We start from the raw sequence: 230,686 nt of genomic DNA, 5'->3' as shown, positions 1-230,686 counted from the left end.
GTGGAGATGGCAATCGTCACCGCAAACTGCTTGTAGAACTGACCGGTCACACCGGACAGGAACGCCATCGGCACGAATACCGCACACAGCACTAACGCAATCGCGATAATGGGTCCCGACACTTCGCGCATCGCCTGATGCGCAGCCGCCGTCGGTGAGAGTCCCATCGCGATATTACGTTCGACGTTCTCTACCACCACAATGGCGTCATCCACCACGATACCTATCGCCAACACCAGCCCGAACAAACTGAGGGTGTTGAGCGAGAAGCCCAGTAGGTAAAGCACGCTGAACGTTCCCACCACCGAAACCGGCACGGCCAGCAACGGAATGATCGATGCACGCCAGGTTTGCAGGAACAGGATCACCACCAGTACCACCAGCACAATCGCTTCAAACAGCGTTTGCACCACGGCACGGATCGAATCACGCACGAACACGGTTGGATCGTACGGTGCCGCCCACTGCACATCGTCCGGGAAGCGAGTGGCCAGTTCGGCCATCTTGTCACGCACGGCGTTAGACAGGTCGATGGCGTTGGCGCCCGGAGCCTGGAAGATACCGATGCCGACCGCGTCCTTGTTATTTAACTGCGAGCGCAGGGCGTAACTACCGGAACCCATCTCAATGTGCGCCACGTCACGCAGGCGCACCAGCGAGCCGTCATCGGCGGTTTTCAGGATGATATTGCCGAACTGCTCTTCGCTCTCCAGACGGCCCTGGGTGTTGATCGACAGCAGGAAGTCACTGGCCTTTTTGGTCGGCTCTGCGCCCAACTGACCGGCAGACACCTGCACGTTCTGCTCCTGCATAGCGCTGACCACATCAGAAGCGGTCATGCCACGTGCGGCCACCTTATTCGGATCGAGCCAGACGCGCATCGCATACTCGCCCGCCCCGAAGATCTGAATCTGACCAACGCCTGGCAGGCGCGCCAGCTCATCTTTCACCTTCAGGGTGGCGTAGTTACGCAGATAGAGTGAGTCATACTTGCCCTTCGGCGAGAACATGTGCACCACCAACGTTAGCGTCGGTGACATCTTCTGCGTGGTCAAACCGAGTTGACGCACCTCTTCCGGCAGGCGAGCTTCTGCCTGCGCCACACGGTTTTGCACCTGAACCTGTGCCTGGTCTGGATCGGTACCTGGACGGAAGGTCACGGTGGTGACCAGCACGCCATCCGAACCGGCCACTGACTTCATGTACATCATGTTTTCGACCCCGTTGATCGCTTCTTCCAGCGGTGTCGCCACCGAATCAGCAATCACTTTGGGGTTGGCGCCAGGATATTCTGCGCGCACCTGCACACTGGGTGGCACCACGTTGGGGTATTCACTGATCGGCAGCAGTGGTATGGCGATCAGTCCGGTGGTAAATATCAAAATCGACAGTACCGCCGCAAAGATCGGTCGGTCGATAAAAAAGCGGGAGAAATCCATAACAGGCAGTCTCGATTATTATTGAGCGGAGCGCATTGCCACCGGCTGAGCTTTCACCGGCATGCCAGGCATGAAGACTTTCTGCAGGCCATTGACGATCACTTTGTCACCCGGCTTCAAACCGGATTGCACAATGCGCAGGCCATCAGCCAGCTCGCCAGCCTGAATATCGCGACGCTCGGCTTTACCCTGCGCATCGACCACATAAACGTATTTACGATCCTGATCGGTCAGCACCGCTTTATCGTCGATCAACAGCGCGTTAAACGCGGCGCTGCCGGGTAAACGCACGCGGGCAAACAGACCTGGGGTGAACTGACGTTCATGATTATCCAGCGTGGCACGCATGCGAATGGTGCCAGTGCTGGCGGTGAGTTGGTTGTCGAGGAAGTCAACGGTGCCACGATGCGGATAACCTTGCTCGCCGGTCAGCGCGATTTCCACCGGCAGCGAACCGCGATTTTGTCCCTGACGTGCCATCGCCTGATACTGCAGATAGGTGGCTTCATCGACGTCGAAATAGACGTAAATACGATCCTGCGACACCAGCGTGGTCAGCACGCTGGCACTGTCACCGGCGGTCACCAGGTTACCGGTGGTGATCATCGCGCGGCTGGCACGGCCATCAATCGGGGCAGTGACGCGGGTAAAATCGAGATTCAGCTGCGCCATATCAACGGCGGCCTGCGCGGAGAGCACATTGGCCTGCGCCTGACTCGCTGCAGAACGACGCTGTTCCCACTCTTCACGGGATACCACATTGGTGCCAATCAGTTTATCGGTGCGTGCCGACTCACTGCGCGCCAGCGATGCCTGACTGCGCGCGGTCGCGAGTTCAGCTTGTGCCTGCTCTAACGTCGCGCGATAGGTGCGGTCATCAATGGTAAATAGCACCTGACCCTTTTTCACGTCATCGCCTTCGCGATAGTTAACCTGATCGATATAGCCGGAAACGCGAGGGCGCAGTTGCACACTTTGCACCGCTTCAAAGCGACCATTGAAGCTATCCCATTGGCTGACTTTTTGTTCGACCACCTGCGCGACACTCACTTCGGGCGGCGGTGGCGGGGCGTTTTGCGCCACACCCCGATCGCAAGCGGCCAGCAGGCTTCCCAGCAACATCACTCCTGACAGGCTTACTGCCCGACGAACCCCATATGTTTGCAGATGCATTGTTGTTATTCCGCGTTGGTGTGAAAAAAGAAAGGACATGTACGAAAAATCTGCAACTTTTAAGATTGCATTAAAACGCGATGAGTGTAGGCTGCTGCAAACTGCATCTGCAAGAATATCTGATACACTTTATGTGCTGTTTTGATCAATTCGTTTCAGCGGGGGAAAGCCCCTACGGCGAGTGCGGCATTTAATGCAATAATAAAACTTGCATTAAATGTCATAGTCAGTCACCCTTAAAGTGTAATTGCAACTGATACTGATACTGTTCGTTAAGGCGACGGGAGAAAATGGGATGATGAGCGACGCATTTATTCACGATCTGATCGACTGGATTGATAACAACATTGAAGCACGTCTGGATCTGGACACCGTAGCAGGGCGCGCCGGTTATTCGAAATGGCACCTGCAGCGTATGTTCAAAGAGCACACCGGCTACCCGCTGGGCGAGTACATTCGTAATAAGAAACTGAAAAAATCGGCGGACCGTTTAACGACCACCAACGAACCGATCCTTAATGTGGCGATTTCACTGGGGTTTGATTCGCAGCAGTCGTTTAATCGCAGCTTCAAACGTCAGTATGGCGTGGCGCCAGGCGCATGGCGTCGACATGCCGTGCCAGCCGCGAGTGCGATGCAGTAACACCTCCGCCAGGGCCAGCCATGCTGGCCCGCGTTCTTCTTCACGATAATCCTGCTATTATCGGCGTCCTGCACTTCGGGATGTCACTATGTCAAAGAAACTCTGGATTGGATTACTCCTCGCGCTGGCCGCCACATGGGCCGGACTGAAACCGCATTTAGGCGGTAAAACCGCTGCGCACAGCGCTGACATTGCGCAACTCACCGATGCCAATACCGTCGCTCGCTGGTTACAGCAGCACCATAAACTGCCCGATTTATACCTCACCAAAAACGAAGCCCGCCGTCAGGGCTGGAACCCGAGCAAAGGCGACTTGTGCAACGTATTGCCTGGCCGCGCGATTGGTGGCGATCGTTTTAGCAATCGTGAGCAGCGCCTGCCAATGCAACAAGGAAGGCAGTGGTATGAAGCCGATGTGAATTACGATTGCGGTCACCGCGATGCCGATCGTCTGCTTTACTCTTCAGATGGGCTGATCTTTCTGACCACCGATCACTATCGCAGCTTCAAACAGGTGAACTAACCATGTTGATGCTCTCTTTTGATTTCCAACAGTTGGCCGATCGCCAGGCGTTTTACCGTGAGTTTGTGGCGCAAAGCGGCTGCAGCGGGGAGTTTGGCTGCAATCTGGATGCACTGTGGGATTGGCTGACAGGCGGGATTGCGTTGCCGGCTGAACTGCATTTACGTCATGTTGCACTGGCCAGTGAGGCGGAATTTGCACCGGTGCTGGCGCTGATGGAAGAAGCGGCGCAGCAGCTGCGAGGCGAGCTGCGCCTGATTCAGGACTGATTACGCGTGCAGTGGCAGCAGCAAAATAGCCAGCATCTGACGGGCATTGGCGGGCAGGTCGCTGCCGCCGGTATAGCCGTTGTTTTCCACGATGACCGAATTTAATCCCACCAGCCAGTCATAGATATAATACGCGGTATGATTGGCGGGTGCGGCTGACAAACGTGTTAAACGTTGACCTGGCGAGAAGCTCACGCTCGGCGCAGGTGGTCGGGCGAAGATGGTTTGTCCGCGATTAACACGACTCTCAGGCCGCTCGCTCTCCGGACGCTGCAGGAAGCCGAGCCAGGCGACAAAATCACCCAACACCGTCATCGCGCGCGAGACCTGACGATCGGTACGCGCTTCATGCGCGCTGGCCTGCGCATCCGGTTCGTTAAGCGCGCTTTGCAGCTTACTTAATACCTTCAGGCGGAAGCTGGCGGTAATCAGCTCTTCTACCAGCAATTCCATGGTCGGCTTATCCACGTTCAGCAGCGTCAGCAAACTCCGGCTTTCCGGCAACTGTCGCAGATGTTCAAGCCACAGCGCAAACACCTGCTGCGGGAATTGCTGATCGCGCTGGCCGCTGCTGTTACGCGGTTCCGCAGGGGCCACCGGTTCATCTTTAAACAGGTCAAACTCAAAGCCAATACCAAAATAGCTCTGCTCAGCCGCAGCGGTTTTCGCGCTGTGCTGCACGACAGTGCCGCTGCTCTGGCTCAGCCACAGCTGACGCACCGCTTCGCGCGAAGGCTGCAAGCGCTCCAGCAGTTCGCCGTGCAGGCCAGTGCGATGTTGCAAGCATTTCAGCAAGTTATCGGAAATCGCCTGCTTGCGTGCCGCCTGTTCTGGCGTGGCAGTGGATTCGGTCCACGGTTGCAAACGCTCTACCAGCTTTTGCTGCAAAGTGCTTAATTGCTGGGCCAGACGATCACGACGTGCTTCTGGCTGCATTTCATCCTGCAACCAGCTGCCCATGCGATCGACACCGGCACGATCGAGTGCCAGCATGGAACCCCAGCTCTGTCCTGGTTGCCCGATCTGACGTTGTACGGCTTCATCAACATTAATCTGCTGCTGCTGATAGCGCGCATCGTGCGGGGTAATCGCCCAAATCAGGCGTGGCTTCTCGCCGCTGGCCGCTACGGTTTGATGGATATGCCATTCACGCAGTGCGTTAACCGCAATGTCGGTATCCTGACGCTGGCTGGCGGCGGTACAGATCAGCATAAGGTCGATGCCCTGACGCGCGGCATACAGTCCCGGCAGCAGTGCGCGTTTCTGCTCCAGCAGTGCCGCGCGCAGAGGATCGCGTTTGCGCAGCTGGGCTAAATCTTCTTGCTGACCCACGTCGGCAGGCTGGCCGGGCGCTGGCAGCTCCAGCATATCGGCTTCGTCATACAGTGCCTGACGCGGCGTTGAATTCAGCGGAACGGTGATTTCAAGCGTCAGCAACGCCAGCAGGCCCAACGGCACCTGCTGTGGTTTAGCGACACGATTGGCGACAATCGGGCAGACTTCAATCATTTCCTGCCAGTCGGCATCGTTGCTGATCAGTTTTTCCGCAGGCAGCGAGGCGTCATCGGTTAACAGGCTCAGAGGTGCCAGCAGGCGCGGTGCCTGGCGCAGCTGATGACGCAGGTGCATCAGATTACGCAGCTGTTCGTTGAGTGCCACCTGATTAGGCCACAGCAACGCAAACAGCTGAATGCGGTCATCGACGTTTAACCACGGAGCAAGTTCCACCGCCTGTGGCCAGAAGTGACGATCGAGTACCTCGGCGTGACGATGCTGGCGGCGGCTCCACGCCCACAATGTAATCAAAGCATCGCTGTCGAGGCCCGGCTGCGGCTCGTCCTGACGATGGCGCTGTAAACGCTGCAGCGCGGCATCGATCACCGCACTGTCTGGCTGTGCTTCAGTTTTGGCACAGGCCAGCACCAGACGAATCAGCTCCACGTCATTGAGCAGCGTCATCTCCAGTGGCCAGGCGCTGGACTGGGTTTCACGCTGGTGGCTGAAGCGGGTGGCAATGGCAAAATCGAGATTGCCGGGATTGATGTTCTGGAAATGGTTCACAATTCTATCGCCCAGACGCGCCATCAGTTGGCCCTGCGCATCGCCCACCATTTCACTCAACAGCCAGGCTTTGCCCGCCTGTGACTGGCCAAACATCGCCAGCGTCACCGGACGTGCCAGTTGACGCGCCAGCGCATGACTTTCCACGCGCGCGCGGCGCAGTTGCAGCCGCAGCGTATCCGCTTCCAGTGCCAGACGCGGTGCCTGCGCCTGATGGGTTTCAATCCAGTTCAGTGCGCCGTCCAGCGTCTCCTGCATCAGGCTCAGACGTTTGGCGGGCGTAACAGAGGTGGCTCTCTTGGCAGTTCTCATCGTTTGCAGACGCTCCCGCTGTCAATCCAATACTGCGCGTTGGCATTGCCGGTCGCAGACAGCGTATTCAGTTTCAGACTCAGTTGTTCAAGCGGCACGCGAGTGCCGTCATCCATGCGGGCATCGCTCAGCACCAGACGCTCCGGACCAAAGTTGTCCGGCCCCGGCTGTACCGCCAGCTTGATACGCAGGATGCTTTCGCCGGCGACTTTACGTGCCAGATGCGGATCGGTGATGCTCAGACTGTACAGCGGTGAAGCTGGCCAGCGGTCATTATCCAGCTGACGGAAACCGAGGCAGACATTGCCGCGAATGCGGAAGCTGCTTTTACGATCCAGTGCGAAATCCCCTTTGTCGAGGTCGATCTCGCTGTAACACAGGTTGTCATCGCTCAGCGTGGCCGTTTCATCCAGCACGCCGAGATAGCGAATGGTGGAGTAAGGCTCGAAATCACCCGCACGGAACCAGAAGCTGCTGAGACGCAGATCGAGCGCCAGCAGGCACAGCATCGCGCCGACGGCAGCAGTGGATTTCGGGTTATCAATGCGGCCTTGTTTGTTGAACGGATACCAGTCGCTGGTGTGATAGCCTTCCAGCGACAAAATACGGCTGCCCGGCAGCGGCTGCAGATGGCGTACCAGTGCCTGAATGCCGGGGAAGCGCGAAGGACGGCCGGTTAACAGCAGTACATCGCACTGATACAGCGACACCACTTCGCACATGGCACGCAGGGCCGGGATTATCGCCATACGATGCTGCAGGAACTCACCGTGCAGCTGCGCCATGCTGACCACCAAAGGCACATCCAGCAGATCGAAGCGGTTGTCGCCGCCCAGCGTGCGCTGAATCTCACCGTTAACAAACGCCAGCACGCTGCTGGCCGGTTTTTGTGGCACCAGCTCACCGAACAGCGCATTGATTTCGCTGTGGCTGTCGAGCGGATCCCAATTTTCGTAGCGTTCCAGCACGGCCTGCGCCAGCGGGATGAACAGCTGCAGGGTGACTTGCTGACGCAGCGTGGCTTGCCCATCCATGCGGCTGTCGTGACCAAACAGCTTGTTCATCAGCGGTTCAGCCAGCGTCAGCCCAGCCTTCTGCAGACTTTGTTGCAGTGCAGGCAGAATCCACAGCTGAATCACATCCAGCAGAATATCGTCGCCAGCGACTTTAAAGCCTTCACGGAACAGCAGGCGCGGGGTGATTTTAACGTTGTTACCCTGGCCGTCATCGAGACGATATTGGGTGATGGCCAGATCGGTGGTGCCGCCGCCAATATCGATAGAAGCGATGCGCAGGCTTTTGCCCGGTACTTCGTCGACTTCACGTGGACGATCCGGACGCGCCATGCTGCTGAAGAAATCTTCCGCACGCCCGGCAAAGTTCACCTGGGTTTCATTGAACAGCCACACCATTTGTCCGCAGGTGGCTTCATCCCATTCCATCTGCACATCCGGCACCGGGCGCAGGCTTTTCGCCTGACTCTGCACGCTGAAATCTTCCTCAGCCGGATGCCAGCCTTCGGCTTTCCACACCAGCGCGATGGCTTCCTGCATGCGACGACGGAAAATCTCGCGTTCCGGTTTCGGCATCGCGGAAGGCAGCGTGAGGATCACATGACGCAGCTGGCGCGGAGCCTGGCTCTGCGGCATGCGCTGACGCTGTGCCACGCTGTTCATCTGCATCATCGCCTGAGCCAGCAGCTCACACAGCATAAAGGTCATCAGCGAACTGCGGCTGTAGCTGGCAGAGAACACCGGCAGGCGATCGTCTTCCGCCAGCGCGTGCAGCGGCTGGCCTTCGTCATTCAGCAACAGGGTGAAAGGCAGCGCAGTTGCCTGTGGCTCATCACTGCTGCCATGGGCGTTAAAGCGCCAGCCTGGCTGATAACGTGCTTCATCCCACAGATAACGGCGCGGGCTGGAGAGACCGGTGCTGCCTTCTGTGCCCGCGCGCAGCAGTGCAAGACGGCTGGCTTCACGGCCAACGCGCGTCAGCGATGGCCACATAAAGGCGTTTTCGCGGCCGCTTTCCAGCGAGAAGTTTGCTTTACCAAAGCGGGTTTCTGCGAATTCGAGACGGCTGTCAAACAGCTCGTTGTAGACCTGATGTGGCTCAGAAAGGTCGCGCAGTTGCAGTTCGTAAGTCTGGCGCAGTCCGTTGCTCTCTTCAGCGTGGTCTTCCACCAGAATGCCGCAGGTGTGCGAGTTACCGACGTCGAGGATGATATCGACATTCACCGCCGGGGTTTGCAGCGAGGTGGCCTGAATGTAGATCTCGGCCAGATCCAACTGCTCACCCAGCAGCTCCAGCAGGTTGAGATAGTGTGCCTGATACTCAAACTCACGCAGCGCCTGATTCAGCTCCTGCTCGCGGCGAGATTCCAGCGCGTTGACCTGCTGAGTAAAGGTTTCACGCAGCCAGCCATCCACCCAGGTGTGGTCCAGAAACTCACCCAGTTCATAGTTGTGCCAGGCAAGGGCGAAACTCACGCCGTTTTGCGCATCGGCTTTGCTCAGACCGTGCTGTTCGCCGCCGTCCTGTTCCGGCACGATACGGGTATCAAACGCCAGCGTAATGCGATGGGTGTTACCTGCGGCATCGGGCTGTGCCAGCGGTGCCAGGTGCAGGCGTGCCCAGTTATCCGGGCCGCCAATAAAACGGCGACCGCTGGTGCAGCGCAGCACCGGCAGCGGCAGCCACTGGTGTGCCAGCAGCGTTAACGAATCTGCCAGTGCAATGTCCGACTCGGGACGTACCACCTCTGCTGCACCGCCATCTTCGGGATAGAGCAAAAATTTGCCGCTGTTACCGTCCACGTTCAGACGCAGCAGCGGACCGTTAGCGGTTTGACGAACGAACTGGCGGCGCGACTGCAGGGCAGGCAGACGTAAGCCAAAATCGAGAAACTGCACACCGCTATCTTCAATCAGCGTGATTTTTTGTTTGTCATCGATGAGGGGAGCCAACATGTTTACTTACTCTCACGCTTAATCGTCAACGGGAAGACCTGATCTGCGCCGTACTGCGCAGTACAACTGGCAATGCCATCACCGGCTTTACACACCAGTTCCGGCATGCGGTAGCGCGATTTGTCGCTGCAGGTCGCAGTATAGCGGCTGCGAACCACCATGGTGCCGTCCACCGTCATTGCGGCAGTCACATCGGCTTTACAGCGGATATTGTCGCCCTGTGTAATGGTAGCGATGCCTTTACCGTTACGCAGCTGGTAACGCAGGCTCGGTGGCTTACCGGTTGGCAGGTTAGTTTGTCGTAATATGACGCGCCAGGTGCCGTTGATAAACTTCACGGAGCCAATACGCGCATCTTCGGTAGTCATCACCAGGTCATCAGCCTTAGCCGGTTCCGTATGTTCAGCAATCACCTCAGGCGGCGCAGGTGGCGCGGCAGGCACAGGCGCAGCGGTGACGGTGGCGGTTTTTTGTGGCAGCGTGGCGGCCAGTTTCTCAGCTTTCGCGACCACTGGCGGTGGCGTGAAAACGGGAGCCGGTGCATCGGCAACCTGGGCAGGCGGTGTGGCTTCAGGCGCTGGGCTGTGCAGCCAGAACGCTACGCCAGCCGCAACCACGGCGGCAACCGGCAGCAGCAATGCCAATGGACGCAATGCGGAAGGGCGGCGAACAGGCGGCTGTTCAACTTTAGGCTCAGGCTCAGGTGCGGGTTGTGGCGCTTCGGGTTCAGGCTGGGCGATCTCAACGGGCTCTTCCACCACGGGTGCAGCCACAACGGCAGGCACTTCAATCAAAGGCGCAATAACCGGTGCCACGATAACCGCAGCCGGTGGTTCTGGCAGCAACGGCGGTAAATCCTCCTCCAGACTGTCGCGCAGGCAGGCCAGTGCGTCATCGCGTGAGCGCGCCTGCGGATCGACAAAGCCCCAGAAGGTGATGACGGGTTTGCCATCAACCAGATAAACATATTGCTGATCCGGGAACTGCAGCGTCTTGCTCAGTAGGGCACCAAACAGGCGCATCGCCGGATTCTCCGCGTCACGCGCGCGTAGACTTGCAGCCAGTAAATCCTGCTGATTGAGCGTTAGGAGTTCCAGCGCTTTTTGCCGCTCATGATCGCTGGCACCGCGCCAGGATTTTACTTTGCCGTTAAAGGGCGCATACCAGTCGAGGCGGTCTCCGCGCTCGTTGGCCTGGGGAATGGCGAGGCAGTTTGCCAGCGCCGTCTGGCGACGCAAACGCAGTGTTTCACGGATTTGCAGGGCAGAAGCCCAGACCGGCTGGCCGTTTTCACCCAGTGCCAGTACCGAATCCAGATTGCCGCTGCGCAGAAAAGTTTTTGCCACTCGTAGGGCCCTTATCGGTGGTTGCCTGAAGCAAAACAGTGTGTAATTGGCGATGCTGGTGATCTTAAGCCAAATGCAGGGGAATCAAACGGCTGATAAAGGGGGAAAAACAGGGTGTTTTTCCCGCGTGTAAGCGTCGGTTGCTGAAATTTTAAGCGCGCGAGCGGTGGCTAAGCACCAGATGGGTGATCATGCCGCCGATCAATCCCCAGAAGGCTGAACTAATGCCGAGCAGGGATATGCCACTGGCGGTGATCAGAAAAGCGATGATGGCGCTGTCACGGTGATCCGGTTCAACGAGTGCGCGTTGCAGACTGCCGGAGAGGGTAGCCAGTAGCGCCAGCCCGGCCAGCGTGGCGATCAGCACCTGCGGCAAGGCACTTAACAGAATGGCAATCAGCGCGCCGGTAAAGCCAGTCAGCAGATAGAAAATCCCGGCAATCGCGGAGGCCATCCAGCGTCGTTTCGGATCGGCATCCACATCCTCTCCCATGCAAATGGCAGCGGTAATGGCCGCTATGCACACCGAAAAGCCGCCGAAAGGAGACAAGATCAGCGCAATAAAACCGGTCCAGCCAGTAAGAGCGGAAACCGGCGGTTGGTAGCCATGCGCCTGTAAGGTCGCAATGCCCGGTGCATTTTGTGAGGCCATGGTGACCAGAAAATAGGGCAATCCAACCCCAATCAGCGATGCCAGCGTGAACTGCGGCATGATAAATTCCGGCACGCTCAGCGTCAGAGCATGCGGCGGGAAATGAATCGCCTGCTGACCCACCGCCACCAGCACGCCAGCGATCAGCGCCAGAATGATGGCATAGCGCGGCAGCCAGCGTCGGCTTAACAGCCACACCAGACACATACTGCCGCACAGGGCGAAGTTGCCTTGTAAACCGGTAAAGGTGCCAATACCGAAGCGCAGCAAAATCCCCGCCAGCATTGCCGCGGCCAAAGATTGCGGAATGTGGTTCATCAAGCGGGCAAACAGTCCGGTCACGCCACTCAGTACGATCAGCGCATTGGTCGCCACAAACACGCCGACCACTTCATTTAAGGTCAGGCCCTGCACGCTGGTGGCCAATAGTGCTGCGCCCGGCGTAGACCAGGCAGCCAGAATCGGCATGCGTGTCCACACCGAAAGACCGAAAGAGGCGAGACCCATGCCAATGCCGAGCATCGACAGCCATCCGCCGATCTGTTCCGGCGAGGCGCCTGCAGCCTGAGCGGCCTGGAAAATCAATGCGGCAGTGCTGCTGTATCCCACCAGCACCGCAATAAAGCCGGAAACCAGCATAGGGAAAGAGAAAGCGTTGCGCGAAGTGGCGGTGATCATCGATTTGCATCCTGCTGTACGTTATAACGCACACTATTGCACGAGTGTGTTATAACGCACAAGTGCTACACTGCGCGCGAATTTGCCAGGAGATAGCATGGAAAATCTGCATCAACATTTGAGCCAGGCGTTAAAACAATTGCGCCAGGCGAACGGCTGGAGCCTGACACTGGCAGCGGATCGCACCGGTGTCAGCAAAGCGATGTTGGGCCAAATCGAACGCGGTGAATCCAGCCCGACGGTGGCGACATTGTGGAAAATCGCCACCGGTTTCAATGTGCCTTTCTCGTTTTTTGTTCAGGGTAGCGATCAACCGCCGGGTATCGCCGCGACGTTTAGCCAACCCAATGCGCAAATGCAGGTGAAGCCGCTGCTGCCATATGATGCCGCGTTGCGTTTTGATCTGCTGGAAGTCACGCTTGCTGGCGGTGCACAAAGCGACTCTTCCGCACACGAAAGTGGCGTGATTGAGCAGGTGGTGGTGCTGGAAGGTGAGCTGCTGCTGTGCGTGGAGGGGACCTGGCGTCGTCTGCAAAGCGGCGAAGCGCACCAGTTTGCGGCGGATGTCGCGCACAGTTATCGCAATCCCCTCAGCACACCTCTGCGTTTTCACAGTTTGATTCATTACATCAAGCGGCCCTGAGTGCCAATTACAAATTGATACGAAGGTAAACTACACAGTTTGCCTTCGTATTTATATACTCGCGCTTCATCAGTAAGGAGAAGGTGCCATGAGCGACCTGAATAGCGCGGCTGCGACTCTACGCAGCGTGAATGGCAAACTGGCGCGACGTCTGCGCGAATCGGCCCCACCGGGCGATCTTACCTGGCCGCAGGTTTCTGTGTTGGGTTATCTGGTGCGCGATGGCGCGATGACGGTAACCGAACTGGCCGGGTTAGAAGGCGTGCGCAGTCAGTCGATGGGTGCAACCGTTGCCAGCTTGCAGGCGCAGGGACTCGTGAAAGGGGAAGCCGATCCGCTGGACGGCCGTAAAACCCGCTATCTGCCGACCGAAAGCTGCCTGAGGCTGATCGCCGCCAATCGTGCACAACGTGATGACTGGCTACTCCAAAGCATGGCAACCACGCTTAATAGTGCGGAGCAGAAAATTTTAATGGCCGCTATTCCCTTACTGCAACGTATTGCCGACCAATAATCCTGAGAGGAATTCCCATGGCTTTAACGACCTTAGACGCAAAAACCGCCCTGATTGTGATTGACCTGCAGCACGGCATTGTCCGTCTTCCTGTTGCGCCTTTGTCAACCGATGTCGTGGTTGAGCGTTGTGCACAACTGGTTGAGGCGTTTCATGACAAAAACCTGCCGGTGGTGAAAGTGAATGTCGCCGGTGGCGCACCAGGCCGTAACGAGCAGGCGCGTCATAGTGGCGAACTGCCAGCCGACTGGGCTGTGCTGGTGCCGGAAATGGCGCTGAAAGCTGATGAGATTGCCGTAACGAAGAAGACCTGGGGTGGTTTCCACAACACGGATCTGCACGATCAGTTGCAGCAGCGTGGCATCACTCAGGTGGTGGTGTGCGGTATCGCCACCAGCATTGGCGTGGAATCCACTGCGCGTCAGGCTTACGAGTTAGGTTACAACGTCACGCTGGCAACAGATGCGATGACTTGCCTGAACGCCGATACTCATCAAAACAGCGTTGAGCGTATCTTCCCGCGTCTGGGCGAAACCGGCTCAACCACCGACGTGCTGGCTCTGCTGAAGTAAAACGACTGGTCAGGTATGCACATGCACTGCATGCGCATTGTCAAAACGGCATAAAAAAAGCCCTGCAATCCGAATAAGGTGGCAGGGCTTTTTTTCAGGCGCGATGTCAGTTACTGAAAAGCATAACTCACCGTCAGGCCTACGCTGTAGTTGCGCCCTGGCGCCGGTTCGTAATAGCGACCGTTGCTCTCATTAACGATCACAGAACCCACATAGGTGCGGTCAAACAGGTTATCCACGCGACCAAACAAGTCCAGCGTCCAGTTCTGTACCAGCCACTTGTAGCCAGAGTTCAGGCCAAACACGGTATAGGACGGTGCTTTGACATCATTTTCATCGTCAGCGGCAATGTCGCTCATATAGCGCACATCACCACCGGCATACCAGCCTTGATCCGGCGCATAGGCTAATCCGGCATAGGCCATATTACGTGCGATGCCTGGAATACGGTTGCCGTCACAGCTTTCAGTGCCACAGGCGTTAGAGCGATAGCGCGCATCCAGCAAGGTCCACGCCGCTTTCAGGTGCCAGTCATAGGCAAACTCCTGATCCAGACCCAACTCCAGTCCGCGACGACGGGTTTCACCGGCATTTTTATAGCTGGTGCGGCCTTCATAGCTGCTGTCAGAGACGATCTCGTTTTTGGTATCGGTCTGGAACACGGCGGCGGTAATTAAACCGTTACCGATACGCTTTTTAGTGCCCAACTCAACCGTATCGCTGGTCGCCGGCTTCAGATTGAGGTTCAGGCCAGACTGATCGGCTGAGCGATAAGACAACTCATTTAGCGTAGGCGTTTCAAAGCCACGGCCCGCAGACACATAGGCATTCCAGCTATTATCAATCGCATATTTCAGTGAGGCGGCTGGCAGCCAGCGGTGATAACGGCGATTACCGCTGTCATCGGGATCGCTGGAAGTGACGTAATAATCGTTAGAGTCGAAATTCACCGTGCTCAAACGCACACCAGCATCCAGTGACCACTTATCGGTGAACTGCCACGCCGTTTGCAGATAAGGATCGAGGTTCCACATCAGGTTGCGTTCATTGCGGCGCATATCACCCTGCACGCCGTAATCCGTCACGCCATTGCTGGTGGTGAAGTTCTGATAGCCTTTACGCTTCTCGGTCATGGTTTCATAGTCGAGACCAGCGGTCAGCGTCACGGGAAGGGTGAACACGGTATCGCGATGCGTCCAGCGCGTATCAATCCCCTGATAGTGGCGAGCCAGCGAAATCACGCCGCCGGGATAGCCTGCTTTCAGCTGGGTCGCCATCGGGATCGATTGATACTGTGTGGTTTCACGCTCACCGGCGTACATCATCACGCTGAGATCGTCATTCTCGCTCATCTGGCGCTGATAGTGCAGCCCAGCCTGCGTTTGGTCGACGGTTTTGCGCGCGTTGTAAAGCGTCACGTTACTGGCAACCTGACGCGGATTATCTTTCCATTGCGCCTCGGTCAAACCGCCGGGATCCTGCGCATCCACGTGAACGCTGTTAAACAGTAGCGTCAGGGTACTGACATCATCAATGCGCACACCGAGTTTGGCGTTACCGAGGTTTTTCTCTGCCGAGCTGTGATCGCGATAGCCATGGGTGGTAAAGCGCGAGGCCGACACGGTGTAATTCACGTCACCGGCGTGCGTGCCATCACCGGTCGCGCCGCTGGCTTTGACGCTGTTGCGCCAACTGCCGTAGCTACCGTACCAGGTGCTGGCTTCCAGCGTGGTGGGTTGCTGACCGGTTTGGGTTTCGACATTAATGACACCGCCCGACGAGTTGCCGTAGAGGGCTGAGAAGGGGCCGCGCAGTACTTCAACGTGATCAATCGAACCAATGTCGATATTTGAGGTTTGTCCCTGACCATCTGGCATCGTGGCGGGAATACCGTCGACATACAGGCGGATACCGCGCAGGCCAAAGGTTGATCGCGAGCCAAATCCGCGCACGGAAATTTGTAAATCCTGCGCATAATTTTGACGGTTCTGAATCTGCATGCCCGGCACACTGGCGAGGTTTTCCGAGAGGTTGACGCGTGGTGCTGCATGACGCATATCCTCGCCAGACACCACACTCACCGCCGCGGGCGTATCCAGCTCTGACAAACCGGTGCCCGCGGGCGCGGCACTGACGACCATGGTATTGCTGGCATTATCCGCCGCCATCAATTGCAAAGGGAATAATGCAGGCAGCATCAGCAACGGTGCCTGTCGCAGTAAAGCAATTTTCATTATGAAAGACCGTATAAAAGACGTGGAATGAACCAAATGGAACATTAATCGCGCATATGTTAATAGTTTTGCCGATAAATGGTATTACATTTTCACGCATTATATTAAATAAATGCTGTTATTAGCGTTTTATACCTCAGGCAGGGAGAGGGCTGTGACGTTTGCTGCGTAAAGGCCATTGACTCATGGCTATTTTGTTGGCAATGGGCTGAACAGGGACAACGCAAACGACTGAGCGGCTGCCGGATGGATTCATAAGCCATAACGATAGTGAAACTGCGCTCACGTTGTCCTTATGCGTCTATCCCGCCAGTGTCATGACGATGGCCTATCACCTTAATAAGACTGAGGTTGTCGGGCAGGAGGATGCTCAGTGAGCCATCGGCGAACAGCTTCGGTCTCTGATCCTACTTCTCGCACCGCCCGGGTAAGTCTTTCCTGAGTCGTATGCAGAGTGAGCGTCCAGTAAGTGATTTGCCACTGTTCAGATAATTCAATGCGCGACAAATTTGACGGGATGCGACGCTGTATAGGGTCTTTCATTTTTATTATCCTCATGACTTAAACACATAATTAATTCTTATAGGATGAGGAGGTGATTTTGTTTTTTTTCTGCGCTGGGGAAAGCAGATTATTCCCTATTACTTTGTTTTAGCCATGATTGGGATGTTTCTTATACAGAAACGAGAAGAATAAGCGTAACGGCAAGCACTGGCTCATGATGTTATCGAATACAAAAAGGATGTCGGCGACACGAAACGATGATTGCTCAAAATAGAGATATTAAAAGCAATCAAACGGATGCGCTTTTTATTTATAAGCTAACAAGACAATAATTTCTTAAAAATATTTGAATAGTGCCTTTTAACTGATGATTCTTCAGCTTCATCCAGCTTTTTGAGCAATTCAAAACACAGTGTTTTACGACTGAGCGTTTTTCCCGCGCTTAAAATTTCGCCCACAACGCGCCCCAGGGCTTCCTCTTCTGAAATATCTTTCGGAGGTGCCACATCCTGCTCCATAGCCATTCTGTGATTCTTCGCTGCATCATTGATGCACATATCAATTCCTCTTAGGGATCACAGGCGTTCAGGAGAGCGCTATGATTAAATTTAATTAGGAAATGATTATTTCCTAATATGATAAATGAATTATTCCAGAACCTTCATCACCATAGTAATGGTTTTTTTCCCATTAGTCACATCCTGAACTTTACCTACCACACGCATGCCGAATGCCACGCACAGCAATAAGCCTGCCGCAGTTTCAGCATCCAGTTGAGAGGAAATAGATCCGTCTTTCTGGCCTTCAATAATAAGCGAAACGAGAAAGTTTTGATTACGCAACACGGCGTGCCTGACTAACTCTGAAAGTTCTTCATCCAGCGTTTGCAGTTCAACCGTGCTCCCAACAACCAAACAACCTCTACGCCCTTCAATCTCAACCGCAGAGTCTAAATAAAATTGCAGTAATTCCTCAATCCGCGATCTGCCATCCGGGAAATGTTGCAACCGCTGACGTAAATCGGCATTACGGAGGGCAATGTAGCGTTCAAATACCCGCAAAAAAAGGGTGCGCTTATCAGTAAACGCCTTATATATACTTCCAGCCGTTAAACTCATGGCTTCGCCCAGGTCGGCTATTGATGAAGCGTGATAACCTTTCTTTCTGAATACTATCATTGCTTTATCTAAAACGTCGTCCATATCGAAGACTCGGGGTCTTCCACGTTCTCGAGTGACTTTTAAGCTTTGGTTTTCTGATGACATCGGTAATTATTTATAGAGTGTTAGTTTCCCATTTATCATATGCGAACTTTTTCCAATAATCGAATAGCGATGAATACGAATTCTTGTGTCATTGCCGCAATGATAAAATTAACCCGGTAAATCGTTATCCCATCCTCCTCGCTAGGAAGCCCCCAGTGCTGTTTAAAAGCATGCTGATTACCACTGTGTCTTGTCGGGGTTGAGATTAAAAAATGCCTTTCGGCGCACCTCTCGCCTGGCTGCGCGCAGAAATTTCTGTCAGTCTGACTGTTTTGTCTGAATGCATAAAAGGGAATCAAGATGAGTCAGCAACCCGTCGTGGCGGTATTAGGTTTAGGCGCAATGGGGCACGCTTTTGCCGCCAACTTACTGAAAAAAGGGTTCGTGGTGCGTGGCTGGAATCGCACGCGTGCCAAAGGTGAAAACCTGCTGGATGCTGGTTTGCAGCTTAGCGACAGCGCGGCACAGGCGGTGGAAGGCGCAGATGTGGTGATCGCCATGCTGTCTGACGGCGACACCACGCGTCAGACGCTGACCGAAGCAAGCCGTGCATTGAAGCAGGGCGCGACCGTCTGCCAGATGGGGACTATTGGCGTGGAAGCGACTGATGCGCTGATTGCCGACCTGCAACACGCACGTCCGGATGTGCTCTTTATCGATGCGCCGGTTTCCGGTACCAAAGCGCCTGCCGAAAATGCGCAGATTCTGGTGATGGCCAGCGGCGATCAAAGTAAAGCGCAGGCCGCAGAGCAGGTGTTTGCCGCGATTGGCAAAGGCACACAGTGGCTGGGTGAAGCGGGTGCCAGTTCACGTATGAAACTGGTGGTGAACAGCTGGCTGATTGGCCTGATGCAAAGTCTGGCGGAGAGTACTCGCCTGGCGGAGCAGTTTGGTTTCAGCACCGACGATCTGTGGAAAGTGCTGGATGGCGGCCCGCTGGCGGCACCGTACGCCAAAATGAAACTCGGGATGATCGCCAGTGGTGATTACACCCCGCAGATGCATCTGGTGTGGGCATTGAAAGATGCCAGACTGGCGCTGGATGCCGCAGGTGATAGCAAGCTGCCCGCGCTGGAGAACATCGTTGACGTCTGGCAGCAAGCGGTCGATGCCGGTTACGGCGAGCAGGACCTGGCGGCGGTCTACCAGTACCTGAAACGCTAAATGAGTCAGCGGCTCAACTTCGATTTCAGCTTTCGTCCGCTGGTGCCTTATGCGCACGATTATGTGCACGGTGATGCTGAGTCATGGCATCACCACGATTGTGCGCAGCTGATCCATACCTTGAGCGGCGTAGTGAAAGTCGAAACCCGGCAGGGCAGCTGGATTGTGCCGCCAAGTCGTGGCGTGTGGTTACCCGCAGGCACGGAGCATGCGCTGCATATTGTGGGGTCGGTGGCGGCCCGCACGCTGTTTGTCGATCCGCTGGCGCGGGCGGATTTGCCTGCCAGCTGTCAGGTGGTGCAGATTTCCCCGCTGCTGCGTGAGCTGATCGTCAGTGCTCTGGCATTGCCGGATCAATACGCTTCTGGCAGTCGTGCAGAACGCATTTATGAATTGATTCTCGATGAGATTCGCGTAATGGATGTGCTGCCCTTCGGCCTGCCGTGGCCGGAAAGTGAGAGGATGCGTGCACTGTGCCAGCAAATTCATCAGCAACCGGGCGAGAGCTGGACACTCGCGAGAGCGGCCAGCGAACTCTGTGTCGCTGAACGCACGCTGGCGCGGCATTTTAACCGCGAAACCGGCTTGCAGTTCAGCGACTGGGTGCGCCGCGCACGTCTCAGCGTGGCGTTGGCGCGGCTTGCGCAGGGCGAAACGGTGTTAACGGTGGCGCTCGAACTCGGTTATGACAGTCCAAGCGCCTTCAGTGCGATGTTCCGCCGCGTGCTCGGCGTTACACCGGCGAACTACTTTCCTGCGGCAGAAAAGCGTGGGCTGCGTTGAGTAGCGCCTGTAATGAGGCGCGTGTCACATCATTATCGATGCCCACACCCCAGGCACGTTCGCCGCGTGCATTGGTACAGCTAATATAGGTAACAGAGCGGCTGTCACTGCGTTTACCCAGCGTATGCTCGTGATAATCCTCAATGCTGATTGCCAGATCATAGCGCTGACGCAGTGCCGCGACCGCCGCCGACAGCAGTCCGTTGCCTTTGCCTTCCAGCGACAGCGTTTGTCCGCCATCCTGCACCCGCGCTTTAAACCGCGTTTCCCCTTTCTCATCACTGTGGCTTTCTGCGTCCAGCAAGCGACGCGCAGGCTGGGTTAAGCCGTAATGCTGGCAGAACAGTTGCCACAGTGCGTGATGCGTCATTTCCTGGCCGTGACCATCCGTCTGCTGCTGCACAATACGGCTAAAGTCTTGCTGCAACCCACGCGGTAACTGCAGCCCATGGTTTTGCTCCAGCAGCCAGGCGGCACCGCCTTTACCCGACTGACTGTTGACGCGAATCACCGCTTCGTAGCTGCAACCGATATCGATCGGATCAAGTGGCAGATACGGCATTTGCCAGATCGCTTCCTGACGCTCATTGCGTTCGGCAAAGCCTTTGCGAATCGCATCCTGATGCGAACCCGAAAACGCGGTAAACACCAGCTCACCAGCGTACGGGTGGCGCGGATGCACCGGCAACTGGTTGCAGCGTGTCACCACTTCCAGCACCTGCTGGATATCGCTGAAATCGAGTTCCGGCGCTACGCCCTGAGTATACAAATTCAGCGCCAGCGTCACGATATCGACATTGCCAGTGCGCTCACCATTACCGAACAAGCAGCCTTCAACGCGATCGGCTCCGGCCAGCATCGCCAGCTCGGCGCAGGCCACGCCCGTGCCGCGATCGTTATGCGGATGCACGCAAATCGCCACCTGCGACCGCTGGCTAAAGTGGCGGCAGAAATACTCGATCTGATCTGCATACACGTTCGGGGTATTCACTTCCACCGTGGCGGGCAGGTTAATAATCATCGGGCGTTCAGGCCCCGGCTGCCAGATCGCTGCGACTGCTTCACAAATCTCCAGCGCGAATTCAGGTTCGGTAAAGCAGAACGTTTCAGGTGAATACTGGAAGGTCCATACGGTGTCGTTTTGTGCTTCACATTGGTCGCGGATTTGCCGTGCCCCGGCGCAGGCCAGCTCAATGATTTCTGCCTTACTTTGACGGAACACGCGCTCGCGGAACAACGGCGCAGTGGCGTTGTACATGTGAATAATCGCCTGCGGTGCACCACGCAACGCTTCAAAGGTACGCTCGATCAGGTCGCTACGCGCTTGCGTCAGCACCTGAATCGAAACGCCTTGCGGAATATGATGCTGCTCAATCAGCAGGCGTACAAAGTCGAAATCGGTTTGCGAGGCGGCAGGAAACGCCACTTCAATCTCTTTGAAGCCGCAGCGCAGTAACAGCTGCCAAAACTCCAGCTTGCGGGCGCTGTCCATGGGTGTCGCCAGCGCCTGGTTGCCGTCACGCAGATCGGTGGACAGCCAGCGCGGTGCCTGGGTGAGCTGGCGCGAGGGCCACTGACGGTCAGGCAACTCAATCACCGGAAAGGGGCGGTATTTTTCAGCAGGGTGGTTCAGCATGAGGTTCTCCTTATGGGGTCTGTACTCAGTCTGGACCACATCGCCGCACGCTGCTCACGCATAACTGACAAGCCACATTGCGTAACTGACATTTCATTGCGAAGTTGCCGCAGCAGCCGGGCCGACATTCTGTGAATCCTCGCTATCCCAACCGTTCACAACAAATGTGGGATGATGAGAATCGACGGCCAAAAGCGTTGTACTGCTTATGCGCAGGATGATTTTCCTCAGACGAAATCGGCATCTGGGCTTTTAGCACAACAGGGTAGTCTGGGGTTTTGCGCCACAAGAGAAAATAGAATGAAAAGAAAAGCTTTAGCCCTGTTTGTGATGCTTGCCAGTGGAACCGCTGCGGCGGAAACCGTCACACTGCGCATTGCCGACCAGAAGGGCAATATGCATGCCGAGATGGAAGCGGCGCAGCAGCTCAATAATCTCAATTATAAAATCGAATGGGCGGAGTTCCCGGCAGCGGCACCGCTGGCGGAGGCACTGAATGCGGGCGCCGTCGATGCGGGTATTATTGGTGATGCGCCGCTGCTGTTCTCGCTGGCGGCGGGTTCGCAGGTGAAAGCGGTGGCGGTAAGTAAATCTGTGCCTGAAGGCTTAGCGGTATTGGTTAGCCCGGATTCAAAAATTAAAACCGTGGCCGATCTCAAAGGGAAAAATATTGCCACCGGGCGTGGATCCATCGGCCATTTTGAAGCGCTGAAAGCACTGGAAAAGGCCGGTTTAACGGATAAAGACGTCAACTTTCGCTTCCTGACGCCCGCCGATGCACGCATCGCATTAGCCAACGGTTCAGTGGATGCCTGGTCAACCTGGGATCCTTACACCGCACTGGCGGAAGTCACACACACGGGCCGCGTTTTGATCAACGGCGTGGGCCTTTCCAGCGGCAACAGCTTCCTCGCGGCGACCGATGCGGCAATCAATGACGAGGCCAAACGTGCAGCGCTGCAGGATTACGTTAATCGCCTTGCGGCGGCGGATCGCTGGGCGAACAGCCATGTTGATGCGTACTCCACCACGCTGGCGAAAATCATCGGCTTCCCAAAAGAAGCCGCGGCGAAGTCCTTTGCGCGGCGCCAGTCGCATTGGCAAGCCATCGATGATGCCACTATTGCGCAGCAGCAAGACACCGCCGATTTTTATCAAAAACATGGTCTGATCAAGCAGCATCTCGACGTCAAACCCACCTTTTATCATGGCTTAAAGGTTGCACAAAACTAACGCTTTGTGCCCCTTTGTTTGGCGAATCAACCGGGCGCGAGTAGCATAGCGCCTATATTATCTCGCTGTGTGATCCCCTATGTTATTGAAAACCTTCGATGGCCATAACGACCTGCTGCTTAATCTGTGGCTGCATCATCGTGACGATCCCGCCGGCGCCTTTTTTTCTGGCATTGAGAAAGGACATCTGGATTTTCCTCGTATGCAGCAGGGTGGTTTTGCCGGTGGGCTCTTTGCACTGTTTGTCCCGCCGCAGCGTTACATCAATGAGGTCGCGCCGCAACGTGCAAACGAGCAGTGGCAGCCGCTCGATATTCTCTGGCAACAACTCGATATCCTCAAAACGCTGGCAGCGCAGTCCGGCGGGCGCGCCCGTTTATGCCTGACGGCGGCGGATATTGCCAGTTGTCGCCAGGATGGCGTGCTGGCGATGGTCGCGCATATTGAAGGGGCGGATGGATTCGATGCTGATGGCGAAGATTTGCATGCCTTTTATCAGGCAGGCGTGCGCAGCATCGGGCCTTTCTGGAACTTACCTAACCGATTTGGTGAGGGAGTAAACGGTGCTTTCCCGCATTCGCCGGACACCGGACCGGGCCTGACCACTGCCGGTGAGCAGTTGATCCTTGCCGCCAATCACCATCGCATGATGATTGATGTGTCGCATATGAATGAGAAGGCGTTCTGGGATACCGCGCGGCTCTCAACGGCACCGCTGGTGGCCAGCCACTCTAACGCTCACGTGCTTTGCGCGCAGCCGCGCAATCTTACCGACCAGCAACTGCGTGCCATTCGCGACAGCGGCGGAGTGGTAGGGATTAATTTTGGTAACGCTTTCTTACGGCCGGATGGCAAGCGCGATATTGATACGCCATTGATCGAAATTGTTAAACATCTGGATCATTTAGTTGAAATAATGGGGCCAGAAAACGTAGCATTTGGTTCGGATTTCGACGGCATCAGCGTGCCCGATGCGTTGAAGGATGTTTCAGGGCTACCGCATCTCTATGCGCTGCTCACGTCGCTCGGCTATGATCAAGTCATGATTGAGCAGTTTGCCTGGGGGAACTGGCTGCGCGTCCTGCAACAGATTTGGCAGGATTAGCACAATTCCCTTACCGAATCAGGGTTGATCTGCCCGCTACATTGGCGCAACATCAGCCCGCGTCGTGCATTGCTGCCAGAAAATTCGTTTACTGGTGCAAGCATTTCCAGCAGAGCCTGCTCTGCGTTATTTGTTTTGAGGAAGAAAGTTATGTGGAAAAAACCTGAATTTGTTGACCTGCGTCTGGGCCTGGAAGTGACTCTGTACATCTCCAACCGCTAAGACTTTCTGCCCGCCATTCGTGCGGGCATTTTATTTTTCATTCTGGTTATCTCTCATGTTTATTAAAGTGCTCGGTTCAGCGGCAGGCGGCGGCTTTCCGCAGTGGAACTGTAACTGCGCCAATTGCAGCGGCCTGCGCAACGGTACGATTCAGGCTCAGGCGCGGACGCAATCCTCGATCATTGTCAGTGACAACGGCGAAGATTGGGTGCTGTGTAACGCATCGCCAGATATCAGCCAGCAGATCGCCCACACACCCGAGCTGAATAAAAAAGGGGTGCTGCGCGGCACGGCGATTGGCAGCATCATTCTTACCGACAGTCAGATCGATCACACCACCGGTTTACTCAGTCTGCGCGAAGGCTGCCCGCATCAGGTGTGGTGCACGCCCGAGGTGCATGCCGATCTCACCAGCGGTTTCCCGATTTTCACCATGTTGCAGCACTGGAATGGCGGGCTGCAGCATCATGGTCTTACGCCACTCGAACCGTTCCGCGTCGATGTCTGTCGTAACCTGCAGTTCACCGCGATTCCGATTCTCAGCAACGCGCCGCCATACTCACCGTATCGCGACCGCCCGTTACCGGGCCACAACGTCGCTCTATTTATTGAGAACACCGCCAATGGCCAGACACTGCTGTATGCGCCAGGTCTGGGCGAGCCCGATGCGGTGATCATGCCGTGGCTGGAGAAAGCCGATTGCCTGTTAATTGACGGCACCGTCTGGCAAGACGATGAGTTGCTCGCCACTGGCGTCGGTAAAAACACCGGCAAAGCGATGGGGCATCTGGCCCTCGCGGAAGAGCATGGCCTGATGGCGCTGCTGGCTGCATTGCCGGCAAAACGCAAAATCTTAATTCATATTAATAACACCAATCCGATCCTCAACGAGCAGTCGCCGCAGCGTCAGTATCTGACGCAGCAGGGCATTGAAGTGAGCTGGGACGGGATGGCGATTCATCTGCAGGAGAGCGCATCGTGATCATCACCGAAGCCTTATCGCCTCAAGAGTTTGAGCAGGCGCTGCGTGCCAAAGGCGCGTTTTACCACATTCATCATCCATACCATATCGCGATGCATAATGGTGAAGCGACGCGTGAACAGATTCAGGGCTGGGTCGCGAACCGCTTCTATTACCAGACCAATATTCCCCTGAAAGACGCGGCGATTATGGCGAACTGTCCGGATCCCGCAACCCGCCGTAAGTGGGTGCAGCGCATCCTCGATCATGACGGCAGCAACGGTCAGGAAGGCGGTATTGAAGCCTGGCTGCAACTCGGTGAAGCGGTGGGATTGGATCGTGAAGTCCTGTTGTCCGAAAAACTGGTGCTGCCGGGCGTGCGTTTTGCTGTGGATGCCTACGTTAACTTCGCCCGTCGCGCCAACTGGCAGGAAGCGGCCTGTAGCTCATTAACTGAGCTGTTTGCACCGCAAATCCACCAGTCGCGCCTCGACAGCTGGCCGCAGCACTATCCGTGGATCAAAGAAGAGGGTTACTTCTATTTCCGCAGCCGCCTGAGCCAGGCAAATCGCGATGTGGAACACGGGCTGGCTCTGGCGCTGGAAGTGTTCACCACCGCTGAGCAGCAGAACCGCATGCTGGAGATTCTGCAGTTCAAACTCGATATTCTCTGGACGCTGCTGGATGCCATGACCATGGCGTATTCTCTGCAACGCCCGCCTTATCATACGGTCACCGACCAGGTGTCCTGGCACAGCACAAGACTGGTATAACATGATGAAAGATAATCTGATCCCGGCCTTCCGTCGTGGCTATCGCATGCAGTGGGAAGCGGCTCAGGACAGCCATGTGGTGCTGTATCCTGAAGGCATGGCGAAACTGAATGAAACCGCGACGGCGATCCTTGAACTGGTCACCGGCAAACAGGATGTGGCCGCCATCATCGCCATTCTCAACAACCGTTTCCCGGAAGCGGGCGGCGTGGATGATGACGTGAAGGAATTCCTGCAATCCGCCGTAGAACAGAAATGGATCCAGTGTCGTGAACCTGAATAAAACCGCCACGCCGCCGCTGTGGCTGCTGGCTGAGCTGACTTATCGCTGCCCGCTGCAGTGCCCATACTGCTCGAATCCGCTCGACTTCTCGCAACAGGAGAAAGAGCTGACGACTGAGCAGTGGATCGAGGTGTTCCGTCAGGCGCGCGCCATGGGCAGTGTGCAGATGGGCTTCTCGGGCGGCGAACCGCTGACGCGGAAAGATCTGCCTGAGTTGATCAAGGCAGCGCGCGATCTCGGTTTCTACACCAACCTGATTACTTCCGGTATCGGTCTGACGGCGAAAAAACTCGACGCATTCGCCGATGCGGGTCTGGATCATATTCAGATTAGCTTCCAGGCGAGTGATGAAACCCTCAATGCCGCGCTGGCCGGTTCGAAAAAAGCCTTCCAGCAGAAGCTGGAAATGGCGAAAGCGGTAAAAGCACACGGCTATCCAATGGTGCTGAACTTCGTGCTGCATCGCCATAATATCGACCAGATCGATAAAATCATCGACCTGTGCATTGAGCTGGAAGCGGACGACGTGGAACTGGCGACCTGCCAGTTCTATGGTTGGGCGCATCTTAACCGCCAGGGCTTATTACCGACGCGCGAACAGATTGCCCATGCCGAAGCGGTAGTGGCGGAGTACCGTGAGCGTATGAGCGAAACCGGCAACCTCACGAATCTGCTGTTCGTCACGCCGGATTATTACGAAGAGCGACCAAAGCCTTGTATGGGCGGTTGGGGTTCAATTTTCCTCAGTGTGACACCGGAAGGTACGGCGTTACCCTGCCACAGCGCACGCCAGTTACCGGTTGAGTTCCCATCAGTGCTTGAGCACAGTCTGGAAGACATCTGGTATAACTCGTTTGGTTTTAACCGTTATCGCGGCTATGACTGGATGCCGGAGCCGTGCCGCTCCTGTGATGAGAAAGAGAAAGACTTCGGTGGTTGCCGTTGTCAGGCCTACATGCTGACCGGCAATGCGGATAACACCGATCCGGTATGCAGTAAGTCACCGCATCACGGCAAGATCCTGGAAGCGCGCCGCGAAGCTACCTGCAGCGACATCAAAATCGCCCAGCTTCAGTTCCGCAATCGTTCCAACTCCGAACTGATCTTCAAGCAGCGAGTCACCTGATGACCTCTCGCCAGCTGGTGTTAGCCAATGGCCTGCGTTGCCACCTGCATCATCAGGCCGATGCTCGCGACGCTGCAGCCCTGATTCGCGTGCAGGCTGGCAGTCTGGATGAACCCGACCGCTGGCCGGGGCTGGCGCACTTGCTGGAGCACCTGTTGTTCTGCGGCAGCGAGCGTTTTAAAGATAGCGAGCGCCTGATGCCGTGGGTGCAACAGCGCGGCGGGCAGGTCAACGCCACCACGCAACTTAGCCACAGCGCCTTTTTTTTCCAGCTTCCCGTGGCGAACCTGTCTGAGGGTGTGCAGCGGTTGAGCGATATGATCGCCGCACCACTGTTAAGCCAGCAGGCTATTCGGCAGGAAGTGGCGGTGATTGATGCGGAATGTCAACTTCTGCAACAGCATGCCGACACGCTTTGTGAAACGGCGCTGGTGGATAGGTTGGGCGGGGCATTTCAACGTTTTCGCGTCGGCAATCAGCAGGTTTTTGGTGACAATGTCACTTCATTGCAGGTTGCGTTGCGCGACTTCCATCAGCGCTTTTATCATGCGAATGCCATGGAGTTGTGGTTGCAGGGACCGCAATCGTTAGATGAGCTGTCGGAATTGGCGCTGCATTTTTCTTCGATCAGCTCGGCAAAAATCTTACCTTCAAATCTCACACTCTCACAGCCTCCAGGCGACGTGATGTTGCAGCTGGCAGGTGATGAAAGCTTCTGGCTGACGTTGATGTTATCCGGTGATGAACGTGCTTTACGTGACAATGTCACCTTGCTCAGCGTGTTCTGGCAAGATGAGGCGCCGGGCAGCCTGCTGAGCGCGCTCAGAGAGGCTGAATTATGCGATACGCTGCAGGGACAATGGCTGTGGCAGGATGCGCAGCACGGTTGGCTAGCACTGCGCTTCAGCGGGCCTAAAATCAGTGCGGAGCAGGCTCATCACATTGAACACTGCTTCTGGCAGCATTTAGACGCCATCAAACTCTGCTCTCCAGAGCAACAGCAGCATTATGCGCAGCTGGCGCGGCACGATTTTGCCTGTTTATCGCCACTGGAGCAGTTGCGTGGACGGGCGCTGGGCTTTGCGCCTGCCGATTATGTGCCGCAGGGTTTCAGTGCTTTTATCGCCGCATTGGCGCAGGCGCCTTGCTCACGCTTGCTTACTCAGCAGCAACTGGATTCGCCAGAATTCGTCCAGACGCAAGGTTTCACGCTCTTGCGCAAAAAAGGGCTGCCGCAAAGTTCGAGCACATTCTCAACGCCTGCACTCTTTTTCTATCCCACTGCGCAACCGGCCGTATTGCCACCGTTATCACCGATAGCGATGCCGCTGCCGCGTTTTGCGCCCCGGCAACAGGTTGAAACCTTGCTGTTGCGACCCGCTTTTTATCACACGATGAGTGATGCCGAAGCGCAGGCCCGGCAAACCCGGCTGCGTCCAGTGCTGGCGGTGTTGCGTCACGCAGGAGGAAGTGGCAGTTGGCAGCAGAAGCAGGGGGTCTGGCAGTTGGTGCTGAATCTGCCTGCCTGTGAGTCACACGCTTTGCTGGCGGTGCATCATGCACTTGAGGCACTGAACCTGACACCCCAGCCAAAACCGCAGCCGCATGTCCAAACGATTGTGATTCGGCAGCTTCTTGCCGCCTTGCCCGCTCAATTGATTGCCCCGGCCAGTGACACTCGATGGCTGGCAGCATGGTGCGGTAAGCACACGTCATTGCATCAGCGAGTATCGCATCTGCTCAGCGACTTCACGCCTGATTTAGTAAGTGGTGCACAGCCGCCGCGCTTGCAGCGGGGCATTAAGCCGGTCCCTTGTACCGGAGGCGATCAGGCGCTGCTGCTGTTTATTCCGCTGCCGCTGGCTGATGACAGGCAATTAGCCGCATTGCGCGCGCTGTCGTTGTTGCTGGAACCGCGCTTTTTCCAGCGATTACGGGTCGATCAGCAAATTGGCTATGTGGTGTCGGCACGCTACCAGCGCGTGGCGGATGTCGATGGGCTAATGCTGGCACTTCAGTCGCCACAGATTCCATGGCAAACGCTGCTTGGACACTGCAAACGTTTTTTACGCGAAATCGTGGCAGAGCTAGATGCCATCACGCCGCAAACCTTAGCGGCCTGGCAAGCCACACTGCGCGAACAGTGTGATGCCAGCGATAACGCGGAAGCCGCACTGCAGGGGTTACGACAACAGCAGGGATTGGCGACCCTCACGCGCGATGCGGTTGCATCCCTGACACTGCCCCTTATCCAGCAGCTTCATACCCGCTTAATGCGCGAACGCCGCCGCTGGCGAATACTCGTTAATCAGAGTTGAAAAGCGATGTGCTTACCGTTAGGCAAAGTCACATCAATACTTATCTCTCCGCCCAATGCAGCCACGTAACGCCTTATAGTCCAAAGTTACTTCCAAAATTTCTTAGCGAGGAAAATCAATATTCCATACAGTATAAATGTACTTATTGCTAACGTAGCCCAGGTTTTTTCAGGCCATCTGTCATATGTGAATGATGTAATGATCACCAGAAATATAATGGGTATCACAGTAAATACTTGCATCCAAAGGAAATCTTTTAGTAAGCCTTTTAAATTTCTCATAAGATTACATATTTCCTGACATGGTGAGCAAATGTTTTAAATTTTTAATTACTGTATTTTCGTCGAAAAATGAATCCTTGATGACATGGCCAAGAACCGGCTCCACTATAAAGTACATCATTTCTAATTTTTTAGTGTAAAGAACATGATGAAATAATGGATTTAACATTTTCAATCTTCCAGCTGATTCTGCAGCATCCTGAACAACACCATAAAGCCCTGTCGCCATTACAGGTATAGCCGTCCATTTTCCGACATGAAATCCAGAAATATTTAATCCACGAGTTACAGCTAATGCCATGGATAGGGAAATTCCATTGCTTAAGCCAAAGTTGGATGCTATTCGACTACCATACCCGCTTAACTCTTTAATTATTTTATCTCTACCATGAGAGTTAAGGTTTTTTATTTCATGCTCCACATATATTTGTATTATATCAACTGCAATGCTCTGCCTTTTGTAAATTTCCCGTAGGCCGAGTAAAAATCTAACATCTTCGTCCTTCAATTTAGAACACACGTCGAGATAGTTATCAGTTAAACATGACGTATACCAGCTGAGCCGGGTCACACCAGAGCCAATCTGGCTCATTTGTTTTGCAAGATTTTCACTTACACCTTTGACGGCGTTCTCTAAGCGCAGAGCTAGAGACCTGTCTGACTCGATTTGAGAAATGATGTAGTCGTTGTGCAAGTTGATTTCCTTATCAATAATTCCATTACAGATTGTAGGTATATAAACGAGAACATAGCAAAATACGGGGCAAGCCGCTATTTTTAATTGAACACTACTTGAATGAATCGCCAATCAAATAATGCGGTGTTGTGTGCGCAATCCCACAGTTTTTTCTGCTATGACAGATGTCATAGTTAACAGGCTATGAATACTATCAGTCTAAAAAACTTTCACCACACTAAACCATTACCTACTGATATTTTTGAATATATTTGAAGGTCACGGGCAAATCTCTTCACTATTCCTCAGCCCCCGATTTGGAGACACTCAACAAATTCTCCCGATCTAAAAGGAACTCTGAGTGAAAAACGTTACCCGTTTAGTCCTGCCAATGTTGGCAGCCGCTGCTTTGTATGCACCTGTTTCTCAGGCTGCGGCGATGCATTATGACCTCGACCCCGCGCATACCTCGGTTATTGTGACCTGGACGCACTTCGGTTTTTCCCATCCAACAGCTGACATCCCCAACAGCAAAGGTACGCTGGTGTTTGATAAGGATCATCCAGAGCAGTCGCGCGTCGACGTTACGCTGCCGGTTTCACAGATTGATACGCATGTGCCCGCGCTGACCAAAGAGTTCCTCGGTACGGAATATTTCAATACGGCTAAATATCCTTCAGCTGTGTTCCACAGCACCAAAGTGGTGGCGAAGGGTGACAATAAGTTTGATGTGGAAGGCAATCTGACGTTGAAAGGCATCACTAAGCCGGTCACGCTGCACGCGACGTTGAATCAACAGGGCATGCACCCGATGGTGAAGAAGCAGGCGATTGGTTTTGATGCTACAGGCGTGATCAAACGTTCGGATTTCAAACTGGATAAATATGTGCCAGCGGTAAGCGATGATGTGACGCTGACCCTGTCTACCGAAGCGTACGCGAAGTAATCCGCACTGCATATTAACGTCGCAAAATCACGCATCCTGTCCACCAAACATCATCAGGATGCGTGATAACTCAAGCCGCTACAGCTAAAGTCTTTTTACCCTATAGCCTTAACCCCAATACTTCTTCTTACTGGTTTTACCCACGCCAGGGTTGCAGCTATTAGTCGGATCCAACTGCTTCCAGTGATCCACATGCTCGCACGATGCCTGATAGAGATGCCCCACATTATGCTCAGCCGGATACTTTGCACCACGCTCAGCCAGATAGACTTTCACCGCCTCCTTAAACGCCTTCGCATCAACCCCTTCCTTCAACACATAATCCTGATGATTCACATAACAGAAAAAGTGTCCGCAGCAGGAATCAACCTGCACCTGCGCTGCTAAGTGATCCGGCAAGGTTAAACGCCAGTCCTCATCATTGCGGCGTAGCGCCACGTCGAAGGCCACCAGCCTTTCATTCGGGTTATAACCCAGCGCATCACAATAAGAGATGGTGCAACCGCCCACACCAAAGCGCACCAGGAAGGCATCTGCGCCTTCCCGGGCATCACAATGGAAAAAGCCGCCGCTGTGCCCGGCAAAGAACTGCTGCAATAACGTCTGCAATTCAGGGGTCTGCTGGGCATCGACTTTAATCATCAGATGATGTTGATATTCATCGCGATAAGCCATGATGCGCGGGGCAATAAAGCTCGGCGTGAGCTGGTTAAAGCATTGCAGCGCCCGATCAACAAAATTACGCGGCAGGAAAGGCAGATGGCTGACACGCACGTCCCACTTCGCTTTATTGCTCATCATTTTAGGAATAGCCTGCGGGCCGAGTTTGCGGATCGCCAGATACATATGCTTGGCGTACCGCACGGTTAAGTCGAAGGCGTTGCGATGAATGTATTCTGCCTGCAGCGGCAGTTCGCTCATCTCGGTGAGGAGAAAACGACGCAGTGCCACCAACTCGCGTTCATCGTTTGTGCCAATGTAGAAGGTATCGCTACCCGCGCTGGCTTCGAATGTAGGTAATCGCACGGCAAACACCACCACTTTACCCGCGCTGCCAGAACTGTCGTGCAGATAACGCAGGTCACCATTAAAACGCGCAGGGGAGTCAGCGTTGACATCACGCAGGCGATCGGCGTAATCATCGGCCCAGATTTTGCCGTCCCAATCTGGCTGGTCGCCGGTTTGATAATGTTGCTCAGCCAGATTCTTCATCATCGCTTCCGGCGTTTCACCCAAATCAATACCCAGATGATTGACCATCTCCAGGCGACCGTCGTCATGAATACGGGTGAACAGCGATTTCTCAGTGAAGGCGGGGCCGCGGCGAATCAGTGAACCGCCCGAATTTTTGCAGATACCGCCCACGACAGAAGCGCCAATGCAGCTGGAACCAATCACCGAGTGCGGTTCGCGTCCCAGCGGTTGCAGCGTGTGCTCTAGTTCGGTCAGGGTGGTGCCGGGGAAGGCGATGACCTGACGCGCCTGATCGATCACCTGCACGCCCTTGAGCTGGCGGGTACTGATGATCACCACTTCACGGTCATAATCATTGCCATCCGGCGTTGAGCCACCGGTCACACCGGTATTCGAGGCTTGCATCAGGATAATAGCGTCCTGTGCCACGCAGACCTGTAGACTTTGCCAAAGTTGTAGCAAGTTTTGCGGCAATATAACTGCCAGTGCCTCACCGCGACCGACACGAAATCCTTTGGTGTACCAGGCTTTATCATCAGCATGGGTCAATACCTGTTTGTCGCCCACTATGCCAGCGAGCTGACGCAACATCTCCTGCGAGTTGGTCATGTTTTCTCTTCTTCGTCATTTATTTGCTGCGATATTGGACAGCCAGATAAACGTGACGTCAATCATTCATCGGCACTGATCAACAAATAACGCACTGAATCATTATCCCTTTATCTTTCGTGGGGAAAAGTCGGCGTACCGATAAAAATGCGCGGGCAATCACAATTCAGATCGAAAGAAACTCAGGCGAAAACGTGATGGCAGGCTAAATGCGTTTCACACCATGAAATAAATATAACCGGATGATTTTATTGGTTTTGTTAAATAATGGGTAAGAATTGCAATGTGATAAATATCACAAAAAACAGTGGCTATTAATCCTTGTCAACGTCAGATGGAATGAAATTCATGGCAAAAATGTGATCTCTGTTGCAAATAGAAAAGTCGTTCACCGGAAGAATGAATGTCAGACGCGCAGCATACGGAGTGATGACAATGAGAATTGGCATAGTGATAAGCGGTGGCGATGTTACCGGAATAAATAACTTTGTGTTTCAGATATCACGTATGACGCAGGCGGATATGGTGTTATTTAATGGCGGCATTCCTGGTTTATTAGAAAATCGCCATCAGGAAATGTCACAGCGCGATCTGGTGGACTATGCCATCACTTCCATTCCCGTGATGCAATCAGGACGAACCACGCGCAAATTAATTCGCCCTGAATATGAGATGATCGCCAAACAACTCAAATCGCTGCGCATTGATGTATTAATTATGGCCGGGGGTGATGGCTCATTACAGTTTTTACATACATTAAGTGAATTCGGCGTGAATTGCTTTGGTGTAGGCATGACCATTGATAATGATGTTTTTGGCAGTGACTACACCATTGGTTTCTCTACCGCTTGTGAGCAAGTCTTAAAAGAAGTCTCGAAGTTAAGAAATACCGGCCGTGCATTAACCGGTCGCGTATTCATGGTGGAGTTGCTCGGCGGTTATTGTGGTGAATTGACGCTGCAGTCAGCGATCAAATCCAATGCTGATTTTGCGCTGATTCCGGAGTGCCAAATCCCAACACAAGAGTTGGCAGAGCGCATCACGCAACGGCTTGCTGCACAAAACAGTGTGGTAATCCTCTGTTCTGAAGGCTACACCCGCGAATACTCGCCGGGCTTTCAGGGCGCGATTGATACCTTAATTAAACAGATTGAGCCGCTAATAGGGGTACGAATTCGTAAAACTATTATTGGTTACGGCTTGCGTAGTGGTGACCCGACCTGTGAAGAGATTTATCAAGGCACCATTATGGCCAGTGAAGTTGCGCGCTGTATTCAGTCGGGGATGCGCAACAAAGCGGTGATTATTAATGGCAGTAATCGACCGATACCGATTGATCTTATAAGCATGAAAAAACGCCTGGTTGATACCGAAGGGCATCATTACAAACTCGCTAAACAACTGCATATTCTGTGAGGAAAACGCCATGCTGAAAATATTATGTGTCTGTGGATGTGGTCTGGGCTCCAGTTTCGCTATCGAAATGAGTGCCAAATCCGTATTAAAGAAACTCGAAATTGAAGCGGATATTGATCACACCACGATTTCAGAAGCCAATGCTTTTAAATCCGACATGATTCTAACCCAAAAAGCCTTTGCGGATGTCCTGAATGCCGATGCCAGCCCCGAGCAAATCAAACGGGTGATTATTCTCAATAAGCTGACCGACAAGGCAGAAATTGAAGAAAAAATCGTGGCGTTTATGAAAGAACGTAATCTGAAGGTTGCTAACCATGAATAGTGTGATCAACTTCCTGGTAAAAGACTTATTAGGGCAGGCATCGATTCTGATCGCCTTTATTGCCCTGATTGGTCTGCTACTGCAGAAAAAATCCGCAGGTAAGGTGGTGGAAGGCACCTTTAAAACGCTGCTGGGCTTCTTAATTATGATGGCGGGTATCAACATTATTGTCGGTACGCTGACCTTCCTGAATACCATCTTCACCCACGGTTTTGGCATGAAGGGCTATATCACCGATGTGGCCGCCATTGCCGGATTAGCCAGCCGCGAGTTGGGATCAGAAGTGGCGCTGACATTGTTGGTGATCTTTATCGTCAACATCATCATCGCGCGTCTGACGCCGTTCAAATACATCTTCCTCACCGGCCAGGCGCTGCTGTGGATGGCAACCATCGGCGCGGTGATTGGCTACAAAGCCGGGCTGACAGGTTTACCGCTGATCCTGACGGGCGGCATCTTCGGCGGCATTATGGCGGTCGTGATGCCAGCGCTGGCTCAGCCGGTGGTGCGCCGAATCACAGATTCCGATGATGTGGCACTCGGACACTTCTGCACCATTGGCTACTTGTTGACAGCGGCAGTGGCGAAGGTGGTCGGTAAAGGCTCGCGCTCAACGGAAGATCTCAAGCTGCCAGACAACTTCAAGTTCCTGCAAGACACCTATCTGTCGATGGCAGTGGTGATGGTACCGATGTACCTGATCCCGGCAGTGGCAGCAGGCCCAGAATTTATCGGCCAGTACAGCAACGGCATGAACTATTTGATGTATGCCTTTATGCAGTCGATTCAGTTTGTTGCGGGTGTCTTCGTGTTGTACAGCGGTGTGCGTTTACTGCTGAACGAACTGGTGCCAGCCTTCCGTGGTATCGCTATGCGCCTGGTGCCGGATGCCAAACCGGCACTCGATTGCCCGGTAATGTTCCCTTACGCACCGAATGCCGTGATTGTCGGCTTCCTGGCAACAACGCTGGGTTCCGTGGTCGGTATGCTGGTATTCCCAATGTTCGGTCTGGCGATGATTCTGCCTGGGCTGCTCACTAACTTCTTTGCCGGTGGCACCGCTGGCGTGTTTGGTAACGCGCTGGGTGGACGCCGCGGAGCGATGATTGGCGGCTTTGTACACGGTCTGTTTATCACCTTCCTGCCGGCCATTCTGGTACCGATGCTCGAAAGCTACGGCTTCACCGGTGTGACCTTCAGTGACTCTGACGTCATCAGTACCGGACTGGTATTGGGTCATGCGTTCCAGGGCAACTGGTTGTTCGTCGCACTCTTTATTGTCTTTATCACTCTGATCGCCTGGTTTGTTAACGGAAAATCCCCTAAATCCCACGAGGAAAAGCTTCATGAAACTTTATAACTTTACCGATCTGTTACAGGTGGCTAAACAACGTGAATTTAAAGCGCTAGGTTCCTTTAATTTGCACTGCCTGGAAATGTTACCGGCCTTTTTTAAAGCAGCAGAGAAAACCAACAGTCCATTAATGATTCAGATCTCAACCGGCACGGCGAAATATCTCGGACACAAATTATTAGTCGATGCGATTCGCTCATTATCTGAAAGCCGTAATGTACCGACGTGCCTGCATTTGGATCACTGTTCAGATCTCGATGCGATTCAAACGGCACTGGACGCCGGATTCAGCTCTATTATGTACGACGGCTCGCATTTGCCGATTGAAGAGAATATTGCCAATACCCGCCGCGTGATTGATATGGCGCGCCCATTACAGGTTTCGGTTGAAGCTGAGCTGGGTGCCATCGGGGGTTCGGAAGACGGTAAAGAAGTGGAAATGAACGATGCTTCCTTCACCACGGTTGATGATGCCAAACGCTTCGTCGACGAAACCGGCGTGGATATGCTGGCCATCTCCATCGGCACAGTACACGGGTTGTATACCGGTAAGGCGCATATTCAGCATCAGCGTCTGGCCGATATTACTGAAGCGACTAAAACCCCGTTGGTGTTGCACGGCGGTACGGGCGTGAGTGATGAAGACATGCGCCTGGCCGTGCGCAGCGGTATCGAAAAAGTGAACGTCGGCACGGAAATGAATGTGCAGTGGGTGGCAAACTGCAAGCAGACGTTTGAAAAAGGTAAAGTGAATGACAGCGTGCGTAACTTCCTGGTACCCGCAAATGATGCCGTTACCAATGTGCTGGTAGAAAAGATTTCACTGTTCCGTTAAGTACGACTCACTCATGACGTAATAAACCTGAGGTGCCCTGGCGCCATTCGGGGCAGGAGACGCTATGTTTGGATTCTTGAAAAAGGGCTCAGAAAATAAGAGCCAGGATTCACAAGAAATAGATCTTCAGGCAGAAACCATCAGTGGAAAAATTAGCGAGCTGGAACAACAGCTCGCTGTTAATCCGCAAGCGGTCGATGCGCAAAAACAATTAATGCTGGAATATAATCGTGCATTAAATATCTTTGCGAAAAGCCGCCGTTTTCGTCAGGAAATTGATCCGCTGTTCGTTAAAATTGATGAACTGCGTAATACCATTCGCAAATCAATTTAAGGAGGCAGTATGAGTATTAAGCGACTGCTGCAAGAAGCGAATGCGATTCAGGTGGGGATCAGCGCCACGGACTGGCGCGAAGTGATCGCGCTGGCCGCACAACCGTTGGTTAGCGGTGGATATGTGAAGAATTCCTATCCGGAGGCGGTGATAGCCAATACCCTGACGCACGGCGCTTATTATGTGTTTGAGGAAGGGATAGCCATTCCGCATGCGCGTCCAGAGACCGGCGTGCTGAAAGATTGCTTCAGCATGATTGTGCTGGATGAGCCGATCTCTTTTGAAGGGAGTGACAAAGCCGATATCGTGATCATGTTCGGCGCGCGCGACAGCAATGCGCACATCGAAGAGGGCATTCGCGCAATTGTCTCATTATTGGAAGATGAAGAGACGCTGGTGCGGTTACGCCAGGCCAGCAGTGTGGCGGAGGTGATAGAAATCCTATGACTTCTCACACTGCAGAAAAGGTGGTGGTGCTGGTCAACGGCATTCCCGCCTCGGGGAAAAGCACCCTGACACGCGCCATGGCGGAGCCGTTTGGTTTTCCAGTGCTGACGCTGGACAGCCTGAAAGAACCGTTTATGGCCAGTTTCGCGCCGGTGGACCGACTGCGTAACCGGCAGTTGGGGTGCGCGGCCTATCAGGCGATCTGGAAGGTGGTCGGACAGGCTCCCAACTGCTGCGTTTACCTGATTGACGCCTGGTTTGGTTTCCAGCCCAAAGAAGTGCTGCAGCAAGGATTGCAGCAGGCGGGCATTACCCGGGTACTGGAGCTGTGGCTTTCCATCACACCGGACGAAGCGGTCGCGCGCTATCAGTCACGATTGACCGATCGCATGCCAGGCCATCCAGGTGCCGAATACCTGCCGGAACTGCGAAAGCTGGCGGAAACGGCGCAGCCGATGGCGCTCGGACCGGTGCTGCAACTTGATGCGGCCGACCCGGATGAAGCGGCCGCGTGTGCCTGGTTGCAGCGTCAGCTGCGGCTGCCGGTGAGTGCTCAGCCCGCTTTGTCTGCATCCGGTTGAAAGAAGTCCGCCAGTAAGGCGCTGAACTGTTGATCGTGTTGGCGATCGTCAGCCAGCTGGCGGCAGATTTCCCCTAAAGCCCGGTAGAGTTGATCGGTGGCCAGTTCGCCCTGATTGAGCGTGGCAATCTCATCCATCTCCGCCGCCCAGCGCCAGGCTTTTGGCAGCATATCCGGGGCGGCTTTTTCCATTCGTTTCAGCAGGGCCTGCTGGCTCTCCTGCATCTCTTCGCGCAATGCCTCGGCGGCTCCCACGCGGCTGGCATTAATCAGCATCGCCGACGTCAGCAGGGTAATGCCTTTGTTGATACCGGCGTACGCCATCTTCAATGCTGAGGCGGCGCCGTTTTCAGCGTTCATCACCCGTATCCGCAATCCATAATCACTTAACTGCGCCAGTTTTCCGGCATGGGGTCCTGCAAACCATAAGCGTGGTCCGGTGGGATTTTGCTCGCCCGGCGGCAAGCCAATAATCGCTGCATCGGCAAAGGGTGTGCCGGTGCTTTCGATCACCTGAGCCACCTGTTTTAGCGTCTCCGGACTGATGGCGTTGCAATCTACATACAGCGGCTTATGTGCGGCAGCTTGCAGAAGCGGGGCCATCTGCTGCGCCCAGCTGAGTGCCGATTCGGGCGGCAGGATTGAAAGGATAATATCGGCATCGCAAATCGCCTCTGCGCTGCAGTTGGCAATATTGGCTTGTTGTGCACGCTGTTGAGATTGGGCGGAGCGTTGGCTTAGCGGGGTAATCACCTGCGCCCCGTGCTGGGCAAGCACAGCCCCGATGGCCGCGCCCATAGCGCCCGGTGCGGCGATAGCAATAGTCGTCATCACGATAACTCCTTCAGGCATCAAGTTCTCAGTATGGAACGTGTTAAAAGGATCGTGTGCAGGGAAGTGCAAGCAAATACAACCGTTAACCCGATGCGGTTTTGCCCCGGCACTTTTATTATTGCTGATGGTGGCGCTGTGGACGATTTGGCGGGGAAGAAAACGGGCCGCAAATGCTTATGGTCATCCCGGATCGTGATAATAACCGCATGATTTGATAAGGCATATTTCATACGCTCAACCAGGCTTGATGGATGTTCTGCATGATATTGCGCATCCATCAAGAAGACCTGTATGAAAATTGATTTGCACGGTAAAACCGCATTAGTCACTGCCTCAACGGGCGGCATTGGCTTCGCCATCGCTCAGGGATTGGCTGAGAGTGGGGCCGAAGTGGTGCTTAACGGTCGCAGTGAAGCCTCGGTAAGCCGCGCGCGTGAGAAGCTGAATGGATTGGTGGCGGGGGCCAAAATTCATACTTTTATCGCCGACCTGGGTAGCGCGCAGGGCGTGAAGCAGTTGCTTAACGGGTTACCGCCCATCGATATTCTGGTCAACAATGCGGGGATTTATGGTCCGCAGGACTTTTACGCCACCGATGATGAAACCTGGGAAGCGTACTGGCAGACCAATGTGATGTCGGGCGTACGTCTGTCTCGCGCTTTGTTGCCGGAGATGGTGAAACGCGGTTGGGGGCGTGTGGTGTTTATCTCTTCTGAATCGGCGCGCAATATCCCCGCGGATATGGTGCATTACGGTGTGACCAAAACCGCGCAACTCTCACTGGCGCGTGGGCTGGCGAAAGTCGCGGCAGGGAACGGCGTGACGGTAAACAGTGTGCTGCCGGGCCCCACGATCTCCGATGGCTTTGCCGCAATGATGGAAGAGGAGGTTAAGCGCACCGGAAAATCGTTAGAGGTGCTGGCAAAAGAGTTCGTGATGGCACAGCGTCCGAGTTCGGTGATCCAGCGCGCCGCCACAGTAGAGGAAGTGGCGAATATGGTGGTGTATGTGTGCTCGCAACAAGCTTCGGCCACCTCCGGCGCGGCATTGCGCGTCGATGGCGGTGTGGTGGATGACATTGTTTAACCCTTAATGGTAAGCACAAAACCGTAGCGGCGAGATCTATCGCGCCTTCTGACAGCAATCAAGCTGCCAGAAAGTATTGCGCTGCTACGCTATCGACACGCAAAACACCAAGACAAAAGTTTACACAGCAAAGCTTGGTGTTTCTGCTGCATGTGCATAAAATGCCTGCACTTTACTCTGGGGCGATGGCATGACCAAATCAGCACAACGCGCAAAATGGATTCTGGCACTGCTTTGTCTGGTGCTGGCGTTTTGTCTTGCCCAGCGTAGCTTTAATTTGCCCAGTGCCCCTCAGGCGCAGACCAGCGCCTCGTCGTTCAGCGATCATGAAACGTTCGGTGGCGAAAAACTCTGTTCCATCAGCGGAAAATCACTGCACGCGGCTGCCCCGATTATCGACAGCGTCATGCCGTTTTTATTGATGGTCGTGGCTCTGTTTACCACGCTATGCACTTCTAATGCGGTTAGCGGCTATCGTCGCGAACCCCTCTTTCCGCCGATACAGCGGCGGCATCTGACCTTCTGTGTCTTCCGGGAATAACACCACGCTGTCCATCGCGTAAACCTTGTTATTCACCGGAGAAAAATTCATGAATCTCTTTATCAGGAGCCTGCTGCTCCTGTTGGTCAGTTGCACGAGTATTGTGCACGCTGCCGACACAGGCTGGCTGCGTAATGCACAAAACAGCCATGCAGAAGTGCGCTTACGCAGCGCAAACAATGGCGCCGATGCGCAAATATTGCTGGATATCCGCCTGGAAAAGGGTTGGAAAACCTACTGGCGGTCGCCGGGGGAAGGCGGCGTGGCCCCTGAAATTCGCTGGCAAACCCCCGATGTCAATGCCGCGTGGTATTGGCCAGCACCTGCTCGTTTTGACGTGAGCGGACTCACCACCCAAGGCTATAAAGGCGATATCACGCTGCCGATAACGTTGGCGAAGGTGTCAGATAAACACCTCGCCGGCACGCTCACGCTGTCGACCTGTAGCGATGTCTGCATTCTGACCGATTTCCCTTTCACGCTGGATCTCGACCAGCAGGCTGACCCCGATTTTGCCCGCGATTACGCCCAGGCGATGGGGCAGATCCCCGCTGAAAGCGGTTTGACCGATCAACTGGACGTCAGCAACGTCAATGGCGAACTGCAAATACGCGCTCAGCGTCAGGGTGGATGGACTAAACCTGAGCTGTTCTTCGACTATCCACAAGGCAGCATGCTGGCTGCACCGCAGATCACGGTGAAGGGCGACATACTCAGCGCTCGGGTCGCGGTCACCGATGAGTGGGGCGAAGCTGCACCCGATTTGCGCGGTAAAACCTTGTCGCTGGTGGTCGTTGACGCGGGTATTGCCCAGCAAAGTTCGGTGATTATCGGCGCTCAGCCCCTTGTCTCCGACAGCACATCACAAACCCTATGGTCGGTGATATTGCTGGCGCTGTTGGGCGGATTGATCCTTAACCTGATGCCATGTGTGCTGCCGGTGCTGGCCATAAAACTCAGCGGTCTGGTGCAGCAACAAGGCCAATCGCGGCGTCAGACCAGGCAGCAGTTTCTTGCCTCCAGCGCTGGGATCCTGTTTTCGTTCCTGCTGCTCGCGGCGTTGATGACCGGCCTGCGGCTAAGCGGGCAGGCGCTGGGCTGGGGCATCCAGTTCCAGAGCAGTGGTTTCCTGCTATTGATGGTACTGGTGATGTTCCTGTTCACCGCCAGTCTGTTCGATTTGCTGCATTTCCGTTTACCTTCCGGTCTTAACACCCGACTGGCAACACAGGGCGGTAGCGGGCTGCTGGGGCATTTTGGTCAGGGGGCTTTTGCCACGTTATTGGCGACGCCGTGCAGCGCGCCGTTTCTCGGAACCGCAGTGGCCTATGCGCTTACCGCACCCTTGCCGCAGCTGTGGTTGCTGTTTGCGGCACTCGGTATCGGTATGAGCTTGCCATGGCTGTTGGTGGCGGCATTGCCAGGTTTGGCGCGCTGTCTGCCGCGTCCGGGGCGCTGGATGGTTCATCTGCGTACTCTGCTTGGTCTGTTAATGCTGCTCGCCACCTTCTGGCTGGTCACGCTGTTGATCCCGCATTGGGGTAGCACCGTTGCCACGGTACTGGGTGGCGTATTGCTGCTGGTGCTCTGTGGCTGGTTAATTCAGCGTCGGGCGCTGCAACAAGCCGGTGTGGTATTTATCACTCTGACGTTGGTGGGGGCGGTATTCCTGATGACGCGCATTGAGCCAGAGGAGGAAACGCTCTACTGGCAGCCGCTGACCGAAGCGGCAATCAATCAGGCGCTGGAGCAAGATAAACGCGTGTTTGTCGATGTCACCGCCGACTGGTGCATTACCTGCAAGGTGAATAAATCCCGCGTGCTGAATCAACCTGACGTGCACGCCGCGCTGAAAGCCGACGATGTGGTGCTGCTGCGCGGTGACTGGACCCAGCCCGATCCGGCGATCGGTGAATTCCTGCGTAAACGCGACCGTGTCGCCATCCCTTTTAACCAAATTTATGGCCCGGCACTGCCGCATGGCCACATTTTGTCACCGTTGCTGAGTCGTGAAGCGGTGATTTCTACTCTCTCTGAGGCCAAAAAATGATGAAAAAATCCCTGTTACTGTCCCTGATGTTTCTGACTCTGCCTGCGCTGGCGGCGGCACCCTTTACACCTGAACAAGAGGCACGCATCAAACAGCTGATTCGTGAAACGCTGGTGCAGAATCCGGCGATTCTGGCTGAAGCGGCTGATGCATTTGATAAAGAAGCGGCGAAACAGCAGCAGAGCGTTGTCGCGCAGATGGTGAAGAAAAACCACGATGCCTTGTTCAACGATGCGGGTTCACCACGCATCGGCGCTGAAAAACCCGCGCTGACGCTGGTGTACTTCACTGACTACAACTGCGTGTTCTGTAAGAAATTCGATGCGGATATTGAGAAGCTGCTGAAAACCTATCCACAGGTGGCGGTGGTATTAAAACCGCTGCCGTATCGTGCCGAAACCTCTTTGACATCCGCGCGTCTGGCATTGACGGTTTGGGAACAGCAACCTAAAAACTTCCTGAAACTCCACGAGCGGTTGATGGCGAAAAAGGGCAACCACGATGAAGCGAGCATTGCCGCGGCGCTGGATAAAACCGGTATCAAGCTGAAAGAACCCAGCAAAGCCAGCCTCGACACCATCAATGAGAATCTGACGCTGGCGCAGCAGTTAGGGGTTCAGGGCACACCTGCTACGCTGGTGGGCAATGAGCTGATCAGCGGCGCGGTGCCTTATGCGCAACTGGAAGCGGCAGTGAAGGGCGCGTTGCAGGCGAAGCCATGATGCGTCTCAAGCGCTGGCTGCGTGAAGCAGCAGTGCTGGTGCTGATCGCCGCGGCGATAATTTGGGGCATGGATTGGCTGCGCGCGCCACAGCTGCCAGCCGGTCTGGCACAACAGCCGCTAACGACGCTGCAAGGCGAAGTCAATCTGGCCACATTAAGCCAGGACAAGCCGGTGCTGGTGTATGTGTGGGCCACCTGGTGTGGGGTGTGCAAACTTACCACGCCAACGGTGGCTGCACTGAGCCAGAACGGTACGCAGGTGGTGACTGTGGCGCTGCGATCGGGGGATGACCTGCGTGTCGCGACCTGGCTGGAGAAGAAAGGTCTGCGCGGTCCGGCGGTGAACGATGAGAACGGTGCAGTGAGTCAACGCTGGGACATCAGCGTGACACCGACCTTTATCGTATTGCAGCAGGGCAAAGTGGTGAGCACCACCACCGGCTGGAGCAGCAGTTGGGGATTGAAATTGCGGCTCTGGTGGGCGGAAAAATTTAGCTAGCGCGTAAGTGAATGTCAGATCGCGCTAAACAGCGTATTGACTGACAGATAGGATTACTGCTTAGCCAGGCTGTCACTTCTCGGAGTGGCAGCTTTTTTCGTGCTAAGGCAAACGAATGACGTGAAGGCACCGTGTTAGCGGCGCGAGGACCGCCAGCCCCAAAGCGGCCCCAGACTGCGTTCACGCTGGTCGTTTAACAGACAAGCGGCAATCCAGCAGGAACGCATGCACTATCCAGGGATGCACCTGCATGTGTCTCTGCCATCTACCGCGCCCCGAGAAAATCCTCACGCTGCGGTGTAAAAGTATCCAGCAGCGTACCCGCTTCCAGACAAACGCAGCCGTGCACAACATTGGGCGCTTTATACAACGTATCTCCAGCGCCGACCTCCTGCGTAAGCCCATCAATCGTAAAAGCGAAACGGCCCGACAACACGTAGGTCAGTTGTTCATGTGGATGATGATGCAACGGTCCAACCGCATCCTTCTCAAAGGTCACTTCGACTGCCATCATCCGTCCCCCGTGGGCCATGACTCGCCTCTTCACGCCGTTACCGAGGTCTTCCTGAGTGGTTGCGCTTTTATAAATAAACATGGGTTCTCCTCACCAGTGACTTCATTAATGTGTGAAGTAACTCACACCAAAAGGGACATTTCAGGGCTGCATTTTAGCGCACCTTGATTAAAATGAAACAGTGTTTCAATTTAATTTGAGGATGGATCATGAAAATCGCTTTGATGATGGAAAATAGCCAGGCCGCTAAGAACGCAACCGTATGGAAAGAACTGCAAAACGTCGCGCAACCGCTCGGCCATCAGGTATTCAACGTCGGCATGAGCGACGAGCAGGATCACCATCTGACTTATATTCACCTCGGCATCATGGCCAGCGTCCTGCTTAACAGCCAAGCGGTGGACTTTGTGGTCGCCGGTTGTGGCACCGGACAGGGCGCCTTGGTATCGCTCAACCTGCATCCTGGCGTGGTGTGTGGCTATTGTATCGATCCCGCTGATGCCTATCTGTTTGCTCAGATCAACAATGGCAACGCGCTTTCGCTGCCGTTCGCCAAAGGTTTTGGCTGGGGTGCTGAACTGAATCTGCGCTTTATCTTTGAGAAGGCCTTTACCGGCGAAAAAGGTCTGGGTTACCCGCCTGAGCGTAAAGAGCCGCAGGTGCGCAATGCGGGCATTCTCAATGAAGTCAAAGCCGCGCTGCTGAAAGACAATTACCTGGATTCGCTGCGTGCGCTGGACCCTGAGTTGGTAAAAACCGCAGTGAGCGGGGCGCGTTTGCAGGAGTGCCTGTTCGAACACGGACAGAATCAGGATATCGTGCGATACGTGCGTGAATTGCTTTAATGCGCTGCTGTTAAGCGGATCTTGCTACTCAAATCAGGTGCGCACCCTTGCGCACCTGACCAGAACTCACCTCAGCGCCATCCCCGTTAATGGCAACCCGTACCGTTTAAGCCCGACTCGACTCCACCAACATCTGTGTATAAGCCACCTGCGCCCGATTCCCCACCAATGCATCGACATCCAGCGTCTCCAGCATTTTCCCGTGCTGCATGACGGCAACCCGATGGCACAGATGCGCCACCACACCGAGATCGTGTGTCACCATTAAATAAGTAAGATTCTCCTGCTGCTGTAAATCACTCAACAGGTTCAGGATCTCCGCCTGTACCGACACATCCAGCGCTGAGGTTGGCTCATCCAGTAACAGCACGCGCGGTTCGAGGATCAACGCACGTGCAATGGCCACACGCTGGCGCTGACCGCCAGACAGTTGATGCGGATAGCGAGTTTGCCAGGCGCGGTTGAGGCCCACTTTTTCCAGCATGGTCATCACGCGTTCGGAACGTTGTCCGATGCCGTGAATATGCAGCGGCTCTTCCAGAATGTCGCCAATGGTATGGCGTGGATGCAACGAGCCATAAGGATCCTGGAACACCATCTGCACCTCGCGGCAGAGGGCACGATCAATGCGATGCTCCAGTTTTCGTCCTGCAATGGTGAGATCTCCATCCCAATGGGTAAACAACCCGGCAAGACATTTCAGCACCGTGGTTTTCCCCGATCCAGACTCGCCGACCAGACCAAAAATTTCTCCTTCACGCACCGACAAATTGACGTCATATAGCACCTGGTTGCGCTGCTCGTCCTCGCCAAAGCTGAGGTTAAGGTGACTCACACGGATCATCTCGTTCATGCTCTCTCCTTAAGGTTGTAACCAGCTGGCCTGGCGCTGTAGCACTGGCAACCGAGAACGGCGCGCATCCATATCCGGCAGCGCGGCCAGTAATCCCTGGGTATAAGGATGCTGGGCGTGGTCGAGTTGATCGGCAGACAGCGATTCGACCACGCGGCCGGCATACATCACCAATACGCGATCGCAAAAGCGCCGCACCAGATTGAGGTCGTGACTGATAAAGATCAGGCCCAGTCCGCGCTGTTGCACCAGTTCATCCAGCAGCGTCAATACCTGCAAGCGAACGGAAACATCCAGCGCCGAGGTCGGTTCATCGGCGATCAGCAGTTCCGGGTCGGTAATCAGCATCATGGCGATCATCACACGCTGACCTTGTCCGCCGGAGATCTCATGTGGGTAGCACTGATAGACGCGCTGAGGATCGCGGATCTGCACCACCTCCAGCATCTCCAGCGCCCGCTGGCGTGCCACCTCACGCTGCCCCGGATGGTGACTGCGCCAGGCTTCGGCAATTTGCTCGCCAACACGTACCACCGGATTCAGCGAGTATTTCGGGTCCTGCATGATCATCGAAATACGCTTGCCGCGCACGGCACGCATTTGTGCAGGAGAAGCCCGCAGCAGATCGACATCAGCAAACTGCATGCGCTGGGCGGTGACTTGCGCGCTGCGCGGATGCAGTTGCAACAGCGCGCGGCCCACCGTGGATTTACCTGAGCCTGATTCGCCAACGATGGCCAGTTTCTCTTTGCCTAACTGAAAAGAGATGCCGCGCACTGCTGGGGTAATCTGGCGTCCGTTAACGAAATTAACCTGAAGATCCTGCACGTCGAGCAGGGGAGCAGCGCTATTCGCTGCGGGGATCGAGGATGTCACGTAAGCCATCTCCTAAGAAGTTAAACGCCAGACTGTTGATCAGAATCGCTAACCCAGGCACGGTGACTACCCACCAGCACTCCAGCATATAAGTGCGGCCACTGGCGATCATCGCGCCCCATTCCGGGTCGGGCGGCTGCGCGCCCAAACCGAGGAAACCCAGACCTGCCGCGGTCAAAATGATGCCCGCCATGTTCATGGTGATGCGGATAATCACCGAAGGCAGACACAGCGGCACAATGTGCTTCCACAGAATGCGCAGGGGAGACGCACCCTGTAAGCGCACGGCGGAAACGAAATCTGCCTGCCGCAGCGACAACGCTTCCGCGCGTGCCAGACGGGCAATCGGCGGCCAGGCAGTGAGGGTAATCGCCATCACCACATGTTCCAGGCCGGGACCCAGCGCCGCGACAAACGCCAACGCCAGCACCAGACTCGGGAACGAGATGAAGATATCGGTGACGCGCATTAATACGCTGTCCACTTTGCCGCCAAAGTAGCCGGCGGTGACGCCCAACAACAGGCCTAATGGCCCGACGGTGATCGACACCAGCATGACGATATACAAGGTAATGCGCGCGCCCCACACTAAGCGGCTGAAGATGTCGCGTCCAAACTCATCGGTGCCAAACCAGTGCTGCGCGTTCGGCGGCATGAGTGCGTTATTTAAATCCTGAATCAATGGATGGTAAGGGGCGATCCACGGCGCAAACAGCGCCACGATCAGCAGCAGTAAAATGATGCCTCCGCCGATGGCCGTGAGAGGGTTACAGGCCATTTGCCACAGGAAATGGCCGATACGCGACAGGGTACGACGATAGCGTGCCACGCGTTCGCGGGTGGTGCTGGCATGAAGCAGATCGAGAGAGGCAGTCATACTTTGGTCCTCGGATCGAATACCTGATAAAGCAGGTCAGAGAGCAGGTTAAGCAGCACGAAAATCAGGCCGACCACCAATACGCAGCCCATCACCGCATTCATGTCGCCGAGCATCAAACTGCCGGTGAGATAAGAGCCAAAGCCGGGCCAGGAGAACACGGTTTCAATCAGCACCGCGCCTTCGAGCAGGGATCCGTATGCCAGTGCCACCACCGTCAGCAACTGCACCAGAATATTGCGGAAGGCGTGTTGCCAAATCACTTGCCACTCGGTCAGCCCTTTCACCCGCGCGGTCAGGATGAACTCCTGCGACAGCTGCGCAAGCATAAAGCTGCGCGTCATACGGCTGATGTAGGCCAGCGAGTGGAAACCCAACAGCGAAGCGGGCAGGATCAGATGATTGAGCGCGTTGTTAAACACCTTGATATTGCCCGCCAGCAGCGCATCCACCAGCAGCAAACCTGTACGGCGCGGCACAATACCATCCAGGCTGAAATCGACCCGACCGGCACCGCCGACCCAACCCAAATGCGCGTAGAACAGCAGTAAACCGATCATGCCGACCCAGAAGATTGGCGTGGAGTATCCAGCCAGACTGATAATGCGCACCAGATAATCCACCAGGCTGTTACGGCGTGCCGCAGCCCAGACGCCCAGCGGTACGCCGAGTCCGGTGCCAAGCACAATCGCCAGCGTGGCGAGTTCAAGGGTGGCAGGGAACACGCGCAGGATATCGTTAATCACCGGCTGCCCGGTGAGCAGCGCCAGCCCAAGATTGCCGTGTAGCAAACCTTGCAGGTAGATCCAGAACTGCACCCACAGCGGTTTATCAAAGCCTAGCTGGTGATAAACCTGCTGATAGGTGGCGTGGTCGGCATCCGGTCCAACAATCGCCAGCACCGGATCGAGCGGCATCACGCGGCCAATAAAGAAGGTCAGCAGCAACAGGCCGAATAGCGTGATGGCAACCTGTAATGTTCGGCTACGCGCTCGACGCCAGTGGCGTTTGGTTAAGGTCATTGGACACCTCCGACCAGGCTGTCTGGCGTTTTCCACACATCACGCAGGAAGGTGGTGGCAGAAGGATGCGGCACATAATCCTGCACGCGATTATTTACCACCACGGAATCCGTCATCTGCGAAATCGGCATCAGCACCGGGATCAACTGGTCGTAACGCTGCTGAATCGCAAAATAATCCTGCTGCTGTTTGGTGCTATCTCGTTCCAGCAGCGCCTGATCGATCATCTGATTAAGCTGAGCATCGTAGAAGCCGGTGCGCCAGCCCTGGAAGTTGGTAAGTCGGGCGCTGTCGGCGTTATTCGGGTTGTACACCAGCGATCGCAAACTGGAGTGCGGATGCGGTTCAACACCACTGCCGCCACGCCCCACCAGTAAATTGAACTGACGTTCGCGCATTGCGCCATAAATCTGGTTGCCGGTGCCGGTGATGATTTTGGCGCGAATGCCTGCCTGCATCAGCGTGGATTGAATGGCGATAGCGATGTTCAGGAACGGTTGATCGGCCAGCACACGCAAGGTGGTGTCGAAGCCATTGGGGTAGCCCGCTGCGGCCAGCAACGCTTTGGCTCGTGGCACATCAAGACGATAGCCGGGATCGGGCAGTGTTTCAGGCATACCAGACTGGATCGGACGCTGATGCAAGGTGCCATAACCGGCCATCAGCGTTTTATTGATGCCCTGATAATCGACTAAGTAGCGCACGGCTTCGCGCACCTGCGGATTGGCGAAGTGGTCATCCTTCATGCTCATCGCCAGGTAATAAAGGGTGCCTTTCTGCACCGCATCAATGGTGAGATCCGGATCGTGGCGCAGCGCCTGCACATCGGGGATTGCCATGTTACTGGCAATGTCGATATCGCCTTTCTCCATCATCAAACGCAAGGTTTGTGACTCCTGCAAATGCCGAAACACCACGCGGGTTAACCTGGGAGCGCCACGCCAGTAATTTTCATCCCTGCTCATGCGCAATACATCTTTGGCCTGCCAGACATCAAGACGGAACGGGCCGGAACCGGCTTCGTGCGTGGTCAGCCAGCGGTTGCCCCAGTCATCGTTCACCGCGTTGGCCTGTACAGTTTTACTGTCCAGCACCACCATGCTGCCGAGTGCGGCCAGGGAGTAGATCACCAGTTGCGGATCGTTAGGCTTAGGCAGCTGGATCACCACCGTGCGGGCATCCGGTGCAGTGATCATCTGATCCACGTTGTCTTTACTGAAGCCATAGGATTTCCACACTGACGCCTGAGCCAGATTGAGATGCAACACCCTGCGCATCGACCAAATCACGTCTTCGCTGGTGAGTGGGTTACCGGAATGGAAATGCACGCCTTCGCGCAGATGGAAAGTGAGTTGGCGATGATCGGCGCTGATCTCCCAACGTTCCGCCAGAGCAGGGCGCACGTGGGTGAGCTGGCGTGGATCCAACTCGACGAGCCCATCATAGAGATTGACCACAATTCCCACCACTTCATTGCCGGTCATCGCGGCGGGGTCCAGCGTCAACAGGTTGTTCATGTTTATGCCCACAATCAGCTGGTCGTCTGGCGTGGCGGCCAGCAGCGACGGGCTACCCGTGAGCAGCATTAGCGCGGCGCACCATGCTCTGCAATAACGAGATATGTTCATAAGCAAAGTCCAGCAGGTCAGAGGTTTATAGTTGTTTGCCGTACTGCTTGTGTTCGACGCTTACCAGCGATTGAGCGTGTGGGTTTCAATCCAGCTGAAATTGATGTCCTCCCCGAGTCCAGGGCGTGTCGGTAGATGAACAAAGCCCTGATCGTCCATCGGATCCACCAGGCTATTAAGATAGGCCGGCGGTTGTTCGTAATCGAGGAAAGGGTGCAGCAGTCCGCGTTCATACCAGCGGCAGTTACGAATGGCACCCACCACCGCGATGCTGGCCGCGCCGTTGCCGTGCACTTCACAATCCATGCCGAAGGCTTCTGCCAGGCTGGCCACTTTCAGGGTGGCAGAGATGCCACCGACGCCGTTGGCTCCGGCACGCAGGATGTCACAGGCACCTGCACGCACCCAGTCGGCACGACTGTGGTGTTTGCCGCCGAGGCTTTCCGGGCCGAGTACGTCAATGCTGAGGTTTTCCGCCAGCCAGGCGTAAGAGGCCATGCTCTCCTCTTCCATCGGCTCTTCAAACCAGGCGAAGTTGAGCTTTTCCAGCGCTTTGCCGATGGTGAGCGCCTCACTGCGGCTGTACCAGTGGTAGCCATCCAGCATCAGGGCGATATCCGGACCTACCGCTTCGCGTACCGCGGCACAGGCTTTGATATCCATTGCGGTGCTGGGGGCGAAAGAAACCGGCGGCATCCAGGTATGCAGTTTTATGGCTTGATAACCGCGTGCTACCAACTTCTCGGCAAACTGGGCGTACTCGTCCGGCGTTGAGAGGCCACCCTCCAACTCATCGCCGCACATGGTGCTGCCGTATGCGGGGATTTTCTCACGAAAGCCGCCCAGAAGCTTATGCACCGGTTGTTTAAGCTTGCGGCCAATCAGATCCCACATGGCTTGTTCGACAGCGGAGAGTGCGCGCTCGGTGAGTTGGTGCGCGCTGCCACGCTGCCAGTGCACCAAATCCTGCCACAAGCGTTCACGATCAAAGGCGTTTTGCCCGATCAGCACCTTACGGAAGAAGGCGTTGACCACATGCGGTCGTATGACTTCGGCTGGTGCGAAAGCATATCCGCAATCGCCGTCTTCGCTGGTCAGCGTGAGCAGCGCCATTTGCGCATCGGTTTCTGCACCAGGGTGCGAGTGGCCCGCGCTATCTGATACGCGGCGCGTAGGGTAGGTAAAGAGAGTGACATCAATGGCGCTGATCTTCACGGTAAGACCTCCAGACAGGATTTCCATGCTCAGGGCGAGCGTTAAATTAAAAATAAAACAGCGTTTCAATTCGTAATTTAGCGTTCACAATTTGTTTACGCATTAGGTGAAGTGCGGGAAGAGAAGGTCATTACCTGGGCAGTTGCATGGGGTGCTGTGAGCACTTTCACGAAAGAAGGTCGTTTTGTGAGCGGCTACACAGTAAGAAAAACGGCAAGGGGATGTAAAAAAATGTGTCTCAGGGGCTTTTCATTTCGCGTCTGCCAGGTAATAGTGACGCCGCGAAATTTTAATAATAATCATTATCATTTGTATGGGTAGACATAATGAAAAAATGGCTGTTAGCGCTGGGGTTACTGGCTGTGGCGGATTCCGCTTCGGCAAAAATCATCACTGACATTGCAGGACGTCAGGTTGAAGTTAAAGAGGAATCGAAACGCATTATTTTGGGCGAAGGGCGCCAGATGTATCTGCTGGCGGCATTCGATACCGTCGCGCCTTTCCATCGCGTAGTGGGCTGGCGTGATGATTTCCATAAGGCCGACTATGACGGTTATATGGCTTATGAGAACAAGTATCCGGAAATTAAAAAGCTGCCTACCTTTGGTGGGGCGAAAGATGGCACCTTCAACGTTGAGCAGGCACTGACGTTAAAGCCGGACCTGGTGCTGATGAACCTCGAATCAAAAGCCGCCACGGATGAAGGCAAGTTGATTGAGAAGTTGCAGGCGGTTGGCGTACCGGTGGTGTTTATCGACTTCCGTGAGAAGCCGATGGAGCACGCCGAGAAGAGCATCCGCATCATGGGCGAACTGGTCAATAACCCGCAGCGTGCTGAAGAGATTGTGGCTTTCCGCCGCGCGCAGATCGAAAAGGTGACCGATCGCCTGAAAAACTTCACCGGCACACGTCCAAAAGTGATGATTGATCGTGCAGGTGGCTACACCGATGAATGCTGCATGTCGTTTGGTAATGAGAACTTTGGTCAGATGGTCGAAATCTCCGGCGGAAGCAATATCGCTAAAGAACTGATCCCTGGCACCTTCGGTACCCTGAACCCAGAGCAAATCATTGCCAGCCGTCCGGATGTGGTGGTAGTGACCGGTGCCAACTGGAAGAACTACAACACCGTGGGCAAATGGGTGGGCGTTGGCCCTGGCGCAGACACCAAAGAAGCCACGGCACGTTTGAAGTTGCTGATGATGCGCGATGCGTTTAAAACCCTGCCAGTTGCCCACAACGGCAATGCACACGCCATCTGGCATCAGTTCTACGACAGCCCATATCAGTTTGTCGCGATTCAGGCGATGGCCAAGTGGCTGCATCCGGATCTGTTCAAAGATATCGATCCTGACGCCACCTTCCGTGAGTTCCATGAAAAGTTTCTGCCATTGCCTTATCAGCCGGGTTACTGGGTGACACTGCCTGCGGATAAGTCATAACCTTTAGGCTTTTTGCGGTAATCGCGCGCATTACTCTTCATCTTTACTAATATTTTACAGGCGGTTGGCTGCGATTTCGGGGAAGCGAAACGCAGCCATCGCCTGAATAATAAACGTAATAGGGAGAGTGAAATATTGTATACCTCGGGACGTTCAGCATTTGCGGTGGGGCTTTACGCTCTGCTGGAACCGCTACCGCTGGGCTTTTTTGTTGCGGCCTGGCTGTTCGATATCATCTATCTGCAAACCTTCGTCATCATGTGGACCAAATCAGCCAGTTGGTTGATTGCTATCGGTCTGGTGCTCGCCATCCTGCCAAGATTAATCAGTCTTGTTTACTTATTCCGCGGGCCTTATCCCAGTGAAAAGACCCATTTCTGGCTGTCACTGCTGGCCATCGTCGTGGCTATCGCGAATGCTTTTATTCATAGTCGTGATGCGTATGCTGTGGTGCCGCTTGGGGTAACGTTGTCGACTCTGGTGGTGGCACTGCTGTTGCTCGCCAACGTGCAGTTAGCGCTGCGTGGACGCATTACAGCAGGAGGTCGCGCATGAAACAGATTCTGAGTGCAGTGACCCTCGCCATGCTTCTCAGCGCTTGTGATGATGGCGCACTTATCGATCCGCAAAAACAGATTGGCCCCAATCCTGAACTCCCCCAGGCGCAAAACTTCTTTGTACCGCCGATGCAGGTGCCGGAGGGTATCCCCTGGAAAGCCGGTGAAATGCCAAAAGTGGCGGAGGGGCTGAAGATTGAAAAGATCGCTGATAACTTACAGCATCCACGTCAGGTATTGGTGCTGCCGAACAATGATGTGCTGGTGGCCGAATCCAACGGCACACCAAAACCCACCACTGCGCCGAAAGATCTCATTACCGGCCTCGTGAAAAATGCTTCGGGCAAAGGCGGGGCCGGCGGCAATCGCATCACGCTGTTGCGTAATGTGAATGGCAAGTGGGAGCAGCACCGATTTATCGATAACCTGACTGCGCCGTTTGGCATGCAGCTGGTGGGCAATACGTTGTATGTTGCCAACGCCGATAGCCTGGTGAAATTCCCGTATGAAAACGGACAAACTGAGATTCGTACGCCGCCCGTGGTGGTGACTGAACTGCCCGGCGGGCCGATTAACCATCACTGGACTAAGTCACTGCTGGCCAGCCCTGACGGCAGCAAGCTGTATGTCGGCGTAGGGTCAAACAGTAACATTACGGAAAATGGCATTGGTGCCGAATATCGTCGAGCGGCGGTACTCGAAGTCGATGCGGCGAGCGGTGCCAGCCGTATCTATGCCAGTGGGCTGCGCAACCCCACCGGTCTGCAATGGGAACCGCAAACGGGCAAGCTGTGGGCGATCGTTAATGAACGCGACGAGATTGGCTCGGACCTGGTGCCGGATTATATGACCTCGGTGCAGGACAAAGGCTTTTACGGCTGGCCATACAGCTATTTTGGCCAACATGTCGATGTGCGGGCGCAGCCTCAGCGGCCTGACTTAGTAGAAAAAGCCATCAAGCCAGATTACGCGCTCAGTTCACACGTGGCACCGCTTGGCTTGCTATTCTATGGCGCAGATAACATGCCGCAGTATCGCGGAGGGGCATTTATCAGTGAACATGGCAGCTGGAACCGCACGCCGTTGAATGGCTATCAGGTGGTGTGGGTGAAATTCGAAAACGGGAAACCGGTTGGTCAGCCACAGCCGGTGGTGACCGGATTCCTGACCGATGACCAAAAACAGGTACGGGGCTTACCGGTCGGACTGGCGTCAGATCAGCAGGGCGGTGTGCTGATCGCGGATGATGCGGGTAATGCCATTTGGCGTGTTAGCTCCGCCAACTGATTTCTGCAGGCAATAAAAAAGGATTTGGCCATTAAGCCAAATCCTTTTTTTATGTTCGCTAACCGGCTGGTAACCGCGTTGCGAACGGGGTGCTCAGCACTCCTCACAAAGCAAATCATAAAATGTGCGGGAGAATATTTCAAGTTTCGCAAAAGTACTGTATGGTTATACAGGTGTTGAGTGGCGAGCGCAGTCTCATTGTTTTCTGATGACTCCCAGGGGCGCGGATTGTCAAATCCCGGCAGGTTTCAGGTGGTGCTGGCCTGTGGCTTCCACAATGAGTGGCGCTCAGCACTCCTCACAGCTGTGCTCAGGCCATCGGCGGGTGGAGTCAAAGCTCCGAAGGCTGAAAAGCGCGCTCCTGTCAGAGGAGAAGGAAAGTGATGGAACTTGTTCGATTGCTCCTGGACCTGGTCCGGGTCGTCCTGCAAATCATCGTTGCCCTTTTGCAACTGACCGGTCAGGCGCACTGACCGGAACTTGAAACAAGGCGGAGCTTACCCCTCCGCCTTTTTTCGTTAGTTTCACCAGGTGATTTTTTCTCAATGCCTGTAGTTACCTTCCGGCACTAAATTCTCTTTGCCAGACAATGAAAATGTGATTATCAGCTTAGCTAACTTATGTTATGAATTTAGTCTTAGAAAAAAATAATCAGGTAAAGGTTTTATGTCGTCGCAAAAATTGTCCAAAAGCGTTCAACGCATTCATTCATCTGCCATTCGTGATTTATTGAAACACAGCAAAATGGAAGGGGTGATTTCTCTGGGTGGTGGCATCCCGAATCCCGATCTGTTTGATACCGAAGGCCTGCAGATCGCCATGGATCGCGCCTTGTCGCAGGATGGTCACAACGCATTTCAGTATGGCTTGAGTGAAGGGGATCCGCTATTACGTGAAGCGATCTGCCGCATTTCAGCCGACCGCGGTATTGATTGCACGCCAGACGACGTGGTGATCACTTCTGGCTCCCAGCAGTCACTGGATATTCTCGCCCGCGCGTTAATCAACCCCGGTGATGTGGTGGTGGTGGAGCGTCCAACTTATCTCGCCGCATTGCAGGTTTTCCAGTTGGCTGAAGCGCAGTTCAAATCTGTTGGCACTGACGGCGAAGGCATGATTGTTGATGAGCTGGAAGAGCTAGTCAAACAGACACCAATCAAAGCCGTGTATATCGTTCCGACCTTTGGCAATCCAAGCGGCGTCACCTTATCTGATGCGCGTCGTCAGCAGTTAGTCGCGCTGGCGAAGCAGTATGATTTCCTGATTTTTGAAGACGATCCCTACAGCGAGATCAACTTCACCAATCAGGCATTCCGCCCATTAAAATCCCATGCGCAAGCGATGGGGGCCAGCGAGAATGTGATTTATACCTCGACCTTCTCCAAAATCCTGGCACCGGGCGCACGCGTTGGCTGGATCACCATGCCGGGCTGGTTGAAGTCATCAGTGGTGAACCTGAAGCAGGCAACGGATCTGCACACCAGTGCCTTGTCACAATCCCTGACGCGTCATTATCTGGAAACCGGTCGCTTGCCGGAGCAGATTCGCTTGATCCGCGCGGCCTATAAGCAGAAGTGCGATGCATTGTGTGCAGCGCTGGAGACGGAGTTGGGGGATAAGCTGCACTTCTATCGCCCGCTGGGTGGCATGTTCCTGTGGGCAACGTTCAGGGAAGCTTTCAACACCACCGAATGGCTGAAAACCACGCTGAGCAAGGGTGTGGTGTATGTCCCGGGTGAGTTTTTCTACTGTGATAATCCAGATACTTCAACGCTGCGTATTTCGTATGCCTCAGTATCGGAAACCAATCTGGCCGTAGCAGCACAGCGTTTGAAAGCTTCATTACCGCAGTAATCGCCTGAAAGCCCTTGGTAACAAGGGCTTGTTTTAGCCGTTGGCACTGTCCAGCGGCCAGGATTCAAACAGATAACCATCAAAATCGATGTCATCGACATCTGAAAATTCCAGCAATCGCTGTTTCACATTTTCCAGATGCTGCCACATGGCTTGCTTGGCGGCGCGTGCATCTTTCTTGATCAATGTGGCGAGGATCTTCTTGTGATCGTCGAGCCACTGCTTACGATAATGAGTGTTCACCAGATGACGATGTAACTGACTCCACATCACATTGTCTTCACGCCACTGCCAGGATTGTTTGAACAACTCGACCAACATGCTGTTATGGGTCGCTTCGGCAATCGCCAGATGGAAGTTACGATCGCCGTTCTCGCTCTCATTCACGGCGCCGGATGCCAGCTCTCTCTCTTCCAGTTCCAGTGCCTGACGCATCTTGATGATGTCTTCACGCGTGGCCTGCAATGCGGCAAACTCCGCGATATTACTCTCCAGCAATTGACGCGCCTGCAGCATCTCAAACGGGCCGGCATCGTTACAGGCGGCTTGTGTCGTCGCGCGCGGTGCAGGACTGTCGTTTACCACGTAGATCCCGGCACCACGACGCACTTCAATCAAGCCTTCCAGCTCCAGCATGATCAGTGCTTCACGCACCAGCGTACGCGTGACATCCAGCAGCGCAGCCAGTTCACGCTCAGGTGGCAAGCGTTCGCCCACTGCATACTGCTTTTGCATAATCATGTTACGCAACATTTCCCCCACTTCCTGATAAGGGCGCTGCGCTGATGCTTGTGTTTTCATGAGCTCTTTTCTGCTGATTAAGAAGTTGACGACCACTGACGCTGCCATCAATTGCGCCCTGCACTATAGCACAGGGCGGAATTCTCAACGTGGATTGAGGGTAAAGTAGCGCTGTGCGTTATTGAAACTGATATCCTGCAGCATGTTGCCGAGCACTGCTTCATCGTGCGGCACGACGCCATCCTGCACCCATTGGGCGAGCAGGTTACACAGAATACGGCGGAAGTATTCGTGGCGCGTATAGGAGAGGAAACTGCGAGAATCGGTCAGCATGCCGACAAACTGGCTGAGCAAACCGATTTGCGACAGTTGCTCCAGCTGGCGCAACATGCCATCGCGCTGATCGTTGAACCACCAGCCGGAACCAAACTGCACTTTCCCGGCGATACCCGCACCCTGGAAGTTACCTGCCATCGTCGCCAGCACTTCGTTGTCACGCGGATTGAGACAGTACAGAATGGTCTTTGGCAGTTGGTCGTTAACATCCATCGCATCCAGCAGGCGCGAGAGCGGCAAAGCAATATTGTTATCGCCAATCGAGTCAAAACCGCTGTCTGCACCCAGCAAACGGAACAAGCGAGTGCTGTTGTTGCGAATGGCACCGATGTGTAACTGCATCACCCAATCACGTCGTGCATACTCGGAACCCAACCAGACCAGCACCGCGCTGCTAAACTGCGCGATTTCCAGCTCGCTTAGCGTGTCGCCGTTGCGACGTTTCGCCAGAATGGCGTCCAACACGCTATCGTCGGGAACAGGTGCAAAGCGCAGCACTTCAATCCCGTGATCCGCTGCACGACAGCCGTGAGCGGAGAAGTGATCTAAACGGCGCAACAGCTCGGTGCGCAACGCTTCAAAGTCGGTGATCGCCACATCCGCTGCTGCCTCAAGCCGTCCCAGGTATTCAACAAAGCCTTCAAGCTCAATCTTGAACACCTTATCAGGGCGCCAGCTTGGGGCGACATCAATATCAAAGCTACTGTCTTCAGCAATCTGACGATGATATTGCAGCGAATCAACAGGATCATCGGTGGTGCCAACCATACGTACATTCATCTGACGCATAATGCCGCGTGCAGAAAATGCCGGGGTTGCCAGTTTCTCGGCGCATTCGTCCCATACGCGTTGTGCGGTGTCCGGCCCAAACAACGTATCGGTGATGCCAAACGGGCGACGCAGCTCAAGATGAGTCCAGTGGTAAAGCGGATTGCCCAGCGTTTTCGGCACGGTATGTGCCCAGGCGAGATACTTGTCGTAATCGCTGGTGGCTCTACCGGTGATCAGCGATTCATCCACGCCTGCCGCACGCAGCGCACGCCATTTGTAGTGGTCGCCTTCCAGCCAAATCTGTCCCAGGTTGGCGAACTGACGATCCTCGGCGATCTCCTGCGGGTTGAGATGACAGTGATAATCGTAGATCGGCATATCAGCCGCATAGTCATGGTACAAACGACGAGCAACGTCGCTTTGCAGCAGGAAATCGTCATCCATAAAACGCTTCATTTCGGCTCCTGATTCAGGGATGCAACGGCGGCGCGGGCACCAGACTGGCAAAGTTGCGCGTACACCTGTTGTAGGGTGCTAACGAAGCCTGCATTGGCGGGCAGGTCGTCACCAAAAATGGTTTTCACGGCGAGCAGGGCGCTAACGCGCTCATCGCCTTCTGGCGTATGCTGGTTAATGTCGTGCAACGTGGCAAGTAATGGGTCAACCACGTCAAATGGCTCACCACGCTCATCCTGCCCAAGCACGTAACGCATCCAGCCGGCAATTCCCAGCATCAAGTGGCGATAGTCACTGCCGTGCTTCAGGTGATAGCGCACGGAATCGAGCCAGCGCTGTGGCAGCTTCTGACTGCCATCCATCGCAATCTGTTGCGTCCGGTGGCGCAGGGAAGAGTTGCTAAAACGCTCGATCAATTGGCTGGCATAGGCTTGCAGATCGATACCCTCAGGCATCGACAGCGTAGGTGCCTGCTCTTGCATCATCAGTGCTAATGCTGCCTGGCGATAGGCCGGGAGTTGCATAGTGTCAGCGATGGTTTCACAGCCACCCAAATACCCGAGGTAGGCAAGAAATGAGTGACTGCCGTTGAGCATACGCAGTTTCATCATTTCAAAAGGGGCAACGTCTGCCACAAACTGCGCGCCCACGCGATCCCAGTCAGGACGGCCGTTGACAAAGTTATCTTCGATAACCCATTGGCGAAACGGCTCACAGGCCACGCCACAGGGATCGGCAACGCCCAGCAAGTCGCGAATCTCCTGATGTGTTTCGTCGGTCACTGCGGGAACGATGCGGTCAACCATGCTGCTGGGAAAAGTGACGTGCTCATCAATCCACTTCGCCAGCGCTGCATCGCGTAACTGAGCAAGCCCCACCACGGCAGCTCGGGCCACATGGCCGTTATCACGCAAGTTATCGCAGGACAGCACAGTAAACGGCCCTAAACCACGCTCACGACGCACACGTAATGCTTCGACAATAAAACCAATGGCGGATTTCGGCGTGCTGGGGTGCGCAGTATCATGTTGAATCAACGCATTGTCAGCATCCAACTCATCGTTGGCAGCCTGAGTGCAATAGCCTTTTTCCGTCACCGTCAATGAAACGATAGCGGTTTCCGGACGAGCCAGCGCTGCGATAATGCCATCGTGTCCATCCAGTGCAGGATGCAAGGCTTCTTTGATGGCCGCAACGAGGTGAACGTCGTTCTGCCCGGCACCTTTTTCCGTCACGCTGAAGAGCAGATCTTGCTGGCGCAGTTGTTCGACCAACAGTTTGCCGCTCGCCGACATCAGGTTGACCTCACAGATGCCCCAGTCAGTGTCACTGATTTCAAGCAGGTGATGCAGATACAACGCCTGATGCGCGCGATGAAAGGCGCCACAACCGATATGCACGATACGCGGCACCAGCCGCTGATGGTTCCAGGCGGGGCGGGTCACTTTCAGTTCGCCGCTGGCAAGGTTATGTTCCATATAAACTCCATCTAGCCGGGTGCGTCATCAATGGCACCCGGCAGCAACGAATGCCATCAGAAATAAGCGCGGTGAATCGCCAGCTCCACGCCGCGAATCTCTGCCAATCCTTTCAGACGACCAATCGCCGAATAACCGGGGTTAGTCTTCTTGCGCAAGTCGTCGAGCATCTGGTGACCATGATCCGGGCGCATCGGAATCAAATCTTCCTGACCGGCCGCTTTACGTCGATGTTCTTCTTCTGCAATCGCCCTAATCACCGCGAACATGTCGACATCGCCGCCCAAATGCGCCGCTTCGTGGAAGGTGTTCGGGTTCTCTTCGCGTTTGGTTGACCGCAGGTGGGCAAAGTAAATACGTGGGCCAAAACGTTTCACCATACCGGCGAGATCGTTTTCAGCTAATACACCATAAGATCCGGTGCACATGGTGAAGCCGTTCGCCGGGCTTGGTACGGTATCAATCATCCACTGCAAATCTTCTGCGTTAGAGACGATGCGTGGTAAACCCAGAATCGGACGCGGTGGATCATCCGGATGCACTGCCATCCGAACACCGGCCTCTTCCGCCACTGGAATAATCGCGCGCAGGAAGGTCGCGAAGTTTTCACGCAATTCAGCTTTGCCGATACCGTTATAGCGAGCTATTTGTGCACGGAACTGGTCCAGCGTGTAACCCTCTTCAGCACCCGGTAAGCCAGCGATGATATTGCGCGTCAGGCGGGTTTTGTGCTCTTCACTCATGCTGGCGAAACGGTCAGCCGCCTGGGCGATTTCGGTGGCGGTGTAATCGTTTTCTGCACCCGAACGCTGCAGGATGTGCAGTTCAAACACGGCAAATTCGATCTGATCGAAGCGCAGCGCTTTTGCACCATCGGGTAACAGATATTCAAGGTCTGTGCGCGTCCAGTCGAGAATCGGCATAAAGTTGTAGCAGACGGTTTTAATACCGCACTGCGCCAGATTTCGCAGAGACTGCTGGTAATGACGGATCCACTTCTGACACTCGCCGCTGCCGGTTTTGATCTCTTCGTGAATCGGCACGCTTTCCACCACTGACCACACCAGCCCAGCGGCTTCCACGATGGCTTTACGCTGCATAATTTCGTCCACCGACCACACTTCGCCGTTAGGGATGTGGTGCAGGGCGGTGACGATGCCGGTCGCGCCAGCCTGTCGTGCATCGGCAAGAGAAACGGGATCATTTGGGCCATACCAGCGCCAGGTCTGCTTCATGTTGTTACCTCTTTTAGGTCCTGAAAATGAAACCCAGGACAATTCTTATATTGGTTGACCTATTTATCGGTTAGCGCACCGCTTATGGCGTAGATTGCGCTCTCAGAGCCTAAAATTCGGCTCTTTAACGTCTGATGTCAACCTCGCAAGCCATTTTGGTTAACCAGATCACAAATGCGGCATCTGAGTGGCGACCAGGTTCCGCATCTGTGGTTCACTCCTGGCGGATGGTTAGAGATGACTCACTGAAGTCGCTCCTCAACAACAAGCAGCAATTCCTGGGCGGCAGCCAGCGATATTTCCGGTTTATCGCTGGCCCGCGCATTCACCACAGGATTTGTAAGCTCATGATGTTAATAAAGAATGGAGAACCAGATGAACCGCAGTTTGAATCCAGGGATCGCTGCCGCTGGCAGCAAACGCACCTTCCGCAATTTGCGCTGGTGGGTATTGGTGTTGTTCTTAGCGGGCGTCACCGTCAACTACATCACCCGTAACTCATTGGGCATTCTGGCGCCTGAGCTGAAAACCAGCCTGGGCATCACCACTGAACAATATTCATGGATCGTCGGTGCGTTTCAGCTGGCGTATACCTTCTTCCAACCGATTTGTGGCTGGCTGATTGATGTCATCGGCCTTAAAGTCGGCTTCCTGATTTGTGCCTCGGTCTGGGCGGTCGCCTGTCTGTTCCATGCCGGGGCGGCGAGCTGGGTACATCTTGCCATTCTGCGTTTTGTCATGGGCGGAGCGGAAGCCGCAGCCACGCCAGCCAACGCCAAAGTGATAGGCGAATGGTTCCCGAAAAAAGAGCGTCCGGTTGCAGCGGGTTGGGCCGGCGTGGGCTTCTCAATTGGCGCTATGCTGGCGCCGCCCATCATCTACTTCGCGCACGCTTCTTTCGGCTGGCAGGGCGCTTTCCTGTTTACGGGTTGCCTGGCACTGGCGTGGGTGGTGCTCTGGTGGTTGCTGTATCGCGATCCGGAAATTCATCCCAATCTGTCTGCATCGGAACTGGAATTTATTCGTCAGGATAATGAACCTCCTGCCGTCAAATTACCGTTCTTTAAAGCCCTGAAAAGTGTCTCAAAGAATAAACGTTTTTACGGTATCGCCATTCCCGCCTTTATGGCCGAGCCTGCCTGGGGCGTATTGAGCTTCTGGGTGCCGCTCTACCTGGCGAAAGATCTCGGCATGGATCTCAAACAGATCGCCATGTTCGCCTGGATGCCATTCCTCGCGGCGGATCTTGGCAGCGTCGCCAGTGGCTATCTGACGCGCCTCTATACCCGCCTGTTTGGTTTCAGACTGGTCAACTCCGTGGTTGCCAGTTCGGTCACCGGCGCTTTCCTGATGCTCTCCCTCGCATTGGTGGCGATGACCAAAGATCCCTACGTGGCGATTGCACTGATCTCGATTGGCGGTTTCGGTCACCAGATCATCTCCTGCATGCTCAGCGCGCTGGTGGTGGAGAAATTCAATAAGGGTCAGATGGCCACCGTCAACGGCATGCGCGGTTCCTTCGCGTGGATCTCCAGTTTCCTGTTCTCGCTGGTGATTGGCGTCACCGCCGACAAGATTGGCTTTAACCCATTATTTGTCGCCATGGGCTTCTTCGACCTGATTGGCGCGGTCTTCCTGATTGCATTTATTGCTGAACGTCGCGCCCAGCGCGCCTGAATAAAGTAGGTAACAATGAAAACCTTAAAGAATTGGTCACTCACGCATTCTGATCAACACCATGTTGCGTTAACCGTCGATGGGAAGTACCAGCTGAACCTGTTCGTGCTGGAATCCGGCATGTTCCGTGTTTCGATTAAACGTCAGAGCGGCTATGCACTGGACCGCACCTGGAGCATAGCGCCAGACAGCGATGTGCCTTGGGAAGGGCGTCCACGTGACAGCCTGGCGGGCTTTACCCTGCCAGGGTTCACACTGGAAGAAGAGGGCGATACGCTGGTGGTTTCCACCGATGTGCTGCGCGTGATTGTCCATCAGCCACTGGCGCTGGAGTGGCAACATCGTGATAGCGCTGGCGCCTGGCAACTGCTGACCTGCGACCGTCCAACCAGCGCCTACCTGATTAATGCGCACGGTGATGGTGTGGCGCACTACCAGCGCCGTATGAATGACGATGCCTATTACGGTCTGGGCGAGAAAACCGGTGACCTTCAACGCAATGGCAAACGTTATGAGATGCGTAACCTTGATGCGATGGGTTACAACGCCTCTTCAACCGATCCGCTGTACAAACATGTACCCTTTACCATTACGCGCCGCAGCGATGTGAGTTTCGGTCTGTATTACGATAACCTCAGCAGCAGCTGGTTTGATCTCGGTAACGAACTGGATAACTACCATCAGCCTTATCGCCGCTGGCAGGCGGAAAGCGGGGATATTGATTATTACCTGTTTGTTGGCAGCAAAGTACTGGATGTCACTAAATCCTTTGTGCGTCTGACCGGTAAAACGCTGTTTGGCCCAAAATGGAGCCTCGGTTACAGTGGCTCAACCATGCACTACACCGATGCACCGGATGCACAAAACCAGCTGATGAACTTCATTCGCCTGTGCGAACAGCATGACATTCCGTGCGACTCTTTCCAGCTGTCATCGGGTTATACCTCGATCAATAACAAGCGCTACGTGTTCAACTGGAACTACGACAAAGTGCCACAGCCGGAAGTGATGAGCCAGGCGTTCCACGATGCCGGTTTGCGTCTGGCTGCCAACATCAAACCTTGCCTGTTGCAGGATCATCCACGCTATGAAGAGGTCGCCGCGCAAGGCTTGTTTATCCGTGACTCAGAAGAAGATGCGCCAGAGCGTTCAGTGTTCTGGGACGACGAGGGTTCACACCTTGACTTCACCCATCCTCAGGCGGTGGCGTGGTGGCAGGAGAACGTCACCCAACAGCTGCTGGCGAAGGGCATCGATTCGACCTGGAATGACAACAACGAATATGAAGTGTGGGACGGCGAAGCGCGTTGCCACGGCTTTGGTACGCCCATCGCCATCAAGCATATTCGCCCGGTGATGCCGTTGTTGATGATGCGTGCGTCGATGGAAGCGCAGCAGCGTTTCGCGCCGGAGAAGCGTCCTTTCCTGATCTCGCGTTCTGGCTGTGCCGGTATGCAACGCTACGTGCAGACATGGAGCGGCGATAACCGTACTAACTGGACGTCTCTGCGCTACAACATTCGCATGGGCCTCGGGATGAGCTTATCTGGGCTGTATAACGTCGGGCACGATGTCGGCGGCTTCTCAGGCGATAAGCCGGACGCAGAACTGTTTGTACGCTGGGTGCAAAACGGCGTAATGCACCCGCGGTTCACCATTCACTCGTGGAATGACGATCACACAGTGAATGAACCCTGGATGTATCCGACAGTCACGCCAGCGATTCGTGCTGCAATTGAACTGCGTTATCGCCTGCTGCCGTACCTCTACACCTTGCTGTGGCAAGCGCATGCTGATGATGAGCCGATGCTGCGTCCAACCTTCCTCGACCATGAGCAGGATAAACAGACCTTCGCCGAGTGCGATGAGTTTATGCTGGGCCGCGATTTGCTGGTGGCCAGCGTGGTGGAAGCAGGACAGCGTGAACGCAGTTTGTGGCTGCCAGATAACCAAACTGGCTGGTATGACTTCGCAACGCAACAGTGGTACAGCGGCGGTCAGTGGATCACCTTGCCAGCACCGCTGGAAACCCAGCCGATGCTGGTTCGCGCCGGTGCGGCCTTGCCACTGAGCCAGCGTCTGCGTCATGTTGATGCACAAGCAGATGACCGTCGCACGCTGCAACTTTATCCATTACAGGGTAAAGGCGAGAGCAAAGGCCTGGTATTTGAAGATGACGGTGAGTCCTGGGGTTATCAGCAGGGTAATGCGCTGTGGTTAAGCTGGGAAATGCGCAGCGATGCCGAGGCAATCCACCTGAGCTTCCAACGTAAAGGCGATTATCAGCCAGCATGGAAAACGCTGCAAATTGCTTTGCCAGCCGGAGAAACGCGCCAGCTTTACATTGATGGTGTCGCGGTTGCTGCGGCAGATGCGCAAGCAGTGCTGGCGGAGATAGCGAGTCACTAAGCGTCATTGTTCAGGGAAGAGTGCGCAGCAATGCGCACTCTTCAAACGCACAGCGACCTGACATCAATGTGGCCCTGTGCGTTACCCGGCTTAATCAAGCAACCCTTTGGCCCGCGCCAGTAAAAACGCGGTCACTGAAGTGGCATCGGTCACTTTACCTTCCAGCACGAGCTGCAGAAACTCGCTGATTTTCATTTTGCGTGCAGTGAGTCCGACTTCCTCGGCATCCAGATTCTGCCCTTCATAGCGTAAATCGCTGGCAAGATAGATGTGATAACCCTGCGCGGAGTATCCCTGCGCCAGTTTTTGATAGCCCACGTACTGCCAACGATCGGCAATCAATCCCGTCTCTTCCTGCAGTTCGCCTGCCGCCAGTGCTTCCGGTGTCGCGCCAGGGTCCAGCTCCCAGCTGCCTTGCGGCAACTCAATGGTGCGCTCACCTATCGGATAACGATACTGTTCCACCACAAAGATGCTGTCCTGCTCCACCGGGAGTATGACGACAAAATCGTTCTTTTCGATCACGGAATAGAGACCTTCGCTGCCATCGGCACGCTGAATTTTGTCTTCCTTTAACGTCATCCAGCGGTTGCGATAGATTTCCGTTGATGCGAGGGTTTGAATTTCAGGTTTCAAAAGGGGCCTCCATGAAGTGAATCAGTGAGTCAACAATTTAAGCCTATAAACGGGGTGCCGTGACAGGTAACTTATCTGTTTTTTCCATCGCTTGTTTTAACGCATGAAGAAATACCGTCACCCGTGCTGGCAACTGACGAGTCGTCGGGAACAGTGCCCAGACACCGAGCATCTGCGGTTGAGCATCCTGTAATTCAATGGCGATGAGCTCGCCCGAAGCGAGCTCTTCACGAATGTCCCACTCAGATAACTGAGCAATGCCGCTTCCCGCCACGCAAAGAGTGCGCACCCCCTCCACGTTACTGCCACTGAAACGGCCTTCCACGCTTAAGCTCGAAATATGCCCATCAATGAGGAAGCTCCACTGCACCACGCCTGAGAGTCGCAGGCAGTTGTGATGATGTAAGTCGTTTAATGTCTGAGGCGTGCCGAAGCGTTGGAGATAATCGGGTGAAGCACACAGCATACGCGGGTTGTTAGCGAGACGGTGAGCCACTAAACGGGAGTCACGCAGCGGCGCAATGCGGATAGCGACATCGTAGCCCAACCCTACCAGGTCGGTGACGTCATCGCTCAGCTGAAATTCAATGCGCAGTTCCGGGTTGGCCTCCATCAAGGCTGGCAACAGCGGAATGATGGTGCGACGACCAAAGCCAGAAGGCGCCGTAATTCGCAACTGACCAGTCGCACCTTGCTGGTGTGGTGAAAACAGATTGCGTGCACTCTGTTCGGTTTCCGCCAGCGATTTCGCATAGGGCAGAAACTCTTCGCCCTCCACAGTCAGCGCGATGGCGCGAGTCGTGCGGTGCATCAGCCGCACGCCGAGATCGTCCTCCAGCGAGGCCAGCCGACGCGACACCGTCATCGGCGTAGTATTCAGCCGCCGTGCCGCCTGCGTCAGGCTGCGCGTTTGCGACACCATGAGGAAAACCTCAATATCTTTGGAGTGCATTGTAACGATTTCCGTTATACAGACGTATCATCTTCGGTCATTTTTGCCGCTAAAGCGACACACTACAATGCGCTCTGACGATAATCAGGGAACACGATGTAGCAAATGGCCGATAAACACTTATTTCAGAGCGGGACATTAAATCGACTCGCGCTGAAAAACCGCATCATGGTGGCACCCATGACGCGTATCTCCGCCACGGTAGATGGCGTACCGGGCGACCGCATGAAGCACTATTACGAACGTTTCGCGCGGGGGGGTTTTGGCACCATCATCACCGAAGGGCTGTATATCGACGAAGCCTGGTCGCAGACGTATGCGTTTCAAGCGGGGCTGGTTAATAGCCGCCAGGTCGCAGGCTGGCGTGCCATTACTGATGGTGTGCATCAGTATGGTGGCAAGATCATTGCGCAGCTGATGCATGCCGGCGCGATTTCCCAGGGCAATATTTACCGACGCGATACCCTGGCTCCCTCCGTCGTGCAACCGCGTGGAGAACAGCTGGGCTTTTACCATGGTCATGGCGACTATGCGTTGCCAGGAGAAATGAGCGAAGATCAGATTCAGCAGGCGATTGACAGTTTTGCCGAGACCGCCGCGCGCGCCATTGGCGTAGCGGGATTTGATGGCATTGAAATTCACGGTGCCAATGGCTACCTGCTCGATCAATTCTTCACGGATTACACCAATCAGCGTGGTGATCGTTGGGGCGGTGATATCGCTGCCCGCCTGTCACTGACCCTGGCGGTGATCCGCGCGGTACGCCAGCGTATAGGCCACGATGTCACTTTAGGTGTGCGTATTTCACAGGGCAAAGTGAATGATTTCCATCATAAGTGGCAGGAAGGAGAAGCGGGCGCAAAACAGGTGTTTCGCTTATTGGCCGAGTCAGGTATTGATTACCTTCATCTCACCGAATACGACGCACTGCAACCCGCTTTTGCGGACAATGCGCTTTCGCTGGTACAGATAGCGCGAGAGGCAGCACCAAGCCTGACTATTGTGGCGAATGGTTCGCTGTCAGACAGCCGTGCCGCCTCTCAGGCGCTGGAGCAGGGGGCGGATTATGTGGCGTTGGGCAAAAGTGCACTGGCCAATCCCGACTGGCCGATACGTATCCGTGATGCAGCACCCTTGCGTGAGTTTGATAACAACCTTCTGGCCCCTTCTGCTGATGTGAAAAACTGCGAACTGGCTTAGCCGTGTCCGTAGTTGAACGTGTCAGGCGACGATTATAAGTCGCCTGACACACTACGCCTGGCGCGACAATCCACTTAACGCCAACCCTGCCAGCGCGATCACCACCGTTAAGCCCACTACCGCATTCCAGCCACCGTGCAGCCAGAACCAGCCGCCGAACGAGCCCGTAATGCTGGAACCCATGTAATAGAACAACAGATACAGCGACGAAGCATGGCCGCGATTGTTACCGGCTAGCGGGCCGACGGAACCGCTCGCCGCAGCGTGCGCCACAAAGAAACCGCTGGTGATCAGGATAATGCCACCAATAAGACACAACAGGTTATCCGGCACCGTCAGCAAAATACCGGCCAGCAACAACAGAAAACCGGCAATTAGCAACGGCTTACGACCAAACCGATCGGCCAGGCTGCCCGACAGTGAGGAAGAGACAATACCAATCGCATAGGCGCAGAAAATCAGGCTGACCTGTGTCTGGCTAAAGTTAAACGGCGCGTCAGAGAGGCGGAAGGTGGCGTAGTTAAACAGCGTGACAAATACACTGGTGAGGAAGAAACCGGTGGCATACAGGCGAATCAGACCCTTGTTGCCGAGGTGGCTGAACCAGGCTTTAAAGTGGAAGTGGAGGTTAAGCCCCGGTTTGCGTTCGAAATGACGCGATTCAGGTAAAAGCAGCACAAACGCCATCGCTGCTGCCAAACCGAGCACGCCCAGCACACCCATAGCGATGCGCCATGAGGTGAATTCAGTCAGCAACCCCATGCCAACGCGGCCCACCATCGCGCCAAACGCCGTGCCGCCGACATACAATCCCATGGTTTTACCGAGATCTTTTTTGTCGATCTCCTCTGCCAGCCAGGCCATCGCTACCGCGGGCACACCGCCCAGCACCACGCCTTCCACTGCGCGGGCGACCAGAAGCAGATGCCAATTCGGTAATACGGCGGCGATGAAATTGCAGACCGATGCCAGTGCCATCGACGTGAACATCAATCCACGACGTCCGACGGCCTGAGAAAATGCCCCTGCCAGCAAAATTGACACCGCCAGCAAGCCGGTGGTGAGCGACAGCGCCAGTGAACTTTGCGCGGGCGTGATGCCAAAAGCATGGGTAAAGGCAGGCAGCAGTGGCTGTACACAGTAGATCAGTGAAAAGCTGGCGAGTCCGAGCATGAAAAAAGCAATACCCGCGCGGCGATACTCACTGCTCCCACGCGCGATGCTGGACGTTGCAGGGGATGAGACAGGCAGGACATTTTCTAACGAGCGACTCATGGTGATTCCAGGGTAACGAAGATTGCACAACGCTACCGCGCCGCCTATCATCTGTCCAATATATAGCGCTGCATAAAGGTATCTATAAAACAGATGGAGTTACGCCACATACGCTACTTCCTTGCTGTTGCCAGCGAGCGTAATTTTACGCGCGCAGCGGCGAAACTCGGCATAGGACAGCCACCGCTCAGCATGCAAATCAAGGATCTCGAAACAGAGATTGGCTATGCGTTGTTCAACCGCACTGCACAGGGTGTGGAACTGACGGAGGCCGGACGTGCATTTTTGCAATCCGTTCAGCCTCTGCCGGGTATCGCTTCTGGGGGGGTGGATGCCGCACGCCGCGCGGCACAAGGTGAATCAGGTTCGTTGCGCTTAGGGTTTACGGGCACCGTGGGGACGAATCCGCTGGTGCCTGGTTTTATCCGCGCCTTCCGACAGGCCTATCCCGACGTGATGCTGAACGTGATGGAGGCCAACTCCATTGTGTTGCTTCAGGCGCTCGCCAATCAGCAACTGGATATCGCGCTACTACGGCAGGAAAACGCGATACCGGATAACGTGACGGTTCAGCTCTTATTGCAGGAACCGCTGGTGGCTGCATTGCCACTTAACCATCCGCAGGCGCGCTTACGCGGTAAAATTGCGTTGCCGTCGTTGCGCGACGAGCACTTTATTTTGACACCGAAGGAGAGCGGTACCAGCTTGCGTGAATCGGTGCTGCAAGCCTGCCGCCAGCAGGGCTTCACCCCGGTAGAAGGGCAACCCGCGCCGCATATCGTTTCGATATTATCGGTCGTGGCAGCGGGGTTAGGGGTATCGCTGGTGCCGGAATCGATGCGCCAATTCAGCTTATCAGGCGTGGTTTTTAAACAGATAAAAGCGCCGGTACCGACCACCGGATTAGCGGTGGCCTGGCATGAGCATGCATTGGCGGCAACGGCGCACAATTTTCTGGGTTTAGTCAGAGGCAGTGGCGTTATTGTTTAAACGCCCAGCCAAGTTTGCCATCCGCAGAAATCATCTTATCGAGTTTCTTCTCGTTGACCTTTTTCATCGCCCCCAACTTTTCAGCGGTGAGCGGTCCGGCATCGCTCTGGGCAATCACCGTGTCTTTAGGTACGTCGGTGATTTTTTCAGCAATGGCGGTGACCGCTGCGCCATAGCCTTTGCGATCGTGCAGATCGAATGATTTCAGCGGCAGTTCAGTCTCCAGCCATTTACCCCAATAGAATTCAAGGAACGGCGGCGGATTGTCCTCTTTCTCAAAGCCGATATCGCGCACGAAATAGACCAGCGAACGATATTCATCATCCTGCATGTGTTTACGGCCCAACTCTTTCGGCAGGTCATGCGGGGTGATTTTGCCTTTAGGCGTATCCAGCCAGACCAGATGGGCGGCTTCCATTTGCTGCCAGAACGCATTCATCGTTTTCAGACTGCGGAAATCATTGGTGATGCGCACCTGTACGCGCGTTTTCAAACCACCAATATCCGCGAAATTACTGAAGGTGTGATGCCCATCAGTGAGATAGAGCGCATTATCCGGGGCGATGACGGCAGTTTTCATCGGTCCTGGCTGCGCACCCACCGGGGCTTTACAGGTGAAGCTGTCAGGATCGGAGATGCGTGATTTGCTGTTGAACTTGTCTACGCCTTTCTGTCCCATGCTTTCGCAAAAATCATCGAACAGCTTTTTGGGATCGGCCTGGTAACGGTGCAGTTTGTAATCTAACTGACGATAACCAATTGCGGCTTGCGTGGGATGCAATTGTGATAACTGCACCTGCACGATATCACCTGCTTTGATATCAGCGGGCAGTGCCGCTGACGCCTGGCCAGAAGACCACAATAGAGCTAACAGTGACCACGGTGTTCTCATTCCCTTTCCTTAAATGGCCTCAAACGAAGCCGCTACGATAGCATTTCTGTCATCTTGCCGCTTTAGTGTTGTGCTTCGCGCTTGAACTATTACAACCCGTTATCCAGACCTCTGACCACATTGGAGCTTGCTATGGCCCTCGCCGCTGTCCAACCGGCTAAACTGCAACACACCGTCATCGATCCTAGCGTGCGTATGCGCGAAACCCACATTGGTCAGCAATGTGAGATCCTCGCCGAAAGTTATCTTGAATATAGCGAGTTGGGCGATTTTTCTTACCTCGGCGAGCACTGTTGTGTCGCTGATGCGCAGATTGGTCGCTTTACCGCGATTGCCAATCAGGTGCGTATTGGTGCGCCAAATCATCCGATGGATCGTGCTTCCCAACATCGTTTTACCTACTGCCCGGAATATTATGATCCGCAGGCGCAGCGTGACGCAGGCTTCTTTGCCGATCGCCGCGAGGACCGCGTGATCATCGGTAATGATGTGTGGATTGGTCATGGCGTCATTGTGCTGCCGGGCGTGACCGTTGGTGACGGCGCGGTATTGGCGGCTGGCGCGGTTGTGACCAAAGATGTGGCCCCTTACGCCATTGTGGGCGGCGTCCCTGCGAAACCCATTCGTGGCCGCTTCACACCAGAAATCGCGGCGCAGTTGCAGGCGATTGCGTGGTGGAACTGGCCGCTGGAGAAGCTGATGACGCATCTGGCGGATTTCCAATCGCCAGACATTGCTGCGTTCTGCCAGCGGCACGCGGTGTAAAATTACATCGCCTGCTGTGCTGCCACTTTGGGTGCATCAGCCTGCAGGCGTTTCTCGGGTTGTAATAGCGTCATCGCCAGCATGCTGCCAAACGCAATGCAGGCGGTAACGGTGAACATGGCGTTATAACCGTAATATTCCGCCAGCCAGCCGCACAGCATCGGGGAGATGATGGAGGCAAGGTTGGCTATCGCCAGCGTCATGCCACTGTAAGCACCTACCGAAGCTTTTGGCGTCACATCAATCACCACCGACCAATACACGTTATTCACCAGCGCATTGAGCGCGTTACCTAGCGTCATCAGAGCGATGATCCCTGCCGCTGAACTGACCCACGGAATCGCCATGAAACAGCAGGCGGTCGCGCACAGCGTGACGGCTGCGAAGACGTTCCTTGCCAGGCGAAGGTTGTTAAAGCGTGCCAGCAAACGATCGGCTATACGCCCGCCAAGCAACACAGTGAAACAGGCACCGCTCCACGGAATCATCGCCACGTACCATAACGAATGTAGATCGTAGTGGAAGTTATCTTGCAGATATTTAGGCAGCCAGGTGACCAGCGTAAAGGTGATATAGAGAAAACTGAAATAGCCAAGTGCGTTGCACACCAGCGTGCGACTGGTAAAGAAACGCCACCACGGCAGTGCACCCTCATGTTGGCTTTCAGGCTTTTGTCCATTGATGATCAGCTGACGTTCGGCCGTATTGGCGCGGGGATGCAGCAGCGGTGTGTCGGTAAAGTTGCGTGCAAACAGCAACATCGCCAGCAGCGAGAAAGCGCCGAGCAGGATAAACATCATGCGCCAGTCGTTGGTTAACAGCAGCAAACCCACGGCAATGGGTGCGGTCAGCAGTGAGCCTACCTGAGTGCTGAGCAAACCGATGCTCAGCGCAAAACCGCGTTCATTATCCGGGGCCCAGTGGGCGATGGTTTTGTTCATCAGCGCATAGGCCGGGCCTTCGGAGAAGCCAAACAGGATGCGCAGTGCTGCAAACCCCATAATGGCCGAACCGCCGAACAGCGCCATGCCGACTTCACCGGCCCATGCGGTGGCAATTTCCAGCAAGGACCAAAGAATCCCCGCCATCAACCACACTTTTTTGGTGCCCAATCTATCAGCGAGAAATCCGCCACACAGTGAGCCGAACAGGTAGCCAAAACCGAAATAGCCCAATACCGCACCCAGTTGAACTTTGGTGAAGTGAAATTCCTGAGAGATAGCGTTAGCAGCAAACGAGAGCGCGCCACGGTCGACGTAGTTGATCAGCGCGATGAGAAACAGCAGTGAAAAAATAGTGTAGCGAGTAGAGGATGCTTGCATAGCGCGACTCCTGAAATAGAACACAGGATTCATTAAGCAAAGCTGATGCCAGAATGGTAAGGCTGCTAACAATTAGCGCGGATATACAAGGTAAGGCCTTTCTGTAGCAAGGGCGACCATCAGGACGCCCATTGTATGTCTGTCTGCACCAGCATGATCACATAAGCGTTCTTTTATAGTGCGGCGGATTGTACCTGAGCCATCGGGTGGCGATTACGCCACCAGCCAAATGCCAACAATGAAAGGCCGCCAACAATCACCAGTGCACCGAGCAGGGCGAATCCTGAGGTATAGCTTCCGGTTCGGGCATACAAAATCGCAACCATAAAGCCCGCCAATGTGCCACCACCTCCCGCACCCAGGCCATTAACGATCCCGGCTGCCGCGCCTACCGCGTGAGGACGCACGCTGGACTGGATAATCGACCAGATGTTTGGTGTGAAACTGCTGGCGTAATAACCCATAGCGAGCGTTATCAGCGTCATTTTTATCACGCCGCTCTGTACCAGTGGCAGCACCAGTAACATGGCGCCGGGGATCAGCAACCCAAGCGAAGCGATAAGAATACGTTTGCCGGTTTTATCGCTGAGCCAGGACATCGGTATGGCCAGCACCACGGCGAGAAGATAAGGCAGCGAACTCGCGATGGCTGCACTCCAGCCACTGAAGCCCAGAGAACTCACCGCCATTGGAATCCATAACGTAATCCCCCAGAACAACATGCCCTGTGTGAGATAGGTCACGATCAGCAATACAAATGACAGTCCGCCGAAATCTGCACGTGTGAGGCGCGCCTGACGTGGGGCGACCTTTTCCTGTTGAACCGGTGCATCGCGCGTGTTTAATAATACGCGTGCATACAATGGCACCATGATCAGTAAACCAATCCCCCCACACAGGAAGAACAGATTGCGCCAACCCATCAGGTCATGCAGTGGCGTTAAAATGATAAAGCCAAGGCCCAGCGCCAGAAACTGCCCGTAATAGTGAATCAGGCTGTTAGCGCGCGTCAGTTCCGAAGGAGTAAACCATAAGCGTACAAAACGGGATTGTTGCGGCCAATAGATGCCTTCCGCCACACCCAGAACAAATCGGCAGGCAACTAACAGCATGACGGTACTGGCAAAGCCGGTAGCCAGTGTCGCGACAGACCACAGCGCCATCATGCCGATAGCGATGGTTTTTGGATCGTAGCGGGTGGTGAAAATGCCACCCGAAATGTTGGCCACAATATAGCCAATCAGGAAGGCGGTTAATACCAGGCTTGAGGTGGTGGCAAAATCTGCGCCACTGAAGCCAAGATCATTCGCCACCTCTTTTAATGTGACGGAAAGGTTAGTGCGGTCGATGTAGGAGATAAACATACCTAACATCAGCGTACCGCCGATACGAAGCCAGGGAGATCGCATAAGGAATACCTCAGTGAAGGCCAAAATTGGCGCGCCACAGTGGCATGCCGGATTTCAGAGTGAGTTGAGGCACCAGCAACTGGCTACCCGTCAGGGTATGCTGATGGACATCGGTGAAGGTGACATCGCGTTTTTCGAGTCGGAACAGTGCCACATCGGCACAACTGCCAGGCTGCAGAGTGCCTATTTGTTGAGACATGCCCAGCAACGCGGCCGGGCGCGCAGTACAGCGTTCGACCACATCAAACAGTGACATGCCCATAGCTAGAAATTTAGACATCACCCAGGGGAGGCCAAACACCGGCGGGCGATTGAGCGTCAGAGCGGAGAGGTCGCTGCTAATGATGTCGGGTAAGAAGTCATCGGCGACGGCCAGCTGTGCGACGCGTTGAGAGAAATTATTGCGTCCGTGTGCGCAATCAAAGATCACGCCTCTTGCGCGAGCTTGTCGAGCCGCAGCTTTGACCCGGCCATTGTCGTCGAGCAGGGTGTCACCCTTGCCGTGGAAGCAATGCGCGAAGACGTCTCCGCTGCGGAATATTTCCAGCAGTTGTTCGGTGGTATGCACCGGATCGGTCATGTGAACAGCCACACGGCAGTCGAGCTGCGTGGCCATCTCTACCGCGCGAAGAAAAGGCTGGGAACCCAGCTCGCCCACGACTGCACGCTCCTGTTTCAGCTTCAGCCCCAGCAGCGTTTCGGGATAACGGCGGAACAGTTGCTGCAGACTGGGGAAATCAAAATAGTCCGGGTTATGGTTTTCCTCTTGCCAAAGTTGTCCGCCGGGATAAGCCGTCACAAACGCTTTGATACGCACCAGGCTGCGGGGAATCTGGTCACGTAAAAAACTTTCAACATTCGCAGAGCCTGCGGAGCCGGCATCAACAATGGTGGTCACGCCGAAAGGTAATGAGGCGAGATCGGGCGGGACGCTACTGTGCGTTCCGCCATAAAAGACATGCGCATGATAATCAATCAGTCCTGGAAACAGGTAGCAATCCTTAGCATCAACGATCTCGGTACGGGCGCTAACGGGGGTATCGGGAGAGGCAATCAAATCATCGAGGATATGAATATCCTGGCGCTCCTGGATATTCCTGGCGGGATCAATAACTTCAGCATTTTTGATTAAGATGTGACTTTCAGACATCGCAGGGCAACCTCTTATCGGGGGTTATTTACTTTTCCTGACATTCAAGTCTGACGACAAAAGTGGCGTTGCGCCTCGGTCATTTGCATGGAATTTTCATTAAAGCCAAACGATTTTCTGGCAAAAAAGACAAAGCACTTTTATCTGTCTCACACTTATCCTGATTCTGTGATCGCCGCTGGAATAAGCTGTTCAGACATGAAAAATTACGAATTAAACGTCTTTAATGCATGGCTATCTGCCTTGTGTTTTATTTTGGTTTGATGTTAGTTGATTAATAAAATCAATCAATTAACCATTTATTGTTTACGTTTGCCTCATGCTTATATCTCAAGTAAACTCAAAATACGTCATTTTTGAGATTTCTTGCGATGAGATTACGCCGCCCGCCCAAGCAACTGCTTGATACCCAGACGAGCGCTGAAAGTGCTGAGATGCTGAGCCGATATGCTGAGTGGGATTTGCGCTATCTGCATTTTGACGAACTTAGTCGTCGAATCCGGGATGCTGATGAACGGTTGGCGGTGTGGAGCGCGTTAAAATTTAAACGGCGCAGTACGGCTCAACATTTTGTCATTGCGTCACAAGAAGTCAGTTGCAACTTTACCGCCAAAATCAACGCGGCTATTTCCCTGGTGGATCGCATGACCTTTGCGCGCAATGGTGAGCCCACTGATGAGGACGCGGCCTCCTATCTGATGTCACAATTGATCATGGAAGAAGCAATCTCCTCCAGTCAGCTCGAAGGCGCAGCAACGACCTCGCGTGTGGCGATGGAACTGCTGGCGGTAGGCCGGGAACCCCGCAACGAAGATGAGAGCATGATCATGGGCAATTGGCGGCTGATGCAGCATATTGCCGCCATGGGCGATGGACCGCTAACGCGTGCCGATATCCTGCACATGCATCACATCGCTTGTGCTGGCATCAATGACGAAAAATATCGGCCCGGTGAGGTGCGCGGCAACAATGATGTTTTTGTGGCAGGTCGCGATGGCGAAATCATCCATCAGCCGCCCGATTACACCGCATTGAATGGCATGCTGGATGCGTTGTGCGCTGAAGTCGAATTCCTGGAACAGCAGGGAACACACCCATTGCTGGTGGCCTGTGTTCTGCACTTTGCCATTGGTTATATTCATCCCTTCAATGATGGCAATGGCCGCACCGCACGAGGCTTGTTCTATCATCATTTGATTCGTCGTGGTTATCACGCCTTCCGTTACATTTCGATCAGCAAACTCCTCAAGGCGGCCTCCATTAAATACGGTATGTCATACCTTTACAGCGAAACGGATGAGCTCGACCTGACCTATTTTGTCCAATTCCAGTGTGAAATAGTGATGCGTGCGGTGAATGCCTTCACAGAGCAAATCACTACGCTGCGTCAGGAACGGGCGCGTCTGGTGCATTGGGTAGACGAAAATATGTCGTTGGCGAAAGGTGAGCTGGACATCATGGCGATTGCGCTACATGCGCCGGGTTCGCTATTGAGCGCAGCAGGGGTGAAATTAAGACTGGGTGTCGCCGATAATACCGCACGCAGTCGGCTGAAAAATCTGGCCGATCTTGGATTGTTAAGACCGATAAAGGAGGGAAAGGGCACGGTGTATCAGGCGCCGGTCTCCTTGTGGAAACTGAAAGAGTGGCTTAAAAAACGCTGAGTAATCGCAAGCAATCGCAAAAGTGACGTTTTTTGCGATTGCTTGCGATCCGATTCAAACCCTTCGTGAGCGATAATTGCGCCTGACGTACCCAACACATCCACTACGGTAAAGTTGCGCGATGACCCCATACATCTGTCAAGATAAAAAACCCCCCGTTCCTGTTATCAAAAAATGCGATTTATCCTCACTAATGATTAATTCTCACGAAGATAAGTGAAACGTGATTTCAGTCACACATTGAGCTCGGCGGGATTCATCAGTCATTAGCCCGGCTACATTCATAAGCGGAGCTAACGACACACTCAGCAACGGGTTTTTACTGTTCGATAACGTAAGTTAAAATTCTGTTGAGTTTATGTGGGTTTATTTTGGGTGGTATTTGATGAAAAACGTTGAGGGATTGGCATGGTTAACAAATTAACCAGTATCGTGCTGGCGATTCTGGCATTAGCGCTGCTCTATATGGGTGGAAAGTTGCTGATGCTGGGCGGCAGCGCGTTCTATGCATTGATGGCGGTGGGCTTACTGATCACCGCCATTTTACTGTTCAGAAACCAACGTAGTGCGCTGGCGCTGTATGCGGTTCTGATGTGGATTACCCTGGCCTGGATTATCTGGGAAGTGGGCTTTGATAAATGGCAGTGGATCCCACGCGGCGACCTGTTTGGCGTGATTGGCCTGTGGCTGGCGGTGCCGTGGGTGGTGAAACCGCTGTATCAAGGCGAACGCCGCTTCCACACCTTCCTGGGTGGCACGGTGATCGTGATGATTGTGGTGGTGATCGGTCTGTGCTTCTACGATCCGTTACCGCAGGCGGGCACGATTAGCAATGCGCGTGAACAAGCTAGCGAGCAGGGCGCCGCTAACGACTGGACAGCGTACGGCGGCACCACTGATGGCCAGCGTTTCTCTTCACTGAATCAAATCACCAAAGAAAACGTGCAAAACCTCGAAGTGGCCTGGACTTACCACACTGGTGACCTGCGTCAGGATGCGGATGCAAGCGAATACACCTTCGAAGCGACGCCGGTGAAAGCCAACGGCATGCTGTATTTCTGTACGCCGCATAACGAAGTGCACGCACTTGATCCCGAAACCGGTGCAGTGAAGTGGAAGTACACGCCGAATAAAGATCGTTCTTACCTGCAGCAGCACCAGACCTGCCGTGGCGTGAGCTATTACGAGCAAAGCCCGGTCGCTGCGCAGGATTCTGCTGCAGCGCCGGCCATCTGCCGTAAGCGTATCTTCAACGCCACCACCGATGCACAGCTGATTGCACTGGATGCCGATACCGGCAAACCTTGTGCTGATTTCGGCACCAATGGTGTGGTGGATCTGCATGCCAACATGGGCGAAGTGCGTCCACATGCGTTGATGCAAACTGCCGCGCCGCTGGTGGCCGGCAAGCTGGTGATTGTCGGTGGTTCCGTGATGGACAACGGCTTTAACAGCGGTAACCCGTCGGGTGTGATTCGTGCTTATGACGCCGTAACCGGTCGTCTGGTGTGGAACTTTGATCCATCGAACCCAGAAAATACGGCGCCAATTGCTGCGGGACAAAACTATCCGCAGGATACGCCAGTCGCCTGGGGTACGCTGAGCGCTGACCTGAAAAATGGTCTGGTGTATGTGCCGTTTGGTAACGCGTCACCGGATGAAGTGGGTATCGAACGTGATGCCAACAGCAACACCGAGAAGTTCCGCGATGCGTTAGTGGCGCTGGATCTGCAGACCGGCGCATTTAAATGGCGTTATCAAAGTTCTAACCACGATCTGTGGGATCGCGATAACCCGTCTCAGCCGTCATTGCTGGATATCGATTATCAGGGCCAGAAACAGCCCGTGGTGATCCTGCCAACTAAAACCGGCAACCTGTTTGTCTTGAATCGCCTGACCGGTCAGCCCGTGTATCCGGTTAATCAGGTGAAGGTTTCCACTGAAGGTGGTGTGCCGGGTGAGAAGTTTGCCGCGACACAGCCGGTATCAAGCCTGAACTTTATTCCAGACCCGCTGACTGAGAAATCAATGTGGGGCATCACGCCGTTTGACCAGATGTCATGCCGCATGGACTTCCGTTCGCTGCGTTATGATGGCAACCCATGGACGCCAGCTACTGAAGCCGGTTCGCTGATCTTCCCGGGTAACATTGGCGTGTTCAACTGGGGTTCTGTGGCGGTTGATCCGCAGCGTCAGATGCTGATTGCCGCGCCTGTGCGCCTGGCTTACAAATACAACCTGATCAAGCGTACGCCGCAGACCGAAACGCAGCGTCTGTTCACCAAAGATGGTCAGCCATACTGGAATGAAAACTTCCAGGGTGACTACGCGATTCACATTCAGCAGCTGGCCTCTGGCCTCGGCATTCCGTGTATCGCACCGCCGTGGGGTCGTATGGTGGGCGTAGACCTGAAAACCGGGAAAACCGAGTGGTTGCGCCGTGTGGGTGTGACCAAAAACCTGAAAACCAGCTTCCTGCCGGGCCGCTTCCCAATCGGCTTCCCGATGGGCATGGTGGCACACGGTGGTCCATTGCTGACAGCGGGTGACCTGGTGTTCCATGGCGCAACCGCGGATAACTTCTTCCGCGCTTACGACAGCATCACCGGTGAACTGCTGTGGCAGACCGAGCTGAGCGCGGGTGCGCAGGCCACGCCGTCGACCTTTATGGGTAAAGACGGTAAGCAGTACGTGGTGATTGCGGCAGGCGGTCACGGTTCGCTGGGCACCCAGGCGGGTGACAGCGTAGTGGCGTTCCGTTTGAAGTAATGTGAAATAACAGCCAAGTCGTCCAGAGGAATATTCCTCTGGACGATGCGTAACATCAGGCAGGAACGGAAAGGGCTTTCTGGCTACGTGACCAGACACGGTGTGCTTTCATTGCATCTATAAAAGCACTCAGCAAAGCATCATCTGAACTGTCACCTTCAATAATTCCCTCTTCTTTTTCGCTCTCCTGCAGCGCAAACTGGGCTTTAAAGCGGCGTGCTTCACCGCTCAGGCCGATCACCTTCAGATGTTTATAAGCCTCCAGCAAGAAATAACGACTGTCACCACTCAGCAACAGCGCATCAATGTTGCCATCGGGTACAAACACCGCGTCAAAGGTCAGTGAAGGGAGCCCAGCAAAGGTCGCATCAATGGGTAAGACTGAACCATCGTCGGCACGAACCTGTCCCATGTGAGCCGCCAATAATTTTGTATGTACGCCAGCCGCTTTAAGTGACTGTAATACAGCCAGTACATCTGCTGATTTCACGCCATCGTTCAACAGCAGGGCAACCTGGCGGCCTTTGATATCACCGTCGGGAACAGCATACAAACTCAGACTACTGTCTTTCTGCAGGCCATTAACATCGGGTGCTGGCGGCGTCTTCAATTGATCAGCCGTCAAGGCAATCCCGAGGTTATCAGCAACCCCTTGCGCTAAGGCAATATCAATATTCAACAGATGATCGACCACTCGCTCACGAATGTACGGTCGGGCGACTTTGCTTAACTCAAATGAATAGGCATCGATGATGTGCTGTTGCTCGACAGGCGTTTGGCTTAACCAGAATAATCTCGGCTGAGAGTAATATTCGCCAAAGGACGGGCTATGCTCGCGCACTTTATGCCCCTCCATGCGCTCCTGATAACTGTCAAAGCCGCCACCTTCCGCTGCCGGCGGTGTTTCACGTGGCCAATTATCATTAATCGAATTGGGTTCATAATTCGCTGGATTAGTATCAATGTCCTGACGGTGCATGCCCTGCCGTTGGAAATTATGGTAAGGGCAAACCGGACGATTAATAGGGATCTCATGGAAATTAGGGCCACCCAGGCGGCTAATCTGCGTATCGGTATAGGAGAACAATCTGCCTTGTAGCAGGGGATCGTTTGAAAAATCCAGCCCCGGAACAATATGTCCTGGATGGAAAGCAACCTGTTCCGTTTCAGCAAAGAAGTTATCGGGATTGCGGTTTAATACCATCTTGCCAACGATTTCTACTGGCACCAGCTCTTCCGGAATCAATTTGGTGGCATCCAGGATATCGAAATCGAACTTAAACTCGTCCTCTTCGGGGATCAGTTGTAGGCCTAATTCATATTCCGGGAAGTCTCCGGCTTCAATGGCTTCCCACAAATCGCGTCGGTGGAAATCAGGGTCGCGTCCGGTCAGTTTCTGCGACTCATCCCAGAGCAAAGAGGCTTTACCTGCGACAGGCTTCCAGTGGAAGCGCACAAAGGTCGCTTTGCCTTCTGCATTAATCAGTCGGAAAGTGTGAATACCGAAGCCTTCCATGGTGCGGTAACTGCGTGGAATCCCGCGGTCGGACATCGCCCAGATAACGTTATGCAAGGTCTCAGGCTGCAGGGAAACGTAATCCCAGAAGGTGTCATGTGCACTTTGACCCTGAGGGATTTCATTGTGCGGCTCAGGCTTAACGGCGTGCACAAAATCCGGGAACTTATGAGCATCCTGAATGAAAAATACCGGGGTATTGTTACCCACTAAATCAAAAACCCCTTCATCGGTATAAAACTTAGTGGCAAACCCGCGAATATCGCGCACGGTGTCAGCCGATCCGGCACCGCCCTGGACGGTGGAAAAACGGACAAACACCGGCGTGACTCGTTCCGGATCAGAAAGGAAGTGCGCTTTAGTCAGCGCTTTTAACGAGTGGTATGGCTGGAAGTAGCCGTGTGCAGCGGATCCTCGGGCGTGAACGATGCGTTCAGGGATGCGTTCATGGTCAAAGTGCGTGATTTTTTCACGCATGATGAAATCTTCAAGCAAAGTCGGGCCACGCGTGCCCGCGCGCAATGAGTTTTGATCGTTCGCAATCCGCGTGCCCTGATTCGTCGTTAGAGGCTGCTCGGTGCCGTTTTTACGATGCGCAGCAAGTTGCTCAAGCTTGGTGCTCTGTGTATCAGGAGCTTTAAGGCTGCCCGGTGCCGTAGGCTGCTTTCCGGGTGGAGTTGGTTCAGCGGGAGGTTGGTGTGAACCGTCTTTGGGTGCCAGCGACCCTAATCCAGGTTGTGATGATTCTGGCCCTTTCGTCGGGGCTCGCTGAGTCAGCTTTTTCTTATCGGTTTCGCTCGACATTGCTATTCTCCAGTGACTGATTTAATGACCCCATTAAATATAGGAGAAGAAAAAATATTAGCAGGTGGTTATTTGTTCGAACGAAAATAAACGAAGCCGTAATAAACGAAGCCGTATAAATGGTTCAATCTCGGGCAAGTGCAGGTCAGAACGTTGTCAGTGTTTTTACACAGTGATAAAAGCCAAGCGGGAAATTATTGATGTCCGGATACATGCGATTAAATAATTAAAGCGCTAAGTCATGAAAGCGAACTTTTAAAATATAGCCTAACCTAAAACATTCCTTCCTAAGGAGTTAATTATGAAAGCACATAATACAAACGAACAGCGAAAGAAAGAAGGCGATGTCAAAAAAGGCCTTCCGGAGGCCGCGCCCAATGCCGGCAATGCGTACGAAGAGGATGATCATCCCGCTACAGATAATCCTGATGAACATGGCGAGATCCCTCGCACGCGTGATGATAGCCAGGATCACAAGCACGATCCTTTCAAGGATAAGTAGCGTGAGTCGCGCATTAAAAGTGCGTAATCATTGATTTTTATAGCATTAAGGGGATAAGCAATGGATTATTCTTCACTTGCAAATGAATTGGGTCTGACGGAAGACGAAGTCAAGGAGATGGGTCTACACTCAGACGATATTTTTCAAGAGAATAGCTCTTCAGGTACGCCATCAGGGGCGTATTATTTCAATGTGCCTGACGGCACGCCAGACCGTATCCTGGGAAAAAAAGGCTGGTCGTTAGGAGAGCGAGTAAAAATTAACAGTAACGTGTTTGATGTCAGCAATAAATAATGATGTTCTGCACGTCCTCGACTTCACATTTCACCAAAAAATTTTCATCGCTACAAAAATAAAGCCCGGGAGTGGTGGCAACCGGGCTTGTACAATCCTGTACCAAACATTTCCAATGAGAGCAGGTCTTATCACAGGGCGTAATAAAGACTTATTTATCATAGCCGGCCCTAAAGGGATTGCATGCGAAGCGGTAAATATTAACGTTGTCAGGATGCCGGTTATCTTCTGAATTCAATCAAATCCATGATTAAATTATTGCCACCAAGGCTTGACGCGTGGATTAGATTTTGTCCGTGAGCAAGCCCCATTCTCGGTAGAGTTGGTTAACCTCATAAGGGGAGCTAAGCAACAGCTTGGGCAAGGTCCATTCCGCATACATGCGTTGGTTACGCGGGCGATGGCGCCGAGAGGTGATAAGCAGATAACGCGTCATTTCCCAGGTCAACTTCTCGCGCTGATGTGAGGGGACAACACCGCCAATGCGCTGGGCATCAAACAGCGTACGACGCAGATAACGAAAGAAACTTTGAGTCGGTGGCAGGTCAAGCAGAATGATACCGCTGGCACGCGTTAAGCGGTCAGGTAAGGTGCGCACATAATTTCCATCCATGATCCAGCTTTCCCCTGCGATAGCCTCAAGATGCAGTTGCCGAAAATCTTCTTCGGCGCGGGCTTGCCAGTGCGTGTTGGGGAGGTGATAAAGCTGATCCAGGTGGATCAGCGGGCGCGCTGTCTTGCTGGCGATGGCCTGAGCCAGTGTCGATTTACCGCTGTTTGAAGGCCCCAAAATGCAGATGCGTGGGCCGAAGTCGCTTAATGCCATCATGATGAAAATCCTTTTTATGTCATAAAAAGCTGAACCAAATTGCTGATAGCAAAAAACACCAGTATCAGCCCGCCGCCAATGTTGATGGCGATGGACAACTTACGAATGTTGATCACTCGTGCTGAAGTCAGCAGCGTAAAACAGATGATCACCAGCCACAGGGCCATAATGGCAACGTGTATGGAGGCCAGCAGCAGATAATGCAGCAAGGCATGATCGCGACCGGCGAATTGCGATACCACGGTGAGATACAACATCACCGCTTTTGGATTAAGCACATTGGCTAGCCAGGCATCTTTAATCCCCATGCGGGCGCTACGGTAAGAGGCGACGGGTTGGGAAATATGACGACCTCGACGCAACAACTGTACGCCGAGCCACAGCAGATAAGCAGCACCCGCCACGCTTAACAGATTAAAGATAATGGGGGAACGCACCAGCAGGGCGCTAATGCCCAGGCCAATCAGCAGCGCATGGGTATAAATACCCAGAGCCGTGCCGAGAATGATCGCCGCCAGCCCGCGCGTGCCTGCCACCAGCGTGTTGTTAATCGCGAGGGTGAAACTCGCCCCGGGCGACAAGGCCACAGGTAAGATCGCAATGATAAAGGCGAGCACGTGCAGGTTCATGAGGGTAACGGCTAAGGAATGTTAAATAATTTTGAATATTATTAGACGGTGAAGCAATAATCTACCACTGCAATCACGCCGCCAGGACTCAGCGGACCTATAAATAGCACAACAATAAGGATGACCATGACCCTCGCTTGCCTGCATACCGCCGCCAGTAATATCGCGCTGTTCGATCACGCGGCACACGCCCTTGAATTACCTCCCCACACACTGAGCCATATTGTGATGCCGCACCTGCTAGCCGAAGCAGAGCAAAGTGGCGGTATGACGCAGGAGCAACAGCAACGTTTGGCTCAGCTGTTGCAGAGTATGGGACCGTGGTTTGATGCGATAGTCATTACCTGTTCAACGCTGGGGCCAGTGGCCGATACCTTCCAGCCGCAAAAATCGGGCTGCCCGGTATATCGCGCAGACCGAATGCTGGCAGATCACCTGCATCAAATGGCAGGGCCTGCGCTGGTGCTCTGCGCGGCTGAGTCAACGCTAGCCGCCACACGCCTGTTGTTCTGTCCACCCACGCTGCCAGCGGAGAAACAGCCGCAGGTCGCGCTGATCCCTGATGCCTGGGCCGCATTTAAAGCGGGCGATCATCAACGCTACCACGCGCTCATCGCTGACGCGGTAACACAGGGACGCGAGCAGGGCGCACAACACGTAGCACTGGCGCAGGTATCGATGGCGGCGGCGGCGAACGGCATGTCGGAGAGCGAGCGCCCGTTGACGATTCCGCAGCTGGCATTAGCCGCGGTGATGGTAGAGCGTTAATGTCGCTAAGGGACGCCCGCGGGTGGCGTCCTCCCTCTTTTGCTCGCTAAAGGGATAATCTCTTACGCTGGCGATACCAGGGAATGAAATATACCAGCATACTTCCCCAGAATATCCCCGCAGTGACGCCGCTGATTGCACCGTGAATCAGATTAAAAGACAGGGAAGCGATTAATTCAGGGTGCAAAGCCACAGAAACGGAAAGCATATATTTAGCGGCAAAAGCCAATAACATAAATATCAATGGCAACACTGAACCTGGGCGAATTATCGTGCCGTGATTTTCACTGGAGATGGGTTTGCCTGTCGCGTGAGACAACATGGCACCGATGATACCCCCAATCAGTAAACCGATAATCATGGAAAACAGCGTATAAGCAACCCAGGTGGTTTCCCTAAATACGCCATAAAAGCCCCAAACTAAAAACAGCACAGGAATATAGAACAGCTTCTGCACCGCGATTTCACGGGTCTTTAGTGCCTTAATGCCACGGAAAATCAGATAGATGAATAATACCCATACCCAGGCTGGCGTATGTTTAATCAGCTCGATAAGTCCCATTTTTTCTCCAGTAGCCTGAGCAAGGTTAACAAAAAGTAATAATAACCCGCTTGTGATTTAAAATCACATCACTGTGAGATTATTTTAGTGCAGATTTTGGTTGGGCGGTAAAAACCGTTTAACCGTACAGGTTACTAATAACAATACGCTTTCATGAATGTGTAATATTTGTTTGCATCGCCTGATATTAGTGATTATGGTTGGCAACACTTTTTTACGCTTCACGAACATCTTCTTATAACAACCTCTGCACAAGAGGTGGCTTTGCTATTGCCGTTAGTCAGAAGAATAAAGACTGATGGCACTCAATAAAATGTGGGTTGTGTCAATAAACATGAATGTTTTTTTAAACCTTTGGGATGAAGGAGACACGCGAAATGCGTCAGTCTATTACCACACACCACGGCTATTATGCGCGTCGTAAAGTCATCAGTATCGCTATCGGCCTGTGTATTGGCATGTCGGGTTCCGCCGCCGCCGCAGAAAAGGACTCGGAGGAAGTTGCCAGCAGCCGCGAACGTAACTATCAGGATGAACAAGAGCTGGTGGTGACCGGGGAGAAAACGGAACGATCGATTTTTGATACCGGATCGAGCGTTGAAGTTTTTGATAGCCGCAGGATTGATTCACTGCCCGGTGCTGAAACCGTTTCAGACTTAATGCGGATGACCGCGAATACCGTTGATGTCGGGATCGGCAACGATCTGCCAACAGTGCGCGGGGTGCATGGCTCCGGCCCATCGACGGGTGCAGGGGCATTCCTTAGCGGAACACGCCCGCGTTTAGGATTATCACTGGATGGCCGTGCGCTCACCTATAACGAACAGGCCTATGGACCGCAATCGCTGTGGGATTTAGATCGCGTGGAAGTGTTTCGAGGGCCGCAAAGTTACATTCAGGGTCGCATTGCCATCGCCGGTGCGATTGTGATGACCACCAAAGATCCCAGCTTCGAATGGGAGAGCGCTATAAAGGGTGGATTTGGCAATCAGCACGCCTCATAACTGGCGGCGATGGCCAGTGGCCCACTGATTGATGAACAGCTGGCGTTTCGTGTCAGCGTTGATCGCCAGCGCCGCCGCAGTGACATCGATCTGCCCGCTTACACGCCGGTGGGCGATCCGCGCGAAGTGCAAACCACCAATGCGCGCGCCAAACTGCTGCTCAATCCGGCGGGGCTGCGTGAACTCACCACTAAATGCTGGAAGAGTTACAGCGCTTCGGTATCAGCGATGATTACTTGTACAAAGTACGTGAAGTGAAATATGACGCGCGCAGCGGTCGACTGTTTTTACCCGGTCTGGGCTACGGCGTAGAAAGTGTGCTGTTCGTCGTGGATACCCGCAAGCAGCAGCTTGAGAAAGTCATTCCTGGTTTTGGCTTTTACGCCACCGGTATCGCCATTGATGAAGCGGGGCGTCGGGTGTTTGTCTCCAATATGCAGGGGCAACTGATGACGCTGAACGCGGACACGCTTGAGATCACCCATACGCAGGAGATTGAAGCCGATCAACTGCTCAATCTGGTCTATGACCCGCAGGGGAATCGCCTGCTTGGCGTTGATCAGGGGATCGATCGTGACAAGCCGCGAAATAACTATCTGGGACAGACCTACACCCGACGCAGCAGCGGACATCAGCTGTTTGCTCTGGATGCAGACAGCGGCAAGGTTCTGGCGAAGGTGGATACCGATCAGGTGCCGATTGGCTTAATGCTGGATGCGCAGCAGCAGCGCATTTATGTCACCAACCGCAACGGTGTCAGAGTCGAAAAGGGCGCGGGCACGGTGACGATCTTTGATGCCCGATCGCTGCAGCGAATTAACACCCTGGCGTAGCCTCCGCACCCCAATAGCCTGGCACTCGATGAGGCTAATCACGCCCTGTTCGTCACGGTGAAAAATGACGGCGCGGCGACCAAAGCGGCAAAGCTTGAGAGTGTTGTACGTATATCGGCGGAATAATGCTTCGTCGCAGCACGAGAGTTCGTGCTGCGACGAAGTTTGGGAAAAGCATGTGTTATAACGACAAAGATTCATCATCACCTTATCTAAAGTCCGCATTGTAAAAATCCACTACGCCCTCTCTCTTTTCATTTTCCTGACAGTGTAAGGAAAGCTAATTTGATAGACTTCATTCTGAGAATGAACGTTCACTACAGGGTAATTCATGAAGAATTTTCAGCGCAGTGTGATCGCCGGGCTGGTGATGTTAGTCGCCGCCTGCGATCAAAACAGCAGTCAACAAGCCGCCACTCCGACCACCGAAGTGGGTGTTAAAACCTTGCAAAGCGAGTCAGTGGCGCTGGACAGCCAGCTCGCGGGCCGCGTGACGGGCAGTATGACCTCAGAAGTGCGCCCCCAGGTTGAAGGGATTATTTTGAAGCGCCTGTTTACCGAAGGGGATGAAGTGAAAGCCGGTCAGGTGCTGTATCAAATCGATCCGGCCAGCTATCAGGCCAGTTACGATCAGGCTTTGGCACAATTAAAGAATGCTCAGGCATTGGTTAAAAGCAGCAAACTCAAAGCGGAGCGCTATGCAGTACTGGTGAAAGAGAACGGCGTGTCGCGTCAGGATGCAGATGACGCGTTAGCCACTTACCAACAAAATGTCGCATCCGTGGATCAGTATCGTGCTGCGGTTGAAAGCGCACGCATCAACCTGAATTACACGCAGATCAAAGCCCCAATCAGTGGACGCATTGGCATTTCCTCCGTGACGCCAGGTGCGCTGGTGACTGCCAGCCAGACCACCGCGCTGGCGACCATTCGCGCGCTCGATCCTATTTATGTCGATCTCACCCAATCCAGCGTTCAACTGCTGAAGCTGAAACGTCAGCAGGCTTCCTTGCAGCAGAGCACGGATGCCGTGCCGGTGACGGTGAAACTCGAAGATGGCAGTGCTTATGACCATCCGGGCAAGCTGGAACTGACGGAAGTGTCGGTAGATGAAGCGACGGGCACCGTGACGCTGCGCGCGATTTTCCCTAACCCGCAACATGAGTTGTTGCCGGGCATGTATGTGCGCGCCAATGTGACTAACGGCGTTAAAACCGACGCGATCCTCGCACCGCAACAGGGCATCACACGTGACGCCAAAGGCAATGCCACCGCGCTGGTGGTGGATAAAGAGAATAAAGTCGAGAGCCGTGAAGTGGTGGCCGATCGCGTGATCGGCAATAAGTGGCTGATTACCTCTGGTCTCAACAGCGGCGACAAACTGATTGTTGAAGGTACCGGTAAAGTGCAGGCGGGCATGAGCGTTAAAGCCGTAGAAGTGACGCCAAACGATATAGCCGCGATCAGCGAGGGCAACTGATATGTTGGCTCAGTTCTTTATTCGTCGGCCGGTGTTTGCCTGGGTTATCGCCATCTGCATCATGATGTTCGGTTTACTCAGTATTAACAGCCTGCCCGTGGCGCAATATCCCGATGTGGCGCCGCCACAGATCAGCATTCAGGCCACCTACACCGGAGCCTCGGCGGAAACGCTGGAGAGCAGTGTCACCCAGGTGATTGAGCAGCAGTTGACCGGGTTGGATGGTTTACTCTATTTCAACTCCACCAGCACCGCATCGACCGGTCAGGTAAAAATCAATGTGACCTTCCAGCAAGGCACTGACCCCGATATCGCTCAGGTACAGGTACAAAACAAGGTTCAGCAGGCAGAAAGCCGTCTGCCTACCGCCGTGACCACACAGGGTGTCACCGTGGAAAAAGCGCAGAGCGACTTCCTGCTGATCCTTGCGGTGTACGATAAAACCAATAAAAGCAGTTCTTCCGATGTGGCTGACTATATGGTCAGTAATATGGAAGATACGCTGGCGCGTGTCAGCGGCGTCGGGAGCGTGCAGGTATTTGGTGCCGAATACGCGATGCGTATCTGGTTAGATCCGAGCAAGCTCGCCTCCTATTCGCTGATGCCGTCGGATGTCACCACCGCGCTGGAGAGCCAAAACACCCAGGTCTCTTCCGGCCAGTTGGGTGCGCAGCCTGCCAGTAAAGAGCAGCAACTGGTGGCAACGGTGCGTTCGCGTTCACGTCTGCAAACGCCTGAACAGTTCCGTAATATTGTGTTGAAAAGCCAGTCTGACGGTTCCGTGGTGCGCCTGAGTGATGTGGCGCGCGTCGAGATGGGTGATGAGGATTACAGTGCCAACGTGCTGGCGAACGGCCATCCCGCTTCGGGTATCGCGGTTCAGCTGGCGTCGGGTGCCAATGCGCTTTCCACCGCCGAACAGGTGAAATCCACCATCAATGAGTTCCGCAGCAGTATGCCTGCGGGTTATGAGATCGCTTATCCGCTCGACAGTACCGACTTTGTAAAAATCTCGATTGAAGAAGTGGTGAAAACGCTGATCGAAGCGGTGATTTTGGTGGTCATCGTGATGTTCGTGTTCCTGCAGAACATTCGTACCACACTGATCCCAGCGATTGCCGTGCCGGTCGTGTTACTGGGCACCTTTGGTGTGCTGTCGCTGTTTGGTTATTCGATTAACACCTTAACCATGTTCGGTATGGTGCTCGCCATCGGCTTGCTGGTCGATGATGCGATTGTAGTAGTGGAAAACGTTGAACGCGTGATGCGCGAAGAGGGATTACCACCGCGTCAGGCCACCGAAAAATCGATGAAAGAGATCACAGGGGCGCTGGTCGGTATTGCCTTAGTGCTGTCGGCGGTATTCCTGCCGATGACCTTCTTCAGTGGTTCAACCGGTGTGATCTATCGCCAGTTTTCGATCACCATTGTATCGTCGATGGTGCTGTCGGTGATTGTCGCGCTGACGCTGACGCCGGCACTCTGTGCCACCTTGCTGAAACCACATAACCATGAAAGCGGCACCAAAGGCTTCTTTGGCTGGTTTAACCGTAGCTATGAAAAAGTACAGGGGCGCTATCAAAACGGCGTCGGCCATGTGGTGCACAGTTCAGTACGTTATCTGCTGCTGTACGGCGTATTGTTGATCGGATGTGCGGTGCTGTATCTGCGCCTGCCGACCGGCTTCCTGCCGACCGAAGATCAGGGCTATATCATGGTGCAGTATCAGCTGGCACCGGGTGCCACGGAAAACCGCACCAGTGAAGTCCGTAAGCAGGTTCAGCAGTACTTCGCGACCAAAGAGAAAGATAACGTTAACGTCAGCATGCTGGTGAACGGCTTCAGCTTTGCGGGCAGCGGACAGAACGCCGGTATTGGCTTTATTTCGCTGAAAAACTGGAGTGAGCGTAAAGGCACAGAGAACAGCGCCGATGCGATAGCAGGACGTGCCATGGCTGCGCTGTCCAGTATTCGTGATGCACAGATTTTCGTGTTGTCACCGCCTTCAGTCTCGGGACTGGGCCAGTCCAACGGCTTTACCTTTGAACTGCAAGCACGCGGCGCAACCGATCGTGACCAACTGCTGAAGATGCGTAACCAGCTGATCGCTGAAGCCAATCAGGATCCGGTGTTGAGCGCGGTGCGTGCCAACTCGTTACCCGATTTGCCTCAGCTGGATGTGAGTATTGATGATGCCAAAGCGCAGTCACTGGGCCTGACCATCAGTGACATCAACACCACCTTGAGTGCAGCGATTGGCGGCAGTTACGTCAACGACTTCACCGACCGCGGTCGCGTGAAGAAGGTTTACATGCAGGGCGATCAGCAATTCCGCAGTAAGCCTGAAGATATCGATCAATGGTACGTGCGCGGAACGGATAGCAGCAGCAACACCACCATGGTGCCGTTCTCGTCGTTCGCCTCCTCAAAATGGGCTTACGGTCCAGATGTGCTGTCACGTTATAACGGCCTGGCTTCCTATGAGATTGAAGGATCGTCAGCATCGGGCAAGAGTTCGGGCGATGCCATCACCGCTATGGAAAAACTGGCGGCCAAACTGCCAACCGGTACCACCTATGCATGGAGCGGCCTCTCTTATCAGGAAAAACTCTCCGGCAACCAGGCAATGTCGTTGTATGGCATCTCCCTGATTGTGGTGTTCCTGTGTCTGGCCGCGCTGTATGAAAGTTGGTCAGTGCCGTTCTCGGTGATGATGGTGGTGCCGTTGGGCGTCATCGGTTCCTTGCTGGCCATTACGCTACGCGGTCTGGAAAACGACGTCTATTTCCAGGTAGCGTTATTGACCATCATTGGTCTCTCGGCCAAGAACGCGATTTTGATCGTGGAATTCGCTGAGGAGAACTATCGCAAGGGTGAGAACCTGGTGAAAGCCGCGGTGCATGCCGCCACCATGCGTTTGCGTCCGATCATCATGACTTCGCTGGCGTTTACCGCTGGGGTACTGCCATTGGCGATTTCCACCGGTGCGGGGGCGAACAGCCGTATCGCTATCGGCACCGGAATTATCGGCGGCACCCTGACCGCGACCTTGCTGGCCATCTTCTTTGTACCGCTGTTCTTTGTTCTGGTCCGTCGCGTTTTCCCGGCGATTCCGCATGACGATGCACAGTCAACCGAATCTGCTGTGAAGGCGGAGGAGTAATATGTCTGCAAAACTTTTAATGGTGTTTTTGCCGTGTTTCCTTGCGGGTTGCGTATCCCTCGATCCGCATTACGATCGGCCAAAGGATGCGGTGAATACCTCCGCGCCCACCGGCGATGCCTATCGGACGTTACAAGGCACACCGGCTAACTATCGTGATATCAGCTGGCAGGATTATGTGCTGGATGCGAAGCTGCGCCAGGTGGTGACGATGGCGCTGGACAGCAGCCGCGATCTGCGTGAAGCGGTCGCCAGTGTGAAATCGGCTCATGCTCAGTATGGTGAGCAGCGTGCCGATTTGTTCCCCAGCCTGAGCGCTGGCGTGAGCGGCACACGTTCACGCGCGCTAACCGGGGAGGGAAATCAAACTGCGCTCAGCAATACCTATTCAGCCGAGGGCAGCGTCAGCTCGTTTGAATTGGATCTGTTTGGCAAGAACCAAAGTCTGTCGCGCCAGCAGTATGAAACTTATCTCGGCACGCTGGAGGGCGCCCGCAGTACGCGCCTGACGGTGCTGTATAACACCGTGGATTACTGGCTGCAGCTGGCCGCCGATCGCAGCAATCTGGCGATCGCTAAAGAGACGGCAGAGAGTGCGCGTCAGTCACTGGAAGTGACGCGCAAGCGTCTGCAGAACGGTGTGGATTCGATGGTGGATGTCGCGTCAGCAGAGACCACTTATCAATCTGCTCAGGCGGATGTGGCCAGTTACACCACCAGCGTGGCGCAGGATAAAAACGCGCTGGATCTGGTGGTAGGCAAAAGCGTGCCAGATAATTTGTTGCCTGAAAGCATTGAGTCCATTGGCGATGCATTGAAAGCCGTACCTGCTGGCGTGTCATCGGATGCACTGAATAATCGCCCGGACGTGTTGCAGGCAGAGCACAACTTAAAAGCCGCTAATGCCAATATCGGGGCGGCACGCGCTAACTTCTTCCCAAGCATCTCCCTCACCGCCAGCGGTGGGGTGGGCAGTTCAGATTTGTCTTCGCTGTTCAAGAACGGTGCGGGAATCTGGTCGTTTGCCCCAAGTATCTCGCTGCCGATTTTCAAAGGCGGCTACAACGTTTCCTACCTCAACTACACCAAAGCGCAGAAAGAGTATTACGTGGCGGTGTATGAGAAGGCGGTCCAAACGGCGTTCTCAGAAGTGGCCGATGCGTTGGCACGACGCGGCACCATCAACGATCAGCTGACCAGTCAGCGTAATAATGTTGCTGCTTCGCAAACCTATTACCACCTGGCGGATCTGCGCTATCAAAATGGTGTGGATACCTATCTGAATGCGTTAACTGCACAGCGCACGCTGTATACAGCACGCACCAGCCTGGTGAGCGTTGAGCAGGCTTACTACCAGAACCTCAATACTTTCTACAAAGTGATGGGTGGTGGTACGGCGTTGAAAGAATCTGAACTGAAACTGTGAAGATCGCCCCGGGTCGATGCGTTAGCGACCTGGGGAAAAATGTAACCGGATTTATAGCCAGCATATCGGCTATAAATCCCTTCGCGTATGATAGGAAAAAACAATAATTACGCGCCGGCCACTTTTAGGAGTTATGTTGAGCAAATCAGAGAATGACGCCTTCGTGCGACAGCGACAGCAAATAATTATTGCCGCTGCAAAAATATGTTTTAGTCGCTCCGGTTTTCACGGGGCGAGCATGGCTGATATAAGCCGGGAATCAGGTTTGGGTGCAGGGCAGATATATCGTTATTTTGAGAGCAAAGAATTCATCGTCAGTGAAACGATTAAAAGTATAGCCACGAGTTGGCGTGTTTTTTTACAAGATAATCTGCCGAACCAAAGCAGCACCCGCGATATTATTGATGCGGAATCGCCATTTTGGCAGGACTGGCCCTATCAGGACCGCTGCTTATTACTGGAGATGTATTCGGAAGCGTCGCGTAATCAATCTGTGCGGGAAGTTTTGGCTAAAGAAGAACAGCTATTGATTGCTGATTTGGAAAAAGCATTTAGCCGCCAGTATGCTCAAGTGAGTCCACAGCAGCGTAATGAGCGTATCCAATTTTTGTTAATGCTGGTAGACGGTGTTGCCTGCCGCGCATTTGGTGATAAGAACCTGGATCATCACGAACAGGGCAGGATCAATGGCATTCTCACACATCATTTGTTTGGCTGATTTCAGGCCATATCATGCTGATTGATGTCACGCGTGATGGCATCAAAAAAGGGCATAAATCCGTCGGGCACGTCACGTTGTTTCATGCAACGGCGAATGATCATCCCATCAATCACCAGAGAGATGATATGCAGTCGGGTGTTGATGACGTCGGCTTTCAGCGCCGGATTGAGCGTCTGCTCCTGAGCAATAAAGTTGTTTTTTAATACCAACCACGCATCATTCATTATCTGACGAATACGCTCGTTACGTGTGGCTTCAGATGAGACTTCCATCAACAAAACAATACTGTGCTCAACTTCGGGCGGCACAATATCCTGCACCGAATGCGTGACGCCTCCCGCATGGGCAATTCGTTCAAAATCAGCGTTTAATAATGCGATCATGCGTTGCACCACTTTGGTCACCAGCGCTTCGATAATGGCATCTTTGTTTTTATAATATTTATAAATTAAACCAATGCTAACACTTGCCTGGCTGGCAATATTCTGAATAGACGTTTGATGAAACCCTTTTAGGCGCATGCACTGTTCAGCTGCATCAAGAATCTGTTCGCTGCGATTCATGTTATTTACTCATCACGGAAAAGCGTATTTTACGCAAAAACAAGCAGCCTGACTAATCCTGAATGCTAAATAGTCGCGTTCTTTAGATTGTTTCTTTTTCTTATTATTGCTGTTAGTTATCAATGTTCAAAAATTTTGACTTAAGTGAGCAAATTGCACACCTGTTCAGGGATTTTCTTGTCGCTATCATGATGAGCATAGCAACATTTTGAGGAGCAAATTATGAACGTAATGCGTGCCCAGCGTGACCAACTGTTTGAATACGGTCCCTTTACCATCCGCCGGCAACGGCCTGGCGAGGCTCTTGGCCCGCTGACGATTATTGATCAGATGTCGTTGAAAATGGATGCGCGTATTCCGATGCACAGCCGTCAGGACGAAGAGATTTTCAGCTACGTCTGGCGTGGTTCGGCGCAGCACCTTGCTGAAAATGGCGACAAAACCGCGCTGAATGCCAAACGCGCTATGGTGGTGAGTGCAGGAAGTGGCGTGCGTTATGAAGAGTCTGCGCCTTTTGTCGAAACCGAGATGTTGCAGGCTTATATCCGTCCGGCCAAAAGCGGCGGTGCACCACGCACCCTGGATTTTACTCGCGCTGATGGGGTGCCGCTTAACGCCTGGACATTGCTGGCGGGACCCGAAACTAGCGACGCACCGCTGCCGTTGGGTCAGGAGGTGTTTATTTATGATCTGAAAGTGGAGCGGGGCGCACAGGTTGAGGTGCCACACCTTGCTGGTTACTCAACATGGCTGACCTTGCTGGATGGCATTGTGACTGTTGGCGAGGAGCGGCTGTTGCAGGGGGATTCTATCAGCGAGCAGGGCGCATTGCCTGCAGTCCGAGGCGAGCGTGACGCGACTGTGATTGCATTTTTGGTGAGTGACGGTGTCACGTTTGTGTGAGTGTTGGCTGCCATTGATCTTGAGAGAGCTTGTGAATGCGAGGTCCATTTGGGCTTTTTGGTGCGGTGGTGCGGGCCGTAGCACCTCTGCTGCTGCCGGGCAGTCCTCGCGCCGCTGACGCGGTGCCCTCGGCTTCCACGTCGTGCCTACGGAACGTTCGGGGATCGACCATCCCTGGCCGGCCCCGAACTGATCCACGCATCCCTGCTTGGATCTCCTGGCCCAACGTAAAAGCCTCAGCGCTGCGGATAGCCCTTGCAGCATCAGAGGTGCTACGGCCATTCATATGGTGCCCGTTTAGACGAAACCCACAGTGGCTCCAGATTGCGTCATCACCTGAGCACCCACCATTCCCACCAAACGGTATTACACACTGAACTCACACAGCAAACGAACAATTGACAGCCTACCACCAGTAAGTTACCAATAGTAGGTCACTCATTGTCGGAGGTTAACCCATGCACACGCTTATCGTTACGGCCCATCCGGATCACCATTCACACACCCATGCTGTGGTTGAACAGCTGGTTAAAGGCATTTCAGCGAGCGGCCAACACAGTGTTGAAATCGCCGATTTAGCGGCTGAGCAATTTGATCCACGCTTCAATGAGGCGGATGTCGATCAGTTCAAATCGGGAACCGTTTCGCCTCAGGATGTATTGGCCGAACAGCAGCGTCTGAATCGTGCCGATGCGCTGGTATTGGTGTATCCGATTTACTGGTGGTCTTTCCCGGCACAGTTAAAAGGGTGGATTGACCGCGTGTTTACTCAGGGCTGGGCGTATGACGACACCGGCGAAAAGGTCATCAAAAAGTTGGGTCATCTGCAGGTGCATCTGCTGGCACTGGGTGCGGCCAATACGCGCACTTACCTGCGTCGCGGCTATTTCAGCAGTATGCGCAATCAGATCGATGAGGGAATATTTGGTTATTGCGGCGCGCCGGTAGTCACCAGCGAACTGTTGTTGCCGTCCGATGAGGGTTATCCTGATGCGCATTACGCGCTTGCCCGGCAACTGGGGCAGCGACTTTTTACTGTGAAGGAATCTGCATGAACTCACCCACGCGCCAGCGTATGACCTTTGACGCCCGCCGCGAGCAACTGATGAACACAGCGTGGAATCTGGTGCGAGAGCAGGGCAGCGATGCCCTTACTCTTGGGCGAGTGGCCATTGAAGCGGGTGTCAGCAAGCCTGTGGTGTATGAGCATTTTGGCACTCGCCACGGTTTGCTCGCTGCGCTGTATGAGGACTTCGATGTGCGGCAAAACGCTGTCATTGACGCGGCGATGGCAAAAGCGGGAGACGATCTGACAGAACGCGCCAGCACGGTGGCGGCTTGCTACGTAAACTGCGTACTGACACAGGGGCGCGAAATTCCCGATGTGCTGTCAGCACTCAATAGCTCGCCTGAACTGGCTGAAGTAAAGCGCAAATACCAACTCGATTTTATGGCAAAGCTTCGTCTGTGGTTTACTGAGGCGAAGCTGCCGCAATCCAGCCTGTGGGGCTTACTGGGCGCGGCAGACGCCCTCTCAAACGCTGTAGTGTGCGGCGATATCCGACAACTGGATGGCGTAAAAGAATTGCAGGGACTGATTGAGGCGCTGGTGCAGCGCCACCTTATCTGATGCTGTTCACCAGCCAGTTTGTTAGTTCGGTGAGTTCCTTCTGCTGTTCCGGAAACGCCGCAATCAGTTTCTGCATTTCAGCCTGCAGTGACTCCGGTCGATACGCCACACCGTGCAACTGCATTGCCAGCGTTTCTAGCGGTGCGGGATTGAGGCTATCGGTGAAAATTTGACTGCGGGTAATGGTGCCACGCTCAACGTCAAAGTGAATCTCAACGCCACCCCAGACAAAGCGCTCCTGCAGCAGATGTGAAAAATCGGGCGCCTGACCAAAATTCCACTCCCAGCTGCTTTGGCGGGCGAACTGCGCCTTAAAGCCGGGAAGGTCTGGCAGGGCTTCGGGTGAAATAAACTCGGGCTCGCAGGTTTCATGGTAATGCGCGAAGTAAGCCGCAATCACCTCACGACGGATGTCTGCAAAACGGATATTAGGAATAAAATCCGCGATGTTCGCCACGCGTGAACGCACCGAGGTGATCCCTTTGGCCTGAAGCTTTTTGATGTCCGGGTTGAGGTAATCGGCAAGGCGCGACAGATCGGCGCTCATCAGGAAAGTGCCGTGGTGAAAACCGCGATCCGGCGTTTCACGATAGGCGGAACCGGAAATCTTACGCATATCGCCATTCACATTGACCACGATGTCATTGCGACCGGAGGCTTCGGCGCGCATACCCAGCTTCTCAAGCGCCTGCAAAATAATCGCCGTCGAGACGGTTTTGTCATACTCCGGTTTGCCGGCCATAAAGGTGAAACAGGCGTTGCCCAAATCATGAAACACCGCACCGCCGCCGCTGCTGCGTCGCGCCAGTTTAATGCCATCTTCCGCCATCCGACGCGTGTTGCACTCTTTCCACGGGTTTTGCGCACGGCCAATCACCACCGTTTCAGCGTTTTGCCATAAGAACAATACGCGCTGCGTGGTAGGCATCTGACGGAATATGCACTCTTCCACCGCAAGGTTAAACCAGGGATCGTGTGAATCAGAGATCAGCAAACGTAAGGTGGACATGTTTCCTCCAGTTCCGTGAGAAAAGGGCAAGCGGAGGACAGAATACGCTGATTCGGATGCAAAGATAAGCGGAGTGATTTTCGTGTTGAGTCAGGTGCGCATCCTGCAACCAGAGGAGGCCATTGATGATGTCACGCCGAGCGAAAAATCGATGCTGTGTTGAAATGGCTGACAAAGGGCGGCATTCCTGCCGCCCCTGGGTGCATCTCACATCTTATGTAGCCAGGCGCACGCCATTTCTGGCGTTGACCATTTACAGAATCGATTTCGCCGTTTGAACCACGTTTTCCACGGTGAAACCAAACTCTTTGAACAGCAGCTCCGCTGGCGCGGATTCGCCGAAAGTGGTCATGCCGACAATCGCGCCGTGCAGACCGGTGTACTTGAACCAGTAATCGGCGATACCCGCTTCGATCGCCATACGCGCGGCCACCGCTTTAGGCAGCACAGATTCACGGTAAGCCGCGTCCTGCTTGTCGAAGGCGTCGGTTGAAGGCATCGAAACTACGCGCACCTTACGGCCCTCGCCCGTCAATTGCTCATACGCCGCAACCGCCAGCTCCACTTCTGAACCGGTGGCGATAAGAATCAGCTCTGGAACCCCATCACTGTCTTTCAACACATAACCGCCGCGCACCACGTTAGCCAACTGCTCAGCGGTACGATCTTGCTGCGCCAGATTCTGACGCGAGAAGATTAAGGCAGTAGGGCCGTTGACGCGCTCAATCGCGTATTTCCATGCCACTGCAGACTCAACCTGATCACACGGACGCCATAAGCTCATGTTCGGCGTCACGCGCAAACTGGCCATCTGCTCAACCGGCTGGTGGGTGGGGCCATCTTCGCCTAAGCCGATGGAGTCATGGGTGTAGACCATGATCTGACGCACTTTCATCAACGCCGCCATACGTGCCGCATTGCGCGCGTACTCGACAAACATCAGGAAGGTGGCGGTGTAAGGCAGGAAACCACCGTGCAGCGCGATACCGTTGGCGATCGCGGTCATACCGAATTCACGCACGCCGTAATGAATGTAATTCCCCGCGGGATCTTCATTGATCGGCTTAGAACCCGACCACATCGTCAGGTTGCTGGGTGCCAGGTCAGCAGAACCCCCAAGGTATTCCGGCAGAATCTTGCCGAAGGCTTCAATCGCATTTTGCGACGCTTTACGGCTGGCAATTTTCGCCGGATTGGCCTGCAGCTGCTCGATAAACTGTTGCGACTCAATTTCCCAGTTATCCGGCAACGCATCTTTGATACGACGGTTAAACTCCGCCGCCAGTTCCGGGTAAGCCTCGGCATAAGCCGCGACTTTTGCCTCCCACGCGGACTCTTTCGCCTGGCCGGCCTCTTTCGCATCCCACTGCGCATAAAGTTCTGAAGGGACTTCGAACGGCGCGTGGTGCCAGCCCAGCTGTTGACGGGTCTGTGCAATTTCGTCGTCGCCCAGCGGTGCGCCATGCACATCGTGGGTACCGGCTTTGTTCGGCGAGCCGAAACCGATCACGGTTTTACACATCAGCAGAGAAGGCTTGTCCGAGATCGCTTTGGCTGCTTCAACCGCTTTCTTAATCGCGTCGCCGTCATGACCGTCTACGTCACGCACCACGTGCCAGCCGTACGCTTCGAAACGGGCGGCGGTATCGTCGGTGAACCAGCCATCAACGTGACCATCAATTGAGATGCCGTTGTCATCATAGAAGGCCACCAGTTTCCCCAGCTTCAGCGTCCCAGCGATGGAGCAGACTTCGTGTGAAATGCCCTCCATCATGCAGCCGTCGCCCATAAACACATAGGTATGGTGATCAACGATGTCGTGGCCAGGACGGTTAAACTGCGCCGCCAGCGTACGTTCGGCAATCGCGAAGCCGACGGCATTGGCGATCCCCTGACCTAGCGGGCCGGTGGTGGTTTCAACGCCTGGCGTATAACCGTATTCCGGATGACCCGGCGTTTTTGAATGCAGTTGACGGAAATTCTTCAGTTCGCTGAGTGGCAGATCATAACCGCTCAGGTGCAGCAGGCTGTAAATCAGCATCGAACCGTGGCCATTCGACAGGACGAAGCGGTCGCGGTTAGCCCACTTAGGATTGTTTGGATTGTGCTGTAAAAAATCGAGCCACAAAACTTCGGCGATGTCCGCCATGCCCATGGGGGCACCCGGATGACCTGACTTGGCTTGTTGTACGCCATCCATGCTTAAAGCACGGATGGCGTTGGCTCTTTCCCGGCGTGTTGACATAAGGTTCTCCAGAGGTAAGAAGTCGGTAATTATTTAGTATGTGAAACTTGTTCGTAGTAACCGATCTTCTCGACTTTGGCGGTGGAGCCACCACCTTCAAACTCTGAGGCCAGCCAGGCATTGACGATGTTCTTCGCCAGTTCCGGACCGATAACGCGTGCGCCCATGGTCATGATCTGAGCATTGTTGCTTTTACGGGCGCGTTCAGCAGAGAAGGTGTCATGACACTGTGCCGCACGCACGCCTTCCACTTTGTTGGCCACGATTGCCACGCCGATACCGGTGCCGCACAGCAGGATGCCGCGCTCAAATTCATTCTTCTGGATAGCGGTTGCCAGCGCAAATGCCACATCCGGGTACATCGGACGGTCATTTTGTGCGTCATTGGTGTAGTCCGTCACTTGAAAGTCTTTCTCTTCAAGCAGTTTTTTAATGATGTTTTTCAATTCGATAGCCGCATCATCGGCGCCAATTGCGATAGTTTTCATCGTCATTCTCCAGCAGGGTTTAGTTCTGACGCCTGAACGTTTGTTATGCAGGCGAGAAGATGTTCATCGATAGCCTGCCACAAATCCAATCATATGTTCAATGGTTGTTCATATGTCTTGCGTGCTGATTTAGTGATGCAAAGCGCGAAGGGTGCTGATACCGCGCGGATTGCACTGCATTTCTGCGTATTTTTCCGATTCAGGGCCAAAATCAAATCTCATGAGCAGGCTCACATTTTCAATCATTGCAGTTGAGAGGTGTACATTTATACGTGTAGTGTTCATTTGTTCGCATAACGATACCAATGTACAAGAAGACCCCTTGAGGACTCGAACATGTGTCATTTACACCGTACCTCTCAGTACACCTGCAGCCAGCGCTCATTTCGCGTCTGGTCAACACCAAACAACAGTTTTAACCACGCACGCCACGGAGGTGCGTTATGAGTCAGCAAAACATGACGGCGGTTGAGAAATCCGCTATCAGCAAAATCTCCTGGCGTCTGGTGCCTTTCGTGGCCCTGATGTTCTTTATTAACTTCCTTGACCGCACCGCAATTTCTTTTGCTGGCCCAAATGGCATGACGCAGGACCTCGGTCTGACAGGTGTGCAGTTTGGTCTGGCATCCGGCATCTTCTTTATCGGTTATATCCTGCTGGAAGTGCCGAGCAACCTGGCGTTGCATAAGTTCGGCGCACGTCGCTGGCTGGCACGCATCATGATCAGCTGGGGTATCGTCTCGCTGCTGTTCACCTGGGTGAGCAGTGTCGAGGGCCTGTATACGCTGCGCCTGCTGCTGGGTATTGCTGAAGCGGGCTTCTTCCCGGGTGCGATTCTTTATCTGAGCATGTGGGTACCGGGACGTCATCGCAGCAAAATCCTGTCCTTGTTCTATCTGGCACAGCCGCTGACCGTCGTATTCGGTGCGCCCCTGGCGGCAGGTTTGATTGAGCAACACGGTCTGTTCGGTCTGGATGGCTGGCGCGTGATGTTCCTGGGTGTTTCCATCCCTGCGATTCTGATCGGTATTGTGGCGCTGTTCTGGCTGGTGGATTCACCGCGTCAGGCGAAATGGTTAACCGCAGATGAGAAGACCTGGCTGACCAACGAGCTGGAAGCGGAGCATCAACAGAAGCAGGGCCATAAGAAACATAGCCTGCGCTCCGTCATGGGCAACGGCCGTGTGTGGACGCTGTGCCTGATCTACTTCGGCTTTATCTATGGCCTGTATGCGCTGGCCTTCTTCCTGCCAACCATTATCGGCGGCTTCCAGCAGCAGTTCGGCACTACCTTTAACGTGATGCAGAAGGGATTGATCACCGGCGTGCCATACCTGATTGCGGCTGTGGTGATGTACTTCTGGTCAAAAGATGCCACCCGTCGTGGTTGCAAAACCTGGCACATCGCGATTCCAGCGCTGGCCGGTGGTATCAGCGTGCCATTGGCGCTGTATATGGATTCACCGTTCACCACCATCATGGTGATCGCGATTACTGCCAGTTCCATCTTTGCTGCCTTGCCTAACTTCTGGACGCTGCCAACGCAGTTCCTGACCGGCGCGTCAGCCGCAGCGGCTATCGCACTTATCAACACCTTAGGAAACGTGGCGGGCTTCTCCGCGGGCTACATCACTGGCGCACTGCACGACGCCACCAACAGCTATGTGTTACCGATGTTCGTGGTCGGTGGCTTCATGCTGCTGTCAGCCGTCCTTATGCTGTTATTGAATCGCCAGCGCCCGCAGTCTCAGCCGACCTCTATCGCACAGGAGCACTAAAATGACGTACCTGTTTAACCAACCTTCAGCCTTTGCTGCTGAACTCATTGAAGGCTTTGTCGCCGCCAACGCCGATAAAGTTCGTCAGGTCACCGGTGGTGTGGTGCGCAGCACGCGCAGCCAACCCAATACGGTTGCGGTGATTGTGGGCGGCGGTTCCGGTCATTATCCGGCCTTCGCCGGGTTGGTTGGACAAGGTCTGGCACACGGCGCAGCCATGGGGAACCTGTTTGCTTCGCCGTCTGCTCAGCAGATCTACAACGTGGCAAGAGCGGCACATAACGGCGCGGGCGTGTTGCTGATGTTCGGAAACTATGCGGGCGATGTACTGCACTTCGGCCAGGCTTGCGAACGCCTGCGTGCCGAAGGTATTGCCTGTGAAATTCTGGCGGTAACCGATGATATTTCCAGCGCCAGTAAAGACGAACGGGTGAAGCGCCGTGGTGTGGCCGGGGATTTGTGTGTGTTTAAAGCGGCGTGTGCAGCAGCGGAAGCGGGCGATGATTTAGCGACCGTGCTGAAGAAATCACAACACGCTAACGATCGTACGCGAACGTTCGGTGTGGCATTTGGCGGATGTACCTTGCCGGGTGCCACGCATCCTTTATTTGAAGTCGAGAAAGGGCGCATGGCGCTCGGTCTGGGCATCCACGGTGAGCCGGGTATCAGTGAGACTGATGTGCCCAGTGCCGATGAGTTGGCCGAGTTGTTTGTTGAACGTCTGCTAGGCGAAGTACCTGCCGACGTCAAACAGATTCAAGGTCATCGCGTGGCGGTGATCCTCAACGGTTTGGGTTCTGTGAAGTATGAAGAGTTATTCGTGGTGTATCGCCGCGTGGCACAACTGCTGGACGCTGCAGGACTTAAAGTGGTTCAGCCCGATGTCGGTGAGTTTGTTACCAGCTTCAACATGGCGGGCGCATCGCTGACGCTGATGTGGTTGGACGATGAGCTGGAGACACTGTGGTGTGCGCCGGCAAATGCACCAGCCTATCGCAAAGGAAGCGTGCTGATCGCGGAACCGCTAAGTGCGGAAGAGCGTGAAGAGAGCACGGAAGAAGCATTGCCGCAGGCTTCAGCTGAGTCCCAGCAGAGCGCACAGCGCGTGTTACATATCCTGGAATCAGTGGCAGATTTGTTACAGCGTAACACGAAAAAATTAGGTGATATCGATGCAGTGGCCGGTGACGGTGACCACGGTATCGGTATGGAACGTGGCGTGCTGGGCGCGGTGGAGAAGGCGCGTGAAGTGGCTGCGCGTGGTGCAGGTGCCGGCAGCCTGTTGTGCCGTGCTGCGGATGCCTGGGCAGATAAAGCCGGCGGCACCTCGGGTGCGCTGTGGGGGGTGGCATTAACTGCGCTGGGGACGGCCATTGGCGATCAGCAGTCACCCAATGCGCAACGCGTCGCAACCGGCGTACGCGAAGCCAAAGAGGGCATTATGCACTTTGGCAAAGCGAAGGTGGGCGATAAAACCATGGTCGATGTGTTGGTGCCGTTTAGCGACAGCCTTAACGCTGCAGTCGCAGAGGGTGCTTCACTGACCGATGCCTGGTTGGCGGCGGCGCAGGTAGCCGATAAGGCCGCACAAGAGACCGCTCAGCTGGTGCCGAAAATGGGTCGTGCGCGTCCGCTAGCCGAAAAAAGTGTCGGTACGCCAGATGCGGGAGCCATTTCACTGGCGATGATCGTCAATACCGTTGGCGATCTGCTAAAAGAACATAAAGCCTCTCAGCAAGGAGCGTAATGATGTCTCAGCCCAAAATCTGGCTCGGCGTCAGCCTGAAAATGTATTTCGGTTACCAGCAGACACTGGACTGGTGCCGCAAAGTCGCCGGATTGGCTCAGTTGCCGGCGGTGAAAAACGGTGATGTCGGGTTGTTTGTACTGCCCGCTTATCCGGCTATTCCCGCTGTGGCTGACATTTTTGCAAAAACACCGGTTCGCTATGGCGGCCAGGATGTTTGCCAGGCTGAGAACGGCGCCTGGACCGGTGAGGTCAGCGCCAGCATGTTGCAGGAGCTCGGTTGCTCACTGGCCGAAATCGGTCACGCTGAACGTCGTCGCCACTTTCATGAAGATAAAGCGCAGATTGCTGCCAAAGTGGCTATGTCGCTGCGACACGGATTAACACCGGTGCTGTGTATCGGCGAAGAACAACAGGCCGGGCCGGATCAGGCTATCGCACTGTGCGAACAGCAACTGGCGGAAGCATTGGCTGATGCAGTGCAACAAGGTCTAAAAGGCGAGGTGTTCTTTGCCTATGAGCCGCAGTGGGCGATTGGTGCACCACAACCTGCACCGGATAGCTATATCCGCGCAGTGTGTTCGGGCCTGCAACAGTTGAAAACGCCGGAGGGTATCACCTTAAAAATCATTTATGGCGGCAGCGCCGGGCCGGGGCTGATTCAGCGCCTGGGACCAGACGTTCATGGTCTGTTCCTGGGCCGTTTTGCCCATGACCCGAATGCGCTGGCGCAAATTATTGAAGAGGCCAGCGTGCTGGCGAAGGAGATCCGTTAATGAGCCGTATCGGACTCAGTACTTATGCCTTTTTCTGGCGCATGTCCAGCAAAGTGCCCAACCCGCTATCGCTGGAGCAGATGCTGCAGCAGACCGCCGAGATGGATGTCTCGGTATTCCAGATTTGTGATTATCCGGCGATTGAAAGCTGGTCTGATGCGCAGTTGCAGGACCTTCGGCAATTGGCCGACAAGCTGGGCATCACGCTGGAGTTAGGCACACGTGGCTTAGGCACTGCGCATTTGCGCCGTTACCTGCATATGGCGAATATTCTCGATGCCCATGTGGTGCGCTCCATGTTCTACACCGCCGATCACCGTCCGTCACTGGATGAAGCCGCAGAGTTGATTGGTGCGGTGCTGCCTGATTTCGCCCGTCAGCAGGTGCGTCTGTGCCTGGAGACGTATGAGCAGGTCAACAGCGGCGCGATGATGTCGGTGATCAATAAGTTTCTTTCGCCGTGGTTATGCGTGTGTCTCGATCCCGCTAACTGCGTAGCAGGACTGGAATTGCCTGAACAGGTGATCGCCATTACGGCGGCGCGCGTCGGCAACCTGCACATCAAAGATTTTGCCTTTACGCGTCGTGATGGCTGGGTCGGCTTTACCTATGCTGGCTGCCTGATGGGCGAAGGCCTGCTGGACTATGACCGGATGATCGCCAGCGTGCGTCCGGCAGAAAGAGAGATTAATCAAATCGTTGAACACTGGTTGCCGTGGCAGGACGATGCCGTGCTGACCTGCGAGCGCGAAGCCGAATGGACGCGCCGAACCGTTGAATTCTTACGTAGTAAACAAGATCAGGAGTTATACCAATGAGCAATGCATTGAAAACCATCACCGTAATTGGCGCAGGCGGCAAAATGGGTATGCGCATTTCTGCCAACTTCCAGAAAAGCGATTACCAGGTGTTTTACGTTGAGAACTCACCGAAGGCGCAGGAACAAGTTACGGCGCAAGGCCGTGAGTTGTCTGATGCCGCTTCCGTTGTGCCGGTCAGTGACGTGGTAATTCTGGCGGTACCGGATATCGTGCTGGGCAAAGTGTCTGAGGGCGTGGTGCCACAGATGAAGGCCGGTGCGATTCTGCTGACGCTGGACCCGGCTGCGGCTTACGCAAACCTGATTGCCCATCGTGACGGCATCGAATATGCGGTGGCGCACCCTTGCCATCCTTCCGTGTTCCTTGAGCGCTACACCAAAGAAGAGCACGCGGATGCCTTCGGTGGCATCGCGGCGGTACAGCATGTGGCGGCTTCGTATGAAACCGGCTCAGATGCGCAGAAAGCCGAACTGAGCAAAGTCATTAGCGTGATGTACGGTCCGGTAGAGGAAGTGCATTGGGTCACGGTGACGCAGCTGGCCTATCTGGAGCCAACGCTGGTGGAAACCGTGGCCTGCATGGTGGGTGCTTTTATGAAAGAAGCACTGGATGAGACCGTCAAGCACAGCGGCGTGCCGGAAGAAGCGGCCAAAGCGATGCTGTATGGCCATATTCAGATCGCACTGGCCGTGGCCTTCCGCGCCACCAACCCGTTCTCTGATGCCTGTATGATCGCCATGGAATACGGTCGCGAGAAGATTGTGAAGCCAGACTGGAAGCAGATCTTCGATCAGAAAGAGCTGGATATCGTGATTGCCCGCATGCTGAAAATCGACGCCATTAAACGTTAAGCGTGATGCAACCTGCGACTCGCCTCGCTGCTGTCTGGCGAAGCGAGTCGTATCAATGATATAACTCCCTCCTTAAATTAGGTGTCACGATACAAGACAGGTAACGGATGGAAAAAAACACGCTTTCTCAGGACTCCGAGCTGCTGACAGAAATTGCGGTGGCCTATTATCAGGACGAAATCACCCAGGAGGAGATTGCGCGTAAGTTTGGGATATCCCGCATTAAAGTTGGCCGACTGCTCAAACGTGCGCGTGAAGAGGGCATCGTCGAAATTAATGTGCGCTACCATCCGGTGTTCAGTACGCGCCTTGAACAACAGCTGCAAAGCCGCTTCCCCCAACTACAACGTGCGCTCATTGCACTGGATTCGCCGGACGATGAAGAACAGCGTCGTCAGGTAGCGGCGTTAGTCTCAGCCCATCTGGCACAATCGTTAAAAGACAATGCGATTGTCGCTGTCGGGCAAGGGCGCAACGTCGCCGCTGTCGCCGATTACCCCGGCCAGGTGCCGACACGTAACTGCCTGTTTATCAGCGGCATTGGTGGGACTCATCGTCCCGGTGATGCGATTAACGCCGATCATATCAGCCGTCGACTCGCCAAGAAATTTGGCGGTATCAGTGAAACCCTGTACGCACCTGCCTATGTCGAGAACCGCGCACTGCGCGATGCCTTTATGCAGAATGGCACCATCAAAGAGACGCTCGATCGCGCACGTAAAGCGGATGTGGCGCTGGTGGGTATCGGTGATATGAATGAAAACAGCTATATGGTGAAACTCGGCTGGTTTACGCCGCATGAGATCATCGATGCGCATGTGAATCAGGGCGTCACCGGGGATGTTGCGGGTTATGACTTCTTCAATGCCCAGGGACAGCATGTGGATACGGTGATGAATGACCGGGTGATTGGTCTTAGCATCGAGGAATTACGTAAAATTCCCTGCGTGATTGCCATTGCCTCCGAGAATACCAAAGCGATGGCACTACTCGGCGCACTGCGTACCGGGGCGATCGACATTGTGGCGACCACGGCGCAAAATATTCGGACGATTTTGAGTATGTCGCAGTAAATCCTATTCCGTGGCTAAGCCATGCTGCATGGCTTAGCTAAGTGGTTATTAGCAATACCTCTTTGAGTTTCGCCAGCGCCTCAGTGTGTTTAGATGGCTGCATATTCGATAAATTATGTAATTTCCACCAATAAACACTTTGGCGGTCCATTAATTCGACTCCCTGGGGACGGTAATATTCCATGTTTTATCCAATCTGCCGCCACGTGCTATTTCACGTTTACCCACACCTAAATCATATTCTTCCGGCTTAAGGTATTTGAACCAGGCATGATTATGCTGCTGAGACAGCCATAAAAATAATCGTTTGCTCTTGATGCTGGAGCTGGCACGCAAAAGCGCATCCACTTTTTTGGCGATAGAGTAGGCAAGCTCTGCATCAGTTGATCTGCATGTTCAAAGCTCATTGCTGTTGGAACCCCGGCCAGGGCCTCAAGAATCGCTTTTTCGGGTGTAGAGTAGAGCAAGGGCGGAAGTGACTCTCGCCAGTGATCTTCACGAAGATAGCGTATTTCCTGCATCAGTGAAGCTGGCCATAACCGGCGGGTGCTGTGCCATGCAAAATGAATGTTGCTGTCAATTTTATTCAGCCATGCAGGCAATGCCGTTTCTGCGTATAGCTCGATGTGGATATGTTTGCTACGTGATTGATAATGTGCGAGTCCTTCCAGATCGAGTGCGCTCAATCCGCCGACATGGATGGGGAAGAGACTCATTCTTTGCAATGAGGTGACAACGCCTTTCCAGTTAACCAGCGATGTTTCGCGGACGTACACCCCAGGGGTCAGTGTCAGCAGGGTTTGGCTTTTGACCGCGTTATCAATGAAGTGCGGATTAAAACCCTGTGTCACCAACCAGGGTTTAGTGGCGAGTAATCCCGCAGGAAGTATCTGTTTCAGCCTTTTACGACTTTCAGCGTTCAACATTGCTTTTGGTTTGCATAATGGTCATATGACGGCAATTATCGCCGTTAATTTCAAATTAAGCAAACCAGATGGAAGCATTGGTTTGTTGTGTTTGAGTTGCACGGCAATTATCGCCGTCCTTTTGACTTTATATAAACTGCACGGCAGGTTTTTTCACTCCCTTATAACAGCAGGGTAGCCTGTTCCAGTCACCCAACCGTCACCCCAGCAACATAAATTCTTCATTTCCCTGAGCTAGCTTACCGCCATTCTGTTTTCAGGACTGCGGATGCATGAGCCACCTTTCGCTACATCACATCACTAAAGCCTGGGGGGAAAAAATTGCCCTCAATGACATTACCTTTGATGCCGCAGAAGGGAGCTTTGTTGCGCTGCTTGGGCCCTCCGGTTGTGGAAAATCTACTCTGCTGCGCACCATTGCCGGGCTGGAAACTGCCGACCGCGGTGAAATCCACTTTAAACACGCTGATATCACTCATTTGCCCCCATCGCAGCGCAAACTCTCGATGGTTTTTCAATCCTATGCGCTTTTTCCACATCTGAATGTCCGCGAGAATCTGCTGTTTGGCTTAAAAGCGCGTGGGGAAGACAAGCAGACGTTTGCGAGCCGACTGGATGACGTCAGCAAGCTGATGGAACTGGATAAGTTGCTTGATCGCCTGCCATCTCAGCTCTCGGGGGGCCAACAGCAACGTGTCGCGTTGGGAAGGGCGGTTATCGCGAATAACAACCTGTGTTTGATGGATGAACCTCTGTCCAACCTTGATGCCAAACTTCGCCAAAGCATGCGCCGTGAGATTCGTGCCTTACAGAAGAAGCTGGGGCTCACCATGCTGTATGTCACGCACGACCAGACCGAAGCGATGAGCATGGCGGACAGTATTATTCTGCTGAATGACGGCCACATCGAGCAGCAAGGCACAACGAACGATCTCTATAACAACCCCGCCACGGTTTTTGCCGCGCAGTTTATCGGCGCGCCACCCATGAATATCCTGCCGTTGCACAACAAAGAAAACCGTCATTATCTTAGCCATTTACCGGCGCCGGTAGTTGAGCAATGTGATGAAGTTGCTCTGAGCCTGGGCTTGCGCGCCGAGGATATTCAGCTGATCTCACCTCAGCACGCTGCCTTAAAGGCCAGAGTGATCAGCTACGAATACATGGGTGCTGATACCTTGCTGGTGTGCCAACTCGCGGGTCTGTCCGATGCCATCACCGTAAAAGTGCCCGGCATGCAGCATTTTGTCGAGGACAGCCAGGTCGGCTTGCAGTGGTCAGCAACCCGTCAATATCTGTTTTCCACCACGACCGGCAAGCGCTGTGTGTCTGCCGAGCAACAGATGTTTGTTTCACAGAAAAAATACGCTGTTTAACCGTTGTTTTTCGCCCAAGGGATAATCATGTCTGCGATTCGCTACTCACGCCTGGCCTCTGCTTTACTGCTCTGTACTACGGTTTCCGCTTTTGCCGCCGATCCAGTTAAATTGCAGATGTACTATCCGATCGCGGTCGGTGGCAAAGTCAGCCACACCGTTGACGCGCTGGTGGCTGATTTCGAAAAAGTGCATCCGGAAGTGAGCATTCAGCCGGTTTACACCGGTGACTATGCGACAACCGTCACCAAAGCGCTGACCGCGTTTCGGGGTGGCAATACTCCGCAGCTGGCGGTCATTGGTGACATTGAGGCTTATTCCCTGATTGATGCGGGCGCGATTGTCGCCGCCAGCGATCTGGCGACCGGTGATGAAGGTAAAAAATGGATCGATGGATTCTATCCAGCGTTCCTGCGTCACATTGATGGCAAAGTGTGGGGCGTGCCATTCCAGCGTTCAACCGTGGTGATGTACTGGAATAAACAGGCCTTCGAGAAAGCTGGCCTGAATGGCGACACACCGCCGGCCAACTGGCAGCAGGTGGTGGAATTCAGTAAAAAACTGACCATCAAAGATGCTAACGGCGTGAGCCAATGGGGCATCGAGATTCCGTCCACGCCAAACGGTTACTGGAACTTCCAGGGACTCTCTGCCACCAATGGCGGTCGTCTGGATAACGGAAAAGGCACGGCCGTACATTTCAACACCCCTGGTAACGTTGAAACACTGCAATGGCTGACCGACCTCGGGCAAAAAGAAGAAGTGTCACCGAAAGGCGCCATCGCCTGGGGTACCACACCACAGGACTTTATCAGCGGTAAAACCGCCATGATGGTGACCACCACCGGTAACCTGACCAACGTGCGCGATAACGCCAAATTCCCATTTGGTGTGGCGATGCTGCCAGAGAAAACACAGCGTGGCAGCCCAACCGGCGGCGGTAACCTTTACGTCTTTAAGAATGCCTCACCCGAGCAGCAAAAAGCCGCGATGGAGTTTATCCGCTGGGTGACTTCACCGGAGCAAGCTGCGCGCTGGAGTATCGCGACAGGCTATGTGGCGACATCTCCAGCAGCATGGGACACCACGGTGATGAAAGACTACGTGAAAGAGGTCCCTCAGGCGCTGGTCGCGCGTGAACAGTTGAAGTATGCGCAGCCAGAACTCTCGACCTACAACAGCGTACAGATTCAGGATGCGTTGAACCATGCTGTCGAAGCGGCGGTGACCCAGGCAAAAACCCCGGCAGAAGCACTTGAAGGTGCGCAGAAGCAAGCGGATCGCCTGTTGAAGTCCTACCAGTAATGGAAGCGCGATGAGCACGATAAATGCCAGTGCGGCGCAGCGTCGTCCCGCATTCTGGTCGACGCAGCTTTATGGTTACCTGCTGATTTTGCCAGCACTGAGTTTTTTGCTGCTGTTTACGCATTATCCCGCGGTGGCGACGATCTGGGAGAGTCTGTTCAGCGCTTCCCGTAATAATCATCCGGCCCACTTTGTTGGGCTGGATAATTACATGGCCTTGCTGGATGACGATATCTTCATCCAGTCGCTCTGGAACAACTTGTTGTATGCACTGATCACCATTCCGCTGGCCGTCGCGCTGGCGTTAATGATGGCGCTGGCTGTGAATCGACGATTGGCAGCGAATTCGCTGGTCCGCGCGGCGTTTTTTATCCCATCATTGCTCCCCATGATTGCCATCGCTAATTTGTGGCTGTTTTTCTACACTCCGCAGCTGGGGCTGTTGAATAAGTTGCTGGCGCTGTTCTCACTGCCTGCCGTGAACTGGCTCGGTGAGCCGGGCACGTCCCTTTATTGTCTGATGGCGGTTTCTGTCTGGCGTGAAGCGGGCTTCTTTATGATCTTCTATCTTGCTGCCTTACAGCAGATAGATCCCCGCCTCAATGAAGCGGCAGCGATAGAAGGGGCTTCACGCGGCTACTTTTTCCGTCGCGTGCAATGGCCGCTGTTGATGCCAACGACGCTATTTGTGTTGATCAATGCTTCGATGAACGCCTTCCGCATTGTCGATCAGGTGATTGCTATGACCAACGGGGGCCCCAACAACAGCAGTAGTCTGCTGCTGTTCTATATCTATCGCACCGCATTCAGTTTCTGGGATATGCCTGCTGCTGCGGCCATGACCGTGGTGTTATTGGTGATCCTCGCGGCGATTGCGCTGTTCAAATTTACGTTGCTGGACAAGCGAGCCCATTATCAATGAAGAAGATGAACTCGTTGGGTGGCTGGTGTCTGAACCTGACCATTTGGCTGGCAGCGCTGCTGTGGCTACTGCCGATTCTGGTAGCGGTGTGGGTGGCAATCCATCCGGCATCGGATCAGGCCAGTTTTTCGCTGTTTTCGCCGCTAACCTTTGATAATTTCATCAAGGCCTGGCATGCCGCGCCATTTGCCCGCTACTTCCTCAATACCACCTTGCTGGTGCTGATGATTGTGCTGGTGCAGTTGATTTTAGCGACCATGGCGGCCTATGCGCTGGTGCGTTTCAAAATGAAATTCTCAGGGGTTATTTTCGCGCTGATCCTGCTGCAGTTGATGATTAGTCCGGACGTTTTGATTTTGAACAATTACAAAACCATCGGTGCGTTTGGGCTGCGCGATACCTTAACGGGAATAGCATTGCCGTATTTCGCCTCTGCTTTTGCCATTTTTCTGCTGCGTCAGACGTTTAAAAGCATCCCGCTGGTGCTGGAAGAGGCGGCGATTGTGGAGGGAGCCAGTCGGTTTTATATCTTGCGCAAAATCTACATTCCATTGGCGAAACCGATCTACATCGCTTTTGCCCTGGTCTCCATCAGTTTCCACTGGAATGATTTCCTGTGGCCGCTGGTCATTACCGATTCCGTCAACGTAAGACCGCTTACGGTCGGATTGCAATTGTTCTCGGCGCCAGAGCAGGGCGTACAGTGGGCGCTCATTGGTGCCGCTACCTTGATGACCACCTTGCCGTTACTGGTGCTGTTCCTGATTTTCCAGCGCCAGTTTATTCAGTCGTTCATGCGTGCTGGTATTCGCTAAGGAGTGTTTTTCGTGACTCATCCGCATCCATTGACATCCTTGCAGCGCGAACTCCTCGGCGATGTGGCCGAGCTTTATGCTTTACCTGATTTACGTCCTGCAATGATGGATAACGTGCTGCGTTTCGGTGTGATTGCTGATCCGCAGTATGCCGATGTCGAAGCTGATATCGCCAATAACCTCTACTACCGTCATGCACTTGATAAGTTGCCGCAGGCGATTGAGGCCCTGAATCAGCAGCCATTGGATTTTGTTGTCACGCTGGGGGATTTGGTTGACCGGGACTGGGCAAGCTATGCCGCCATTCTGCCGCTGTATGACCAGTTGGTGCATCCGCATGCGGTAGTGTTGGGGAATCATGATGCGCAAACCCTTGCTCAGCATCTGAATAATCGTGCGGCACTCCCTAAAAGTTATTACGCGTTTCGTTTAGCGGGGTGGCGGTTCATCGTTTATGACGGTAACGATGTCAGTTTATACTGCAACGCGCAGAATGGTGACGACTACTACCAGGCGGAGAACCTGCTGGCGGAATTAAAGGCGCAGCGACAGCCGCAGGCTCAGCCATGGAACGGTGCCGTCGGTCAGCAGCAGCTGAACTGGATTGAACAGCAATTGATTGAAGCTCAGCAACGGGGGGAGAAAGTGGGGGTGTTTGGTCATTACCCGCTGGCGCCTCACACCACGCATATACTGATGAACGCCAGTGTGCTGGTGGAACTCCTTTCTAGTTACAACATACATTTTTGCTTCTCAGGACATGACCACCGCGGCAACGCTGCATACATCGGTCAGACAGGGTTTTATACCATGAAGGGCATGCTCGATGGTCCAAGCGAAATACCCTTTGCGGTGGTCGAAGTGGATGATAATGGTGTAAGGATTCACGGCTTCGGCGGGGAGATAAGCCGAGGTTTGTGTTAATGCGGTCAGCCGACGGGGCTCATATCGCCTGCAATTTAACTGGCGCGCTTCAGGGGCTGTGGCGGTAACTGTTGCCGACGACGGGCAATCTCTTCAGCGCGCTGTAACAACTGCTGCAAATCATCCTCGTCAATGTCGAGTAGCTGACCGTTCTCAAGTGCCTGATGCAGATCATCGCGAGTAATTGGCACTTCAAGCGCCACTGAATTCGTTTTAGGTTCGTTTGCGGCCAGCGGATGCGGGTAACGGCGACCCGCAAGATTATTAAAAATGATTGCCAGTACAGCAAGACACACGGAATTTAGCAGCACGGGAGAGAGAATAAACTGATATCCCAATTGCTGAACGCCACTGCCGCCCAGAATCGCTGTCAGCGCCACCGCCCCGCTGGGAGGATGCAAGCAGCGCAGCTGAAACATCACGGCAATGGCGAGACAAGCCGCAATGCCGCAAGCGACTGCGGGATAGGGCACATACATCGCGGTTGTCACGCCGATCACGCCTGCGACCAGATTCCCGCCAACAATCGACCAGGGTTGCGCCAACGGGCTATTCGGTAAGCCGAAAAGCAGCACTGCAGACGCCCCCATCGGTGCCACAAACCATAAGTTGACCTCACCAAGCAGCCAATGGCTGGTCAGGCTGGTGATCATCAGGCCGAGACCCGCACCGATGCTGGCCATCACTCTCTGTTTTTTGGCGACCGGTAACGGATGCGGCCAAAGACGGGCAAGGAAAGTCCGCAGCGATGTTATCCAGCTGGCGCGACGCAGGTGTGTCATGAAGGTCATACTCTGTCATAAGGAAACGCGATGGATGGCGATTGTCGCTGATCGATTCCTGAGGAACAACCACAATGTTAGTGTGCTGTTACCAAACGGTGATGAGGTTACAAGCTGGAACAATGATGTTTAACCGTGTCTTACAGAACGTCTAAGGTTGTTGTATAGTCCGTTTTTTTTCGGAGGAACCATGCTGCCCAACTCATCCACGCGCCTGAACAAATACATTAGCGAGAGCGGAATCTGCTCACGACGTGATGCCGATCGTTACATCGAACAAGGCAACGTTTTTATTAACGGCAAGCGCGCGACCGTTGGCGCACAGGTCTTTGCCGGGGATGAAGTGAAAGTGAATGGGCAGCTGATCGAGCCGCGTAACGAAGAAGATTTAGTGCTGATTGCGCTCAACAAGCCGGTGGGCATTATTACCACTTTGGAAGAGGGTGAACGCGATAACATCGGTGATTTTGTTAACCACAGTAAACGCGTGTTCCCGATCGGCCGTCTGGATAAAGACTCACAGGGTCTGATTTTCCTCACCAACCACGGTGACCTGGTCAATAAGATCCTGCGCGCCGGTAACAACCACGAGAAAGAGTACGTGGTGACCGTAGATAAGCCCATCACCGACGAGTTTATTGCCGGGATGGCGGCGGGTGTGCCGATGCTGGGTACTGTGACCAAAAAATGCAAAGTGAAGAAAGAGTCGACCTTTGTGTTTCGTATCATCCTGGTTCAGGGTCTTAACCGCCAGATTCGCCGAATGACCAAGCATTTTGGCTTCGAAGTCACCAAGCTTGAACGTACCCGCATCATGAACGTCAGTCTGAAAGGCATCCCGCTGGGCGAATGGCGTGATTTTACTGATGACGAATTGATTGAGTTGTTTAACTTGATCGAGGATTCTTCATCCGAAGACAAAAAAACGCAGCAAAGCCAGGCGAAAAAGAAACCGGCAGCAGCGGCGAAAAAAGTCGCATCGAACGGTGCAAAGATTCCAGAGAAAGCTGCGGCCAAACCAGCAGGACGTCAGCGCTTTGCTCAACCTGGTCGTAAAAAGAAAGGGCGTTAAATTTTCCCTGGATTTGCCATGACTGTTTAAACCCGGAACAAATTTTATAATCCTCTCACTATTTGTTCCGGTTTTTTCCCTCCATACTTTTTTTAACAAAGGAGGGAACAATGAACAACGCAACCTGGTTAGATGAAATGCAGCATTTCTATGCCGCGCAGCCGCGTCCGGCGTGGGTTCCACGCATGTTTTGGCTGACCAAAAAACAGCGTAATAAAATTTTGACGGAACTCTTGCTGCCGCAGGCCAAACAGAGATAACGCTGCTATTTAGCCGGTTATTTAATGTTAAGAATAACCGGCCCTTATCACTCTTCTTCAGCCACTTTGACCACGGTTTTACCAAAGTTATTACCCTTCAACATATCGAAGAACGCCTGTGGTGCATTTTCTAATCCATCGATCATGTGTTCACGATAGTGAATTTTCTGCTGTTCAACCAACGGCGTCATCGCCTGCAGGAATTCTGGATATCGATCACCGTAATCCTGGAAAATAATAAATCCCTGCATACGGATTCGGCGCTTCAATATCCCACTCAGGATTTGTGGCGTACGGTCAGGGCCAGCGGGTAGGGTTTTGCCACTGTTATAGGTTGAGACCAGTCCACAAACCGGTACGCGAGCGGCGGTGTTCAACAGCGGGAACACGGCATCAAACACTTTGCCACCAACGTTCTCGAAATAGATATCGATCCCGTCCGGGCAGGCGTTCGCCAACTGTTCAGCAAAATCCTCACGATAGTGATCGAGACAGGCTGAGAACCCGAGTTTTTCAATCGCGTAGCGGCATTTCTCTTCACCACCGGCAACGCCAACCACATGACAGCCTTTGAGCTTACCCAGTTGCCCGACGGTGGCTCCCACCGGGCCCGTCGCGGCGGCGACCACCAGGGTTTCGCCCGCTTTTGGCTGGCCAATGTCCATCAGGCCCATGTAAGCGGTGAAACCGGGCATCCCGAGGATCCCCAGCGCCCAGGATGGGTGGGGCAGATCGTCAATTTTCGCCACGCCAGTGCCATCCGAGACGGCATAACGTTGCCAGCCGCTGCCTGCCAGTACCCAGTCACCGGTTTTAAAATCGGGATGCTGCGATTCAACCACCTGTGAAACCGTACCGCCGACCATTGGTTGATCGAGTTGTGCCGGAGGCGCATAGGATTTACTTTCATCCATGCGCCCGCGCATATAAGGATCCAGTGAGAGGTAAACCGTGCGGAGCAGCATTTCACCTGTTTTGATGGAGGGAATAGGTTGTTCAACAAGCCGGAAATTCTCTTTAACCGGTTCGCCATCGGGGCGCGATGCCAATAGCCAGGCTTGATTGCTGTCAGGGGATTGCGTCATGTAAACCTCTTTACTCATTTGAATCAGGCAAGTGTAGTTGAAACTATTCTCCAGTGAGCCAGCGCACAAACCCACACAAAACTTTACGCTGGGAAAACCGCTAACGCATTGAACATAAAAGCCCCTTCAACATCTGCACAAACGGTCTCGGGCATTCTCACATAACCGCTCTTTAATCGACTGCGTATACCTATAGCGGTGCAATTAACCCAATAGGTGACGCATGACGGTTCAACAATCTTATGATTTAGCAGCAGATCACGACACGCATATCGCCTCCGCAATCGCTAAGTTTTTCCGTCGCATCATCCCGATGCTGGCGCTGATGCTGATTGTTAACCAAATTGACCGAGCCAACATTGGATTCGTCAAAGCCGAATTACAGACGGATGCGGGGATCAGTGCCGCAGCCTTTGGTCTGGGCGCAGGATTGTTCTTTATTGGTTACGCGCTGTTCGAAGTGCCCAGCAATATGATGCTGAAAAAACTCGGGGCACGCGTGTGGCTGACGCGCATCATGATTACCTGGGGCATCGTGGTGGTGTTAACCGGTTTTGTGAGCACGCCGCTGCATTTCTATGTCCTGCGCTTCTTGTTGGGTGTGGCAGAGGCGGGATTTTTCCCTGGTGTCTTATTCTACTTTCGCCAATGGGTGCCGAATGCATGGCGCGGTCGTGCCACCGCGATGGTGCTGAGTGCCACCGCCAGCGCCTTTCTGTTTTCCGGCCCCTTAACTGGCGCCATTCTGATGCTGCATGAGGTGAACGGGCTAGCCGGGTGGAAATGGGTGATGTTCCTGGAAGGGGGCGGATCGATTGTGATTGGTTTGCTGGCCGCGCTAGTGCTGGTCTCTAAACCGCAGGATGCCAAATGGCTTAACCCAGCAGAACAACGTGCGTTGCAAGCACAGTTAGCGTTAGAGGATGCAGCTCGTGACGTACATGCTAAAGAGCACGGCCGCTGGGGTTTATTGCGCGATCGCAGCTTACTGTTCTATTGTCTGATTTTTTTCACCATGACCATGACCGGTTACACCCTGGTCTTCTGGCTGCCGCAAATCATCCAGCGTATTCAGGGTTATAACAGCTTTGAAATAGGTTTGCTGACCGCCGTTCCGTGGTTATGTGCCATTGTTGCCTTGTTCCTGCTGGGTAAAACCACCGACCGCTACCGCGATAAGCTGGATAAAGGGCTGGGTCTTGCGATGCTGATTGCCGCGTGCGGCACCTTTATGGCCACCACCGGCACACCCTGGTTTGGCTTTGTCGCGATGATCGTCGCTTGCATTGGCTCGAAAGTCAGCGCGGCATTCTTCTGGCCAATGCCGCAAAGCGAATTACCTGCTTCAATCGCCGCGCCTGGTATTGCCCTGATCAACTCCATCGGCAACCTCGGCGGGTTCTTTGCACCCACCGTGTTTGGCTATCTTGAACTTCATACCGGCAGCACCACCGGCGGGCTGTATGCGCTGACCAGCGTGTCGGTCATCACCGGTGTCTGGCTGCTGCTGCGACGCAAACCTGTTCCCCCTGCATTCGGTCACACGGAGAGAAACCATGTCCGACACACCAGTCATTAAATCGATGCGTATCGTTCCGGTTGCCGGATACGACAGCATGCTGCTGAACATCGGCGGGGCGCATAACTGCTATTTCACGCGCATTCTGGTGATCCTTACCGATTCAGCAGGCAACAGCGGCGTGGGGGAAACGCCGTGCCACGCTTCAACGTTGCAACTGCTGGAACATTTTCGCCCGCTGATTATCGGTAGCTCACTGATGCGTGCTAACGCCACGTTGAGCCAACTGTTCGCCAGCGACGCGCGGCAGCAACACACCTCGCACACCAATGACATTCATATTCCGCAGATGAATCCAGAGAAGTTTTACAACGCGGCGGCGGCTATTGAGGCTGCGTTGCTCGATTTGCAGGGTAAATTCCTCGATTTACCGGTAGCGGATCTGCTCGCCAGCGGTAAGCAACGAGAGCGTATTCCGGTGTTGGGCTATCTGTTTTATATCGCCGATCGTCAACGCACGAACATGCACTACCGTTCGGGTGATGACGAAGCGGATGGCTGGTTCCGGTTACGTCATCAACCGGCAATGGACAGTGCAGCAGTGGTACGGCTCGCAGAAGCCGCAGTAGAACAATACGGTTTTCGGGACTTCAAGCTAAAAGGCGGCGTCTTGCATGGCGAGCAGGAAGTCGAAACCGTGGAAGCCTTGCTGTCGCGGTTTCCACAATCTCGCGTCACCGTGGATCCGAATGCCAGTTGGTCGCTGGATGAAGCGATTCGCTTTGGTAAACAGCTGGCAGGTAAGGTGCCATACCTGGAAGATCCTTGTGGCGCAGAGCAGGGATATTCCGGGCGCGAGACCCTGGCCGAGTTCCGTCGCGCCACTGGCGTGCCGGTGGCCACTAATATGATCGCCAATGACTGGCGGCAGCTGCAGCACGCTCTGCAGCTCAACGCCATCGACATCCCGCTCGCCGATCCCCATTTCTGGACGATGCGCAACGCCAACGTTGTCGCGCAGCTGTGTAACGAATGGGGCCTTACCACCGGTTGCCACTCCAATAATCACTTTGATGTTTCACTGGCGATGGTGGCCCATCTTGGTGCCGCAGCGCCCGGTAATCGTCAAACCGCCTTCGATACGCACTGGATATGGCAGGATGGCCAGCAACTCAGCCACCAGCCACCGCAAATTCGTGATGGTTATCTGGAGCTGCCGCCGGGGCCAGGTTTGGGCATTGAACTGAATATGGAACGCGTCGAGCAGGCGCATGCGCTCTATAACGCACTGCCCGATAAGAACCGCAACGATGCATTGGGCATGCAGTTTTTGATTGATAACTGGCGTTTTGACGCCAAACGTCCGGCCCTGGTTCGCTGAGGAAGTTAAATGAAGAAAACCTTTCAGATAGCCACATTACTTACGGCGATGGCGCTCAGCGCACCATTGCTGGCAAAAACTTTCGTCTACGTATCAGAAGCGGATGATGGCACCATCGCCCGCTACACGCTGAACGAACAAACCGGCGCATTGCAGTTGATGGGGCGCACTCAGGCAGGCGGAAAAGTGATGCCGCTGGCGTTGAGTGCTGACCACCAGCATTTATACGCGGCCATTCGCAGTAAACCACTGCAACTGGTGAGCTGGCACATCGATCGCACGACGGGCGACCTTAATCAGAGGACTGCAGTGCCTGCCATGGCCAGTTATCCTTATATCAGCACCGATAAACAGGGGCGATTCCTGCTGGGCGCCTCCTATGATGGCGATGTGGTGCATGTCTATCGGCTAGCCAAAGATGGCAAGGTGATAGCACCGCCGGTGGGCAGCTACAAGACGGGCCATGCGGCACATTCGGTGATCGTTGATGATGCCGGTAAAACCGCCTACGTCGGCAATCTCGGTACTGACCGCGTATTGCAGTTGAAGCTGAGCGAGGAGGGGGAACTCAGCGCGCTGGGCAACGGTTATGTCAAAACCGCCGACGAAAATGGCCCGCGTCATTCGGTGTTATCACCGGATCAGCGCTATCTGTATAACGTTGGCGAGATGGGCGGCATCATCACCCAGTTCCGTCGCGAGCCGAGTGGCGAACTGGTCAAAGTCAGCGAAACCCCCAACGCCGTAGCCACAGAGTATAAGTTGCAGCATGGACGTGAGCGACCGGCAGGTTACAGCGATACCACGCCACGCATCTGGTCAGCCGATATTCATCTGACGCCAAACGGTCATTTCCTGTATGTGACCGAACGCACCAGCAGCACGGTGAGCGGATACCGCGTTGATCAACACAGTGGCAAACTGACACTGATAGGTAGTTGGCCGGTAGAAAAGCAGCCGCGCAGTATTGCCATAACACCGGACGGCAAATGGCTGATCGCCAGTGGTGAAAAAAGCGCATTGACAGGAAGCTACGCCATTGATGCGCAAAGTGGATCGTTAAAGCTTGTGAGTGAAGCGCCTGCTGGTAAAGATGCGAACTGGGTAACGGTGCTAAGTGACTAAGTTAGCCCTTGCGATGATCTGGCGCAATGCTCTGCGCCAGATTGCGCGAAATGTTTTTATGGAGCCGTTGTAATCATTGAGGTTATTTAGAAAAGTGTGATCCAGAACACATTTATACGACTGATGACAGGCTGTGAAGCAATAGGCTTATAAATCAGAGAGATTCTGTAAATAGAAGCTGAATTTGCATTTGGTCCATTAGTAACCCTTAATAATTATCCTGATATTGATTGCCTGCCAATATCACCAAATTTGATGCTGTAACAACCTGACATATTTATCGCCGTGAGTAGATTGAATATTCTGGCAGGATACGCCGCACTTAGCGCCGTCTGGTCTCAATACTGTCATGCAGTGGTTTTCAAAAAACGCCGTTTTTTTTGCTGTTAAAACCTGTCTGGCTGCCTTTTTGGCATTGTACTTCTCACTGGAACTCAACCTGGATAAACCCGCCTGGGCCATTACCACGGTTTTCATTGCCTCTCAGCTTTACTCTGCGTCCACCATTTCGAAATCACTGTTTCGCATGCTCGGCACCTTGTTAGGCGGCGTGTTTATCTTCTTTGTTTTTCCCGTCACTGTTGAACACCCCTTACTTTTTAGCTTCATTATCTCACTGTGGGTGAGTGTGTGCCTGTACCTTTCCCTGCACGATCGCACGCCAAAAAGCTATGTATTCATGCTGGCAGGTTACAGCGCTGCCATCATGGGATTTCCTGAGGTGATGACGCCGCTGTCGATCACCAATACCGTGTTATCCCGCATTGAAGAGATCGCTGTTGGCACTGTGTGTAGCAGCCTGGTACATGCGCTATTGTTTCCGGTCTCGATGCGTAGTTTGCTGGAACAGAGTGTCAGCCAGTGGTATTTGAATGCGCGCAAACTTTGCCACGATTTGCTGTCCGGTATTCCGGGCGATAAGTCTCCCGAACGCGATGAAATACTGACGCGTATGGCGACCAATCCGCAGCAAGTGGAAATTTTGATCACGCACTGTGTTTACGAGGGTGATGCCGCGCGCCGTTTGATTCGTCTGGTCAGCGTGCAGTATCAACATCTCTCTTATTTGATCCCCACGCTCACCGCCATTGAGCTGCGTCTGCAGCGTTTATCGGCATTGCAGATTACCTTCCCGGACAACGTCGCGGTGGCGTTTCGTCTGTTTTTGCATTGGCTCAACGATGGCGAAGCCGTGGGTGAAACCAGCGGTATCCAGCTGGAATTAAGCCGTTGTCAGAGTGATATCAACCAGGCCTGGCGTAGCGGGGAGCTGCCGATTGAGCACTGCCTGCTGTTTACCGGTTTGCTGGAGCGCATGGCGGACTTTGTGCGCATTGCGGGCGCTTATCAAAGCGTCGGCGGGTTGGTCAGCGATCTCTCGGGTGACACCACACCCGCACGCGGCAAACGCACTCATCGTTTCTATGACAAAGGGCTGATCAGGCTTTCTGCTTTAACCGCCTTTTGCGCGATTTTTGGCTCCTGTTTGTTGTGGATCGGCACGGGGTGGCACGATGGTGCCTCAGCACCGGTGATGGCTGCCATCCTGAGTTCGCTTTTTGCCAGTATGGATACGCCACTGACTTCGATGAAATTGTTTGTGCGCGGTGTAATTGTGGCCATCTTCATCAGCGTGATTTATGTGGCGTTGCTGTTACCGCAGGCCACCTCATTTGAAGCGTTGATTATTTGTCTGGTGCCGGGCTTGCTGATACTCGGCCTGATGATTGCACGTCCCTCAACCAATATGATTGGCATCAGCGTGGCTATCCAGATTCCTGGCTTTATCGGTTTGGGCCATCATCTGAAACCCGATTTGGTCCTGCTCATTAACAACGCCATTGCATCACTGACGGGCGTACTTTTCGCCGTGATAGCCACCGTGCTGATGCGTAATAAACGTCCTTCATGGACAGCACGGCGCGCGGTTCGCCAGGGCTTACGTGAGCTATTGCGTTTTATTAAGGAGCTTGAACGTACGGGGTCGTCGCTGCTTGGCAGGCAACGTTTTATCAGTTTGATGCTGGATAAGGTCAACGTGGTGTTACCACGTTTACGACTCGATCCACAGCCGGATATGTCGACCGCCGGGATGTTGTTAACGGAGGTGTGGCTGGGCGTTAACAGCTTTGATTACTACGCCCGACATAAAGATCTGCTGGCAAAACATCAGCTGGACAGTGGACAGATGTTTCATGAGCTTGCCTTGTTCCTGAAACGGCGTCTGAAATCGCTGCAAACACGACCGCACCAGGATTTGCTGGACGAACTCGACTGGCTGTTGCTGCTGCTGGAGCGGCTGGCAAAGCAGGATGACGGGTTACTCACACCGCTGTTTCATCTGTTTAGCATTCGTCTTTACCTGTTTCCTGAGCAAGCGTGGCCCATTGCCACGCCGCGCCAGTTGGAAAGGATGCAACTGCAGGATTATCGTCAACGTGCATGGTAGCCGTCCCAGCTGTAGCCTTTGGGTACGCGGGAGAAACCGGCCGCGAGCAAGTTGGATTGTCCGATGGATCAGTTTGGATATTAGTGGCCGTGATTGATAGATATTTCAAGCTCAAGCCATCTACATTTTCATGGTTATGATAGACATAGCTATTTAAGATGATTGTGAAATATACAAATAACCATCAATAAGGGCCCCCCATGGCCAACTTAGGTATCTACATTACTCCTTTTCCCATTTTTTAATCTTAGCGTCAGCTGTGAGTAACATTGAACTATTTTCATCACATTTTTTTTCTGAAATTTTCCCACGATGTATTTCAAGTGAGTAGTTAACAGCTTGAATAGTATCGCCATGAAACATCTTTAACGAAACAAAATGCGCTCCACTTTCACCAATTTTTAGTTTTAGGCAGGCGGCCGTATCTTTACCGCTTGACGATGCGATTTCATCATTCATTTCAGGATCTAATATAGAAATCCTCTTGTAAATATCAGGTTCACTTAGTTTCATGAAAACATATTCCCCGGCTGTTAGCATAATTCGGAAAGTGGCCTGATAACCGGTGCGCATTCCGGATGCTGGCATATCGAACTGGTTAAAAAATCCTTTGTAGTCACCATCTGAATTTATAAAAGAGAAATCAGACTGATTCAAATCAGAATGGTTTACTGATGGAGGATTGTAGGAGAGACTATTATTAATCTCTCGTACTTCCAGTGTCATTTCCGAATCTGTTCTCGTGTTAGCGGTTAACAGTATAATTGCAGTGAAAGTATTTTCTGGCGTGATATCGATTTTGCACCTTGCGTTATAGGAGCAGTTTAAACTTTCTATTTTTTGACTGTTGTCAAATATATCGATTTTCATATAACGGAGGTGATCAGTTACCCCCTCTATTCTATAATATTTCCCTCCGTATAATGTGATGTTGTAGGCTTGGGTTCTGAATCTTTGCTTATCATCTTTAGAGTAAAAAGAATTTAACCCTTTCTGATTGTTCAGGTTGTAAATAATATTGGTATTAATCGTTTTAGACTTTGTGCTCGGCAAGGCGCTAGCATTTAAAAATATCTTACTGACTATTATTACTAATGGAATGACAACCAGTGATGCAAGAATCGTGAAAATAAATTTCTTATTCATTAATAATCTACTTATGGGTTCATGTAGAGGTTACAAAAAATTGGATTATCTTGGTTTTAGAAATAAAATTAGTTTTTTTATGGCTTCTTTTGAAGTTAAGTAAAATTTTAGTTCAACATGCTGAAAGCAGAAGAAGTATAAAAACCGAGAAAACTATTGTCATGTCACCATAAACCATTCAATTTGTGTTCCTACTATATCATATAGTAACGTAGTGGTAACTTCTAATTTTCATGATTTGGCAGCTAAACTTTTGGCTCACAATTGAAGCTTCATCAAAGTCGACTTCTCTTGCAGCATTAAAGATGTATGGAATATCGACTGCAGCTAATGTGAAAAGGTGTAGCCTACTACCGATTTCAGAGCACATCAGTGGTAGCGCACACTTATACGAACTGGAAAGGTTTTTCATTCTAAAGAATCTGGCCTATTTGGCGGGTCAAAAATGGTCAGCCTACGCGCCGCTGTTGTTCTGCCTAAGGTCACGCCGTGCTGCGGCACTGTCTCATGAGGAGGAAATTTAAAGACCGGAAATACTTAGCGTTAAGCCTTTTCTTTCGAACAAAAAATAACTTATTGATTTAGCAGGGTTGCTGCGTGGCGGCGGTAAACAACGCGAGTGAAGAGGCTGGCATCCGATGCTCCTGGGGTTTCAAAGAGGACTTTCAGCAGTGTAGCCTGCAGCATGATTGTGAGCAGGTTATATACTTGATGTTTTGGCTGATTTTTTCATCAACAGGAGTGAGAAATGATGATGTTCAAACGCGCACTATTATTGGCGTTGCTTCCGGGAAGCGTGCTGGCTGCCCCGGTCTTTACGCTGCAATCATCGGATTTTAACGACAGTGCCATGCTGGATAAAACCTTTGCAGGCAACAACAAAAGTAACCCGTCATGCACCGGCGACAATGTGTCGCCGGCTTTGAGCTGGTCGAATGCACCCGCCGGCACCCGCAGCTTTGCGCTGATGCTGACCGATCCCGTGGGAGGAAAAGGCTTAGGCGTGACACATATGGTGGCCTATAACATCGCGGCGGATCGCACGCAGTTTGCGCAGGGCGAATTAAGTAAAGGCGAAGGATACACTGGAGGTAAGAATTCGCCGGGCACCACAAGTTATTATGGTCCTTGCCCGCCAGTGGGAAGTGGCATACATCATTATAACTTCGTGATGGTGGCAACAGATTTGCCGGTAAATCAATTACCTGGCGGACTGACACATGATGAGTTGATCGCCAAATTGAAAGGCCATACCTTGGGGGCTGCCACCATTGTGGGACGGTTTACCAACGATAAGTAAGTCATACGGCCGCCTGAACTGGCGGCCGTGACAACGTCACTCTACAGGATAGATAGACTCTGCCAACGCGCCCCGACGATCCAGTCGGCGTGCGGCTAACCACAGCAATGCGGTGACAAACCAGCCAATAATCCACGACACATCATTGCCTGCAAATATCCAGGTCAATGAGCCATGGTGCAGCGGATTATCAATAAACGGCAGTTGCACCATCACACCCAGGAAATAGACCACAATCCCTGCCCAGTTCCAGCGCCCATAACGACCATCAGGCTGTGAAAGTGCCGGAATATCCACGCGCCCTTTGGTGATCAGATAAAAATCGGTAAGGCTGATTGCGCTCCACGGAACAAAGAAGGCTAGCAGGAACAACAGGAAATGGGTAAACGACTTGAGGAAGGCCGGTTCACTGATCAGGGCGATGATGCAGGCGATCGTGACCATCAACACCACAAACAGAACCCGACCGCCACGGCTGAGGGACGTTTGCTGCCGGAAGCCTGACACGATGGTGGTGAGTGACATAAAGCTGCCGTAAGCATTCAGGGTAGTGAAGGTAATCTTGCCAAAACAGATAGCAAAGTAGATCACCATTGCCATGGTCGCGCTACTGCCCAGACCCACGATATATCCCACTTCATTGCCGGAAAATGCTTTTCCAGCAATCGCCGCCACAATCACGCCCAACGTCATCGAGGCTTGGGTGCCTAAAACGGTGCCGAAAAACACCGAGCTGAACAGCTTCTTCGCCGATACGTTAGCCGGCAGGTAGCGTGAATAATCAGACACATACGGGCAAAAGGCTATTTGCCAGGAGGATGAGAGGGAAACGGCCAGCAGGAAGTTGGCAATCGTGAAGTGCTGATTTTGCCACACGGCCGACAAATCATGCGTGGAAAGCAGGGTGATGAACAGATAAGCGAAGGCCAGCACACCGATCACACTCGCCACTTTACCCAGCTTGTGAATCACCCGATAACCGAGCACCGCAATCACCACAATGATGGCGCTGAACAGGATCATACCCGTCGCGTTGCTCACATTAATCAACTTTGCCAGTGCCTGACCGGCCAGCACGGTGCCACTTGCCGAAAATCCGACATACATAATGCATACCAGCAGCAGCGGGATCACCGCACCAAACACGCCAAACTGCATGCGACTGGTGATCATCTGCGGTAAGCCAAGACGTGGGCCCTGAATGGCATGCAACGACATGATGGCGGCACCAATAATCTGGCCCACCAACAGACCCACAAGCGACCACACCACATCGCCGCCCAACACCACGGCGAGCGCTCCGGTGACAATGGCGGTGATCTGCAGGTTACCGCCAAACCAGAGAGTGAACTGGCTGAAAGGGTGACCATGGCGTTCGCGGAGCGGAATGTAATCGATGGAGCGGGTTTCAGACAGGCGCTGGTTTTCTCTGCCTGAATAATCGGCTGCAGGTGATTCGGCTGACATAGTTTCCTCGCTGAAACAATGAACGCAGTGCGTTATGTTATTTTTGTTTATCAGTTGTGTTTGCAATAGGCGATACATGTATATACATGTATCGATATTGTCACGCGAGAAAAGAAGTTACAAGGCAGCCTGTCATTGGAAAATGTGATGACGCTGGCAAGGTTGTCATCAAAAGGAAAGGGTGAAGAGAGGGTAAGCCGCTGTGATTATTAGTGGCCCTGGGTCCAGGGATTAAAATTGCTGTCAGCTGAATCTTGTTTGTCGGGTTCATCCAGAGAATCCAGGTACAGCGCTTCCACTTCAGCACGCGCCCATGGAGTGCGACGCAGGAATTTGAGGCTGGATTTTACGCTGGGATCGTTTTTAAAGCAGTTAATATTGATGAGTTTACTGAGTTCAACCCAGCCATAACGCACCACTAACGCATTAACAATCATTTCCAGCGTCACGCCGTGCATGGGATCTTTAGAAGAGTGAGGTGTCATATTACGTCCTAATTTGCAGGCGGATGATTGGCGGGCAAGATTACAAGAAAGCCGTGCCGGCAGCAATGGTGTAGACTTGAGCTTAGCCATTTACTGAGGAAATAACGCGATGAGCGATAAGAAAATGATTTCAATCGACCAGTTCAATGAAGCTGAGCGAAGTGAAGTGGATGAAATCTTCAAAGGGTTAATGGAAAAACATCGCCAGCGCAGTGGTAAAGAGCCTGATGCGAAAAAAGAGAAAGAATATACCGCAGATGCGCGTCAGCAAGTCATGACCAGCAAGCTAGCCAAAGAAAAAGCCAAAGCGGACAAAGCAAAGAAAACACCTGCGCGCCGCAAGAAACCTGAAGCGCAATCTGCCAGCGAAGTCAGTGACTTCAACTGGTCTGCCTCAATTAATAAGGGGCGTCGTTAAGCGTTAACTCAGCAATCCGGCGCCCACATTCACCGACAATCCCAGAATGGCCAGATTGAAAATAAACGAGATCACCGATTGCAGCAGCGCCAGCTTGCGCATTTCGGTGGTGCCGGTTGCCACATCAGCGGTCTGTGATGCAACCGCGATGGTGAATGAGAAATAGAGAAAATCCCAGTATGCCGGTTCGTCCGGTTTTTCCGGGAATATCATGGGCGTGACATTTTGACTGCGATGCAAATAGTGTTGATGCGCATAATGCATGGCAAACGAACTTGGCAGTAATGCCCATGAGACAATCAATGTCATGGCCGTCAGCAGCAGATGTAACACGCGTGGTGTGCCGGTGAGATGTTTGAGCGCCGGCAGTTCGCTCATGATTGCCACGATGCTGATCATGCAGGCCACAATGACCATACCCAAAACTAACGCAGCGCTCTGATCTTGCATCTGAGCGATACGTTTGATCTCGCCAGCATCGGTACGCAGCATGCGAAACCAGATAAACCACAGATAAAGCCACGCCAGCACATTCCAGCCAATCAGCACGCGTTGCAGTTCTCCCAGTTTTGCAGGCAGTAAGAAATAGCAGACGACCCCGGCAACAATCGATATCAACAGACGTAGCCGCGCGAACAGATGTGTGGTGAGCGAAAAGGGCATGATGTTTTTTTGCTGGGGTTTGAATCAGTTAACTGTAGTTGATGGCAGGAAAAACGCCTGAGATAGCGGTTAAGAATCATATCGAGATTTGAATGATTGTCGGTTTAAGACACTGGCTGAACGCTGCACTCTCTGACGTCGCTACGTGAATTCTGAGATTTTATGTGAGGGATTATTGCCAAAGATTGGCGTAGCGACGCCTAAATTTGGCGGCATTTTAAACGATTAATGAAGGGTGTATTGATAAACTTAGCCATGCTTATCAGGATGAGAGTGAAAATAACTCTACATGAAGACCACATACAGGGTGCCTTCATGTGGACTTGTCTCATGCGAGCGAGCAGTTTTCATGAGTTAAGCGGCATGGCCCATGTTGAGCCATTTACGATGTGAACGGCTGAGCAGAGTGGAGGTTTCGATGACAAGTGAGAAACGGAAGTCGTTTACGTCAGCATGGGGCGCTGGAAATTTACAGCAATGCAATCAAATATCAGTAGGAGATAGCCCAGCGGAGTCTGGCGTGCGCCTTCAGATACCTTATTTAACATAATATACATTATCCGTACTTTTATTATCTGGCTAAGTTAAAGTGACCTCCTGGGAAATGCGTGCGTTTTGTTGAGCTGGATGTGCTCTAAAGCGTTCCACTAATGCGACGGTTTCTGGCATCGGCCACAGGCCTGAAATGAAAATTTGAAGAGTCAAATCAGATGAGGTTTCCCGTCCGCAACACGTCAGCGATGATGACCTGCCACCGACGGGAAATGATGAATTACTTCTTTCCGTTGCCAGCTTCCCGCGCTTTCAGACGACAGGCTTCAACAACCCAGGCTGAGAAGTTTTGAATGTTTTCGCTCTTCATACTCTCTTCGATTTGATCAATCAGCAGATGTGGGAAACGAATATGTTTTCGTCGGGTTTTGGAGTTTGTCATTTTATCCATGGTGATCCCTGGTCAGTTGTCTCACAAGTTTATTTTTGTATTGATTAAGCATCTGCTCAGATTGCCCCTAAGCAGATGTAAATAAACCAAAAAACAGATCCCTGCTCTTGTTATTGTTTATCGAGCAGTAACCGACTGTCCGCGAGGGAAAGTGGCTGGATCTGATGGGTCACCAGCAGCGTGGTTTTACCCTTAATGAGTTCTTTCAAGCAGTTAAGTACTAATTCGGTATTTACTGCGTCTAGCCCTTCAGTGGGCTCGTCCAGCAACACGATCGGCGCATGGGAAAGAAACGCGCGAGCAATCCCAATCCTGCGGGCCTGACCACCAGACAGACGCCCTCCTAACTCTCCCACCAGGGTGTCGAGCCCCAGAGGAAATGCGCGGACTTCGTCGTCTAAAGCGGCGCGCGCCAGTGCATCCCATAAAGCCTCGTCATCCGCATCCGGTGCAACCAGGCGCAGGTTGTCTCGAATCGATGCGTTGAAGAGATAGGTTTTCTGGCCAACCACCGAGATCATCTGACGCAGTGTATCTTCAGAAAGCGCCCTGACCGGACGACCGCCGATAGACACATCCCCTGCTGTCGTTTCCCAGAATCCTTGCACCAGATTCAGTACGGTGGTTTTACCTGCTCCGCTGGGACCTAAAATCGCCAGACAATGGCCGACCGGCACGGTAAAGCTCAGCTTATCCAGTACATTAGGCGCGTCAGGCGTGTAACGCATTGTCACGGAAGAAAATGACAACTCGCTGCTTTCCGGTATCGGGCTGGTTTCAGGCAGGACAATCGCCGGTGTCAGCTCCGTCATGGAGAACAGACGGCGTGCCGCTGCGCGCGTAGTGCCAAGGGCGGCAAAGGCAGCGGGCAACCCAGCCACCGCTTCAGTACTCGCCAGTATGGTGAACAGCAACATCACGATTTCACTGGCAGAAATGCCGGTTGCATGGTCAGTGTTAAATAACAGGATAAAGGCGAAAAATAACCCGAGCTGTCCCATTAAGGCGCAGATCGCCCCGCCGCTGGCGCTGATCCAGGCTTGCCGACGCTGTGCGCTGATCAGTTGCTGAGAAAGCTGGCGCAGATGATCGGTTTGATGACTAACAGCGCCAACCATCTGTAACTCTGCTAATCCACGCACCAAATCGGTGGATGCGGCCTGAACGGATGAGCGCACGGTAGCGATCTGGTTGCCACAGGCTTGCGTCAGTGAGGCCACAATCCACGGCACGACCACGCCCGCAAGTATCAGCACCACCGCATCAATCAAGGCCACTGAAGGTGAGAACCAGCAAATTCCTGCCAAAATGATGAGCGACGAGATCAGCCCTGCAATGGCCGGCGTCAAAATACGCAGATAGAAATTGTCGAGGCTATCTATATCAGCGCGAAAACGCGCCAGCACATCCCCATCGCGAAAATCCTGCAGTCGCGCAGGCGCAAGATGGGCTAACTGCTGATAGAACCAGACACGTAAAACCGACAACAAGCGCAAAGTTGCATCGTGCGTCACCAATCTTTCCAGATAACGCGCGAAGGTACGCAATACCGCGAGCCCACGAATCGCTGCAGCCGGAGTGAAAAACTCCAGTGCCAGTGAGCCTACGCCCGCCAGCGCCATGGACGTAATGAACCAGCCTGATAAGGCGAGCAGCGCCACGTTGGAGAGAATCACAATCACGGAGAGCAAAATCCCCACCGCCATGCGAAAACGCCATGGACGCGCCAGGCGCAAGAGATGGCAAAGATCCTTCATGCGAGATCTCCTTTTTGCAGACGCTCGAGTTCGGCGAAGACGCCAGCCTGATCGCGCAATGCTTGCGGCGTCCCCGATTCAACCACCCGCCCTTTTTCCAGCACGATGATTCGGTCAGCTGTGGCAGCGATTTCCGTATCGTGGGTGATGATTAAGCGTGCACTGTTCGGTAATGAGTCACTCAAGGAGGCAATCATATTCTGTGCCGTCTGGCGATCCAGCGCGACCGTAGGTTCATCAAGTATCACCACCGGTGGCGAAATCAATACGGCGCGGGCCATTGCAATACGCTGAATCTGCCCACCGGACAGCCCTTTTCCACCATCACCCAGGCGGTAATCATATTGCGCCGGCAACGAATGGATAAAAGTGTCAGCCTGAGCCAGCTGTGCCGCTGCTTCAACCTCTGCCTGGCTGATACCCGAACGCGACAACAGAATATTTTCCGCAATCGAACCGGCAAACATAGTGGGTCGCTGCGGGAGCCAACCAATCTGTTGCTGCCATGCAGCAAGATCTAATGAAGAAAGATCCTTGCCATCAATGACGATGCGTCCTGAGTTGGGCGCGATAAAGCCCAGTAGCATTCGCGATAAGGTGGTTTTACCGGCACCGCTGGTGCCGACGATCGCCAGTGTTTCCCCGCTACGTAGGGTCAGGGAAACATCGGTAACGCCGCCGCCCTCCGCATACTGATAGCTCACCCCTTCAAGACTGATTTCACGCGGTTTCACCGAGAGCGCGCCATTACCCTGTGACGATTCCGGCGCTTCAGCATTCAGGATCGCCAGTAGACCTTCCGTCGCGCCAATTGCATCCATTCGGGCATGATAGTGCGTGCCCAAATCGCGCAGCGGACGGAAAAATTCCGGTGCCAGCAACAAGGCAAACAGCCCCGGCAGGAAGCCCATTTCGCCATAGAACAGACGGAATCCAACATACACCGCTACCATCGCGGTGCTGATGGTGGCAAAAAATTCCAGCACCAATGATGAAAGGAATGCCAGTCGCAACACCTTCATGGTGGTCTGACGATAGCTGTCCGAGATCGCTGCGATGATGTTCGCTTGTCGGCGTGCAGCATGGGTCTGGCGTAACGTTGTCAGGCCAGCAATCACATCAAAGAAGTGCGCACTCATCAGGCTGAGTTTGTGCCACTGCTTCAGGCTCATTTTCTCCGCGCCCTTTCCTACTACGATCATGAACAACGGCACCAGTGGCGCGGTGATCAACATGATCAAGCCAGAAACCCAGTCAAAAGGAAAAAGCGCCACCAGAATGGCAAGCGGCACAATGCCGATGATGATTTTTTGCGGAAGAAAACCGGAAAAATAAGCTTCGATAGCTTCGACGCCTTCGCCAAGTGAGCTGGCGATACTGCCCGTACGTTGATGCTGGCTCCAGGCGGGACCCAGTGTGGCGATGCGATCTAACAACATCCCGCGCAATCCCTGACGGATACGTGCGGAGGCTTCAAAAGCAAAACCCTGACGCAGGATATCGATACCCGCGCGCAGCAACATCACAATCGGCAGCAATAAGAGATAAGGCAATAGCGCGGTGAAGGTTTTACCACCGAGGACCGCGTTGCTGATTAGCCAGGCTAACAGCCAACACTGTGCAATCATCAGTATGGCATTGAGCGCCGCCATACTGATCGACAGTGAAAATAAACCGCCCGCCTGGCGACGCAGGCTCGAAAGCCAACGCTCCGCCAGGCGGGCTGCCATTCCACTTGGAGGGGAACTAGCAGACATGATGTCTTAGTGTCCCCCGTGACCAACCAGCTTGGAGATACGGCCGCGGAATACCCAGATCTGATACCAGTTGTACATCAGCATTACCGGAACAAAACCGCCCATGGTCATGGTGAAGGTAATCAGAGAAACCTGTGGACTGGCGCCCGCCCAGATGGTCCAGGTGCCTGGCACAATCCATGGGAACATGGTGAGTAACATACCGAAGCCCAGAATAAATGCTGCGCCATTGAACCACATCACCGCAGCGAAATCTTTGTCCTTCAGGGTGTCACGACGCACCTGATCAATACACACCAGTGCGATCAAGCCAAACAAGCCCCAGATCCAGAAATGCGGTCCAAACCATTTCGCACGTGCCCAGTCGAAGATCACCGCACTCCACACCCAGGTAATCACTACGGCAGCGATGGCCAACCAGAAGATCACCGCCGTCCAACGTGCTGCATCCTGACGAATCGGTTCATTTTTCTCGAAGCGAGCACGTACGAACAGCACGCCTGCCAGCGTCATTGCCACGCAGGAAGCCACGCCGGTCCAGATGGAGAACGCTGAAATAAAGTTAAATGCGCCACCCACGTAAGTTGGTACACCCTGTGCAGGCGAATCCATCTGGAAACCTTGCAGCAACGCGCCAACGCTCATCCCACCAAAGAAAGTCACCGCGAGGCTGGCGACACCGAAGATGCCGTCAGAAAACTTCTGCCAGAATGGCGAGGCCAGATGACGAAACTCCAGTGCCACCGCGCGGGACATAATGCCCCACAACACCAGCGCCATTGGCACCATCAGGTAGCTAAATGCCGAACCGTACACAAACGGGAAGGTGCCGAACATGATACCACCGGCGACGATCAGCCAGGTTTCGTTGGCATCCCAGGTGCCAGCCATTGCCGACATGATCGCGCCACGTTCATCATGGTCGCGAACGAAGAGCGAGAAGATCCCCGCCCCCAGGTCGGCGCCATCCAGCGCGATATATAAAAGAACACTGATACCAAATGCTAACCACCAGGCGATGATCAGGAAGTGCTGAGTCGAATTAAGCATGTCCATGGATTTATTCTCCCATCAAACCGGACGGATATATTCAGGATGGTCAGCATGACCACTGGCAGGCATTTCAAGGTGACCCAAATGCTCATGCCCCTCGCCCGGTATTTTGCTGGTCAAATCAGGACCAATACGCACCACTTTCGCCAGGAACCATATGGTGCCCGCGACCACAGCCGTTTCAAAGATGGCAAAGCCCACCAGCCAGAAGATTGCCAGACCCAGGGTCATTGGACTCATACCGTCTTCGGTGCGCATCAGGCCATAAACGATCCACGGCTGACGGCCAATTTCGCGCGTCCACCAGCCCGCAATCACTGCGATATAAGGCAGGATCACCATAATAACGGCCAGCGCCAGGAACAGCTTATTGCGCGGAGCCAGCTCAGCGGTCATGCGACGACGTGCAATCAGCCAGACGCCCCAGAGGCTCACCAGCAACATGGCACCCGCAGCACCTGACATGGCGCGGAAAGCGTAGAACGGCAATACTACAGGCGGTTGCTGATCTTTCGGGAAGCTGTTCAGGCCCGTTACCGTACCGTTCCAGGTTTTGGTTTCAATCAGGCTTAAACCGTGCGGGATATCGATTGACCATGCGAGGCCGGTGCCTTCTTTGTTTGGCCAACCGAGGATGTGCCAGGCACTGTTGACGTTACCCGCAGAATCATAAGTATCGTAGTGCCCTTCCATTGCTGCCAGCGCCGCCGGTTTATGTTCCAGCGTGGCTTCACCCAGCACGTCACCCATATAGATCTGAACGGCGGCGACCACGGCCAGCGCCATCAGTGAATACTTCAGGGGTTTCAGGAACAGATCAACATGACGCTGTTTCAGAACATACCAGGCGCAGGTCGCCACCACGAAGCACAGCGAGAGCTCGAAGCTTGCCAGCAGCATGTGCGGGAAAGCACTGCGCGCATTCGGGTTAAACAGCGCGGCCAGCCAGTCAGTTACGATGAAAATACCGTTATGCAGTTCAACACCGGTTGGCGTTTGCATCCAGGAGTTAGCCACCAGGATCCACATCGCAGAAAGCGTAGAAGAGAGCGCCACGTTAAAGGTCGCAAACAGGTGCATCCCTTTGCTGATCTTGCCCCAGCCAAAAATCATCAGTCCGATAAAGCCGGCTTCGTACATAAAGGCGGTGATGGTCTCATAGCCGAGCACCTGACCAAAGAACGGCCCGGCAGCCTGCGAGAAGCGACCATAAAGAATACCAAAGGCCATTTCCATGGTGACACCGGTTGCCACGCCAGCACCGAAGTTAACGATAAACAGCTTTTCAAAGAAGCGACACAGGCGATACCACTGCTCATCTTGCTTCCTGACCCACATCAGTTCAGAGATGAACAACAGTGCAGCCAGTCCAATGGTTAGCGGGGGAAAAATGATGTGAATGGATGAAATTAGCGCGAAGTCAATACGCGTGATCAGCGATGTAAGATCGTTACTTAGCATGACTATCTTCTTTTTTTGAGTGACCGAATTAGTTAACGGCAATCCAGCGCCGTTTCACATGTTATGAAGTGAGATGAAGCAAGCTCTTGCATAACAAGTTGAAATCGGTGCCGCACTGTCGTCTTTCTCTTAACTACGAGCAACAACCACAGTTTAATTTCCAGACAGGTGACGTCTGGGAAATAGGATATTCACTTCGGCGTTCGTTCCGGAGAAAGAACGGGAAAATAAATCATGATTGTTAACGAAATGTCAGTCGATAACACTTGCAGGCGTAGGTATCGACACGGCTCGTAATAAGAATTTTTCTGTAAATTATTCTATATTTTCGTTTACACAAAGGCATCCAAATTAAAGGGGTAACTTGTAACAAAAAGAAAAAATTCGCTGTATAAATGAATGATTTTCATGTGAATTAAATGTAACAAGAGCGTTAACTTATGAGGAATCCTTGATTTTAATCAACTTAATTCAAGGTTTTAGCGTGGTTTTGAGCGTTAATTATGATGCGCTGAAGAGTGAAAAAATCGGCGTGCAGCCCGTAATGATGCGATTATCTTATTATTTAGCAGAGTTACAATTACCGTAGACATACGCTCAACATCAATAATACGGAATTTTAACAAGCATTGAGTTATTGTATTTTAATAACAGCCGGAGTGATTTAATTTAACAAACCAAAAACAATTATCACTTTCAGAACACTTAATTCCTGCGCCATTAAATCTTTAAAAACCTCGCTATTAAATATACTGACTCGTAACATTAAAGACACACCGTGCGCACACTTGTCACATTAATAATGAATCAGGCGACATTTATTTAAGGCAAATAAGGAGTCTGGCCAGGCAGTGTGAGTAGGAGCACGCAGTCACGCGTGGAAACGAAGATTTTGCAGAGCGAATGAAGAATGCCGACAACCCATAAGGTTGTCAGCACAGGAGAACGTCAGCGTGCAGGGTAATTCGTGTTTTAGTGTGAGCCTGGAATGGCGACCCGCCCGTCGAATAACAAACGTGCCGTGCGTATCAGGCCGCTTTGCGTCACCTTCCCTGCCTCATCACGGGTCAGCATCACGCTAAACTCGCCGCTGGGATGCTCTACCGCCAGACGCTGCTGCCTGGTATCGGTAATCTGCGCGATGCCCTGCGTCACGGAACCGGGGATCAGGCAGGCTGTGGCGACACTCACCGCGCCCAGTACGCCTATAGAGGCGTGACAGCGATGGGGGATAAATGTCCGCGTGGATAGCGCACCGCCATTAGCGGGCGGCGCGATCAGGGTCATTTTCGGCACGGTTCGTTTGGTCACATCCCCGAGATTCATCAGCGGACCCGCTTGTAAGCGGATAGATTCCAGGCGTGCTTTTAACTCAGCATTACTCTCCAGCTGTTCGCGAGTTTCCTGTCCAGTGCATCCCACATCCTCAGCACGCAGGATCACCACGGGCATACCGTTATCGATGCAGGTCACCTCAATCCCGTCAAACCGATTACGCGCCTCTCCGGTCGGTAACAGCGATCCGCAGCTGGAGCCTGCAATATCCTCGAATTGCAAAATTTGCTCTGCGCCAAAACCGGGCACGCCGTCTATCTGGGTCTCGCCCTGATATTCCACCGTGCCATCGGGCGTGGCAAATTGCGCCACTGCGATTTGCCCGGTGTTGACCATAAAGATGCGCACGCGCGTGATGTCGCCCTGTGCCCTTATCAGGCCCTTCTCAATGGCAAAAGGCGCCACGGCGGCGAGGATGTTACCGCAGTTCTGTCCATAATCGACCACCGCTTGATGCACGTTAACCTGTGCAAACAGATAATCGACATCGGCATCAGGACGCGATGCAGGTGAGATAATCGCGACTTTACTGGTCAGCGGATCAGCCCCACCGATGCCATCAATTTGGCGGGGATCGGGTGAACCCATGACGGCCAGCAACACGCGATCTCGTTGCGGCCCCGCTTCTGGCAGATCGCTGGCAAGGAAACAGGCGGCTTTAGAGGTGCCGCCTCGCATTAAGACACAGGGTATCAGCGTCTGTTTCATAGCGAACTCTTTTGCAGGGCATCCAGAGAATCCACGTAGCGCAATCCCTTTTCCGCTAACGCGCCACGCATCTGATAAATATCCAGCCCCAGTTCCCCCGCAGCCAGTCTTACTCGTTTACTCTCCTCATTGGCGACCCGCTGTTGGGTGGTCTCGGCGATATTTTTCGCATCCGCTCTCGGCACAATCACTACTCCGTCGTCATCGGCAACCACGATATCGCCAGGAAGAACCAGCTGACCGGCACAGAGAATTGGCACATTCACCGACCCCAGCGTGGCTTTAACGGTTCCCTGAGCAAACACCGCACGCGACCAGACCGGGAAACCCATCTCACGCAGGGTCTGGCTGTCACGGATACCGATATCGCCCACCAGCGCCACTACGCCACGCGCCTTTAATGAAGTGGCCAGCAGATCACCGAAGAAGCCGTCATGGCAATCCGAGGTCGGTGACACCAACAGCACATCGCCCGGCTGACACTGTTCGACTGCAACATGAAACATCCAGTTATCACCGGGAGAAACCAGCACCGTGACCGCACTGCCGGCTATCGCGACACCCTGCTGGATTGGTCGTATCCGCACATCGAGCAGACCTTGCCGCTGTTGCGCTTCATGGACGGTCGCGACACCGGCACGGGCAAATTGTGCAATCAGTGCAGAATCGGCCCGCTCAATCTGCTGAACAACGATGCCTTTCTGATTGACCGCAATCATGAGAGATCCTCCGTTACCCGTGGGAACAGACTCTGATAGCCTTCGCCGTGGGTGATGACGCGCGTGGATGCAATCCCTGTGTTGCGTTTGGCCTGCACACCGCGCTGGAGCGCCACGCGCGTGTAGTATTCCCACAGGTGTTCCTGCCCGGCCATGCACTGAATCGCCTGATATTTCTTGTCCCAAACCGAGGTGATATCCAGCAGCACATCCGGTTTCCACAGGCATTGTTCAGGCTGATGCGGTTCAAAACAGTAAACCGGCGGTGCACCGATAATTGGTTCTCCCGGACGATATCCTTCTGCCTGCGCAATGATGCGTGCTTCCTGGGTGAGATTCGCCGCCAGCGGATGATCGTAGTTATAAGGATCGGCAATCGAATGCGTCAGCACAAAGTGAGGCTGCACGCGGCGAAACACATCGGCGAGGCGAAACAGCGTTTCCTTATCCGCGCGAAGGGGATAATCGCCGAGATCGAAGAACTCAATGCTGGCACCTAACACATCCGCGGCCCGTTCGGCCTCGGCCTGACGATGCTGCTTGACGGTCTGCTCGGTCATATTGCCTTTGCGCCACAGTTTTGCCGACTCACCGCGCTCCCCGTAAGAGAGGCAGACGACGTGCACGTCATAGCCGCTCGCACTGTGCAACGCGATGGCCCCGCCTGCGCGCCAGACAAAGTCAGCGGAATGGGCACTGACCACCAAGGCACTCTTTTTCACTGCGTTTTCCATTATGTTCCCCTGCTTTTGCGTTTTTTTCATCCTGACACGCACCACCGTGACCGAATAATGCCTTTCATTGTGCGAGCTATGATTTTTATTTATGTTGTGATCATTATCAGAGGTTCAGGGGCAGAGGGCATGCAGGAACAGGAAGATGCTAACCACATTAAAATCATGCAGCTAAGGTCACTTTGTATGATTGCAGAACGGGGAACCGTCTCGGAGGCTGCGGAAGATTTATTTCGCACGCAATCGGCGGTGACGCGATCGATACGTGATCTGGAACACACTCTCGCCACGCCTTTGTTTGAACGTCATGCCAGCGGGATGCTGCTCACCGAGAATGGTAAATGTGTACTGCCCCGCGCACTGCGTGCCCTCCAGGAACTCAAACAGATACCTGCACTTCTCGCTCGATTTAAACTGCGCGAGTCCATGCGGGATGACGCCGAACCGATTTGGTTGTTCAACGTCAGGCGCCTGCAGATATTTTTAAGGCTGTTTCATCTGCAGCATACGCAAAGCGTGGCCAGTTCGCTGAGCATCAGCCAGCCCGCCGTCAGTGCCGCGCTCAAGGTGCTGGAGAAAGGGGCCAATATCGTGTTGTTCCAGCGCTCGCCGCGGGGCATGCAGCCGACAGCCGCCGCGCGTGAAATGGCGCCACACATCAGCCGCGCCCTGAATGAAATTCGCCATATCCCGGAAGATCTTGCCGCCCAGCAAGGGGTTCTGCAGGGCACCGTTCATATTGGTGCCCTGCCATTGTGTCGTAGTGTGTTATTGCCACGCGCGATTGCCCGTCTGGTGACGGCACATCCGGCGATCAAAGTCGTGACCAATGAAAGTGCCTTTAGCACGCTGATTACCGAACTCCGGGCCGGCGACGTTGATCTGATTGTCGGGGCTTTGCGTCATGACAGCAACGTTACTGATATCGATAATCGGCGGCTGTTCAGCGAAGAACTTGTGCTGCTCGCCAGACCACAACATCCGTTAGCCGGTCGAACGTTAAGCGCTGCCGATCTCGCCGACACACAGTGGATTTTTCCGCGAGAAAACAGTCCGGCCCGCCATCTGCTAGAACACGCCTTTGCGACGCTGGATATTCCGGTACCCAAACCGGTGGTTGAGAGCGGTGACCTCGCCATCGTGCGCGGCTTATTAATGGACTCCGATATGGTGGCGGCGGTGTCATGGCACCAGCTGGAGTACGAATTGAAGTCAGGTGTGCTCCAACCTCTGTCCTTCACCCTACCCGATACGCGTCGTGATATCGGCATCACGTTGCGCGCGGGTGCGCTGCATTCCCCGGCTACATTGGCGCTGATTGAGTGCATCAGCGCCGAAGCTCACCCATCAGCGACCTAAACGAAATTCATACAAAGATTGCACGCCGTTTACGTATTGGGCTTTTCTACCGGGCACCACAAACCCATATTGACACCGTGGATTATGACAACTCGCTCACAATATAAACGTAACTCATACCGCTAAAAGCCTTTTTTGACAGACAGCCTGCCACACGGTGCTTACCGTGGAGCTGGAAGAGTTAATCATGACTTGTCATTCAATAGACTTTGCGTGCCCGAAGAGAGAGCGAACGTATGAATACAAATAAGCTGGTCGACATCAAAGCCTGGATTGATTCACGACCCATTTCCGCCTTTCAGTGGCGCGTGTTATTCCTCTGCCTGATCATCATTATGTTCGACGGTTACGATGCTGCCGTGATGGGATTTATTGCGCCTGCGCTGATTGAGCAGTGGCATATCTCTCGCGCCGCGATGGGGCCGATCCTTGGCGCGGCGATGTTTGGCGTGGCGATTGGCGCATTGATCGCGGGTCCCTTATCCGATCGATTTGGCCGTAAAAAAATCATCCTGCTCGCGGTTATGATCTTCTCCGCTTTTAGTCTGATTTGCGCCTTCGCCACCACGCCGCTGCAAATGGCGATGATGCGATTCATTGCCGGGCTCGGGCTGGGCGCGGTCATGCCCAACTGCGTCACGCTGCTGGCAGAATATATGCCTGAGCGTCGTAAGGGCGTGATGATTACCCTGATGTTCAGCGGCTTTAATATCGGCTCCGGTCTGGGGGGCTTTATCGCGGCCGCGTTACTGGCGCACTATCACTGGAATGCGGTGTTGATTTTCGGCGGTGCACTGCCGCTGCTTATGCTGCCCTTATTAGGTTATCTGCTACCCGAATCCGCGTTAAATTTGGTGGTGCGCCGGGCACCTCGCGCGCAGATTGCTGCGCTGCTTAATCGCATGGGCGGCCAGTTTCAGCAGGATACGGCGTTCGTGCTCAACTCTCCCCGGATCAATCGCAACAGCACCATCTCCCAGCTCTTCCACCACGGTTTTGCTCGCGGCACGATCATTTTGTGGGTGACATACTTCATGGGGCTGTTCGTGATTTATCTGCTTAACGGCTGGCTGCCGACCATTATGCGCTCGGGCGGTATTTCCCTCGAACAAGCGGCGATTCTGGCGGGGTTATTCCAGCTTGGTGGTCCGCTGGGCGGTATTCTGGTCGGTGCATTGATGGATAAATGCAACGCCAGAGTAGTGATTGGCGTGGTCTATCTGCTGGGTTGTCTCTGCTTGCTAGCACAAGGCATCTTCGCGTTTTCCGGGGTGGCGCTGGGCGTATTCATTTTCATTATCGGCATGTGTATTAATGGCGCACAGAATGGTCTACAGGTGTATTCCCCTGCTTATTACCCTACCGAAATGCGCGCCACCGGCGTGAGCTGGATGCACGGCATAGGCCGTACCGGTGCGATTCTCAGTTCTTCGATTGGCGGCTTGCTGATGGGTGCGTTCCCGGCGCAGTCGGCGATTTTCTTTATTCTCGCGCTACCCGCGCTACTGGCTGCAATCAGCATTGTGCTTCATCGCAATGTTTCTCTGTCTCTGAAAATAAAGGGCGCAGCACTGGATGACCTTCCGGCGCTGTCACAAACCCTCAATAAATAGGAATGGCATCATGACATCTCAACTTTCTGAACCCTGCTTCGATATTGCGCATCTGGCTCACGTGGAGCTTTACACCGACAAGTTTGAAGAGAGCCTCAACTTCTTTGTCAATGTTTATGGCTTGACGGTCACCGCGCAGGACAACGATCACGCCTGGCTGCGCGCCTGGGATGATTATGAGTTTCACAGCCTGAAGCTTACGCGTCATCACACGACCGGCGTGGGGCACATTGCCTATCGCGCCGCTTCACAGGCTGCGCTGGAACGGCGTGTTGCGGCGATTGAAGCCAGCCCCTATGAAGTGCTTGGTTGGGTCAACGACGATCAGGGGCACGGACAGGCATTTCGCTTTACCGATCCCTTTGGCCACATTTTTGAGATCTATTACGACACGGTCCGTTATCAGGCACCCGATGACCAACGCCCGTCGCTGAAAAACCTGTCTCAGCGTTACCATGCGCGTGGCGCCTGTCCGCGTCGTCTGGATCACCTCAATCTGTTGGCTGCCGATGTCATTGAATTCAAGCGCTTTATGGAAACCTGCTTAGGCTCCCGCGTCACAGAGATGATTCAGCTGGATAATGGGCGGATTGGTGGCTGCTGGTTCACCGTCAATAATAAAACCTATGATTTGGCCTGTACTGAAGAGCAAGGTGGCGGCAATGGACGTTTGCACCATGTGACCTACGCCACCGATACGCGAGAGGACATACTGCGCGCGGCCGACATCTTCCTGGAAAATGGCGTGCATATTGAAACCGGCCCACACAAGCATGCCATCCAGGGCACGTTTTTCCTGTATGTCTGGGAACCGGCGGGGAATCGCGTCGAGCTGGCCAATTCCGGGGCCCGATTGATACTCGCGCCAGACTGGCAGACGGTGGTCTGGACGGAAAGCGAACGCAAGAAAGGCCAGGCGTGGGGCCTGAAAACCATTGAGACGTTCCATACTCATGGCACACCGCCGATGCCCAAACCGCAAAATCATTAACCCTTCTACAGAACATCGGATAGCGATGCTGTCCGATGCGTCATTACTTTTCTCCATAGTCATCAGTGGAAAAAATCACAGCACAGCGCTTATTGCTCCTCTAGGGTAAATCTCCCCTACAAGGAGAACATAATCGATGAGCCTCATGACTTCCGGCAACCGCCGGGACTTTCTTTCCGCTGGCATCAAACTCACGGCGGCAGGTACGCTGCTCGGTGCCGGATTAAGTAGCCGTAACGCTGCGGCCACTGCCTGTCCCCCTGAAAACCTGATGCAGATTGACGTTAGCCACTATCTGCTGCGCAATGTGCGGCTGGAAGAAGCCTTTGTACGTCATCACGACGTGATCACCGCGACACGCACCGGGTTGTACGATATCGAAATCAACGGCGCAAATATCGCGGGTATCCACGCGGCAGGTTTCAGCAGCACCCTTCCCGCCTGGGATGCGGCGGGCCATATTCTGCTGCCTGCAACGCGCGACATGCATATCCACCTTGATAAAACCTTTTATGGCGATGGCTGGCGCGCCCCGCTGCCGCGTAAAAGCGTTATCGATATGATTCATCAGGAGGAGCAGATTCTTCCTGAGATTGTGCCGACATCCGAAATGCGTGCCGAAAAGCTGATGGGCTTACTGCAGTCCAAAGGCAGCACCGAAGCGCGCAGCCACTGCAATATCGACCCGATCAGCAAACTGGATGGGCTGGCGCACTTGCAACAGGCGATTGAAAATCACCGTCAGGACTTTACCGCGAGGATTGTCGCCTTCCCGCAGCATGGACTGTTGCGGTCCAGGGTCGAAGGCATGATGCGTGAAGCGATGAAAATGGGCGCCAACTTTGTCGGTGGCCTGGATCCGACCAACGTTGATGGCGCGATGGAGAAGTCGCTGGATACGATGTTCAGCATTGCACTCGATTTTGCTGCGCCAGTGGATATCCACCTGCACGAAACCGAGCCGCACGGCGTCGCCGCGATACGCTATATGCTGAAAACGGTGCGCGAGAATCCGCAGCTAAAAGGCAAAGTCACCATCAGCCATGCGTTTGCGCTGGGCACGTTATCGGGGAGTGAACTGGATGCGATGATCGAGGAACTCAAAGCGCAGCAGTTCAGCATCGCCACCACCGTGCCGATTGGGCGCGTGATCATGCCATTGCCGCAACTGCGTGCGGCGGGCGTAACGGTATGGTCCGGCACCGATACCATTGCCGACCACTGGCAACCTTTTGGCAGCGGCAGCATGCTGGAAAAAGCCAACGTCTATGCGCAGTTGTATCGTGGCCCGGATGAGTTCTCATTGAGTCGTGCATTGGGTATCGCCACCAATGAAGTGCTGCCGCTGAATAGCCAGGGTGAACAACAGTGGCCGAAGGCGCAGGATAGCGCAACGATGATGTTAGTGGCGGCGAGTTGTTCTGCTGAAGCGGTGGCGCATGTTGCACCCGTGATAGCAACCTTCCATAACGGCAAACAGGTATTTGGCCAGTTAAAGAAAATTTAATCGGGGAATAAAACGAAGGTATAAAAGTTATTATTTCGTCGCGCATTGAGTGCGCGACGAAATAGATCAGCAGGATGAATCAACGACTCACTTCATGACCAATCAAGCCACCGATGGCTGCACCACCCAGCGTACCAAAGGTACTGCCGCCGGTTAATACCGCGCCACCCACAGCACCAACACCCGCACCAATTGCCGTATTACGACCACGATGCGACATGCCACAAGCGGTAACTGATAAACAGACTAAAGCGACAATGGCGATACTGCAGCTGCGTTTTAAAAGCATCGAAATCCTCATTACCATTAAAAAATGGAATGCAATTGTTTTTAATTTGATTGTTGTTAAGACACCAAATCGTTGGCGACTTGCACTGCTCGTCGGCGCTAATTTAAGAGGATTTGTGAAACGACGAAAGGTAAAAATTCCTATTTTCAGGCGGTACTGGCGAAGCGGTGAGAAAGCGCGCGAAACGCCCCTACCCGGCCTCTCACGGAGGTTTAAACCTGCTGTGCTTTACTGCAAATCCATCCCTTGACTGCCAGCCTACCAACTAGTAGATTAATATTTATTCGGCTGACCTTAGCAACGATTTCAGGGGGCATTGTGAGTGTGATTCATTTTCCTAACCAATATCCTGACTGCCGTCCTTCAGATTGTGAATCAACGCAAGCGGATAAACAGAATGTTCGCGAATTTGCGTTGAACATTGCTGCGCAATTACGCAACGATCCTGAATTAAATAAGCAGGCACCTTATCTGGTGGATAAAGTGATTCTGTTGTTGATGAAAGAGTCGCGAAGATAAATGGCCGCAAAGCCATTAAACGGAAATAACCAGACTGTTAAGCACCGGTTTAATCATGGGTAAGAACAGTTCGGGGTTATTAAACGCGCGCGCGGCAATCATCGCACCATGCACCGTCGCCATCAGCGATTTGGCCTCCATTTCCGCCCCTTCACGCAGAATAAACACCCCGCGCTTTTCCCCCTTCTGCAACACACCGGCCAGCCACGCGGACAGATCGGCGAAATGTCCGGTGACTTGAGCCGCCACCTCTTCCGGTAAGGTCGGCAGCTCCACTGCCAGCATCACGCAAATACAGAACGGTGAGCTGTTTTCCTTAATGCAGGTTGCCCAGAAGTTCACATATCCGTTCAGCTCAGCCAGCGGATCATCACTGAAATGCTCACTGGTCGCGGCCATGCCGGCTCGCGCCTCCTCACGATAATCATTGACCACGGCCAGCACCAGATCGGCTTTGCCCGGAAAATGATGATGAATGCTGGCTTTACGGATTTGTACGCGTTCTGCCAAATCGGCATAGCTGAAACTTTTATAACCACCAGCTGTGAGCAGCGCTCGGGTGTGACTAATGATTTCAGTGGCTTTAGGCGAACGTTCAACGGTCATGCAGGGCTCCGGCAGCAAAGATGAAATGGCTGCAAATCAGTAAATTGGCACTGAACCTACTGACCTGCAGCGGTGATGTCAAGGCGCTTCAGGACGCTTACGGCGACCGGTCATACTTCTGAAGACGCCATCACGCAGAATCAGCGCATGGAACAACGCGGCGGCAAGATGCAGCATCACTGTGATGAACAAGGCTAAGGCCACCCAACTATGCAGCGGACGCAACCAGGCATACAGATCATTACTGATTGGCGTGATGGGGGGCAGCACCAGACTGCCTCCCAGACTGATCGGATAGCCTGCCGCCGACAGCATCGCCCAGCCGATAAGAGGTTGCGCAAGCATCATTGCGTACAACGCCCAATGCGAAAGGTGTGCCAGCGCTTTTTGCCCGTTTGATAACGTCTCCGGCAAGGCCGGTTTGGCGGTGGTAAAACGTAGCCACAATCGCACCACCACCAGCAGCAATATCATTAAGCCCAACGGCTTATGGATCGCCACGAGCAAGCTGTGCAGTGACGAGACGGTGGCGACCATGGCCACGCCGATAAACAGCATGGTCATAATAGCGGCAGCCATCAGCCAGTGAATCGCGCGCAACGCCGGATGGAAAGTCTCTGTGTGTTTCATCAGTGTGCTCCTGCCTGTTCACGGGTACGGGCGTTGTAGGATTTGGCATAAGCCGATGAACGTGCATTGAGAATCGGATCATCCGAGGCGGTGATGCCCTCGGGCAGAATCAGCGGATCGTAATTGATGTCGTTACAGGCACCCTGCTGCTGTGGCGTGGTTTGGTTAATGGTCAGGATTCCCGCATTGATGGTCTGCCGGTCCGCTGGCCAGGCAATTGAGGCATCGCTGCTTTTATCCTGCGCGTCTGCGACGGTGATAATCAGGTCCCACTGCAGCGGCCCTTTGGCAAGACGCTGTTGCAGATCGTTCTGCAGGAAGTCGCTGTCATTCTTATCGGCGGCATTGATGGGCTGATACTCGCTGTGCGGCACCATACTCCAGCGCACCACATGGCTCTTGCCGGCCGAATCAATAAAGTTGAAGGCATTAAGGCTATTGTAGCGATCGCTGGCCCAGCTAGAGGAAGGAACATATTGCTGCGCCCAGCCGAAGAACGGTTTGATTTCGGGATGTTTTTCTACAAAGGCCTGAATCTTCGCGGGATCGGGCTTGCCTGTTTTGGCATCCGGCAGCGTGGCAATTTGCAGGTCGTAAAACCCTTCCACGCTGTTCACCGGAAATATCGGCATGGCATTCATCCCGGTGCGCCATTGCTGACCATCTTTTTGATAAAACGCTAACGCCATGCTGCGCACCGGCACGGCATAATCCGGAGCGTTTGGATTGCCACCGGCAATGGCAAAGCGCCCAATCACCGGGGTTTCGCCCGGCGCAAACAGCCCGGCACGCGACAGCGCGCTGGCATTGCCGTTAGCGGCAAAGCTGCCGTTTATGCAGACACCTTTGGCATGATTGCGTCGGTAGCCGGGATGCTCCCCGCCTGATTTTTGTAGCACGGTAATGAGCTTATCGGAGGACAACTTATCCGGTGTTAACCAGCCGCCAGCCCAGAGAAATAACGCGATGACGATCAATGGTACCACTGCAATAGCGGCCAGACGGGTGAGTGTCTGGCCGGTCGTAAGAGAAGGCTTGTTCATAGGTTCGCTCAACATGGCATAAATTAAGACAAGGCAGTTACCCGAGCTGAATGATTAGCGCGTGGCAATCAATTGCACCATCTTCATTCACGGTGGCAGAGCTATCAATCTACTAGTAGGTAGATTACATTGTCAAACGCATTTGAACAGGCCGATGCACCACTGTCGCAGCCGACAGTGAGTGCCTCAGGTTATCTGAGGGAATAAATTCGCAGGGGTTATCAGACTTCTTCGCGTGTGGTCGTGTGGATCTTCATCGGCGCAACCACGACGTTCACACCCAGATCCTGCATCCGTCGTAGCACGGGCACCGGCGTACCCTGGTTGACAATCACCACATCGAACTCGCTGAGATGGGCAAAACGATGCAGCGCCCGGCGTTCAAATTTGGTGTTATCCATCATCAAAATACGTTTCTGTGCAGCATCAAACATCGCTCGTTTGGTTTCGACGGTTTCCGCTGACTGATGAAAGACCGTGTCATCAATGATCGCTGACATACTGACGAAGAACACATCGGCGCGCAGACTGGCAATTTCTTCTCGCGTCATGCGGCCCATAAACGCATTGCACCAGTGATAAAACTGACCGCCTAATCCCATCAGCGTGATATCGCGCCCGTTGCGCAACTCATTCATCAGCGTCAGTGAGTTGGTGATCACCGTTAACGGGGCGCGCGCGTGTAACAAGCGCGCCATCTGCAATACCGTGGTGGAATCATCGAGGAAGATCGCCTGTCCTGGCTCCAGGTAAGTGGCCGCCACCTCAGCGATGGCTTGCTTCTCTTCCAGTTGACGCGTCGCGCGGTAGATATCGCTGGATTCGACCAGGCTGGTTGGCGTGGCGGAGACCACCCCACGTGATTTATGCAGTAATCCGCGTTCGACCATCTCATCAATATCACGGTGCGCGGTCATCAGACTGATGCCGAAACGGTCGGTAATATCTTCAATGCGAATAGCGCCTTCTGCCATCACGGCTTCCGCGATCAACTGGCGTCGCGCCAACTGCCGCGCCTGACGACTGTCGCTGGGTAAGGGTTCGGCCATGAAGACGTTGAGAGAAGAGTCCTGCGGGTTGTGCGCCATATTTCGTCCAGAAAGTGATGCAGAAATGCGGGTTCCAGGTGATTACAACGCGGAAACGCGCCTTTTGCAAATGGTGTGGTGTTTGGACTCACGAGAAGGGTTACAGCGACGCACCGTAGTGCGTCCGCTGAGTAGTATGCGGCCCGAAAGCCGCACGTCATGCATTACTGCTTCAACACAAACGGTGATACGAAATTGCCCGCGTTCTCTTTGGTGATCAAAATGCAGTCAAACAGCTGTTTTTCCGATGCTGCGCCGGTTTTACCGGTTTTCAGGAAGCTGTCAGCCTGCTCTACCGCTTTCTGCGCGAATTGCGCCACGGGCTGCATCACGGTATACGCCAGCGTACCGGCTTTTACGGCATCAACGGCATCCGGAGAGCCATCAAAACCACCGACTTTGATTTGGTTCAGCTTGCCGGCTTCTTTCAGTGCGGCAATCGCCCCCAGCGCCATTTCATCGTTGCCGCTGATCACGCCTTTGATGTTCGGGTTAGCCTGCAGCAGTGACTGCATCTTGTTGAAGCCCTGGGTACGGTCCCAGTTGGCGACTTCCTGACCCACTTTCTTCAGCGTCGGGTATTGTGACAACACGGTATCAAAACCATTGGCACGCGTTGCCGCGTTGTTATCGGATGGCGGGCCCACTAATTCAACATAGTTGGCGGTATCGCCTACCTGTTTCACCCATTCCATCGCGCCCACCGCCGCGCCCTGCGCATTGTTAGAAACCAACTGCGCTTTGGCCAATCCGCTCTGATTCAGCTCAGCGTTAATGATAAACACCGGGATGTTGGCCGCGATGGCTTTTTTCACTGAACCGACAGAACCATCGGCGTTAGCCGGATCAAGAATAATCGCCTTGGATTTGTTGGTGATCGCCGTATCAATCAGCTGGCTTTCGGTGTTGGTATCACCTTTGTGCGCGCTGACTTTCGCGCTGTAGCCGAGTTTTTCAGCGGCTTTTTGCGCGACCTGACCTTCTGTCAGCCAGTAAGGGTTGGATGGATCGTTGACGATGATGGTCATCAACCCGTTATCCGCCCAGGTCGGTGCAGCGAAGGTGGTGATCGCCATCGCTGCGGCAGCAATAAACAAACGTTTTGTGAACATAGGTGCTCCGTTATTATTTAGGGTACAGGTTTTACGGATAACCGCGCGCTGCCAGACAGCGCGCGTGAGTTAGCGACTGCGTTTGCCGTATTGCAGGGTGTTGAGCAATACCGCCAGCACAATCACGGCGCCAGTGAACACCGTCTGCCAGTAGGCAGAGACGCCGATAATCACTAAGCCATCAGAGAGAAAACCGATTACAAAAGCGCCCAGCAGCGTGCCGCGCACGTTACCGCGACCACCGGTTAAGGCCGCACCGCCAATCACCACCGCGGCAATCGCGGTCAGTTCATAAGTGGTGCCCGCCGTTGGACCGGCTGAAGTGAGCTGTGAAGAGAGCACCAGCCCCGCCATCGCGGCACAGATACCCGACAACACGTAAACGCTGATTTTGATACGTTTCACCGGCACGCCGGAGAGATCGGCGGCGCGTTCATTACCCCCCGAGGCATAGAGCCAGCGTCCAAACGCCGAACGGCTCAGCAGGAAACCACAGGCCAGTGCTACCACACCCAGCACCAGCACACCGACCGGGATGTTGAAGATGCGATTAAAGCCCAACCAGTCAAAGCCGGTGTTACCCAGCGCTTCAGTGCCAGAGAGTTTGTTGTAGGTCAGTCCGTTAGTGATCAGCAGGGCAATACCGCGCGCCACATACATGGTGCCGAGCGTGGCAACAAACGCCGGAACGCGGAACCAGGCAATCAGCACGCCATTAACCAATCCCACCAGCGCGCCAATCACCAGCGTCAATATCGCCACCGCCCATACGGGCAGATACAGCACGACACCTAGCGCGTCGAGGTTAATCCCCTGCATCATAAAGCCGGCCATCACGCCAGCCAGACCCAGCGTTGAACCGACGGATAAGTCGATTCCGCCATTGAGGATCACCAGCAACATGCCAATGGCAGGTAAGCCAAAAATCGCCACATGCGAAGCCATGGTCAGGAAGTTGGCGCCGGTGAAGTAGTTAGGTGAGAGCAAGGAAAAGGTGATAATAATCACCAGCAACGCAATAAACGCGCGCCCTTCCAGCAGCAATCGCGCCAGATTGAGACTTTTATCGGTTTTCTTTTTACTCGCGACGGGTGGCGAATCCAGCGTGTGTGTTCTGTCTGTCATACCGTTTGCTCCGTTTTTCATGTCATGCCACCAGAGACTCGCCTGAAGCGGCCATAATGCGTTCTTTACTCACGCTGGAATCGAAAATGGCGTTAATGCGCCCTTTGCTCATCACCACAATGCGATGGGCAATACTCAGGCATTCGCCCACTTCCGAGGTGGTATACACCACCGCCAGCCCCTTTTTGGCGTTTTCCGCCAGCAGACGAAACACTTCCGCTTTGGCACCGATATCAATGCCGCGGCTGGGTTCATCCAGCAGAATAACTTTGGGACGGGTGGCCAGCATTTTGCCGATCACCACTTTTTGTTGATTGCCACCGGAGAGCGATCCGATGGCCGCCTCGCCGCCAGCGGTTTTCACCGTGACGTTGCGAATACTGTCCGTCACCAGCTGCTTTTCACGCCGAGGTGACAGCACCAGACCGCGCACAAATTCGCTGATACTGGCGAGCGACAGGTTTTCGCCCACTGACATGGTTTGCACCAAACCGTCGCGTTGCCGATCTTCGGGCACCAACGCAAGGCCGATTTGAATACGTTGTTGAATGGTTAAGCCGCTGACATCGGTATCCTGCAAAAGAACGCGGCCCAGGCTTTGATGAATACGCCCGGCGATACACTCCAGCAGTTCGGTGCGCCCCGCGCCCATCAGGCCATAGATGCAGACAATTTCACCGGCTTTCACTGACAGTGAGAGGTTATCCACCAGCCGAATCCCGGTTTTGCTTTTCACCGTCAGGTCTTGCACGGTCAACGCCTGGTCACCAAACTCATACCCTTGCGGCGGCGAACCCAGGTCAAAGTGATCTCCCACCATATTGCGCACGATCCATTCGAGATCGATCTCATCGCGTTTCGCGTACGCGGTCATCACGCCATCACGCAGCACCACGGCGCGATCGGTGATCTCCAGTGCCTCTTCGAGATGATGTGAGATGTATACAATGGCTACACCCTGACTGGTGAGATCGCGGATCACCTGGAACAGCACCGCGACTTCCGCAGCACTGAGCGCCGATGTCGGTTCATCCATGATCAGAATCTGTGAATTCACCGACAATGCACGGGCGATTTCGACAATCTGTTGTTGGCCCAGACGCAGGTTTTCCACCGGCGTCAGCGGATCAATTTCCTCCTCCAGCGCCGCCATCAGATGGGCGGTTATGCGGGCTTCTTCCGCGTAGTCCACCCCACCCGGCTTCATGATTTCGCGCCCCATAAAGATGTTGTCGCGCACGTTCATGTTGGGAGCGAGATTCAGCTCCTGATGGATAATCGAGATGCCGCAATCGCGTGCTTCAGTGGCGGAGCGAAACACTTTCTCTTCGCCGTTGTAGAGAATTTCCCCGGATGTTGGCGTAATGACGCCCGACAAAATTTTCATTAGCGTGGATTTACCTGCGCCGTTTTCACCAAACAACGTGGTGACTTCACCGCGACGGATCTCAAAATTCACGCCTTTAAGTGCATGGGTCGATCCATAGATTTTGCTGATGTTGCGCGCTTCAAGGATCACTTCGCCTTTTAGTAGCGCCGGGTTAACGTTGAATGGTTTCATTTCACCTCCAGACTCACTGGCGTCACCATCCAGTTATTCGGCGCGAGCAAACGGAACACCCCGACCACCTGCACGGTTTTCCCGGGCAGCGCATCACGATCCAACTTATCCAGTACTTTGGCTTTCATGGCGCGATTGATCGCCGAACCGGCGTTTTGATACTCAATCTGGTTGGTAAAATCGCCGAACTGGATTTTTCCGCTGGCATCACGTAAATCGGTGCCGGTAATGGCCGGGCCCGTTTGCAGGCGAATCACATTTCCTTCCGGTAAACCGGCCACTTTCAGTGGGAAAATGCCCATTTGACCAGGCTGCACCACGCCTTCCAGCTTGACGGGGATCACCGGGAGCGGCGAACCCACACCGTATTTCTGTACCGCTTCCTGTTGATTGGCTTTCAGCGCATCGGCGAGGGTTTTGGCATCCACCGCACGCGCTTCCACATCCTGCTGAATACCGGGGAAGGTTTTCTCCCCGTAGCTATCCGGCGAGAAACCTTGCTCTTGCACATCTTGCTCGGAACCGATTTTCACCACTTTTGTGTCAATGGCCATGGCGGCAATCACCGCAACCACCACAACACCGATGATGCTGTAGCGGCGGATGCGCTTGCGGGAGAGCTGCTGTGCCAGCATTGAGACATCGGACATAACGTGACCTCTCACTGTTATCTGCTGCGATAATCGCCGCATTAAATGTTATAAATGTGATAACTCTTGTGATGAGGATTGTGCTGATGTGACTAAATTGTCAACAGGGGGTTCACGAATTTTTCAGGAGCGCGATCTGGATCGCTAAATTCACACCTTAACGCCTGCATCGCTAATAAAAGCCCGCCATACAAGCCTTCTTCATGTGATATCTCATTTCATATTGTCGTGTACTACCGCCATTTTCGTGATCAAACTCGCTAACTGAAGTGAAATTTATTCGTTTTATCGAAAAATAATACATTAGATATGTTATCTCCATGGGAAGTGGTGTAAGACATTATTTAGCAAATTCATCACAGGGAGTTAACACGACGTGATGGGTCAACTTTTCTTCCCTTCGGAGGTGTACGTGGGTAACAGCGATATCATTCTGGGTCTGGATTCCGGCACCTCCGTGGTGAAAGCGGTGGCGTTTGATCTGGAAGGCACACAGCTGGCGTGCGCCTCCGTGCGTAACCGCTATTACCGCAGCGAGGGCGGTGCCGCGCAGCAATCCATGACGCAGACCTGGCAAGATGCCGTGGACGCGATACGGAAACTGGGCGAGCGTGTGGAAAATCTCTCTTCCCGCGTGGTGGCCGTGGCCGTCACTGCACAAGGGGATGGCACCTGGCTGGTAGGCGCCAATAATCAGCCGGTAGAGGATGCCTGGATTTGGCTGGATGCGCGTGCGGCACACACCGTTGATGCCCTAAACCAGCACGCCCTTGCAGCAGAGCGTTTTAAGGCCACGGGTACCGGGCTGAATACCTGCCAGCAGGGTTCACAGATGGCGCATATGGACCAGCACTTTCCGCAGCTGCTGGAAAAGAGTGAAGTGGCGCTGCATTGCAAAGATTGGCTTTACCTGAATCTCACTGGCATTCGTGCCACCGATCCTTCCGAGGCCAGCTTCACTTTTGGTAACTTCCGCACCCAGCGTTATGACGATACCGTCATCGCAGCGCTGGGACTGGAACATCGACGTCATCTGCTGCCGGAAATTATCGATGGCACGCAAATCACTCATCCGTTAACAGCAGAGGCCGCTGCGCTCACCGGCCTGCGCGCGGGTACACCGATTTCGCTGGGTTACGTGGATATGGCAATGACCGCGCTGGGCGCAGGCGTGCATACCGGCGAAGCCCATACAGCCTGCTCAATTGTCGGCTCTACCGGGGTGCATCTGCGCAGTGTGACCATTGATGAGGTGTGGTTGAACCCAGCGCAAACTGGCTATGTGATTCCTCTGCCCTGGCCGGGCTATGTGACGCAGGTGCAAACCAATATGGCGTCTACCCTCAATCTCGACTGGCTGTTGAATGTGGCCAGTGAGTTGCTGAGCAGTTTTGGCTGTGAAATTGATCATGCGCGGCTAGTGGCGCATATCGACCAGTGGCTCAACAAAGCCGAACCCGGCACCCTGCTGTTCCATCCCTACATCTCAATTGCCGGTGAACGCGGGCCGTTCGTCAACGCCGACGCGCGCGCCAGCTTCACCGGACTTAACTATCAGCACAATTTTGCCGACCTGGTGCGCGGCGTGATTGAAGGCATCGGCATGGCCGCGCGTGATTGTTATCAGGCGATGGGCAGTACTTTGCCGGGTGAAATTCGTCTTACCGGCGGCGCGGTGCGTTCTCAGCCGTTGCGGCAGATCCTCTCTGCCTGCATTGGCGCACCAGTGCGTATCAGCCAGCGTGATGAAGCCGGTGCAGCGGGCGCCGCGATGATGGCAGCGGTGGCGATTGGCGCCTATCCCTCCATGGCGCAGTGCGTGGAAACCTGGGTGCGCCCGTTGCTGGATGCGCCTGAACCGCCTTCCGCTGAACTGTCGCAGCGCTATAACCAACTGTTTCCCCATTATCAGCAGATCCGCAGCGATCTCCCTGCCGCCTGGCATGCACTGAATAAGTTTTAAGGAGTACACCATGAGTGAAAATACGCTGGATCTGTTTGTCATCGGCGGTGGCATTAATGGCGCAGGCATCGCACGTGATGCGGCCGGGCGCGGCTTGTCCGTGATGATGTGTGAAAAAGATGACCTGGCACAGGGTACCTCCTCGCGCTCGGGCAAACTGGTGCACGGCGGGCTGCGCTATCTCGAATATTATGAATTCCGACTGGTACGCGAGGCGCTGATCGAGCGAGAAGTGTTGCTTAATGCCGCACCGCATATCATTTGGCCGATGCGCTTTGTGTTGCCGCATAGCCCGACCGATCGTCCGGCGTGGCTGGTGCGTTTAGGGCTGTTCCTCTATGACAATTTAGGCGGGCGCAAAAAGCTGCCCGGCACGCGATCGCTTGATCTGATGCGCGATCCCGAAGGTGCCCCAATCCTCGATAGCTACAGCAAGGGCTTCGAGTACTCCGATTGCTGGGTCGATGATGCACGCCTGGTCGCACTGAATGCCGTGGATGCTGCGGAACGCGGCGCCACGATTCTGCCGCGTACCCGCTGTGTGTCGGCCAAACGTATCAGCGGCAAGTGGGAAGTCACGATTCAGGATGAGGCCAGCGGTACTCAGCGCACGGTTTATGCCAAAGTGCTGGTGAATGCGGCCGGCCCGTGGGTACTGGATATCGTAAATCAGGTCACCCAGACCAAAAGCAACCGCAGCGTGCGGCTGGTTAAAGGTTCACACATCATCGTGCCGAAATTCTGGGAAGGCCAGCAGGCGTATCTGGTGCAAAATACTGATAAACGCGTCATTTTCATCAACCCTTACGAAGGCGATAAAGCCCTGATCGGCACCACCGATATTCCGTGGCAGGGCAAAGCGGAAGCGGTGACCGCCGATGACAGCGAGCAGCAGTACCTTATCGATGTGGTCAATCGCTACTTCAAAGTAAAACTGCGCGCCAGCGATGTGATTACCCGATTCTCGGGTGTGCGTCCGCTGTTTGACGATGGCAAAGGTAACCCTTCTGCCGTCACGCGTGACTACGTGTTCGATCTCGACGATCAGCAAAACGCCCCGCTGCTGCATGTGTTTGGTGGCAAAATCACCACTTTCCGCAAGCTGGCAGAACACGCTATCCAGAAGCTTGCGCCCTTCTTCCCTGATATGGGTGAAGACTGGACACGCGAGGCCACTTTGCCGGGCGGTGATATGGCAAATGGCGATTTTGAGAGCTTCCTTGAGCAAGTGAAAACGCGCTGGCCATGGTTACCAGCGCCGCTACGCAAACACTATGCGCGCCTGTATGGCACGCGCATTGAGAAAGTGCTGGGTCACGCCCGTGAGATAAACGATCTGGGCCGCCATTTCGGCGCGCAGTTGTATGAAGCCGAAGTGCGCTACCTGGTAGAAAATGAGTGGGCGCAGCAGGTGGAGGATGTGCTGTGGCGTCGCACTAAGCACAAGTTGCATCTGACCGAAGTTCAGCAGCAGGCCTTTAGCCAATGGTTTGACGCGACCTATGCTGCGGCCGTGCCGCTGCGTAAGGAGGCGTAATCATGCCCTTAACGCTTTCTCTCAATACCAACCCACTGGTGAATCGTTTTGCCGATCCGCAGGATCTGATTCACACCGTGGCACAACAGATCCGTATCCGCGATCTGCAGTTAACCCATGAATTTATCAATCCTGGCTGGCCAGCCGCCACCATCAACCGCATGTCGCGCCAAATGCAGAAGGCGTTGCGGGAAACCGGGGTGCGTGTGACATCGGGTATGACCGGCCCCTATGGCCGCCTCAATCATTTTGGTCATCCGGACGTTGACGTGCGACGCTACTACGTTGACTGGTTTAAAACCTTCGCCGATATCACCGCAGAACTGGGGGGCGAGGCGGTTGGATCGCAGTTCGCCATTTTCACCCAGCAGGATTTCAACGATGCGGCGCGGCGGGAAGCGCTGATCGATATCGCGATTGATTGCTGGGCCGAGGTGGCGGAACATGCGCAATCCGCCGGATTGAAATACCTGTTTTGGGAACCAATGAGCATCGGACGCGAGTTTGGTGAGACCATTCCGGCTTGCCTCGCACTGCAGCAGCGTTTGAGCAGGGAGTCCTTTGCCCTGCCGATGTGGATGATGGCGGATATCGATCACGGCGATGTGACTTCAGCGGACCCGCGTGATTACGACCCTTACGCGTGGGCTGAAGCGGTGCCGCGCTATTCGCCGATTATTCATATAAAACAAAGCATGATGGACAAAGGCGGCCACAGACCTTTCACATTGCAGTACAATGCGGGCGGCCGTATTCAGCCCCAGCCGCTGCTGGAGGCGCTGGCGCGCGGTGGCGCGCAGGATAACGAAATTTGCCTCGAGCTGAGTTTTAAAGAGCGTGAACCCACTGACCGCCAGGTGGTGGCGGATATCGCGGAAAGCGTCGCCTTTTGGGCATCGCACATTGATACGGGCGTGCAGGATTTGCATCTGGCTTCCTAAGCCTATTAATCAGGAAATGAAACATGAAACCGGCTCCTACTCCCGCTGAACGCGATGACTCCTTAGCCCTGCGTGCCGCCTGGCTGCACTATGTGGGCGGCCTGACCCAGGCTGAAGTCGCCAAACGTCTGGGATTACCGTCTGTCAAAACCCATCGCATGATTGCCAAAATGGTCGCGGAGGGTGCGGTGAAGGTGTCGATTGATGGCGATATCATGGCGTGCGTGGCGCTGGAAGATCAGCTGCGCGAAAAGCACGGACTGCGTTTTTGCCACGTTGCGCCTGACCTTGGTGAAGAGGGATTGCCAGTGCGAACGCTGGGTATGGCGGGCGCGGATTACCTGCGCAATCTCCTCACGTCGCAGCCTGCGATCACCCTGGGGCTGGGGCACGGCCGCACCCTTTCCGCCGCTATTCACCAACTCTCGCGTATTGACGCGCCGCATATGCGCTTCGTTTCGCTGCTGGGCTGTTTGACGCGCAACTATGCGCTCAATCCCCACGATGTCATGCATCGCATTGCCGAAAAGACCGGTGCGCAGGCGTATATGATGCCGGTGCCGTTCTTCGCCAATACTCAGGAAGACCGCGACGTGCTGCTTAAACAGCGCGGTGTCAGCGAAGTGTTTGCCATGGCCGCACAGAGTGAGGTGAAACTGGTGGGGATCGGTACTGTGGAACCGGCCGCGCAATTGGTTGAAGCCGGTATGATTGATGAAGCCGAGATCAACGATATCTCGGCTTCTGGCGCTGTCGGTGAGCTGCTCGGTCATTTCTTTGACGCCAGCGGGCAGATGATTCACAACAGCCTGACAGCGCGTACGCTCTCGGTGGATTTAGAGCTTGCCCACCGCGCCGAGATTGTGGCGCTGGTGGGGGGATTAAGCAAAGTCGACGCGATCCGCGCGGTATTGGCCAGCGGGTTGGTGACGGGATTAATTACCGATGAATTAACGGCACAGGCGTTAATCGCAGGTTAGAGTGGCCTCCATTCGTCCGGGAATAATCCAAATACCCAATCGTCGCGCCACTCACCCGCGAGATGATAGCTTTTCCGCAAGGTGCCCTCCTGCTGGAATCCCACTTTTAATAGTGTCCTGCGTGAGGCTTCATTTCCTGCGGTCACAGTGGCAATCAGCTTGCGAAAGCCCAGTTCATTCAGCGCATAACGCGCAATATCGTGAAGTGATTCCGTACCAAATCCCTTGCCCTGAGCTTCTGCTGCCAGCAAAAAACCGACTTCCGCTACGCCGTCACCGCGATCGATAAATCCGGTGACACCTAACGGCGCTGATTGCCCCTGTTCCATCATCACCAGACACAGCCAATGGGTGCTGCCTTTCTGCCAATGGGGCAATCTTATCTCGAACCTGTCACGTCGAATCTCTTCTTCAGGCTGCGGATCGGCCACATAGCGCATCACACGCTCATCCTGTTGCAGCGAGAGAAAGAATCGCCAGTCATCGGCAACTAACTGGCGATAGTGCAGTCTTTTAGAGGTGATGTTAGGGAACATTGAATCCTGAATTCGCGATGTTGATGTTTTAATTATTTACCCATACGCAGTTTAATCTGAGAGAACAAGCCCCGGAACACCACAATGGCGATAATTATCGCCCCCCAGGTCGCAGTGATCATAAAGGGATCGAGACGCAGCAGGTTTAATCCGCTGGATATCATCTGCAAGATAATCACCGCCAGGACCACACCCGAAACGCGACCGAATCCGCCAAACGGACTCACTTTACCGAGAAACGCGGCCAGTACCGCCACCAGCAAATAAGAATCCGCATAACTGGCTTTGACCGAGTTGAGTTGTCCCATCATCACCAGCGAGGTCAGCGCTGCGAACGTTGAAGAGAACACATATTGCATCACAGTGATTTTAACCAGATTGACGTTGGCGTACTGCGCCGCCGTCGCGTTTGAACCCATCATATACAGGCTAAAACCAAATCGGGTTTTGTTAAGCACCACTGACGCAATAATGGCTGCCACGACAAACAGGATCAGAGCATTAGGAATACCGAAACTGACGCCATTACCTATGCTCAGCAATGAATCCGGGAAACCTGAGAGGGTATAGCCGCGCGTCAGCACCACATTCAATCCGGCAATTAACGTCATGGTGCCGAGTGTCACCAGAATGTCGGGGATCTTGAGGATCGATATCAGCAAGCCGTTGATCACTCCCACCAGCAGGCAGGCAATCAAACCGAGCAGCACGGCGAGCAATACCAGTTCCCCACTCGCCAGTTTCATGCCCTGTGAGGAGAGGGCTTGCAGCACCAGCGCGATGATAATGCCATTAAGGTTGGCAGTGGAGATGATGGAGAGATTGATTCCGCCGGACAGCATTGAAATCATCATGCCAATCGCCAGCAAACCCACAATCGGCAATTGATAGGCCATCGATATCAGGTTTTGCGTGCGAATAAACTTCTCGCCATTGAGTGCGAACATCAGGATAAATACGGCAATCAGCACCACATACAGCGACAGATTCTCCGCAATGACGGCACTGAGACGCAGACGCCCGGGCGCGTAAGTTTTCATGGCTTTGCTCCTCATTATTCCACCACCACACGCACCTGCGCCCTTTTCTGCCGCAGAATTTGCAGCGCATTGAGTGACACGCTAAACAAAATCACCAAACCGGTGAAGACGTTGTAGTAGTAAGGCGAGACTTTCAGCAGCGTCAGGCTATTGCTGAGGATGGCGAACAGCAATACACCTAACAGGGTTCCAGCTACGCTGCCGCGCCCACCGGTGACCGATGCACCTCCCAGCACCACGGCGGCAATCACCTGCAACTCAGAACCCACAATGGAATTGGGGATCACCGTCTGCACAATCGACACCTGGATAATGCTGGCAAATCCCGAAATGGCCCCGACAAAGGTATAAATGAACAACGTCGTGCGACGCAGGTTGAAACCTACGCGTTCCGCAGAGAGCGCATTGCCGCCCACCGCGTATATGCTGCGCCCCAGCACGGTGTGTTTGAGGAACAGATGCAGGAATATCGCCAGGGCAAACCACAAACAGGTCACCAGGCTCAAGCCATACCAGGCGCCGTTTGCTGCCTGTAACGGGAAGATTTTGATCTCAGCCAGGCTAAGCAGTGAAGGCGGCAAGTCGTAAATCAAATCACCTTGTGTCACGACATAAAGGGTGCCGTAAAAGAGACTGTTGGTGGCAATCGTCACGATAATAGCCGTGATTTTGAAGTAATAGATGATGATGCCGTTCAGCAGTCCCATTAATGCGCCGAGAATCAGTGCGCAGAGTATCGCCAGCCAGATATTGTCGAGCCCGAGTTGCAGGAACCAGAACACCACCACATATTGCGCTACCTGGGCAATGGCGGTAAACGAAACGTCAAACCCACCGGAAATCAGCACCAGTAAGACACCCAATGCAAAGATGCCCAGCACGGTCCAGGACTTTAGCAGGTCGGTCAGATTATCAAAGCTAATGAAGTTGGGATTAATGCTGGTGATCACAATCGACAGCACGACGATCAGCACCAGCAGCAGGGTCTCACGCGCTTTGAACAGTTTCATCATATCCACGACACTCTCCTTCTGTGGGCGTTATTGCCGCTCCATCTCATGTTGCAGCGCTTCATTATCGATCTCGTCACTGCGCCAGCTTTTGCCCAGACGACCGCGTTGCATCATGATGATGCGGTCACAATTGGCCAGCAGCTCTGGTAGCTCATCCGAAATAAAAATGATGCCCATGCCTTCCTGCGCTTTCGCTTTCACGGTTTGGTAGATGTAGTTTTTGGCACCCACATCAATGCCCACGGTTGGGCTGTCCAGAATGAAGACCTGAGGTCGCATCGCCAGCCATTTTGCCAGCACCACTTTTTGCTGATTGCCACCGGAAAGCATGCGAATCGGTTGGTCCTGACTGCCGTATTTCACCTGCATACCTTTGAGCAACTCCTCAACCGTATCGCGCATTTTTTGACTGTTAAGGAGTCGCATCGGGGTCAGATAGTGATCCAAAGTACAGATGGCCGCATTTGCCGCGATGCTCTGCTCCATGATGAGCCCTTGTGCCAGGCGATCTTCGGGAACATAGGCGATACCGTGTTTTACCGCAGCATGGATGCTGTTGATGGTGACGGGTTGACCATGCAAATAAATTTCGCCGCTTTGTGCCGGCTCCACGCCAAACAGCGCCATGGCCAGTTCGGTACGTCCGGCCCCCAGTAAACCGGCAATGCCTAACACTTCACCTTTGCGTAATTCAAAACTGACGTCCTGAAAGCTGTTGCGTTTGCTGAGATGGCGCACACTGAGTAGCACCTCATCAGTCGCACTCGATGCCCGCGTTTCAAAAGTCAGGGCATAGCCCAGCATCAGATTTTCAATATCACCGCTGGTGAGTTTTTCCGTGGGCTGGCAGTCAATCACTTTGCCATCGCGCATCACCGTGACGCGATCGCAGATCTCGAGTAATTCATTCAGCTTGTGACTGATAAAAATGAAGGCGATGCCTTGTTGTTTTAACTGGCGCAAAATGGCAAAGAGGTTATTGATCTCACTGCGTGTCAGCGCGGTCGTAGGTTCATCGAGAATGATCAGTTTCGATTGATTGACCAGCGCACGTGCAATCGCCACCAACTGCTGTTTGGCAATGGGCAGTTCGTCTACCGTCGCGTCTAAATCGAGGTGAATGCCCAATTGATTGATGATTTTGACGACGTTATCTTTGTAAGCGCTGCTGCGCACCAGCGCTTTACGGTCATTCAGCATCTGGCTGATATAGATGTTTTCTAACACGCTGAGATTAGGGAACAGCGACAGATCCTGGTAGATGATGCCAATGCCCTGCTTCACCGCATCCATTGCGGTGAAACGCTGGATGGGCTGATTTTTGATGGTCAGGCTGCCGCGATCGCGTGATTCAACGCCGGCAATGATTTTCATTAAGGTGGATTTGCCGCAGCCGTTTTCACCCACCAGACCGTGCACTTCTCCTTCATTGATATCAAAACTGACATCGTTGAGTGCGGTCACGCCGCCAAATTTTTTCGTGACGTTCGCCACAGATAAAAACTGCATACGACCTCCGCACACTCTGCGGTGAAAGAGACGGGCATCATCGATGACGCCACACCAATAAACCGTTCAGGCTTAGGGGGCGACACAGATGCCGCCCTCATTATTAAAAATCGTACTTGCTGTAATTGTCTTTGGTGACCGTCAGTGGCTTATCAAAGATGATGTTTTGACCATTGATAGTCGGCACGCCAAGCGTAGGGATTTCCAGACCTTGTTTGATCTGATCCCGCTTGCCATCCAGCACCATTTTGGCAATGTAGGCCATGGCGTAGGAGGCCTCACCCGGGCTCCAGAGAATCGATTCGGTCAAGGACCCGTCCTTGAGGAAGGTGGCACTCTCTTTCGGGGACGTCGTTCCAATCACGGTCAGTTTCCCCACCAGGCCTTTTTCACGCAGCGCCTGTGCGGCACCCGGCCCACCCTGACTGCCGAATGCCAGCACACCTTTCAAATCGGGATAAGTTGACAGTAACTCCAATGTTTTCTGACGTGAGGCGTTACGATCTTCGCTCACCGGGAAGCGATCGGAGACCAGTTTCATATCGGGATATTTTTCTTTCATCTCTTTGATCGCGGCATCCGCCCAGGTGTTGTGCGCAGGTACGGTCAATGAACCCACATAAATAGCGAACTCCCCTTTGCCACCCGCATGTTTGGCAAACTCATCCATCATGTAGCGACCAAATTTTTCGTTTTCGATCATCTCAACGTCATAGTCAGCGCCGGGTTGGTTCACTGATTCGTGGGTGATGACGACAATCTTTTGGCTTCGCGCACGGTTAAAGACGGGCTCCACCGAGCTGGCATTATTTGGCACCACCAACAATGCATTGGCACCCTGGGTGATGCTGTCTTCAATAATGCGCACCTGCTGCGCTTCATCAGCGGAGGCAGGCGCCTGCTGATAGGCATCGATTTTGAAATCTTTGGCCGCTTTTTTCAGGCCGGTCTCATAATCGTTGAACCACGCAGAACGCAGCTTGGGAATACCGACCATGGTGTATTCATCTGCCGCCTGAGCGGGCAGCGATGTGCAAATTGAGGTTACGCCCAGCAGCAGTGCCAGCGTGAGTGCATTACGCGTTTTCATCATCATGTGTGTCCTTTATCAGGCGGGATAGCGCCGTTCAGGTTCAGGAATGGAGCCAGCGTTACCGATTTCGATCACGGCACCCTGAAAACGCTCCTCAGTATCGAGGTAATAGAAAACGTCATCACCAATGTTGCCGCTCTGCACGACGTCATATCCGCGTGCCTTGTAGGTTTCGAGCGCCTTTTCACAATCGGCAAAATAGAGTTTGAGGTGATGTAAGCCGTACCCGTGCTTTTCGATGTACTCGTCATAGATGCTGTAGCCAGAGACCGGCTGCATCAATTCCATCTGTACGCCATTAATCCAGCACACGGCAATTTTGTAGATATGTTCTGCCGGCTGGCCACGGTAAATCGACTGATTTACGTTATGGGGACCGTAGGTATAGACATCCCACGGACCCATGTTGAAGGCTTCCCAGTAGTGCTGCATTGCCGCATCAAGATCTTCCACCAGATGAGCAATCTGAATGATGTCACCGTCTTTCATCGCATGCGCTCCGCTCAGGCAAACTTATGAGGCAACCCTTCAAGGTTGGTGTGGCTGGCTTTCATCGCATCCATCTGGATACCGCACTGCTCGATCAGCATCATGGTGACGATATCGGTGAAGAGGAATAGCGACTGTTCCAGTAAGGTGGACATTGGCTGAATGGAGGGAATTTCCTGATCGCCGCCAAATATCTGGCCGGGAACACGCACGGCTAGATCCGCATATTGGCCATGTTCATTTTCAGGATGGGCGGTGAGCAACACGATGCGGGCACCGGCTTCTTTCGCCAATTTGATGATGTTCAATTCAACATTGGTGACGGCACAATGCACGATGAGCAAATCACCCTTGCCAAGATAGGGCGACGTGGTGTCATACACGACGTAACTGTCAAATCCCATATGCTTGAGGCGCATGGCAAAGCCACGCACTGACAGTTGCATGCGGCCCATGGCATAGAGTTGGATGGTTTTCGCCTGGCGAATTTCGGTGATGAGCTGGTCGATTTGCTGCGGATCAACCGCCAACAGCGTGTCGCGGTTTTCATTAATGACCTTCTCTACCAATGCTGCGTATTGAGACATGTGTCATTCCTCAGTTGGCCCTAAAAAGGCACAGATGTAGGGTTTATGTTTACAAATTTGTAAAATTAAATACCTGACAACTGATGACAACCTTACGCAACATTTTTACTTTTTCTTTTGGAGTTGATCACAAATCAAACATAAATGGATTACATATCGAGCAGTAAAGGCCATTTAGCGGAGTCGATCACAAGTTTACGTGCAGTTTGTGCGCTATTTTTCATTTCGGGGTCGTTCGGTTTTTAAAAAAATCGAATTCACTATCACTTTTTATAATTTACAAATTTGCACGTTTTTCAGTTGGTTGATTTTACTTATTAACTCCCTTAATGTGTTCCATCGCTGAAACTGTTGATCAACGGGCAAACCGCACTATGGCGAAATCAGGCAAGTTGGATCGCGTGTATCTTGAATTAACTCAACGTATTCATCGTGGCGATTATGCCAGCGGTGAACGTTTGCCGACTGAAGTGATGCTGTGTGCTGAACTGGATGTTTCACGCCCCACGCTGTCTCGCGCATTGTCACGCTTACGTGAACAGGGACTGATTAGCAGTACTCAGGGTTCAGGCCATTACATTACCTATGCTGAACCCAGCCAAATGACACACCTGCCGCCTGCGATGGCTTTGGGTATTCTTTCCCCGCGCATGGAAGCCAACGAAAGTGGATTTCTGTTTGAGCAGATCTTTAAATCCATTGCCGCCCTGTCTCAGCCCTTTAACTTTGATCTGGTGTGGAACGGTGTCATGACGCTGGGCACGGGAGCTTCGCGGCAGGCCATCATCAGCAAGATTGAGGGTGTGATTGAGCGCTACCAGCGTAGCGGTGTGAAAGGCGTGTTCTTTATTCCCATTGAATTTCATCCCTTCGCTACTGAAATCAATCAACTGATTCTGAGTAAACTGGAACGCGACGGCATGAGTGTGGTGCTGTTGGACAGTGATGTGGTGCGGTGGCCCGCGCGCAGCAGGTGGGATTTAATTGGCATCGATAACGTCGCAGCGGGAGCCGTGATGACACGGCATTTACTGGCCGAGCGCCCGCGTCGCATCGATTTCCTCTGTGAACGTTTCTCAGCAAATACGGTTTACATGCGAATGCTTGGCTATCAACTGGCGTTGCAGGAAGCCGGCATTTCTCCCCTGCCGGAATGGCAGCATGAAGGCGAACTGAATCACGCTGATTTTATCCACCAGTTGCTGGCCAGTGGCGCACGTGATGTGGTGTGTGCCAATGACTTTACCGCGATGAAGTTGCTATCCCTCTGCAGTCAGCAGGGAGTCAAAATCAACGTAGTGGGTTTTGATGACAATGAATATTCCGCGTTGCTGGGTATCCCGTTAACCACCTGGAAACAGCCATTCAATGCTATTGGACATAACGCGGTGGTGGCGATGATGCACCGTCTGGATAATCCTGAGGCCAGCCCACTCCACCTTATCGCGCAGGGGGAACTGATCGTACGCGCTTCCTGTCACGCCTGTTAGCCTCTTTACCCGCTAAATCAGCGTTAACTCCATTGGCTGCTGGCGCAATATTTCCTGATACACCGGCGACAGTTGGCTATCTGTAATCACCTGCTTAAAGGGCACGGTCGGTGCCAGAGCGAAGGGATGTATCTGACCAAACTTTGATGAATCGGTGAGCGCCACAGTGTGCGTCTGCTTTTCCATTATGGCGTTGACCACGTCGCAGCGCAGCATATCACGACCAGTAAAACCGGTGATGGCATCCCAGCCGTCGATACCGATAAAGGCTTTATGGAAGTTGAGGTGCTGGATGCACAATCGCGTCAGCGGCCCGACTACCGACTCACTGCTCTTCTGGAACAGCCCGCCAAGAATGATCACATCACCGCCCTGTTCTCGCAGTAATCCCGCGATGTAATGGCTGACGGTGATAATCGTGATATCACCGCGTTCGCTCAGCTCGCGTGCCAGCAAAGCGTTGGTGCTGCCGCCTTCAATAAACACCGTTTCACCTGCGTTAACCAGCGAGGCGGCGTACTCCGCCAGACGTTTTTTGACAGCAAAACGCGTTTGCATGCGTGCGCCGACATCATCGCTTTCTGGCGCCACGGCTGACCCGTGCACGCGGCGCAGAAAGCCCCCCTTTTCCAGAACATTCAGATCCTGACGCACCGTCACCTCGGAAACGCCGGTGGTTTGCGCCAGTTCACTGACGCTGACGCTGCCGCGTTCGCTGACCAGTTGGATAATGTGCTGATGACGTGCGTTCATAGTGCCTGCTTTAATTAAAATTTTATCCAGCTTACCAGAAACTTACTCTAAGCCGAGACTGCGACGACCGTTGCTGTTTAACGCGTCCAAAGTGAATCGATCGCGCCAGTTGGCTTCATAGTCCTCTTTCGGGAAATCACCCGGTGAGACACCGGTTGCCAGCGCCTGGGCAACCTGAGTGGCGTAGGCAGCATTCTTCCCGCATAGAGGTGCAGCCGGAATGTACATCACGTTGCCCCAACCTTGCTGATCCTCAACCGGTGCAACCGAATGGATGACATCACAGTGCCACCAGACAGAATCACCCGCTTCCATTGCCGGAATGGAACACAGTCCCTTGATGAGTTCCGGATGCCACTGCTCTGAGATGGGCAGTACTTTGCCCGGCGCAACGCCGCAGAGTTCATCCTCTGGCACATCTTTCAGCAGCGGACGCAGCAACAGATACGCCATCGCTTCCGGAACCGGCACCACATGCAGCAAGCCCTGACCCAATTGCATGTCTGACAGCGCAGTCCACCCCTGGAAAGTGCGGAAGACTGAACATTTGGTGGTGGTGCCAGCCTGATATTCATTCACTTCTGTGCGATGTGCCGCGTCCCAGGGATCATATTGATCGAATTGATTATTAAAGATTTTGCTAAACACCTGTTGGTAAGCTGGCAGTAACCAGCGTTCCAGCGCCCCGGAATCCGTATGCGCGCCCAGCCCTTTTGATGTGGTGCCCGGTAAACGACGGCGAATACGATCCGGATAGATAATGCTGACATCAGGGTCAAACCAGCGCGTTCCGTTGGATTCGAAGGTCCACAGGCGATTCAGGAAGGATTGGGTTTGTGCCATGGCGTCGCTCTGACGCGCCGACATCTGTGCTTCGCTCCAGTAGATCGGATAGATTTCAGGGCGTGAGGCATCGAGGCTGCCAAAAAAGTTGTCACCTGGCCCTTTATAGACTTCATCGAAATCATTTTTATCAAGGTATTCCAGCATCGACGCATCCCAGCCCAACGCCTGCTCGCGCGTAAAGGTCTGTTTCACCACCACACAGCCGCGACGACGAATGTGATCCTTCACTTCATCGGAAATGCGCCCTGCGGCGATGTCATCCCAACGTACCTGTGGCCATGCCGTGCCGTTTCGCGCTTCTTCCTCACGAGCTGCAGCAATTTCGCTGAGGATTTTACTTCTGACCTGCTCAAACAGGCCCTCAACATCGCCGATTTGCGCTCTGAGCACCTGTTTCATCAAGCGGATATGCTGCTTTGCATCTTCAGGTTGTTGTAAAGAGGTAAAGGATGTATTCATTTTGTCGCTCCGATTGTTTCGAATGAAACTTAAGTTAGCTTCATTCATAACAATCTGTCGGCATTTCACCTAACTTCAGCGCACGATTTTAAGAAACCCATCACAAAAAAATTAAGAACAACGTCCAACCGAAGGTGCACCGGAGTGGCTCTCCGGTGCCGGGAAATGAGGAAAAATGTCGGGAAATCAAGAGGAAAAAGACGGTGGTATGTGGGAAGGAAATGGCCTGGCAGGTACTATTCCAGCCAGGCGTGATACCGCTGATGGAGTTCAGCCAGATTTTTTACATTGAGTTTGCGCATTGCAGACTGTTTTTGGCTGCTAATGGTTTTAATACTTTTGTCTTTGGCAACAGCAATATCCGTTACGGTACGACCGCGATAGATGGAGCGGATGATCGTTCTTTCCGTGGTACTGAGTGAAAGCATCGCTTCTTCATACATCCTTGATGAGAATACCTGTCGTAAAGATGAACCCTTTTGCGGTGCAGTGGGTTTGACTTCAAATCCCCAGACTCGATGTTCAAGTACTGCCGTCACCGCATCTTCAACCTCGCGCTGATTGCATTTCCTGTTTAATATGGCTTGCACACCTGATTTTTTATATTTTTGTAATAGCCTGACATCCGATGCGCGGGTTAAAATTATCACTGATGCTGTGGGCAAGTAAGATTTTATCAGCATAGAAATAACATCTGCATTGCCAACCTCAGTATCGATAATAATCAGATCCAAATCTCTATCAATGATGTTGATCTGTTCATCATGGGTTTGGATGGGATGGTGAGTCACCGTCACAGCATTCAATGTTGTCAACATGGCGCGAATACCATAATAGGTTATCGCGCTGGGTGTCATAATAGCGATATTTTTATTTTTAATTTTAATTTTGCTTGTCGTTATTTTAATGACGCTATGCATTGTTGATGTTCCTCAATTGTGATCACGCCAATATGCAATTATTACAGATTCATCTGAACGATATTAGCCGATGCCATACGATTAATCCGATGCGGATATTATTGGCTAGATTGAAGGCTTTCAACATACTGGCGTAAATGTCACTTATAAGTCACCAGCATGGAGATAATTAACTTATTAATCAAATAGATAACCCTGTGACAAAGCTGTTACCTACCTGATTGTCATCATCAGCATGCCCTTTTTTCAGACCGTGTTATAATCAGCCGCATGAAAAGTGTGCGTTGAAGATGCGCCGTGGGGATCAGGCAGAAGTGACCATTATTTTTTTTACCGATACCGGTCTGATCAGGCTGGAAGATAAAGAGATTATTCTTAGCAGGCAAAGTAAAATATGCCTGACGTACCTGTGTGAGCATGAAGGTAATATCGTTTCCAAAGAAGCATTACATGACGCTTGCTGGAGAAACCATGGTGCTGTGGTCTCCGATAATACCGTACGACAAACCCTTTTTCGCATCCGGAAATCACTCGCCTCACTGGAAGTAGAAGGCGAAATTCTTGAAACACTGGGATACATGGGATATCGCTTAAAACCCGGTTGCATCACTCTCGTTTCAGACTCACAAAATTATTCGTTACCGGAACGCCAGGATGGTTTGAATCAAAAACAAGAAACATCAGCGATCTCTGTTTCTGATACATCGAAACCAGCGCTTAAGAATAAACCGACAAAGATAAAATTCAGGGTACTTACGCTGCTGCTTTGCTGCCTGTTTTTTATCGTGGGCACTGTGATTCGTGGCCAACAACTTATCCACCCATTGCGGTATGGCGAACCACTTCTGCTTGATGGGCACAGCTTTCTGTTTTCGCAATACGTGGAAAATGACAAACATGACGCGGCAAGACGCGTGAGTTACTGGCTTAACAAAATGCAGATTTCTATTACGCCGCACAGCGAAATCTACATTAATGCCGATCGTGGCAACGCGATTAATTTCTTTGTGTGCAAAGGCGAAATTGAACTGCCGACAACCTCTTGCCAGACATTTGCGGTTATCGGGAGAAACCATCCATGAGAATGGCTGTTTCCGCGGCATGTTGCCTGTTGGCATTGTTGCTGGGTTGGTTTTCTCTGCCCTATTTTTTACGGCCATTTTCTGGTGATTGCCGGGCCGAGACCTATATCATCTATGATGAACCTGACCGGACCTTAGTCAGTCATGGCTACTGGGATATTTTGAGCGGTAGTCGTGAAGGTCATTTAAATGCTTATCTGGCATTTATGTCGCCGCAGGGGCTTGAAAGCAGGATTAATGTTGATCGCACCGTGAATCTTGATTATGACTACCATCCTGATTCCGTAACGGTTTCCACTCGCAAATCTTTTCGTATTGCGGGTCCTGATACGCAGGATCCCGCTATCGGGAAATATATTGATCCGCTGGCGGACGAGAATTTCACCGCCCGCATCTACCTGTTTAAAGTAGGAAACCAGGTCATTTCAGGCTTCCATTATCGGCCGCTTAACCGGTGTATGAAACCTGGATTTTGAAGCGAGTCAGACCGGTCGATCATTTGTTCTGGTAAAGATCCCAACGGTTGCCGTACAAATCCTCGAAAACCACAACCGTGCCATACTCTTCTTCGCGGGGTTCTTCACAGAAAGTGACGCCATTGGCTTTCATTTGCTGGTAATCACGCCAGAAGTCGTCCGTCTGTAAAAACAGGAACACCCGGCCGCCGCATTGATTACCGATAAACCCTTGCTGGCGCTCATTCGATGCCTGCGCCAGCAGCAAGTTACAATCGCTCTGCGGATTGGGATTGACCACCACCCAGCGCTTGCCCGGCTGTGGGGTATCTTCGATTAAATGAAATCCCAGTTTTTGCGTATAGTATTCAATCGCGCGGTCATAATCATCGACCACAATAGCGACGTAACCCATGCAACGCTTTTGTGTTCTCATTTTGGTTTCCTTTATATTCTGACGCGAAATCTCATCTCGATATCAACAAATAAAAAGCAGACCGAAGTCTGCTTATTCCTTATCACGCATTGCCACCCGCGACTTTGCGTAATGCCACCACTTCCGCGTGTTCTAACAGCGGTTCAAGATCCGCGAACAATTTAACGATATGCGGGGCATTCAGGTGCTTATCCAATAATTCCTGGCTCGCCCACTCTTCGGTCCAGACAAAGCGGCGCGGATTTTTGCTATCAATGTTTAGCTGATAGGTAATACACCCTTCTTCGCGTAGCGTCTCTTCAATCACACCACGAAATAATTGCTCAGCTTTATCTTCGCAACCTGGTTTTGCCGTTAGCAATGCCACAACAGGAACAGTCATTTTTATCTCCCTCTTAAATATAATAAGCCAAGCCAAACTAACGCAGCTTATTCCTGTTGTCAGTCTGAAAACGTGCGTTGCCTGATATGCCTGGTTCGCGCCATAATTGCGAAAATAACGCAAGGAGTGTTGCATGCCAGAACTGTCGAGTTGGTTAGCCTTTGCATTGGTGGCGTTGGGATTGGTGCTTACGCCCGGCCCCAATATGATCTACCTGGTTTCGCGTTCGCTGTGTCAGGGCAAGCGGGCGGGTTATATTTCCCTCGGCGGCGTGGCGTTAGGTTTTGTGTTTTATATGCTGTGCGCGGCGCTGGGTATCACCGCGTGGTTGCTTGCCGTTCCATGGGCCTATGATGCGCTGCGTTTCAGTGGCGCACTCTATTTGCTGTATCTTGCGTGGCAGGCACTCAAGCCTGGCGGCCGCTCGCCATTTGCCGTGCGCGATCTCCCTGCCGACAACCCGCGTAAATTGTTCACCATGGGTTTCCTCACCAACCTCGCGAACCCAAAAATCGCCATGATGTTTCTGTCGCTATTACCGCAGTTTATTAGCCCGCATCACGGTAGTGTGCTGATGCAGTCGCTGATATTGGGCGTCACCCAAATTGTGATTAGCCTGACGGTCAATGCGATTTTCATTACTACCGCTGGCCAGGTGTCGACATTTTTACTGACGCGCCCCAGCTGGCAGCGTTTGCAGCGCTGGCTGATGGGCACGGTGCTGGCGGGCATGGCCGTCAAACTCGCATTGGATGCACGAAAGTAAGTTGCGATTTAATTGGGCGCGTCGGGGCGCGCCCAACAATCCGTTAGTGAGCCAACATCTGAATGATTTTGTCCGCCGCGATGACGCGATCGTCATTCGGGAACCATTTATTCGCCAGCATAATCACCGCAATCTTCTGTGACGGAATAAACACCGCGTAGGTTGAGAAACCATTGGTCGAACCGGTTTTGTTATACCACGCCTGTTGTGGCGCAGCCTGCGGTGGCGTGATCAACGTGGCCGACATCCCTTTCATGATGCGCTGACCGCTGTTGCCTTCCACCAACTGCTTTGATGAGACAGGCAACGGATAGTATTCCCACATCATCGCCTGCGTAAACGCCTCGGTTTTGTAGTAGCCCTGATGCGTGGTGGCGATCGCCTGCTGCCACTCCGTCGCGACCTTCTGTTCATCCAGTTGAATAGCCAGCCAGCGAATCAGATCAGCGGATGTCGATTTCAACCCATACGATTCAGCATCCAACGGGCCTGGCGTCACACGTACCGGCTTGTCTTGTTTATTGTAACCTTGCGCATATTGGCCCATCTCTGACTGAGGTACCTGAATATAAGTGTGCTTCATGCCCATCGCGGGTAACAGTTGCTGCTCCATCGCGCTGATAAACGGCTGATGCAAGCTTTTGGCGGCAATCATGCCGAGCATACCAATCCCCAGATTGGAGTAGACACGCTGAGTGCCCGGCTGAGCCGGCGGTTGCCAGTTTTTGTACCAGTTCATCAACTGCTGCTGATTGGTGACATCGTCCGGCACAAACAGCGGCGTGCCCGTGGTGTGAGTAGCAAGGTTAAGCAGTGACACCTGATCAAACGCACTGCCCTTTAGTTCGGGCAACCATGTACTGGCTTTGTCACTAAACTGCAGTTTTTTCTGCTGAGCCGCATAGCTCGCTAAGGTAGCGGTAAAGGTTTTGCTGAGTGACCCGATTTCAAACAAGGTCTGCGCGGTAATTGGCTGCTGAGTCTCTTTGGATGCCACACCGTAGTTGTAAAACTCGGTTTTGCCATCGTGCAGAATAGCCACCGCCATGCCAGGGATTTGATATTGCTGCATCAACGGTTTGATGATGGCGTCAGGTGAAGGGGTTTGTGCGAGGACGCTGGTGCTTGCCAGCAGCGCTAGCGCAGTAAGAGATAATCGCATGAAAATTCCTTTTATTTCAGTTAAGCCACAATTTCAGCGCGTGATTATAAAATTCCGTCACGGTTTCACCTAACCAAATATTCTGCTATCTGCGGGAAAGTGAAGGCGATCACAAGCGAGAAACATTTCATTAACCATTAATTGATCTTTTCCCCGCCAGCTTTTATAGCTTATGAAAATTATTTCACGCATCAGAAATAATTTTCAAAACGTACCCCGGCTCGTTTTTCCGCGTTAAGTCGTCACGGCTGAGCCTCTAAATTCAGCGTCTGCTCCGGGGAAAAACATGAAAAAAATCGCCATCCTTCTTTCCAGCCTTGCGTTAGCGGGCACACTCTCCAGCACCGCACGTGCCGCCGATGAATCACCACAGTTCCGTTGCAAACCTGGCGAAACTTACTACATGAACGTCATGGTGACCGGTGTTGAATACTGGTTTCCGGTGTACGAGATGTTTAAACAAGCTGCGCATCAGCTGGGCTGCAAAACCGTTTATGGTGGCACGCCCGCTTATGACGTCAACCAGCAGTTAGCCAGTTTCGAACAGATTCTGGCGCAGAAACCCGCCGGGATTTTCCTCCATCCGATGAATCCCGACCCCTTTATCGAGCCAATTAATCGTGCGGCAGAGATGGGCATTCCGGTGGTAACCTTTGCCGCTGATTCCCCCAACAGCAAGCGTGTCGCTTACATCACCTCAGACAACTTCCGTGAAGGTAAAGCCGCCGCCGATGAACTCGGTAAAGCCATGGGCAAAGGCGCGGAGTATGCGGTGCTGGAAAATCCAGGGCAGGATAATCATGACCGTCGGGTTACGGCTTTTATCAATGAGATGAAAACCGCGTTTCCTGACAGCAAGCTGGTTGCGCGCGCCGCCACTAATCAGGATCCATCAAAAGCCTACAACGCCGTGCTGTCGATGCTACAAGCGAATCCAAACCTGAAAGGCATCTTCATGCCTGAAGCCAGTTCCGCAATCGGTGCCGCACAGGCAGTGGTGGAAAACGGTGGCAAAGTGAAAGTGATGACGGTGGACGTCAACGCCAAAGTACTGGATATGATCAAAAGCGGCGAGGTGTTTGGTGCCATCAATCCCAATCAGGGAATACAGGGCTACATGGGCTTTATGACGCTGTTCCTCGCCGCCCACCCAGAATTGATTGACCCCATGAATGATGCCAAACGCAACGGTGTGAATCCCTTCTCGTTCCCAATCCTCGACAATGGTTATGCCGTGGTGACTAAAGAAAATGCCGATGATTTCCGCTGGGACCGTTACCTGAAACGTCGTGGAACCAAAGGCATCAACGAGTAAGGGGAAAGATGATGACGGCACTGCTTGAGTTACGCAGCATCAGCAAACGCTTCGGCGCAGTACAGGCGTTACAGGACGTTGATCTTACGCTAAGGTCCGGTGAAATTCATGCGCTGGCTGGTGAAAACGGCGCGGGTAAGTCTACTCTGATGAATATCATTGATGGCATTCTGCGCCCCGACAGCGGTGAAATAGTGTTGGAGGGACAATCCGTAACCATTCGCTCGCCGCGTGAGGCGCAGCGGTTAGGCATCGGGCTGGTGCATCAGGAGATCGCGTTGTGCCCGGATATTACTATCTATGAAAATATCTGGATGGCGCATCAGCAGCGCGGCTTTCTATTACCGCATAAAACCTTGAGGAAAAAAGCGCAGCAGGTTATGAATCGCCTTGCGCCGATTCCAGTGAGTAAAAAGGTTAGCGAACTGTCGTTGTCACAACAGCAACTCGTAGAGATTGCCAAAGCACTGACGCTGGATTGTCGTTTACTGATTCTGGATGAGCCCACTGCAGCGCTCACGGAACCAGAAGCGCAGACGCTGTTCACCATCGTGCGTCAACTGCGCGATCAGGGCATCACGGTGGTGTATATCAGTCATCGTATGGCCGAGATTTTTGCGCTTTGTCAGCACATCACCATTCTGCGCGATGGCCGGACGGTGCACAGTGCGCCATTGAACAGCATGACACCGGATGAAGTCATTACGCGCCTTGTCGGTCGCGAATTGTCGCAACTCTATCCCGATAAACGCCCCTCTCATCGTGCCGCACCGCTGCTGGAGGTACGATCTCTTAGCGATAGTCAGCGTTTTTACGATATCAATTTCGAGTTGTATCCCGGCGAAATTCTCGGCATTGGTGGCTTGATGGGCGCGGGTCGTAGCGAAATCGCTCAGGGCGTGTGCGCATTGCAGCCGGTAACTCACGGCACTGTTCGTATCAAAGGCCAGCCAGCAACACTGAAAAATTACGCCGCCAGTATCCAACAGCACATGGTTTATTTATCCGAAGATCGTAAGGACGCCGGGCTGTTTTTAGCAATGCCAATTGACTGGAACATCTCGGCGCTGGATGTCCGCGCGATTAGCCATCGCGGTTTGACGCTAAGCCCAAGCCGCGAGCGTGCGCAAGCGGAAGCGCTGGCGTATCAGGTCAAACTGAAAAGCGGCAAATTGAGTGACCCGGTGTCATCGCTTTCTGGCGGCAATCAGCAGAAAGTGGCGCTAGCGCGCGTGCTGTCGGTGCACCCCGAAATCATCTTTCTTGATGAACCGACGCGCGGCGTCGATGTCAGCGCCAAGGCAGAGATCTACCAGATCCTCGCCCAATTAGCACATAACGGTGTCGGACTGGTGGTGATTTCATCAGAGTTACCTGAGCTGATTGGTTTATGTGACCGCATTATCGTGATTCATGAAGGTCACATCACCGGTGAAGTGACCGGCGATGCAATGACCGAGGAGAATCTGATGAGACTGGCTGCTGGCATTCCCCCTGAAGTGGAGGCGCTATGACCATGAATACGACCTTGCCCGGAGCAGGCAAATCCCGGCTGTCATTGTTTGGCGGCCTGCACAAGCAGCGGGAAATCGGCTTGATTGCGATCATCGCGTTAATCTTTATCGTGATGAGTTTTACCTCACCCTACTTCCTGACGTGGGCCAATATGAAAGCGATGCTGTTGTCGTTTTCGATTGAAGGCATTGTGGTGATCGGTATGACGATCTTGTTGATCGTCGGCGGTCTCGATCTCTCGGTCGGCGCGGTGGTGTGCCTTTCTATGGTGGTCGCGGGACAACTGTTTCTCAGTGGGGTGGATCCCTGGCTGGCCAGCCTGGGAGGAATAGCTGCCGCCGCACTGGTAGGCTTGCTGATGGGTTTAACAGTGACCAAAATCGGCCTGAGTCATTTTATTGCCTCGCTGGCAGCGATGGTGATTGTGCGCGGGCTTTGCATGATCATCACCCAGGGCACGCCGCTGTCGCTGTTCACACTTCCCGTCAGTTTCAAATTTATCGGCCAGGGTGCCATGTGGGGCATTCCGTTTGTCATCCTGCTGTTCTTTGTATTGGTCGCCCTGTTCGATTTCCTGCTGCGCAAAGCCACGCTGTTCCGCAAAGTATTTTATACCGGCAGTAATGAACGTGCGGCGGCCTATTCCGGCATCAACATCAACCGCATAAAACTGTGGGTCACGGTACTCACCTCAACGCTAGCAGGTGTAGCCGGCATTATTTATATGGCGCGGTTAGGCTCAGCTACCCCGACCTTTGGCGTAGGGATGGAACTGAACGTGATAGCGGCGGCGGTGATAGGCGGCGCAAGCCTGAAAGGCGGCACTGGCTCGATTCTGGGCGCGGTTTTAGGTGTCGCACTGCTCTCCATCGTGACCAGCTCACTGATCCTGATTAATGTTTCCGTCTACTGGCAGGACTTGATCAAAGGTTTAATTCTGCTGGCGGCGGTGTCGATCGACCACCTGCTGAATAAATATCGGGCAGCATAAGGACGCATCATCGATGGAATTCGCCAGCGAACATCCAGCATTTCACAGTGCACGCCAGATTTATCAGGTATTGGTGATGTATTACCTCGACGGCAAAAAGCAGTCGGAGATTGCGGTGGAAACCGGGTTGTCGGTCGCCAGCGTGAATCGCCTGATTCGTCAGGGCAAAGAGAGCGGCATGGTGGAAATCACTATTAAATCGCCCTGGCTGTCGGCCCACCAACTCGAAAGTGATCTGCAGCAATGGGGTCAACTGCAACAGGTGGTGGTGGCACCCAATGTCGCGCGCAGTGATGAGCAGAATTTACAGATGGTGGGCGCGGCGGCGGCGGATTATTTGCTATCACGTCTGAAAGATGGCGACGTTATTGCGATCACCGGTGGCAAAGGCGTGAGCGCTCTGGTGGAGGCACTGCATCCTTCGCGCAAATACGATGTTCAGGTCGTGCCTGCATTGGGTTGCGTGCAAGGAAAGCACTATACCGACGTGAATCATGTTGCCTCTGAAATGGCGGCTCGGCTTGGCGGCCATGCCTGGCAGATTCATGCCCCGCTCTTCACTGACTCTGCTGCTGAACGTGACATGTTGATGAGAATCAGTGCCGTAGACCGGGTGCTGGATAAAGCGCGTAACGCTACGCTAGCAGTGGTCGGTCTTGGTTCTATTCACAGCGACAGTTCCAGCTACTACGATTTGAATCTGGCAGCTCGTCATGCATCCGCCAGCATCGAAACCAGTGGCGCACGCAGCGAACTGCTAGCCTGGTTACTCGATGCACGAGGCCAGCCCGCGCCGTTTGACGCCAATCAGCGGCTGGTTGGGCTGACCTTATCGGAGCTACAACGTATTCCCTTTTCTATGGCGGTGGTGGCCGGACGCGACAAAGTGGATCCCATCCACTGTGCGCTGCAAGGCCAGTGGCTAAAAGGCATGGTCACCGACGAATCCACCGCAGCAGGCGTACTCGAAATGGCCAAGAGCCGGGGAGCAATCCATGGAGAATAATGCAACACGCGAGCAGCGACTCAGCGCTTTACGACAACGCACCACGACACCAGTGCTGATTGTCGGTGGCGGCATCAACGGCATCAGCACCTTTCGCGAACTGGCATTGCAGGGTATTCCGGCGGTTCTGGTGGAAAAAGGTGACTGGTGCCAGGCGGCCAGCGGCGCGCTGTCTCGTATGATCCACGGCGGACTGCGCTATCTGGAAACCGGCGAGTTTACGCTGGTCAAAGAGTCGGTGATGGAGCGTGACCGGCTACTGAAAAACGCGGCGCACTATGTTTTTCCGCTGCGTACCACTGTCCCGATCGACAACCTTGGCGGCGGACTGCTCAATGCCACGCGGCGTTTTTTGCGTCTGAGCGACAAACCCACACGCCGCGGCGCTCTGCTGATCAAAACTGGCCTCAGTCTCTACGATGTCTACACCAGGCAGTACGGATCGATGCCCAAACATCAGGTGCGCGGTGAGGCAGCCACGCGCGACCGCTGGCCAGGATTTGCCCCCTGGGTGAAATACAGCGCCAGCTACTACGATGCCTGGATCAGTGCACCGGAACGACTGGGTTATGAATTGATTGAAGATGCCGAGCGTGCTTGTCCGGAGGCAGTGGCGCTGAATTATTTGCAACTGGTGAGCGCCGATGGCGAATCCGTTACGTTACAGGATGCACTCAGCGGTGAGCACTTTACTCTGCAGCCGCATGTATTGGTGAATGCCGGCGGCGCGTGGATAGATCAGCTCAATCAGCGTCTGGCGCCCTCGGAACATTTCACCAAACTGATTGGCGGGACCAAGGGTTCGCATTTGATCATTGATCACCCCAAACTGTTACAGATGCTCGATGGGGAAATGGTCTATTTCGAAAACCAGGAAGGCCGCGTCTGCATTATGTTTCCGTGGTTTGGCAAAGTGCTGCTCGGTTCCACGGATATCCGCGTGGACGATCCCGATAGCGTGGTGTGTGAAGAGGAGGAAAAAGCCTACATCCTTGAGTCGTTGCGCTTTGTTTTTCCTGACGTCGTGGTGCCGGAATCGTCGATTCTCTACACCTTTTGCGGTGTGCGTCCGCTTCCGGCCAGCAACGCCAAAGTTAACGGGCAAATCTCGCGCAATCACTCGCTGGTGCTGCTGCCGCCTGATGCCGCACATGCTTACAGCTTGCTATGCCTGGTCGGCGGCAAATGGACCACCTTTCGTCAGTTTGGTGAAGAGGCCGCGGATCGGGTATTGCGTCTGATCGGAGAAAAGCGCCGTGTGTCGAGCGGCGATCTGCCCATCGGCGGTGGACGCGACTTCCCTGCACCTTCCGGGCAAACCGCGTGGCTTGCCCAACTCGCGCATCTGCATTCACTGCCCTTGTCCCGCGTATCGCAGTTAGTCCGCCGTTATGGCAGCCGCGCCATGCCAATCCTGCAATTGATCCAGCAACAGGGGGAGCAGCCGCTGCAGCATCATGCGGAGTATAGCGCGCTGGAACTTCGTTACCTTATTGAGCATGAGCAGGTTCAGCAACTTGAAGACCTGCTGGTGCGCCGCACGTCGCTGGCGATTTGCGGCGAATTGACGCCCTCACTGGTGGCCGAAATTGCTCAACTGATGGCTGACCTGCGCGGCTGGAACGCCACTCAACTGCAAAACCATCTGCAAAGCAGTTGCGCCAGTCTGGCGCGACAGCACGGCCTGACCGATCTCAACCCCACTCTTTTCCAGGAGGAAACACGCCATGTTAGTCAGCAATAAAGTCCGCATGAATCGTATGTTTCAACACGGTAAGTGCCTTGATGTGGCTATCGACCACGGTATTGCGAATGAGCCCGACTTTCTGATTGGGTTAGAGAACATCGAAGGTGTGATGGAGAACCTGATCGCCGCGCAACCGGATGCCATTCAGGTGAATTACGGTCAGGCCGATCTGTTGCAACAGGTCGCGGGACGGAAACCGGCGCTGGTGATGCGCACGGATGTCGGCAACGCCTATAACGCGGCGCGCCATCGCGAAATGTGGGCGGTGTTGCACAACCCGGATGAGCCAATCCTCGCCGCGTTGCAGATGGATGCGGCTGCGGTGGTAGTGAATCTCTATCTGATCCCCGATGAACCCGGCATTTTCCGTATGTGCGTGGAGAACATCGGCCGTCTGCGTCAGGCGTGCGATCGTTATGCGATGCCGCTGATGATCGAACCTCTGGTAATGGCGCCGGCAGGACAAGGCGCGGCTTACGGTTCGATCGGTGATGTTGAGAAAATCGTGCCGCTGGTGCGTCTGGCGCGTGAACTCGGCGCCGACATCATCAAAGCCGATCCGACGGAGAAGGTGGAAGATTTTCACCGCGTAGTGGAAGCGGCGCGCTGTCCGACGCTGGTGCGCGGTGGCGGCAAAGGGGAACTGGCACCGGTGCTGGCCAAAAGCGCGGCGTTAATGGCGCAAGGTGCCAGCGGCATGGTGTACGGCCGGAACGTGTATCAACACGATAATCCGTCTCGCGTGGTGAAAGCGCTGATGGCGATCATCCACCAGGGCGCCAGCGGCGCGGAAGCCCTGGACATTTATCAGCAGGGTTGAGTTTTACCTGCACCGGCGCTTAAGCGGTGCGCCGTCTTCGTCTGTGAATCGGAGTCGGATATGAGTCAACTTCTCGGCATAGATGCCGGAAACACCATGATCAAAGCGGTACTGTTCGATCTCAGTGGCCGCGTACTGTCGGTTGCCGAATGTGCGGGAGAAACCCTCCAGCCGCAAGAAGGTTATGCGGAGCGTCCGGTAGAAGATATCTGGCACGGGGTCAGCGTGGCCGTCACGCGCTGCCTGCAACAGGCGGGCAGCGCGGCGAATGAGGTTATTGCCGTGGGCGCGGCGGGTCACGGTAACGGTCTGTATGCACTTGATAAGCAGCAGCAGCCGTTGTTCGGCATTCAATCCATCGACCATCGTGCCATCGAAACCGTGCAGGGCCTGGAAGCCAGCGGTACCGATAAAGCCATCTATCAACTTTCGCTGCAGAAGCCCTGGCCCGCCGCCACGCCCGTGCTGATCAGCTGGATTAAACAGCATCAGCCCGATCGCTGGGCGCAGATCGGCCATTTGTTGTGTGCTAAAGATGTCATCGCCCATTTCCTCTGCGGGGCTATCAGCGCTGAGGTTTCCGATGCCGCCGGAGCCGGATTAATCGATTATCGACAGCGCAATTACAGCCACGAGTTGATGGCGCTGTATGGCATTGAAGAGGCGCTTAACCTGCTGCCACCTCTGCGCGAGTCTTGTGCGGTGGTCGGACACGTGACCGCGCGCGCCGCGCAACTCACCGGGTTACCGTCAGGCATTCCGGTGGTGGCCGGCATTTTTGATGTGGTGGCCAGTGCCATTGGCTCCGGCGTGGTCAAAACCGGCGAGGCTTCCATCGTCGCAGGAACCTGGAGCATCAATCAGGTGGTGGTCGATAAACCGGATTACCAGCGGCCCGTGTTTATGAATTCAATTATTGAAAATGATCGCTTTATGGCGATTGAAGCCAGCGCCACCTCGGCCGCCAATCTCGACTGGTTCCTGCGTGAGTTCGATGATGGACGCGCTGGCAACGGCGCGGCGCACAGCAGTGATACCGTGGCCCATGTTGAACCCAACCCGCAGTTGCCGCTCTATCATCCTTACCTCTATTCCGGTCGTAAATCTGAACCCGCAAAAGCGGGGTTTTATGGCTTGAGCGGCTGGCATACGCGCGCAGATATGCTGTTTGCGCTGTTTGAAGGCGTGACATTTGCCCATCGCGCACACATTGATCGCTTGCGCGCAGCAGGGATTCCGTTTACCCACGCGACCCTTTCTGGTGGCGCGGCGCGCAGCTGCATCTGGCCGCAAATGTTTGCTGATGTGTTGGGCGTTCCGATTCGCGTGGCTGAGTGCAAAGAGACTGGCGCGCTGGGTGCTGCGCTTTGTGCGGGCGTCTGCGTAGGTGTCTGGCCCGATCTGGCCATGGCGGCACAGCAAGCAGTACGCCTTAATCCCGGCGAGTTACAGCCACGCCCGGAACGCTTTGCGTTTCATGATGCACGTTATCGGGTGTTCAAAAGGCTGGAGCTGGCGATGAGCGAAATGTGGCGTGAAGTGGGTTGAATTTGCTGGTTATTATTTTGCCAGACGGTAATGTTGTGCTCTTGTCGATTTCATTAAGGATAGCGTCGTGCAGATCAATCAACTACCGTTTGGCATTACCGACTGGAGCACCCTCGAAACTGAAAAACATCCGGGTGACAGCGGTTTTGCGCTGTGGCGTACTCAGCGTTTTGGCGATATTCGTGTGCGCATGGTGGAGTATTCGCCGGGTTATCTCGCCGATCACTGGTGCAGCAAAGGTCATATATTGCTGTGTCTGGAAGGCGAAATGATCACCGAACTGGAAGATGGCCGCACTTTTACCCTAACGCCTGGCGTGAGCTATCAGGTGGCCGATAATGCCGAAGCACATCGTTCCTCCACGACGTACGGTGCAAAGCTATTTATCGTCGATTAGCTCTCGGGCCGTGGCTATACACTGCGAATCATCATGCTGAATACGGTAGTCTGAAAAGATAATGTGCGGTGAGTCCTGACTATCCCGCTGTTGCTACAGTCATCGCGTTAATCCTTTCTACGCTCTTCGCGTTTGATCAACGTACCAAGAACGCAAATCCGTGAGTTGCGGGCACCGACGTATTGACGACGTTAGTGCCCGCGTCAGGATCACTTCGCCATGCTGTACGCGGCGGTGAGATCGACGCGCTGCCAGAAGGATTGCTCGGCATTGCCCGACAACGGATAACCGTTTGGCAAGGCGGTTTTCACCATCAGGCGACGAATCTGCGCGTCGGACAGGTGCGGCAGCGCCGTTTTCAGCAGGATCTCTGCGCCCTGCGGCACCTGAATCGGCGTGTTTTTCACATTGGCTTTTGGCAGATTGTAGCTCAGCGTGAAACGATAGAACTGCTTCATATCCGGCGCGCGGTAAGGATCGTCCTTGCCGGTCGAACGTGCGCATTCAGCCAGTGAAGTACCACACTCCTTCTCCAGCGCGGCACGCAGTTGATCGCGCGCCTCTTTGAACAGCACCTGATAGCGTGCATCGTTGAGGTAAGTCGCCACGTTGCGCTCTGCCACCATACGTGAACCCATCACGTCCAGCGGATAGTGCACGCCTAACACCAGACGCGAATATCCATAACGCGCACCACGGGTGACCAGTGCCTCAAAGCGTTCCGGCACCATTTCGGCCATCAGCAGCGCATCGGTATAACCGGTATTGGTGTGCCCGCTGGGGAACGATCCGCCGTCCGCGGTATAGCGCACATTGTCTTTCACCACCACATCATCGGGTACCAGATGGATGGTATTGCCTTCATGCAGGAACGGGCGCGGATAGTTAAAGTGTTTTTTGGCAGCGCTGGTGCTGACTTCACTGGCCTTAATCAGCGCAGCGGCTTTGCTCAGTTCGCCTTTGTCATAAGCCGCGATGAAGGCTTTACCAAGACGCGGACCCATGGCGTCAGACAGGAAATACAGCGAGCCGATCGCTTCCGCATCCTGCAACGCCTGATGACGCACGTTCTGCGTGGCATTCAGGTTGATATCAGTCACGGTGGCGCGGTTAGCCGTCAATACGCTGTCTGGCAATGTGCTGAAACCTGATAACAGCGCGATGCCAGCCTGCTGATTTTGCTTCACGTTGAAATCATAGCCACTGCTTTTCAGCCAGGCTTTGTCTGCCTGCGTGCTGGTCTGTTTGGCTTTTTCCAGTTGCTCACGTTTCAGTGACGCACTGTCGCCTTGCAGCCAGGTGCGCTGAGCCTGCAACGACTGTTGCTCCAGCTGCGTATAGCCTGGGGTTGAACCGGTAGACGTTTGTGCAGCCAGTGCGGCCGCCTGCGGCAGTGTTGTCGCATGGGCCTGTTGAGCGAGCAGTAAAACCGTTGCAATCAGTGTATAGCGGGTTTTCATTATTTTCCCCTGTTATCAGAATATTACCTTGCCGGGGAAACACGCTAACACCCTGTTATGACAGATTTATTTCATTTATCGGCACTCGTTCGAACAGTTTTGTACGCAAATTTGTGCGAGCGATCCACAGCCGCCGCCGTTGTCATTTTTGCATTGCGATTGCTGTACATAACAGTTTTGCTGGCAGGACGAGAGATCGCATTTGGCCGCCACCGGCGTCAGTTGCACCACGGGCGCTTTTCTTTCCGGTTGCCACTGGGTTTGCGCCATAGCACCCGCACTGAACAGCATCATCAACACCATTATCCACTTCATGGGAAATTCCTCGCGAAAAGGCTCTAAACAGTATGGCCTCTTCTCTGCCAAATGCCATGCTGGAACATTTGATTCACGATCGGGTTCCGCCGCCCCATCGCCGTGCAAATGGTTGCTCAAAAACGGTGCGGTGCGTGAATAGCTCAGCTGCACACAGCCATTAACAATCAATGACTTAATTAAATTCCCTTGAGATAAAACGAATGGTACGAAAGTTGCAGGGGTAATCAGGTAGACAAAGGAGACAGTGATGAAAGCGATTGTGATTGGAGCGGGCATTGGCGGCATGAGCGCGGCGATTGCGCTGGAGAAAGCAGGATTCGATACGGCCGTTTTTGAAGCGGTCAAAGAGATGAAGCCAGTCGGTGCGGCGATCTCGATCTGGCCCAACGGCGTCAAATGCCTAAACGCGCTTGGCATGAAACAGCAACTGCAGGCGCTGGGCGGCAATATGGCGTTTATGGCCTATAACGATGCGCACAGTGGCAGCACCCTGACCCGCTTCAGCCTGTCCCCACTGGTGCAGCAGGTGGGCGAATACCCTTATCCGGTCGCTCGCGCCGAGTTACAGGCGATGCTGATCGATACCTATGGTCGCTCACGCATTCAGTTCGGTAAACGCGTGACCCACGTCGAGCAAAGCACCACCGGCGTCACCGCCTGGTTTGATGATGGTAGTCAGGCTGAAGGCGATTTCCTGATCGCCGCCGACGGTACGCATTCCGTGATCCGCCACTATGTGCTAGGTGAAAATGTAGAACGACGCTACGCCGGTTACGTTAACTGGAACGGCTTAGTGACCATAGATGAAAGCATCGCCCCAGCCGATCAGTGGACAACCTTTGTCGGTGAAGGCAAGCGCGTTTCCCTGATGCCAGTGAGCGGCAACCGCTTTTACTTCTTCTTCGATGTGCCTTTGCCTAAAGGCTTAGCAGAAGATCGTTCCACCCTGCGCCAGGATCTGAAGAATTACTTCAGCGGCTGGGCCGATCCGGTGCAGCGCCTGATCGACAGCATTAATCCCGACACCACCAACCGGGTCGAAATCCACGATATCGAACCCTTTAGCCGTTTCGTCAAAGGTCGTGTGGCCTTGCTCGGCGATGCCGCCCACAGCACCACGCCAGATATCGGCCAGGGCGGTTGCGCCGCGATGGAAGATGCGGTGGTGCTGGCGCAGACGCTGGCCTCACATTCGCTGGGTATCGAAGATGGATTGCAGCGCTACGAGGCGCGCCGCGTGGAACGCACTAAAGATTTGGTGTTGAAAGCACGTAAACGCTGCGACGTGACGCATGCCAAAGATGCCGAAATCACCGCTGCGTGGTACACCGATTTGAAAAACGAAACCGGCGAGCGAGTGCTGGCCGGCATGTGCGACACCATTGAAGGTGGGCCGCTGGGTTAACGCCAGGGCACACCGCCGGGAGTGACTCCATACAGGGGTTCACTTAACGCCGTGCGCCCTACTTATCACGCCTCTTCTAAACCGCGATTCTTCAGCATCGGACCAATCTCCGGTGCTTTTCCACGCCATGCCAGCCACAAATGTTGCAGATCGCTGCTGTTACCGCGTGAAAGAATATGATCGCAGAATTGCTGGCCATTCTCACGACTCAACCCACCACGTTCAACAAAGGCCTGATAACCATCATCGGCTAACATTTGCGTCCAGATATAGGCGTAATAACCGGCCGCGTAACCGCCGCCCCAGATATGACGGAAATAGGTGGAGCGATAGCGCGGTGGTACGGTAGCTAACGCGATGTGCTCTGCCGCCAGCGCCTGCAGTTCAAAGTGACTGACATCCTGCGGATTGTCCTGCGTGGTCAGCGAATGCCATTGCAGATCCAGCAACGCCGCCGCCAGCAGTTCGGTCATGTCGTAGCCCTTGTTGAACTTAGATGCGCGCACCATCTTCTCGCGCAGTTCCACGGGCATCGCCTCACCGCTCTGATAATGACGGGCATAGTTGGCAAACACCTTTTCATCGCTGGCCCAGTGCTCGTTAATCTGCGAAGGGAACTCGACGAAATCGCGTGGCGTAGCGGTACCGGACAGGCTTGGATAACGTTGGGTGGCAAACAGACCGTGTAGCGCATGACCGAATTCGTGGAACAGCGTGATCACCTCATCCCAGCTTAGTAACGCAGGTTGCCCAGCCTGCGGTTTGGTGTAGTTGCAGACGTTGTAGATCACCGGCTTGGTGCCCAGCAGCGTGGTCTGATCAACAAAGTTGCTCATCCAGGCGCCGCCGCTTTTGTTATCACGCTTATAGAGGTCGGTATAGAACAGCGCTAAAGGCGTATCATCAGCATCAAAGATTTCATAAACGTTGACGTCCGGATGATACACCGGCAGATCGTGACGCTGCTGGAAGCGGATGCCAAACAGCTGGCTGGCGGACCAGAACACGCCTTTTTCCAGCACATTATTCAGCTCAAAGTACGGGCGGATTTGGCTCTCATCCAGGGCGTATTTGGCTTTTCTCACTTGTTCAGCATAGAAATTCCAGTCCCAGGCGCGCAGCGGGAAAGTGTGGTGCTGTTGTTCAATGATCTGCTGGATGTCTGACGCTTCTCGCTCAGCGCGTGCCCGCGCCGCCGGGACGATATTTCGCATAAACGCAAAGGCAGCATCCGGCGTTTTCGCCATCTGGTCCTGCATACTCCACTCGGCGTAAGTATTGAAACCGAGCAGCTGTGCCTGCTCAGCGCGCAGCTGTGCCATGCGTAACACAATCGCGCGTGTGTCGTTGTCATCGCCCTGTTCACTGCGTGTGAGCGCCTGATTAAACAGCGCTTCACGCGTGGCGCGCACTTCCAGTGACTGCAACGCGGGCTGTTGCGTGGTGTTCTGTAACGGCAGCAGCCATTCGCCGTGCAATCCACGCGCCTCCGCTGCGGCTTTGGCATGTGCTAACTCTTCTTCACTCAATCCCGCCAGCGCCGCTGCGCTGCTCACCGTATACGCGCCCGCTTTGGTCGCCGCCAGCAGCTTATTGCCAAAACGGGTACTCAACGTGGCGAGTTCCTGATTGCAGGCACGCAGCCGCTCTTTATCTGCGTCGCTCAGGCTGGCCCCAGCCAGCTGGAAATGCTGCCAGGTCACTTCCACCAAACGCATCGATTCCGCATCCGGACAGGCAGAGCCGCGATGCTGGTAAACGTTATCGAGACGGGCAAACAGCTGGCTGTTGAGATGGATTTCATCATTTAGCGCCGTGAGTTTAGGCGTGATCAGCTCATCAACTTCCTGCAACACATCACTGGTGTTGGCTGACGTCATGGCACCAAATACCAGATTGACGCGGTTTAACAACTGTCCACTGCGCTCCAGAGCTTCATAGGTGTTGGCAAAAGTAGCCGGTTCAGGATTAGTGGCGATGGCGGCAATTTCCTGACGCTTCTCTTCAATACCCGCTTCAAGCGCCGGAAGAAAATCGGCTTCCTGAATCAGGTCAAAAGGCGGAGTTTGATAGGGCAATGCACTGACGGTGAAAAACGGATTGGCTCGTGAAGTCATTATCGCTCCTGATAATCAGCAACGCCGCAACCGGTGCGGCGGGATGTTTCTATCCTGGCAGTTTCAACGTCACTCAACAACCGCTCTGCTGGCGCTGATACACACTGATGATTTCACCCGCTACCGCCACGGCGATTTCCGCTGGCAGTTTGCCTTTCACATCCGGCAGGCCGAGCGGACAGCGCAGCCGCGCCACTGCATCCGCAGCGATCCCTTTGCCTTCCAGCCGATAGCGAAAGCGCTGCGCTTTGGTAGCCGAACCAATAACGCCGGCATAGCGAAAATCACCGCGCCGCAAAATGGCTTCGCTTAGCGCCAAATCGAGCGGATGGTCGTGGGTCATCACAATGAAGTAGCTGTCGGGCGCGGCCTCTTTGACGCAATCGATCGGGTCCTCTACCTGACGCACCGTGACACCCGGTGGCACATGGCGAAACTGGGCGGCGCGGCTATCAACCCAGGTAATGTGACAGGGTAACGTTGCCAGCAGGTTTACCAGCGCCTGACCGACGTGGCCTGCGCCGTAAAGCTGGATTTCAGGTTGCTGCTGCATCAGCGGTTCAAACAGCAGCGTGGCATGCCCGCCGCAGCACTGACCAAGGCGCGCGGCCAGCGCAAACTCTTCGCTGCGAGGCTGCTGGCAACGCTGCTCCAGCATCTCGCGCGCCAGCGCAATGCACTGATATTCCAGATGACCGCCGCCGATGGTGAGATAAGTATCGCTGGCGCTGACCACCATTTTACTGCCGCGATCGCGCGGGACCGATCCGCGCTGGCTCAGCACGGTGACTAAAACGCAGCTCTCACGTTTCTCGCGTAAACTGTGCAGTACGGCGATCCAGTCATGATAAATCATCATCCGCTCCTGAGAGGCGCTGCAGGCCCCAGAAAACGCGCTCTGGCGTGGCGGGTGCATCCAGTTGCGGATGACGGCGATAGTTATCCACGCTGGCTACGGCATCCTGTAACGCACACCACACCGCAATGCCCAGCATAAACGGCGGCTCACCCACGGCTTTCGAATGAAACACCGTGTCCTGAGGATTTTTACGGTTCTCTACCAGCGTGACGCGCAAATCATGTGGGACATCGCTGATGGCGGGAATTTTGTAACTCGCCGGGCCGTCTGTCAGCAGCTTGCCCTGATCGTTCCACACCAGCTCTTCGCAGGTTAACCAGCCCATACCCTGCACGAAACCGCCCTCCACTTGCCCATTATCCAGCGCCGGATTGAGCGAGGCGCCAACGTCATGCAGGATATCCGCGCGCAGCAAACGATACTCACCGGTTAAGGTATCCACCAGCACTTCGCAGCACGCGGCGCCATAGGCGAAGTAATAGAAGGGTTTGCCGCGTCCGGCATTGCGGTCGTAATGGATGCCGGGCACTTTGTAAAATCCGGTGGCGGATAACGGCACCTGATTTAACCACGCCTGCTGCGCCACCTGCGCAAAGGTAAAGTGCTGCTCGCCCACGCGCACAATGCCATTGCTAAAGGAGATGGCGTCGACCGTGCATTGGTGCTGCTGACACAGCATTTCCGTCATGCGATCGCGCAGTATCTGCGCGGCATTTTGGGCCGCTTTGCCGTTGAGATCGGCACCGCTGGAGGCCGCTGTTGGTGAAGTGTTCGGCACTTTTCCGGTGTCGGTCGCCGTGACCTGAATCTGGCTGATATCGATTTGCAGCACTTCCGCCACAATCTGCGCCACTTTAGTGTTCAACCCCTGGCCCATTTCAGTGCCACCGTGATTGAGCTGCACCGTGCCATCGGTGTAAATCAAAATTAAGGCACCGGCCTGATTGAGGAAGCTGGAGGTAAAGGAGATGCCAAACTTCACCGGCGTTAAGGCCAGACCGCGTTTCATATAACGATAACTGGCGTTAAACGCGGTGATGTCCGCGCGACGCGTGGCGTAATCGCTACTGGCTTCCAGCTGCTCCGTTATCTCCATCAGCAGATTATCCTCCACGTGCTGATGGTAATGGGTGATGTTGCGATCCTGCTTGCCGTAATAGTTGCGCTTGCGCAGTTCGAGCGGATCCAGTCCGCGCTCGCGGGCAATGTGATCCATGATCTGCTCAATCGCCACCATGCCCTGAGGCCCGCCAAAACCGCGATAGGCAGTGTTAGACGCCGTGTGCGTGCGGCAGCGATAACCGGTGATCAGCGCATCGCCGAGATAATAGGCGTTATCGGCGTGAAACATCGCACGATCGACGATCGATCCACTTAGATCGAGCGAGTAACCGCAGTTTCCCGCCAAATCGATTTTGACACCACAGAAACGACCTTCCTCATCAAAGCCCACATCGTAACGCACAAAGAAGGGATGGCGCTTACCGGTGATACGCATATCATCGCGTCGCGCCAGGCGCATTTTTGCCGGACGACGCGTTTGTCGCGCGGCAATCGCACACAAGCAGGCCACACCCGCAGCCTGCGTCTCTTTACCGCCAAACCCACCACCCATCCGGCGCATATCAATGGTGACTTTGTTCATGGTGATATCCATCACTTCGGCCACCAGCTTCTGCACTTCCGTCGGGTTCTGCGTCGATGAGAAAACCTGCAGGCTGTCGTCTTCACCTGGAATCACTAACGCGGTCTGGGTTTCCAGATAGAAGTGCTCCTGACCGCCTATATGAAATTCACCCTGAATACGATGCGGCGCACGCGCCAGTGCCGCCTCAGCATTACCCCGTTGATGGACGTGCGGCTGCTGCACAAAGTGACGCTGTTCCAGGGCTTCACGCACATCCAGGATCGCCGGCAGCGGCTGATATTCGATGATGGCGGCGGCAGCACCGGCACGCGCGGCTTCGGGTGAGTCCGCTGCCACCGCAATCACAATCTGCCCGAGATACTCCACGGTATCCATTGCCAGTAACGGATCGCCCGGCTCTAACGGACCCACATCATTCAGACCCGGCACATCGCGCCAGGTTAGCACGCTCACCACGCCGGGCACGGCATAGCAAGGCTGCACATCGATATGTGTGATCCGCGCATGCGCATGCTCACTCAGACGTGGGCACAAATGCAGTAGACCAGGCAGATCCGGCCGATCATCTATATAAATCGCTTCACCCGTGACGTGTTTATCGGCGCTTTCATGCTTCTGACTGCGGCCCACACCGGTTTTCATGTCACTGGCAAACTGGCTTTTTAACAGCTTTTCGCTGAGTTCGGGTCGGTTATGAGACATAGCGCGCCACCTCGGTAAGGGTCAGTTCGCCACAGGTTTGCGCGTAGTAACGACGCAATAGATTGCGCGCGACCTGCAAGCGGTAGTCGGCGCTGGCGCGGAAATCGCTTAACGGCTGGAAATCCTGGTTGAGCGCCGCGCAGGCTTGCTCAATGGAAGCTTGATTCAGTGGCTGACCATTAAGCGCGGCCTCGGCTGCGGTTGCCCGTTTGGGCGTTGCGGCCATGCCGCCAAAGGCCAGTCGTGGCTGCACCACCACGCCTTCTTTAAGCTGAATGTTGATGGCGATAAACACCGCCGAAATATCATCATCCAGACGTTTTGCCACTTTCCATGCCACGAAATCAGGTGACGCCGTCACTTTCGGTATCACTATTGAGTGAATGAATTCCCCTGGCTGCAACACGGTTTGCCTGTAACCAGTGAAGAACTGATCCAGCGGCACTTCACGTAGGCTTTCTCCCTGCTGCAACATCAATCGCGCATTGAGTGCCAGCAACATGGGCGCACAATCACCGATCGGTGAAGCATTGCCGATATTGCCGCCGAGCGTACCCTGATTGCGGATCTGTAATGATGCAAAGCGCTCTAGTGTGGCACTGAAGGCAGGAATTCTCGCCGCCAGGAAATGGTAGCAATAATGAAGCGGTGCAGCAGCGCCCAGATGAATATCCTGCTCATCCTCAGAACAGGCGCTTAACGCCTCAACCTGCTCCAACGCGATCAACAGCGGTAAGCGTTGGTACTGCTGAGTCATTTTCAATGTGAGATCGGTGCCGCCGGCCAACAATTGCGCTTCAGGATACTGCTGATACAGTGCCGCGAGCTGTGCCAGTGTTTTCGGGACGAAACAGCGGCTGCCGTTGGCTTCCAGTATTTGTACTTCCCGGTTATTCAACGCCTGTAAGCGCTGAACCAGTGCCGACTCATCCGCCGTAAAATTATCTTCTGCGGGTTGCTCACAAGCTTGCTGTGCGGCGGCCATAATTGGCCGGTAGCCCGTGCAGCGACACAGATTGCCTGCCAGCGCTTGTTCAGCCTGCTGCCGATTCCAGCCCTGTGTATTTTTCTGCAAAGTGAACAGCGACATGACAAAGCCCGGCGTACAGTAGCCGCATTGCGAGCCGTGGCAATCCACCATCGCCTGCTGCACGCTGTGCAGTTCACGGCCCTGTTTCAAATCTTCCACGGTGATCAGCTGTTTGCCTTGCAGGCTGCTAACCAGCGTCAGGCAACTGTTGATGGCCTGATAGTGCATTCGCCCCGCCACCACTTTTCCCAGCGTCACCGTACAGGCACCGCAGTCACCTGATGCGCAGCCCTCTTTGGTTCCCCGCCGCTGTTGATGGCTACGCAGGTAGTTAAGCACGGTCAGATTCGGGTCTAAGGCCGTTTCGGTGACCAGCCGATTATTCAGCAGAAACTGGATCATACCGTTGCCTCTTCTCGATCGCGCTGCCACACCGGTTTGCCGCTGACCCAGGTTTGCGCAATGTTGCGATCGTCTCCCAGCGTCATCATCACAAACAAGCGCTCCCAGATATCTTTGCTATTACCGCTACGCAGCTTTTGCAGCGGCGAAACCGCCGGGTCGATCACCACGAAATCCGCTTCTTTGCCGGGATTGAAATTGCCAATTTTATCGTCGATATCCAGTGCATGCGCGCCACCCAGTGTCGCGTGGTAAAAGGCTTCGCAGGCGCTGAGTTTGTACTGCTGCAACTGCCCAACTTTGTACGCTTCACCCAGCGTTTGCAGCATATTAAAGGTGGTGCCTGCGCCGACATCGGTGCCGATGCCCATGCGCACGCCCTGCTGCCAGCAGCGTTTAATATTGAACAGGCCACTGCCAAGAAACAGGTTCGACGTCGGACAAAATGCGATAGAGGAATCGGTGTCGTGCAGGCATTGCCACTCGTTCTCTTCCAGATGCAGACAGTGCGCAAATACGCTGCGCTTTCCGGTGAGCTGATGATGATGGTAGACATCGAGATAGCCGTCCCGCTCCGGGAACAGCGATTTGACCCACGCGATCTCCTGCTGATTTTCGCTCAGATGGGTGTGCAGCCAGGTATCCGGGAACTCGCTGCGCAGTTGACGGACTTTCTCCAGCAGTTCTGGCGAGGAGGTGGGCGCGAAACGTGGCGTCAAGGCATAGCTCAGACGACCACGCTGATGCCAGCGTTCAATCAGTTCACGTGAATCCTGATAGCTCTCTTCCGGCGTTTCTGTCAGATACGCGGGGGCGTTGCGGTCCATCATCACCTTTCCGGCAATCAGACGCATATCCAGCTGTTGCGCGGCCTGGAATAGCGCATCGACCGATTGTTTATGCACCGTGCCAAACACCAGCGCCGTGGTGGTGCCATTGGATAACAGTTGCTGCAGGAAGAAGGCAGACATCTGTGCCGCGTGATCCGGGCAGTGATATTGGCTCTCAACCGGAAAAGTATATTGGTTTAGCCACTCCAGCAACTGTTCGCCAAATGCGCCAATCATCTCCGTTTGCGGATAGTGAATATGTGTATCCACAAAACCCGGCACAATTAGCTTGCCGCGCAGATCGATCACCGTGGCAGCATCAACGCGCCCTTCTGCAATCTCCCAGCTTTCAAGTGACACCACCTTACCCTCGCGCAACGTTAGCAAGCCGTCTTCGAGGTAGCGCGCATGCGCAGCGATATCATCGGGCTGAGAAGCCAGTGCGGTGAAATCAAAAAAGCTGGCGCGCAGTAGCGTTTCAGAGGCGTAAGGCATAACGGTTCCTTGATAAGTAAAAGTGCAATGAGTTGCCTTCAAGGTTTATTGCAAACGCTATGCCAATGAGGATTTATAAAAATATTGCTATCTATCAACAACTTACAAACTACACATTCAATTTCATGTCCCTTTGGAACCGCAATCGAATGCGCAATCGGTTGCTAAAATAAGCAACCGATTGCATGGGGATAAAAAGCGTGTCAGGTATGAGATGCCTGAGGAAATAAGCGTAATGACAACACGAACTGCGCGCCATTTAAGTGCAGCGCCGCACGCTTGTAGTGCACAGATTTTACTTCAGGAAGATTCCGGTGTGGCAGAGGAAGGATTTGGGTGTGCTAAGAAGCGCTGATAGTAAAAACAAATGAGAGGGAATACGATGAGACAGATGAAATAAGAGAATTAATACAGAAATGTTAAACATCGTCATGGCATGCGGATGTATTAGCATAAGAAAAACCGCATAAAAATCGTCTCGTTAAAACTCAAAAAAGAAGATTATTGTCTGCTTTTCCTTGAACCCCGTTGATATTAATTGGGATTCATCTTTATTAAAACTAATATCAGCCTTCCAGGGAATATCATCACTTAAGAGCGACGTTTATGTTTAATCGCATGATATCAGGAGTGGCCAGTGCCATTCTGTTAACTGTATCACCCTTAACGCACGCAGCCAGTTCATTACCCACGCCGACAGAAGCTGACTGGATCGCAAAAGAATTTAGCTTTAATAGCGGTGAAAAATTAAAAGATGTGCGCATTCACTACATTACTTTAGGTGATAAGAATAAACCAGCGGTATTATTACTGCACGGAACCAATCAACCTCTGAGTGCCTTACTGGCACCGGGATTTGCCGGGGAGTTATTTGGCCCGGGACAGGCGCTGGATGCCAGCAAGTATTTTATTATCATCCCGGAAGGCATTGGTTCAGGAAAATCATCCAAACCTTCTGATGGCTTGAGAATGGCCTTCCCGCATTACGATTACGACGATATGGTGACAGCACAATATCGGCTGATTAAAGAAGGTTTGGGCATTTCGCATTTACGCCTCGTGATGGGCTATTCCATGGGCGGGATGCAGACGTGGCTGTGGGGTGAAAAATATCCCGCCATGATGGATGCACTGGTCCCGATGGCGTCGCAGCCGAATGAGTTATCCGGACGCAACTGGATGCTTCGCCGCATGCTGATTGAATCGATCAAAGGCGATCCTGCCTGGGCTGAAGGCAACTATCAACAGCAACCCCCTACGCTTAAAACCGCCAATATCATGTTCAGTATTGCCACCATCGGCGGTACGCTCGCTTATCAACATAAAGCTCCGACGCGCGCGCTGGCGGATAAACTGGTGGATGCACGTCTTGCTGCGCCTGTCACCGCGGATGCCAACGATTTCATTTATATCTGGGGTTCGTCGGCAAATTATAATGCCATGCCTGGATTGAACCGAATTACCGCACCAATGCTGATCATTAATTCAGCAGATGATGAACGTAATCCGGTTGAAACCGGCATTTTGCAGAGTGAATTGCCCAAGATAAAGACAGCGGAGTTACTGCTTATTCCGGCCAGTGCTGAAACCAGCGGCCATGGCACCATGATGCAAGCAAAGTTTTATAATAAAAAACTGCAGACCTTCTTAGCCGAGACCGCTAAGCCTTAGTATTTGGGTTAAATCCGCCTGTTGACGGGAAGTCACACTCATGACTTCCCCTTTTAATAAAAAATCATTGTTACTACGCCTTCATCTTTTTCAATTAAACGTTCTCAGGGAATAGTTATGTTTCATAGAATAAAGATCCGCACCGCCCTCAGCATCATGGTTTTTTCATTAACAGCATTATTGCTGTTCGTCGGTATTTTAGGGTTATTTGCCGTGCAGTCCGGTAACAAATCCTTTGCCACCGTTGATACCGAAGTTTTGCCGGGCCTGGTAGCGCTCAATGAAAGCTCAGAACTTTTATTACGCGGACGACTGGATTTGCGTTTATATGAATCACTGGTGGGCAGTGGCGATGCCGAAAAAGCCAAAGTCGCGCTTGAGCGCGCCAGAGGTAAAATAGATAACGCCAGTGCGAAATGGCAGGAATACCTGAAATATCCACAATCCTCCGCAGAGAAGCCAATTGCGGCTGAAATGGCTACAACGCGCGATGCGCTGATGAAGGAATTTATCGATCCGGCCTTCGCCGCGCTCGAAGCAGGCAAACTGGATGAGTATCGCCAGCGTGCAGGGAAATCAACGGCGTTATACGGTGCCTTTGATAAAGCTTCTAAAGCGCTGGTGGCCTTTAAAATTAAAAGTATTGATGTTGCCTACAGTGACTCCAGCGACCGGGTTCAGCATATGGCGTTTACGCTGTACTTTTGTATCGCCTGTGCGCTGGTGTTGGCCGCGCTGGCCTGGTCGGTGATGACCAATCTTATCGTTAAGCCGCTCAATCATGTGATCAACGTGTTTGATCGCATCGCCGAAGGTGACTTACGTGCGCGCATTGATATCTCCGGTAAAAATGAAATTGCGCAATTGTTTGCCGCGGTACAGCGTATGCGCGATGGCCTGGCAAACATGGTGCTGATGGTCCGCAGTGGCACCGATGCAATCGGCTCCGGCGTAGAAGAGATCGCCACCGGTAATATCGATCTTTCCAGCCGTACTGAGCAACAGGCGGCCTCGCTGGATGAGACGGCATCCAGTATGGAGCAGATTATGGCGACAGTGAAAAACAATGAGGACAACACGCGCAAAGCTAACGCATTGTCGCAGAAGGCTTCAGATTCTGCTTCGCGTGGTGCAAAAGTGGTGTCTGAAGTGGTCACCACCATGAGTTCCATTGAGAAAAGCTCGGCAAAAATCGGCGACATCGTCGGTGTGATTGACGGCATTGCCTTCCAGACCAACCTGCTGGCCCTGAACGCTGCGGTAGAAGCCGCGCGCGCCGGTGAAGCGGGACGCGGTTTTGCGGTGGTCGCTTCGGAAGTTCGGGTGCTGGCTCAGCGCAGCGCCACCGCCGCGAAGGAAATTGGCCTGATGATTAATGACTCGCTCAGCAATATTGAGCAGGGTTCAGGACTGGTTAAAGATGCTGGCGTCACCATGAATGAAGTGATGCTCGATGTGAAAAAAGTGGTCGATATCATGGATGAAGTGATGCTGGCTTCCGGCGAGCAGACGCGCGGCATCTCGCAGATCAACATCGCTATCCAGCAGATGGATGGTGTAACACAACAGAATGCCTCACTGGTGGCTGAAGTGGCAACCGCTGCCAGCTCACTGCAACAGCAGGTGGTGAATTTGCAGCAGTCGGTGACGCAGTTCCAGGTTGATGAGGACGCGATGCCATTGGCCACTGACCGTTATACCGACTCGCATCAGCTGTCCCTCGTCGCGTTAAGTTAAGCGGTATCAGCGAGTGCATTTGAGCGCTCGCTTCGTTAAGTATAGTGTGCCCGTTTCTCTTTATCAGGACGACGGGCGCGCTGACTCCCTTCCCTTTTTAGTGCCTTAATACTCTTCCACCGCGCAATCGGTTCCCTACAGTTTTAGATGGGATTACCGATAACAGAGAACGTATTCCGTATTTTCAGTGACGCAGGACGCATTCTGGAAAAAACAAACCTCTAATGTGATCCAGTTGGGTGGAAGGTCAAACATGTTTAAAACAATACGCTCGCGTTTAATCGCTATCAGCGTGGTCATCACGGCAGTATCCCTTATCGCACTTGCCACTTTTACCTACACCACCGTGCGTGGAAAGACACTTGAAAGCATTGATGAGCACATTGGCCAGCTCTCCCGCGTTCATGCGGCGGAACTGGCTGGCTGGGCGGCAGAGAAACAACGTATCACCGGTTCGATCAAAACGGCTTTTGGTCGTCATGACGATGCGGTCCCTTTTCTGCGTGCGGCGATCGAAGCTGGCGAGTTTGATGATGCCTACATCGTCTATCCTGAGCCTCATTCCCATGTGTTCGTCCATCCTATGCCAGCCACCTATGATGGCAGCCAGCGTCCGTGGTATCTGGAAACGGTAAAAGCTGGCCATCCGGTGTTGCTGGACCCCTATGTTGATGCCTCAACCGGCAAGCTGACCATTACTTTTGCTCAGCCGATTGTCGATAACGGAAAAACATTGGGTGTGATCGGCAGCGATCTGCACCTGGATACCGTCTCCAATACGGTGAATGCGATTCATCCACTGGAGAAGAGTTTTGCATTCCTGGTGGACAGCAGCGGTAAATTGATTGCCGCGCCGAAGTCTGACCTTATTCTCAAGCCGGTCACTGAGTTGTCACCTTCACTCGACCTCAAAGTTATCCAAAATCTGGCCAGTCAGGGTGGGCATGCTGAACTGACCATCGGCGGTGAACAGCAGTTCGTTTACGCCTCTCCGGTAAAAGGGACGCCGTGGTCACTGGTGATTGCCGTTGATCGTGATGAAGTGACGGCATCGCTGACAACATTACAGCGGGAAAGCATCCTCATCACCCTGGTGAGCCTGATTATTACCGCGCTGATTGCCGGGCTGGTGTTCAACCAGCAGTTGCGTCGCCTCGCCATTTTACGCGACGCCCTGGAAGACGTTGCTTCAGGGGAAGGTGATCTGACGCGTCGCCTGGAAGTGCGTGGCGGCGATGAGCTGGCGCAGATATCAGCGGCATTCAACCGCTTTGTTGAAAAACTCTCGGGCGTGCTGCTCCGCGTGCGTGAAGGTGCCAACAACATCGCGCTTGCTTCCAGTGAAATCAGTGGAGGCAACAATGATCTGGCCTCTCGTACCGATGAACAGGCAGCAAGCCTGGAGGAAACGGCCGCCACGTTAGAAGAGCTGACTTCAACGCTGAGCAATACCGCCAGTAATACTGAGCAGGCGCGCCAGTTTGTCAGTGGCGTGGCCTCCGCGGTCAGAGACAACGGTGCCGTAATGAACGATGTTTCGACACGCATACAGGAAATCTCGAACGATTCGCAGAAAATGTCCGAAATTATTAAGGTGATTGACGGCATTGCTTTCCAGACCAATATTTTGGCACTGAATGCCGCTGTTGAGGCTGCGCGAGCGGGAGAATCAGGCAGAGGCTTCGCGGTGGTTGCCAGTGAAGTGCGCAGTCTGGCGCAGCGCAGCGCGGGTGCCGCGCGCGAGATCAAAACACTGATTGATGACACGGTTGCACGCGTGACGTCAGGCAGGGAGCTGGTTGTGAAAGCCGATCAGGGAATGACCAGTATTGTGTCTGATATCCACAATATGACGCAGCTGATTGAAGAAATTGCCCATGCCAGCCGCGAGCAAAGCGATGGTATTGGTCAAATCAATATCGCGATGGGGCAAATTGACACCACCACGCAGCAGAATGCGGCGTTGGTTGAAGAGTCAGCCAGTGCAGCCCAGTCCATGTCCGAGCAGGCCGCCGTAATGGCAGAACTGGTCAGCACGTTTAAATTGATGGAGAGCGCTGATGCCATGACACCGAAATCAGAAAGTCACGTGAAAAAGCCGGTTCTCTCACCGCTAAAATCGCGTACAGCGCTGGCTACAGCGGGAAGCTCCCCGGAGGATAACTGGAGTTCTTTCTGATTCACGGAGCCAAAACACGCGCCTGGTATCGTGGTGATAAACCGCGATGCCAGGTTCGCTTTCGTTCGCAACGCTGAGCAAACAGCAGGCCGAATCCGGTTATGAATTGAATACCTCTCACCGCCAGCCAGATAGCACACGTCAGGCTCGGTGAGTCATAAAAGCAGCAGCATGTCTTGAATCAACCAAAGCATGCAACCTGTTAGCATGAATTGACCCACGTTACGCAGCGCTGTGCCCGTGCCTCCGCCCTCCTCAAAGCCAGATTGTTGCGCAGGTTTAATGCCCTCCACAGCGGCTAATCCCACATTTATCGCAACGCACAAAGACCATGAGCCTGCATAGATGGTTTATGATGTATACGGTTTATGGATTGGAGAGCTGATTACAGCCGGGTTAATTTGCTCAACCAGGCACTCACAAAATGATCTCGCTTCCCCCGCCCATAATTCGTAGAGTTTCATTGTTGGTTTTTAAATTTAAAATCAATTGGTTAACATTGACGTACAATTGTTTAAGGAACAGTGAGATGATTATTTTTGTCACTGGCGCCACCGCCGGTTTTGGTGAAAGCATCACCCGTCGCTTCATCGCTAATGGTCATAAAGTGATTGCCAGCGGACGCCGCGCAGAGCGTCTGAAAGAGCTGAAAGATGAGTTGGGTGCCAACCTTTATACCGTTCAGTTGGATGTGCGTAATCGCGCCGCTATCGATGAAGCTATCGCTGCGCTGCCCGCAGAGTGGCGTGAAATCGACGTGCTGGTGAATAATGCCGGTCTGGCATTAGGGATCGAGCCCGCGCATAAAGCCAATATTGAAGACTGGGAAAACATGATCGACACCAACAACAAAGGGTTGGTGTATATGACGCGTGCCGTGCTGCCCGCCATGGTGGAGCGCAATGTCGGTCACATCGTAAACATCGGCTCCATCGCGGGCAGCTGGCCTTATCAGGGCGGCAACGTCTATGGTGCGACCAAAGCATTCGTGCGCCAGTTCAGCCTCAATCTGCGTACCGATCTGCACGGTACCGCGCTGCGCGTCACCGATATCGAGCCGGGCTTAGTGGGTGGCACCGAGTTTTCTAATGTGCGCTTCAAAGGCGATGATGGGCGTGCGGATGCCGTTTACGAAGGCACCACCGCGCTGACAGCGGAAGATGTCACTGAAGCGGTGTATTGGGTCACGACACTGCCTAAACACGTCAATATCAATACGCTGGAAATCATGCCGGTCTCCCAGACGCTTGCGGGTCTGAAAGTGCATAAAGGCTGAATATTGTCACGGGCGCACAGGTTGCGCCCATCGCTTACGCCCGGCCCCAACCGGCAACAATAATTAACATGCCGCTAAACGCTACAAGCGCGCCAATCCAATCCCATGTACTGAGCTTGACGCCATCCACCACGCGCAGCCAAATCAGCGCCGTCACCACATAGACACCCCCGTAAGCCGCGTATACCCGGCCGCTTGCTGCCGGATGCAGCGTCAGCAACCAGACAAACAACACCAGACTCGCCGCTGCAGGCAGTAAAAGCCACGCGGTCATTCCCTTCTTCAGCCACAACCACGGCAGGAAACAGCCAACAATTTCGGCAATCGCAGTCAAAAAAAACAGTAAAGTGGTTTTCACCAGCATAGAAAATCTCTCTCTCGCCTAAACAAAAGGCTCACCGCTGGTGAGCAAAGTTGCAGCGATGATATACTAGCCCTCATGGTTGTGACAGCCGGGTTTCTGGCTGTGCTGGTGTTAACTAAAGGAAATCACAATGAAAAACCTGTTTTCTCTCCTGCTGACTGTGACGTTAACCTGCGGCGCGCTGCTGACTGCACCGCTGGCATCGGCCCAAACTGACCGCCTGATCATTGAGAACGGCAACAGTGCTTCCAGCAACGAAGCCGCGCGTCAAAGCAAAGAACAGTGGAACGACACGAAGAATCTGCGCAATAAGGTCAACACGCGCGTCGAGAAAGAGTTCGATAAAACCGATAAAGCTTTCGACACCCGCGATAGCTGCGAGAAGAGCTATAACGTCAATGCGTATTGGGAACCGAACACTCTGCGCTGCCTTGATCGTCGTACCGGCCGTACGGTCGCCCCTTAATTCGCTGTTGCTGCTATAGTTTTCAAGGGAATTCAGAACCAAGGAGAGTGTGATGAAAAAACGTAATGCAGTGATGTTGATGGCAATGCTGGCGTTGCCGATGCTGGCGCAGGCTTCCTGTGAAACCGTTAAAGCGGATATCAGTAAGAAGATCGTCAGTAACGGCGTGGCCGAATCGGACTTTACGCTGGATATCGTGCCTAACGATCAGGCCGATCAAGCGGGCGGCCAGGTAGTGGGTCACTGCGAAAATGACAGCCAGAAAATCGTGTATAAGAAAAACGGTCGAGACAGTGAAAGCAATGTCCCGGCCAGCGCAGGCAGTTCACAGGATGCTCCCGCGCAGTAATACTGAAAGGGCGGCTGATGGCCGCCCTTTTCTATTCTGCCTCTGGCCGCTGACGCGGCATCAACCACGCAATCCACAACGTTAGCATCGCAATCACTAACGCCACCACAAACACCCAATGCAGCGAAGCAGCGATCTGTCCGGTCCACTGATGCAACGTCGCTTCGGACAGTGACTGACGGCTTTCATGTGACATGATTTGCTGCATCGGATCACTGGCCTGTGGCAGACGCTGCGCAAGATTGAAGTTCAGTACCGCGCCCATCAGCGCAGTACCAATCGCTGAACCCAGCATGCGGCTAAACATAATTGACGCGGTGCAAATGCCACGAATGTCGTAGTGCGCATGGTTTTGCACCGACACCAGGAAGGTGGTGCTGGTCATGCCCATGCCGGTGCCGATGACAAAAGCAGTCAGCCCCGCTTGCATGATTGAACTGTCGGTACGCAATAGCAGCAGTAGCGCGCTACCCGCAATCAATAACAAGGCTCCCAGCTGCGCGGTAAAGCGATAGGACGTGACTAACATCAATCGACCACTCAGCGTGCTGGCTAACGGCCAACCAATCGACATCATCGCCAACGCACTCCCCGCCTGCAGCGGTGTACCGCCAGTAATACCCTGAATCCAGGTTGGCAGAAACGCGCTGATGCCCATCATGGTGGCACCAATGATCAGATTACCGGCATTGCCTGCCAGAATTAGACGGCTGCGCCAGATGGCGAGAGGAAACAGCGGTGCTTCAGCACGCTGTTCATGCTGTTTTAATTGCCAGCCCGCCAGCAGTGCCAATAACAGGAATGCCAGTAACCAGTAACCAAGGGCATCCGCCTGCAACAGCGCCACTAACAGTGCCGTAACGCAAATCATCAGCCAGCAGCTGCCGGTAAGATTCAGTGTTGCCCCTTTGTGATGCTCACGCGCCGGTAAGAAACGCGCTAACAGCAGCATGGAAAACAGACCGATCGGCACGTTCACCCAGAAAATCACCGACCAGTTAAAGTGCTGAACCAGCCAGGCACCACTCAGTGGCCCAATAATAGCCGCGACACCCCAGACGCTGGAGAGCCAGCCTTGCACGTGGGCACGTTCGCGCGGGGAGTAGATGTCGGCCACAATGGTGCTGGTGAGCGGCATAATCGCGCCTGCACCCAGTCCCTGAAACGCGCGAAACAGAATTAACCACGTCATGGTATGCGCAAAACCGCACAATACCGAACCGATCAGGAACAGCGAGACGCCAATGAAAAAGAGTCGTTTACGCCCCCACATATCAGCAAGCCGACCATACAGTGGCACGCTCACCGCCTGAGTCAGCAAATAGATAGAGAAGACCCAGCCAAACTGCGAGAAACCGCCGAGTTCAGCAATAATGGTCGGCATCGCGGTCGCCACAATGGTGACTTCAATCGCGGCCATAAACATGGCGAGCATGCAGGCGATAAGGATCCAGTGGCGATGTTCCGTGTTCAATTCTGCAGTTTCAGTCATACGTCTCCCTTTTTTCTCTCAAGGCTAGCTGATTTTCCATCAGACGAGTTTCCTCTGCGTGCGCCCTTTGTGTGACAACGTCACACAATTCGATGAATTTTTTTTATTGTCAGATGATGCCTTATTTCATGCGGGTTAAGAAGGTTTTAACCGCCCTTCTATCTGTCTGATTTTGCCGTGAAAACTGGCGCAATACGCTAAGCATTGCTATAGCTTTTAACAGCACTTTCCAGTTATTCACTGGAAAAGCACTATCTAACAGTCATTTTATCTGCAATTTATTAGCGTGAAGGATTTTCGTATGTGGTTTGTTCTCCACTACGTCCTCAACCGTGAAATGACATAACAAGATCGAACAATTTGTCGAATCAGGGAGACTCTCGCATGCAAAATGCATCGCTCGTTAGTAGAGCCGGGCTGGCACTACTGGCCATCGTCGCGGTGATTGCCCTGCTGGTTTGGGGAATCGGGTTGAATACGCTGCGCGACCGGCAAGAGGACTTAATTTATCTGGGTCAGCAGCATCTGTTTTTAGTGTTTTGGTCAATGTTTTTCGCCCTGCTGATTGGCATTCCGAGCGGGGTTTTGCTCAGCCGCCCGTTTGCTCGTCGCTGGGCTGAATATGTGATGCAGATCTTTAACGTCGGGAATACCTTGCCGCCGCTGGCTGTTCTCGCACTGGCCATGGTCATTGTCGGCATTGGCGATCGCCCTGCGTTAATCGCCCTGTTCCTCGCCTCATTGCTACCTATCGTGCGTAATACCTATTCCGGATTAAGCGCGGTGCCGCCGTCACTGATTGAAGCCGCCAACGGCATCGGCATGACCAAATTCCAGCGGTTACGTCAGGTAGAAATTCCCAATGCCTTGCCAGTGATTCTGGCGGGTGTGCGCATTGCGACCGCCATCAATGTCGGTACGGCACCGCTGGCCTTCCTGATTGGTGCCAGCAGTTTTGGCGAACTGATTTTCCCCGGCATTTACCTCAATGACTTCCCTACGCTGATCCTCGGCGCCGTGGCCACCGCCCTGTTTGCGCTGATCCTCGATCTGCTGCTGGCAGCATTGGGTCGTTTCCTCAGCCCGCACTCTGCGGCTTAACACAAGGAGCTAAGTGATGGGTAAAACGCATAACTTAACGCGCTGGGTGAAACACACCGCGCTGGCACTGGCCGCCACACTGGCCATCAGCCAAACCGCCGCTGCGGCCACGCCGATTGTGATGGCAACCAAGAGCTTTACCGAACAGCATATTTTGTCTGCCATGACCGTGCTCTGGCTGCAAAAGAAAGGTTTTCAGGTGGTCCCTAAAACCAATATCGCCACCACGATTGGTCGTAATGCGATGATCAACAAGCAAATCGATATGACCTGGGAGTACACCGGTACCTCGCTGATCATCTTCAACCACATCAACAAACCGATGTCATCTGAAGAGGCTTATAAAACCGTTAAACAGCTCGATGCCAAACTGGGCCTGGTGTGGCTCGATCCCGCGCCAATGAACAACACTTATGCATTTGCCATGCAGCGTGCACGCGCCGATAAAGAAGGCATCAGCACCATGTCACAGCTGGTTGCCAAACTGGAACAGGTGCGCAAAACCGACCCCGACCACAACTGGAAACTCGGGCTCGACTTAGAGTTCTCCGGCCGTTCCGATGGCCTGAAGCCGTTGCAGAAAGCCTACGACATGCCGCTGGATCGCCCGCAGATTCGCCAGATGGATCCGGGATTGGTGTACAACGCGGTACGTGATGGTTTTGTCGATGCGGGCTTGATTTATACCACCGATGGCCGAGTAAAAGGTTTTGAACTCAAGGTCTTGGAAGATGATAAACACTTCTTCCCGAGTTACAACGTCACGCCAGTCGTACGTCAGGATGTGTTGAAAAGCCATCCGGGACTGGATGCGGCCCTCAATCAACTCTCACCGCTGATCACCGACGAAGCGATCACTGAGATGAACAAACGTGTTGATATCGATCATCAGTCACCGCAGCAGGTGGCGCGTGATTTCCTGCAATCGAAAAACATGCTGTAAGGAGGCGTCATGGAGACTTTGCATTACATCATGAGTAACTGGCACACCCTGATGGCCTTAACCTGGCAGCATACCTGGCTGGTGCTGGTTGCAGTGGGATTCGCCATCATTGTTGGCGTGCCATTGGGCATTTTGATTGTGCGCTTCAAATGGCTGGCGACGCCGGTGCTCGGTATCGCCACCATCGTACTGACCATTCCGACCATCGCGCTGTTTGGTCTGATGATTCCGCTGTTTTCCATGATCGGTCAGGGTATTGGTGCATTGCCTGCCATCTGCGCGGTGTTCCTTTACTCCCTGCTGCCGATTGTGCGTAACACCCATACCGCACTGGAAAACCTGTCGCCAGGGCTGCGTGAAGCCGGTCGCGGCATAGGCATGACTTTTTGGCAGCGCCTGCGCTGGGTGGAGATTCCGATGGCGCTGCCGGTGATCTTCGGCGGTATCCGCACTGCGGTGGTCATGAACGTTGGCGTGATGGCGATTGCCGCAGTCATCGGCGCAGGTGGATTGGGTTTACAGCTGCTGGATGGTATCAGCGGCAGTGATGTGCGCATGCTGATTGCCGGTGCACTAATGATTTGTTTATTAGCGATTGTGCTTGATTGGCTACTGCACCGTTTGCAGTCGGCGCTGACTCCTAAGGGGATTCGATAATGATAAAACTGGAAAACCTGACGAAAACCTTTACACAAAAAAACGGCACCGCCTTTAACGCCGTAGATAACGTCAGCCTGGAAGTCCCTGCCGGAGAGATGTGCGTGCTGCTCGGCCCTTCCGGCTGTGGCAAAACCACCACGCTGAAAATGATCAACCGTCTGATCCCAGCCAGCAGCGGAAAAATTTTGATCAACGGTGAAGACACCAGCGGACAAGATACCGTGACGCTGCGCCGCAATATTGGCTACGTGATTCAGCAGATTGGTCTATTCCCCAACATGACCATCGAAGAAAACATTACCGTAGTACCGCGCATGCTAGGCTGGGATAAGAAGCGCTGCCGCGAACGTGCTACCGAGTTGATGAGCATGGTGGCGCTCGATCCCAGCAAATTCCTGCATCGCTATCCACGAGAAATGTCCGGTGGTCAGCAGCAGCGTATCGGCGTGATCCGCGCGCTGGCGGCTGATCCACCGGTGCTGCTGATGGACGAACCTTTTGGTGCTGTCGACCCAATCAACCGTGAAGTGATTCAGAATGAGTTTCTCGAAATGCAGCGCCAGTTGAAGAAAACCGTAATGCTGGTAAGCCATGACATCGATGAAGCACTCAAACTGGGTGACCGCATCGCGGTGTTTGGACAGGGCAAAATCGTACAGTGCGCCAGCCCCGACGAGCTGTTGGCAAAACCGGCCAATGATTTTGTCGGCTCTTTTGTTGGACAGGACCGCACGCTGAAACGCCTGCTGCTGGTGCAGGCGGGCGACGTCACCGATCAACAGCCAACTATCACCGTGCAGCGCAGCACGCCATTGCAGGAAGCGTTCGCCACCATGGATGACAACGATATGCGATCGGTCACCGTGGTAGATAGTGATGGCAAGCCGCTGGGATTTGTGAAACGTCGCGAAGCACGTAATGCCGCCGGACGCTGCGAGGAGATGCTGCACACCTTCAAAGTGACCGGTAAGGCCGAAGAAAATCTGCGCGTGGTGCTATCCAAGCTGTATGAACACAACACCGTCTGGATGCCGATCGTGGACGAGGAAGGACGCTACAGCGGTGAGATTTCGCAAGACTATATCGCGGATTATCTCAGCTCAGGACGTACGCGCCGCAGACTGAATCCTTAACAAGACGCACGGCAGCCTAAATCCAGACAAACCACACGACAGCTGAAACGTTGGAAGAGGCGGCAGAGGAGTAAAGCGTCCTGCGCCAGGGATGGCGCGGGCCGAGCCCCAGTGATGGTTAATGGCGTCTTTACGATCTGCCGCCTCTTCCGACGTACGCACCGACTCACAACCAGTGGTGTAGATCCCCACCTATCCCAGCGCACGCACAATTTCAAAGTCAAACCGCACATTGGCCGAATCTCATGGCAAATCGCACAGCAGCCCGAATCCAGACAAACCGCACAACAGCTAAAACGTTGGAAGAGGCGGCAGAGGAGTAAAGCGTCCTGCGCCAGGGATGGCGCGGGCCGAGCCCCAGGGATGGTTTACGGCGTCTTTACGATCTGCCGCCTCTTCCGACGTATGCACGGGCTCACAGACAACGGTTTAGATCCCCACCTCTTCCAACGTACGTACCGACTCACAGCCAGTGGTTTAGATCCCCAACTCTCCTCACGCAAAATCAGTGATTTTCCTCTACCGCACCGATAATTCGCTCATCACCCCGCTCCGATGGCAGCACGATATTCAACAGCATCGCCAGAATGCCGCCCGTGGTCACCGCATGACCAAACAAATTACTCACTAATGGTGGCAACTGCTTCAACACCTCGGGAACCGCTTCCACACCCAAGCCAATGCCAAATGACACCGCGACGATCAACATCTCACGGCGTCCCAACGGGGATTGCGTCATCACCCGAATGCCTGCCGCCACCACACTGCCAAACATCACCAGTGTGGCGCCGCCAAGTACCGGCGCAGGGATTTGCTGCAGCACATTGCCGATCACCGGAAACACCCCTAACAGCAACAGCATCACACCAATCACCATGCCAACATAACGGCTGGCCACGCCGGTCATCTGAATCACACCGTTATTCTGCGCAAAGGTAGTATTAGGGAATGCCGAAAACATCGCGGCAAACAAGCAGCTAATCCCATCAGCCAGAATGCCGCCCTGCAAACGACGCTGGAACCCCTCGCCCTCAATCGGTTGCTGTGAGATCAGGCAATTCGCCGTCAAATCCCCTACCGCCTCAATCACGCAAATCACCGACACCAGCGCAATCGGCACGAAAATGCTCCAGCTAAAATCGAAACCAAAGCGGAAAAATGAAGGCAAAACCAACCAGTGGCTGGAGGCCATCGGTTTAATGGGCAGATGGCCGGTCAGTGCCGCAGCCAGACAACCCACGGCGATACCTGCCACCACCGCAACAAGGCGCATCCAGCGATTTTGGGAACGGTTGAGCACAATGATCACCAGCAGCGTCAGCGCGCCCAGCGCCAGATTCCCCGGAGCGCCAAAGTCAGCGGCGTTATGACCGCCTGCCCAATCGGTGATGCTGACTTTAATCAGGCTGATACCGATCAAGGTAATCACCGTGCCGGTCACCACGGGCGTCAGCACTTTCCGCAGCGGCACCACACAGCGGCTGATTAGCATCGGGATAAACGCGGCCACAAAGTTACAGCCCATGATCATCGCCATGACTGCTTCCGGTGAACCGCCCTGCGCTTTCACCATCAAACCGCCAGATAAGATGACGCCGAGAAAAGCAAAGCTGGTGCCTTGCAGGCAAATCATGCCCGCCCCAATCCCCATAAAGCGACGCGCCTGCAGAAATGTCCCTAAACCGGAAACCAGCAAAGACATGCTGATCAGATACGGAATGTAAGTCTGCAATCCGAGGATTGAGCCAATAATCAGTGGCGGCGTAATGATCCCTACCACGCTGGCAAGGACGTGCTGCAACGCAGCGAAAAAGGCGGGAACAGGACCAATACGGGCATCAAGCCCATACAATAAACCTTTAGGGGAGTGCGACATGTGTGTGCTCCGGCAGAATATTCATCAGCATGGCTGATGCATGATTCACGCCATTGGCGCTCACATTGAGGAAAAAATTTATAACCGCATGATTATAAGCTGATTTAAGCAGAGCGATCTCGGATGCTGAACCCGAAACCTTAGATTCAGCCACCGATTATTTGCATCACTTCGTTTCATCATGCCGCAGGCTGTGCACTATCAACGTGCATTAATGCCTCATCCAGCAGGGAAATGTCCAGATAACCACTCAGCTCACGCTGCTCGGCACGCGGCAGATAAGGCAACTCACCCAGCAGCGGTGCGCCTAGCTTTTCACGCAGAACATCAATGATTTCAGCGTAATGTGCTAATCCCGGATTAATACGGTTGGCGACCCAACCTGCTAAAGGCAGCCCATCACCCACGATGGCATTAGCAGTCAGTAAAGCATGGCTAATGCAACCTTCCTTAATGCCCACCACCATGACGACCGGCAGTTGTTCCTGTTGAACCCAACTGGACAACGGCTGCAGATCATTCATCAGACTGCGCCAGCCGCCAGTTCCCTCCACCACCACCCGCGCGGCGCGGCTTTGTAACTGCTCAAGGCTGCGGCTCAGCAACGAATAATCCATTCGCACGGATGCGCTGGTGCTGATTTCATCTTCTTCCAGGGTGATGGGATTCACCGCCTGGTAAGGCAGTTCAAGACCCGATGCCTGCTGCAGCAGCAAAGCATCTTTATTACGCAATCCGTCTGGCGTGTGCTGTGCACTTTTAGCAACAGGTTTGTAGCCTGCTGCACAGAGACCCGCTTTGGCGAAACACTGCAGCAGCGCGCGTGACACGACGGTTTTACCCACCGCGGTGTCGGTACCGGTGACAAAGATTGTTTTCACCTTATTCCTCCTTCGTTGAAGCGATGTGTAACCTGCGAAGAAGGCAGTTTAAGGAAATGTCTCGGATGGCAGATTGCGTTAGCGCAAACTTAAGGCGAGCAGTGATTAGCCTTGCAACAGTTTTACCAGCAAATGGCCGCTATAAAGTGAGTCTTTGATCAGCGCGGCGGCACCAAAAGTGCCAGGATCGCTAAAGCTGGTAGGGGCAAGTTGGATCTCATGACTGTATGCGGGTAACGCCTGCTGACGAATGGTGCTGCTAACGGCAGGAAACAGCACCTCAGCGGCTTGATTAAGCGGAGAACCAATCAGGATTTGTTGGGGATTGAAGATATTCACCATCATTGCCAACATGCGACCAATGTGGTGGCCGACACCGGCAATCACATCACGCGCCAGTCGATCGCCCTGCTGCGCGGCTGCGCATAAACTGGCGATGGTTAGCGGTTCCCGATGCAGCAAACTGTCGGGTTGCGAAGATAAACGCTGGGCCGCCAGCTGCAATAAACTGCCTGTGCTGGCCACAGTTTCCAGACAGCCATGATTACCGCAATAACACTGCTGGCCGTAAGGATCGATCTGCGTATGCCCAATTTCTACCAGCGCACGACCTCGTTTGTGCAAAAGCTGGCCCCCGCTGATCACACCCGCACCAACCGTTTCATCAATCACTATTTGAATCACATCCTGCGCACCGCGCGAAGCACCGAACAGCGCTTCGGCCAGCGTCCAGGCGGAGATGTCATGTTGCACAAATACCGGTAACCCCGTAAGCGAGGAAAGTGTTTCACCTAACGGCATTTCCTGCACGTCATAGCCCGGCATGCGATGCACCACACCCGATGCCGCGTTAATTAAACCGGGTAAGGTGATGGCAATCGCGGTAAGACGCTCAAGTTTGTTCTGATGGCGGACGAAGAAGTCATTAACCATTTGCTGCAGCGTTTGCAGCAGCGGCTGGTCAGCGCTGGCAGGCAGTGGCAGTCGATCTTCCTGCAAAGCACGGCTGCTCAGATCGCGCAGCGTTAACGTGATCTGTCCGGGTTGAATACGGATGGCAAGATAGTGCCAGGCGAGGGTATCAAGAATCAAACCAATGGCCGGACGGCCACGGCTGCCTGGATCCTGGAACTCGGTTTCCTGCACCAGATGCGCATCCAGCATTTCACGCACAATTTTGGTGATGCTGGCGGGTGCCAGCTGGGCACGTTTAGAAAGCTCAATACGCGAAATCGGGCCGTAAAGGTCAATCAGTCGGTAAACCACGCCTGCGTTGGTCTGTTTTATTTGGTCAATGTGGCCAGGCTGACTGTCCAGATTCACGCCCTGCTCCCGGATATTTTCGCGCTTCTAAATAAACAGCAGCTATGGTGATGCAGATTGGCAGGCAGCGTCAAATATTTGATTAGAAATGTGATTTATCGCACATAAAGATCGGGCCATTACTCACCAGACGATTCAAATTTCGGCATTCCGCATCATCAACTGCATCATATTGCGCATTTGCGCAGTGGGTTGCCGCGTGGCTGACCAGACCAGCCAGACTTCAGAAATGGCATCGTGCTCCTGCAAAGGAATCCACACCACATCCGCCAGTCGCGCACGCCGAAAAGAGGCTGGCAAAATGGACACACCCAACCCGGTGGCGACCAGGCCGAGAATCGTCATCGCTTCGCCCACTTCCTGGGTAATAAAGGGTTTGATTTGATAACGGTGCAGCAGCGCCAGTGTTTCTCCGTACAGCGCGGTACCCCCCTGTGGATCAAAAAACACAAAGGGCTCGTTGGCCAGTGCCTGAATAGAGATCGATTCGGCATCCGCTAGCGGATGTGCCCAATGCACCAGCGCACACAACGGTTCACGCAGCAGCACCCGATGCTGTAAATCGCTCGGCAGCGGCGTGTTGCGCATCACGCCCAAATCCAGCCGACCCTCATGCAACGGTGCCAGCTGCTGGCGCGTGTTATTTTCCTGCATTGAAATGTGCACTTCCGGCCAACGCTGACGAAATTGATAAAGCGCGTCCGAGACCAGACCGGTGAAGGGTGCGGAAGAGGTGAAACCAATACGCAGCTCGCCTTCCTGTCCACTGTGCACACGCGCTGCCCTACTGGCGGCTTGTTCAACCTGCAGCAGAATGACGCGCGCATCCTGTAAAAACAACTGACCGGCAGGTGTGATCTGCACGCTGCGATTAGTGCGGGTAAACAGCTGTGCGCCAATCTCCTGCTCCAGCTGCTGAATCTGTTGGCTGAGCGGCGGTTGGGAGATATTTAGCCGCTGTGCCGCGCGGCCAAAGTGCAGCTCTTCCGCAACGGCGATGAAATACCGTAGATGGCGCAACTCAATATTCATACTTTAAACGTCTCATTTGAGATTATTAATATATTGTACAACCTATTCCCATTTTCCTACAGTAATCAGACCGTTTCTCATCTAAGGATATTCCGTGAGTCGCTCTTCCCAGGCAGTGACAATCCGTGAAGACGAGTTGTCCGTTAAGCCTGCTTCAACCGTAGCCTCCTCCGAATGGATTGAACGTGGATCGCCGCAGTTTATGCGCGTCACGCTGGCATTATTCTCCGCTGGATTGGCCACCTTCGCGCTGCTGTATTGTGTGCAGCCAATTTTGCCCGTGCTGTCACAGCAGTTTGGCGTCTCTCCCGCTGAGAGCAGTATTTCATTGTCACTCTCAACGGGTTTGATGGCGCTGGGCTTGCTGGTGACCGGCCCGCTATCCGATGCCATCGGGCGTAAGTCGGTGATGGTCACTGCCTTAATGCTCGCCGCCATATGCACGTTGATTTCGGCCACCATGACCAGTTGGCAAGGCATTTTGATGATGCGTGCACTGATTGGGTTGTCTCTCAGCGGTGTGGCAGCGGTCGGGATGACTTATTTAAGTGAAGAGATTCATCCCCGCGTTATTGCCTTCTCGATGGGGCTGTACATCAGCGGAAATTCTATTGGCGGCATGAGCGGACGCTTGCTCACCGGGGTGCTGACCGATTTCTTCTCATGGCGTGTAGCCATTGGGGTGATCGGTTGCTTCTCGCTAGCAGGCGCACTGATGTTCTGGAAGATTCTGCCGGCATCACGTCATTTCCGTCCCGCTTCGTTGCGACCGCGCAGTTTATTTATCAATTTCCGCCTGCACTGGCGCGACAAGGGTTTGCCGTTCCTGTTTGCAGAAGGTTTCCTGCTGATGGGCGCGTTTGTGACGCTGTTTAATTACATTGGCTACCGTTTGTTGAGCGCACCCTGGTCGCTAAGCCAGGCGGTGGTGGGTCTGCTGTCGGTGGTTTATCTGACCGGCTCGTGGAGTTCTCCTAAAGCAGGCGCGATGACCAGCCGCTTTGGCCGTGGTCCGGTAATGATTGGCGCCACCGCCATTATGCTGGCTGGGTTGTTGCTCACCGCCTTTGATTCACTCTGGCTGATACTGCCCGGTATGATGCTATTTACGGCGGGCTTTTTTGCCGCGCACTCCGTTGCCAGCGGTTGGATTGGTCCACGCGCACGCCGCGCCAAAGGCCAGGCATCGTCACTTTATTTATTCAGCTACTACGTGGGTTCCAGCGTGGCGGGCACGTTAGGCGGTGTGTTCTGGCACATCTATGGCTGGACGGGCGTGACGCTGTTCATCAGTGTGTTGCTGTTGCTGGCCTTGTTCGTCGGCTGGCGTTTACAGTGCCGAAAACTGTAATACCTTTCATCTAAACGACGGGGCCGCTGCGCCCCGCTTCTCGCTTAAGCCGTCAGAATCGCGCTTTCAAATAGTCCCACTTAAAACAAAACGACAATTCGTCGCTATAATCCATTTTATTCCAACAATAGTTAGATTTTCTTTTTTCACAGCAATGAGGACGTTAGATGCAACTCTATTATTACGTCGATAAGCATGCAGGCTATAACGACAACCATGTGGTACATGCAACAGGCTGCCCGTTCCTCCCTTCCGATGGTGCACGGCGCTTTCTCGGCACTTTCTACACCGCCACGGCCGCCATTCAACAAGCCCGTAAATTCTATTCCAATGCGATGGGATGCGAGCATTGTTGCCCGGTGGCGGTAAAAAAAAGCCTGACCACTCAGCATAGCGTGGCGCTAAAACATATGGTGCAACTCTGATAATGCTGGTCTGACAATGGCGTAGCGCTTACAGGGTTATGTTAAGTACGGCTGTCACATCGTTCTAATACAGAAACAGCCGACTTGGTCATCACTGGATCGTAAAGCGTTACGCCCTGGTTGTTCTTACCCGCCATGCCTCCCTGAGACAAAAAGCAAGAATGGATAATAACCTCAGGCTATTACCACGACCTTTAGCGATAAAAAATAATCAGGAATAAAAACGGTACTCATGGTTTTCATCCGCTCACTAATGCTCCACAATAGCCCCAATTTGTGATGCAGGTCACTTAACCGGGCTCGTTTCGCCCCCTCACTCGCTGTCAGATCGATTTGAACCCCATGCAACCAACTACCGTCTCACGTAAAACAGCCTGGCTACGCGTTGTGCTGCTGGCGATTGCCGCCTTTGTCTTTAATACCACTGAATTTGTACCTGTTGGCCTGTTATCGGATATAGCGGCGAGCTACGCCATGAAGACCGCTGATGTCGGTATTATGCTGACCATTTATGCATGGGTCGTTGCGCTGTTATCCCTGCCGTTAATGCTACTGACGCGGAATATAGAACGCCGTCTGCTGCTGTCGGTGTTGTTCATTCTGTTTATCGCCAGCCATGTGCTTTCGTCCGTGGCATGGGATTTCACCTCGCTGGTGATTTCGCGCATCGGCATCGCACTGGCGCACGCGGTATTCTGGTCGATTACTGCTTCACTCGCGATTCGTGTTGCACCGGCTGGCAAAAAAACCCAGGCGTTGAGTATGCTGGCAACCGGTACGGCATTGGCGATGGTGTTGGGCGTGCCCATTGGCCGAATCGTTGGGCAATACCTCGGCTGGCGCACCACTTTCGGCATGATCGGCTTGTCAGCGTTGGTGCTGCTAATTTTGCTGGTGCGGATACTGCCACGTCTGCCGAGCGAGCACACTGGCTCACTGAGTAGCGTACCGATGCTGTTCCGCCGTCCGGCGCTGGTGGCAATGTATATTCTGGTGACGCTGGTGGTCACCGCGCACTACACCGCATACAGCTACATCGAACCCTTTATGCAGGTGGTCGCGAATGCGGATGAGAACTTCACGACCTTACTGCTGTTGCTGTTCGGTTCAGCCGGGATTATCGGCAGCGTGCTGTTCAGTACGCTGGGCAACAAATTCCCCTCAGCGATGTTACTCGCCGCGATTGGCATCATCACCTTGAGTATGGGGCTGTTGCTGTTTGCCGCCGTGCGCCCTGCAGCCATTTCGCTGCTGTGCATTTTCTGGGGCATGGCAATGATGATGATCGGCCTGGCGATGCAGGTTCGTGTGCTGTCACTGGCACCGGATGCCACCGATGTGGCGATGTCATTGTTCTCAGGTATTTATAACATCGGGATTGGTGCGGGTGCCCTGTTGGGTAACCAGGTCAGCCTGCATATTAAAATGTCGGATGTGGGTAACGTGGGGGGGTTAATTGGACTGGTTGCGTTGTTCTGGTGTATCGCCATCTTCCGTCGGTATCCGCAACTCCGCTCTAACGGATAATTCGCTTCACGACCAGGGGCACACATCGGTGCGCCCCTGCGCCATTCTTTGCGCTTTGGTGATTAGTTATAAATTACCGCTGTGCCATTTAGCTTGTTGTTGCCAGAGGTCGAAGTGATGCGGAACGACTTTGCTCCGGCAGCACTCGCCTTCTCCGATAGCTGATTTTCCAGTGAAGTCAGGTTAGTGCTACCTGATGCACTGACCACACCAATTTGCTGCTGGTTCAATGGTGCCTGATTCACTAATTCAGCAGCCATGCTACCAAACGCGATGGATGACAGTGCGACTGCGGCTAATACCATTTTAATGCTTTTCATGATCGTCTCTCTTATGCAGATGAAAGGGGTCGGCTGAATTAAGTTAACAACCGTTAATTAAATGCTAGCGCCGAAGCGGGCATCTCGTCAATCATTTTATTAACGGTCATTATTTTATTAAGAAGTGGCGTGATTATGGGCTTTAGCGCCCTTTTTCACTTATCGATTTGAGTGCTACGAGACGGGTAAAGCACAAACGGGCAAAGTGAATAAGAGGGAATGTCGGCTGCGCTTGCATATTTAGTTAGCGATCGGTAATTTAATTACATGTTCTTCATGCAGTGAGGTGTCCCTATGACGCAAATGACCGACACGCTTAATCGCAAAACGCGTGGTCGCCCCAAAGTGTTTGATCGCAACGATGCGCTGGATAAAGCGTTAATGTTGTTTTGGGCACACGGTTATGAAGGCACCTCGCTGTCAGATTTGGTGAACGCGACGGGGGCGAAAGCGCCGACGCTTTACGCGGAGTTTGAGAATAAGGAAGGCTTGTTCCGCGCAGCAATGCAGCGCTACATCGATACCTTCAGCGCGCAGCGTAATCAGGTGCTTAAGGATGAAACACTCGATGTCAAAGCCGCGATTGAGGCCTATTTTCGTGCTACTGCAGCCTGTTTTACCGAGTGCGATAAGCCCGCTGGCTGTTTCTTTATCTGCACCTCCAGTGCGCTCTCTTCAGGCTCAGACGAGATTGCACAGATGCTGGCTAAGCAACATCATGCGCAGGAAAACGCCTTGAAACAGTTTTTGGATGTTCGACAGCAGCGCGGTGAATTACCGCAGTGTGCCAACAGCGGTACGTTGGCCAGCTATCTGGCCTGCGTGTTGCAGGGGATGTCGGTGCGCGCCCGTGAAGGCGCAAGCCGTGACGATCTCGATGGAATAGTCGATACGCAGATGGCCATCTGGCCCGCTCTGGCAGGCTACTGCGCGTTGAACGCGTCATAGCCTGCTGACGATGTTTTATCACTTTGCAGTCAGGTGCGACCTCAAGGCCGCCCCTGACTTGCACCAAAGTGTAATGTTTGAAATCCTTAAGGCATAAAAAACATCGGTTTTAACACCTGGCTGATCGGGCTATTGTTCGCATTCGATGGCATCAAATCTTTCATCGATGCCCACCAACGCTGGCACACTTCCGTGTTCGCGACCGCCTCCCAACGTGCTTCCGACTCTATCTCAATGCTGGCGAATAACAAATTACGCTCCGCATCCAGCCAAATCGCATAGTTGTGCGCACCGTGAGTTTTCAACGTCTGCTCCAGCTCAGGCCAGATCGGTGAATGGCGACGCAGATATTCATCATGACAGTGCGCATGCACCTGCATCACAAAGGCTTTACGCAACATCACTGCGCTCCGCATCCAATGCCGCTTGCCACGGTTTGACGGCGAAGCGTTCTCCCAGTGCCACCAGCTGTTCGGTGGTGATGCTCTGGCGAATCCCACCCATCGACAAGGCTTTGACCACCACTTCTGAAGACTTCTCGGCCGTGTCGATCAGTCCAAAAGTTTCATCCAGATTCGGACCAGCACCGAAAATGCCGTGGAACGGCCACATCACCAGGCTGTGTGATGCCATGGCATCGGCAGTGGCTTGACCAATCTGATCGGTTCCCGGCACCATCCACGGCAGGATACCGACGCCATCCGGGAACACCACCAGACATTCGGTGCTGCCTTCCCATAGCAAGCGCGTGAAACGGGCGGAATCCAGATTCACTACATAACTCAACGCCATAAAATTGGTGGCATGGCAGTGCATAATCACGCGGTCAGCCCCATTGGAAACCTGCTTGCGCACGCTATGCGACTGGAAATGCGCCGCCAGTTCCGAGGTCGGCAACCCGCCGTTGCTCAGACCCCAGTGGATTTTGTACGACAGCCCTTTGTCGTCAACCTGTAACAGCGCCAGACAGTCAGCGGGATCAAGTTGAACGTTACGGAAGAATTTGCCAGAACCGGTGACCAGGAACCAGTCGTTGGCCAGCGCCGGCGCCGGTTGGGTTAACTCAATACAGCGCGGTTCGGCATAAAAATCAGCTGACCAGACCTGCGCTTCCTCCGGCAGCAAACGCAGGCTGACATTGCCACCATTGCGCTCATCCCAGCCTTTCAGCCACATATCACTGGTCGCCTTCACCATGTTCTGAACGAATGAAGAAGAGAGAATATTTTGCATGGTAGATCCCTTAACGTAGACGCAATGTTTGTTGTTCATAGTGACGCACTTCGCTCAGCCAGCTGGCATCGGCGGGCACATCATGTCGCAGACACCAGGCTTCCCAGACCGCCTGCCATGGCAGAGATTTCTGCTCTTCCAGCAGTGCCAGACGCGCGGTGTAGTCCCCTTCCTGCTCACATTTACGCAGCTGATCGCTGGGTTCCAGCAGTGCGCGCAGCAGCGCTTTTTTGGCGTTGCGGGTGCCAATCACCCAGGCGGCGATGCGGTTAATCGAGGCGTCAAAGAAGTCCAGGCCGATATGCACTTTGTCGAACAGTTTGTGGCGGGCAATCTCAGTGGCGATGGCCTGGGTTTCATCATCGAGCAGCACTACGTGATCGCTATCCCAGCGTACCGGGCGGCTGACGTGCAGCAGCAAACGCGGCACGTACAGCATGGCGGTGGAAATCTTGTCGGAAATCACTTCGGTTGGATGGAAATGTCCGGCGTCTAACGTCAGCGCCGTTTGACGGCTGGCGGCGTAGCCCAGGCAAAACTCGTTGGAGCCCACGGTGTAACTCTCCGCGCCGATACCGAACAGTTTGCTCTCTACCGCATCAATATGATGACGGGGGTCGAGCTTCTCACTGATCACCTCATCCAGCGCGCTGGCCAGACGCTCGCGCGGTGCCAGACGATCGATGGTGAGATCTTTCATGCCATCCGGCACCCAGATGTTCATCACCGATGGTGTCCCGAGCTGTTCACCAAAGTGCGCTGAAATACGGCGGCTGGCTTTGCAGTGGTCGATCCAGAACTGGCGAATTCCTTTATCGGCATGGGAAAGCGTAAAGCCGTCGGCGCTCAGCGGGTGCGAGAAGCAGCTGGGGTTAAAATCCAGTCCTAATTTGTTGGATTTCGCCCACTCTACCCAGCCGCTAAAGTGCTTCGGCTCAATGGCATCGCGTTCAACTGGCGAATCGCTTTCCAGATAAATGGCGTGGAGGTTGAGGCGTTTGGTGCCGGGGATCAGCGACATGGCTTTTTCTATGTCAGCACGCAGCTCATCCGCGTTGCGAGCGCGTCCCGGATAATTGCCGGTGGCCTGAATACCGCCCGTCAGTTCGCCATTCGGGTTTTCAAAGCCACGAACATCATCCCCCTGCCAGCAGTGCATCGACACCGGGATGCCATCCAGTTGGGTCATTACCTGGTCCACATCAATACCCAACGCCGCGTAGCGTTGTTTCGCCAGTTCAAAGGCTTGTTCAATCAGCTTTGTCATATGCAAGTTCCTTAGCAGGTTGGCTCAGTGCCGCAAAGCGTGCCTGGTGGGCAGCGAAGATGCTGGCGTTCTGAGGTGCAAACGTTTCTAACGGGAAATTTTTATCGATGCAGCGACGCAATTCGGCCACATCACGCAGTTCACCCAACGCCATCAGCTGGCAGCCGACATTACCCAGCGTTGAGGCTTCAATGGGGCCGGCCAGTACGGGCATTTCGCAGGCATCGGCACAGAGTTGGTTCAGTAATGGGTTCTGACTGCCGCCGCCGACCACATGTAACTGGCGAATCGCGGTTCCGCGCAGGTTGCCCAGTTCGCCTATCACCTGGCGATACAGCAGCGCCAGGCTGTCGAAAATGGTGCGTGCCAGCGCTGCAGGGCTTTGTGGAATCGGCATATGCTGCTCAGCGCAGGCATCCTGAATCTCCTGCACCATGCTGGCGGGATTAATAAAACGCGGATGATTAGGATTGATCAGGGCACGACAGGCGGATTCATTTTTTGCTTCGTCAATCAATGCGCAGAGATCTGAGATGTGCAATTCGCTGCATACGCGCTGTAATAGCCACAGTCCCATGATGTTCTTCAACACCCGATAGCCTTCCGCGCCACCTTCGTTGGTGATGTTGGCGTCGAGCGCCGTGCGGTTGACGCAGGGTTGCAGACTTTCTATGCCCATTAACGACCAGGTGCCAGAACTGAGATAAGCGGCATCTTCCTGCATCAGCGGCGTGGCCAGCACCGCGCTGGCGGTATCGTGCGTGGCCACGGCCACGACCGGAATTTTTTTACCGCTGGCATTGATCCAGTTGCCGACGGTGTTGCCCGGTGCAGTCGGTTTGCCGAACCAGTCGGCTTCGATCCCTGCCCACGACAGCAACTCGCTATCCCACTCGCCAGTTTCAATGTTCAGCATCTGCGTAGTGGTGGCGTTGGTGTACTCCCAGTTCATGTTGCCGGTCAGACGATAATGCAGATAATCCGGGATCATCAGTGCATGCTTGACCTGTGCCTGCCAGTCCGGCTGTTGCTGGTGCAGCGCACGCATCTGATACAGGGTATTGAAGGGCAGAAACTGGATACCTGTGCGCTGGTAAATGGCGGCTTTGCCCAGCTCATTGATCGCTTGCGCCATCAATCCATCGGTGCGCGAGTCACGATAACTGACCGTTTCGCCCACCCGATCGCCGTTGGCATCCAGCAGCACCAGATCCACGCCCCAGGTATCAATGCCGATGCTGTCCGGCACGATGCCCTCATCATCTAACTGCGCCAGCCCTGCGCGAATCGCCTGCTCCAGACTGTCGAGATCCCAGCAGTCATAACCGCTGCGACGAACACGCTGGTTGGCAAAACGGCTCACTTCACGCAGGGTGATGCGCTGGTTAGCAGAGGTCCATTGTGCGAGCATCACGCGCCCGCTGGATGCGCCTAAATCAATGGCAACAATGTTACGCATACTCATGGCGTTTCTTCCTGTGATGAGATGGTTTTAGCGTATGAATACTGGCGCTTTGCCACCTTCCCCTTACTGCCAGCGCGTGATAGTCGATGGCAGGCTGGCAAAGATGATCGTGAGAAAGCTCACAGAACCGGGGAACAACAGAGTTGTGAGCTTTACCGCAATTCCATCAATCACTTGGCCGATCTTGAATAATTCGCCATTTTCCTGCGCTGTGCGGTTTAAATTTCAAGGTAAGGTGCACAGCGCCTGCGTAGACTCGGTTACAAAATTGTTAATCGAGAGGCGCATCATGACCGTTCTGCACAGTGTTGATTTCTTTCCGGAAGGAAACTACGCGATTGCTATTGAGCCGCGCGTACCGCAGCAGGCCTTTCCCGAACATCATCATGATTTCCATGAAATCGTGCTGGTTGAGCAAGGTTCCGGTATTCACGTGTTTAACGGCCAGCCGCAGACCCTGTGCGCCGGTTGCGTGTGCTTTGTACGCGATCACGATCGCCATCTGTATGAACAAACAGAGAATCTGTGCCTGACCAATGTGCTGTACCGCAGCCCGGCAGCGTTTCGGTTTCTCTCTGGTTTACAGTCATTGCTGCCCGGCGATGAAAACGGTAACTATCTGTCGCACTGGCGTATCAATCACAAGGTGATGGCGCAGGCGCTGCAGATTGTGACGCAGATGAAACAGCAGGAGGTCTGGTCGCTGGAGCGTCAGGCGCATCAGGAGCAGCTGTTTTTGCAACTGCTGGTGCTGCTGCGCGAGGCGGGTCACAACGATCAGGCGCAGGATCAGGAAGCGCGTCTGCATCGGTTGCTTGACTGGCTCAATGAGCACTACAGTGAAGATATTGAATGGGATGCGCTGGCCGATCGCTTCTCGCTTTCGCTGCGCACCCTGCATCGCCAGATGAAGCAGCAAACCGGCAATACGCCGCAGCGCTACCTGAATCGTCTGCGCTTATTGCAAGCCCGGCATTTACTGCGCCATAGCGATATGCGCATAACGGACATCGCCTATCAGTGTGGATTTGGTGACAGCAACCACTTCTCCACGCTGTTTCGGCGGGAATTTGGCTGCGCGCCCCGAGCGGAGCGCCAGCAGATGATGTAACTGGAGTGGTTCCCATGTCGCTGATTTTGACGCGCGAAGACTATTTCCCGGCCACCAATCTGCCGATTGCGGTGGCCGAACGCATGCCTCAACCCTCCTTCCCCCCGCATCGTCATGAATTCAGTGAAATTGTGATCGTCTGGCGCGGCAACGGCTTGCACGTGCTCAACGATCGCCCGTGGCTGATTACCTGCGGCGATGTGTTCTATATCCGCGACAATGATTGCCACAGTTATGACAGCGTCAACGATTTGGCGCTGGATAACATTCTTTACTGCCGCGATCGCTTTCGTCTGAGTCTGGACTGGATCCAGCTGCTGCCCCCGCAGGACGATGATGCACCCGGCTGCTGGCGCTTAACCACGCGCGGCATGGCGCTGGCGCGTGGCGTGATCAGCCAGCTGGAGCGGGAGAGCCGTAAAAGCGATTCGTTGTCGATCCAGCTCTCTGAAGCCCTGTTTCTGCAGCTGGCACTGATCTTGCGTCGCCATGGTTATGCCGCCGACCGTCCATGGGCGCTGCCGGAGGGTGAACAGCTTGATTTACTGATGTCTGCCTTACAGGGTGCACTGCACCGCCCATTCGATCTGGCCCATTTTTGCCAGCAAAATGAATTAAATGAGCGTGCACTGAAGCAGCTGTTTCGTCAGCAAACCGGCATGACGGTGGGACACTATTTGCGGCAGCTACAGCTGTGCCAGGCAAAATATTTGTTGCGCACCCAGGATTGTTTAATCAGTGAAGTGGCCGCTCGCTGCGGCTTTGATGACAGCAATTACTTCTCGGTGGTGTTTACGCGGGATACCGGTTTGACACCCAGCGCCTGGCGCCAGCGTTTTCTTCCTCAGCACGCCTCACTGAGCAACAAAATAAAAGCCTGACGCACCTTGCCGCGCGTCAGGCTTGTTCTAAAGCGGCCAATTCATTAGCCGTTGGCCATGCCCAATCCGACGATGTTGGCTGCGATGATGATCACCACACAACCCAACGACAGCACGCGCACCGGGCGCTGCCCCACCGCTTTCCACTCTTTCAGCACCAGACCCACCAAACCACCGCACAGTACATACAGGCTCATGTGCAGCATCCAGCTGACAAAGTCATATTGCGCAGGAATTTTCGCGTGGCCCCAGGCGTAGAAGAAGAACTGCAGATACCACATGGTGCCGCCCAGCACGGCGAAGGCCACGTTGGCGATCAGCATCGGTTTCGCCACTGAGAAATCACGGCGCACTGACAGTTCCGGTTTGATCGCCAGGCGGATAAAGCAGTAGGCCAGATTCACTAAGGCGCCGCCGCCCATGATCACCACATAGCTGGGTAAGGCCACGTACAGCGGATTGATACCCAGATTGGCTGCCGCTTCATGCATCGGTTTCGCCGCATCCATCGCGAACGACATCCCGGCGGAGAAGATGCCGCACAACACCGCCAACACCAGTCCTTTCTTGAGATTAAACTCTTCCGCATTGATGCCAAGCGCACGCTCTTTCAACAAACCGGCACGTGAAACGATCGCCACACCCACCAACGCCACCAGTACGCCTAACAACGTCATTCGTCCGCCCGGCGAGCTGAACAGCTCTACAAAGCGTCCCTGCAACAGCGGCGTCATCAGGGTGCCCACCACGAGGGTGATACCGATGGCAATACCAATGCCCATCGACATGCCGAGATAACGCATGGTCAGGCCATAGTTGATATTTCCGACGCCCCACATGGCACCAAACAGAAACACCGGCAGCAGCTGCGAGAAGCTAAAACTACCGTAATACGCCCAGAAGTTGGGCAGCAGCACGGCACTGACCGCCCATGGCAGAATCAGCCATGACATCACGCCGCCCACTGACCACATTGTTTCCCATGACCAATTTTTTACCTGCTTAAACGGAGCATAAAAACATGCGGCACTGGCGGCACCCACCAGATGCCATAAAATACCGGCAAGAATGGCACTGTTCATTGTTATTCCTTCGTAAGGTTGAGGCCCACAGGAAACCGATAGTTTCCCGATTAGCAGCAGTCTACGGTGCGCAGCTTTTCTTCAGCCTTTGGATGGCTGCCGGAAAGCGCGCGCTGCTGGCAAAATTCGGCGGGTCTTCAACATGAGGATCACAAAATCGCATTTGCAGGCAACATTCTGACTGATTTCTATAAGTTACTTATTATTGAGGATATTTTTTATTTTTGTTGTGTTGATCGACACAGTTTTTGACTGACTGCCAGCCTGCTGTTTAACATGGCAGTCACGCAAAGCCGCCCGATGAGCTTTCCCCCACGTGGCGAATTCCGTATAACGTTGGAAAAATCATCGCAACGAAGGAATGAGATGAATAGCAAAAGGTTGACGCTGCTGTTGTCGCTGCCGGTGAGCCGCGTGATGCTGGATGATATCCGCGCCATTGTGCCGCCCCAGGCGTTAAACGTATTCATTAATGGATTGGATGAAGAGCGTTACGCCACACTTGACTGCATCCAGAGCGAAGAGAACTGCGCCCTGCTGGCTTCGGCCATCGTGGTGTGGCGTCAACTCGGGCATGTTCACCGCATTCGGTATCAGAAAGGCGAACATCTGCGCGAGGTGGATGACGCCAGCCAATTCCAGCTGTTCAGTATGATGAAAACCCATCGCGCCATTGTTCAACTCGCTTAACGATCAGGATAATTATGAAAATCGGACTGCTCTTTCCTATTGCCATCATCATTGCTGGCGTCAGTTTCCTCGCCTGGTTTATCGCCAGCGGCGCGGCGGTGCCGGGCTCCTGATCTTTTTGCTGAAAAGGATGATTAGCTAACACGCTGAATACGCGGCATTTCATCAGGAATGCTGCGTCTGTCGTACCGTTCTTCCCTTCTCTGCCATCTCGTCATCCGCTCTGGCACTGACAAAAAGGTGCTACACCTTGATCTGTTTCACTCTCGATTCACACCCTGATAACGAAACCGATCGCGGAGACCCTACAGATGACAACACACCATCAACATTACATTAATGGCGCGTTTGTAAACGATCAGAACGATAAATGGATTGAGGTCATCAATCCGGCGACTGAAGCGCTGCTGTCTCGCGTGCCTGAGGGCACTCAGCAAGATGCGGCGCAGGCGATTGCGGCGGCAGAAGCAGCACAGCCCGGCTGGGAAGCGTTGCCCGCAGTTGAACGCGGCAACTGGTTGCGTAAAATTGCCGCCGGTATCCGCCAGCGTGAACCCGAATTGACGGCCACGATTGTGGCGGAAGGCGGTAAAACGCAGGGGCTGGCGCAAACTGAAGTGCTTTTCACCGCCGATTATCTGGATTACATGGCCGAATGGGCGCGTCGTTATGAAGGCGAAATCGTCAATAGCGATCGTCCAAATGAAAATATCTTTGTGTTTAAGAAAGCCATCGGTGTCACCACCGGTATCCTGCCGTGGAATTTCCCGTTCTTTTTGATCGCCCGTAAAGCCGCTCCGGCGTTGATTACCGGCAATACCATTGCCATTAAACCCAGTGAACTCACTCCTAACAACGCGGCGATTTTCGCGCAGATTGTGCATGAGATTGGCCTGCCGAAGGGCGTGATCAACTTTGTGTTTGGTTATGGTCCTGAAGTCGGTCAGGAGCTGGCGGCGAACCCGAAAGTCGGTTTGGTGAGCCTGACCGGCAGCGTCGGCGCGGGCATTGCCACCATGCAAGCCGCAGCGAAAAATGTCACCAAGGTGTCGCTGGAACTCGGCGGCAAAGCCCCCGCGATTGTCATGGATGATGCGGACCTGGATCTCGCTGTGAAGGCGATTGTCAGCTCACGCGTGATCAACACCGGACAGGTGTGCAACTGTGCGGAACGCGTTTATGTCCAGGAAGGCATTTATGATCGCTTTATCACCGCTCTGACTGCCGCAATGAAGCAGGTGAAGTTTGGCAATCCGGCCGAACAAACCGATATCGACATGGGCCCGCTGATCACCGCCGCCGCGCTGGAACGCGTGGAGCAGAAAGTGGCCAAAGCGGTCGCTGAAGGCGGAAAAGTAGTGCTTGGCGGCAAACGCGCCGGTGATAAAGGGTTCTACTTCGAACCGACGGTCATTACCGGTGTGCGTCAGGAGATGGAGATCATGCGTGAAGAGATCTTTGGTCCGGTATTACCAGTGATGACCTTTAAAACCCTTGATGAAGCCGTCGCGCTGGCTAACGATTGTGAATATGGCCTGACCTCTTCGATTTACACGCAAAATCTGAACACGGCGATGATTGCGCTGCGTCAGTTGAAGTTTGGTGAGACCTACATCAACCGCGAGAACTTCGAGGCGATGCAAGGGTTCCATGCAGGCTGGCGCAAATCGGGTATCGGTGGTGCAGATGGACGTCACGGACTGGAAGAGTATCTGCAAACCCACGTGGCGTATTTGCAGTTCTCCTGAGTGAAATACCCGGCTGAATAGGTTACCAGCCAGGTATCGTCATGAGGTGAAGTCGCGCCATAACCGGCGCATTTCATGAGGCTGCGCAATGGAATGCGCAGCTCCGGTATGCCTAAGCTTTTCGCCTTTAGATAGGGGGCAAAGCTAATCCGCTAAACCGCTAAACCGCTTTTAAGCGATGCGCTTCTGGCTGCTTAGCAAGGCTAATCCACTCAGTACCGACATCGCCATCAGGTAATAACCGGGTGCCAGGCTGGTGCCGGTGGCAGTGATCAGCAGCGTACAAATCAGCGGTGCAAAACCACCAAACACCGTTACCGCGACGTTATAGCTGATCGCCATCCCACTGGCGCGAGTACCAATTGGGAACAAGTCGGCCATCACCGACGGTACCGTCGAGAAATAGATCGATTTCAGCAACGCCATCCAGCACACCAAAATAATCAAGGTGGTCGGCGTGGTGTGATTCACCACCAGCTTAAACGCCGGATAGATAGTGATGATCAACAGGATCAGCGAGCCCCACATCAACGGCACGCGACCAACACGCTCTGCCAGTAAGCCCATCAGCGGCGTCACCACCGTCAGGATCACCCCGGCCAGCAAGGTCGCAGTGAACGCGGCGGAACCTGGCAGATGCAGGTTTTTGGTGGCGTAAGTTGGCACGTAGTTGAGCATGTAGTTTACTGCGGTGGAGATCACCATCAGGCCAATCGCCAGCAGCATCAGCTCCTTCTGACGCCCGAACAGACGTTTCAGCGGTGCGGCCTCCGGCGCTTGCGCTTCAAAACTGGCAGGCTCATGCACATGGCGGCGGATATAGATCCCCAACGGACCAATCAGCAGACCGAAGGCAAACGGGATACGCCATCCCCAATCCTGAATCTGGCTCTCCGTGAGGATCTGCGTCAACCCCAATCCAAACGCCGAGGCCAGCAGCGTACTCGCGCCTTGCGTGGCAAACTGCCAGCTGGCGATAAACGCCCTGCGCTCCGGGAAATGCTCGACCAGAAACGCCGTTGAGCTACCGAATTCGCCACCCGCTGAGAAGCCCTGTACCAAACGCGCCAGCAGAATCAGCAACGGCGCAATCAAACCAATAGTGCCATAGCTCGGCATAAAGGTGATCACCGCGCCGCCCAGCATCATCAGGTTAATCGACAGCAGCAGCGCCTTTTTACGACCGTGGCGGTCGGCATAGTTACCCAGCACAATCGCGCCTAACGGACGAATCAGGAAGGAGACGCCGAAGCTACCAAAGGTCAGCAGCAAAGAGACCGAGGGATCGCTGGTGGGGAAGAACGCATGGGCAATGTAGCTGGCAAAGAAGCCGTACACCGCAATATCAAACCACTCCAGTGCATTACCGATACAGGTGGCAAACAGCGTTTTGTGCAGATTTGGTTTGGTGCTGCTCAATGGGGCAGCGGTGTTAATCGTACTCATGCAGCACCTCCTGCGTGCAGACGGTGTTTAGCCACCAGTTCG

The 230,686-nt window shown here is 53.8% G+C and carries 208 protein-coding genes and 4 pseudogenes (2 of these 212 only partly in view); 113 read left to right on the top strand and 99 right to left on the bottom strand.

Annotation, left to right across the window (positions count from 1 at the left end):
• Together oqxB and WFP70_RS04330 are read right to left on the bottom strand one after the other, a co-directional pair.
• Positions 1-1,439: the start of a multidrug efflux RND transporter permease subunit OqxB gene (gene oqxB, locus WFP70_RS04335; protein WP_337022707.1), read on the bottom strand. 1,714 nt of this gene lie to the left of the window's left edge; 1,439 of the gene's 3,153 nt are visible here — the first part of the coding sequence; it begins with the start codon at positions 1,437-1,439; its stop codon lies beyond the left edge, outside the window.
• A gap of 18 nt (positions 1,440-1,457) precedes the next feature.
• Positions 1,458-2,612 (bottom strand): efflux RND transporter periplasmic adaptor subunit, encoded by a 1,155-nt coding sequence (locus WFP70_RS04330; protein ID WP_337022706.1) that lies wholly within the window; start codon positions 2,610-2,612, stop codon positions 1,458-1,460.
• 295 nt (positions 2,613-2,907) lie between these two features.
• Between WFP70_RS04330 and WFP70_RS04325 the strand changes: the two genes are divergently transcribed.
• From WFP70_RS04325 to WFP70_RS04315, 3 genes are all read left to right on the top strand, one after another.
• Positions 2,908-3,255: a helix-turn-helix domain-containing protein gene (locus WFP70_RS04325; RefSeq protein ID WP_034827340.1), complete on the top strand. Its 348-nt coding sequence runs from the start codon at positions 2,908-2,910 to the stop codon at positions 3,253-3,255.
• Between the two features lie 88 nt (positions 3,256-3,343).
• Entirely contained in the window at positions 3,344-3,778 is a 435-nt protein-coding gene (locus tag WFP70_RS04320) for a ribonuclease domain-containing protein (protein WP_034827338.1), read from the top strand.
• Positions 3,779-3,780: 2 nt separating this feature from the next.
• Positions 3,781-4,047 (top strand): barstar family protein, encoded by a 267-nt coding sequence (locus WFP70_RS04315; protein ID WP_337022705.1) that lies wholly within the window; start codon positions 3,781-3,783, stop codon positions 4,045-4,047.
• Here WFP70_RS04315 and WFP70_RS04310 read toward each other — a convergent pair whose 3' ends face one another.
• From WFP70_RS04310 to WFP70_RS04295, 4 genes are all read right to left on the bottom strand, one after another.
• Positions 4,048-6,420: a virulence factor SrfC family protein gene (locus WFP70_RS04310; RefSeq protein WP_337022704.1), complete on the bottom strand. Its 2,373-nt coding sequence runs from the start codon at positions 6,418-6,420 to the stop codon at positions 4,048-4,050.
• On the bottom strand, positions 6,417-9,389 hold the full coding sequence (locus tag WFP70_RS04305; protein ID WP_337022703.1) for a virulence factor SrfB: 2,973 nt from the start codon (positions 9,387-9,389) through the stop codon (positions 6,417-6,419). The genes WFP70_RS04310 and WFP70_RS04305 overlap by 4 nt, the downstream gene beginning before the upstream one ends.
• A gap of 2 nt (positions 9,390-9,391) precedes the next feature.
• Entirely contained in the window at positions 9,392-10,735 is a 1,344-nt protein-coding gene (locus WFP70_RS04300) for an SrfA family protein (RefSeq protein WP_166931321.1), read from the bottom strand.
• Between the two features lie 151 nt (positions 10,736-10,886).
• Positions 10,887-12,065, bottom strand: coding sequence for a benzoate/H(+) symporter BenE family transporter (locus WFP70_RS04295; RefSeq protein ID WP_337022702.1), 1,179 nt, complete (start codon positions 12,063-12,065; stop codon positions 10,887-10,889).
• 97 nt (positions 12,066-12,162) lie between these two features.
• Between WFP70_RS04295 and WFP70_RS04290 the strand changes: the two genes are divergently transcribed.
• From WFP70_RS04290 to WFP70_RS04280, 3 genes are all read left to right on the top strand, one after another.
• Positions 12,163-12,708: a helix-turn-helix domain-containing protein gene (locus tag WFP70_RS04290; protein ID WP_166931318.1), complete on the top strand. Its 546-nt coding sequence runs from the start codon at positions 12,163-12,165 to the stop codon at positions 12,706-12,708.
• Between the two features lie 88 nt (positions 12,709-12,796).
• A complete protein-coding gene (locus tag WFP70_RS04285) occupies positions 12,797-13,222 on the top strand; it encodes a MarR family winged helix-turn-helix transcriptional regulator (RefSeq protein WP_097117213.1) in 426 nt (141 codons plus the stop codon).
• Between the two features lie 17 nt (positions 13,223-13,239).
• Entirely contained in the window at positions 13,240-13,794 is a 555-nt protein-coding gene (locus WFP70_RS04280) for an isochorismatase family protein (RefSeq protein WP_337022701.1), read from the top strand.
• Between the two features lie 110 nt (positions 13,795-13,904).
• Here WFP70_RS04280 and pqqU read toward each other — a convergent pair whose 3' ends face one another.
• The 4 genes from pqqU to WFP70_RS04260 all read right to left on the bottom strand — a co-directional run bounded on the left by pqqU (position 13,905) and on the right by WFP70_RS04260 (position 17,797).
• The gene (gene pqqU, locus WFP70_RS04275) at positions 13,905-16,028 is read right to left on the bottom strand and encodes a TonB-dependent receptor PqqU (protein ID WP_337022700.1); all 2,124 of its coding nucleotides are present in this window, start codon (positions 16,026-16,028) and stop codon (positions 13,905-13,907) included.
• A gap of 336 nt (positions 16,029-16,364) precedes the next feature.
• Complete coding sequence (locus tag WFP70_RS04270; RefSeq protein ID WP_072017020.1) at positions 16,365-16,571, bottom strand: DUF3606 domain-containing protein; 207 nt, start codon at positions 16,569-16,571, stop codon at positions 16,365-16,367.
• A 278-nt stretch (positions 16,572-16,849) separates the two neighbouring features.
• The gene (locus tag WFP70_RS04265; protein WP_052127499.1) at positions 16,850-17,089 is read right to left on the bottom strand and encodes a hypothetical protein; all 240 of its coding nucleotides are present in this window, start codon (positions 17,087-17,089) and stop codon (positions 16,850-16,852) included.
• Between the two features lie 90 nt (positions 17,090-17,179).
• Positions 17,180-17,797: a TetR/AcrR family transcriptional regulator gene (locus WFP70_RS04260; protein ID WP_442956328.1), complete on the bottom strand. Its 618-nt coding sequence runs from the start codon at positions 17,795-17,797 to the stop codon at positions 17,180-17,182.
• A 300-nt stretch (positions 17,798-18,097) separates the two neighbouring features.
• On the opposite strand from WFP70_RS04260, the gene WFP70_RS04255 reads away from it, so the two are divergent.
• Positions 18,098-18,961 carry an NAD(P)-dependent oxidoreductase gene (locus tag WFP70_RS04255; RefSeq protein WP_337022698.1) on the top strand — a complete coding sequence of 288 codons (864 nt, stop codon included), beginning with the start codon at positions 18,098-18,100 and terminating at the stop codon, positions 18,959-18,961.
• Entirely contained in the window at positions 18,962-19,744 is a 783-nt protein-coding gene (locus tag WFP70_RS04250; protein ID WP_182058753.1) for an AraC family transcriptional regulator, read from the top strand. It begins immediately after the preceding gene.
• Here WFP70_RS04250 and leuA read toward each other — a convergent pair.
• A complete protein-coding gene (leuA, locus tag WFP70_RS04245; protein WP_337022697.1) occupies positions 19,695-21,380 on the bottom strand; it encodes a 2-isopropylmalate synthase in 1,686 nt (561 codons plus the stop codon). The two genes, WFP70_RS04250 and leuA, sit on opposite strands and share 50 nt — an antisense overlap.
• Positions 21,381-21,680: 300 nt before the next feature.
• On the opposite strand from leuA, the gene WFP70_RS04240 reads away from it, so the two are divergent.
• The 8 genes from WFP70_RS04240 (at position 21,681) to pqqF (ending at position 29,401) form a co-directional block, all read left to right on the top strand.
• Positions 21,681-22,613: an ABC transporter substrate-binding protein gene (locus tag WFP70_RS04240; RefSeq protein WP_337022696.1), complete on the top strand. Its 933-nt coding sequence runs from the start codon at positions 21,681-21,683 to the stop codon at positions 22,611-22,613.
• Between the two features lie 85 nt (positions 22,614-22,698).
• Positions 22,699-23,718, top strand: a complete 1,020-nt coding sequence (locus WFP70_RS04235; RefSeq protein ID WP_337022740.1) for a dipeptidase — start codon at positions 22,699-22,701, stop codon at positions 23,716-23,718.
• 150 nt (positions 23,719-23,868) lie between these two features.
• Complete coding sequence (gene pqqA, locus WFP70_RS04230) at positions 23,869-23,940, top strand: pyrroloquinoline quinone precursor peptide PqqA (protein WP_010617686.1); 72 nt, start codon at positions 23,869-23,871, stop codon at positions 23,938-23,940.
• 55 nt (positions 23,941-23,995) lie between these two features.
• Positions 23,996-24,922 carry a pyrroloquinoline quinone biosynthesis protein PqqB gene (pqqB, locus tag WFP70_RS04225; RefSeq protein ID WP_182057259.1) on the top strand — a complete coding sequence of 309 codons (927 nt, stop codon included), beginning with the start codon at positions 23,996-23,998 and terminating at the stop codon, positions 24,920-24,922.
• A complete protein-coding gene (gene pqqC / locus WFP70_RS04220; RefSeq protein ID WP_038647148.1) occupies positions 24,919-25,674 on the top strand; it encodes a pyrroloquinoline-quinone synthase PqqC in 756 nt (251 codons plus the stop codon). The genes pqqB and pqqC overlap by 4 nt, the downstream gene beginning before the upstream one ends.
• Positions 25,675-25,678: 4 nt before the next feature.
• Entirely contained in the window at positions 25,679-25,957 is a 279-nt protein-coding gene (pqqD, locus tag WFP70_RS04215) for a pyrroloquinoline quinone biosynthesis peptide chaperone PqqD (RefSeq protein WP_160867450.1), read from the top strand.
• Positions 25,944-27,083 (top strand): pyrroloquinoline quinone biosynthesis protein PqqE, encoded by a 1,140-nt coding sequence (pqqE, locus tag WFP70_RS04210; protein WP_337022695.1) that lies wholly within the window; start codon positions 25,944-25,946, stop codon positions 27,081-27,083. The genes pqqD and pqqE overlap by 14 nt, the downstream gene beginning before the upstream one ends.
• Positions 27,083-29,401 carry a pyrroloquinoline quinone biosynthesis protein PqqF gene (gene pqqF, locus WFP70_RS04205; protein WP_337022694.1) on the top strand — a complete coding sequence of 773 codons (2,319 nt, stop codon included), beginning with the start codon at positions 27,083-27,085 and terminating at the stop codon, positions 29,399-29,401. Before pqqE ends, pqqF begins: the two co-directional genes overlap by 1 nt.
• On the opposite strand, the pseudogene WFP70_RS04200 reads toward pqqF, so the two are convergent.
• A pseudogene (locus tag WFP70_RS04200) lies at positions 29,392-29,487 on the bottom strand (helix-turn-helix domain-containing protein); the annotation flags it as partial. The gene pqqF and the pseudogene WFP70_RS04200 sit on opposite strands and share 10 nt — an antisense overlap.
• Before the next feature lie 199 nt (positions 29,488-29,686).
• The gene (locus WFP70_RS04195) at positions 29,687-30,376 is read right to left on the bottom strand and encodes a hypothetical protein (protein ID WP_337022693.1); all 690 of its coding nucleotides are present in this window, start codon (positions 30,374-30,376) and stop codon (positions 29,687-29,689) included.
• Positions 30,377-30,749: 373 nt separating this feature from the next.
• On the opposite strand from WFP70_RS04195, the gene WFP70_RS04190 reads away from it, so the two are divergent.
• Positions 30,750-31,304, top strand: coding sequence for a YceI family protein (locus tag WFP70_RS04190; RefSeq protein WP_202403396.1), 555 nt, complete (start codon positions 30,750-30,752; stop codon positions 31,302-31,304).
• A 108-nt stretch (positions 31,305-31,412) separates the two neighbouring features.
• Here WFP70_RS04190 and dld read toward each other — a convergent pair whose 3' ends face one another.
• Positions 31,413-33,107, bottom strand: coding sequence for a D-lactate dehydrogenase (gene dld, locus WFP70_RS04185; protein WP_337022692.1), 1,695 nt, complete (start codon positions 33,105-33,107; stop codon positions 31,413-31,415).
• A 435-nt stretch (positions 33,108-33,542) separates the two neighbouring features.
• Here dld and WFP70_RS04180 point away from each other — a divergent pair, with 435 nt between their 5' ends.
• From WFP70_RS04180 to WFP70_RS04150, 7 genes are all read left to right on the top strand, one after another.
• A complete protein-coding gene (locus WFP70_RS04180) occupies positions 33,543-34,523 on the top strand; it encodes a 6-phosphofructokinase (RefSeq protein WP_034827295.1) in 981 nt (326 codons plus the stop codon).
• Between the two features lie 10 nt (positions 34,524-34,533).
• A complete protein-coding gene (locus WFP70_RS04175; RefSeq protein WP_034827292.1) occupies positions 34,534-34,848 on the top strand; it encodes a PTS sugar transporter subunit IIB in 315 nt (104 codons plus the stop codon).
• On the top strand, positions 34,841-36,208 hold the full coding sequence (locus WFP70_RS04170) for a PTS sugar transporter subunit IIC (protein WP_034827290.1): 1,368 nt from the start codon (positions 34,841-34,843) through the stop codon (positions 36,206-36,208). The genes WFP70_RS04175 and WFP70_RS04170 overlap by 8 nt, the downstream gene beginning before the upstream one ends.
• On the top strand, positions 36,195-37,037 hold the full coding sequence (locus WFP70_RS04165; protein WP_034827288.1) for a class II fructose-bisphosphate aldolase: 843 nt from the start codon (positions 36,195-36,197) through the stop codon (positions 37,035-37,037). The genes WFP70_RS04170 and WFP70_RS04165 overlap by 14 nt, the downstream gene beginning before the upstream one ends.
• A gap of 64 nt (positions 37,038-37,101) precedes the next feature.
• Positions 37,102-37,371 (top strand): hypothetical protein, encoded by a 270-nt coding sequence (locus WFP70_RS04160; RefSeq protein WP_097117196.1) that lies wholly within the window; start codon positions 37,102-37,104, stop codon positions 37,369-37,371.
• 9 nt (positions 37,372-37,380) lie between these two features.
• On the top strand, positions 37,381-37,818 hold the full coding sequence (locus WFP70_RS04155) for a PTS sugar transporter subunit IIA (protein ID WP_337022691.1): 438 nt from the start codon (positions 37,381-37,383) through the stop codon (positions 37,816-37,818).
• On the top strand, positions 37,815-38,399 hold the full coding sequence (locus WFP70_RS04150; protein WP_337022690.1) for a glucokinase: 585 nt from the start codon (positions 37,815-37,817) through the stop codon (positions 38,397-38,399). Before WFP70_RS04155 ends, WFP70_RS04150 begins: the two co-directional genes overlap by 4 nt.
• Here WFP70_RS04150 and WFP70_RS04145 read toward each other — a convergent pair.
• A complete protein-coding gene (locus WFP70_RS04145) occupies positions 38,372-39,229 on the bottom strand; it encodes an NAD(P)-dependent oxidoreductase (RefSeq protein WP_337022739.1) in 858 nt (285 codons plus the stop codon). The two genes, WFP70_RS04150 and WFP70_RS04145, sit on opposite strands and share 28 nt — an antisense overlap.
• 294 nt (positions 39,230-39,523) lie before the next feature.
• Between WFP70_RS04145 and WFP70_RS04140 the strand changes: the two genes are divergently transcribed.
• The 5 genes from WFP70_RS04140 (at position 39,524) to WFP70_RS04120 (ending at position 44,131) form a co-directional block, all read left to right on the top strand.
• Positions 39,524-40,318, top strand: a complete 795-nt coding sequence (locus WFP70_RS04140) for an SDR family NAD(P)-dependent oxidoreductase (RefSeq protein WP_337022689.1) — start codon at positions 39,524-39,526, stop codon at positions 40,316-40,318.
• Between the two features lie 190 nt (positions 40,319-40,508).
• On the top strand, positions 40,509-40,859 hold the full coding sequence (locus WFP70_RS04135) for a hypothetical protein (RefSeq protein WP_337022688.1): 351 nt from the start codon (positions 40,509-40,511) through the stop codon (positions 40,857-40,859).
• 49 nt (positions 40,860-40,908) lie between these two features.
• Entirely contained in the window at positions 40,909-42,909 is a 2,001-nt protein-coding gene (locus WFP70_RS04130) for a protein-disulfide reductase DsbD family protein (RefSeq protein ID WP_337022687.1), read from the top strand.
• Positions 42,909-43,631 carry a DsbA family protein gene (locus WFP70_RS04125; RefSeq protein WP_045814387.1) on the top strand — a complete coding sequence of 241 codons (723 nt, stop codon included), beginning with the start codon at positions 42,909-42,911 and terminating at the stop codon, positions 43,629-43,631. Before WFP70_RS04130 ends, WFP70_RS04125 begins: the two co-directional genes overlap by 1 nt.
• Positions 43,628-44,131: a protein disulfide oxidoreductase gene (locus WFP70_RS04120; RefSeq protein ID WP_337022686.1), complete on the top strand. Its 504-nt coding sequence runs from the start codon at positions 43,628-43,630 to the stop codon at positions 44,129-44,131. The genes WFP70_RS04125 and WFP70_RS04120 overlap by 4 nt, the downstream gene beginning before the upstream one ends.
• 265 nt (positions 44,132-44,396) lie before the next feature.
• Here the strand turns inward: WFP70_RS04120 and WFP70_RS04115 are convergent, their stop codons facing one another.
• Entirely contained in the window at positions 44,397-44,726 is a 330-nt protein-coding gene (locus WFP70_RS04115; RefSeq protein WP_034827258.1) for a cupin domain-containing protein, read from the bottom strand.
• A 128-nt stretch (positions 44,727-44,854) separates the two neighbouring features.
• Here WFP70_RS04115 and WFP70_RS04110 point away from each other — a divergent pair, with 128 nt between their 5' ends.
• A complete protein-coding gene (locus WFP70_RS04110; protein WP_337022685.1) occupies positions 44,855-45,490 on the top strand; it encodes an RpiB/LacA/LacB family sugar-phosphate isomerase in 636 nt (211 codons plus the stop codon).
• 106 nt (positions 45,491-45,596) lie between these two features.
• Here the strand turns inward: WFP70_RS04110 and WFP70_RS04105 are convergent, their stop codons facing one another.
• The 6 genes from WFP70_RS04105 to WFP70_RS04080 all read right to left on the bottom strand — a co-directional run bounded on the left by WFP70_RS04105 (position 45,597) and on the right by WFP70_RS04080 (position 51,988).
• Positions 45,597-46,334 carry an ABC transporter ATP-binding protein gene (locus WFP70_RS04105; protein ID WP_337022738.1) on the bottom strand — a complete coding sequence of 246 codons (738 nt, stop codon included), beginning with the start codon at positions 46,332-46,334 and terminating at the stop codon, positions 45,597-45,599.
• An 18-nt stretch (positions 46,335-46,352) separates the two neighbouring features.
• On the bottom strand, positions 46,353-47,219 hold the full coding sequence (locus WFP70_RS04100; RefSeq protein ID WP_337022684.1) for an ABC transporter ATP-binding protein: 867 nt from the start codon (positions 47,217-47,219) through the stop codon (positions 46,353-46,355).
• Positions 47,191-47,997: an ABC transporter permease gene (locus WFP70_RS04095; RefSeq protein WP_442956331.1), complete on the bottom strand. Its 807-nt coding sequence runs from the start codon at positions 47,995-47,997 to the stop codon at positions 47,191-47,193. The genes WFP70_RS04100 and WFP70_RS04095 overlap by 29 nt, the downstream gene beginning before the upstream one ends.
• A 95-nt stretch (positions 47,998-48,092) precedes the next feature.
• A complete protein-coding gene (locus WFP70_RS04090) occupies positions 48,093-49,118 on the bottom strand; it encodes an ABC transporter permease (RefSeq protein ID WP_337022682.1) in 1,026 nt (341 codons plus the stop codon).
• The gene (locus WFP70_RS04085; protein WP_337022681.1) at positions 49,115-50,746 is read right to left on the bottom strand and encodes an ABC transporter substrate-binding protein; all 1,632 of its coding nucleotides are present in this window, start codon (positions 50,744-50,746) and stop codon (positions 49,115-49,117) included. The genes WFP70_RS04090 and WFP70_RS04085 overlap by 4 nt, the downstream gene beginning before the upstream one ends.
• Before the next feature lie 60 nt (positions 50,747-50,806).
• Complete coding sequence (locus WFP70_RS04080; protein ID WP_442956327.1) at positions 50,807-51,988, bottom strand: mandelate racemase family protein; 1,182 nt, start codon at positions 51,986-51,988, stop codon at positions 50,807-50,809.
• Between the two features lie 299 nt (positions 51,989-52,287).
• Here WFP70_RS04080 and WFP70_RS04075 point away from each other — a divergent pair, with 299 nt between their 5' ends.
• From WFP70_RS04075 to WFP70_RS04060, 4 genes are all read left to right on the top strand, one after another.
• Positions 52,288-53,403, top strand: a complete 1,116-nt coding sequence (locus WFP70_RS04075) for an ABC transporter substrate-binding protein (protein ID WP_337022679.1) — start codon at positions 52,288-52,290, stop codon at positions 53,401-53,403.
• Between the two features lie 132 nt (positions 53,404-53,535).
• A complete protein-coding gene (locus tag WFP70_RS04070; RefSeq protein WP_166931240.1) occupies positions 53,536-53,958 on the top strand; it encodes a DUF2231 domain-containing protein in 423 nt (140 codons plus the stop codon).
• Positions 53,955-55,247, top strand: coding sequence for a PQQ-dependent sugar dehydrogenase (locus tag WFP70_RS04065; protein WP_337022678.1), 1,293 nt, complete (start codon positions 53,955-53,957; stop codon positions 55,245-55,247). Before WFP70_RS04070 ends, WFP70_RS04065 begins: the two co-directional genes overlap by 4 nt.
• A 666-nt stretch (positions 55,248-55,913) precedes the next feature.
• On the top strand, positions 55,914-57,101 hold the full coding sequence (locus WFP70_RS04060) for an aminotransferase-like domain-containing protein (RefSeq protein WP_337022677.1): 1,188 nt from the start codon (positions 55,914-55,916) through the stop codon (positions 57,099-57,101).
• 33 nt (positions 57,102-57,134) lie between these two features.
• On the opposite strand, the gene uxuR is transcribed toward WFP70_RS04060, so the two are convergent.
• The 4 genes from uxuR to uxuA all read right to left on the bottom strand — a co-directional run bounded on the left by uxuR (position 57,135) and on the right by uxuA (position 62,118).
• A complete protein-coding gene (gene uxuR, locus WFP70_RS04055; protein WP_097117281.1) occupies positions 57,135-57,902 on the bottom strand; it encodes a Uxu operon transcriptional regulator in 768 nt (255 codons plus the stop codon).
• An 84-nt stretch (positions 57,903-57,986) separates the two neighbouring features.
• Complete coding sequence (gene uxaC, locus WFP70_RS04050; RefSeq protein WP_337022676.1) at positions 57,987-59,405, bottom strand: glucuronate isomerase; 1,419 nt, start codon at positions 59,403-59,405, stop codon at positions 57,987-57,989.
• Complete coding sequence (locus WFP70_RS04045) at positions 59,402-60,883, bottom strand: fructuronate reductase (RefSeq protein ID WP_337022675.1); 1,482 nt, start codon at positions 60,881-60,883, stop codon at positions 59,402-59,404. The genes uxaC and WFP70_RS04045 overlap by 4 nt, the downstream gene beginning before the upstream one ends.
• A 56-nt stretch (positions 60,884-60,939) precedes the next feature.
• Positions 60,940-62,118, bottom strand: coding sequence for a mannonate dehydratase (gene uxuA / locus WFP70_RS04040; protein ID WP_337022674.1), 1,179 nt, complete (start codon positions 62,116-62,118; stop codon positions 60,940-60,942).
• Positions 62,119-62,493: 375 nt separating this feature from the next.
• On the opposite strand from uxuA, the gene WFP70_RS04035 reads away from it, so the two are divergent.
• Positions 62,494-63,795 carry an MFS transporter gene (locus WFP70_RS04035; RefSeq protein ID WP_337022673.1) on the top strand — a complete coding sequence of 434 codons (1,302 nt, stop codon included), beginning with the start codon at positions 62,494-62,496 and terminating at the stop codon, positions 63,793-63,795.
• Between the two features lie 15 nt (positions 63,796-63,810).
• Positions 63,811-66,204, top strand: a complete 2,394-nt coding sequence (locus tag WFP70_RS04030) for a glycoside hydrolase family 31 protein (RefSeq protein ID WP_337022672.1) — start codon at positions 63,811-63,813, stop codon at positions 66,202-66,204.
• 90 nt (positions 66,205-66,294) lie between these two features.
• On the opposite strand, the gene WFP70_RS04025 is transcribed toward WFP70_RS04030, so the two are convergent.
• Positions 66,295-66,840: an NUDIX hydrolase gene (locus WFP70_RS04025; RefSeq protein ID WP_337022671.1), complete on the bottom strand. Its 546-nt coding sequence runs from the start codon at positions 66,838-66,840 to the stop codon at positions 66,295-66,297.
• 43 nt (positions 66,841-66,883) lie between these two features.
• The gene (locus WFP70_RS04020; protein WP_337022670.1) at positions 66,884-67,792 is read right to left on the bottom strand and encodes a LysR family transcriptional regulator; all 909 of its coding nucleotides are present in this window, start codon (positions 67,790-67,792) and stop codon (positions 66,884-66,886) included.
• Between the two features lie 105 nt (positions 67,793-67,897).
• Between WFP70_RS04020 and WFP70_RS04015 the strand changes: the two genes are divergently transcribed.
• Positions 67,898-68,992 (top strand): oxidoreductase, encoded by a 1,095-nt coding sequence (locus tag WFP70_RS04015; protein ID WP_182058636.1) that lies wholly within the window; start codon positions 67,898-67,900, stop codon positions 68,990-68,992.
• A 51-nt stretch (positions 68,993-69,043) separates the two neighbouring features.
• Here WFP70_RS04015 and WFP70_RS04010 read toward each other — a convergent pair whose 3' ends face one another.
• Positions 69,044-70,267, bottom strand: a complete 1,224-nt coding sequence (locus WFP70_RS04010; RefSeq protein WP_160867267.1) for an MFS transporter — start codon at positions 70,265-70,267, stop codon at positions 69,044-69,046.
• A gap of 93 nt (positions 70,268-70,360) precedes the next feature.
• Here WFP70_RS04010 and WFP70_RS04005 point away from each other — a divergent pair, with 93 nt between their 5' ends.
• Positions 70,361-71,257 (top strand): LysR family transcriptional regulator, encoded by an 897-nt coding sequence (locus WFP70_RS04005; RefSeq protein WP_337022669.1) that lies wholly within the window; start codon positions 70,361-70,363, stop codon positions 71,255-71,257.
• On the opposite strand, the gene WFP70_RS04000 is transcribed toward WFP70_RS04005, so the two are convergent.
• Positions 71,247-72,149 carry a ParB/Srx family N-terminal domain-containing protein gene (locus WFP70_RS04000; protein WP_034827216.1) on the bottom strand — a complete coding sequence of 301 codons (903 nt, stop codon included), beginning with the start codon at positions 72,147-72,149 and terminating at the stop codon, positions 71,247-71,249. The two genes, WFP70_RS04005 and WFP70_RS04000, sit on opposite strands and share 11 nt — an antisense overlap.
• 132 nt (positions 72,150-72,281) lie before the next feature.
• On the opposite strand from WFP70_RS04000, the gene WFP70_RS03995 reads away from it, so the two are divergent.
• Positions 72,282-72,914 carry a DapH/DapD/GlmU-related protein gene (locus WFP70_RS03995; protein WP_337022668.1) on the top strand — a complete coding sequence of 211 codons (633 nt, stop codon included), beginning with the start codon at positions 72,282-72,284 and terminating at the stop codon, positions 72,912-72,914.
• Between the two features lie 2 nt (positions 72,915-72,916).
• Here WFP70_RS03995 and WFP70_RS03990 read toward each other — a convergent pair whose 3' ends face one another.
• The 3 genes from WFP70_RS03990 to WFP70_RS03980 all read right to left on the bottom strand — a co-directional run bounded on the left by WFP70_RS03990 (position 72,917) and on the right by WFP70_RS03980 (position 76,795).
• A complete protein-coding gene (locus WFP70_RS03990; RefSeq protein ID WP_337022667.1) occupies positions 72,917-74,236 on the bottom strand; it encodes an MFS transporter in 1,320 nt (439 codons plus the stop codon).
• Between the two features lie 173 nt (positions 74,237-74,409).
• A complete protein-coding gene (locus WFP70_RS03985) occupies positions 74,410-75,645 on the bottom strand; it encodes an MFS transporter (protein WP_337022666.1) in 1,236 nt (411 codons plus the stop codon).
• A gap of 10 nt (positions 75,646-75,655) precedes the next feature.
• The gene (locus WFP70_RS03980) at positions 75,656-76,795 is read right to left on the bottom strand and encodes a metallo-dependent hydrolase (RefSeq protein ID WP_337022665.1); all 1,140 of its coding nucleotides are present in this window, start codon (positions 76,793-76,795) and stop codon (positions 75,656-75,658) included.
• A gap of 434 nt (positions 76,796-77,229) precedes the next feature.
• Here WFP70_RS03980 and WFP70_RS03975 point away from each other — a divergent pair, with 434 nt between their 5' ends.
• Both WFP70_RS03975 and WFP70_RS03970 read left to right on the top strand, forming a co-directional pair.
• On the top strand, positions 77,230-78,459 hold the full coding sequence (locus tag WFP70_RS03975; RefSeq protein ID WP_337022664.1) for a Fic family protein: 1,230 nt from the start codon (positions 77,230-77,232) through the stop codon (positions 78,457-78,459).
• 408 nt (positions 78,460-78,867) lie between these two features.
• A complete protein-coding gene (locus WFP70_RS03970; protein WP_337022663.1) occupies positions 78,868-81,228 on the top strand; it encodes a membrane-bound PQQ-dependent dehydrogenase, glucose/quinate/shikimate family in 2,361 nt (786 codons plus the stop codon).
• Between the two features lie 55 nt (positions 81,229-81,283).
• On the opposite strand, the gene katE is transcribed toward WFP70_RS03970, so the two are convergent.
• Positions 81,284-83,548, bottom strand: a complete 2,265-nt coding sequence (katE, locus tag WFP70_RS03965) for a catalase HPII (RefSeq protein ID WP_337022662.1) — start codon at positions 83,546-83,548, stop codon at positions 81,284-81,286.
• A 301-nt stretch (positions 83,549-83,849) separates the two neighbouring features.
• Here katE and WFP70_RS03960 point away from each other — a divergent pair, with 301 nt between their 5' ends.
• Positions 83,850-84,050 carry a hypothetical protein gene (locus WFP70_RS03960; protein WP_058959946.1) on the top strand — a complete coding sequence of 67 codons (201 nt, stop codon included), beginning with the start codon at positions 83,850-83,852 and terminating at the stop codon, positions 84,048-84,050.
• 60 nt (positions 84,051-84,110) lie between these two features.
• The gene (locus WFP70_RS03955) at positions 84,111-84,344 is read left to right on the top strand and encodes a hypothetical protein (RefSeq protein ID WP_058959945.1); all 234 of its coding nucleotides are present in this window, start codon (positions 84,111-84,113) and stop codon (positions 84,342-84,344) included.
• A gap of 283 nt (positions 84,345-84,627) precedes the next feature.
• Here WFP70_RS03955 and WFP70_RS03950 read toward each other — a convergent pair whose 3' ends face one another.
• Positions 84,628-85,173: an AAA family ATPase gene (locus tag WFP70_RS03950; protein ID WP_337022661.1), complete on the bottom strand. Its 546-nt coding sequence runs from the start codon at positions 85,171-85,173 to the stop codon at positions 84,628-84,630.
• A gap of 14 nt (positions 85,174-85,187) precedes the next feature.
• Complete coding sequence (locus tag WFP70_RS03945; RefSeq protein ID WP_337022660.1) at positions 85,188-85,790, bottom strand: LysE family translocator; 603 nt, start codon at positions 85,788-85,790, stop codon at positions 85,188-85,190.
• 138 nt (positions 85,791-85,928) lie between these two features.
• Between WFP70_RS03945 and WFP70_RS03940 the strand changes: the two genes are divergently transcribed.
• Complete coding sequence (locus WFP70_RS03940) at positions 85,929-86,570, top strand: glutamate racemase (RefSeq protein WP_337022659.1); 642 nt, start codon at positions 85,929-85,931, stop codon at positions 86,568-86,570.
• A gap of 46 nt (positions 86,571-86,616) precedes the next feature.
• Here WFP70_RS03940 and WFP70_RS03935 read toward each other — a convergent pair whose 3' ends face one another.
• A complete protein-coding gene (locus tag WFP70_RS03935) occupies positions 86,617-87,189 on the bottom strand; it encodes a DUF6622 family protein (protein ID WP_337022737.1) in 573 nt (190 codons plus the stop codon).
• A 401-nt stretch (positions 87,190-87,590) separates the two neighbouring features.
• Between WFP70_RS03935 and WFP70_RS03930 the strand changes: the two are divergent.
• The 6 genes and pseudogenes from WFP70_RS03930 to WFP70_RS03905 all read left to right on the top strand — a co-directional run.
• A pseudogene (locus WFP70_RS03930) lies at positions 87,591-88,355 on the top strand (TonB-dependent receptor plug domain-containing protein); the annotation flags it as partial.
• A pseudogene (locus WFP70_RS03925) lies at positions 88,331-89,095 on the top strand (YncE family protein); the annotation flags it as partial. The pseudogenes WFP70_RS03930 and WFP70_RS03925, both read left to right, overlap by 25 nt.
• A 205-nt stretch (positions 89,096-89,300) precedes the next feature.
• Positions 89,301-90,449 carry an efflux RND transporter periplasmic adaptor subunit gene (locus WFP70_RS03920; RefSeq protein ID WP_337022658.1) on the top strand — a complete coding sequence of 383 codons (1,149 nt, stop codon included), beginning with the start codon at positions 89,301-89,303 and terminating at the stop codon, positions 90,447-90,449.
• A gap of 1 nt (position 90,450) precedes the next feature.
• Positions 90,451-93,612, top strand: coding sequence for an efflux RND transporter permease subunit (locus WFP70_RS03915; RefSeq protein WP_337022657.1), 3,162 nt, complete (start codon positions 90,451-90,453; stop codon positions 93,610-93,612).
• Position 93,613: 1 nt separating this feature from the next.
• Positions 93,614-95,038 (top strand): efflux transporter outer membrane subunit, encoded by a 1,425-nt coding sequence (locus tag WFP70_RS03910; RefSeq protein WP_337022656.1) that lies wholly within the window; start codon positions 93,614-93,616, stop codon positions 95,036-95,038.
• 133 nt (positions 95,039-95,171) lie between these two features.
• Positions 95,172-95,756 carry a TetR/AcrR family transcriptional regulator gene (locus tag WFP70_RS03905; protein WP_337022655.1) on the top strand — a complete coding sequence of 195 codons (585 nt, stop codon included), beginning with the start codon at positions 95,172-95,174 and terminating at the stop codon, positions 95,754-95,756.
• Positions 95,757-95,758: 2 nt separating this feature from the next.
• On the opposite strand, the gene WFP70_RS03900 is transcribed toward WFP70_RS03905, so the two are convergent.
• Positions 95,759-96,322 (bottom strand): TetR/AcrR family transcriptional regulator, encoded by a 564-nt coding sequence (locus WFP70_RS03900; protein ID WP_337022654.1) that lies wholly within the window; start codon positions 96,320-96,322, stop codon positions 95,759-95,761.
• Positions 96,323-96,544: 222 nt separating this feature from the next.
• On the opposite strand from WFP70_RS03900, the gene WFP70_RS03895 reads away from it, so the two are divergent.
• From WFP70_RS03895 to WFP70_RS03885, 3 genes are all read left to right on the top strand, one after another.
• Positions 96,545-97,225 carry a pirin family protein gene (locus WFP70_RS03895; protein WP_337022653.1) on the top strand — a complete coding sequence of 227 codons (681 nt, stop codon included), beginning with the start codon at positions 96,545-96,547 and terminating at the stop codon, positions 97,223-97,225.
• Between the two features lie 458 nt (positions 97,226-97,683).
• Positions 97,684-98,280: an NAD(P)H-dependent oxidoreductase gene (locus WFP70_RS03890; RefSeq protein WP_337022652.1), complete on the top strand. Its 597-nt coding sequence runs from the start codon at positions 97,684-97,686 to the stop codon at positions 98,278-98,280.
• Positions 98,277-98,855 (top strand): TetR/AcrR family transcriptional regulator, encoded by a 579-nt coding sequence (locus tag WFP70_RS03885; protein WP_337022651.1) that lies wholly within the window; start codon positions 98,277-98,279, stop codon positions 98,853-98,855. The genes WFP70_RS03890 and WFP70_RS03885 overlap by 4 nt, the downstream gene beginning before the upstream one ends.
• Here the strand turns inward: WFP70_RS03885 and WFP70_RS03880 are convergent.
• The 3 genes from WFP70_RS03880 to WFP70_RS03870 all read right to left on the bottom strand — a co-directional run bounded on the left by WFP70_RS03880 (position 98,848) and on the right by WFP70_RS03870 (position 102,597).
• Positions 98,848-99,864, bottom strand: coding sequence for a lipoate--protein ligase A (locus WFP70_RS03880; protein ID WP_337022650.1), 1,017 nt, complete (start codon positions 99,862-99,864; stop codon positions 98,848-98,850). The genes WFP70_RS03885 and WFP70_RS03880 overlap by 8 nt on opposite strands.
• Positions 99,865-100,117: 253 nt before the next feature.
• Positions 100,118-102,109: a transketolase gene (gene tkt, locus WFP70_RS03875; RefSeq protein WP_337022649.1), complete on the bottom strand. Its 1,992-nt coding sequence runs from the start codon at positions 102,107-102,109 to the stop codon at positions 100,118-100,120.
• Positions 102,110-102,138: 29 nt separating this feature from the next.
• On the bottom strand, positions 102,139-102,597 hold the full coding sequence (locus WFP70_RS03870; RefSeq protein WP_039328632.1) for an RpiB/LacA/LacB family sugar-phosphate isomerase: 459 nt from the start codon (positions 102,595-102,597) through the stop codon (positions 102,139-102,141).
• A gap of 443 nt (positions 102,598-103,040) precedes the next feature.
• On the opposite strand from WFP70_RS03870, the gene WFP70_RS03865 reads away from it, so the two are divergent.
• From WFP70_RS03865 to WFP70_RS03840, 6 genes are all read left to right on the top strand, one after another.
• Positions 103,041-104,375, top strand: a complete 1,335-nt coding sequence (locus WFP70_RS03865) for an MFS transporter (protein ID WP_034823583.1) — start codon at positions 103,041-103,043, stop codon at positions 104,373-104,375.
• 1 nt (position 104,376) lies between these two features.
• On the top strand, positions 104,377-106,122 hold the full coding sequence (locus WFP70_RS03860; protein WP_337022648.1) for a dihydroxyacetone kinase family protein: 1,746 nt from the start codon (positions 104,377-104,379) through the stop codon (positions 106,120-106,122).
• A gap of 2 nt (positions 106,123-106,124) precedes the next feature.
• The gene (locus tag WFP70_RS03855; protein ID WP_337022736.1) at positions 106,125-106,898 is read left to right on the top strand and encodes a triose-phosphate isomerase family protein; all 774 of its coding nucleotides are present in this window, start codon (positions 106,125-106,127) and stop codon (positions 106,896-106,898) included.
• Positions 106,898-107,716 carry a sugar phosphate isomerase/epimerase family protein gene (locus WFP70_RS03850; RefSeq protein WP_337022647.1) on the top strand — a complete coding sequence of 273 codons (819 nt, stop codon included), beginning with the start codon at positions 106,898-106,900 and terminating at the stop codon, positions 107,714-107,716. Before WFP70_RS03855 ends, WFP70_RS03850 begins: the two co-directional genes overlap by 1 nt.
• The gene (locus tag WFP70_RS03845; RefSeq protein WP_034823572.1) at positions 107,713-108,570 is read left to right on the top strand and encodes a phosphogluconate dehydrogenase C-terminal domain-containing protein; all 858 of its coding nucleotides are present in this window, start codon (positions 107,713-107,715) and stop codon (positions 108,568-108,570) included. Before WFP70_RS03850 ends, WFP70_RS03845 begins: the two co-directional genes overlap by 4 nt.
• A 107-nt stretch (positions 108,571-108,677) precedes the next feature.
• Positions 108,678-109,643, top strand: a complete 966-nt coding sequence (locus tag WFP70_RS03840; RefSeq protein ID WP_160867306.1) for a sugar-binding transcriptional regulator — start codon at positions 108,678-108,680, stop codon at positions 109,641-109,643.
• A 150-nt stretch (positions 109,644-109,793) separates the two neighbouring features.
• Here the strand turns inward: WFP70_RS03840 and WFP70_RS03835 are convergent.
• Positions 109,794-110,569: pseudogene (locus WFP70_RS03835) on the bottom strand (type IV toxin-antitoxin system AbiEi family antitoxin domain-containing protein).
• Between the two features lie 272 nt (positions 110,570-110,841).
• Here WFP70_RS03835 and WFP70_RS03830 point away from each other — a divergent pair.
• From WFP70_RS03830 to WFP70_RS03810, 5 genes are read left to right on the top strand one after another with little or no spacing between them, the layout of a single operon-like run.
• Positions 110,842-111,945: an ABC transporter ATP-binding protein gene (locus WFP70_RS03830; protein ID WP_337022646.1), complete on the top strand. Its 1,104-nt coding sequence runs from the start codon at positions 110,842-110,844 to the stop codon at positions 111,943-111,945.
• A gap of 27 nt (positions 111,946-111,972) precedes the next feature.
• The gene (locus WFP70_RS03825) at positions 111,973-113,250 is read left to right on the top strand and encodes an ABC transporter substrate-binding protein (RefSeq protein WP_337022645.1); all 1,278 of its coding nucleotides are present in this window, start codon (positions 111,973-111,975) and stop codon (positions 113,248-113,250) included.
• 10 nt (positions 113,251-113,260) lie between these two features.
• A complete protein-coding gene (locus WFP70_RS03820) occupies positions 113,261-114,172 on the top strand; it encodes a carbohydrate ABC transporter permease (protein ID WP_337022644.1) in 912 nt (303 codons plus the stop codon).
• The gene (locus tag WFP70_RS03815; RefSeq protein ID WP_337022643.1) at positions 114,169-114,987 is read left to right on the top strand and encodes a carbohydrate ABC transporter permease; all 819 of its coding nucleotides are present in this window, start codon (positions 114,169-114,171) and stop codon (positions 114,985-114,987) included. Before WFP70_RS03820 ends, WFP70_RS03815 begins: the two co-directional genes overlap by 4 nt.
• Positions 114,988-114,999: 12 nt before the next feature.
• The gene (locus tag WFP70_RS03810; protein ID WP_160867310.1) at positions 115,000-115,911 is read left to right on the top strand and encodes a metallophosphoesterase; all 912 of its coding nucleotides are present in this window, start codon (positions 115,000-115,002) and stop codon (positions 115,909-115,911) included.
• 35 nt (positions 115,912-115,946) lie between these two features.
• Here WFP70_RS03810 and WFP70_RS03805 read toward each other — a convergent pair whose 3' ends face one another.
• Positions 115,947-116,693 carry an HPP family protein gene (locus tag WFP70_RS03805; protein ID WP_160867311.1) on the bottom strand — a complete coding sequence of 249 codons (747 nt, stop codon included), beginning with the start codon at positions 116,691-116,693 and terminating at the stop codon, positions 115,947-115,949.
• Positions 116,694-116,883: 190 nt separating this feature from the next.
• Here WFP70_RS03805 and rluF point away from each other — a divergent pair, with 190 nt between their 5' ends.
• Both rluF and WFP70_RS03795 read left to right on the top strand, forming a co-directional pair.
• Positions 116,884-117,765, top strand: coding sequence for a 23S rRNA pseudouridine(2604) synthase RluF (gene rluF / locus WFP70_RS03800; protein WP_337022641.1), 882 nt, complete (start codon positions 116,884-116,886; stop codon positions 117,763-117,765).
• A gap of 110 nt (positions 117,766-117,875) precedes the next feature.
• Positions 117,876-118,025 (top strand): hypothetical protein, encoded by a 150-nt coding sequence (locus tag WFP70_RS03795; protein ID WP_160832916.1) that lies wholly within the window; start codon positions 117,876-117,878, stop codon positions 118,023-118,025.
• A gap of 47 nt (positions 118,026-118,072) precedes the next feature.
• On the opposite strand, the gene WFP70_RS03790 is transcribed toward WFP70_RS03795, so the two are convergent.
• The gene (locus WFP70_RS03790) at positions 118,073-119,110 is read right to left on the bottom strand and encodes an NADP-dependent oxidoreductase (protein WP_337022640.1); all 1,038 of its coding nucleotides are present in this window, start codon (positions 119,108-119,110) and stop codon (positions 118,073-118,075) included.
• Between the two features lie 223 nt (positions 119,111-119,333).
• On the opposite strand from WFP70_RS03790, the gene WFP70_RS03785 reads away from it, so the two are divergent.
• The 4 genes from WFP70_RS03785 to WFP70_RS03770 all read left to right on the top strand — a co-directional run bounded on the left by WFP70_RS03785 (position 119,334) and on the right by WFP70_RS03770 (position 125,584).
• A complete protein-coding gene (locus WFP70_RS03785; RefSeq protein ID WP_160867313.1) occupies positions 119,334-120,689 on the top strand; it encodes an MFS transporter in 1,356 nt (451 codons plus the stop codon).
• Positions 120,667-122,010 (top strand): enolase C-terminal domain-like protein, encoded by a 1,344-nt coding sequence (locus WFP70_RS03780; RefSeq protein WP_337022639.1) that lies wholly within the window; start codon positions 120,667-120,669, stop codon positions 122,008-122,010. Before WFP70_RS03785 ends, WFP70_RS03780 begins: the two co-directional genes overlap by 23 nt.
• 9 nt (positions 122,011-122,019) lie before the next feature.
• Positions 122,020-123,135 (top strand): lactonase family protein, encoded by a 1,116-nt coding sequence (locus WFP70_RS03775; protein ID WP_337022638.1) that lies wholly within the window; start codon positions 122,020-122,022, stop codon positions 123,133-123,135.
• Positions 123,136-123,484: 349 nt separating this feature from the next.
• Positions 123,485-125,584, top strand: coding sequence for an FUSC family protein (locus WFP70_RS03770; RefSeq protein ID WP_337022637.1), 2,100 nt, complete (start codon positions 123,485-123,487; stop codon positions 125,582-125,584).
• Between the two features lie 222 nt (positions 125,585-125,806).
• Here the strand turns inward: WFP70_RS03770 and WFP70_RS03765 are convergent, their stop codons facing one another.
• The gene (locus tag WFP70_RS03765; protein WP_337022636.1) at positions 125,807-126,730 is read right to left on the bottom strand and encodes a hypothetical protein; all 924 of its coding nucleotides are present in this window, start codon (positions 126,728-126,730) and stop codon (positions 125,807-125,809) included.
• 748 nt (positions 126,731-127,478) lie between these two features.
• On the opposite strand from WFP70_RS03765, the gene WFP70_RS03760 reads away from it, so the two are divergent.
• A complete protein-coding gene (locus WFP70_RS03760; RefSeq protein WP_442956326.1) occupies positions 127,479-128,030 on the top strand; it encodes a YbhB/YbcL family Raf kinase inhibitor-like protein in 552 nt (183 codons plus the stop codon).
• Between the two features lie 36 nt (positions 128,031-128,066).
• On the opposite strand, the gene WFP70_RS03755 is transcribed toward WFP70_RS03760, so the two are convergent.
• Together WFP70_RS03755 and WFP70_RS03750 are read right to left on the bottom strand one after the other, a co-directional pair.
• A complete protein-coding gene (locus WFP70_RS03755; RefSeq protein ID WP_058960550.1) occupies positions 128,067-129,497 on the bottom strand; it encodes a purine-cytosine permease family protein in 1,431 nt (476 codons plus the stop codon).
• A gap of 209 nt (positions 129,498-129,706) precedes the next feature.
• Entirely contained in the window at positions 129,707-129,982 is a 276-nt protein-coding gene (locus WFP70_RS03750) for a VF530 family DNA-binding protein (RefSeq protein ID WP_160867320.1), read from the bottom strand.
• A gap of 109 nt (positions 129,983-130,091) precedes the next feature.
• On the opposite strand from WFP70_RS03750, the gene WFP70_RS03745 reads away from it, so the two are divergent.
• Complete coding sequence (locus tag WFP70_RS03745) at positions 130,092-130,400, top strand: hypothetical protein (protein ID WP_034823530.1); 309 nt, start codon at positions 130,092-130,094, stop codon at positions 130,398-130,400.
• A 3-nt stretch (positions 130,401-130,403) separates the two neighbouring features.
• Here WFP70_RS03745 and WFP70_RS03740 read toward each other — a convergent pair whose 3' ends face one another.
• The 9 genes from WFP70_RS03740 to WFP70_RS03700 form a co-directional block, all read right to left on the bottom strand.
• Positions 130,404-131,063, bottom strand: a complete 660-nt coding sequence (locus tag WFP70_RS03740) for a DUF1345 domain-containing protein (RefSeq protein ID WP_034823528.1) — start codon at positions 131,061-131,063, stop codon at positions 130,404-130,406.
• A gap of 772 nt (positions 131,064-131,835) precedes the next feature.
• Positions 131,836-132,006 carry a YlcI/YnfO family protein gene (locus WFP70_RS03735; protein ID WP_072050617.1) on the bottom strand — a complete coding sequence of 57 codons (171 nt, stop codon included), beginning with the start codon at positions 132,004-132,006 and terminating at the stop codon, positions 131,836-131,838.
• 110 nt (positions 132,007-132,116) lie between these two features.
• Entirely contained in the window at positions 132,117-133,763 is a 1,647-nt protein-coding gene (gene cydC, locus WFP70_RS03730; RefSeq protein ID WP_337022635.1) for a thiol reductant ABC exporter subunit CydC, read from the bottom strand.
• Positions 133,760-135,520 carry a thiol reductant ABC exporter subunit CydD gene (cydD, locus tag WFP70_RS03725; protein WP_337022634.1) on the bottom strand — a complete coding sequence of 587 codons (1,761 nt, stop codon included), beginning with the start codon at positions 135,518-135,520 and terminating at the stop codon, positions 133,760-133,762. The genes cydC and cydD overlap by 4 nt, the downstream gene beginning before the upstream one ends.
• Before the next feature lie 6 nt (positions 135,521-135,526).
• Complete coding sequence (locus tag WFP70_RS03720; RefSeq protein WP_034823522.1) at positions 135,527-136,576, bottom strand: cytochrome d ubiquinol oxidase subunit II; 1,050 nt, start codon at positions 136,574-136,576, stop codon at positions 135,527-135,529.
• 15 nt (positions 136,577-136,591) lie between these two features.
• Entirely contained in the window at positions 136,592-138,034 is a 1,443-nt protein-coding gene (locus tag WFP70_RS03715; protein WP_160832922.1) for a cytochrome ubiquinol oxidase subunit I, read from the bottom strand.
• A gap of 972 nt (positions 138,035-139,006) precedes the next feature.
• Positions 139,007-140,077, bottom strand: a complete 1,071-nt coding sequence (locus tag WFP70_RS03710; protein ID WP_337022633.1) for a 4-oxalomesaconate tautomerase — start codon at positions 140,075-140,077, stop codon at positions 139,007-139,009.
• Positions 140,074-140,796 carry a 4-carboxy-4-hydroxy-2-oxoadipate aldolase/oxaloacetate decarboxylase gene (locus tag WFP70_RS03705; RefSeq protein ID WP_337022632.1) on the bottom strand — a complete coding sequence of 241 codons (723 nt, stop codon included), beginning with the start codon at positions 140,794-140,796 and terminating at the stop codon, positions 140,074-140,076. The genes WFP70_RS03710 and WFP70_RS03705 overlap by 4 nt, the downstream gene beginning before the upstream one ends.
• Entirely contained in the window at positions 140,793-141,530 is a 738-nt protein-coding gene (locus tag WFP70_RS03700; RefSeq protein ID WP_182057818.1) for a PIG-L deacetylase family protein, read from the bottom strand. Before WFP70_RS03700 ends, WFP70_RS03705 begins: the two co-directional genes overlap by 4 nt.
• 129 nt (positions 141,531-141,659) lie before the next feature.
• On the opposite strand from WFP70_RS03700, the gene WFP70_RS03695 reads away from it, so the two are divergent.
• The 4 genes from WFP70_RS03695 to WFP70_RS03680 all read left to right on the top strand — a co-directional run bounded on the left by WFP70_RS03695 (position 141,660) and on the right by WFP70_RS03680 (position 147,000).
• Complete coding sequence (locus WFP70_RS03695) at positions 141,660-142,889, top strand: LysR family transcriptional regulator (RefSeq protein WP_337022631.1); 1,230 nt, start codon at positions 141,660-141,662, stop codon at positions 142,887-142,889.
• Between the two features lie 236 nt (positions 142,890-143,125).
• Positions 143,126-144,502 (top strand): MFS transporter, encoded by a 1,377-nt coding sequence (locus WFP70_RS03690; protein WP_337022630.1) that lies wholly within the window; start codon positions 143,126-143,128, stop codon positions 144,500-144,502.
• A gap of 10 nt (positions 144,503-144,512) precedes the next feature.
• On the top strand, positions 144,513-145,493 hold the full coding sequence (locus tag WFP70_RS03685) for a VOC family protein (protein ID WP_337022629.1): 981 nt from the start codon (positions 144,513-144,515) through the stop codon (positions 145,491-145,493).
• Between the two features lie 136 nt (positions 145,494-145,629).
• Positions 145,630-147,000 carry an amidohydrolase gene (locus WFP70_RS03680; protein ID WP_337022628.1) on the top strand — a complete coding sequence of 457 codons (1,371 nt, stop codon included), beginning with the start codon at positions 145,630-145,632 and terminating at the stop codon, positions 146,998-147,000.
• Positions 147,001-147,079: 79 nt separating this feature from the next.
• On the opposite strand, the gene WFP70_RS03675 is transcribed toward WFP70_RS03680, so the two are convergent.
• The gene (locus WFP70_RS03675; RefSeq protein ID WP_034823502.1) at positions 147,080-147,289 is read right to left on the bottom strand and encodes a glycine zipper 2TM domain-containing protein; all 210 of its coding nucleotides are present in this window, start codon (positions 147,287-147,289) and stop codon (positions 147,080-147,082) included.
• A gap of 318 nt (positions 147,290-147,607) precedes the next feature.
• On the opposite strand from WFP70_RS03675, the gene WFP70_RS03670 reads away from it, so the two are divergent.
• Positions 147,608-147,808, top strand: coding sequence for a hypothetical protein (locus WFP70_RS03670; RefSeq protein ID WP_097117132.1), 201 nt, complete (start codon positions 147,608-147,610; stop codon positions 147,806-147,808).
• Positions 147,809-147,823: 15 nt separating this feature from the next.
• Here the strand turns inward: WFP70_RS03670 and WFP70_RS03665 are convergent, their stop codons facing one another.
• From WFP70_RS03665 to WFP70_RS03630, 8 genes are all read right to left on the bottom strand, one after another.
• Positions 147,824-148,414, bottom strand: coding sequence for a TetR/AcrR family transcriptional regulator (locus WFP70_RS03665; RefSeq protein ID WP_337022627.1), 591 nt, complete (start codon positions 148,412-148,414; stop codon positions 147,824-147,826).
• 78 nt (positions 148,415-148,492) lie between these two features.
• The gene (locus WFP70_RS03660; protein WP_337022626.1) at positions 148,493-149,044 is read right to left on the bottom strand and encodes a cytochrome b; all 552 of its coding nucleotides are present in this window, start codon (positions 149,042-149,044) and stop codon (positions 148,493-148,495) included.
• The gene (locus WFP70_RS03655; protein WP_337022625.1) at positions 149,044-150,087 is read right to left on the bottom strand and encodes a catalase family peroxidase; all 1,044 of its coding nucleotides are present in this window, start codon (positions 150,085-150,087) and stop codon (positions 149,044-149,046) included. The genes WFP70_RS03660 and WFP70_RS03655 overlap by 1 nt, the downstream gene beginning before the upstream one ends.
• 221 nt (positions 150,088-150,308) lie before the next feature.
• Positions 150,309-151,175: a DeoR/GlpR family DNA-binding transcription regulator gene (locus WFP70_RS03650; RefSeq protein WP_337022624.1), complete on the bottom strand. Its 867-nt coding sequence runs from the start codon at positions 151,173-151,175 to the stop codon at positions 150,309-150,311.
• 164 nt (positions 151,176-151,339) lie between these two features.
• On the bottom strand, positions 151,340-152,287 hold the full coding sequence (locus tag WFP70_RS03645) for a D-ribose ABC transporter substrate-binding protein (protein WP_034823484.1): 948 nt from the start codon (positions 152,285-152,287) through the stop codon (positions 151,340-151,342).
• A gap of 69 nt (positions 152,288-152,356) precedes the next feature.
• Positions 152,357-153,412 (bottom strand): ABC transporter permease, encoded by a 1,056-nt coding sequence (locus WFP70_RS03640; RefSeq protein WP_337022623.1) that lies wholly within the window; start codon positions 153,410-153,412, stop codon positions 152,357-152,359.
• Positions 153,413-153,434: 22 nt separating this feature from the next.
• The gene (locus tag WFP70_RS03635) at positions 153,435-154,973 is read right to left on the bottom strand and encodes a sugar ABC transporter ATP-binding protein (protein ID WP_337022622.1); all 1,539 of its coding nucleotides are present in this window, start codon (positions 154,971-154,973) and stop codon (positions 153,435-153,437) included.
• Positions 154,970-155,623, bottom strand: coding sequence for a DUF2291 domain-containing protein (locus WFP70_RS03630; RefSeq protein WP_160832933.1), 654 nt, complete (start codon positions 155,621-155,623; stop codon positions 154,970-154,972). Before WFP70_RS03630 ends, WFP70_RS03635 begins: the two co-directional genes overlap by 4 nt.
• 379 nt (positions 155,624-156,002) lie before the next feature.
• Between WFP70_RS03630 and WFP70_RS03625 the strand changes: the two genes are divergently transcribed.
• Genes WFP70_RS03625 through WFP70_RS03610 form a run of 4 tightly spaced genes read left to right on the top strand, consistent with a single transcriptional unit; the run spans position 156,003 to position 161,044 of the window.
• A complete protein-coding gene (locus WFP70_RS03625) occupies positions 156,003-157,586 on the top strand; it encodes an FGGY-family carbohydrate kinase (protein ID WP_337022734.1) in 1,584 nt (527 codons plus the stop codon).
• Between the two features lie 10 nt (positions 157,587-157,596).
• Positions 157,597-159,123, top strand: a complete 1,527-nt coding sequence (locus WFP70_RS03620) for a glycerol-3-phosphate dehydrogenase (protein WP_337022621.1) — start codon at positions 157,597-157,599, stop codon at positions 159,121-159,123.
• A 2-nt stretch (positions 159,124-159,125) separates the two neighbouring features.
• Entirely contained in the window at positions 159,126-160,064 is a 939-nt protein-coding gene (locus WFP70_RS03615; RefSeq protein WP_337022620.1) for a sugar phosphate isomerase/epimerase family protein, read from the top strand.
• A gap of 23 nt (positions 160,065-160,087) precedes the next feature.
• Positions 160,088-161,044: a sugar-binding transcriptional regulator gene (locus WFP70_RS03610; RefSeq protein ID WP_097117121.1), complete on the top strand. Its 957-nt coding sequence runs from the start codon at positions 160,088-160,090 to the stop codon at positions 161,042-161,044.
• Here the strand turns inward: WFP70_RS03610 and WFP70_RS03605 are convergent.
• From WFP70_RS03605 to WFP70_RS03575, 7 genes are all read right to left on the bottom strand, one after another.
• Positions 161,041-161,580, bottom strand: a complete 540-nt coding sequence (locus tag WFP70_RS03605) for a GNAT family N-acetyltransferase (RefSeq protein WP_337022619.1) — start codon at positions 161,578-161,580, stop codon at positions 161,041-161,043. The two genes, WFP70_RS03610 and WFP70_RS03605, sit on opposite strands and share 4 nt — an antisense overlap.
• Before the next feature lie 32 nt (positions 161,581-161,612).
• Positions 161,613-162,620 (bottom strand): ABC transporter permease, encoded by a 1,008-nt coding sequence (locus WFP70_RS03600; protein ID WP_160867335.1) that lies wholly within the window; start codon positions 162,618-162,620, stop codon positions 161,613-161,615.
• A 14-nt stretch (positions 162,621-162,634) separates the two neighbouring features.
• On the bottom strand, positions 162,635-163,633 hold the full coding sequence (locus tag WFP70_RS03595; RefSeq protein ID WP_337022733.1) for an ABC transporter permease: 999 nt from the start codon (positions 163,631-163,633) through the stop codon (positions 162,635-162,637).
• A 27-nt stretch (positions 163,634-163,660) separates the two neighbouring features.
• Complete coding sequence (locus tag WFP70_RS03590; RefSeq protein WP_337022618.1) at positions 163,661-165,142, bottom strand: sugar ABC transporter ATP-binding protein; 1,482 nt, start codon at positions 165,140-165,142, stop codon at positions 163,661-163,663.
• Positions 165,143-165,245: 103 nt separating this feature from the next.
• A complete protein-coding gene (locus tag WFP70_RS03585) occupies positions 165,246-166,238 on the bottom strand; it encodes an autoinducer 2 ABC transporter substrate-binding protein (protein WP_237449327.1) in 993 nt (330 codons plus the stop codon).
• Between the two features lie 12 nt (positions 166,239-166,250).
• On the bottom strand, positions 166,251-166,724 hold the full coding sequence (locus tag WFP70_RS03580) for a VOC family protein (RefSeq protein WP_224928272.1): 474 nt from the start codon (positions 166,722-166,724) through the stop codon (positions 166,251-166,253).
• A 14-nt stretch (positions 166,725-166,738) separates the two neighbouring features.
• Positions 166,739-167,311: an SIS domain-containing protein gene (locus WFP70_RS03575; RefSeq protein WP_058960523.1), complete on the bottom strand. Its 573-nt coding sequence runs from the start codon at positions 167,309-167,311 to the stop codon at positions 166,739-166,741.
• Positions 167,312-167,685: 374 nt separating this feature from the next.
• On the opposite strand from WFP70_RS03575, the gene WFP70_RS03570 reads away from it, so the two are divergent.
• Positions 167,686-168,801, top strand: a complete 1,116-nt coding sequence (locus WFP70_RS03570) for a GntR family transcriptional regulator (RefSeq protein WP_337022617.1) — start codon at positions 167,686-167,688, stop codon at positions 168,799-168,801.
• A gap of 12 nt (positions 168,802-168,813) precedes the next feature.
• Here WFP70_RS03570 and WFP70_RS03565 read toward each other — a convergent pair whose 3' ends face one another.
• The 3 genes from WFP70_RS03565 to WFP70_RS03555 form a co-directional block, all read right to left on the bottom strand.
• Positions 168,814-169,554, bottom strand: a complete 741-nt coding sequence (locus WFP70_RS03565) for a DeoR/GlpR family DNA-binding transcription regulator (protein WP_034823463.1) — start codon at positions 169,552-169,554, stop codon at positions 168,814-168,816.
• A gap of 42 nt (positions 169,555-169,596) precedes the next feature.
• Positions 169,597-170,859 (bottom strand): DUF1479 domain-containing protein, encoded by a 1,263-nt coding sequence (locus WFP70_RS03560; RefSeq protein WP_337022616.1) that lies wholly within the window; start codon positions 170,857-170,859, stop codon positions 169,597-169,599.
• A 236-nt stretch (positions 170,860-171,095) separates the two neighbouring features.
• Positions 171,096-171,779 (bottom strand): LuxR C-terminal-related transcriptional regulator, encoded by a 684-nt coding sequence (locus tag WFP70_RS03555; RefSeq protein ID WP_337022615.1) that lies wholly within the window; start codon positions 171,777-171,779, stop codon positions 171,096-171,098.
• A gap of 290 nt (positions 171,780-172,069) precedes the next feature.
• On the opposite strand from WFP70_RS03555, the gene WFP70_RS03550 reads away from it, so the two are divergent.
• Both WFP70_RS03550 and WFP70_RS03545 read left to right on the top strand, forming a co-directional pair.
• On the top strand, positions 172,070-172,861 hold the full coding sequence (locus WFP70_RS03550) for a winged helix-turn-helix domain-containing protein (protein ID WP_337022732.1): 792 nt from the start codon (positions 172,070-172,072) through the stop codon (positions 172,859-172,861).
• Entirely contained in the window at positions 172,858-173,337 is a 480-nt protein-coding gene (locus tag WFP70_RS03545) for a hypothetical protein (protein ID WP_337022614.1), read from the top strand. The genes WFP70_RS03550 and WFP70_RS03545 overlap by 4 nt, the downstream gene beginning before the upstream one ends.
• A gap of 19 nt (positions 173,338-173,356) precedes the next feature.
• Here the strand turns inward: WFP70_RS03545 and WFP70_RS03540 are convergent, their stop codons facing one another.
• Together WFP70_RS03540 and WFP70_RS03535 are read right to left on the bottom strand one after the other, a co-directional pair.
• Positions 173,357-173,752 carry a VOC family protein gene (locus WFP70_RS03540; RefSeq protein WP_038646949.1) on the bottom strand — a complete coding sequence of 132 codons (396 nt, stop codon included), beginning with the start codon at positions 173,750-173,752 and terminating at the stop codon, positions 173,357-173,359.
• Between the two features lie 82 nt (positions 173,753-173,834).
• Positions 173,835-174,134: a putative quinol monooxygenase gene (locus WFP70_RS03535; RefSeq protein ID WP_038646947.1), complete on the bottom strand. Its 300-nt coding sequence runs from the start codon at positions 174,132-174,134 to the stop codon at positions 173,835-173,837.
• A 133-nt stretch (positions 174,135-174,267) separates the two neighbouring features.
• Here WFP70_RS03535 and WFP70_RS03530 point away from each other — a divergent pair, with 133 nt between their 5' ends.
• A complete protein-coding gene (locus WFP70_RS03530; protein ID WP_097117115.1) occupies positions 174,268-174,900 on the top strand; it encodes a LysE family translocator in 633 nt (210 codons plus the stop codon).
• A gap of 43 nt (positions 174,901-174,943) precedes the next feature.
• Here WFP70_RS03530 and ampC read toward each other — a convergent pair whose 3' ends face one another.
• A complete protein-coding gene (ampC, locus tag WFP70_RS03525; protein ID WP_337022613.1) occupies positions 174,944-176,062 on the bottom strand; it encodes a class C beta-lactamase in 1,119 nt (372 codons plus the stop codon).
• 286 nt (positions 176,063-176,348) lie between these two features.
• Here ampC and WFP70_RS03520 point away from each other — a divergent pair, with 286 nt between their 5' ends.
• The 8 genes from WFP70_RS03520 to WFP70_RS03485 all read left to right on the top strand — a co-directional run bounded on the left by WFP70_RS03520 (position 176,349) and on the right by WFP70_RS03485 (position 185,401).
• Positions 176,349-177,377: a substrate-binding domain-containing protein gene (locus WFP70_RS03520; RefSeq protein WP_034823457.1), complete on the top strand. Its 1,029-nt coding sequence runs from the start codon at positions 176,349-176,351 to the stop codon at positions 177,375-177,377.
• Positions 177,378-177,385: 8 nt separating this feature from the next.
• The gene (locus WFP70_RS03515) at positions 177,386-178,891 is read left to right on the top strand and encodes a sugar ABC transporter ATP-binding protein (RefSeq protein ID WP_337022612.1); all 1,506 of its coding nucleotides are present in this window, start codon (positions 177,386-177,388) and stop codon (positions 178,889-178,891) included.
• Positions 178,888-179,883: an ABC transporter permease gene (locus WFP70_RS03510; protein ID WP_097117112.1), complete on the top strand. Its 996-nt coding sequence runs from the start codon at positions 178,888-178,890 to the stop codon at positions 179,881-179,883. The genes WFP70_RS03515 and WFP70_RS03510 overlap by 4 nt, the downstream gene beginning before the upstream one ends.
• 13 nt (positions 179,884-179,896) lie before the next feature.
• Entirely contained in the window at positions 179,897-180,889 is a 993-nt protein-coding gene (locus WFP70_RS03505) for a sugar-binding transcriptional regulator (RefSeq protein WP_034823454.1), read from the top strand.
• Positions 180,879-182,633: a glycerol-3-phosphate dehydrogenase/oxidase gene (locus tag WFP70_RS03500; protein ID WP_337022611.1), complete on the top strand. Its 1,755-nt coding sequence runs from the start codon at positions 180,879-180,881 to the stop codon at positions 182,631-182,633. Before WFP70_RS03505 ends, WFP70_RS03500 begins: the two co-directional genes overlap by 11 nt.
• Positions 182,617-183,456: a class I fructose-bisphosphate aldolase gene (locus WFP70_RS03495; protein ID WP_337022610.1), complete on the top strand. Its 840-nt coding sequence runs from the start codon at positions 182,617-182,619 to the stop codon at positions 183,454-183,456. The genes WFP70_RS03500 and WFP70_RS03495 overlap by 17 nt, the downstream gene beginning before the upstream one ends.
• A 60-nt stretch (positions 183,457-183,516) precedes the next feature.
• Entirely contained in the window at positions 183,517-185,004 is a 1,488-nt protein-coding gene (locus WFP70_RS03490; RefSeq protein ID WP_337022609.1) for an FGGY-family carbohydrate kinase, read from the top strand.
• Positions 185,005-185,071: 67 nt separating this feature from the next.
• Entirely contained in the window at positions 185,072-185,401 is a 330-nt protein-coding gene (locus WFP70_RS03485; RefSeq protein ID WP_058960505.1) for a DHCW motif cupin fold protein, read from the top strand.
• 209 nt (positions 185,402-185,610) lie between these two features.
• Here WFP70_RS03485 and WFP70_RS03480 read toward each other — a convergent pair whose 3' ends face one another.
• A complete protein-coding gene (locus WFP70_RS03480) occupies positions 185,611-186,861 on the bottom strand; it encodes an acid phosphatase (protein ID WP_337022608.1) in 1,251 nt (416 codons plus the stop codon).
• A 75-nt stretch (positions 186,862-186,936) separates the two neighbouring features.
• A complete protein-coding gene (locus WFP70_RS03475) occupies positions 186,937-187,176 on the bottom strand; it encodes a hypothetical protein (RefSeq protein ID WP_058960503.1) in 240 nt (79 codons plus the stop codon).
• Between the two features lie 250 nt (positions 187,177-187,426).
• On the opposite strand from WFP70_RS03475, the gene hpxO reads away from it, so the two are divergent.
• Positions 187,427-188,584 carry an FAD-dependent urate hydroxylase HpxO gene (gene hpxO, locus WFP70_RS03470; RefSeq protein WP_337022607.1) on the top strand — a complete coding sequence of 386 codons (1,158 nt, stop codon included), beginning with the start codon at positions 187,427-187,429 and terminating at the stop codon, positions 188,582-188,584.
• A gap of 65 nt (positions 188,585-188,649) precedes the next feature.
• On the opposite strand, the gene dcp is transcribed toward hpxO, so the two are convergent.
• The 5 genes from dcp to guaD all read right to left on the bottom strand — a co-directional run bounded on the left by dcp (position 188,650) and on the right by guaD (position 196,667).
• Positions 188,650-190,701 carry a peptidyl-dipeptidase Dcp gene (gene dcp / locus WFP70_RS03465; protein WP_337022606.1) on the bottom strand — a complete coding sequence of 684 codons (2,052 nt, stop codon included), beginning with the start codon at positions 190,699-190,701 and terminating at the stop codon, positions 188,650-188,652.
• 73 nt (positions 190,702-190,774) lie between these two features.
• Positions 190,775-191,557, bottom strand: a complete 783-nt coding sequence (xdhC, locus tag WFP70_RS03460; protein ID WP_337022731.1) for a xanthine dehydrogenase accessory protein XdhC — start codon at positions 191,555-191,557, stop codon at positions 190,775-190,777.
• Positions 191,544-193,910 carry a xanthine dehydrogenase molybdopterin binding subunit gene (xdhB, locus tag WFP70_RS03455; protein ID WP_337022605.1) on the bottom strand — a complete coding sequence of 789 codons (2,367 nt, stop codon included), beginning with the start codon at positions 193,908-193,910 and terminating at the stop codon, positions 191,544-191,546. Before xdhB ends, xdhC begins: the two co-directional genes overlap by 14 nt.
• The gene (gene xdhA, locus WFP70_RS03450; RefSeq protein ID WP_337022604.1) at positions 193,900-195,342 is read right to left on the bottom strand and encodes a xanthine dehydrogenase small subunit; all 1,443 of its coding nucleotides are present in this window, start codon (positions 195,340-195,342) and stop codon (positions 193,900-193,902) included. Before xdhA ends, xdhB begins: the two co-directional genes overlap by 11 nt.
• Positions 195,339-196,667: a guanine deaminase gene (gene guaD / locus WFP70_RS03445; protein WP_337022603.1), complete on the bottom strand. Its 1,329-nt coding sequence runs from the start codon at positions 196,665-196,667 to the stop codon at positions 195,339-195,341. Before guaD ends, xdhA begins: the two co-directional genes overlap by 4 nt.
• Positions 196,668-197,273: 606 nt before the next feature.
• On the opposite strand from guaD, the gene WFP70_RS03440 reads away from it, so the two are divergent.
• The 4 genes from WFP70_RS03440 (at position 197,274) to ydfG (ending at position 203,530) form a co-directional block, all read left to right on the top strand.
• A complete protein-coding gene (locus WFP70_RS03440; protein WP_337022602.1) occupies positions 197,274-198,338 on the top strand; it encodes an alpha/beta fold hydrolase in 1,065 nt (354 codons plus the stop codon).
• 117 nt (positions 198,339-198,455) lie between these two features.
• Positions 198,456-200,075, top strand: a complete 1,620-nt coding sequence (locus tag WFP70_RS03435; RefSeq protein ID WP_337022601.1) for a methyl-accepting chemotaxis protein — start codon at positions 198,456-198,458, stop codon at positions 200,073-200,075.
• Between the two features lie 253 nt (positions 200,076-200,328).
• Positions 200,329-202,254 carry a methyl-accepting chemotaxis protein gene (locus tag WFP70_RS03430; RefSeq protein WP_337022600.1) on the top strand — a complete coding sequence of 642 codons (1,926 nt, stop codon included), beginning with the start codon at positions 200,329-200,331 and terminating at the stop codon, positions 202,252-202,254.
• Between the two features lie 529 nt (positions 202,255-202,783).
• Positions 202,784-203,530, top strand: coding sequence for a bifunctional NADP-dependent 3-hydroxy acid dehydrogenase/3-hydroxypropionate dehydrogenase YdfG (gene ydfG / locus WFP70_RS03425; protein ID WP_034823438.1), 747 nt, complete (start codon positions 202,784-202,786; stop codon positions 203,528-203,530).
• A gap of 34 nt (positions 203,531-203,564) precedes the next feature.
• Here the strand turns inward: ydfG and WFP70_RS03420 are convergent, their stop codons facing one another.
• On the bottom strand, positions 203,565-203,894 hold the full coding sequence (locus tag WFP70_RS03420; RefSeq protein ID WP_337022599.1) for a YnfA family protein: 330 nt from the start codon (positions 203,892-203,894) through the stop codon (positions 203,565-203,567).
• Positions 203,895-204,024: 130 nt separating this feature from the next.
• Between WFP70_RS03420 and WFP70_RS03415 the strand changes: the two genes are divergently transcribed.
• Positions 204,025-204,360 carry a DUF1283 family protein gene (locus WFP70_RS03415; protein WP_045833376.1) on the top strand — a complete coding sequence of 112 codons (336 nt, stop codon included), beginning with the start codon at positions 204,025-204,027 and terminating at the stop codon, positions 204,358-204,360.
• Between the two features lie 52 nt (positions 204,361-204,412).
• Entirely contained in the window at positions 204,413-204,709 is a 297-nt protein-coding gene (locus WFP70_RS03410) for a DUF1161 domain-containing protein (RefSeq protein WP_034823436.1), read from the top strand.
• 31 nt (positions 204,710-204,740) lie between these two features.
• On the opposite strand, the gene WFP70_RS03405 is transcribed toward WFP70_RS03410, so the two are convergent.
• Entirely contained in the window at positions 204,741-206,201 is a 1,461-nt protein-coding gene (locus tag WFP70_RS03405) for an MDR family MFS transporter (RefSeq protein ID WP_166936665.1), read from the bottom strand.
• A 384-nt stretch (positions 206,202-206,585) separates the two neighbouring features.
• Here WFP70_RS03405 and osmY point away from each other — a divergent pair, with 384 nt between their 5' ends.
• From osmY to osmV, 4 genes are read left to right on the top strand one after another with little or no spacing between them, the layout of a single operon-like run.
• Complete coding sequence (gene osmY, locus WFP70_RS03400; protein ID WP_034823434.1) at positions 206,586-207,302, top strand: osmoprotectant ABC transporter permease OsmY; 717 nt, start codon at positions 206,586-206,588, stop codon at positions 207,300-207,302.
• Between the two features lie 16 nt (positions 207,303-207,318).
• Complete coding sequence (locus tag WFP70_RS03395; protein WP_337022598.1) at positions 207,319-208,245, top strand: glycine betaine ABC transporter substrate-binding protein; 927 nt, start codon at positions 207,319-207,321, stop codon at positions 208,243-208,245.
• A gap of 9 nt (positions 208,246-208,254) precedes the next feature.
• Positions 208,255-208,902: an osmoprotectant ABC transporter permease OsmW gene (gene osmW / locus WFP70_RS03390; protein ID WP_034823432.1), complete on the top strand. Its 648-nt coding sequence runs from the start codon at positions 208,255-208,257 to the stop codon at positions 208,900-208,902.
• Complete coding sequence (osmV, locus tag WFP70_RS03385) at positions 208,902-210,038, top strand: osmoprotectant ABC transporter ATP-binding protein OsmV (RefSeq protein ID WP_337022597.1); 1,137 nt, start codon at positions 208,902-208,904, stop codon at positions 210,036-210,038. Before osmW ends, osmV begins: the two co-directional genes overlap by 1 nt.
• Positions 210,039-210,543: 505 nt before the next feature.
• Here osmV and WFP70_RS03380 read toward each other — a convergent pair.
• The 4 genes from WFP70_RS03380 to WFP70_RS03365 form a co-directional block, all read right to left on the bottom strand.
• Complete coding sequence (locus WFP70_RS03380) at positions 210,544-211,914, bottom strand: nucleobase:cation symporter-2 family protein (RefSeq protein ID WP_337022596.1); 1,371 nt, start codon at positions 211,912-211,914, stop codon at positions 210,544-210,546.
• A gap of 179 nt (positions 211,915-212,093) precedes the next feature.
• Entirely contained in the window at positions 212,094-212,795 is a 702-nt protein-coding gene (gene bioD / locus WFP70_RS03375) for a dethiobiotin synthase (protein ID WP_337022595.1), read from the bottom strand.
• Positions 212,796-212,900: 105 nt separating this feature from the next.
• Positions 212,901-214,118 carry a sugar metabolism global transcriptional regulator Mlc gene (mlc, locus tag WFP70_RS03370; protein WP_058960488.1) on the bottom strand — a complete coding sequence of 406 codons (1,218 nt, stop codon included), beginning with the start codon at positions 214,116-214,118 and terminating at the stop codon, positions 212,901-212,903.
• Positions 214,119-214,253: 135 nt separating this feature from the next.
• Positions 214,254-215,150 (bottom strand): LysR family transcriptional regulator, encoded by an 897-nt coding sequence (locus WFP70_RS03365; RefSeq protein WP_337022594.1) that lies wholly within the window; start codon positions 215,148-215,150, stop codon positions 214,254-214,256.
• A 94-nt stretch (positions 215,151-215,244) separates the two neighbouring features.
• On the opposite strand from WFP70_RS03365, the gene WFP70_RS03360 reads away from it, so the two are divergent.
• From WFP70_RS03360 to WFP70_RS03350, 3 genes are all read left to right on the top strand, one after another.
• Positions 215,245-216,501 (top strand): MFS transporter, encoded by a 1,257-nt coding sequence (locus tag WFP70_RS03360; protein ID WP_337022593.1) that lies wholly within the window; start codon positions 215,245-215,247, stop codon positions 216,499-216,501.
• A 167-nt stretch (positions 216,502-216,668) separates the two neighbouring features.
• The gene (locus tag WFP70_RS03355) at positions 216,669-216,926 is read left to right on the top strand and encodes a hypothetical protein (protein WP_034831174.1); all 258 of its coding nucleotides are present in this window, start codon (positions 216,669-216,671) and stop codon (positions 216,924-216,926) included.
• A 342-nt stretch (positions 216,927-217,268) separates the two neighbouring features.
• A complete protein-coding gene (locus WFP70_RS03350; protein ID WP_337022592.1) occupies positions 217,269-218,453 on the top strand; it encodes a sugar transporter in 1,185 nt (394 codons plus the stop codon).
• A gap of 62 nt (positions 218,454-218,515) precedes the next feature.
• Here WFP70_RS03350 and bhsA read toward each other — a convergent pair whose 3' ends face one another.
• The gene (gene bhsA, locus WFP70_RS03345; RefSeq protein ID WP_034831180.1) at positions 218,516-218,773 is read right to left on the bottom strand and encodes a multiple stress resistance protein BhsA; all 258 of its coding nucleotides are present in this window, start codon (positions 218,771-218,773) and stop codon (positions 218,516-218,518) included.
• A gap of 294 nt (positions 218,774-219,067) precedes the next feature.
• Here bhsA and WFP70_RS03340 point away from each other — a divergent pair, with 294 nt between their 5' ends.
• Complete coding sequence (locus WFP70_RS03340) at positions 219,068-219,721, top strand: TetR/AcrR family transcriptional regulator (protein ID WP_313375533.1); 654 nt, start codon at positions 219,068-219,070, stop codon at positions 219,719-219,721.
• A gap of 86 nt (positions 219,722-219,807) precedes the next feature.
• Here the strand turns inward: WFP70_RS03340 and rhaM are convergent, their stop codons facing one another.
• Genes rhaM through rhaB form a run of 4 tightly spaced genes read right to left on the bottom strand, consistent with a single transcriptional unit; the run spans position 219,808 to position 223,686 of the window.
• A complete protein-coding gene (rhaM, locus tag WFP70_RS03335) occupies positions 219,808-220,122 on the bottom strand; it encodes an L-rhamnose mutarotase (protein WP_337022591.1) in 315 nt (104 codons plus the stop codon).
• Entirely contained in the window at positions 220,112-220,954 is an 843-nt protein-coding gene (gene rhaD, locus WFP70_RS03330; RefSeq protein WP_182059062.1) for a rhamnulose-1-phosphate aldolase, read from the bottom strand. The genes rhaM and rhaD overlap by 11 nt, the downstream gene beginning before the upstream one ends.
• A gap of 10 nt (positions 220,955-220,964) precedes the next feature.
• The gene (locus tag WFP70_RS03325) at positions 220,965-222,221 is read right to left on the bottom strand and encodes an L-rhamnose isomerase (RefSeq protein ID WP_097117084.1); all 1,257 of its coding nucleotides are present in this window, start codon (positions 222,219-222,221) and stop codon (positions 220,965-220,967) included.
• Positions 222,205-223,686 (bottom strand): rhamnulokinase, encoded by a 1,482-nt coding sequence (gene rhaB / locus WFP70_RS03320; RefSeq protein ID WP_337022590.1) that lies wholly within the window; start codon positions 223,684-223,686, stop codon positions 222,205-222,207. Before rhaB ends, WFP70_RS03325 begins: the two co-directional genes overlap by 17 nt.
• A gap of 289 nt (positions 223,687-223,975) precedes the next feature.
• Between rhaB and rhaS the strand changes: the two genes are divergently transcribed.
• Together rhaS and rhaR are read left to right on the top strand one after the other, a co-directional pair.
• On the top strand, positions 223,976-224,797 hold the full coding sequence (rhaS, locus tag WFP70_RS03315; protein ID WP_337022589.1) for an HTH-type transcriptional activator RhaS: 822 nt from the start codon (positions 223,976-223,978) through the stop codon (positions 224,795-224,797).
• A gap of 14 nt (positions 224,798-224,811) precedes the next feature.
• Complete coding sequence (gene rhaR / locus WFP70_RS03310; RefSeq protein ID WP_337022588.1) at positions 224,812-225,678, top strand: HTH-type transcriptional activator RhaR; 867 nt, start codon at positions 224,812-224,814, stop codon at positions 225,676-225,678.
• Between the two features lie 44 nt (positions 225,679-225,722).
• Here rhaR and rhaT read toward each other — a convergent pair whose 3' ends face one another.
• Positions 225,723-226,760, bottom strand: coding sequence for an L-rhamnose/proton symporter RhaT (gene rhaT, locus WFP70_RS03305; protein ID WP_337022587.1), 1,038 nt, complete (start codon positions 226,758-226,760; stop codon positions 225,723-225,725).
• Between the two features lie 366 nt (positions 226,761-227,126).
• Between rhaT and WFP70_RS03300 the strand changes: the two genes are divergently transcribed.
• From WFP70_RS03300 to aldA, 3 genes are all read left to right on the top strand, one after another.
• Complete coding sequence (locus WFP70_RS03300) at positions 227,127-227,450, top strand: hypothetical protein (protein WP_337022586.1); 324 nt, start codon at positions 227,127-227,129, stop codon at positions 227,448-227,450.
• Positions 227,451-227,464: 14 nt separating this feature from the next.
• Positions 227,465-227,563 carry a YoaK family small membrane protein gene (locus tag WFP70_RS03295; protein WP_141399000.1) on the top strand — a complete coding sequence of 33 codons (99 nt, stop codon included), beginning with the start codon at positions 227,465-227,467 and terminating at the stop codon, positions 227,561-227,563.
• Between the two features lie 198 nt (positions 227,564-227,761).
• Positions 227,762-229,198 carry an aldehyde dehydrogenase gene (gene aldA / locus WFP70_RS03290; RefSeq protein ID WP_337022585.1) on the top strand — a complete coding sequence of 479 codons (1,437 nt, stop codon included), beginning with the start codon at positions 227,762-227,764 and terminating at the stop codon, positions 229,196-229,198.
• 171 nt (positions 229,199-229,369) lie between these two features.
• Here aldA and WFP70_RS03285 read toward each other — a convergent pair whose 3' ends face one another.
• Both WFP70_RS03285 and WFP70_RS03280 read right to left on the bottom strand, forming a co-directional pair.
• The gene (locus WFP70_RS03285; RefSeq protein WP_337022584.1) at positions 229,370-230,644 is read right to left on the bottom strand and encodes an MFS transporter; all 1,275 of its coding nucleotides are present in this window, start codon (positions 230,642-230,644) and stop codon (positions 229,370-229,372) included.
• Positions 230,641-230,686: the end of a M20 family metallopeptidase gene (locus WFP70_RS03280; RefSeq protein ID WP_283215233.1), read on the bottom strand. It continues 1,376 nt past the right edge of the window; the window shows 46 of its 1,422 coding nt (coding positions 1,377-1,422); its start codon lies off the right edge, out of view; the stop codon is at positions 230,641-230,643. The genes WFP70_RS03285 and WFP70_RS03280 overlap by 4 nt, the downstream gene beginning before the upstream one ends.

The organism is Pantoea sp. USMM079 (assembly GCF_037153115.1).
Lineage (GTDB): Bacteria > Pseudomonadota > Gammaproteobacteria > Enterobacterales > Enterobacteriaceae > Pantoea > Pantoea communis.
This window is presented reverse-complemented; position numbering and strand designations above follow the sequence as displayed.

Excerpts from the sequence above, each read along its gene's own strand:
- WFP70_RS03325 (WP_097117084.1), bottom strand. The coding sequence starts at position 222,221 with ATGACAAAGCTGATTGAACAAGCCTTTGAACTGGCGAAACAACGCTAC.
- WFP70_RS03300 (WP_337022586.1), top strand. The coding sequence starts at position 227,127 with ATGAATAGCAAAAGGTTGACGCTGCTGTTGTCGCTGCCGGTGAGCCGC.
- rhaM (WP_337022591.1), bottom strand. The coding sequence starts at position 220,122 with ATGTTGCGTAAAGCCTTTGTGATGCAGGTGCATGCGCACTGTCATGAT.
- xdhC (WP_337022731.1), bottom strand. The coding sequence starts at position 191,557 with ATGATTTATCATGACTGGATCGCCGTACTGCACAGTTTACGCGAGAAA.
- ampC (WP_337022613.1), bottom strand. The coding sequence starts at position 176,062 with ATGCGATTATCTCTTACTGCGCTAGCGCTGCTGGCAAGCACCAGCGTC.
- WFP70_RS03990 (WP_337022667.1), bottom strand. The coding sequence starts at position 74,236 with ATGCAAGCATCCTCTACTCGCTACACTATTTTTTCACTGCTGTTTCTC.
- uxaC (WP_337022676.1), bottom strand. The coding sequence starts at position 59,405 with ATGAAGCGTTTTATGGATGACGATTTCCTGCTGCAAAGCGACGTTGCT.
- WFP70_RS03825 (WP_337022645.1), top strand. The coding sequence starts at position 111,973 with ATGTCTGCGATTCGCTACTCACGCCTGGCCTCTGCTTTACTGCTCTGT.
- pqqB (WP_182057259.1), top strand. The coding sequence starts at position 23,996 with ATGTTTATTAAAGTGCTCGGTTCAGCGGCAGGCGGCGGCTTTCCGCAG.
- rhaB (WP_337022590.1), bottom strand. The coding sequence starts at position 223,686 with ATGAGTATGCGTAACATTGTTGCCATTGATTTAGGCGCATCCAGCGGG.
- xdhA (WP_337022604.1), bottom strand. The coding sequence starts at position 195,342 with ATGATCCAGTTTCTGCTGAATAATCGGCTGGTCACCGAAACGGCCTTA.
- WFP70_RS03775 (WP_337022638.1), top strand. The coding sequence starts at position 122,020 with ATGAAGAAAACCTTTCAGATAGCCACATTACTTACGGCGATGGCGCTC.
- WFP70_RS04075 (WP_337022679.1), top strand. The coding sequence starts at position 52,288 with ATGAAAAAATGGCTGTTAGCGCTGGGGTTACTGGCTGTGGCGGATTCC.
- hpxO (WP_337022607.1), top strand. The coding sequence starts at position 187,427 with ATGAAAGCGATTGTGATTGGAGCGGGCATTGGCGGCATGAGCGCGGCG.
- WFP70_RS03285 (WP_337022584.1), bottom strand. The coding sequence starts at position 230,644 with ATGAGTACGATTAACACCGCTGCCCCATTGAGCAGCACCAAACCAAAT.
- WFP70_RS03865 (WP_034823583.1), top strand. The coding sequence starts at position 103,041 with ATGAGTCAGCAAAACATGACGGCGGTTGAGAAATCCGCTATCAGCAAA.
- WFP70_RS04130 (WP_337022687.1), top strand. The coding sequence starts at position 40,909 with ATGAATCTCTTTATCAGGAGCCTGCTGCTCCTGTTGGTCAGTTGCACG.
- aldA (WP_337022585.1), top strand. The coding sequence starts at position 227,762 with ATGACAACACACCATCAACATTACATTAATGGCGCGTTTGTAAACGAT.
- WFP70_RS03585 (WP_237449327.1), bottom strand. The coding sequence starts at position 166,238 with ATGATGATGAAAACGCGTAATGCACTCACGCTGGCACTGCTGCTGGGC.
- WFP70_RS03985 (WP_337022666.1), bottom strand. The coding sequence starts at position 75,645 with ATGCGATCTCCCTGGCTTCGTATCGGCGGTACGCTGATGTTAGGTATG.
- WFP70_RS03625 (WP_337022734.1), top strand. The coding sequence starts at position 156,003 with ATGGGTCAACTTTTCTTCCCTTCGGAGGTGTACGTGGGTAACAGCGAT.
- pqqF (WP_337022694.1), top strand. The coding sequence starts at position 27,083 with ATGACCTCTCGCCAGCTGGTGTTAGCCAATGGCCTGCGTTGCCACCTG.
- ydfG (WP_034823438.1), top strand. The coding sequence starts at position 202,784 with ATGATTATTTTTGTCACTGGCGCCACCGCCGGTTTTGGTGAAAGCATC.
- WFP70_RS03560 (WP_337022616.1), bottom strand. The coding sequence starts at position 170,859 with ATGAATACATCCTTTACCTCTTTACAACAACCTGAAGATGCAAAGCAG.
- dcp (WP_337022606.1), bottom strand. The coding sequence starts at position 190,701 with ATGACTTCACGAGCCAATCCGTTTTTCACCGTCAGTGCATTGCCCTAT.
- WFP70_RS03420 (WP_337022599.1), bottom strand. The coding sequence starts at position 203,894 with ATGCTGGTGAAAACCACTTTACTGTTTTTTTTGACTGCGATTGCCGAA.
- WFP70_RS03940 (WP_337022659.1), top strand. The coding sequence starts at position 85,929 with ATGACCCTCGCTTGCCTGCATACCGCCGCCAGTAATATCGCGCTGTTC.
- WFP70_RS03705 (WP_337022632.1), bottom strand. The coding sequence starts at position 140,796 with ATGATTGCGGTCAATCAGAAAGGCATCGTTGTTCAGCAGATTGAGCGG.
- WFP70_RS03340 (WP_313375533.1), top strand. The coding sequence starts at position 219,068 with ATGACGCAAATGACCGACACGCTTAATCGCAAAACGCGTGGTCGCCCC.
- WFP70_RS03740 (WP_034823528.1), bottom strand. The coding sequence starts at position 131,063 with ATGCCCTTTTCGCTCACCACACATCTGTTCGCGCGGCTACGTCTGTTG.
- WFP70_RS03610 (WP_097117121.1), top strand. The coding sequence starts at position 160,088 with ATGAAACCGGCTCCTACTCCCGCTGAACGCGATGACTCCTTAGCCCTG.
- WFP70_RS04175 (WP_034827292.1), top strand. The coding sequence starts at position 34,534 with ATGCTGAAAATATTATGTGTCTGTGGATGTGGTCTGGGCTCCAGTTTC.
- rhaR (WP_337022588.1), top strand. The coding sequence starts at position 224,812 with ATGTCGCTGATTTTGACGCGCGAAGACTATTTCCCGGCCACCAATCTG.
- WFP70_RS04305 (WP_337022703.1), bottom strand. The coding sequence starts at position 9,389 with ATGTTGGCTCCCCTCATCGATGACAAACAAAAAATCACGCTGATTGAA.
- WFP70_RS03820 (WP_337022644.1), top strand. The coding sequence starts at position 113,261 with ATGAGCACGATAAATGCCAGTGCGGCGCAGCGTCGTCCCGCATTCTGG.
- WFP70_RS03510 (WP_097117112.1), top strand. The coding sequence starts at position 178,888 with ATGACCATGAATACGACCTTGCCCGGAGCAGGCAAATCCCGGCTGTCA.
- WFP70_RS03840 (WP_160867306.1), top strand. The coding sequence starts at position 108,678 with ATGGAAAAAAACACGCTTTCTCAGGACTCCGAGCTGCTGACAGAAATT.
- WFP70_RS03355 (WP_034831174.1), top strand. The coding sequence starts at position 216,669 with ATGCAACTCTATTATTACGTCGATAAGCATGCAGGCTATAACGACAAC.
- WFP70_RS04015 (WP_182058636.1), top strand. The coding sequence starts at position 67,898 with ATGGCCGATAAACACTTATTTCAGAGCGGGACATTAAATCGACTCGCG.
- WFP70_RS03765 (WP_337022636.1), bottom strand. The coding sequence starts at position 126,730 with ATGAATAAGAAATTTATTTTCACGATTCTTGCATCACTGGTTGTCATT.
- WFP70_RS04045 (WP_337022675.1), bottom strand. The coding sequence starts at position 60,883 with ATGGAACATAACCTTGCCAGCGGCGAACTGAAAGTGACCCGCCCCGCC.
- WFP70_RS03380 (WP_337022596.1), bottom strand. The coding sequence starts at position 211,914 with ATGTCGCACTCCCCTAAAGGTTTATTGTATGGGCTTGATGCCCGTATT.
- osmV (WP_337022597.1), top strand. The coding sequence starts at position 208,902 with ATGATAAAACTGGAAAACCTGACGAAAACCTTTACACAAAAAAACGGC.
- xdhB (WP_337022605.1), bottom strand. The coding sequence starts at position 193,910 with ATGTCTCATAACCGACCCGAACTCAGCGAAAAGCTGTTAAAAAGCCAG.
- WFP70_RS03575 (WP_058960523.1), bottom strand. The coding sequence starts at position 167,311 with ATGTCTCAATACGCAGCATTGGTAGAGAAGGTCATTAATGAAAACCGC.
- WFP70_RS03530 (WP_097117115.1), top strand. The coding sequence starts at position 174,268 with ATGCCAGAACTGTCGAGTTGGTTAGCCTTTGCATTGGTGGCGTTGGGA.
- WFP70_RS04155 (WP_337022691.1), top strand. The coding sequence starts at position 37,381 with ATGAGTATTAAGCGACTGCTGCAAGAAGCGAATGCGATTCAGGTGGGG.
- WFP70_RS04240 (WP_337022696.1), top strand. The coding sequence starts at position 21,681 with ATGAAAAGAAAAGCTTTAGCCCTGTTTGTGATGCTTGCCAGTGGAACC.
- WFP70_RS03440 (WP_337022602.1), top strand. The coding sequence starts at position 197,274 with ATGTTTAATCGCATGATATCAGGAGTGGCCAGTGCCATTCTGTTAACT.
- WFP70_RS04095 (WP_442956331.1), bottom strand. The coding sequence starts at position 47,997 with ATGGCCTGTAACCCTCTCACGGCCATCGGCGGAGGCATCATTTTACTG.
- WFP70_RS03650 (WP_337022624.1), bottom strand. The coding sequence starts at position 151,175 with ATGGCGCACAACCCGCAGGACTCTTCTCTCAACGTCTTCATGGCCGAA.
- WFP70_RS03690 (WP_337022630.1), top strand. The coding sequence starts at position 143,126 with ATGAATACAAATAAGCTGGTCGACATCAAAGCCTGGATTGATTCACGA.
- WFP70_RS04150 (WP_337022690.1), top strand. The coding sequence starts at position 37,815 with ATGACTTCTCACACTGCAGAAAAGGTGGTGGTGCTGGTCAACGGCATT.
- WFP70_RS03620 (WP_337022621.1), top strand. The coding sequence starts at position 157,597 with ATGAGTGAAAATACGCTGGATCTGTTTGTCATCGGCGGTGGCATTAAT.
- WFP70_RS03950 (WP_337022661.1), bottom strand. The coding sequence starts at position 85,173 with ATGATGGCATTAAGCGACTTCGGCCCACGCATCTGCATTTTGGGGCCT.
- WFP70_RS04190 (WP_202403396.1), top strand. The coding sequence starts at position 30,750 with ATGTTGGCAGCCGCTGCTTTGTATGCACCTGTTTCTCAGGCTGCGGCG.
- WFP70_RS04315 (WP_337022705.1), top strand. The coding sequence starts at position 3,781 with ATGTTGATGCTCTCTTTTGATTTCCAACAGTTGGCCGATCGCCAGGCG.
- WFP70_RS03695 (WP_337022631.1), top strand. The coding sequence starts at position 141,660 with ATGCAGGAACAGGAAGATGCTAACCACATTAAAATCATGCAGCTAAGG.
- cydC (WP_337022635.1), bottom strand. The coding sequence starts at position 133,763 with ATGAAGGATCTTTGCCATCTCTTGCGCCTGGCGCGTCCATGGCGTTTT.
- WFP70_RS04035 (WP_337022673.1), top strand. The coding sequence starts at position 62,494 with ATGAACCGCAGTTTGAATCCAGGGATCGCTGCCGCTGGCAGCAAACGC.
- WFP70_RS04325 (WP_034827340.1), top strand. The coding sequence starts at position 2,908 with ATGATGAGCGACGCATTTATTCACGATCTGATCGACTGGATTGATAAC.
- WFP70_RS04170 (WP_034827290.1), top strand. The coding sequence starts at position 34,841 with ATGAATAGTGTGATCAACTTCCTGGTAAAAGACTTATTAGGGCAGGCA.
- WFP70_RS03545 (WP_337022614.1), top strand. The coding sequence starts at position 172,858 with ATGAGAATGGCTGTTTCCGCGGCATGTTGCCTGTTGGCATTGTTGCTG.
- WFP70_RS03830 (WP_337022646.1), top strand. The coding sequence starts at position 110,842 with ATGAGCCACCTTTCGCTACATCACATCACTAAAGCCTGGGGGGAAAAA.
- WFP70_RS04270 (WP_072017020.1), bottom strand. The coding sequence starts at position 16,571 with ATGAAAGACCCTATACAGCGTCGCATCCCGTCAAATTTGTCGCGCATT.
- WFP70_RS03615 (WP_337022620.1), top strand. The coding sequence starts at position 159,126 with ATGCCCTTAACGCTTTCTCTCAATACCAACCCACTGGTGAATCGTTTT.
- WFP70_RS03805 (WP_160867311.1), bottom strand. The coding sequence starts at position 116,693 with ATGACACACCTGCGTCGCGCCAGCTGGATAACATCGCTGCGGACTTTC.
- WFP70_RS03790 (WP_337022640.1), bottom strand. The coding sequence starts at position 119,110 with ATGACGCAATCCCCTGACAGCAATCAAGCCTGGCTATTGGCATCGCGC.
- WFP70_RS04030 (WP_337022672.1), top strand. The coding sequence starts at position 63,811 with ATGAAAACCTTAAAGAATTGGTCACTCACGCATTCTGATCAACACCAT.
- WFP70_RS04120 (WP_337022686.1), top strand. The coding sequence starts at position 43,628 with ATGATGCGTCTCAAGCGCTGGCTGCGTGAAGCAGCAGTGCTGGTGCTG.
- WFP70_RS04000 (WP_034827216.1), bottom strand. The coding sequence starts at position 72,149 with ATGAGAACACCGTGGTCACTGTTAGCTCTATTGTGGTCTTCTGGCCAG.
- WFP70_RS03395 (WP_337022598.1), top strand. The coding sequence starts at position 207,319 with ATGGGTAAAACGCATAACTTAACGCGCTGGGTGAAACACACCGCGCTG.
- WFP70_RS03980 (WP_337022665.1), bottom strand. The coding sequence starts at position 76,795 with ATGTCTGAAAGTCACATCTTAATCAAAAATGCTGAAGTTATTGATCCC.
- rhaT (WP_337022587.1), bottom strand. The coding sequence starts at position 226,760 with ATGAACAGTGCCATTCTTGCCGGTATTTTATGGCATCTGGTGGGTGCC.
- WFP70_RS03365 (WP_337022594.1), bottom strand. The coding sequence starts at position 215,150 with ATGAATATTGAGTTGCGCCATCTACGGTATTTCATCGCCGTTGCGGAA.
- tkt (WP_337022649.1), bottom strand. The coding sequence starts at position 102,109 with ATGTCAACACGCCGGGAAAGAGCCAACGCCATCCGTGCTTTAAGCATG.
- WFP70_RS03870 (WP_039328632.1), bottom strand. The coding sequence starts at position 102,597 with ATGAAAACTATCGCAATTGGCGCCGATGATGCGGCTATCGAATTGAAA.
- WFP70_RS03430 (WP_337022600.1), top strand. The coding sequence starts at position 200,329 with ATGTTTAAAACAATACGCTCGCGTTTAATCGCTATCAGCGTGGTCATC.
- WFP70_RS04080 (WP_442956327.1), bottom strand. The coding sequence starts at position 51,988 with ATGGAAATCCTGTCTGGAGGTCTTACCGTGAAGATCAGCGCCATTGAT.
- WFP70_RS04020 (WP_337022670.1), bottom strand. The coding sequence starts at position 67,792 with ATGCACTCCAAAGATATTGAGGTTTTCCTCATGGTGTCGCAAACGCGC.
- WFP70_RS03915 (WP_337022657.1), top strand. The coding sequence starts at position 90,451 with ATGTTGGCTCAGTTCTTTATTCGTCGGCCGGTGTTTGCCTGGGTTATC.
- WFP70_RS03735 (WP_072050617.1), bottom strand. The coding sequence starts at position 132,006 with ATGGATAAAATGACAAACTCCAAAACCCGACGAAAACATATTCGTTTC.
- WFP70_RS04125 (WP_045814387.1), top strand. The coding sequence starts at position 42,909 with ATGAAAAAATCCCTGTTACTGTCCCTGATGTTTCTGACTCTGCCTGCG.
- WFP70_RS03630 (WP_160832933.1), bottom strand. The coding sequence starts at position 155,623 with ATGTCCGATGTCTCAATGCTGGCACAGCAGCTCTCCCGCAAGCGCATC.
- WFP70_RS03760 (WP_442956326.1), top strand. The coding sequence starts at position 127,479 with ATGATGATGTTCAAACGCGCACTATTATTGGCGTTGCTTCCGGGAAGC.
- WFP70_RS03350 (WP_337022592.1), top strand. The coding sequence starts at position 217,269 with ATGCAACCAACTACCGTCTCACGTAAAACAGCCTGGCTACGCGTTGTG.
- guaD (WP_337022603.1), bottom strand. The coding sequence starts at position 196,667 with ATGCCTTACGCCTCTGAAACGCTACTGCGCGCCAGCTTTTTTGATTTC.
- WFP70_RS03435 (WP_337022601.1), top strand. The coding sequence starts at position 198,456 with ATGTTTCATAGAATAAAGATCCGCACCGCCCTCAGCATCATGGTTTTT.
- rhaS (WP_337022589.1), top strand. The coding sequence starts at position 223,976 with ATGACCGTTCTGCACAGTGTTGATTTCTTTCCGGAAGGAAACTACGCG.
- WFP70_RS04005 (WP_337022669.1), top strand. The coding sequence starts at position 70,361 with ATGGAGTTACGCCACATACGCTACTTCCTTGCTGTTGCCAGCGAGCGT.
- WFP70_RS03960 (WP_058959946.1), top strand. The coding sequence starts at position 83,850 with ATGAAAGCACATAATACAAACGAACAGCGAAAGAAAGAAGGCGATGTC.
- WFP70_RS03565 (WP_034823463.1), bottom strand. The coding sequence starts at position 169,554 with ATGAACGCACGTCATCAGCACATTATCCAACTGGTCAGCGAACGCGGC.
- WFP70_RS04280 (WP_337022701.1), top strand. The coding sequence starts at position 13,240 with ATGGCTTTAACGACCTTAGACGCAAAAACCGCCCTGATTGTGATTGAC.
- WFP70_RS04180 (WP_034827295.1), top strand. The coding sequence starts at position 33,543 with ATGAGAATTGGCATAGTGATAAGCGGTGGCGATGTTACCGGAATAAAT.
- WFP70_RS03505 (WP_034823454.1), top strand. The coding sequence starts at position 179,897 with ATGGAATTCGCCAGCGAACATCCAGCATTTCACAGTGCACGCCAGATT.
- bhsA (WP_034831180.1), bottom strand. The coding sequence starts at position 218,773 with ATGAAAAGCATTAAAATGGTATTAGCCGCAGTCGCACTGTCATCCATC.
- WFP70_RS03715 (WP_160832922.1), bottom strand. The coding sequence starts at position 138,034 with ATGCTAAGTAACGATCTTACATCGCTGATCACGCGTATTGACTTCGCG.
- WFP70_RS03480 (WP_337022608.1), bottom strand. The coding sequence starts at position 186,861 with ATGAAAACCCGCTATACACTGATTGCAACGGTTTTACTGCTCGCTCAA.
- WFP70_RS03845 (WP_034823572.1), top strand. The coding sequence starts at position 107,713 with ATGAGCAATGCATTGAAAACCATCACCGTAATTGGCGCAGGCGGCAAA.
- WFP70_RS03995 (WP_337022668.1), top strand. The coding sequence starts at position 72,282 with ATGGCCCTCGCCGCTGTCCAACCGGCTAAACTGCAACACACCGTCATC.
- WFP70_RS03515 (WP_337022612.1), top strand. The coding sequence starts at position 177,386 with ATGATGACGGCACTGCTTGAGTTACGCAGCATCAGCAAACGCTTCGGC.
- WFP70_RS04250 (WP_182058753.1), top strand. The coding sequence starts at position 18,962 with ATGAGTCAGCGGCTCAACTTCGATTTCAGCTTTCGTCCGCTGGTGCCT.
- WFP70_RS03780 (WP_337022639.1), top strand. The coding sequence starts at position 120,667 with ATGTCCGACACACCAGTCATTAAATCGATGCGTATCGTTCCGGTTGCC.
- osmW (WP_034823432.1), top strand. The coding sequence starts at position 208,255 with ATGGAGACTTTGCATTACATCATGAGTAACTGGCACACCCTGATGGCC.
- WFP70_RS03605 (WP_337022619.1), bottom strand. The coding sequence starts at position 161,580 with ATGTTCCCTAACATCACCTCTAAAAGACTGCACTATCGCCAGTTAGTT.
- leuA (WP_337022697.1), bottom strand. The coding sequence starts at position 21,380 with ATGCTGAACCACCCTGCTGAAAAATACCGCCCCTTTCCGGTGATTGAG.
- WFP70_RS03755 (WP_058960550.1), bottom strand. The coding sequence starts at position 129,497 with ATGTCAGCCGAATCACCTGCAGCCGATTATTCAGGCAGAGAAAACCAG.
- WFP70_RS03570 (WP_337022617.1), top strand. The coding sequence starts at position 167,686 with ATGGCGAAATCAGGCAAGTTGGATCGCGTGTATCTTGAATTAACTCAA.
- WFP70_RS03710 (WP_337022633.1), bottom strand. The coding sequence starts at position 140,077 with ATGAAACAGACGCTGATACCCTGTGTCTTAATGCGAGGCGGCACCTCT.
- WFP70_RS04145 (WP_337022739.1), bottom strand. The coding sequence starts at position 39,229 with ATGACGACTATTGCTATCGCCGCACCGGGCGCTATGGGCGCGGCCATC.
- WFP70_RS03955 (WP_058959945.1), top strand. The coding sequence starts at position 84,111 with ATGGATTATTCTTCACTTGCAAATGAATTGGGTCTGACGGAAGACGAA.
- WFP70_RS03660 (WP_337022626.1), bottom strand. The coding sequence starts at position 149,044 with ATGAAACACACAGAGACTTTCCATCCGGCGTTGCGCGCGATTCACTGG.
- WFP70_RS03540 (WP_038646949.1), bottom strand. The coding sequence starts at position 173,752 with ATGAGAACACAAAAGCGTTGCATGGGTTACGTCGCTATTGTGGTCGAT.
- WFP70_RS03600 (WP_160867335.1), bottom strand. The coding sequence starts at position 162,620 with ATGAAAACTTACGCGCCCGGGCGTCTGCGTCTCAGTGCCGTCATTGCG.
- WFP70_RS04160 (WP_097117196.1), top strand. The coding sequence starts at position 37,102 with ATGTTTGGATTCTTGAAAAAGGGCTCAGAAAATAAGAGCCAGGATTCA.
- WFP70_RS03405 (WP_166936665.1), bottom strand. The coding sequence starts at position 206,201 with ATGACTGAAACTGCAGAATTGAACACGGAACATCGCCACTGGATCCTT.
- WFP70_RS03500 (WP_337022611.1), top strand. The coding sequence starts at position 180,879 with ATGGAGAATAATGCAACACGCGAGCAGCGACTCAGCGCTTTACGACAA.
- WFP70_RS03475 (WP_058960503.1), bottom strand. The coding sequence starts at position 187,176 with ATGAAGTGGATAATGGTGTTGATGATGCTGTTCAGTGCGGGTGCTATG.
- WFP70_RS03920 (WP_337022658.1), top strand. The coding sequence starts at position 89,301 with ATGAAGAATTTTCAGCGCAGTGTGATCGCCGGGCTGGTGATGTTAGTC.
- WFP70_RS03550 (WP_337022732.1), top strand. The coding sequence starts at position 172,070 with ATGCGCCGTGGGGATCAGGCAGAAGTGACCATTATTTTTTTTACCGAT.
- WFP70_RS04140 (WP_337022689.1), top strand. The coding sequence starts at position 39,524 with ATGAAAATTGATTTGCACGGTAAAACCGCATTAGTCACTGCCTCAACG.
- WFP70_RS03645 (WP_034823484.1), bottom strand. The coding sequence starts at position 152,287 with ATGTTCACAAAACGTTTGTTTATTGCTGCCGCAGCGATGGCGATCACC.
- WFP70_RS04065 (WP_337022678.1), top strand. The coding sequence starts at position 53,955 with ATGAAACAGATTCTGAGTGCAGTGACCCTCGCCATGCTTCTCAGCGCT.
- WFP70_RS03745 (WP_034823530.1), top strand. The coding sequence starts at position 130,092 with ATGAGCGATAAGAAAATGATTTCAATCGACCAGTTCAATGAAGCTGAG.
- WFP70_RS03535 (WP_038646947.1), bottom strand. The coding sequence starts at position 174,134 with ATGACTGTTCCTGTTGTGGCATTGCTAACGGCAAAACCAGGTTGCGAA.
- WFP70_RS03520 (WP_034823457.1), top strand. The coding sequence starts at position 176,349 with ATGAAAAAAATCGCCATCCTTCTTTCCAGCCTTGCGTTAGCGGGCACA.
- uxuR (WP_097117281.1), bottom strand. The coding sequence starts at position 57,902 with ATGAAAACACAAGCATCAGCGCAGCGCCCTTATCAGGAAGTGGGGGAA.
- WFP70_RS04165 (WP_034827288.1), top strand. The coding sequence starts at position 36,195 with ATGAAACTTTATAACTTTACCGATCTGTTACAGGTGGCTAAACAACGT.
- WFP70_RS03970 (WP_337022663.1), top strand. The coding sequence starts at position 78,868 with ATGGTTAACAAATTAACCAGTATCGTGCTGGCGATTCTGGCATTAGCG.
- WFP70_RS03880 (WP_337022650.1), bottom strand. The coding sequence starts at position 99,864 with ATGTCCACCTTACGTTTGCTGATCTCTGATTCACACGATCCCTGGTTT.
- WFP70_RS03855 (WP_337022736.1), top strand. The coding sequence starts at position 106,125 with ATGTCTCAGCCCAAAATCTGGCTCGGCGTCAGCCTGAAAATGTATTTC.
- dld (WP_337022692.1), bottom strand. The coding sequence starts at position 33,107 with ATGACCAACTCGCAGGAGATGTTGCGTCAGCTCGCTGGCATAGTGGGC.
- uxuA (WP_337022674.1), bottom strand. The coding sequence starts at position 62,118 with ATGAAGCAGACCTGGCGCTGGTATGGCCCAAATGATCCCGTTTCTCTT.
- WFP70_RS04085 (WP_337022681.1), bottom strand. The coding sequence starts at position 50,746 with ATGAACATATCTCGTTATTGCAGAGCATGGTGCGCCGCGCTAATGCTG.
- WFP70_RS04110 (WP_337022685.1), top strand. The coding sequence starts at position 44,855 with ATGAAAATCGCTTTGATGATGGAAAATAGCCAGGCCGCTAAGAACGCA.
- WFP70_RS03415 (WP_045833376.1), top strand. The coding sequence starts at position 204,025 with ATGAAAAACCTGTTTTCTCTCCTGCTGACTGTGACGTTAACCTGCGGC.
- WFP70_RS03295 (WP_141399000.1), top strand. The coding sequence starts at position 227,465 with ATGAAAATCGGACTGCTCTTTCCTATTGCCATCATCATTGCTGGCGTC.
- WFP70_RS03685 (WP_337022629.1), top strand. The coding sequence starts at position 144,513 with ATGACATCTCAACTTTCTGAACCCTGCTTCGATATTGCGCATCTGGCT.
- rluF (WP_337022641.1), top strand. The coding sequence starts at position 116,884 with ATGCTGCCCAACTCATCCACGCGCCTGAACAAATACATTAGCGAGAGC.
- WFP70_RS03860 (WP_337022648.1), top strand. The coding sequence starts at position 104,377 with ATGACGTACCTGTTTAACCAACCTTCAGCCTTTGCTGCTGAACTCATT.
- WFP70_RS03635 (WP_337022622.1), bottom strand. The coding sequence starts at position 154,973 with ATGAAACCATTCAACGTTAACCCGGCGCTACTAAAAGGCGAAGTGATC.
- WFP70_RS04265 (WP_052127499.1), bottom strand. The coding sequence starts at position 17,089 with ATGTGCATCAATGATGCAGCGAAGAATCACAGAATGGCTATGGAGCAG.
- WFP70_RS04255 (WP_337022698.1), top strand. The coding sequence starts at position 18,098 with ATGAGTCAGCAACCCGTCGTGGCGGTATTAGGTTTAGGCGCAATGGGG.
- rhaD (WP_182059062.1), bottom strand. The coding sequence starts at position 220,954 with ATGCAAAATATTCTCTCTTCTTCATTCGTTCAGAACATGGTGAAGGCG.
- WFP70_RS03580 (WP_224928272.1), bottom strand. The coding sequence starts at position 166,724 with ATGAAAGACGGTGACATCATTCAGATTGCTCATCTGGTGGAAGATCTT.
- WFP70_RS03885 (WP_337022651.1), top strand. The coding sequence starts at position 98,277 with ATGAACTCACCCACGCGCCAGCGTATGACCTTTGACGCCCGCCGCGAG.
- WFP70_RS03910 (WP_337022656.1), top strand. The coding sequence starts at position 93,614 with ATGTCTGCAAAACTTTTAATGGTGTTTTTGCCGTGTTTCCTTGCGGGT.
- WFP70_RS03795 (WP_160832916.1), top strand. The coding sequence starts at position 117,876 with ATGAACAACGCAACCTGGTTAGATGAAATGCAGCATTTCTATGCCGCG.
- WFP70_RS04260 (WP_442956328.1), bottom strand. The coding sequence starts at position 17,797 with ATGTCATCAGAAAACCAAAGCTTAAAAGTCACTCGAGAACGTGGAAGA.
- WFP70_RS04310 (WP_337022704.1), bottom strand. The coding sequence starts at position 6,420 with ATGAGAACTGCCAAGAGAGCCACCTCTGTTACGCCCGCCAAACGTCTG.
- WFP70_RS03700 (WP_182057818.1), bottom strand. The coding sequence starts at position 141,530 with ATGGAAAACGCAGTGAAAAAGAGTGCCTTGGTGGTCAGTGCCCATTCC.
- WFP70_RS04115 (WP_034827258.1), bottom strand. The coding sequence starts at position 44,726 with ATGTTTATTTATAAAAGCGCAACCACTCAGGAAGACCTCGGTAACGGC.
- WFP70_RS03975 (WP_337022664.1), top strand. The coding sequence starts at position 77,230 with ATGCTGAGCCGATATGCTGAGTGGGATTTGCGCTATCTGCATTTTGAC.
- WFP70_RS04090 (WP_337022682.1), bottom strand. The coding sequence starts at position 49,118 with ATGACCTTAACCAAACGCCACTGGCGTCGAGCGCGTAGCCGAACATTA.
- WFP70_RS03815 (WP_337022643.1), top strand. The coding sequence starts at position 114,169 with ATGAAGAAGATGAACTCGTTGGGTGGCTGGTGTCTGAACCTGACCATT.
- WFP70_RS03770 (WP_337022637.1), top strand. The coding sequence starts at position 123,485 with ATGCAGTGGTTTTCAAAAAACGCCGTTTTTTTTGCTGTTAAAACCTGT.
- katE (WP_337022662.1), bottom strand. The coding sequence starts at position 83,548 with ATGTCGAGCGAAACCGATAAGAAAAAGCTGACTCAGCGAGCCCCGACG.
- WFP70_RS03655 (WP_337022625.1), bottom strand. The coding sequence starts at position 150,087 with ATGAACAAGCCTTCTCTTACGACCGGCCAGACACTCACCCGTCTGGCC.
- WFP70_RS03665 (WP_337022627.1), bottom strand. The coding sequence starts at position 148,414 with ATGACCGTTGAACGTTCGCCTAAAGCCACTGAAATCATTAGTCACACC.
- pqqU (WP_337022700.1), bottom strand. The coding sequence starts at position 16,028 with ATGAAAATTGCTTTACTGCGACAGGCACCGTTGCTGATGCTGCCTGCA.
- WFP70_RS03680 (WP_337022628.1), top strand. The coding sequence starts at position 145,630 with ATGAGCCTCATGACTTCCGGCAACCGCCGGGACTTTCTTTCCGCTGGC.
- WFP70_RS03900 (WP_337022654.1), bottom strand. The coding sequence starts at position 96,322 with ATGAATCGCAGCGAACAGATTCTTGATGCAGCTGAACAGTGCATGCGC.
- WFP70_RS04060 (WP_337022677.1), top strand. The coding sequence starts at position 55,914 with ATGTCGTCGCAAAAATTGTCCAAAAGCGTTCAACGCATTCATTCATCT.
- WFP70_RS03410 (WP_034823436.1), top strand. The coding sequence starts at position 204,413 with ATGAAAAAACGTAATGCAGTGATGTTGATGGCAATGCTGGCGTTGCCG.
- cydD (WP_337022634.1), bottom strand. The coding sequence starts at position 135,520 with ATGTCTGCTAGTTCCCCTCCAAGTGGAATGGCAGCCCGCCTGGCGGAG.
- WFP70_RS03595 (WP_337022733.1), bottom strand. The coding sequence starts at position 163,633 with ATGATGAAACTGTTCAAAGCGCGTGAGACCCTGCTGCTGGTGCTGATC.
- WFP70_RS03895 (WP_337022653.1), top strand. The coding sequence starts at position 96,545 with ATGAACGTAATGCGTGCCCAGCGTGACCAACTGTTTGAATACGGTCCC.
- WFP70_RS04010 (WP_160867267.1), bottom strand. The coding sequence starts at position 70,267 with ATGAGTCGCTCGTTAGAAAATGTCCTGCCTGTCTCATCCCCTGCAACG.
- WFP70_RS03750 (WP_160867320.1), bottom strand. The coding sequence starts at position 129,982 with ATGACACCTCACTCTTCTAAAGATCCCATGCACGGCGTGACGCTGGAA.
- WFP70_RS03905 (WP_337022655.1), top strand. The coding sequence starts at position 95,172 with ATGTTGAGCAAATCAGAGAATGACGCCTTCGTGCGACAGCGACAGCAA.
- WFP70_RS03555 (WP_337022615.1), bottom strand. The coding sequence starts at position 171,779 with ATGCATAGCGTCATTAAAATAACGACAAGCAAAATTAAAATTAAAAAT.
- WFP70_RS03590 (WP_337022618.1), bottom strand. The coding sequence starts at position 165,142 with ATGCAGTTTTTATCTGTGGCGAACGTCACGAAAAAATTTGGCGGCGTG.
- WFP70_RS04320 (WP_034827338.1), top strand. The coding sequence starts at position 3,344 with ATGTCAAAGAAACTCTGGATTGGATTACTCCTCGCGCTGGCCGCCACA.
- WFP70_RS03495 (WP_337022610.1), top strand. The coding sequence starts at position 182,617 with ATGTTAGTCAGCAATAAAGTCCGCATGAATCGTATGTTTCAACACGGT.
- osmY (WP_034823434.1), top strand. The coding sequence starts at position 206,586 with ATGCAAAATGCATCGCTCGTTAGTAGAGCCGGGCTGGCACTACTGGCC.
- WFP70_RS04105 (WP_337022738.1), bottom strand. The coding sequence starts at position 46,334 with ATGATCCGTGTGAGTCACCTTAACCTCAGCTTTGGCGAGGACGAGCAG.
- WFP70_RS04290 (WP_166931318.1), top strand. The coding sequence starts at position 12,163 with ATGGAAAATCTGCATCAACATTTGAGCCAGGCGTTAAAACAATTGCGC.
- WFP70_RS03720 (WP_034823522.1), bottom strand. The coding sequence starts at position 136,576 with ATGGACATGCTTAATTCGACTCAGCACTTCCTGATCATCGCCTGGTGG.
- WFP70_RS04285 (WP_097117213.1), top strand. The coding sequence starts at position 12,797 with ATGAGCGACCTGAATAGCGCGGCTGCGACTCTACGCAGCGTGAATGGC.
- WFP70_RS04295 (WP_337022702.1), bottom strand. The coding sequence starts at position 12,065 with ATGATCACCGCCACTTCGCGCAACGCTTTCTCTTTCCCTATGCTGGTT.
- WFP70_RS03675 (WP_034823502.1), bottom strand. The coding sequence starts at position 147,289 with ATGCTTTTAAAACGCAGCTGCAGTATCGCCATTGTCGCTTTAGTCTGT.
- WFP70_RS03850 (WP_337022647.1), top strand. The coding sequence starts at position 106,898 with ATGAGCCGTATCGGACTCAGTACTTATGCCTTTTTCTGGCGCATGTCC.
- WFP70_RS03890 (WP_337022652.1), top strand. The coding sequence starts at position 97,684 with ATGCACACGCTTATCGTTACGGCCCATCCGGATCACCATTCACACACC.
- WFP70_RS04330 (WP_337022706.1), bottom strand. The coding sequence starts at position 2,612 with ATGCATCTGCAAACATATGGGGTTCGTCGGGCAGTAAGCCTGTCAGGA.
- WFP70_RS04135 (WP_337022688.1), top strand. The coding sequence starts at position 40,509 with ATGACCAAATCAGCACAACGCGCAAAATGGATTCTGGCACTGCTTTGT.
- pqqD (WP_160867450.1), top strand. The coding sequence starts at position 25,679 with ATGAAAGATAATCTGATCCCGGCCTTCCGTCGTGGCTATCGCATGCAG.
- WFP70_RS03490 (WP_337022609.1), top strand. The coding sequence starts at position 183,517 with ATGAGTCAACTTCTCGGCATAGATGCCGGAAACACCATGATCAAAGCG.
- WFP70_RS03785 (WP_160867313.1), top strand. The coding sequence starts at position 119,334 with ATGACGGTTCAACAATCTTATGATTTAGCAGCAGATCACGACACGCAT.
- WFP70_RS03640 (WP_337022623.1), bottom strand. The coding sequence starts at position 153,412 with ATGACAGACAGAACACACACGCTGGATTCGCCACCCGTCGCGAGTAAA.